The organism is Sediminibacillus albus (assembly GCF_900101125.1).
Lineage (GTDB): Bacteria > Bacillota > Bacilli > Bacillales > Amphibacillaceae > Sediminibacillus > Sediminibacillus albus.
This window is the reverse complement of the sequence record NZ_FNFL01000005.1, coordinates 1-222382: the sequence shown is the minus strand read 5'-3', so window position 1 is coordinate 222382 and position 222382 is coordinate 1. Positions and strand designations below refer to the sequence as shown.

General features: G+C 41.5%; 217 protein-coding genes, 3 tRNA genes, 3 rRNA genes, 3 pseudogenes and 3 riboswitches. Of the genes and pseudogenes, 161 read left to right on the top strand and 65 right to left on the bottom strand.

Annotated features, from left to right (window positions below; genetic code table 11):
* From BLR93_RS14085 to tsaD, 9 genes are all read left to right on the top strand, one after another.
* Window positions 1-356 (top strand): 23S ribosomal RNA (locus BLR93_RS14085); the annotation flags it as partial.
* Window positions 357-502: 146 nt separating this feature from the next.
* Window positions 503-618 (top strand): 5S ribosomal RNA (rrf, locus tag BLR93_RS14080).
* Window positions 619-691: 73 nt separating this feature from the next.
* A tRNA-Met gene (locus BLR93_RS14075) sits at window positions 692-768 on the top strand.
* A gap of 182 nt (window positions 769-950) precedes the next feature.
* A tRNA-Asp gene (locus BLR93_RS14070) sits at window positions 951-1027 on the top strand.
* Between the two features lie 209 nt (window positions 1028-1236).
* Window positions 1237-2214, top strand: coding sequence for a thiamine-phosphate kinase (gene thiL / locus BLR93_RS14065; protein WP_093215816.1), 978 nt, complete (start codon window positions 1237-1239; stop codon window positions 2212-2214).
* Window positions 2215-2222: 8 nt separating this feature from the next.
* Window positions 2223-2678, top strand: a complete 456-nt coding sequence (tsaE, locus tag BLR93_RS14060; RefSeq protein WP_093215814.1) for a tRNA (adenosine(37)-N6)-threonylcarbamoyltransferase complex ATPase subunit type 1 TsaE — start codon at window positions 2223-2225, stop codon at window positions 2676-2678.
* Window positions 2675-3373, top strand: a complete 699-nt coding sequence (gene tsaB / locus BLR93_RS14055; protein WP_093215811.1) for a tRNA (adenosine(37)-N6)-threonylcarbamoyltransferase complex dimerization subunit type 1 TsaB — start codon at window positions 2675-2677, stop codon at window positions 3371-3373. Before tsaE ends, tsaB begins: the two co-directional genes overlap by 4 nt.
* The gene (rimI, locus tag BLR93_RS14050; protein WP_093215809.1) at window positions 3374-3820 is read left to right on the top strand and encodes a ribosomal protein S18-alanine N-acetyltransferase; all 447 of its coding nucleotides are present in this window, start codon (window positions 3374-3376) and stop codon (window positions 3818-3820) included. It begins immediately after the preceding gene.
* Complete coding sequence (gene tsaD, locus BLR93_RS14045; RefSeq protein ID WP_093215806.1) at window positions 3817-4863, top strand: tRNA (adenosine(37)-N6)-threonylcarbamoyltransferase complex transferase subunit TsaD; 1047 nt, start codon at window positions 3817-3819, stop codon at window positions 4861-4863. Before rimI ends, tsaD begins: the two co-directional genes overlap by 4 nt.
* A gap of 854 nt (window positions 4864-5717) precedes the next feature.
* Here the strand turns inward: tsaD and BLR93_RS14040 are convergent.
* Complete coding sequence (locus BLR93_RS14040) at window positions 5718-7646, bottom strand: ABC-F family ATP-binding cassette domain-containing protein (RefSeq protein WP_093215804.1); 1929 nt, start codon at window positions 7644-7646, stop codon at window positions 5718-5720.
* A 296-nt stretch (window positions 7647-7942) separates the two neighbouring features.
* Between BLR93_RS14040 and BLR93_RS14035 the strand changes: the two genes are divergently transcribed.
* Both BLR93_RS14035 and BLR93_RS14030 read left to right on the top strand, forming a co-directional pair.
* Window positions 7943-8587: a redox-sensing transcriptional repressor Rex gene (locus tag BLR93_RS14035; protein WP_093215801.1), complete on the top strand. Its 645-nt coding sequence runs from the start codon at window positions 7943-7945 to the stop codon at window positions 8585-8587.
* Window positions 8588-8677: 90 nt separating this feature from the next.
* On the top strand, window positions 8678-10084 hold the full coding sequence (locus tag BLR93_RS14030; RefSeq protein ID WP_093215798.1) for an MDR family MFS transporter: 1407 nt from the start codon (window positions 8678-8680) through the stop codon (window positions 10082-10084).
* Window positions 10085-10740: 656 nt separating this feature from the next.
* Here the strand turns inward: BLR93_RS14030 and BLR93_RS14025 are convergent.
* Together BLR93_RS14025 and BLR93_RS14020 are read right to left on the bottom strand one after the other, a co-directional pair.
* The gene (locus tag BLR93_RS14025) at window positions 10741-10944 is read right to left on the bottom strand and encodes a YdiK family protein (protein ID WP_093215796.1); all 204 of its coding nucleotides are present in this window, start codon (window positions 10942-10944) and stop codon (window positions 10741-10743) included.
* Between the two features lie 7 nt (window positions 10945-10951).
* Entirely contained in the window at window positions 10952-11662 is a 711-nt protein-coding gene (locus BLR93_RS14020; RefSeq protein ID WP_093215793.1) for a CPBP family intramembrane glutamic endopeptidase, read from the bottom strand.
* A 304-nt stretch (window positions 11663-11966) separates the two neighbouring features.
* Here BLR93_RS14020 and groES point away from each other — a divergent pair, with 304 nt between their 5' ends.
* Both groES and groL read left to right on the top strand, forming a co-directional pair.
* Entirely contained in the window at window positions 11967-12251 is a 285-nt protein-coding gene (gene groES / locus BLR93_RS14015; RefSeq protein WP_093215792.1) for a co-chaperone GroES, read from the top strand.
* 59 nt (window positions 12252-12310) lie between these two features.
* Window positions 12311-13951 (top strand): chaperonin GroEL, encoded by a 1641-nt coding sequence (groL, locus tag BLR93_RS14010; protein ID WP_093215789.1) that lies wholly within the window; start codon window positions 12311-12313, stop codon window positions 13949-13951.
* 180 nt (window positions 13952-14131) lie between these two features.
* Here groL and BLR93_RS14005 read toward each other — a convergent pair whose 3' ends face one another.
* Window positions 14132-16225, bottom strand: coding sequence for a DUF262 and DUF1524 domain-containing protein (locus BLR93_RS14005; RefSeq protein ID WP_093215787.1), 2094 nt, complete (start codon window positions 16223-16225; stop codon window positions 14132-14134).
* A 127-nt stretch (window positions 16226-16352) separates the two neighbouring features.
* Here BLR93_RS14005 and BLR93_RS14000 point away from each other — a divergent pair, with 127 nt between their 5' ends.
* Complete coding sequence (locus BLR93_RS14000; RefSeq protein WP_245690163.1) at window positions 16353-16553, top strand: hypothetical protein; 201 nt, start codon at window positions 16353-16355, stop codon at window positions 16551-16553.
* Between the two features lie 336 nt (window positions 16554-16889).
* Window positions 16890-17114, top strand: coding sequence for a hypothetical protein (locus tag BLR93_RS13995; protein WP_093215785.1), 225 nt, complete (start codon window positions 16890-16892; stop codon window positions 17112-17114).
* 166 nt (window positions 17115-17280) lie between these two features.
* On the opposite strand, the gene BLR93_RS13990 is transcribed toward BLR93_RS13995, so the two are convergent.
* Window positions 17281-18285, bottom strand: a complete 1005-nt coding sequence (locus tag BLR93_RS13990; RefSeq protein WP_093215783.1) for a LacI family DNA-binding transcriptional regulator — start codon at window positions 18283-18285, stop codon at window positions 17281-17283.
* Window positions 18286-19234: 949 nt separating this feature from the next.
* Here BLR93_RS13990 and BLR93_RS13985 point away from each other — a divergent pair.
* From BLR93_RS13985 to BLR93_RS13945, 10 genes and pseudogenes are all read left to right on the top strand, one after another.
* Window positions 19235-19555, top strand: coding sequence for a DUF2325 domain-containing protein (locus BLR93_RS13985; RefSeq protein ID WP_093215780.1), 321 nt, complete (start codon window positions 19235-19237; stop codon window positions 19553-19555).
* 46 nt (window positions 19556-19601) lie between these two features.
* Entirely contained in the window at window positions 19602-21506 is a 1905-nt protein-coding gene (locus BLR93_RS13980) for an N-6 DNA methylase (RefSeq protein ID WP_093215778.1), read from the top strand.
* A 26-nt stretch (window positions 21507-21532) separates the two neighbouring features.
* Window positions 21533-23848, top strand: coding sequence for a hypothetical protein (locus tag BLR93_RS13975; protein WP_093215775.1), 2316 nt, complete (start codon window positions 21533-21535; stop codon window positions 23846-23848).
* A 170-nt stretch (window positions 23849-24018) separates the two neighbouring features.
* Window positions 24019-24981 (top strand): annotated as a pseudogene (locus tag BLR93_RS18520) (DEAD/DEAH box helicase family protein); the annotation flags it as partial.
* A gap of 3 nt (window positions 24982-24984) precedes the next feature.
* Entirely contained in the window at window positions 24985-25530 is a 546-nt protein-coding gene (locus tag BLR93_RS18515; protein WP_175559379.1) for a GNAT family N-acetyltransferase, read from the top strand.
* Window positions 25531-26035: 505 nt separating this feature from the next.
* Window positions 26036-26950, top strand: a complete 915-nt coding sequence (locus BLR93_RS13965) for a DoxX-like family protein (protein ID WP_093215770.1) — start codon at window positions 26036-26038, stop codon at window positions 26948-26950.
* Window positions 26947-27558 (top strand): DUF4166 domain-containing protein, encoded by a 612-nt coding sequence (locus BLR93_RS13960; protein ID WP_093215768.1) that lies wholly within the window; start codon window positions 26947-26949, stop codon window positions 27556-27558. Before BLR93_RS13965 ends, BLR93_RS13960 begins: the two co-directional genes overlap by 4 nt.
* A gap of 43 nt (window positions 27559-27601) precedes the next feature.
* The gene (locus tag BLR93_RS13955; protein ID WP_093215864.1) at window positions 27602-29089 is read left to right on the top strand and encodes a YndJ family protein; all 1488 of its coding nucleotides are present in this window, start codon (window positions 27602-27604) and stop codon (window positions 29087-29089) included.
* Between the two features lie 1429 nt (window positions 29090-30518).
* Window positions 30519-30698, top strand: a complete 180-nt coding sequence (locus tag BLR93_RS13950) for a hypothetical protein (protein ID WP_093215764.1) — start codon at window positions 30519-30521, stop codon at window positions 30696-30698.
* Between the two features lie 177 nt (window positions 30699-30875).
* The gene (locus BLR93_RS13945; protein WP_139184430.1) at window positions 30876-31130 is read left to right on the top strand and encodes a hypothetical protein; all 255 of its coding nucleotides are present in this window, start codon (window positions 30876-30878) and stop codon (window positions 31128-31130) included.
* Between the two features lie 273 nt (window positions 31131-31403).
* On the opposite strand, the gene BLR93_RS13940 is transcribed toward BLR93_RS13945, so the two are convergent.
* Together BLR93_RS13940 and BLR93_RS13930 are read right to left on the bottom strand one after the other, a co-directional pair.
* Window positions 31404-31658, bottom strand: coding sequence for a SunI/YnzG family protein (locus tag BLR93_RS13940; RefSeq protein ID WP_093215760.1), 255 nt, complete (start codon window positions 31656-31658; stop codon window positions 31404-31406).
* Window positions 31659-32443: 785 nt separating this feature from the next.
* Window positions 32444-33136, bottom strand: a complete 693-nt coding sequence (locus BLR93_RS13930) for a hypothetical protein (RefSeq protein ID WP_217629287.1) — start codon at window positions 33134-33136, stop codon at window positions 32444-32446.
* 473 nt (window positions 33137-33609) lie between these two features.
* Between BLR93_RS13930 and BLR93_RS13925 the strand changes: the two genes are divergently transcribed.
* Window positions 33610-34449, top strand: a complete 840-nt coding sequence (locus tag BLR93_RS13925) for an alpha/beta fold hydrolase (RefSeq protein ID WP_093215759.1) — start codon at window positions 33610-33612, stop codon at window positions 34447-34449.
* A 208-nt stretch (window positions 34450-34657) separates the two neighbouring features.
* Here the strand turns inward: BLR93_RS13925 and BLR93_RS13920 are convergent, their stop codons facing one another.
* Both BLR93_RS13920 and cudC read right to left on the bottom strand, forming a co-directional pair.
* Window positions 34658-35557 carry a glycine betaine ABC transporter substrate-binding protein gene (locus BLR93_RS13920; RefSeq protein ID WP_093215758.1) on the bottom strand — a complete coding sequence of 300 codons (900 nt, stop codon included), beginning with the start codon at window positions 35555-35557 and terminating at the stop codon, window positions 34658-34660.
* Between the two features lie 187 nt (window positions 35558-35744).
* Entirely contained in the window at window positions 35745-36296 is a 552-nt protein-coding gene (gene cudC / locus BLR93_RS13915) for a choline uptake/conversion transcriptional regulator CudC (RefSeq protein WP_093215756.1), read from the bottom strand.
* Window positions 36297-36583: 287 nt separating this feature from the next.
* Between cudC and betB the strand changes: the two genes are divergently transcribed.
* Both betB and betA read left to right on the top strand, forming a co-directional pair.
* Entirely contained in the window at window positions 36584-38056 is a 1473-nt protein-coding gene (betB, locus tag BLR93_RS13910) for a betaine-aldehyde dehydrogenase (RefSeq protein WP_093215754.1), read from the top strand.
* Window positions 38057-38200: 144 nt separating this feature from the next.
* On the top strand, window positions 38201-39892 hold the full coding sequence (gene betA, locus BLR93_RS13905) for a choline dehydrogenase (RefSeq protein ID WP_093215752.1): 1692 nt from the start codon (window positions 38201-38203) through the stop codon (window positions 39890-39892).
* Window positions 39893-40100: 208 nt separating this feature from the next.
* On the opposite strand, the gene BLR93_RS13900 is transcribed toward betA, so the two are convergent.
* Both BLR93_RS13900 and BLR93_RS13895 read right to left on the bottom strand, forming a co-directional pair.
* Complete coding sequence (locus BLR93_RS13900) at window positions 40101-40961, bottom strand: methyl-accepting chemotaxis protein (protein WP_093215750.1); 861 nt, start codon at window positions 40959-40961, stop codon at window positions 40101-40103.
* A gap of 20 nt (window positions 40962-40981) precedes the next feature.
* Window positions 40982-42439, bottom strand: a complete 1458-nt coding sequence (locus tag BLR93_RS13895; RefSeq protein WP_093215747.1) for an aldehyde dehydrogenase family protein — start codon at window positions 42437-42439, stop codon at window positions 40982-40984.
* Window positions 42440-42764: 325 nt separating this feature from the next.
* Between BLR93_RS13895 and BLR93_RS13890 the strand changes: the two genes are divergently transcribed.
* A complete protein-coding gene (locus BLR93_RS13890) occupies window positions 42765-43106 on the top strand; it encodes a hypothetical protein (RefSeq protein ID WP_093215745.1) in 342 nt (113 codons plus the stop codon).
* Between the two features lie 99 nt (window positions 43107-43205).
* On the opposite strand, the gene BLR93_RS13885 is transcribed toward BLR93_RS13890, so the two are convergent.
* Together BLR93_RS13885 and BLR93_RS13880 are read right to left on the bottom strand one after the other, a co-directional pair.
* Complete coding sequence (locus BLR93_RS13885; RefSeq protein ID WP_093215742.1) at window positions 43206-43646, bottom strand: cell wall hydrolase; 441 nt, start codon at window positions 43644-43646, stop codon at window positions 43206-43208.
* 154 nt (window positions 43647-43800) lie between these two features.
* Window positions 43801-44688: an SDR family oxidoreductase gene (locus BLR93_RS13880; RefSeq protein ID WP_093215740.1), complete on the bottom strand. Its 888-nt coding sequence runs from the start codon at window positions 44686-44688 to the stop codon at window positions 43801-43803.
* Between the two features lie 158 nt (window positions 44689-44846).
* Between BLR93_RS13880 and BLR93_RS13875 the strand changes: the two genes are divergently transcribed.
* The 6 genes from BLR93_RS13875 to BLR93_RS13855 all read left to right on the top strand — a co-directional run bounded on the left by BLR93_RS13875 (window position 44847) and on the right by BLR93_RS13855 (window position 49123).
* Entirely contained in the window at window positions 44847-45446 is a 600-nt protein-coding gene (locus BLR93_RS13875) for a short chain dehydrogenase (RefSeq protein ID WP_093215738.1), read from the top strand.
* A 122-nt stretch (window positions 45447-45568) separates the two neighbouring features.
* Window positions 45569-45919, top strand: coding sequence for a PadR family transcriptional regulator (locus BLR93_RS13870; protein ID WP_093215735.1), 351 nt, complete (start codon window positions 45569-45571; stop codon window positions 45917-45919).
* A 94-nt stretch (window positions 45920-46013) separates the two neighbouring features.
* Complete coding sequence (locus BLR93_RS13865; protein ID WP_139184429.1) at window positions 46014-46661, top strand: hypothetical protein; 648 nt, start codon at window positions 46014-46016, stop codon at window positions 46659-46661.
* 14 nt (window positions 46662-46675) lie between these two features.
* The gene (locus BLR93_RS18125) at window positions 46676-46837 is read left to right on the top strand and encodes a hypothetical protein (RefSeq protein WP_175559375.1); all 162 of its coding nucleotides are present in this window, start codon (window positions 46676-46678) and stop codon (window positions 46835-46837) included.
* 320 nt (window positions 46838-47157) lie between these two features.
* Complete coding sequence (locus BLR93_RS13860) at window positions 47158-48789, top strand: peptide ABC transporter substrate-binding protein (protein WP_425440951.1); 1632 nt, start codon at window positions 47158-47160, stop codon at window positions 48787-48789.
* Window positions 48790-48937: 148 nt separating this feature from the next.
* The gene (locus tag BLR93_RS13855; RefSeq protein ID WP_093215727.1) at window positions 48938-49123 is read left to right on the top strand and encodes a hypothetical protein; all 186 of its coding nucleotides are present in this window, start codon (window positions 48938-48940) and stop codon (window positions 49121-49123) included.
* 155 nt (window positions 49124-49278) lie between these two features.
* On the opposite strand, the gene BLR93_RS13850 is transcribed toward BLR93_RS13855, so the two are convergent.
* Complete coding sequence (locus BLR93_RS13850; protein ID WP_093215725.1) at window positions 49279-50373, bottom strand: DUF2920 family protein; 1095 nt, start codon at window positions 50371-50373, stop codon at window positions 49279-49281.
* A 259-nt stretch (window positions 50374-50632) separates the two neighbouring features.
* Window positions 50633-50956, bottom strand: coding sequence for a hypothetical protein (locus BLR93_RS13845; RefSeq protein WP_175559374.1), 324 nt, complete (start codon window positions 50954-50956; stop codon window positions 50633-50635).
* Between the two features lie 321 nt (window positions 50957-51277).
* Between BLR93_RS13845 and BLR93_RS13840 the strand changes: the two genes are divergently transcribed.
* The 5 genes from BLR93_RS13840 (at window position 51278) to BLR93_RS13820 (ending at window position 59295) form a co-directional block, all read left to right on the top strand.
* Entirely contained in the window at window positions 51278-52240 is a 963-nt protein-coding gene (locus BLR93_RS13840) for an AAA family ATPase (RefSeq protein ID WP_093215722.1), read from the top strand.
* Complete coding sequence (locus tag BLR93_RS13835) at window positions 52240-53505, top strand: DUF58 domain-containing protein (protein ID WP_093215720.1); 1266 nt, start codon at window positions 52240-52242, stop codon at window positions 53503-53505. The genes BLR93_RS13840 and BLR93_RS13835 overlap by 1 nt, the downstream gene beginning before the upstream one ends.
* Entirely contained in the window at window positions 53505-55712 is a 2208-nt protein-coding gene (locus BLR93_RS13830) for a DUF4129 domain-containing transglutaminase family protein (protein ID WP_093215717.1), read from the top strand. The genes BLR93_RS13835 and BLR93_RS13830 overlap by 1 nt, the downstream gene beginning before the upstream one ends.
* A gap of 63 nt (window positions 55713-55775) precedes the next feature.
* A riboswitch (purine riboswitch) is annotated at window positions 55776-55877 on the top strand.
* A gap of 189 nt (window positions 55878-56066) precedes the next feature.
* Entirely contained in the window at window positions 56067-57602 is a 1536-nt protein-coding gene (gene guaA, locus BLR93_RS13825; protein WP_093215715.1) for a glutamine-hydrolyzing GMP synthase, read from the top strand.
* A 106-nt stretch (window positions 57603-57708) separates the two neighbouring features.
* A riboswitch (purine riboswitch) is annotated at window positions 57709-57810 on the top strand.
* Between the two features lie 150 nt (window positions 57811-57960).
* On the top strand, window positions 57961-59295 hold the full coding sequence (locus BLR93_RS13820) for an NCS2 family permease (protein ID WP_093215712.1): 1335 nt from the start codon (window positions 57961-57963) through the stop codon (window positions 59293-59295).
* 413 nt (window positions 59296-59708) lie between these two features.
* On the opposite strand, the gene BLR93_RS13815 is transcribed toward BLR93_RS13820, so the two are convergent.
* Window positions 59709-60140 carry an Hsp20/alpha crystallin family protein gene (locus BLR93_RS13815; protein ID WP_093215710.1) on the bottom strand — a complete coding sequence of 144 codons (432 nt, stop codon included), beginning with the start codon at window positions 60138-60140 and terminating at the stop codon, window positions 59709-59711.
* A gap of 129 nt (window positions 60141-60269) precedes the next feature.
* Here BLR93_RS13815 and BLR93_RS13810 point away from each other — a divergent pair, with 129 nt between their 5' ends.
* The 37 genes from BLR93_RS13810 (at window position 60270) to BLR93_RS13630 (ending at window position 102145) form a co-directional block, all read left to right on the top strand.
* Complete coding sequence (locus tag BLR93_RS13810) at window positions 60270-60863, top strand: DUF2179 domain-containing protein (RefSeq protein WP_093215707.1); 594 nt, start codon at window positions 60270-60272, stop codon at window positions 60861-60863.
* A complete protein-coding gene (locus BLR93_RS13805) occupies window positions 60808-61056 on the top strand; it encodes an NETI motif-containing protein (protein WP_093215705.1) in 249 nt (82 codons plus the stop codon). The genes BLR93_RS13810 and BLR93_RS13805 overlap by 56 nt, the downstream gene beginning before the upstream one ends.
* A gap of 112 nt (window positions 61057-61168) precedes the next feature.
* Window positions 61169-61268, top strand: a riboswitch (purine riboswitch).
* Window positions 61269-61443: 175 nt separating this feature from the next.
* On the top strand, window positions 61444-61935 hold the full coding sequence (purE, locus tag BLR93_RS13800; protein ID WP_093215702.1) for a 5-(carboxyamino)imidazole ribonucleotide mutase: 492 nt from the start codon (window positions 61444-61446) through the stop codon (window positions 61933-61935).
* Window positions 61922-63079 (top strand): 5-(carboxyamino)imidazole ribonucleotide synthase, encoded by a 1158-nt coding sequence (purK, locus tag BLR93_RS13795; RefSeq protein WP_093215700.1) that lies wholly within the window; start codon window positions 61922-61924, stop codon window positions 63077-63079. The genes purE and purK overlap by 14 nt, the downstream gene beginning before the upstream one ends.
* 30 nt (window positions 63080-63109) lie before the next feature.
* Window positions 63110-64402, top strand: a complete 1293-nt coding sequence (gene purB, locus BLR93_RS13790; RefSeq protein WP_093215697.1) for an adenylosuccinate lyase — start codon at window positions 63110-63112, stop codon at window positions 64400-64402.
* A 47-nt stretch (window positions 64403-64449) separates the two neighbouring features.
* A complete protein-coding gene (gene purC, locus BLR93_RS13785; protein ID WP_093215695.1) occupies window positions 64450-65163 on the top strand; it encodes a phosphoribosylaminoimidazolesuccinocarboxamide synthase in 714 nt (237 codons plus the stop codon).
* Entirely contained in the window at window positions 65160-65411 is a 252-nt protein-coding gene (gene purS / locus BLR93_RS13780; RefSeq protein ID WP_093215692.1) for a phosphoribosylformylglycinamidine synthase subunit PurS, read from the top strand. The genes purC and purS overlap by 4 nt, the downstream gene beginning before the upstream one ends.
* A complete protein-coding gene (gene purQ, locus BLR93_RS13775; protein WP_093215690.1) occupies window positions 65408-66091 on the top strand; it encodes a phosphoribosylformylglycinamidine synthase subunit PurQ in 684 nt (227 codons plus the stop codon). The genes purS and purQ overlap by 4 nt, the downstream gene beginning before the upstream one ends.
* Window positions 66075-68303, top strand: a complete 2229-nt coding sequence (gene purL / locus BLR93_RS13770) for a phosphoribosylformylglycinamidine synthase subunit PurL (RefSeq protein ID WP_093215687.1) — start codon at window positions 66075-66077, stop codon at window positions 68301-68303. The genes purQ and purL overlap by 17 nt, the downstream gene beginning before the upstream one ends.
* Window positions 68279-69691 carry an amidophosphoribosyltransferase gene (gene purF, locus BLR93_RS13765; protein ID WP_093215685.1) on the top strand — a complete coding sequence of 471 codons (1413 nt, stop codon included), beginning with the start codon at window positions 68279-68281 and terminating at the stop codon, window positions 69689-69691. Before purL ends, purF begins: the two co-directional genes overlap by 25 nt.
* 37 nt (window positions 69692-69728) lie before the next feature.
* Window positions 69729-70757: a phosphoribosylformylglycinamidine cyclo-ligase gene (gene purM / locus BLR93_RS13760; protein WP_093215683.1), complete on the top strand. Its 1029-nt coding sequence runs from the start codon at window positions 69729-69731 to the stop codon at window positions 70755-70757.
* Window positions 70750-71346 (top strand): phosphoribosylglycinamide formyltransferase, encoded by a 597-nt coding sequence (gene purN, locus BLR93_RS13755; protein WP_093215681.1) that lies wholly within the window; start codon window positions 70750-70752, stop codon window positions 71344-71346. Before purM ends, purN begins: the two co-directional genes overlap by 8 nt.
* On the top strand, window positions 71343-72875 hold the full coding sequence (gene purH, locus BLR93_RS13750) for a bifunctional phosphoribosylaminoimidazolecarboxamide formyltransferase/IMP cyclohydrolase (protein ID WP_093215679.1): 1533 nt from the start codon (window positions 71343-71345) through the stop codon (window positions 72873-72875). The genes purN and purH overlap by 4 nt, the downstream gene beginning before the upstream one ends.
* Before the next feature lie 72 nt (window positions 72876-72947).
* On the top strand, window positions 72948-74207 hold the full coding sequence (purD, locus tag BLR93_RS13745) for a phosphoribosylamine--glycine ligase (protein ID WP_093215676.1): 1260 nt from the start codon (window positions 72948-72950) through the stop codon (window positions 74205-74207).
* Between the two features lie 259 nt (window positions 74208-74466).
* A complete protein-coding gene (locus tag BLR93_RS13740) occupies window positions 74467-76209 on the top strand; it encodes an adenine deaminase C-terminal domain-containing protein (RefSeq protein ID WP_093215674.1) in 1743 nt (580 codons plus the stop codon).
* Window positions 76210-76262: 53 nt separating this feature from the next.
* Entirely contained in the window at window positions 76263-77321 is a 1059-nt protein-coding gene (locus BLR93_RS13735) for a DUF3048 domain-containing protein (RefSeq protein ID WP_093215671.1), read from the top strand.
* A gap of 48 nt (window positions 77322-77369) precedes the next feature.
* Window positions 77370-77678 carry a YerC/YecD family TrpR-related protein gene (locus BLR93_RS13730; protein WP_093215669.1) on the top strand — a complete coding sequence of 103 codons (309 nt, stop codon included), beginning with the start codon at window positions 77370-77372 and terminating at the stop codon, window positions 77676-77678.
* A gap of 101 nt (window positions 77679-77779) precedes the next feature.
* Complete coding sequence (locus BLR93_RS13725) at window positions 77780-78766, top strand: Gfo/Idh/MocA family protein (RefSeq protein WP_093215666.1); 987 nt, start codon at window positions 77780-77782, stop codon at window positions 78764-78766.
* Between the two features lie 378 nt (window positions 78767-79144).
* On the top strand, window positions 79145-79549 hold the full coding sequence (locus BLR93_RS13720) for a VOC family protein (protein ID WP_093215662.1): 405 nt from the start codon (window positions 79145-79147) through the stop codon (window positions 79547-79549).
* Window positions 79550-79985: 436 nt separating this feature from the next.
* Window positions 79986-80579 (top strand): hypothetical protein, encoded by a 594-nt coding sequence (locus BLR93_RS13715; protein WP_093215660.1) that lies wholly within the window; start codon window positions 79986-79988, stop codon window positions 80577-80579.
* A gap of 239 nt (window positions 80580-80818) precedes the next feature.
* Complete coding sequence (locus BLR93_RS13710) at window positions 80819-81262, top strand: Rrf2 family transcriptional regulator (RefSeq protein ID WP_093215657.1); 444 nt, start codon at window positions 80819-80821, stop codon at window positions 81260-81262.
* Between the two features lie 64 nt (window positions 81263-81326).
* Window positions 81327-82226, top strand: coding sequence for an NAD(P)/FAD-dependent oxidoreductase (locus BLR93_RS13705; RefSeq protein ID WP_093215654.1), 900 nt, complete (start codon window positions 81327-81329; stop codon window positions 82224-82226).
* 41 nt (window positions 82227-82267) lie between these two features.
* Window positions 82268-82855: a class I SAM-dependent methyltransferase gene (locus tag BLR93_RS13700; RefSeq protein ID WP_245690162.1), complete on the top strand. Its 588-nt coding sequence runs from the start codon at window positions 82268-82270 to the stop codon at window positions 82853-82855.
* 246 nt (window positions 82856-83101) lie between these two features.
* Entirely contained in the window at window positions 83102-83791 is a 690-nt protein-coding gene (gene pcrB, locus BLR93_RS13695; protein ID WP_093215652.1) for a heptaprenylglyceryl phosphate synthase, read from the top strand.
* 26 nt (window positions 83792-83817) lie between these two features.
* Window positions 83818-86031 (top strand): DNA helicase PcrA, encoded by a 2214-nt coding sequence (gene pcrA / locus BLR93_RS13690; RefSeq protein ID WP_425440950.1) that lies wholly within the window; start codon window positions 83818-83820, stop codon window positions 86029-86031.
* Between the two features lie 14 nt (window positions 86032-86045).
* Window positions 86046-88055 carry an NAD-dependent DNA ligase LigA gene (gene ligA / locus BLR93_RS13685; RefSeq protein WP_093215646.1) on the top strand — a complete coding sequence of 670 codons (2010 nt, stop codon included), beginning with the start codon at window positions 86046-86048 and terminating at the stop codon, window positions 88053-88055.
* A gap of 5 nt (window positions 88056-88060) precedes the next feature.
* Window positions 88061-89239: a CamS family sex pheromone protein gene (locus tag BLR93_RS13680; protein ID WP_093215854.1), complete on the top strand. Its 1179-nt coding sequence runs from the start codon at window positions 88061-88063 to the stop codon at window positions 89237-89239.
* Window positions 89240-89362: 123 nt separating this feature from the next.
* Window positions 89363-90910 (top strand): L-glutamate gamma-semialdehyde dehydrogenase, encoded by a 1548-nt coding sequence (pruA, locus tag BLR93_RS13675; RefSeq protein WP_093215644.1) that lies wholly within the window; start codon window positions 89363-89365, stop codon window positions 90908-90910.
* 259 nt (window positions 90911-91169) lie between these two features.
* On the top strand, window positions 91170-92435 hold the full coding sequence (locus BLR93_RS13670) for a helix-turn-helix domain-containing protein (RefSeq protein WP_093215641.1): 1266 nt from the start codon (window positions 91170-91172) through the stop codon (window positions 92433-92435).
* 12 nt (window positions 92436-92447) lie between these two features.
* On the top strand, window positions 92448-92657 hold the full coding sequence (locus BLR93_RS13665) for a hypothetical protein (protein ID WP_093215639.1): 210 nt from the start codon (window positions 92448-92450) through the stop codon (window positions 92655-92657).
* A gap of 554 nt (window positions 92658-93211) precedes the next feature.
* The gene (gene putP, locus BLR93_RS13660; protein ID WP_093215637.1) at window positions 93212-94726 is read left to right on the top strand and encodes a sodium/proline symporter PutP; all 1515 of its coding nucleotides are present in this window, start codon (window positions 93212-93214) and stop codon (window positions 94724-94726) included.
* Window positions 94727-94985: 259 nt separating this feature from the next.
* A complete protein-coding gene (gatC, locus tag BLR93_RS13655) occupies window positions 94986-95276 on the top strand; it encodes an Asp-tRNA(Asn)/Glu-tRNA(Gln) amidotransferase subunit GatC (protein WP_093215635.1) in 291 nt (96 codons plus the stop codon).
* Window positions 95277-95289: 13 nt separating this feature from the next.
* Window positions 95290-96762: an Asp-tRNA(Asn)/Glu-tRNA(Gln) amidotransferase subunit GatA gene (gatA, locus tag BLR93_RS13650; protein ID WP_093215633.1), complete on the top strand. Its 1473-nt coding sequence runs from the start codon at window positions 95290-95292 to the stop codon at window positions 96760-96762.
* Window positions 96759-98189: an Asp-tRNA(Asn)/Glu-tRNA(Gln) amidotransferase subunit GatB gene (gatB, locus tag BLR93_RS13645; RefSeq protein ID WP_093215631.1), complete on the top strand. Its 1431-nt coding sequence runs from the start codon at window positions 96759-96761 to the stop codon at window positions 98187-98189. Before gatA ends, gatB begins: the two co-directional genes overlap by 4 nt.
* A 223-nt stretch (window positions 98190-98412) precedes the next feature.
* A complete protein-coding gene (locus BLR93_RS13640; protein ID WP_093215628.1) occupies window positions 98413-99348 on the top strand; it encodes a diacylglycerol kinase in 936 nt (311 codons plus the stop codon).
* A 252-nt stretch (window positions 99349-99600) separates the two neighbouring features.
* Window positions 99601-100980 (top strand): 23S rRNA (uracil(1939)-C(5))-methyltransferase RlmD, encoded by a 1380-nt coding sequence (gene rlmD, locus BLR93_RS13635; RefSeq protein WP_093215626.1) that lies wholly within the window; start codon window positions 99601-99603, stop codon window positions 100978-100980.
* Between the two features lie 187 nt (window positions 100981-101167).
* Entirely contained in the window at window positions 101168-102145 is a 978-nt protein-coding gene (locus tag BLR93_RS13630; RefSeq protein WP_093215852.1) for a tRNA dihydrouridine synthase, read from the top strand.
* 284 nt (window positions 102146-102429) lie between these two features.
* Here the strand turns inward: BLR93_RS13630 and BLR93_RS13625 are convergent, their stop codons facing one another.
* Window positions 102430-102900, bottom strand: coding sequence for a DinB family protein (locus BLR93_RS13625; protein ID WP_093215623.1), 471 nt, complete (start codon window positions 102898-102900; stop codon window positions 102430-102432).
* A gap of 48 nt (window positions 102901-102948) precedes the next feature.
* Complete coding sequence (locus BLR93_RS13620) at window positions 102949-104181, bottom strand: MFS transporter (RefSeq protein WP_093215621.1); 1233 nt, start codon at window positions 104179-104181, stop codon at window positions 102949-102951.
* A 121-nt stretch (window positions 104182-104302) separates the two neighbouring features.
* On the opposite strand from BLR93_RS13620, the gene BLR93_RS13615 reads away from it, so the two are divergent.
* The 3 genes from BLR93_RS13615 to BLR93_RS13605 all read left to right on the top strand — a co-directional run bounded on the left by BLR93_RS13615 (window position 104303) and on the right by BLR93_RS13605 (window position 106444).
* The gene (locus BLR93_RS13615) at window positions 104303-104887 is read left to right on the top strand and encodes a CGNR zinc finger domain-containing protein (protein WP_093215618.1); all 585 of its coding nucleotides are present in this window, start codon (window positions 104303-104305) and stop codon (window positions 104885-104887) included.
* Window positions 104888-104972: 85 nt separating this feature from the next.
* Window positions 104973-105458: a GNAT family N-acetyltransferase gene (locus tag BLR93_RS13610; RefSeq protein ID WP_093215615.1), complete on the top strand. Its 486-nt coding sequence runs from the start codon at window positions 104973-104975 to the stop codon at window positions 105456-105458.
* A gap of 146 nt (window positions 105459-105604) precedes the next feature.
* The gene (locus BLR93_RS13605) at window positions 105605-106444 is read left to right on the top strand and encodes a DUF4037 domain-containing protein (RefSeq protein ID WP_093215613.1); all 840 of its coding nucleotides are present in this window, start codon (window positions 105605-105607) and stop codon (window positions 106442-106444) included.
* 275 nt (window positions 106445-106719) lie between these two features.
* On the opposite strand, the gene BLR93_RS13600 is transcribed toward BLR93_RS13605, so the two are convergent.
* Window positions 106720-107601 carry a DMT family transporter gene (locus tag BLR93_RS13600; protein ID WP_093215610.1) on the bottom strand — a complete coding sequence of 294 codons (882 nt, stop codon included), beginning with the start codon at window positions 107599-107601 and terminating at the stop codon, window positions 106720-106722.
* Between the two features lie 120 nt (window positions 107602-107721).
* Between BLR93_RS13600 and BLR93_RS13595 the strand changes: the two genes are divergently transcribed.
* From BLR93_RS13595 to BLR93_RS13585, 3 genes are all read left to right on the top strand, one after another.
* Entirely contained in the window at window positions 107722-108567 is an 846-nt protein-coding gene (locus BLR93_RS13595) for a LysR family transcriptional regulator (protein WP_093215608.1), read from the top strand.
* A gap of 219 nt (window positions 108568-108786) precedes the next feature.
* The gene (locus BLR93_RS13590; RefSeq protein WP_175559373.1) at window positions 108787-109260 is read left to right on the top strand and encodes an 8-oxo-dGTP diphosphatase; all 474 of its coding nucleotides are present in this window, start codon (window positions 108787-108789) and stop codon (window positions 109258-109260) included.
* Between the two features lie 180 nt (window positions 109261-109440).
* Window positions 109441-110049 (top strand): dihydrofolate reductase family protein, encoded by a 609-nt coding sequence (locus BLR93_RS13585; RefSeq protein ID WP_093215605.1) that lies wholly within the window; start codon window positions 109441-109443, stop codon window positions 110047-110049.
* 171 nt (window positions 110050-110220) lie between these two features.
* On the opposite strand, the gene BLR93_RS13580 is transcribed toward BLR93_RS13585, so the two are convergent.
* Together BLR93_RS13580 and BLR93_RS13575 are read right to left on the bottom strand one after the other, a co-directional pair.
* Window positions 110221-110562, bottom strand: coding sequence for a hypothetical protein (locus BLR93_RS13580; protein WP_093215602.1), 342 nt, complete (start codon window positions 110560-110562; stop codon window positions 110221-110223).
* 14 nt (window positions 110563-110576) lie between these two features.
* A complete protein-coding gene (locus BLR93_RS13575) occupies window positions 110577-111038 on the bottom strand; it encodes a DUF4879 domain-containing protein (protein ID WP_093215600.1) in 462 nt (153 codons plus the stop codon).
* Between the two features lie 616 nt (window positions 111039-111654).
* Here BLR93_RS13575 and BLR93_RS18120 point away from each other — a divergent pair.
* The 7 genes from BLR93_RS18120 to BLR93_RS13535 all read left to right on the top strand — a co-directional run bounded on the left by BLR93_RS18120 (window position 111655) and on the right by BLR93_RS13535 (window position 118397).
* Window positions 111655-111951 (top strand): hypothetical protein, encoded by a 297-nt coding sequence (locus tag BLR93_RS18120; RefSeq protein ID WP_175559372.1) that lies wholly within the window; start codon window positions 111655-111657, stop codon window positions 111949-111951.
* A 421-nt stretch (window positions 111952-112372) separates the two neighbouring features.
* The gene (locus BLR93_RS13565) at window positions 112373-112924 is read left to right on the top strand and encodes an alpha/beta fold hydrolase (protein WP_093215597.1); all 552 of its coding nucleotides are present in this window, start codon (window positions 112373-112375) and stop codon (window positions 112922-112924) included.
* Window positions 112925-113036: 112 nt separating this feature from the next.
* The gene (locus BLR93_RS13560; protein WP_093215595.1) at window positions 113037-113600 is read left to right on the top strand and encodes a cysteine hydrolase family protein; all 564 of its coding nucleotides are present in this window, start codon (window positions 113037-113039) and stop codon (window positions 113598-113600) included.
* 150 nt (window positions 113601-113750) lie between these two features.
* Window positions 113751-114206, top strand: coding sequence for a GNAT family N-acetyltransferase (locus tag BLR93_RS13555; RefSeq protein ID WP_093215592.1), 456 nt, complete (start codon window positions 113751-113753; stop codon window positions 114204-114206).
* Window positions 114207-115689: 1483 nt separating this feature from the next.
* Entirely contained in the window at window positions 115690-116658 is a 969-nt protein-coding gene (locus BLR93_RS13545) for a BclA C-terminal domain-containing protein (RefSeq protein WP_245690161.1), read from the top strand.
* A 309-nt stretch (window positions 116659-116967) separates the two neighbouring features.
* A complete protein-coding gene (locus BLR93_RS13540) occupies window positions 116968-117720 on the top strand; it encodes a GNAT family protein (RefSeq protein ID WP_139184428.1) in 753 nt (250 codons plus the stop codon).
* Between the two features lie 164 nt (window positions 117721-117884).
* On the top strand, window positions 117885-118397 hold the full coding sequence (locus BLR93_RS13535; protein WP_093215587.1) for a hypothetical protein: 513 nt from the start codon (window positions 117885-117887) through the stop codon (window positions 118395-118397).
* A 61-nt stretch (window positions 118398-118458) separates the two neighbouring features.
* Here the strand turns inward: BLR93_RS13535 and panF are convergent, their stop codons facing one another.
* On the bottom strand, window positions 118459-119892 hold the full coding sequence (gene panF / locus BLR93_RS13530) for a sodium/pantothenate symporter (RefSeq protein WP_093215584.1): 1434 nt from the start codon (window positions 119890-119892) through the stop codon (window positions 118459-118461).
* Window positions 119889-120176 (bottom strand): YhdT family protein, encoded by a 288-nt coding sequence (locus BLR93_RS13525; protein ID WP_245690160.1) that lies wholly within the window; start codon window positions 120174-120176, stop codon window positions 119889-119891. The genes panF and BLR93_RS13525 overlap by 4 nt, the downstream gene beginning before the upstream one ends.
* Before the next feature lie 229 nt (window positions 120177-120405).
* Between BLR93_RS13525 and BLR93_RS13520 the strand changes: the two genes are divergently transcribed.
* Window positions 120406-120813, top strand: a complete 408-nt coding sequence (locus BLR93_RS13520; protein ID WP_093215579.1) for a hypothetical protein — start codon at window positions 120406-120408, stop codon at window positions 120811-120813.
* 3 nt (window positions 120814-120816) lie between these two features.
* On the opposite strand, the gene BLR93_RS13515 is transcribed toward BLR93_RS13520, so the two are convergent.
* On the bottom strand, window positions 120817-121080 hold the full coding sequence (locus BLR93_RS13515; protein WP_093215576.1) for a TetR-like C-terminal domain-containing protein: 264 nt from the start codon (window positions 121078-121080) through the stop codon (window positions 120817-120819).
* Here BLR93_RS13515 and BLR93_RS13510 point away from each other — a divergent pair.
* The 4 genes and pseudogenes from BLR93_RS13510 to BLR93_RS18460 form a co-directional block, all read left to right on the top strand.
* Window positions 121067-121267, top strand: a pseudogene (locus tag BLR93_RS13510) (SDR family oxidoreductase); the annotation flags it as partial. The gene BLR93_RS13515 and the pseudogene BLR93_RS13510 sit on opposite strands and share 14 nt — an antisense overlap.
* 183 nt (window positions 121268-121450) lie before the next feature.
* Complete coding sequence (locus BLR93_RS13505) at window positions 121451-121759, top strand: hypothetical protein (protein WP_093215574.1); 309 nt, start codon at window positions 121451-121453, stop codon at window positions 121757-121759.
* 449 nt (window positions 121760-122208) lie between these two features.
* Window positions 122209-122520 (top strand): hypothetical protein, encoded by a 312-nt coding sequence (locus BLR93_RS13500; protein WP_093215571.1) that lies wholly within the window; start codon window positions 122209-122211, stop codon window positions 122518-122520.
* A pseudogene (locus tag BLR93_RS18460) lies at window positions 122514-123025 on the top strand (methyl-accepting chemotaxis protein); the annotation flags it as partial. The gene BLR93_RS13500 and the pseudogene BLR93_RS18460, both read left to right, overlap by 7 nt.
* A 172-nt stretch (window positions 123026-123197) precedes the next feature.
* On the opposite strand, the gene BLR93_RS13490 reads toward BLR93_RS18460, so the two are convergent.
* The gene (locus BLR93_RS13490; RefSeq protein ID WP_093215569.1) at window positions 123198-123695 is read right to left on the bottom strand and encodes a hypothetical protein; all 498 of its coding nucleotides are present in this window, start codon (window positions 123693-123695) and stop codon (window positions 123198-123200) included.
* Between the two features lie 131 nt (window positions 123696-123826).
* Window positions 123827-123982: a hypothetical protein gene (locus tag BLR93_RS18115; protein ID WP_175559371.1), complete on the bottom strand. Its 156-nt coding sequence runs from the start codon at window positions 123980-123982 to the stop codon at window positions 123827-123829.
* A 335-nt stretch (window positions 123983-124317) separates the two neighbouring features.
* Between BLR93_RS18115 and BLR93_RS13485 the strand changes: the two genes are divergently transcribed.
* On the top strand, window positions 124318-124548 hold the full coding sequence (locus BLR93_RS13485) for an excisionase family DNA-binding protein (RefSeq protein ID WP_093215566.1): 231 nt from the start codon (window positions 124318-124320) through the stop codon (window positions 124546-124548).
* 467 nt (window positions 124549-125015) lie between these two features.
* On the opposite strand, the gene BLR93_RS13480 is transcribed toward BLR93_RS13485, so the two are convergent.
* Window positions 125016-125951 carry an LCP family protein gene (locus BLR93_RS13480; RefSeq protein ID WP_093215564.1) on the bottom strand — a complete coding sequence of 312 codons (936 nt, stop codon included), beginning with the start codon at window positions 125949-125951 and terminating at the stop codon, window positions 125016-125018.
* 494 nt (window positions 125952-126445) lie between these two features.
* Here BLR93_RS13480 and BLR93_RS13475 point away from each other — a divergent pair, with 494 nt between their 5' ends.
* On the top strand, window positions 126446-128008 hold the full coding sequence (locus tag BLR93_RS13475; RefSeq protein ID WP_093215561.1) for an alpha,alpha-trehalose-phosphate synthase (UDP-forming): 1563 nt from the start codon (window positions 126446-126448) through the stop codon (window positions 128006-128008).
* Between the two features lie 103 nt (window positions 128009-128111).
* A complete protein-coding gene (gene galU, locus BLR93_RS13470; protein WP_093215559.1) occupies window positions 128112-129002 on the top strand; it encodes a UTP--glucose-1-phosphate uridylyltransferase GalU in 891 nt (296 codons plus the stop codon).
* A gap of 64 nt (window positions 129003-129066) precedes the next feature.
* Here galU and BLR93_RS13465 read toward each other — a convergent pair whose 3' ends face one another.
* Window positions 129067-129744: a serine/threonine protein kinase gene (locus tag BLR93_RS13465; protein ID WP_093215556.1), complete on the bottom strand. Its 678-nt coding sequence runs from the start codon at window positions 129742-129744 to the stop codon at window positions 129067-129069.
* Window positions 129745-130071: 327 nt separating this feature from the next.
* Here BLR93_RS13465 and BLR93_RS13460 point away from each other — a divergent pair, with 327 nt between their 5' ends.
* The 3 genes from BLR93_RS13460 to BLR93_RS13450 all read left to right on the top strand — a co-directional run bounded on the left by BLR93_RS13460 (window position 130072) and on the right by BLR93_RS13450 (window position 135489).
* Window positions 130072-131475 carry a DUF4179 domain-containing protein gene (locus BLR93_RS13460; RefSeq protein ID WP_245690159.1) on the top strand — a complete coding sequence of 468 codons (1404 nt, stop codon included), beginning with the start codon at window positions 130072-130074 and terminating at the stop codon, window positions 131473-131475.
* A gap of 280 nt (window positions 131476-131755) precedes the next feature.
* Window positions 131756-134488 (top strand): phosphoenolpyruvate carboxylase, encoded by a 2733-nt coding sequence (gene ppc / locus BLR93_RS13455; protein ID WP_245690158.1) that lies wholly within the window; start codon window positions 131756-131758, stop codon window positions 134486-134488.
* A 116-nt stretch (window positions 134489-134604) separates the two neighbouring features.
* Window positions 134605-135489 carry an SMP-30/gluconolactonase/LRE family protein gene (locus BLR93_RS13450; RefSeq protein ID WP_175559369.1) on the top strand — a complete coding sequence of 295 codons (885 nt, stop codon included), beginning with the start codon at window positions 134605-134607 and terminating at the stop codon, window positions 135487-135489.
* A gap of 68 nt (window positions 135490-135557) precedes the next feature.
* Here the strand turns inward: BLR93_RS13450 and thpD are convergent, their stop codons facing one another.
* Window positions 135558-136448 carry an ectoine hydroxylase gene (gene thpD, locus BLR93_RS13445; RefSeq protein ID WP_093215545.1) on the bottom strand — a complete coding sequence of 297 codons (891 nt, stop codon included), beginning with the start codon at window positions 136446-136448 and terminating at the stop codon, window positions 135558-135560.
* 311 nt (window positions 136449-136759) lie between these two features.
* Between thpD and BLR93_RS13440 the strand changes: the two genes are divergently transcribed.
* Window positions 136760-136954 carry a spore coat protein gene (locus BLR93_RS13440; RefSeq protein WP_093215542.1) on the top strand — a complete coding sequence of 65 codons (195 nt, stop codon included), beginning with the start codon at window positions 136760-136762 and terminating at the stop codon, window positions 136952-136954.
* A 20-nt stretch (window positions 136955-136974) separates the two neighbouring features.
* Complete coding sequence (locus BLR93_RS13435) at window positions 136975-137271, top strand: spore coat protein (RefSeq protein ID WP_093215540.1); 297 nt, start codon at window positions 136975-136977, stop codon at window positions 137269-137271.
* Window positions 137272-137313: 42 nt separating this feature from the next.
* Here BLR93_RS13435 and BLR93_RS13430 read toward each other — a convergent pair whose 3' ends face one another.
* Window positions 137314-137685 (bottom strand): helix-turn-helix domain-containing protein, encoded by a 372-nt coding sequence (locus BLR93_RS13430; RefSeq protein ID WP_093215537.1) that lies wholly within the window; start codon window positions 137683-137685, stop codon window positions 137314-137316.
* A gap of 278 nt (window positions 137686-137963) precedes the next feature.
* On the opposite strand from BLR93_RS13430, the gene sda reads away from it, so the two are divergent.
* On the top strand, window positions 137964-138095 hold the full coding sequence (gene sda / locus BLR93_RS13425) for a sporulation histidine kinase inhibitor Sda (RefSeq protein ID WP_093215536.1): 132 nt from the start codon (window positions 137964-137966) through the stop codon (window positions 138093-138095).
* Window positions 138096-138803: 708 nt separating this feature from the next.
* Complete coding sequence (locus BLR93_RS13420) at window positions 138804-139547, top strand: Cof-type HAD-IIB family hydrolase (protein ID WP_093215533.1); 744 nt, start codon at window positions 138804-138806, stop codon at window positions 139545-139547.
* A 724-nt stretch (window positions 139548-140271) separates the two neighbouring features.
* On the opposite strand, the gene BLR93_RS13415 is transcribed toward BLR93_RS13420, so the two are convergent.
* Together BLR93_RS13415 and BLR93_RS13410 are read right to left on the bottom strand one after the other, a co-directional pair.
* Window positions 140272-140418, bottom strand: a complete 147-nt coding sequence (locus tag BLR93_RS13415; RefSeq protein ID WP_093215531.1) for an anti-repressor SinI family protein — start codon at window positions 140416-140418, stop codon at window positions 140272-140274.
* Window positions 140415-140786, bottom strand: a complete 372-nt coding sequence (locus tag BLR93_RS13410) for a helix-turn-helix domain-containing protein (RefSeq protein ID WP_093215529.1) — start codon at window positions 140784-140786, stop codon at window positions 140415-140417. Before BLR93_RS13410 ends, BLR93_RS13415 begins: the two co-directional genes overlap by 4 nt.
* 329 nt (window positions 140787-141115) lie before the next feature.
* Here BLR93_RS13410 and BLR93_RS13405 point away from each other — a divergent pair, with 329 nt between their 5' ends.
* From BLR93_RS13405 to BLR93_RS13375, 7 genes are all read left to right on the top strand, one after another.
* Window positions 141116-141733, top strand: coding sequence for a CalY family protein (locus BLR93_RS13405; RefSeq protein ID WP_093215527.1), 618 nt, complete (start codon window positions 141116-141118; stop codon window positions 141731-141733).
* Window positions 141734-141850: 117 nt separating this feature from the next.
* Window positions 141851-142723: an amyloid fiber anchoring/assembly protein TapA gene (gene tapA, locus BLR93_RS13400; protein WP_093215525.1), complete on the top strand. Its 873-nt coding sequence runs from the start codon at window positions 141851-141853 to the stop codon at window positions 142721-142723.
* Entirely contained in the window at window positions 142723-143304 is a 582-nt protein-coding gene (gene sipW, locus BLR93_RS13395; RefSeq protein ID WP_093215523.1) for a signal peptidase I SipW, read from the top strand. Before tapA ends, sipW begins: the two co-directional genes overlap by 1 nt.
* Before the next feature lie 38 nt (window positions 143305-143342).
* Window positions 143343-143969 carry a TasA family protein gene (locus BLR93_RS13390; protein WP_175559368.1) on the top strand — a complete coding sequence of 209 codons (627 nt, stop codon included), beginning with the start codon at window positions 143343-143345 and terminating at the stop codon, window positions 143967-143969.
* Window positions 143970-144065: 96 nt separating this feature from the next.
* A complete protein-coding gene (locus BLR93_RS13385) occupies window positions 144066-144362 on the top strand; it encodes a DUF5658 family protein (protein ID WP_093215518.1) in 297 nt (98 codons plus the stop codon).
* Between the two features lie 372 nt (window positions 144363-144734).
* A complete protein-coding gene (locus tag BLR93_RS13380; protein ID WP_093215516.1) occupies window positions 144735-145262 on the top strand; it encodes a hypothetical protein in 528 nt (175 codons plus the stop codon).
* A gap of 118 nt (window positions 145263-145380) precedes the next feature.
* Window positions 145381-145890 carry a GNAT family N-acetyltransferase gene (locus tag BLR93_RS13375; protein WP_093215513.1) on the top strand — a complete coding sequence of 170 codons (510 nt, stop codon included), beginning with the start codon at window positions 145381-145383 and terminating at the stop codon, window positions 145888-145890.
* Window positions 145891-145909: 19 nt separating this feature from the next.
* On the opposite strand, the gene BLR93_RS13370 is transcribed toward BLR93_RS13375, so the two are convergent.
* On the bottom strand, window positions 145910-146137 hold the full coding sequence (locus tag BLR93_RS13370) for a DUF2164 domain-containing protein (RefSeq protein ID WP_093215512.1): 228 nt from the start codon (window positions 146135-146137) through the stop codon (window positions 145910-145912).
* Window positions 146138-146228: 91 nt separating this feature from the next.
* Here BLR93_RS13370 and BLR93_RS13365 point away from each other — a divergent pair, with 91 nt between their 5' ends.
* On the top strand, window positions 146229-146447 hold the full coding sequence (locus BLR93_RS13365) for a YdbC family protein (protein ID WP_093215509.1): 219 nt from the start codon (window positions 146229-146231) through the stop codon (window positions 146445-146447).
* 217 nt (window positions 146448-146664) lie between these two features.
* Here BLR93_RS13365 and BLR93_RS13360 read toward each other — a convergent pair whose 3' ends face one another.
* From BLR93_RS13360 to BLR93_RS13345, 4 genes are all read right to left on the bottom strand, one after another.
* Window positions 146665-148134, bottom strand: a complete 1470-nt coding sequence (locus BLR93_RS13360; protein ID WP_093215507.1) for a UDP-N-acetylmuramoyl-L-alanyl-D-glutamate--2,6-diaminopimelate ligase — start codon at window positions 148132-148134, stop codon at window positions 146665-146667.
* Between the two features lie 152 nt (window positions 148135-148286).
* Entirely contained in the window at window positions 148287-148631 is a 345-nt protein-coding gene (locus BLR93_RS13355; protein WP_175559367.1) for a DUF1428 family protein, read from the bottom strand.
* Window positions 148632-148818: 187 nt separating this feature from the next.
* Entirely contained in the window at window positions 148819-149826 is a 1008-nt protein-coding gene (gene mreBH / locus BLR93_RS13350) for a rod-share determining protein MreBH (RefSeq protein WP_093215502.1), read from the bottom strand.
* Window positions 149827-150069: 243 nt separating this feature from the next.
* Window positions 150070-150201, bottom strand: coding sequence for a DUF2639 domain-containing protein (locus tag BLR93_RS13345; protein ID WP_093215499.1), 132 nt, complete (start codon window positions 150199-150201; stop codon window positions 150070-150072).
* A 466-nt stretch (window positions 150202-150667) separates the two neighbouring features.
* Between BLR93_RS13345 and BLR93_RS13340 the strand changes: the two genes are divergently transcribed.
* The 3 genes from BLR93_RS13340 to BLR93_RS13325 all read left to right on the top strand — a co-directional run bounded on the left by BLR93_RS13340 (window position 150668) and on the right by BLR93_RS13325 (window position 154231).
* Window positions 150668-151048, top strand: a complete 381-nt coding sequence (locus BLR93_RS13340) for a DnaJ family domain-containing protein (protein ID WP_093215497.1) — start codon at window positions 150668-150670, stop codon at window positions 151046-151048.
* A 116-nt stretch (window positions 151049-151164) separates the two neighbouring features.
* Entirely contained in the window at window positions 151165-151830 is a 666-nt protein-coding gene (locus BLR93_RS13335; RefSeq protein WP_093215494.1) for an SOS response-associated peptidase, read from the top strand.
* Between the two features lie 226 nt (window positions 151831-152056).
* Window positions 152057-154231 (top strand): sensor domain-containing protein, encoded by a 2175-nt coding sequence (locus BLR93_RS13325; RefSeq protein WP_093215489.1) that lies wholly within the window; start codon window positions 152057-152059, stop codon window positions 154229-154231.
* 639 nt (window positions 154232-154870) lie between these two features.
* Here BLR93_RS13325 and BLR93_RS13320 read toward each other — a convergent pair.
* Window positions 154871-156250, bottom strand: a complete 1380-nt coding sequence (locus BLR93_RS13320; protein WP_093215487.1) for an alanine/glycine:cation symporter family protein — start codon at window positions 156248-156250, stop codon at window positions 154871-154873.
* Window positions 156251-156569: 319 nt separating this feature from the next.
* Here BLR93_RS13320 and BLR93_RS13315 point away from each other — a divergent pair, with 319 nt between their 5' ends.
* The 6 genes from BLR93_RS13315 (at window position 156570) to rbsK (ending at window position 161473) form a co-directional block, all read left to right on the top strand.
* Entirely contained in the window at window positions 156570-157064 is a 495-nt protein-coding gene (locus BLR93_RS13315; RefSeq protein ID WP_093215484.1) for a low molecular weight protein-tyrosine-phosphatase, read from the top strand.
* A complete protein-coding gene (locus BLR93_RS13310) occupies window positions 157057-157350 on the top strand; it encodes a hypothetical protein (RefSeq protein ID WP_093215481.1) in 294 nt (97 codons plus the stop codon). Before BLR93_RS13315 ends, BLR93_RS13310 begins: the two co-directional genes overlap by 8 nt.
* Window positions 157351-157384: 34 nt before the next feature.
* The gene (locus BLR93_RS13305; protein WP_093215844.1) at window positions 157385-158221 is read left to right on the top strand and encodes a YihY/virulence factor BrkB family protein; all 837 of its coding nucleotides are present in this window, start codon (window positions 157385-157387) and stop codon (window positions 158219-158221) included.
* Between the two features lie 729 nt (window positions 158222-158950).
* Window positions 158951-159838, top strand: coding sequence for a transporter substrate-binding domain-containing protein (locus tag BLR93_RS13300; RefSeq protein WP_093215842.1), 888 nt, complete (start codon window positions 158951-158953; stop codon window positions 159836-159838).
* Between the two features lie 15 nt (window positions 159839-159853).
* Window positions 159854-160543: an amino acid ABC transporter permease gene (locus BLR93_RS13295; protein ID WP_093215478.1), complete on the top strand. Its 690-nt coding sequence runs from the start codon at window positions 159854-159856 to the stop codon at window positions 160541-160543.
* Window positions 160544-160564: 21 nt separating this feature from the next.
* Window positions 160565-161473 (top strand): ribokinase, encoded by a 909-nt coding sequence (gene rbsK, locus BLR93_RS13290; RefSeq protein ID WP_093215476.1) that lies wholly within the window; start codon window positions 160565-160567, stop codon window positions 161471-161473.
* Between the two features lie 31 nt (window positions 161474-161504).
* Here the strand turns inward: rbsK and BLR93_RS13285 are convergent, their stop codons facing one another.
* Entirely contained in the window at window positions 161505-162680 is a 1176-nt protein-coding gene (locus tag BLR93_RS13285) for an MFS transporter (protein ID WP_093215473.1), read from the bottom strand.
* A 153-nt stretch (window positions 162681-162833) separates the two neighbouring features.
* On the opposite strand from BLR93_RS13285, the gene BLR93_RS13280 reads away from it, so the two are divergent.
* The 3 genes from BLR93_RS13280 to BLR93_RS13270 all read left to right on the top strand — a co-directional run bounded on the left by BLR93_RS13280 (window position 162834) and on the right by BLR93_RS13270 (window position 164930).
* A complete protein-coding gene (locus BLR93_RS13280; RefSeq protein ID WP_093215471.1) occupies window positions 162834-163226 on the top strand; it encodes an OsmC family protein in 393 nt (130 codons plus the stop codon).
* 90 nt (window positions 163227-163316) lie between these two features.
* On the top strand, window positions 163317-163937 hold the full coding sequence (locus BLR93_RS13275; protein ID WP_245690157.1) for a YczE/YyaS/YitT family protein: 621 nt from the start codon (window positions 163317-163319) through the stop codon (window positions 163935-163937).
* A gap of 192 nt (window positions 163938-164129) precedes the next feature.
* Window positions 164130-164930 (top strand): YfkD famly protein, encoded by an 801-nt coding sequence (locus BLR93_RS13270; RefSeq protein WP_425440949.1) that lies wholly within the window; start codon window positions 164130-164132, stop codon window positions 164928-164930.
* Window positions 164931-165065: 135 nt separating this feature from the next.
* Here the strand turns inward: BLR93_RS13270 and BLR93_RS13265 are convergent, their stop codons facing one another.
* The gene (locus tag BLR93_RS13265; protein WP_093215469.1) at window positions 165066-165950 is read right to left on the bottom strand and encodes a mechanosensitive ion channel family protein; all 885 of its coding nucleotides are present in this window, start codon (window positions 165948-165950) and stop codon (window positions 165066-165068) included.
* 182 nt (window positions 165951-166132) lie between these two features.
* Here BLR93_RS13265 and BLR93_RS18110 point away from each other — a divergent pair, with 182 nt between their 5' ends.
* The 5 genes from BLR93_RS18110 (at window position 166133) to BLR93_RS13245 (ending at window position 170506) form a co-directional block, all read left to right on the top strand.
* Window positions 166133-166282, top strand: a complete 150-nt coding sequence (locus BLR93_RS18110) for an SE1561 family protein (protein WP_175559366.1) — start codon at window positions 166133-166135, stop codon at window positions 166280-166282.
* A gap of 118 nt (window positions 166283-166400) precedes the next feature.
* Window positions 166401-167705 (top strand): Na+/H+ antiporter family protein, encoded by a 1305-nt coding sequence (locus BLR93_RS13260; RefSeq protein WP_093215834.1) that lies wholly within the window; start codon window positions 166401-166403, stop codon window positions 167703-167705.
* 165 nt (window positions 167706-167870) lie between these two features.
* Window positions 167871-168659 (top strand): delta-lactam-biosynthetic de-N-acetylase, encoded by a 789-nt coding sequence (gene pdaA, locus BLR93_RS13255; RefSeq protein WP_093215466.1) that lies wholly within the window; start codon window positions 167871-167873, stop codon window positions 168657-168659.
* 566 nt (window positions 168660-169225) lie between these two features.
* On the top strand, window positions 169226-169621 hold the full coding sequence (locus tag BLR93_RS13250; protein ID WP_093215464.1) for a VOC family protein: 396 nt from the start codon (window positions 169226-169228) through the stop codon (window positions 169619-169621).
* A gap of 12 nt (window positions 169622-169633) precedes the next feature.
* Window positions 169634-170506, top strand: a complete 873-nt coding sequence (locus BLR93_RS13245) for a DNA-3-methyladenine glycosylase family protein (protein WP_093215461.1) — start codon at window positions 169634-169636, stop codon at window positions 170504-170506.
* Between the two features lie 16 nt (window positions 170507-170522).
* Here BLR93_RS13245 and BLR93_RS13240 read toward each other — a convergent pair whose 3' ends face one another.
* The 3 genes from BLR93_RS13240 to BLR93_RS13225 form a co-directional block, all read right to left on the bottom strand.
* Window positions 170523-171908: a C2 domain-containing protein gene (locus BLR93_RS13240; protein WP_093215458.1), complete on the bottom strand. Its 1386-nt coding sequence runs from the start codon at window positions 171906-171908 to the stop codon at window positions 170523-170525.
* Between the two features lie 628 nt (window positions 171909-172536).
* Window positions 172537-174633: a putative bifunctional diguanylate cyclase/phosphodiesterase gene (locus BLR93_RS13230; protein WP_175559365.1), complete on the bottom strand. Its 2097-nt coding sequence runs from the start codon at window positions 174631-174633 to the stop codon at window positions 172537-172539.
* Window positions 174634-174883: 250 nt separating this feature from the next.
* Window positions 174884-175282 (bottom strand): hypothetical protein, encoded by a 399-nt coding sequence (locus BLR93_RS13225; protein ID WP_093215449.1) that lies wholly within the window; start codon window positions 175280-175282, stop codon window positions 174884-174886.
* A 349-nt stretch (window positions 175283-175631) separates the two neighbouring features.
* Here BLR93_RS13225 and mbcS point away from each other — a divergent pair, with 349 nt between their 5' ends.
* From mbcS to BLR93_RS13210, 4 genes are all read left to right on the top strand, one after another.
* Window positions 175632-177209 carry an acyl-CoA synthetase MbcS gene (gene mbcS / locus BLR93_RS13220; protein WP_093215446.1) on the top strand — a complete coding sequence of 526 codons (1578 nt, stop codon included), beginning with the start codon at window positions 175632-175634 and terminating at the stop codon, window positions 177207-177209.
* Between the two features lie 160 nt (window positions 177210-177369).
* Complete coding sequence (locus tag BLR93_RS18105) at window positions 177370-177525, top strand: hypothetical protein (RefSeq protein ID WP_175559364.1); 156 nt, start codon at window positions 177370-177372, stop codon at window positions 177523-177525.
* A gap of 385 nt (window positions 177526-177910) precedes the next feature.
* Window positions 177911-180049, top strand: coding sequence for an ATP-dependent Clp protease ATP-binding subunit (locus BLR93_RS13215; protein WP_093215444.1), 2139 nt, complete (start codon window positions 177911-177913; stop codon window positions 180047-180049).
* A gap of 160 nt (window positions 180050-180209) precedes the next feature.
* Window positions 180210-181070: a ComEC/Rec2 family competence protein gene (locus BLR93_RS13210; RefSeq protein ID WP_175559363.1), complete on the top strand. Its 861-nt coding sequence runs from the start codon at window positions 180210-180212 to the stop codon at window positions 181068-181070.
* 79 nt (window positions 181071-181149) lie between these two features.
* On the opposite strand, the gene BLR93_RS13205 is transcribed toward BLR93_RS13210, so the two are convergent.
* Window positions 181150-181674 carry a con-10 family general stress protein gene (locus BLR93_RS13205; RefSeq protein WP_093215438.1) on the bottom strand — a complete coding sequence of 175 codons (525 nt, stop codon included), beginning with the start codon at window positions 181672-181674 and terminating at the stop codon, window positions 181150-181152.
* 321 nt (window positions 181675-181995) lie between these two features.
* On the opposite strand from BLR93_RS13205, the gene BLR93_RS13200 reads away from it, so the two are divergent.
* From BLR93_RS13200 to BLR93_RS13175, 6 genes are all read left to right on the top strand, one after another.
* On the top strand, window positions 181996-182859 hold the full coding sequence (locus tag BLR93_RS13200) for a dimethylarginine dimethylaminohydrolase family protein (protein WP_342720576.1): 864 nt from the start codon (window positions 181996-181998) through the stop codon (window positions 182857-182859).
* A gap of 159 nt (window positions 182860-183018) precedes the next feature.
* Window positions 183019-183091 (top strand) — tRNA-Ala (locus BLR93_RS13195).
* Window positions 183092-183874: 783 nt separating this feature from the next.
* Window positions 183875-185236, top strand: a complete 1362-nt coding sequence (locus tag BLR93_RS13190; protein WP_093215435.1) for a hypothetical protein — start codon at window positions 183875-183877, stop codon at window positions 185234-185236.
* Window positions 185237-185250: 14 nt separating this feature from the next.
* Window positions 185251-186141, top strand: a complete 891-nt coding sequence (locus BLR93_RS13185) for a hypothetical protein (protein WP_093215432.1) — start codon at window positions 185251-185253, stop codon at window positions 186139-186141.
* Between the two features lie 280 nt (window positions 186142-186421).
* A complete protein-coding gene (locus BLR93_RS13180; protein WP_093215429.1) occupies window positions 186422-187255 on the top strand; it encodes an alpha/beta fold hydrolase in 834 nt (277 codons plus the stop codon).
* Window positions 187255-188424, top strand: coding sequence for a PP2C family protein-serine/threonine phosphatase (locus tag BLR93_RS13175; protein ID WP_093215427.1), 1170 nt, complete (start codon window positions 187255-187257; stop codon window positions 188422-188424). Before BLR93_RS13180 ends, BLR93_RS13175 begins: the two co-directional genes overlap by 1 nt.
* A 699-nt stretch (window positions 188425-189123) precedes the next feature.
* On the opposite strand, the gene BLR93_RS13165 is transcribed toward BLR93_RS13175, so the two are convergent.
* The 5 genes from BLR93_RS13165 to BLR93_RS13145 form a co-directional block, all read right to left on the bottom strand.
* Window positions 189124-189615 carry a hypothetical protein gene (locus BLR93_RS13165; protein ID WP_093215421.1) on the bottom strand — a complete coding sequence of 164 codons (492 nt, stop codon included), beginning with the start codon at window positions 189613-189615 and terminating at the stop codon, window positions 189124-189126.
* Window positions 189616-189715: 100 nt separating this feature from the next.
* The gene (locus BLR93_RS13160) at window positions 189716-190438 is read right to left on the bottom strand and encodes a hypothetical protein (RefSeq protein WP_093215419.1); all 723 of its coding nucleotides are present in this window, start codon (window positions 190436-190438) and stop codon (window positions 189716-189718) included.
* A gap of 419 nt (window positions 190439-190857) precedes the next feature.
* Window positions 190858-191820, bottom strand: coding sequence for a D-2-hydroxyacid dehydrogenase (locus tag BLR93_RS13155; protein ID WP_093215416.1), 963 nt, complete (start codon window positions 191818-191820; stop codon window positions 190858-190860).
* Window positions 191821-191974: 154 nt separating this feature from the next.
* Window positions 191975-192202: a twin-arginine translocase TatA/TatE family subunit gene (locus BLR93_RS13150; RefSeq protein WP_093215413.1), complete on the bottom strand. Its 228-nt coding sequence runs from the start codon at window positions 192200-192202 to the stop codon at window positions 191975-191977.
* Between the two features lie 24 nt (window positions 192203-192226).
* Window positions 192227-193678 carry an alkaline phosphatase PhoX gene (locus BLR93_RS13145; protein WP_093215829.1) on the bottom strand — a complete coding sequence of 484 codons (1452 nt, stop codon included), beginning with the start codon at window positions 193676-193678 and terminating at the stop codon, window positions 192227-192229.
* Window positions 193679-193959: 281 nt separating this feature from the next.
* On the opposite strand from BLR93_RS13145, the gene BLR93_RS13140 reads away from it, so the two are divergent.
* Entirely contained in the window at window positions 193960-194184 is a 225-nt protein-coding gene (locus tag BLR93_RS13140; protein WP_093215410.1) for a hypothetical protein, read from the top strand.
* 76 nt (window positions 194185-194260) lie between these two features.
* On the opposite strand, the gene BLR93_RS13135 is transcribed toward BLR93_RS13140, so the two are convergent.
* The 3 genes from BLR93_RS13135 to BLR93_RS13130 all read right to left on the bottom strand — a co-directional run bounded on the left by BLR93_RS13135 (window position 194261) and on the right by BLR93_RS13130 (window position 196424).
* Window positions 194261-195247: a DUF4003 family protein gene (locus BLR93_RS13135; protein WP_093215408.1), complete on the bottom strand. Its 987-nt coding sequence runs from the start codon at window positions 195245-195247 to the stop codon at window positions 194261-194263.
* 113 nt (window positions 195248-195360) lie between these two features.
* A complete protein-coding gene (locus BLR93_RS18100; RefSeq protein ID WP_175559360.1) occupies window positions 195361-195534 on the bottom strand; it encodes a hypothetical protein in 174 nt (57 codons plus the stop codon).
* A 197-nt stretch (window positions 195535-195731) separates the two neighbouring features.
* The gene (locus BLR93_RS13130) at window positions 195732-196424 is read right to left on the bottom strand and encodes a Na-translocating system protein MpsC family protein (protein WP_093215827.1); all 693 of its coding nucleotides are present in this window, start codon (window positions 196422-196424) and stop codon (window positions 195732-195734) included.
* Between the two features lie 331 nt (window positions 196425-196755).
* Here BLR93_RS13130 and BLR93_RS13125 point away from each other — a divergent pair, with 331 nt between their 5' ends.
* Both BLR93_RS13125 and BLR93_RS18095 read left to right on the top strand, forming a co-directional pair.
* Window positions 196756-198018 carry a hypothetical protein gene (locus BLR93_RS13125; RefSeq protein WP_093215405.1) on the top strand — a complete coding sequence of 421 codons (1263 nt, stop codon included), beginning with the start codon at window positions 196756-196758 and terminating at the stop codon, window positions 198016-198018.
* 49 nt (window positions 198019-198067) lie between these two features.
* Window positions 198068-198229, top strand: a complete 162-nt coding sequence (locus tag BLR93_RS18095) for a hypothetical protein (RefSeq protein WP_175559359.1) — start codon at window positions 198068-198070, stop codon at window positions 198227-198229.
* A gap of 506 nt (window positions 198230-198735) precedes the next feature.
* Here the strand turns inward: BLR93_RS18095 and BLR93_RS13120 are convergent.
* Window positions 198736-199152 (bottom strand): helix-turn-helix domain-containing protein, encoded by a 417-nt coding sequence (locus BLR93_RS13120; protein ID WP_093215402.1) that lies wholly within the window; start codon window positions 199150-199152, stop codon window positions 198736-198738.
* Between the two features lie 139 nt (window positions 199153-199291).
* Here BLR93_RS13120 and BLR93_RS13115 point away from each other — a divergent pair, with 139 nt between their 5' ends.
* Window positions 199292-199573 (top strand): hypothetical protein, encoded by a 282-nt coding sequence (locus tag BLR93_RS13115; RefSeq protein ID WP_093215399.1) that lies wholly within the window; start codon window positions 199292-199294, stop codon window positions 199571-199573.
* Between the two features lie 351 nt (window positions 199574-199924).
* On the opposite strand, the gene BLR93_RS13110 is transcribed toward BLR93_RS13115, so the two are convergent.
* The 3 genes from BLR93_RS13110 to BLR93_RS13100 form a co-directional block, all read right to left on the bottom strand.
* Complete coding sequence (locus tag BLR93_RS13110) at window positions 199925-200050, bottom strand: YfhE family protein (protein ID WP_139184424.1); 126 nt, start codon at window positions 200048-200050, stop codon at window positions 199925-199927.
* Window positions 200051-200098: 48 nt separating this feature from the next.
* Window positions 200099-200650 (bottom strand): GNAT family N-acetyltransferase, encoded by a 552-nt coding sequence (locus BLR93_RS13105; RefSeq protein ID WP_093215393.1) that lies wholly within the window; start codon window positions 200648-200650, stop codon window positions 200099-200101.
* Window positions 200651-201047: 397 nt separating this feature from the next.
* Window positions 201048-201950, bottom strand: a complete 903-nt coding sequence (locus tag BLR93_RS13100; RefSeq protein WP_093215391.1) for a TIGR01777 family oxidoreductase — start codon at window positions 201948-201950, stop codon at window positions 201048-201050.
* A gap of 134 nt (window positions 201951-202084) precedes the next feature.
* On the opposite strand from BLR93_RS13100, the gene recX reads away from it, so the two are divergent.
* Window positions 202085-202900 carry a recombination regulator RecX gene (gene recX, locus BLR93_RS13095; protein WP_342720571.1) on the top strand — a complete coding sequence of 272 codons (816 nt, stop codon included), beginning with the start codon at window positions 202085-202087 and terminating at the stop codon, window positions 202898-202900.
* Between the two features lie 69 nt (window positions 202901-202969).
* Here recX and BLR93_RS13090 read toward each other — a convergent pair whose 3' ends face one another.
* Together BLR93_RS13090 and BLR93_RS13085 are read right to left on the bottom strand one after the other, a co-directional pair.
* The gene (locus tag BLR93_RS13090; RefSeq protein ID WP_093215385.1) at window positions 202970-203761 is read right to left on the bottom strand and encodes an HAD family hydrolase; all 792 of its coding nucleotides are present in this window, start codon (window positions 203759-203761) and stop codon (window positions 202970-202972) included.
* Between the two features lie 137 nt (window positions 203762-203898).
* Window positions 203899-204558: an SDR family NAD(P)-dependent oxidoreductase gene (locus BLR93_RS13085; RefSeq protein ID WP_093215382.1), complete on the bottom strand. Its 660-nt coding sequence runs from the start codon at window positions 204556-204558 to the stop codon at window positions 203899-203901.
* 135 nt (window positions 204559-204693) lie between these two features.
* Between BLR93_RS13085 and BLR93_RS13080 the strand changes: the two genes are divergently transcribed.
* Window positions 204694-205023 (top strand): YfhH family protein, encoded by a 330-nt coding sequence (locus BLR93_RS13080; protein ID WP_093215379.1) that lies wholly within the window; start codon window positions 204694-204696, stop codon window positions 205021-205023.
* Window positions 205024-205070: 47 nt separating this feature from the next.
* Here BLR93_RS13080 and BLR93_RS13075 read toward each other — a convergent pair whose 3' ends face one another.
* Both BLR93_RS13075 and sspK read right to left on the bottom strand, forming a co-directional pair.
* Window positions 205071-205223, bottom strand: coding sequence for a YpzG family protein (locus BLR93_RS13075; protein ID WP_093215376.1), 153 nt, complete (start codon window positions 205221-205223; stop codon window positions 205071-205073).
* A gap of 18 nt (window positions 205224-205241) precedes the next feature.
* Window positions 205242-205382 carry a small acid-soluble spore protein K gene (gene sspK / locus BLR93_RS13070; protein ID WP_093215374.1) on the bottom strand — a complete coding sequence of 47 codons (141 nt, stop codon included), beginning with the start codon at window positions 205380-205382 and terminating at the stop codon, window positions 205242-205244.
* A 235-nt stretch (window positions 205383-205617) separates the two neighbouring features.
* Here sspK and BLR93_RS13065 point away from each other — a divergent pair, with 235 nt between their 5' ends.
* Window positions 205618-205884: a YfhJ family protein gene (locus tag BLR93_RS13065; RefSeq protein ID WP_093215371.1), complete on the top strand. Its 267-nt coding sequence runs from the start codon at window positions 205618-205620 to the stop codon at window positions 205882-205884.
* Window positions 205885-205945: 61 nt separating this feature from the next.
* On the opposite strand, the gene BLR93_RS13060 is transcribed toward BLR93_RS13065, so the two are convergent.
* Window positions 205946-206941 carry a metal-dependent hydrolase gene (locus tag BLR93_RS13060; protein WP_093215368.1) on the bottom strand — a complete coding sequence of 332 codons (996 nt, stop codon included), beginning with the start codon at window positions 206939-206941 and terminating at the stop codon, window positions 205946-205948.
* 189 nt (window positions 206942-207130) lie between these two features.
* Between BLR93_RS13060 and mutY the strand changes: the two genes are divergently transcribed.
* From mutY to BLR93_RS13040, 4 genes are all read left to right on the top strand, one after another.
* On the top strand, window positions 207131-208213 hold the full coding sequence (gene mutY, locus BLR93_RS13055) for an A/G-specific adenine glycosylase (protein ID WP_093215365.1): 1083 nt from the start codon (window positions 207131-207133) through the stop codon (window positions 208211-208213).
* A 153-nt stretch (window positions 208214-208366) separates the two neighbouring features.
* The gene (locus BLR93_RS13050) at window positions 208367-208633 is read left to right on the top strand and encodes a gamma-type small acid-soluble spore protein (protein WP_093215362.1); all 267 of its coding nucleotides are present in this window, start codon (window positions 208367-208369) and stop codon (window positions 208631-208633) included.
* A 182-nt stretch (window positions 208634-208815) separates the two neighbouring features.
* Window positions 208816-209343 (top strand): nucleoside tri-diphosphate phosphatase, encoded by a 528-nt coding sequence (ntdP, locus tag BLR93_RS13045; protein WP_093215824.1) that lies wholly within the window; start codon window positions 208816-208818, stop codon window positions 209341-209343.
* Window positions 209344-209524: 181 nt separating this feature from the next.
* Complete coding sequence (locus tag BLR93_RS13040; RefSeq protein ID WP_093215822.1) at window positions 209525-211297, top strand: ABC transporter ATP-binding protein; 1773 nt, start codon at window positions 209525-209527, stop codon at window positions 211295-211297.
* Between the two features lie 380 nt (window positions 211298-211677).
* On the opposite strand, the gene BLR93_RS13035 is transcribed toward BLR93_RS13040, so the two are convergent.
* The 3 genes from BLR93_RS13035 to BLR93_RS13025 form a co-directional block, all read right to left on the bottom strand.
* Window positions 211678-212739, bottom strand: coding sequence for an FUSC family protein (locus BLR93_RS13035; RefSeq protein WP_093215359.1), 1062 nt, complete (start codon window positions 212737-212739; stop codon window positions 211678-211680).
* Between the two features lie 383 nt (window positions 212740-213122).
* A complete protein-coding gene (locus BLR93_RS13030) occupies window positions 213123-213368 on the bottom strand; it encodes a hypothetical protein (RefSeq protein ID WP_245690156.1) in 246 nt (81 codons plus the stop codon).
* Window positions 213369-213544: 176 nt separating this feature from the next.
* Entirely contained in the window at window positions 213545-214840 is a 1296-nt protein-coding gene (locus BLR93_RS13025) for a glutamate-1-semialdehyde 2,1-aminomutase (protein WP_093215353.1), read from the bottom strand.
* Between the two features lie 251 nt (window positions 214841-215091).
* Between BLR93_RS13025 and BLR93_RS13020 the strand changes: the two genes are divergently transcribed.
* The 8 genes from BLR93_RS13020 (at window position 215092) to perR (ending at window position 220291) form a co-directional block, all read left to right on the top strand.
* Entirely contained in the window at window positions 215092-215535 is a 444-nt protein-coding gene (locus BLR93_RS13020) for a potassium channel family protein (protein WP_093215819.1), read from the top strand.
* 80 nt (window positions 215536-215615) lie between these two features.
* Complete coding sequence (locus BLR93_RS13015) at window positions 215616-216032, top strand: potassium channel family protein (RefSeq protein WP_093215350.1); 417 nt, start codon at window positions 215616-215618, stop codon at window positions 216030-216032.
* 111 nt (window positions 216033-216143) lie between these two features.
* Entirely contained in the window at window positions 216144-216611 is a 468-nt protein-coding gene (bcp, locus tag BLR93_RS13010) for a thioredoxin-dependent thiol peroxidase (RefSeq protein WP_093215347.1), read from the top strand.
* Window positions 216612-216772: 161 nt separating this feature from the next.
* Window positions 216773-217882, top strand: coding sequence for an aminopeptidase (locus BLR93_RS13005; RefSeq protein WP_093215344.1), 1110 nt, complete (start codon window positions 216773-216775; stop codon window positions 217880-217882).
* Window positions 217883-218136: 254 nt separating this feature from the next.
* Window positions 218137-219093 carry a D-2-hydroxyacid dehydrogenase gene (locus BLR93_RS13000; protein WP_093215341.1) on the top strand — a complete coding sequence of 319 codons (957 nt, stop codon included), beginning with the start codon at window positions 218137-218139 and terminating at the stop codon, window positions 219091-219093.
* Window position 219094: 1 nt separating this feature from the next.
* Window positions 219095-219652: a cob(I)yrinic acid a,c-diamide adenosyltransferase gene (locus tag BLR93_RS12995; protein WP_093215338.1), complete on the top strand. Its 558-nt coding sequence runs from the start codon at window positions 219095-219097 to the stop codon at window positions 219650-219652.
* Between the two features lie 47 nt (window positions 219653-219699).
* The gene (locus BLR93_RS18090; RefSeq protein WP_175559357.1) at window positions 219700-219861 is read left to right on the top strand and encodes a hypothetical protein; all 162 of its coding nucleotides are present in this window, start codon (window positions 219700-219702) and stop codon (window positions 219859-219861) included.
* Window positions 219848-220291 (top strand): peroxide-responsive transcriptional repressor PerR, encoded by a 444-nt coding sequence (gene perR / locus BLR93_RS12990; RefSeq protein ID WP_093215335.1) that lies wholly within the window; start codon window positions 219848-219850, stop codon window positions 220289-220291. Before BLR93_RS18090 ends, perR begins: the two co-directional genes overlap by 14 nt.
* A 108-nt stretch (window positions 220292-220399) precedes the next feature.
* Here the strand turns inward: perR and BLR93_RS12985 are convergent, their stop codons facing one another.
* Window positions 220400-220786, bottom strand: coding sequence for a YgzB family protein (locus BLR93_RS12985; RefSeq protein WP_093215332.1), 387 nt, complete (start codon window positions 220784-220786; stop codon window positions 220400-220402).
* 125 nt (window positions 220787-220911) lie between these two features.
* Here BLR93_RS12985 and BLR93_RS12980 point away from each other — a divergent pair, with 125 nt between their 5' ends.
* Both BLR93_RS12980 and BLR93_RS12975 read left to right on the top strand, forming a co-directional pair.
* Window positions 220912-221784, top strand: coding sequence for a nucleotidyltransferase-like protein (locus BLR93_RS12980; RefSeq protein ID WP_093215330.1), 873 nt, complete (start codon window positions 220912-220914; stop codon window positions 221782-221784).
* Between the two features lie 338 nt (window positions 221785-222122).
* A 16S ribosomal RNA gene (locus BLR93_RS12975) occupies window positions 222123-222382 on the top strand; the annotation flags it as partial.

The following is a 222382-nucleotide window of genomic DNA, read 5'->3' as shown; positions in this document are numbered from 1 at the left end:
GTTGGGCTGTTCGCCCATTAAAGCGGTACGCGAGCTGGGTTCAGAACGTCGTGAGACAGTTCGGTCCCTATCCGTCGTGGGCGTTGGAAGTTTGAGAGGAGCTGTCCTTAGTACGAGAGGACCGGGATGGACACACCGCTGGTGTACCAGTTGTTCCGCCAGGAGCATGGCTGGGTAGCTACGTGTGGAAGGGATAAGTGCTGAAAGCATCTAAGCATGAAGCCCCCCTCTAGATGAGACTTCCCATCATTTTAAATGAGTAAGATCCCTCAGAGACGATGAGGTTGATAGGTCCGAGGTGGAAGCGTGGTGACACGTGCAGCTGACGGATACTAATCGATCGAGGACTTAACTTAAAACAAAGCAATAACTCGTGTTCGTTGATGTCTTTCCTTCTTATCTAGTTTTGAAGGTGCAAGTAAAATAAGTTCATTTTTAAAAAAGCTTGCTTTTTTAATGAAATGTAACTATAATATACTTTGTCCTTAAAAAATAAACATTGTCTGGTGGCAATAGCGAAGAGGTCACACCTGTTCCCATGCCGAACACAGCAGTTAAGCTCTTCAGCGCCCATGGTAGTTGGGGCTTTGCCCCTGCGAGAGTAGGACGCCGCCAGGCTTTAACAAATTATTTTGTTTAGAACAATACAGTCTTATTTCGTGAATAGCAGTTTATACGTTATTTACATTATCGCGGGGTGGAGCAGTCTGGTAGCTCGTCGGGCTCATAACCCGAAGGTCGCAGGTTCAAATCCTGCCCCCGCAACCAAAATATTTCACTCACTTCTTCGAAATACATCTTAGCTAGTGAAAAGTAGTAGTACTTTAGTGCAACCAATTAATTTTCTAACTACGTTGGTTTTAACTTCTATGCTAGAAAATGATCGTAGTGCTCGAAGAGTGCAACCAAAATATTTCACTTACTTTGTTAATAAGATACATATTTGTTTTGGTCCGGTAGTTCAGTTGGTTAGAATGCCTGCCTGTCACGCAGGAGGTCGCGGGTTCGAGTCCCGTCCGGACCGCCACTTACATATATAAATAGTAAATAATATGCCCTTAGGAGAAATCCTAAGGCTTTCTTTATGTTATTAATATTAAAAATAAGGCTGCCTTAGGAAGTTGGGCACTATAGGAAATGTTAGACTTCCCTGTAGATGTAGACCGTTGCTTTTTCTTTTTAAACTGTAGTTTGCTATGATGGAATTAACATTTATAATTTAGTGAGGAAAATAATATGGATGAATTCGCTTTTATTCGCTCGATTGCACCTAAACATCATCAACAATCCAGCTTGATAAAAGGAATTGGAGATGACGCAGCTATATTTAGACAGCCATATCAGGATATTGTAACGGCAGTAGATACTTTTGTGGAAGGTATTCATTTTAGTAAACAGACAATGGAACCACACCACGTGGGCTACAGAGTATTAGCTGCTAATATAAGTGATATTGCTGCCATGGGAGCAGTCCCGGCGTTTTATTTAATTTCTATTGTGATACCTGACAGTTGGACAAAGGCAGAGCTATCAGAGATATACAAAGGAATGCAAATGCTTGCCTCTCAGTATCAAATGGATTTAATTGGCGGAGATACGGTGTCTGGGAAAGAATTAACTATCTCTGTAACAATAATAGGCTATGTAGAACATAATAAAGTACGTTACAGAAACAATGCCAGGGAAAACGACCTCGTGTTTGTCACAGGCACATTAGGGGATTCCTCGGCAGGTTTATATTTGCTCACAAGTCAGGGGCATTCTTTAAGTGACTGTACTAGGGATTACTTTATCGAAAGACATCGCCTGCCATCGCCAAGGGTGGATTTTTCGAGAGAGATGCTGCCACTTAGCCGTGTTGCCTTAAATGATATCAGCGACGGGATAGCGAATGAAGCAGCTGAAATTGCTGAAGCATCTCGTGTAACCATCCATTTGGATTATAATTCCCTTCCTGTTCATCCACAATTAAAACAGTTTACGGCTGAACAGCAAAGAAAGTGGAAGCTCTTTGGCGGGGAGGACTTTGAAATTCTCGGCACTGCAGCAGAAAGTGATTGGCCAGCTATACGAGCGGCCGCAGAAAAAGCACAAATAAAAGTGACCCGCATCGGATATGTGACTCATCAACCGCACAATACTGGCAAGGTAATCTTGCAGGAGGGAAATGAGCAATCGATTCTAGATAAATCAGGGTATACCCATTTGAAATAGGTGAGAAAATGGAAGAAATGACGATGATAACTCAGACAGAAACAGAGACAAAAAAACTAGCAGAAAAACTTGCTTTATTACTTAAACCTAACGATGTCGTGACATTAGAGGGAGATCTTGGGGCAGGAAAAACCACTTTCACTAAGGGACTTGGAGCTGGCTTGGGAGTTAGAAGGACGATCAATAGCCCGACATTTACCATCGTAAAAGAATACTCGGGAGAAATCCCGCTTTACCATATGGATGTTTACCGGTTGGAAGATAGTGACGAAGATATCGGATTTAACGAATATTTTAATGCAGGCGGTATCACTGTCATTGAATGGGCTCATTTTATTGCTGATTTCCTCCCTGAACAAAGGCTTGATATCGAAATCTGCTTAAATGAGCAACAGGAACGCGAGGTTACTTTTTATCCAAGAGGTAACCACTTTGAATTAATCTGTAAGGAGTTAGCCCGATGAATATACTTGCCATTGATACATCTAACCAGGTAATGGGAATAGCTATTTTAAAAGATGGCAACTTAGCTGGTGAATACACCACCAATGCCAAACGGAATCATTCTGTCCGGTTAATGCCAGCCATTAACCAGTTAATGAAGGAAACAGAGACAGAGCCAGAGGAATTAAATAGGATTGTAGTAGCCAAAGGTCCAGGCTCCTATACAGGGGTCAGGATTGGATTAACGACCGCGAAAACGATGGGATGGGCATTAAATATTCCAGTAGTCGGCATATCCAGCTTAGCAGCGTTAGCACTGCAAGCAAAGTTTGCTTCAGCGGTTATATGCCCATTTTTTGATGCACGCCGGGGGCTTGTCTATACCGGATTATATGAACAGCATGTCAGCGGCGGACTGCAATTACTGGAAAATGAAGTGAACATCAAGTTTACTGATTGGCTGGATACATTAGCAAGCAAACAACAACAGGTTGTTTTTTTGAGCCCTGATATCGAACAACATTATCAAGTTATCGTGGAGCATATGAAGGATTTAGCAATCATTCCGGAAATGGCTTACCATTACCCACGGCCGTCATTGTTGGCGCTGGCAGGTGCAGAGCAGCAAAATGAGCCCATCCACGCTTTAACGCCTGAATACTTACGGCTGGTAGAAGCTGAAGCAAAATGGCTGGAACAGCAGGGGAATAATTAAATGTCTGATACAATAATAAGGCAAATGAGGGTAGAGGATATCGACCAGGTGATGCAAGTGGAAGCAGTAAGTTTTGGCACACCTTGGACGAGAGATATTTTTTTAAATGAACTGAATGAGAATCCATATGCCATTTATTTTGTAATGGAAAAAGCAGGGGTGGTTATCGGATACTGTGGTCTTTGGGTAATCATTGATGAAGCACAGATAACCAATATCGCCATTCTTCCGGAATATCGAGGCAGAAAGTTCGGCAAAGCGTTGTTCCACTTTGTCATGAACCAGGCGATAGCCCTTGGGGCCGGGCAGCTTTCCTTGGAAGTCAGGGTGTCCAACATACCTGCTCAAAATATGTACAAAAAATTCGGGCTGGTTCCAGGCGGTATTAGGAAAAATTATTACACGGATAATTATGAAGATGCTTTAGTAATGTGGGTGAAATTATGATAAACAATGAGGAATATATATTAGGCATAGAAACGAGCTGTGACGAAACCGCAGCTTCGATAGTGAAAAACGGAACAGAAATCGTTTCAAACGTCGTTGCTTCCCAAATTGAAAGCCATAAAAGGTTTGGCGGAGTCGTTCCGGAAGTTGCTTCAAGGCACCATGTTGAGCAGATCACTATGGTACTAGAAGAGACATTCGAGAAGGCTGGGATGACGGTAGAAGACATGGACGCAATTGCTGTAACGGAAGGCCCTGGATTGGTGGGAGCCCTTTTGGTAGGAGTAAATACAGCAAAAGCGCTTGCCTTTGCCAAAAGGAAGCCTTTAATCGGTGTTCATCATATAGCAGGGCATATATACGCTAATCGCTTAATTCAGGAATTCCAATTTCCGTTGCTCGCTTTAGTGGTTTCGGGCGGCCATACGGAATTAATTTTGATGCGCGAGCATGGATCGTTTGAAGTAATCGGCGAAACCCGAGACGATGCTGCGGGAGAAGCTTATGACAAGGTAGCGAGAACGTTAAAATTACCATATCCCGGGGGTCCGCAAATGGACCAGTTAGCAGCAGAAGGTGCTGCCAACATCAACTTTCCGCGGGCATGGCTGGAAGCGGGCTCTTACGATTTCAGCTTCAGCGGCTTGAAATCTTCCGTGCTAAACACGTTACACAATGCGGCCCAAAGAAATGAACAGCTAAAAAAAGAAGATATTGCTGCCAGCTTTCAAGCCAGTGTAGTCGAAGTATTGGCAGATAAAACGTACCGGGCTGCAAACGAGTTCGGTGTAAAACAAGTAATCGTTGCCGGCGGTGTGGCTGCCAATAAAGGGCTGCGGGCCGAATTGAACAGAAGATTTTCAAACGGTTCCCAAGACTTGCTGATTCCTCCGTTGGCGCTCTGCACCGATAATGCAGCGATGATTGCTGTAGCAGGAAGTATTGCCTTCCAACAAGGACATCGTGCTGGATGGGATCTAAACGCCAATCCGTCTTTGGATTTAGAATTGTATGGCAAAAGAGGGCAGATAAAACAGAAATGATAACGGAAAGGCAGATTGAACAAACGTTTGTTTAATCTGCCTTTTTAAATGGTCCAGAAGTTTAAAGTTATCAACAGCTTGATTCGTTTATTGTGGAAATAATACAATGGTTCCTTCTATAGCAAGCGTGGATATGTGAGTAACTGTTGTGGATAAGTCCGGTCACTTCTGTGGATAATGGGGATAATATAGTGGAAAACCGATAACAGCAATGTTAATTTGTGCATAAACCTGTGTATAAATGGCTGGGTAACAGTAGGTGGTTTCTTAATAGTATTGGATAAACAGCAGTACTGCGCTACGGAAATACACTACGCTTTCCGCGGGCGGCTGGTGAGCCTCCTCGAGCTTGCGCTCTGCGGGGTCTCACCGAGGCCTTTCCTCCCGCAGGAGTCTCCGTGGATTTCCTCCGCTGAAAGTCAGCGTACTATTTTTAGCGGTACTCAAATGCTTCTGGTTTACTTGAGCTCGGCGTCGTTACGCAAGGTAGTAAGAAGCCCTATCAGCTCAGGCAGAATACGTAGACATCAGTGGGAACAGCACGAGTCTGAAGACCTCGGAAGAAGCCGCTGTTGCTTCTGGGGAAGGAACGTTTGGCAGCGACTCCTCGCACGCAAAAATGGCTCCTTCAAGGAGGTTAAAACCGTGCCCACGGTGAGCGGAGTATTCTGTCGGCGTAAGTTTAAGCACCCAACCTTGTTAGAAGGAAGAAATAGAGTTGTCACTGGGTCCGCAGGTTATTTTAAACATTTGAAAAGAAAAAACGAACGAGTTCGAATCCTAAGGGTTTCGAATCATCGTTCGTTTTGTTGCTTTGGCCACTATCCTCTTGGTCTAACCTCTTCCGCTTCTAATTAATCATTATGAAGCTGTTCCCATTCTTCCATCAATTTTTCCAAGTGGTCATTATTTTTCTCATTTTCTTCGGTAAGTTCCAGGGACTTTTCGTGATCCTGGTAAATGTCCGGCTCACAAAGCAGATCTTCTATTTCCTCTATCCGGTTTTCCACCTTTTCTATTTCTTTCTCGATTTCACTAATCCTTCGTTCAATTTTGCGTTTTTCTTTTTTTAATTCCTTTTCCTGTTCAAAGCTGTTTTTAGTGTCGGCTGTTTGCTTTGCTTCCGTGCTTTCCTGCTCGTTTAATAACTGAAGCTCGTATTCTTCCTGTTTTTTGTCCAAGTAATAATCATAGTCGCCTAAATAAATCCTGCTTTCCTGGGGCTGCATCTCGACGATTTGGGTAGCCAGTTTATTGATAAAATAACGATCATGTGAGACGAACAGGATCGTTCCGGGAAAATCTATCAAGGCGGATTCTAATACCTCTTTGCTGTCCAAATCAAGATGGTTGGTTGGCTCATCAAGAATCAGCAGGTTAGCCTTTTCCATCATCAGCTTCGCTAGGGACAGCCTTGCCTTTTCGCCGCCGCTTAACGTTGATACTGTCTTTAGAACGTCATCCCCGGAAAATAAAAAGTTTCCAAGTATTGTTCTAATATCCTTTTCATTCGTCATCGGATACTCATCCCACAGCTCATTTAGCACTGTTTTATTCGAGTTCAGCCGGTTCTGTTCCTGGTCATAATAGCCAATTTGCACATTGGCCCCTAACTTAATCGTCCCCTTGCTTGACTTTAAGTCTCCGACGATTGTTTTCAGCAGGGTTGTCTTGCCGACTCCATTGGGGCCGACAAGGGCAATGCTTTCTCCTCGTGAAAGGTCGAAGGATAGATTGGAAAAGATATAATCCTCACTGTCCTCATACGTAAATGCCAGGTCATTGATTTTCAACACATCATTGCCGCTGCGGCGGTTTACTTCAAAAGAGAATTTTGCTGATGACTCATCCCCCTGTGGTTTATCGAGTTTGTCCATCTTCTCTAATTGCTTCCGGCGGCTTTGGGCTCGTTTCGTGGTAGAAGCGCGCACGATATTTTTTTGGACAAATTCTTCCATCTTCTTGATTTCGGTCTGTTGCTTCTCGAATTGCTTTAAATCCTGCTCGTAATTCTCGGCTTTTCTTTGCAAGTATTTGCTGTAATTGCCGTGGAATTTGGTAGAATGATTACGGGAAATTTCATAGACAGTTTGGACAGTTTTATCTAAGAAATAGCGATCATGGGAAACGATCACTACGGCTCCGCTGTAATTATTTAAGTAATTCTCCAGCCATGAGAGTGTTTCGATATCCAAGTGGTTGGTAGGTTCATCAAGGATCAGGATGTCTGGCTTGGAAAGCAGCAGTCTGCCTAAAGCGAGGCGTGTTTTTTGCCCGCCGCTTAACTCTGCGATCGATGTATCCCAATCAAAATTGCCGAAGTGGAGACCGTTTAACACGGCTTTAATGTCCGCCTCGTATTGATAGCCGCCTTCCATTTTAAAAGCTTGCTGCTTGGTATCGTAATCAGCTAACAATTTTTGGTAGGCCTCCGGCTGTTCAATTATTTCGGGGTCACCCATTTGCTGCTCCATTTGTCTAAGTTCTTTTTCTGTATCGACAAAATGCTGAAAGACGGAAAGCATTTCTTTCCAGATCGACTGTTCTGATTCCAACCCGGTATTTTGAGCTAAATAACCTAAAGTAGCCTCTTTAGGCTTATGGATTTCTCCTTCGTCATAAGGAAGAAGGCCTGCCATGATTTTCAGTAAGGTAGACTTACCGGCACCATTGCGGCCAACTACGGCAATTCTGTCATTGGTTTGTACTTCTAATTTTATATTAGATAAAATAAGCTCAGCGCCATATCTTTTTATAATATTGTTCACTTGGATCAAAATCATTATGTTCACCTCAATAGGTTAAGTGTATCTCAATCCTCTTTCGGGTGGCAAGCATGATAGCAGCTGTACAGGGATAAGCCGGCGCAATCTTAAAGAATGTGAATAAAATCACGACTTCTAAGCAAATGTTTGGTAAACTGAAGTAGTTAATAATTGCTAATGAAAATTCCAGTTCAGTTTTCCTGAAAACAGGTCTACTCATGCCGTGCAAGGCGGTAGATACCGGGTATTTGTAAAAATCCGGCGGAAAAAATGGGAACGATAACAGAGAAGGTTAACCGTAAGGAGGAATTGTTTTGAGTACTGACCAGCATAAAATACCACAAGCGACGGCTAAACGCTTGCCATTATACTATCGTTTTATCAATAATTTACATCACCAGGGGAAGCTCCGTGTTTCTTCTAAAGAGTTGAGTGAAGCAGTCAAAGTGGACTCTGCCACGATTCGGAGAGATTTTTCTTACTTTGGCGCTCTCGGGAAGAAAGGCTATGGATACAATGTCGAATACCTGCTAAGCTTCTTCCGAAAAACACTGGACCAGGACGAATTGACGAAAGTAGCGCTGATTGGCGTAGGAAACTTAGGAACGGCTTTTTTACATTATAATTTTATGAAAAACAACAATACAAAAATTGAAATGGCTTTCGATGCAGATAAAGGAAAAGTCGGTGAAGAAGTCGGCGGTGTATCTGTGTACCATATCGATCAATTAGAAGATATGCTGAAGAATACAGATGTTGCCATATTGACCGTTCCTTCTTCAGAAGCCCAAAACATTACCGAACGGCTTGTCGAAGCTGGCGTATCAGGAATTCTCAACTTTACTCCGGCAAGAATTACGGTTCCTGATCATGTCCGTGTCCACCATATTGATTTATCCGTAGAATTACAGTCTTTAGTGTATTTCCTCAAGCACTATCCATTGGATGAAGAAGAGTAAAATAAGCCGAATAATTAACGAGGCACAAGGGTATCGTATAAAGTCTTTTGCTTTTATCGATGAAGGCTTGCAAAGTTTGGAGGAGGTATGATGAAAAAAATAGACTCCAAATGGTTAGTGGTTGTCTCTGTCTTGTTCGGAACGTTCACTGTTATTTTAAACAATAGCATGCTGAATCCGACGCTGCCCCATTTTATTGAATTTTTTGATGCCAATGCGGTATCAGTCGGCTGGATACTGACGATTTTCATGGTTTCCATGGGGATGACCATGCCGTTGACCGGCTATTTAGGCGATCGATTCGGCAAGAAAAAAATATACTTAGTTGGTTTGGCGGTCTTTTTAATTGGATCGCTGGCAGGAGCTCTTTCACAGACACTCGGTATGATCATTATCTCACGGGCGGTGCAAGGAATGGCCGGCGGGCTGATGATGCCAATAGCGATGGCGTTAATTTTTCAAGCGTTTCCAAAAGAGGAACGCGGCTTGGCAGTCGGAGTTTACGGGGTTGCAGCAATGGTCGCTCCGGCCATCGGCCCGACTATTGGTGGAGTGATTATTGAATTTTTGCCCTGGAACTTTCTGTTCCTATTTAATATTCCGTTTGGTTTAACAGGGCTGATTATTTCAGGTAAGTATCTGCTTTCGACAGAGCCAAACCGTGAACGAAAGTTCGACCTTACTGGTTTTATCCTGGTCACTTTTGGAGTTGGGGCTATATTATTTGCCTTAGGCAGAGGTTCGACATGGGAGCTGTTGACGGAGCCATTGAGCGTCATGTTGATGGCAGGCGGGTTACTGACTGTAGCAGCATTCGTCTTTTATGAACAACGGCAAACCCAGCCGCTGCTTGATCTAAGCGTTTTTAAGGTGCCGACATATTCTGTATCTATCGTAGTAACGGCCGCCGCATCAATCGGCCTGTTTTCGGGAATATTTTTATTGCCGCTGCTTATCCAAAATGTTTACGGACTTAGTGAAATTCAGACAGGATTGTTATTTTTGCCGGCTGCCCTGTGCAGTGGGTTGTTTATGACATTAGGCGGAAAGCTGCTCGATAAAAAAGGCCCGCGTTATGTCGTGCCGCCCGGATTGCTGTTATTAGCTGTATCGACTTTTGCATTAGGAAACCTGAAGCTATCTACGCCGTTTTGGTTGATCTTGCTGCTTAATACGGTGCGGGGTGCAGGGCTGGGTATGTCGAATATGCCGGCAACGACGGCAGGGATGAACGCTATTCCGGAAAAATTAGTTGCCCAGGGCTCGGCAATGAATAATGTGCTCCGCCAGATTTTTTCCGCCTTTGGTATTGTGTTTTTTTCGATTTATTATGAAGTGAGGCGCGCCCAGTTAAGCACAACTGCCAACTTAGCTGCCAACGAAGCAGCCTTGCAAACAATAAATGAAGCATTTATCATCTCTTCCATCGTCATGGTAATCGTAGTCCCGGCTGCTTTTGTATTAAAAGGACAGCACAAAAAAACAGCTGACAATTAGGGAGGCCACTGAAAAAGTCTTTTTTAATCTAAAGGGGCTGTCAACGTTTGTTGTTGATTCCGCGAATCGCTTGTCGGTGGATGCTTGCCGCGGGCGCGGCCTCAGCTAACTTAGTCAAGAAGGTCACTTGACCAAGTGGATCTTCGGCTCGCGCTGTTTCCGCAGGCGTCACCACCGATTGCTCCTCATGGAATCAACAGAGGTCCAAAGGAGTGATTTTCATTGATTTATAAAAGAAAATCACTCTTTTTTTTGTACCATGAAAGGAATAAATAAAAGTGAGGGATTTGATGCTAGAATCGCTTGTCGGTGGATGCTTGCCGCGGGCACGGCCTCAGCTAACTTGGTCAAGAAGGTCACTTGACCAAGTGGATCCTCGGCTCGCGCTGTTTCTGCAGGCGTCACCACCGATTGCTCAGCGCGGAATCAATAGAGGCCAATTTAAAAAGAGTAATTTTCACGGCAAACGTGAAACGAATGGTTAAACTTCCGGAGAAATAGAAGGCATAAACCTCGTGAAAATTAGACGAAAAGCGGTCTGTATGGAAATCAAATTCCACACAGACCGCTTTTCTTAAATTCTACCTATCCTATATACTTCCGTTTTTCAGTGGCCACACAATTGGGTCCGCTGTTTTTTTTGTGGAGTTGCCATCCTATTTGGTTTTCTTTGATTTTTTAATTTTCACGTATAAGCTTACTAATCGGAAAGAAACGACAAAGTCCAGCGTGGCAAAAATAGCCAGCAGGATAGTGATGAAATTCCAAATGGTATCTTCTGCTGATTGTGCTGCTATATAAGTGAATACGACTCCCATCCCAAAATACAAGGAAGCCATAAACAACGGGGATGTTCTCATAGATTAATTAGCCTCCAATAAAAATCATTTGAATACTTTCCCATTGTTTTAACATTCTCTCAAGCTCTTCGGGATCAATACTAAACTGGGCAATGACCGTAATTGTATTCATCGCCATATGGGCGACAATCGGAACAATGATCCGGTTGGTGTGGACATAAAGAAAGGCAAACACCAGTCCCATAGCAGTATAAGTAATTATATGGGTGACATCCATATGGACAAGCCCAAAAATAATTGAGGAAGCTAACGCAGCAATGAAAAAGTTTGTTCGTTTGTAAAAACTGCCGAAAATAATTTTCCGGAAGATGATTTCTTCTAAAATCGGTGCAATGATCGCCGGAATGATAATGAAAATCGGTGCAGCCCTGGCAATCTCCATGATTTGCATGGTATTTTCCGAACCAGGCTTAATTCCAAGCACGAATGTTTCAATAATCACAGCGGCATACTGAGCCATGTAAGCCATGAATACACCGATAAAGCACCACAGCACCACACTCCCTGCCCCAGCGGCATTTCGTTCGCTGCCCTGCTTCATATCCGGCTTCAATAAAAACAGAATAATGATTAAAGCAGCTGCAAAACTGAAAATGCTCCAGCTGACGCTGAATGTGAACCTATCTATATTTAGCATGTCGATCAACGGGACTAATAAAGCTCCGGAAATTTGCATGATCAGATAAGTCATGATGATATACCAATATCTTTTTGGCAACTGCAACTACTCCTTCAAAACAGATTTACTTTACTATCTCATTGTACGTATTTTAACATAAAAATAGAATAGTTATGTAATAGGAAGGGTTGAGCAAGCCAATCCACGGCCAGATTTCCGTTCGGCTGCCGTAAAAAACACTGCCCTTGCTTCAGCTCGAAGGAATAAAAATTTGTCGAAAGAATTATAATTACTTTACTTGCAAATTTAATATGAATTGATTATTATAATAATTGCGTTAGCACTCATTGTTACCGAGTGCTAATAATAAACCAATCAATAACGGTTAAGGAGGGTTTCACACATGTTAAAGCCACTAGGTGATCGTGTCATTATTGAACTTGTAGAGCAAGAAGAAAAAACAGCAAGCGGTATTGTGCTTCCTGATTCTGCAAAGGAAAAACCGCAGGAAGGGAAAATTGTTGCAGTAGGTTCAGGCCGTGTCACAGACAATGGAGAAAAAGTTGCCCCAGAGGTAGCTGAAGGAAACCTGATCATTTTCTCAAAATTTGCAGGAACAGAAGTCAAATACGAAGGCAAAGAATACTTAATTCTTCGTGAAAGCGACATTTTAGCTGTCATCGGCTAACAAGCGAAGAAAAAACCATAAATAACATAATTTTTTAAAGTTCAAGGAGGGCAATATAAATGGCTAAAGAAATTAAATTTAGTGAAGAAGCTCGCCGTGCAATGCTGCGTGGAGTGGATACGTTGGCAGATGCGGTAAAAGTAACTTTAGGGCCTAAAGGCCGTAACGTCGTATTGGATAAGAAATTCGGTTCTCCATTGATTACAAATGATGGTGTAACGATTGCGAAAGAAATCGAATTAGAAGACCATTTCGAAAACATGGGTGCACAGCTAGTATCAGAAGTTGCATCAAAAACAAACGACGTTGCTGGTGATGGTACAACAACAGCAACTGTATTAGCTCAAGCAATGATCCGTGAAGGCTTGAAAAACGTTGCATCCGGCGCTAATCCTGTCGGCGTTCGCCGTGGTATCGAAAAAGCGGTAGAAGTAGCCACAGAAGAGCTTAGAAAGATTTCTAAGCCAATCGAAGGCAAAGACTCGATTTCACAGGTAGCAGCTATCTCTTCCGGCGATGACGAAGTAGGTAAACTAATCGCTGAAGCGATGGAACGCGTTGGTAACGATGGTGTTATCACTATTGAAGAATCCAAAGGCTTCAACACAGAGCTTGAAGTAGTAGAAGGTATGCAATTCGACCGTGGATATGCATCTCCTTATATGGTAACAGACCAGGACAAAATGGAAGCTGTACTTGAAGATCCATACATCCTAATCACTGACAAAAAAATCGCCAACATCCAGGAAGTATTGCCAGTACTTGAGCAAGTAGTACAACAAGGCAAGCCGCTTCTTATGATTGCTGAAGATGTAGAAGGCGAAGCGCTAGCAACATTGGTTGTAAACAAACTTCGCGGCACATTCAACGCTGTAGCTGTTAAAGCCCCAGGATTCGGTGACCGCCGTAAAGCAATGCTTGAAGATATTGCAACCCTTACTGGTGCAGAAGTTGTAACAGAAGATCTTGGACTGGATCTGAAAAACACTAGCATCGAACAGCTGGGCCGCGCTTCCAAAGTTGTTGTAACCAAAGACAACACAACTATCGTTGAAGGAAGCGGAGATCCAGAAAGAATTTCTGCCCGCGTTGCTCAAATCCGGGCCCAGGTAGAAGAGTCTACTTCTGAATTCGATACAGAAAAACTACAAGAGCGTCTTGCTAAGCTTTCCGGCGGCGTAGCTGTCATCAAAGTAGGAGCCGCTACCGAAACTGAATTGAAAGAACGTAAGCTTCGTATCGAGGATGCCCTTAACTCTACTCGCGCTGCGGTAGAAGAAGGAATCGTATCCGGCGGTGGTACTGCGTTAGTCAATATCTTTAACTCAGTAAAAGGCTTATCGCTTGAAGGCGACGAAGAAACAGGTTCTAACATTGTACTTCGTGCACTGGAAGAGCCAGTTCGCCAAATCGCCCACAATGCCGGCCTTGAAGGCTCTATCATTGTAGAACGCCTAAAAGGCGAAAAAATCGGCGTAGGCTTCAACGCAGCATCCGGCGAGTGGGTCAACATGGTTGAATCCGGTATCGTCGACCCAACAAAAGTAACACGCTCCGCACTACAAAACGCAGCATCTGTTGCAGCAATGTTCCTAACAACAGAAGCTGTCGTAGCCGACAAGCCTGAAGAAAACGAAGGCGGCGCAGGCGGCGGCATGCCAGACATGGGTGGCATGGGCGGAATGGGCGGCATGATGTAATAAGCAACTTTCACTCTTTTGTTAGAGTGGAATAAGCTTATTCACCATTTATCCTTTCGCTAGCAAAATTCATTATAATAGAAAGAGAAAAGGTGCTTGCCAATTAATTGGTAAGCACCTTTTTATTGCATTACACTCCACGCATCGTTCCAATAATTTTTAACTGATATATATTAAACATTAAGCATACTCAAGGTTTTGTTCATACGATTGTTTTATAAGGTCCATGACTTGTTCTAAGTTAACTTCAGGAGTAATTTTTATCTCCAAGTCTCCATTTCCTCGATGACCTACGTTAGATACATCCTTAGTAAGGTGGTTAGGATCAGGTAAGGTATTTGCCTTCACATTCAACCACAGTTTTAAATGGATCTTCTTTGGTTCAATATCCACAAAGTTACGTCCTTCTGTTTTATAGGCAATGTAGTATTTCTTATATTCTTCAGTGATGGAACTATCTAGGTTGAGAATTCTTAACTTTAATTCTTCGTAAATCTCAAAAGTTTCTTGGCTGAAATTATCCTTATGATGGTGTAAGGTATAACCTTTTTCTAAACCACTTTCTTCTTTTGATTGATAATGTGTTAGTTCTTCTTCACTCAAGTGAGGGAATGGCCAAATTTCCACGGCTCTTTCTGCAAGAATCCTTGCTCTTTCATTTATAGCAGCTTCGTCCCACTTTACAAAGGCTGCTACACTTCGGTTTAACCACAAAGGACTTTCTCTAAATCCGCCCTGAAGATAAGATTTTTCTGTAAATGAGCGGTCGCTTAGCTCTGAATTATACCCGGTCAAAGTTAAATTTCCGAGCGTATGAAGATAAACTTCATGGATTTTCTTCCAATCATCCCCTAATTCAGTTTTCCAAGCTTCAGGAACATTCTTATTTTGAGGCATGATATGTTCAATTGTATAATTTTCTACATTAATCGGTTCTTTTCTATCTAAGTTTTCTAACTTTCTGAGTAGAGTATTACGGTTTCTAAAGTTATAAACATCTTTTACCATTAGTTCACGTTTGAATTCTTCATTAGAAGGAAACCTTCTATATCCTGTCTTTAAGATTAATGCCGCTTTGAGGCTATTAACATAATCATCAGAATCAACTTCTTTAATTAATGAGGCGAAGGTATTGTTAAGAGAATTAGTAGGTATAGCACAAATTGCTCTCCTAAATACATAGCTACTGATAAACTTAAGTATCTCTAAAAATTCATTTCTTGTAATAAGATTATTGGTGAAATCCTCGTAGACCTTCAGAAGAAAAGGATATGATACATCAACTTTAAGAGAACGAATATCTTTAAACCCTTCTTCCAGCAAAGCATCGTCTATATTTAAAGTTAGGTTGATATAATAATTCCCATACTTATAGACGTCTTGTATAATTGCTGCTATTGTTCCGTCTGTGTTATGTTGGACATAATTTTTGAATGCTTCATAAACAGCCCCTATTTTTGGGATATTACCGGTTTTAAGAGTTAGATAGTCACGAATAAAGCGGTCAAAGTAGCGAGTGTCTTCTAAGTGACCGAATCTTCTTTCAAGTTTATACCAGTAGTTTTTGTACAGCTTTCTCTGGTCCTCTTCTTCTAACCCCATTAGAAAGTAATTCCTTATTAAATCTGCTTGTGATAAATCAAGACCTGTGGAGTTTAAACTTTCAAATATGAGTTGGGGATTATCCTTCTCCCTATCTAGAGAAATATCTACCATTATCAATCTACTAATTCCCTGATAAATTTGATCAAGTGATAGCCGACTTTTCCTCATCATTTCTTTAAAGTAATAATGATTTTCTACAATTCTATTTGAATATCCATTATCTAACTCTCTATTTTCCAATAAGTCTATATAGGTAGATCGGTCTTTTTGGGTTAGTAGAAGCTTGTAGTGTTCTTCGTCTTCTTCATCCTGATTTAATAAAAAATAATTCCTGGCTTTCTTTGCAGTAATTAAAGTAGCTTCTTTTTCTCCCTCTGTTATTAACTCAGAGAACGCTGAGAGTATTAAACTGAGAGTGGTTAAACGTTGTTGCCCATCGATAACTAATAGCTTTGGAACAGAAGTAACATGGTATAATCCTTTTTCTACGTAAACGACAGATCCCATAAAATGGCCGGATAAACCTTCATCCTCAGCAGCTCTTTCAATATCCTCCCAGAGCTGTGCGCACTGTTTCTTTGTCCAACTATATGTACGTTGATAAATTGGGATTACAAACTGCTTCGGTCCCTTAAGAAACTGCAAAAGATTCGTCTCTGTTGCCTTCATTTGTACTACCTCCAACTATTTATTTATTCAATTATACCAAAATAACTAATCACTATAGTAATTCTTATTTTATATGAATTATGAGTAAGCTGTGTATAAGTGCTTAAGTGAAAGTAATGAGCTCGTGATGGCCGTGGGACAGTTAACGTTAAGTGAGGAGGAAATGGATGATCTTGAGCAGCATTTAGTGAATCAAGAGAACCTACTCATTCCATTTAACAAGAAAACAAAGGAACTTATACTAAATAATGAACCTAATTACGATGAGGAAGAAATGGAAGAACTCATGAACATCAGTGAGGGAGTTGGGGATCATGGCGAAGACTAAGCGATCCTATAAACAGAAATCACCGGAAAAGGTCAAAGAGGAGATCCATCGACTGACAGAGGGGGTGGAAGAAAGTATTACTAATCGTTGTTTTAGTTAGTGGAGCGATCGTCCTGGTTGGAGCCATCGTTATGAATCCTCAAAATGTACTCATCGAGTCCCCTAGGCAAATGGCAGATATGCTCGTACCTTTTATGGGAAGGCCACAGGAGTTGTCATGGGCATAGCTCTATTAGCTGCAGCTTTTTCATCTCTGTTAGGCAACACTCATCGTTCGGTGGTTCTGCTAAATGCTGGGTTCAATAAACCAACCGGGTTGGAAGATAAAAGCATCAAATGGGGGTCCTTAGCCCCGTATTGGAGATATCGGCAGCTGTAAGTTTTAGCTATGGGGGGGCGCCGGTTCAACTAATTTACTTAGCGAATATTGCCACTGCTGTTGCAGCACCGGCAGCCGGTTTCTTTATCTGCTTGATGTTATTTCGAAAGGATGTGAACCAAGGGATGAAGCAGCCAAGAATACTACAGGCATGTATGATTATTAGTTACTTGTTTGTTTAGCATTAATCGGACTAGTCATTATAGATCTTGTACGTATGTTGAGTTGAAAAATAATCTATGCCCTAAAGCTTATTGTATCCAAATGAAGTTTCGTGATTTTGTAAGCGCTAACAATCAAGGAGAGCCACGACCTCAGGGTGATAAAACCCAGGACGTGGCTTTATTTTTAATGTTCTGTGTTTCGTGTTGTTTCGCGGTCGATATAAGTCATAGGGAATACAAGGTTTTTAGAGTCTACGTGCTTTCCTGTGAGTAAGTCAATGAGCATCCGAGTGGCTTCTTGACCGATGCCAGGAAGGTCTACTTGAACAGACGATAACGCAGGTGTTAAGAGAGAAGCAATAGGAACATCATCAGCACCTATTACCGATAAGTCTTCTGGAATCGAAAGCCCCATGGTAGCTGCTATGCGCATGATACCTATGGCCAGGTAGTCGGAAGCACAAACGATGCCGGTCATAGTGGGACGGGAACGAAAAAATGCTGCGACACTTCTGTCAGAGGCGTTAACATCAAACTCATTTAGCTCCAACATATCATTGCTTCCGGGACCTAAATGGAGTCGCTGTAAAGCTTGATGATAACCTTCCCAGCATTTCACGCTATGCATAGAACTCATGGGCTCGTTGACCAAGCCAATATGTCGATGACCACGTTCGTACAGTGCATGGACTGCTTGATCTATTCCATCAGTGTCACTTGGTCGGACGCAGGGAAAAGGAGAGTCATCAATATAGCTACCAATCACGACCGTTGGCAAGCCGAGGTTTTCCAACCATTCTAAGCGAAATTCTTCACTGCGGGGCGAAAACAAGATGATTCCGTCCACCGATTTATTTTCCAACAATTTCTTTTGTTGAGCCGAGGAAAAGGACATAACAATATTGTAATCTGATTGGTCAATACCTTTAGCAATTCCATCTATTACCGTCGAAAAAAAAGGGTTATTTAAGGTGAAAGATCCTCGTGGAACGATAATAGCAATATTACCAGTTTGTTGCTTCACTAGTCCTCGTGCGCCTAAATTTGGACGGTAATTCAAGTCTTCCATGATTTTGCGGATACGAGCTTCGGTGGCTGACCCTACACCTGGCTTTCCGCTAATCACTCTTGATACTGACGCTATTGATACTCCTGCTTGGCGTGCCACATCTTTAATACTGACAGTCACAATGTCAACCTTATAAGAATCTTTGAGGTGTTTTCCATCAGGCAGTGAACTGGGTTTTATCCAATTTCAACCTGTCATGAATATGGACTTGAAGAAGACATTGTGCAGCCATTGAATTAATTACTGTAAAAGAGTTGAATCCTGAAGAGGTGAGATTCGCGTATTATAAGTCAGACGAGAAAAGAAATTTACGTATAATTCCTAGACCTTTTGATGTAACTTATTCGAAAGTAAATAAGCTTGTTGCAGAAGAAAAAGATAATACATTAGTCGTTCGATCATCCTATGGGTAATGCTTGTTTTTATATTTAATTCGATTGTTGTAAATGGTTGATATTCTGTCCAGTATATATAATGAATCTATAAAACGATGAAATTTTAGAGTTACCTTAAATGAGGTGATTTTATGATTTTATAATAAATTTGCGGTCTGGGTGGGTGAAGATACCCTTAGAAATCACACCTACAACAATAACTAATCAATGTTCGGAACTATACATATGAAGGATGTTTAAAAGCTTTGATACTTATATGAATATCTTTATAAAAACGTATCTTGTTCATTCAAAGTATACCCTGGGCGTACAAGCTAAAATGTTATAAAATCAATCCATAAAATGTTCAATCAGGGTTGTTCAACAAGATAGAAGAAGAATAAGTGATATTTGCGTATGCCACAAGGTAAGATCAAGTGAACCAAAATTTAGAGCGTCAAATAAATGAATTAGAAGTTAATGGATGACAGTCTAAACAAAAGTAAGTAAAATCCCGATTGAATAAAGTAATCAAATTACTTTAAAAAGTATTTGACTTTATGTGAGGTATTGCTTATACTAAAAGTAACCAAAAAAGCCAGAGTAATTTCAGATGATATTTTTTCAGCAATAATCTAAAGTAATCAAATTACTTTTTAAAATATTCCTTGTAAAAACGGAAGGGAGAGGTTATAATGAAGAAGGTATTATTAGTGGGGGGTAAAAATAACAAGTCGCTTAGTAAAAAAGGAAAGCAAATGAACATCGAAGTGATTTACCAGGTAGAGAATAAGAAAGAAAAACGTATGCTTTCTTTCTTTGAGAAACATGTAAATGAAGTGGACTGCATTATATTATACGTCGGTGCTTGCTCCCATAAAAATATGTGGGAAGTCAGAAAACTAGCTAAAGAGCATCGAACTCCTATCGTATATTCCAGTGGCCAAGGAGCTACAGGCGCCTTTCAACAGGCATTGCGACAGATGAAAGGGAATAAAAAAATTTTTTTACCCTAAAATAACAAGTAATCAAATTACTTTAGAAAATATTGGAGGAAAAACCATGAAAGAAATGAATTTTCAAAAGGCTGTATGGCAAGGGATGGATATTCTCCAAAATGAAGAGTTGACGTTGGAAGAAAGTGTTCATATGACAATGGGATCTTTGACACTCATTGTGATTGAAAAGCTTCACCGGGAGGAGGTCAGTGAGCATGAATCCTGGTCGCAAGTTACTCGAAGTGGTTACAACATAAAGCCCCGTTTCATCAAAGCTATGGAAATTGCCCAGCACACTTTTCATCCTGTTCTTCAAGGGACCTTCAACATGGAAATTATTGAGAAATTAGATGAAGGGGTGTTGTTTCAGTTTGTAAGTGTCCTGAATAAATACCAACACCCTGAAGCAGAAGGTATTGCACGAATTACTGAAAACTTCTTGTATCATTTTCTGGAAGAACAGCGCTCTAAAGCGGAGCAATTGATTGCTCCACGGTCCATCAATGAACTACTTTCAAAGTTGTTAGGTGTACAAAAAGGGAGTGTGTATGACGGTACAGCTGGAACGGGGTTGTTACTGTTGGAGGCTTATAAACAGGCAAAACAAGCTGGAGAAAATGTAACCGTGTATGCCCAAGATGTTAATGAAGATATGGCAGCCATTGGTAAAATTAATTTGTTTATCCATAAGGTTCAGAGTTTTGAGTACGAGGCAGGAGACACATTAATAGAACCAAAATTCACAGATGAGTACGGTTTGAAGACATTTGATTATGTAACCATGAATTTTCCATTCGGTTTGACTTGGAAGCCCGAGTTAGTAAAAAACGAACTTTATGGTCGTTTCGTGTATGGGCTTCCTCCTAAAAAAAGTGGAGATATGGCGTTCATCTTACATGCTATTGCGTCTTTGAAAGAACAAGGTAAAGCAGCGTTCATTGTTCCTCATGGAGTCTTATTCCGCGGTGGAGCAGAAGGAAAAATTCGAGAAGAATTAATTCGGAACGATTTGATTGAAGGGGTTATCAGTTTACCTTCCAATTTATTTTCCTTTACGGCCATTCCTCTGGCATTATTGATTGTAAATAAAGCAAAAACAGAAGAGAGGAAGGAGAACATTTTCTTCATCGATGCTTCCGCAGAATTCCAGAAAGAGCGAGGCCGCAATTATTTACGGGATCAAGATACAAAAAAAATTATAGAAACTTTTATTAGTGGGAAGGAAACCCCGGGATATAGTAAGTTTGTTAGTAATTCCGATATTCAGGAAGGCTCTTTGAATATTCATAGATACTTCGATGTAGATGATGTAGATTCTCCGATCGGAAAAGTCACGGTGAATAGGAAAAGTTTTCTGAACTCTGAGTTGCCAAAGAAAGCATTACAAGATGTAGCTGAGATTTATCGAGGGATGAATATGCCATCTAAGGCAAAACAAGAGGAAGAAGGCACAAAATATAAAGTGATACAACTTACAGACGTTCAAGATGGAGATATATTGTGGGATCAGTTACAAAACGTACCTTTAAATGATAGAAGAAAAGCGGAACAATACTTTGTCCAGAAGGGGGATATTCTCGTTTCAGCACGAGGTACGGCGATTAAGATTGCAGTAGTCTCCGAAGTGAAAGAGGATGCTATTCTGTCTCATAACTTCATTGGCCTACGGCCGATGGGCAATACGCATCCTCAGTTTTTGAAGGCTTACCTGGAGAGCCCGGTCGGTCAATACTACTTGAATTCTTCACAAAAGGGAACTGCTGTAAAAGTGATCAGTATAAAAGAAATCGCAGATGTACTGGTTCCAGCGCTACCTTATGAAAAGCAAAAGCAAATTGGGGAATCATTTGAACACACGGATAAGGCCTATAAGCTAGCATTACAGGAAGCTGAGGAAAAAAGGGTGCAGGATTATCATCAATTGTATCGGGACATGGAAATTTCTGTAGCATTCGAACAAGAAAAGTAATCTGCAATTTAGGGGGAGGAATTAATATGATTACAACGACGGGTACTGACATTAAGAATATGGCGATTCATTTAGCGACATGCGAGTCTGAAAAAGAAGTAATTGATTTTTTGAAGGAAAAGGATTTATGGGGTAGCAAACACTGGAGGAGTTATGGCGATAATGAAAACAACTTTTCCGTCATAGGAAACCAACAGAGCTCTCCGGATGCCGCTTTGGTGGAAAAGTTGATCAACTCCGTAGATGCTGTATTAATGAAAGAATGTTTTATCAATGGAGTAGACCCTACATCGGACTTTGCTCCCAAAGATGTGGACGCAGCTCTATCGACTTTCTTTCAAATCCCGGAAGGAAAACTCTCTAACCTGGATAGTAGAGAAAGAACCAAGCTAGCGGAAAATATCAATTTTGTGGCTACGGGTAAGAAATCCAAACCGAATTACACGATTATTGACAAAGGCGAGGGGCAATCTCCAAAAGGCCTTCCTGATACTATTCTTTCTCTAAATAAATCTAATAAATTGAGGATCCCATTTGTGCAAGGAAAGTTCAATATGGGTGGTTCAGGTGTATTGCAGTTTTGCGGGGACAATAACCTGCAATTGGTCATTTCAAAGAGACACCCACAACTAAGTAAAGATGATTCTTCTCAAGAGTGGGGAGTAACCGTTGTTAGAAGGGAACCTCCTACTAAGGGGAAAAGGAGCTCTGTCTACACGTACCTTGCTCCAGGAGGTAATATTTTAGGCTTTAAAGCAGACGAATTAGAGCTGCTTCCCTCTAAAGATAGCGCATTTGGAGAAGCATTGGAATATGGAACCTTTATTAAGCTGTTTGAATATAAGGTTCCCGGCCTTACTACGAATATTCTCTTTGACCTTTACAACAGGTTATCGATGCTAATGCCAACACTAGCTATGCCCATTCGTTTTTATGAAAGAAGAGATTATAAAGGGCATACATTGGAAACCACTTTATCCGGTTTGAATGTCCGGTTAACAGAGGATAAGAGAAGCAACATTGAAGAAGGGTTTCCGCTCTCATCTAGAATAACTATTAAAGGGCAAGAAATGAAACTTTCAATTATTGCCTTCAAAGAAGGTAAGGAAGAGAAGTATAAAAAAGGCGAAGGCATTATATTTACAGTCAATGGTCAAACGCATGGGGATATTCCAAAAGCGTTTTTTACTAGGAAATCCGTCGGAATGGGGGCACTCGCCAATTCTTTATTGACCATCGTGGATTGTACACAATTGGATGGTCGTTCCAGAGAAGACCTGTTTATGAATAGTCGTGATAGATTAAGAGAAGGCGAGCTTCGCAAGTTGATTGAAGATGAGTTGAGCCATTTAGTGAAAAATCATGCGATGTTGAAATCACTTCGTGAAAAGAGAAGGAAAGAAGCTTTGGCAAACAAACTGAGTGATGACAAACCATTAACTAATCTTCTTGATGATATTATGAAAAAATCTCCGACCTTATCCAAGCTCTTCATTTCGGGTCAAAGACTATCAAACCCTTTCAACTTAGAGAAAACTGGTGAAACGGAAGACTACCAGGGAAAAGAATTTCCAACCTTTTTTAAGCTGAGACAAAAAGGAAATAAATTTTATACCAGAACAGTACCGAAGAATGTTAGAGCAAGAATACCATTTGAAACCGATGCAACTAATGATTATTTTGATCGTAGCAGACAACCAGGAGAAGCCACTTTGCTACTGAATGGCGAGAGAGTAGGCACGTATAATATTAATTTGCACAATGGAGTTGCTACGTTGAATGTGAGGCTTCCAGACGGTGCAAAGGTGAATGAAGAATACACATACACCCTGGTAGTTACGGATGAAAGTAGATACGAACCTTTCCAAGAAATATTCAAACTAGTCGCTGAAGAAGATAAGAAAAACACAAGTAATGACGGGAAAGGTAAACGAAAGAAGGGGTCAGGTTCTAATGACAAAAAGACTAGGGAGGAGCAATCGAAGCTTGCTTTACCTAATATCTTCGAAATCACTCGTGAAGATTGGGAGAAGAAAAATTTTAATAACGAATCTGCCCTGAAAGTCGAAAACAATGGAGAAAGTGGCTATGACTTCCACATCAACATGGATAATATCCATCTCACAACGGAACTAAAATCTAGGTCTCAAGATGTTGAATTAATCAAGAACAAATACAAATATGGGATGGTCTTGATTGGTCTAGGAATTATCAATGGTACGGAAACGGAAGAGGATGATGAGGATCCAACTAATAAAGTGGAGGAAACCACCCGAATGATTTCTCCTATGCTCATCCCTATGATAGAGAACCTGGGCGGATTGCAGGAAGACGATATATAAGGGACAGAATGGGGAGGTAGGGGGTGTAACTACTAACCTTCTACTCTTCTAGTACTTTATTTCTTACTATTGTAAAATATCCCCTCTCCTATGTTTCTATGGACCTACTTGGTATAATGAAGTGAAGAAATTATATATGAAATAATACTCCGTCGAATGGAGGTCAATACATGGACAATAAATTAAGTGAACGCCATGTTTGCACCAAATATATAACTCCTGCACTAGAACATAGTGGATGGGATATCCATAAACAGATTCGCGAAGAAGTTTCTTTTACCGACGAGCGGATTGTCTATAAAAATAAAGGATTCACACGTAAGAAAGGAAACCGGGCAGATTATATCCTATATTATAAGCCGAACATCCCGTTGGCAATTATAGAAGCGAAGGATATTGAACATTCCATCGGTTCTGGGATGCAGCAAGCATTAGATTATGCGGAAATATTAGATATTCCTTTCGTTTTCAGCAGTAATGGAAAAGGCTTTCTATTTCATGACCGTACTGGTAATAATGAAAACCTAGAACAGGAACTCACGATGAATCAATTTCCATCACCGGAGGATCTTTGGCAGTTATATAAGATGGCGGAGCACATTGATAAGGAGAAAGAGAAAGTCATCACAGAGGATTACTATCAGGATGGCAGTGGAAAATCTCCGCGATATTACCAACGTGTTGCGATTAACCGAACGATTGAAGCAATTGCTAAAGGCCAGGATCGGATTCTTCTAGTCATGGCAACGGGAACAGGAAAAACCTACACCGCATTCCAAATCATCTGGCGATTATGGAAAGCCAGAAAGAAAAAACGCATCCTTTTCTTGGCGGATCGCAATATCCTTGTCGATCAGGCAAAAAGTATTGATTTTAAGCCTTTTCGTGATAAAGTAACCAAGCTGAAAAATCGAACCGTAGATAAATCCTATGAAATTTATATGGCGTTATATCAAGGGATTTCAGGGTCTGAGGAAGATAAAAATATCTATAAACAGTTCTCTCCGGACTTCTTTGACTTAGTGGTAGTTGATGAGTGTCATCGGGGGAGCGTAGCAGAAGATTCAGCCTGGAGAGAAATACTTCAGTACTTTTCGAATGCTACGCATATCGGAACAACGAGGGGGGAGAAAGGTTTGCTTACATACAAAATTGATGAAGAGGTTTCTTTAAGGTTATTTAATGAAGGGGATGCAGAAGAATTTTACAATTTAACAATTGGTTCAAAACCATATTTAAAACAGTGGCTTGGTTGGCTTGATTATATAGAGAGTGTTGAAGACTCTGCCAATAACATAAAGGCAAGACTGAAGGGATTTGTAGAAAATGGTGGTTATCCAAAGTCATTTGCTATCATTTATAGAGGCGAAATCGCTGGTACAATTGGATTTAATAACTTAAATAATGCTAACAGAATTGGTGTTATTGGTTATTGGTTGGGTGAAAGATTTCAAGGAAAAGGTATAATGTCAAAGGCATTTAAAGCAGTAATAGATTATGGTTTTAAAGAACTTGAGTTAAACCGAATTGAAGTTAGTGTCGCAGTTGAAAACAAAAGAAGCAGGGCCTTACCTGAACGGTTTGGATTCACAAGAGAAGGTGAAATTAGACAAGCAGAATGGCTTTATGACCATTATGTTGACCATATTATTTACGGGCTTTTATCTGAAGAGTGGAAATAAAGATTCCAGTTTGAAGTTAAAGTAACAGATGCTTTAATTAACTGATAATACTAGAGAGAAGGGAACTTATTGGAAATACTGGTTTTGGTACTACTATTTGCTGGTTTGTTTGCAATATATGACGCAATAAGGAAAGTCAACAATAATATCCTTGAGCAGACCGAAGAATTAAAAAAGATACGTGAAGGGTTAAAGGAACACAGTAAAAAATAGGTTTTTACTAATGGAAGTAACGGGTGCTAAAGTAAAAGACTCCCCAAGACATATCTCGAACTCGAGTCTTAAGGAAACGGGGGCAATTCTTAAACAAAGGAATTGCCCTCTTCTTAATTTTTTGGATGCAATTATTCAATAAAAGCTACTGCCAATTCTCTATAATGAAATTAATATATTTCAGTGCGTTTGTTCAGTATTTATGACAGAATAATACATAAAGACCTACTGTAATTTGAAATACACAGGAAATAAAATTGAGAAATTACTTAATGATAGAGGGGGCATTCGTTTGAAATCTAAACCAATTTACGTTGAAATACCCATCCAGGCCCCTGTAGAAAAAGTGTGGGAAATGTCACAGGATCCTCAACTACATGAGCAATGGGATTTGCGATTCTCATCTATAACTTATCTACCTAGAGAGTCAGAAGATGACCCACAATCGTTTTTATATGAAAATAAGTTTGGAATTGTCAGCGTTGCAGGCTGGGGTAAAAGTATCGGTACACATAATAAAAAAGATGGCTCAAAGACATCTTCCCTTCATTTTGGTACAGCTCAAAAGATCTCGCCTATCCGTGAAGGTAGAGGGTATTGGAAATACATACCTACAAATGACGGAACGACTTTTCTGACTCAATATGATTATGGTGTTCGCTTTGGGTTATTTGGAAAGCTTTTCGATTTATTGTTTCGTCCGATAATGGGGTGGGCGACTGCTCTTAGCTTTGACGTGCTGAAACAATGGATAGAAACGGGAGAATCAGCGAAAAGCCAGTATCTACGTTTTTTTAATAGTACGCTAATTACAATTCTCTTTTTCTTCGTCTGGCTTTATCAGGGATTAGTACCAAAGATTATTGCCAAACATCCTGAGGAAGTATCCATGCTTTCAAAATTATCATTCATGGACGGTGAGTCTGCTGTAACCGGTGCGGGAGTAATAGGTGTGTTGGAGGTTTTCTTTGGGTTGTTGTGGCTCTTATATCGTGAGAAAAGACATTTACACGCGTTACAAATCGTTGTGTTTCCGGTATTAACAATCAGTTCCTTAATTGCTATGCCTTCAATATCCTTTCATCCAATTAATCTTATTACTTTTAACGCTAGTCTATGGGTGCTTACTATAATTGGATTCACCATTACGAAAGATTTGCCCAAGGCAGCTAGGTGCAAGCGTACTATAAAGGTTGATTCTAAGTGACCATTTACCAAAACATTTTACAAGAGGATTTTCAAAAACTTCATCCGAAGCTTCAAGAGCGTTATGCGTTGCAAATAGGGAAACCTTTTCATGGAAAGGGGACGATGTCGAAAATAGAAAGAGGGCCTTCCTGGTTAACCCCCTTTTTAAAATTAGCCGTACGATGGAAGTTACTCTTTCCTGAAAGTGGGCAAGATGTACCTTTCACAATAAAGAATACAAGCAGGACACTTTCAGGAGGAGATGTAGAGATCTATTGGGAGCGATCCTTTTATTTTGACAAGGTTACCCGGTATTTCAATGCCTTCATGACCATTGATGCAAAACGAGAGTTCGTTAAGGACTACCTTGGTGAGCCCAACTTATTTTATTCCGATTTAAAATTTAGAGTATCACCTGAAGGGCGTATGTGTATCCGTTCAGGTTGTCAACGAATCATTTTAGGAAAGAGGGAAATCCCTATTCCTTCTTTTTTACAAGCAGATGTAACAGTAGAAGAAGGTTATGATGATGCCAAAAATACATTTACAATAAAAGTTGATATACAAAATAAAATAGTGGGAAGGGTGATGACTTACGAAGGCGAATTTGAAAAGCATCCTATTTAATCCCATCAACCTAGCGGGACTATTCTTATTCATCGGTAGTTTCATGGTGACAGATGAACCTTATTTATTATTACTGACAGCTGCACAAATCATCTTAGTTCCCTTAATGCTTCAGCAAATTATTCAAATAAATAAAACCCTTGTTCTTTTTACTTGGGTAACTATGTTCTCTGTCTTTTTTCTACAGCTGGCCTCATCCAGTGTAGGGCAGACGGTCCTTGCTTTTATTTATTTGGTCTTCACATTTCTTGTGGCACTTTATGGTCTGAAACGATTTTTGTATCGAGGATTCACTAATTGGGCTGAAATTTCGATAGACTTCGGAATGTTATATCTATTTGTAGGAGGGCTGTGGTTCTTTGCATATATAACAGGTATAAATACAGGTTTTAGTCCTCTGATCACATGGCTGACAGCCATTCATTTTCATTACTCTGCCTTCTTGTTGCCGATATCCCTCGGGTTTTTAGGACGGGTACATGAGTGGTCTTGGTTTAGGTGGATTGTACCGATTATATTAGGTGCTCCCATGCTTGTTGCTATTGGAATGACCTTTTGGCCAATTCTAGAAGTTATCTCTGTCTTATTGTACATCCTTGCGATTTACAGCCTCATTATATTGGTATTTCGGACACGTTTTCCTTCTCGTTTGCAAGCGTTTATGATTCGTGTTTCATACTGCTCCCTTGGGGTAACCATTTTGTTTTCACTACTTTATGCACTAAATAGATCATTTGGATACTGGTATATTAGCATTGATTTTATGTTAAAGTTCCATGGTTTTATTAACTGCTTCTTTTTTGGGGTGTTCGGAGTAGTTGGCTGGGCAGTATCTCCACCGGTATCAAAACATGATGGATGGAAGTTTCCCGTTAGTCGTATTCGAGGTAATCTGAATGAGACGGGGCACAAGCATCCTGGTTTGGTTGATGATCTTAATGACTTCGTTAATGTGGAATATTTACCTGATACAATCGTCCATTTTTATGAACATACAGAGGAGTACAAATTATTTGCTTCTGTTAAATGGGCAACTTGGTTTAAGCCATTAGCAGTAGTGTACAAGTTGATAAGTAACAAGGTGCAGCAATTGAACCTACCACTCTCAAGCAAAAACACAGAAATGACAGGCGAAATACTAACTGTTGACCCCATCATTGATGGTAGGCAAAATCCAAGGGCATGGATTCGTAAAGTGAAAGGCTCCATCGTATTTGTAGCCATTTATTCCCAACATAAATCCAAGGGAAAGACCTATATGAATATCTCACTACCTCTTCCGTATTCGTCCATGGTTGGAGTACTCCAGTTAGACGCACAAAATGATTCTCTTATCCTAAAAAGCGAAGGAGAGGAAGAAGGAGACGCTGGAATTTATCTAACTGTGGGTAAAGCCATTTTCAAGCTTCCTTTATCTGAGCACTTCTTGATACAAGAGACAGAAGCAGGTTCTCTCACAGCCCAACACAAGATGAGGATTTTAGGTGTACCTTTTTTACATATTCATTATTTAATCCAACATAGAGTGTAAACAGTTTACATTTTTATGTTAGTGGGTTTTTTCTTTAGAGTATTTTATTTGTAATGGCGGGGTTACGATATGCAAAATTTTATTGTTCTAAAAACATAGCACCTATGGGGCTTATCTGATTTTAGAATATTAGATCCAGATGGGTATTATCTACGTATAACTTCGAAGTGATATATTAGGGGTAATGACAGCGGGTACTGATACTGGCTTACTAAAGTCCTTATTGAGTGAGAATCTAATATTGACTCTAGTGCTTTTACAGAGAAAGAGCGCAAACAACTTTATCAATTAACCCCTATAAGAAATAAAACTTGCCATATGAAAAAAACTAGATATGAAAGAATACTGAATACAATATTTTAAAAGGATGTGACATTTTAGTGGAGAGTATTCTTGTAGACAGTTTAAAGTAGGGTATCCCTTTTACTACATAGAGAATAGGTAGTAAAAGCAATTAAAAAAGGCTAACCATTGTTAACCTTTAAGACGTGCTATATCAGTTATTAGGAGATCTAAATTTCTTATTAATTAAACCATTTTAATAAAAATTAAATGTAGTACTATTAATTCAAGACTAACTAAAAAGGGCAAAAAATATTTTCCCAAAATAATAACCTAAAAAGAGAACCAATGTAGATAAAATTATTATGGATGAATAATAGAGAAAAGGATACTTAGTTGCTGATTTATAGAGTTTTAGTAGACGTTCATTCATAGTATAACTCTCCTGATTTTTTTCTAAACAAATAAAAAAACCTAATTTTTTGGATGGTCTATAACTAAACTTTTACTTGGAAAAAGGATGGACATACAAAGTATTATAACATCTCCTATAGCCCCAATTATCATTATAGTACCTAGGGTGGTACCAAGTAAACTTTTATTAATAAAGATGAAGATAAAGGTAGGATTAATTCTTCGTATAATCAAGGGAAGTACTAAAGCTAAACGATAACTCGATATACTAATAGGTACCTAACAATGTGTATACGGAGAGGAGCTTTCTTTTAGCGCGCCTATTTTCACTTCATTTAGTTGTACTCTTCCAAATAACCAGAACCCTAAAGGAGCTGCAATAACTAGTGCAGGTTTAGGTTATTTATTACTGTTTAATAACCTGATCATTATTATAATAAGTCTTATATTTTCAATAAAAAAGGCTACACCGTTCTCCTCATAATGGTTCTATGTTGGGATTTTTCATTAGCTGCTTTTACCTCCTTAATATTAAAAGCAAGCAAAATAACAGAAAATTGTAGATAAATCCTTTTTTCTCGCAAAATATGGTAGACATAGCATGCCATAGCGTCAAATATTGTAGTATTATTCTTGTGAATTTTTAATAAAACTTCAAAGGAGGGTCTTGAATGTGTGAAAACAAGAAGGCAGATGAGGAAGCTGTAAATATGTATGACGATGTACTTAATAGGTGAATGATATTGAAGCAGAAGAAGCTAGAGCTTTTTTAAAACAGATTTATGCAAGACTTGATATTACTTTAAATGGAAATGGACAGTATGACAAAGATAATTTTTTGGAAGACCTAGAAAACCAGTTTAAGAAACTTGTTGAAATTACAAAAAAAGAAAAAAGAGTGGGAATGAAATAAAATGATGTACAAATTTATTATTTTCGTCTTAGGATTTATTCTAATGTTCCTTACTTTTAATAATCCTCTCAGCGCTATGTGTTCGGATAGTGGGGTATTTGAGGTTTATACCTTTTGGATAGTAGTTTTATATATTATTTAATTAATCTATTGCCTTTTAATTTTGAGAAATTAATAGTGATCGAAACTGACCCAGATCCATATCAAGCATATGGTCATGGAGTTAAAAAAGAAGTTGAATGCAGAGACTTCTATTATTGTAAATTAGATTACATCGGGCAGCATGAAAATATTATTACTAAATACCATCACACATATGCAACTCTTAAAACTATTGCAATTAATATAGGGCCAGCCTCAATTAATATTAATCTTTCTTGGGGAGATAACACTATTGTAGAATATGGCTTTCTTACGGTGATAAAAGGATAACCTTAAGGCTATCCTTTAATTTTACACAAACAGACTTGCAAAAAAAGATAATCACACCTACACATAAAATAATGAACTATGTATTACTTTCATTACCATTAACAAAACCAATAATAGTCCAAACCAGAAGTGAAATAGTATAAAAAACCATTGCTAACCTCGAAGCTAAATTCACATAATTTCTTTTCATCTCGTCTGACTTAGACACTTATATCCTCCCTTTATATTGCGATAAATAAAGAGTCAATTGTAAACCAGGATTAGTTGTCATTTTCAATTGCTCTTTCTTAATATTTCTAGAATTCGAGCACCATTATTGGTGTTGATAAGATATTTATCCTCATTTGTTTCAATAATCACTCTATCTGCTCTGGCATATGGTTGGCCTATACGATGTGTAACTGAAGAGTCGCCACCGTATTCACTAGCTTCATATACATTAACAATATCTTTTTTGGGGATTTCAATTTTTGATAGTAACCATTTTATTGTAATCGTATCTCCATTCTCTTTCACTTTGACATCCACAAATAAACCCACCTTTGTAAAAAAATAGTTTGCTGTAACCTATGATAACATATTTATCTAAGTACGAAACATCGTAAGTAAACACAAAAGACGGAGTTGCATAGTAGCTATAAACCCGCAGAAGTAATGGTTGAAGTTCATAAAAAGTAGGCCTCATTTGTTGACGTCCTGCATGACGATAAACATTAGTTCTTGTTCAACTAACGGTGTAGGATTGTTTAACAAGAAATTGAAAGGGAATTATTTTTTTTATCGAAGTGTATTTCTAACAGTCCCTATCTGAAGGTTTAAATCCTTTTCAGAGAATATGTAAAAAATAAGTGGGGATTTATAATGGATAATATAGAAAAAATATTAAATGACTACCTCGGAGCTCGGAATAAGATGGGTATTAGACAGAATGGTTGAGGAATTAGAAATTTTATGTCGAAGAGTTTTGTAGGTTATTGGGCAAACTCAAATATAGAAAAATGGGGACCCTATGAATATGACTATAATCTTGATAGTGTTTTAAAGCCAATGGATAATGCTAAAAAAGTTCAAAGATGTTTCAATCATTGAAGGTAAAATGGAGATAAGTTCTTAATTTCAAGAAGAGAAACAAACTTAATCAATGGTGAACCTTATATTGCTCAATGTATGTTCGTATGGAGAAAAGAAGATAATGAGTGAAAATTATTGGAGAATACATAGAGTTTTGAAAGGTAGGTTCTACTAAATTTACCATAGAAGAGAGTGAATAAAAAAGCTGTCCGAAAGACAGCTTTTAAGAGGTTTCTATATCTTTAATGAAGTCTACCATTATCCGTATTATTATCTCCTATTTCATTAATTTTTTTCTTGGCTTGCTCCGCCATTTCGTCAGCGATCATTACAACATCTGTATCATATTGTTCTTTTCTTGATACATCAAATTGAAGTTTCTCTGCATAGGGTGCAGGTCTATTCATCATGAATGCAGAGGTCACTTCACAATATTTATCGCGTGCTTCTTCAACGCTTAATTTGTCTGTGACAATATCGTTCATTAAATTCAGTGCAAGGATATTAGCAGCTTCCATATCACAACGAGAAGAAACTTCACCTCTTGTTCTTTCAACAATGACACTGCCGTCAAATTTAGCGAGTTCACTAAATTTTTCTGTTGGCACGCTATAGTTTATATAGTTCTCTATAACATCTGTGTGCGGTTGTGGGAAGTCATGAGGGATTTCGTCACGATAGACAATGGTTCTTTTCCAAGGTCCATTGTTATACCATATTAATCTGCTCTCAGTAGCTTCGTTTGGAGGACCGTATTGATCTATTGTAAGTTTAGCAGCTTTTTTAGACATTGCATTCCAATCCTTAACAATAGATTTGACTGTATCCATATGTGCAAAAGTTTTAGTGGTTTTTTCAGCGCCACCTACTGTCTGCACTTTAAAGTCACTTCCCATAGCAACTCCGGCAGTTTTCAACTTTTCCTCTTGTTCCATAAATTGCCTCCTTAGATTTCAGTTATATCCTTAAAATGTCCTAAACCATGATTAATATAAGTAACTGAGGACTTAAGAGGAATATTTTTGATTTATAAATCTGTTTCACGATATAGTTACAGGAAAACGTACTGGGGAAGAAGCTAAATTTTTTGCAACACAAACAGAAGCAGACGATATATAAAAAACATATCTCCCCCTCATATAGAAAGATTTTATTTCCAAACGCTATGCAATTGATGCTGATATCCAATACTTTGATAAAATTATGCAACTAAAAAAATCTGAAGTGATAATCAAATTTCTAGTAAATTCAATGAATTTGTGATCGATTTCACTTATGAATGGATATCATATATGGGATGAAATATTGAAATGTGTGTTAAATTTTAAGAAGTATAAACCTTGAATAAAGCTATTAACACCTTGTAAATAATTTGGGGAAATATTAATTCATCTTAGGAGGTAACAATGTGAAAAAGTGGGAACTAACAAAACAGTTTGATTCCTCTTATGGTACTGTTCGTTTTAAAGTGGTTGGCCAAGGTCCACCATTAGTATTAGTTCATGGAACACCATGGTCATCATTCAACTGGAGACATATTGTTCCTGCATTGAGGGAGTGGTATACGGTTTATTATTATGATCTTTTAGGATATGGTCAATCCGAAAAAAAAGAGAATCAGAATGTTTCGTTAGGTATTCAAAATGAAATTCTAACGGAACTACTTCAATATTGGGAGTTAGACTCACCAATTATTATAGGACATGACTTTGGTGGGACAACCGCTTTGAGAGCACATTTATTAAATAAAGTTCATTTCAACAGAATGATATTGATGGATCCAGTCGCTGTTGGACCATGGGGTTCCTCCTTCTTTTCCCATGTCTATAAACACGAGGAGGCATTTAAAGGGGTTCCTTCTTTTATACATAAGTCCATCATATCAGCTTATATTGAAGGAGCACAATACAGTAAAATGAGTGAGAAGACAAAAGAGGGGATCATACAATACTGGTTAGGTGACCGTGGTCAACATGCATTTTATAGACAGATTGCCCAAGCAGATCAAACCTACACAGATGAAGTTGAGCATCTGTATAGTAAAATTGATATCCCAACTTTGATTTTATGGGGAGAAGATGATGAATGGGTACCAATTGAAAAGGGATATGCCTTGCACGAAAAAATAATTGGATCCCAATTTAGATCTATTCCATATGCAGGTCATTTGATACAGGAGGAGGCTCCCGCTGTCGTATTAGGGCATATCATTAAATTTTTAAATGATAGTTCGGGTGATTATGCGTGATAATGTTAATGATGCTTCCTACACACCGAATGTAAAAATACGAACAACTTGTATTTATAGGCGGTTGTTCAGTGGATCTGTCTGGACCTAAATATAAAATCGGAAGTACTTTTTCTGCATCATATCAACCTTAAACTTTAACAGAGCCTTAAAAAAGCCAGCCTTTCCAAAAAGGAGAGACTGGCTTCTTTTTTTCATTCCATTATTTTTATTTTACCCATTCACCAATCAATTCCTGATTCTCTTCAACCCATTTCTCAGCTCCATCAAGCGGCTCTTCGGCACTTTCTACATAGTCGATAAGCTCGCCGATTTGTTGATCATTCATCTTCCAATTTTTAAACCACTCGCTTACTTCTGGATAGTCATCTGCAAATCCTTGTCTTGTAGCATGATGAATCTTTTCTACACCGCCGAATGTTTCCTGCGGATCCTCCAGGAATTTTAAATCATATTTGGAAAATATCCAGTGCGGGCTCCAAAGCGGTGCCACGATTGGCTCTTCATCTTTTACTGCTTCTCCGATTTCGCTTAACATAGCAGGTTCAGAGCTTGGCAACAGCTCATATTCGAGATCATAATCCTTGATTAATTGTTCGGTAACTTCCATTGTACCAGCGCCCGGATCAAAACCAACAATTTCACCATCGAACAGTTCTTTATGTTCGTTTAAGTCTTCGACACTGTTGATTTCTTCTAAATAGGTTGGAACAACAAGTCCTACTTTTGCGTTATCAAACCAAGTTGCGTCGGAGAAATTGACCGTATCTTGATATTTCTCCAAATAATTAGCATCCTGGACGGGCAGCCATATTTCCAGACTGGCATCCAGTTCGCCATCCTCTAAGGCCTTCATTGTTGTACCCATGTCCAATACACTTAACTTCACGTTATAGCCTTTTTCTTCTAAAATGGCTTTCCACATATTTGTGACAGCTATATTTTCAGCCCAATTGATTTGGCCAATCGTTAGTGCTTCTTCACTTTTTTCTGTTTCTGTACCTGCTTGTTCACTGTCAGATTCTCCACTCGTGTTTCCGCATGCTGCTAGTACAGTGATCAATAGGATTGCTAAAATAAAACTAAGTTGCTTTTTCCAATTGTTCATGTTGAAAAACTCCCCTTTGTTATATTGTATATTAATTTAAATACATTTTTAATATTAAATGTATTAAGAAATAATTTAACATTAACACCAAAACAAATCCAACTCTTTTTTACAAGAGATTAGTGAAACGTTCCTATTCAGGGTAGTCTATAGCATCTTTGTATAGACTACCTGATAAGTTTTCTAATTAAGCTTGCGGATCTTTCGGTAAGAACTCAAATATCTTCCCACTTCTTATGCTTGCAACTAAGTCATCCAACCAGCGATAGTATGTTTTAGATCCTTCTAATTGATCATAGTACTTTTTTGCATCTGCAACGATTTCTGGTGTGCTAGTGGAATCTTTTATGACATCTATTAAATCTTTTTGTGCTTCCTCAATTGCTTCCATATTCATTTTCACTTCTCGTTCCCACATTTGACAGTAAAACACCATAAAGGACCGGAAGAAATTTTTTTCAGCTACATAGGTATGCTTCCTGGAACCGCGGGTAAACGTTTTTTTCACCATTTCTATTTCCTGGAGCTTACGGACACTAGTACTCATACTCGGTTTACTCATTTCGAGCTCCGTACGCATTTCATCGAGCGTCATCTGATCTTTAAAGTACATGGTTGCATATAAATTTGCAGCAGATGGTGTTACACCATATAAATCCATTGTTTCTGCAATAGCGCCAATGACTTTATCTTTGGCTTCTTCTATTTTGATTCTGGATTTTTCCGTAGATTCACTCATAAAGTCGCTCCTTCAATATAAAGTAAAGCGTGTTAAATATTATCTAAATCTTCTTCACAAACTTTATATTACCGTGTTGAGATGAAATGTCAAATGGTTACACGTAATTTTAACCAAGTGTAAGGCCTGCAACCTCCTTAATCATAACTATTCTAGCGAATATTGACTCCTTCTAAACTTTTATATGTATTATAACTTTGACAGCCTTATAAATACATGTTACATTTTTAAACGTTAAATATATTTTTAATAAACTTAATTTAATTTAAAAATTGGAGTTGATAGATTTGAATCTAAAACAACAACAATACATTAATGGCAAATGGGTGGACGCGAACCTGGGAAATACCCGTGATATCATTAATCCATTTAACCAGGAAGTTATTGCTACTGTTCCTGAAGGTGATGAATCAGATGCAAAAGCAGCAATCGCTGCGGCAAGAGAGGCATTTGATAACGGAGAATGGTCTACGACCCCAGCAACGGAGCGGGGCGCTATCGTGAGAAAAATTGCTGAATTAATTGAAAGAGATAAAGAAGAACTTGCTAATTTGGAATCATTGGATACAGGTAAAACAGTAGAAGAAAGCCGTGGAGACATGGATGATATCGCTGGAGTGTTTCGTTATTATGCAGAGCTTGCCGATAAAGATGGCGGGGAACTGATTGATCCTCCAGTGCCAAACGCTATTAGTAAAGTGGTTCACGTACCAGTTGGGGTTTGTGGTCAAATTACACCGTGGAATTATCCATTGCTTCAAGCGTCTTGGAAACTGGCTCCAGCGCTTGCCACCGGAAATACGTTGATTATGAAGCCAAGTGAAATTACGCCACTTACTACTATTAAAGTGTTCGAATTAATGGAAGAGGCGGGAGTGCCTGGTGGTGTTGCTAACCTGGTACTAGGTTCTGGCAGTACAGTTGGTGCAGAGTTGTCTGGTAACACGGATGTAGACCTTATTTCCTTTACAGGCGGCATTGTTACCGGGAAGAAAATTATGCAAGCGGCCAGTGTGAATGTGAAGAAGCTTGCCCTTGAACTTGGCGGGAAAAATCCGAGCATCGTCTTTGCTGACGCAGATTTTGACATAGCTGTGGACCAGGCATTAAACGGGGTCTTCTTCCATGCAGGACAAATCTGTTCCGCTGGCACAAGGCTGATTGTAGAAGAAGATATTCACGATGAGTTCGTAAACGCGCTTGTTGAGCGAGTAAAGAAATTCAAGCTTGGCAGCGGATTTGACGAAGACACGCAAATGGGTCCGCTCATTTCAGCTGAGCATCTTGCGAAAGTAGAAAAGTATGTAGAAACAGGTATTAAAGAAGGCGCTACATTAGCAGTCGGCGGCAGTCGTCCAGAAGATCCAGAACTGCAAAGGGGATTTTTCTACCTGCCTACGATTTTCACAGACTGCACAACAGATATGAGCATTGTTCAAGATGAAGCTTTTGGTCCGGTTATCACGGTTGAGAAATTCCGTACGGAAGAGGAAGCAGTAAAGATTGCTAATGACTCTATCTACGGACTTGCTGGTGGCGTATGGACAAACGATATTGCAAAAGCTGAACGTTGTGTAGCAAAGATGCGCATGGGTACTGTTTGGATTAATGAATTCAATCTTTACTTCCCACATGCACCATGGGGTGGATTTAAGCAGTCCGGTATCGGCCGTGAACTAGGAAGGCTAGGTATGGAAGAGTACACAGAAACAAAGCATATCTTCCAAAACCTTAAACCTGAATCGATTAACTGGTTCTAAGCTATCAATCTAATATTCAATTTCTATAGATAAAATTACAAAAAATCAGCTAGATTCAATAAATGATGAAGGGATTTTGATGAATGCTTTGGCTATCGTTTTAATTCCTTCATTCAATTTTTGACATCCAAGGAGGAGCAGAAGATGAATGAAACATATGATATTGTTATCGTTGGGGGCGGTAGCGCGGGGTCTATTCTCGGCAACCGTCTAAGTGAAGATGGGAAAAAAAGTGTCCTTGTTCTAGAGGCAGGACGCAGTGATTATCCATGGGACCTATTGATCCAAATGCCGGCAGCTTTGCCGTTCCCCTCAGGGAAACGGCTTTACGACTGGAGATACGAATCCGATCCTGAACCTTATATGAATGGCCGACGTATCCCCCATGCACGGGGAAAGGTGCTCGGAGGTTCGAGTTCCATCAACGGTATGATTTACCAACGAGGAAATCCGATGGACTATGAACGCTGGGGGGCCGACCAAGGAATGGAAACGTGGGACTTTGCGCATTGTCTTCCATATTTCAAACGTATGGAGAATGCCTTGGGATCTCCAGAGGATGATCTTCGTGGGCACACCGGACCTCTAAAATTAGAACGCGGGCCAGCTACGAATCCTTTATTCCAAGCCTTCTTTGAATCAGCTGTTGAGGCTGGATACACACGAACTCCTGATGTGAACGGTTTTCGCCAGGAGGGATTCGGACCGTTTGATAAGCATGTGTACAAAGGCAGGCGGTTGTCAGCTTCTCGTGCATATTTGCGTCCGGCTATGAATCGTCCGAATCTTACTGTGAAAACGCGTGCTTTCGTAACGAATATCGACTTCGATGGTACCCGCGCCAGCGGTGTAACATATCGGCGAAACGGCAAGACGCAACAAGTCAAAGCAGGTGAAGTTATTCTCTCCGGCGGTGCAATCAACACGCCGCAGCTACTTCAACTGTCAGGGGTGGGCGATGCCAAACACCTGCGCTCACTTGGCATTGAACCGGTAGTTGACCTGCCAGGGGTAGGAGAAAACCTTCAGGATCATCTCGAAGTTTACATCCAACACGCTTGTCCGCTGCCGGTTTCAGAACAGCCGAATTTAAATAAAGCGCGGATGCCTTGGATTGGTTTGCAGTGGCTGCTGGGACGCTCCGGTCCGGCAGCAACCAACCATTTCGAAGGTGGAGGTTTCGTCCGTTCGAACGATGAAGTAGATTATCCTAATTTGATGTTCCACTTCCTTCCGGTAGCGGTGCGGTACGATGGCCAAAAAGCGGAAACAGATCACGGGTTCCAGGTACACGTCGGACCAATGTACTCCGATGCCCGCGGGTCATTAAAAATTCGTTCGAAAGATCCTAAAGAGCACCCGAGCATGGTCTACAACTATCTTTCTACCGAACAGGACCGGCGTGAGTGGATTGAAGCGGTACGTGTTTCTCGGGAAATCTTATCTCAGCCAGCTATGTCACCTTACAATTCAGGGGAAATCTCGCCTGGCCCTTCTGTTCGTACAGACGAGGAGATTTTGGAATGGGTGAGGAACGATGCTGAAACAGCGCTTCACCCGTCTTGTACGGCAAAAATGGGGCCCGCTTCAGATCCTATGTCTGTCGTAGATCCGCAAACCATGAAGGTTCATGGGCTCGACAATGTGCGAGTGGTTGATGCTTCTGCCATGCCGTACGTCACCAATGGTAATATCCATGCGCCGGTGTTGATGTTGGCGGAAAAAGCAGCGGACATCATCCTTGGACGAAAACCACTGGAGCCTATTCATGCCGACTATTATCGTCATGGAGTACATCCGGCCGATGCAGGCACAGTAACAGTTCAAACCAAATAATGCTTTTATGAGAAGGCCTCTTTCAACATGTATTTGCCCGTTAAGGCATATATTTAATGATAGAGTGCCTTCTCTTTTCTGTATAAAAATAGTCATAGCTATTCCCCGAGATATATTTTGCACTTATATTAAATTATCAAAAGCCCACAAAACAACCTGGAAAACAATTCGAATGCTTTCCAGGTTGTTTTCTTGCATATAGATTTGTTTATTTCGTGTCCAGCTGGTTTTCAGCTAATTTGGCTAAGTCCTGAGCGCTTGTACTGATTTCTTGCACTGTGGAAGAGATATCCGTGATTGCAGTTGCCTGTGTGTCGGTCATTTTATTGATACCAGAAAATGCATCATCCAGTTTGGCAATCAGGTTTTGAATATTTTTGGTAGCATCGTTGATTTTTTTGACATTATCTTTTGAGTTATTGGCAAGTTTTCGAATTTCTTCAGCAACGACACCGAATCCTTTGCCGGCTTCACCCGCACGTGCGGCTTCAATCGATGCATTCAGACCGAGCAGGTTGCTTTGCTCAGAAATGCCTTTGACCACTGTGGAGATTTCACCGATTTCATCTGTACTTTCACTAACCTTTTTCACTTGTGACGAAACATCTGTTACGTGGTGGGCCAAGTCGTTTATGGAGCCTGTGATTTCTTGGACAGAAGCAGCAGACTGTTCTACTATTGCTAAAAGACTTTCGGCCACTTCGTGAAGTTTATTGGCTTTTTCCAGACTGGTACCGATGCCTACGCCGCCAATAACTGTGCCATTCTCATCACGTAGTGGGATGGCGCGGGCGATAAGCGGAAAGCCGAATAATTCTTTCGGTACCATTTCTGATTTCGCCCGGTTTTCTTTAATGGCATTCGTGATAATGTCACCCTCTGCAAGCGGATCACCGGGACTGACATTAAGCGAGAATGTTTCCCCGGGAATGTTGATGATTAGTTTTTCTGTATCATAGATACCGACCGTGATATCATCATTTATCAGTTGATTTAAGACGGGAGCCACTTTGACAAAGGCATCTAAAAGTTCTGATTCGGTCGCTGTTTCTGTTTTAACTTCGGTCATTTTATCTCCTCCTTTTTGGTCTAGTAGGGAAATTGTCGCTGGCCATAGTTGATCGAGATCCATTTTAAAGTCGTAAATTCCTCAAGACTCCATTCCCCGTTCAGCCGGCCTAGACCTGATTGTTTTTCGCCGCCGAACGCGACAATTGGTTCATCATTGATCGTGATGTCGTTTACGTGAATCATGCCAGTATGTACCTGTTTGGCTAACTGGACACCGCGCTCTCCATCACTTGTGTGCACCGCACCACTTAGGCCGAAGTTAGCGTCATTAGCAATTCGGATTGCCTCTTCGTCTGTTTCAAATGTAATGACACTGACAACGGGACCAAACATTTCCTCTTGGGCAACGGCCATATCCGAAGTGACATCAGTCAGGATCGTTGGTTCTACCATATTTCCTGAAATATCACCTTTTAGCAGTGGTGTAGCACCCTGTTCAATGCCTTTTTCAATCAGTGCTTTGAGGGTCTGGGCTGCTCTTTCGTTTACGACCGGTCCAATAACGGTGTTAGGGTCTCGTGGATCGCCGGTTTTAAGTGAAGCAATTTTATCTCTGTATTTGCTAATAAACTCGTCATAAACCGATTGATGGACAATGATACGGTTAGCGGACATGCAAATCTGTCCCTGGTGGGTAAATCGGCTGAATGTTGCTGCGTTAACCGCATAGTCGATATCAGCATCGTCCAAAATGATAAATGCGCTGTTTCCTCCTAATTCCAGCAGAGGTTTTTTAAAATGCTTTGCGGCTAGCTGGGCGATATGTCTACCTACACCGGTGGACCCGGTAAATGAGATGATCCTTGGAATAGGGTGCTCCACAAATGAATCACCAATTTCACTAATGTCAGTGACCACTACATTGAACAAACCTTTGGGAAGGCCAGCTTCTTCAAATATCTTTGCAATCAATGTACCACCGACTATAGGTGTTTCTTCATGCGCTTTTAGAACAACCCCATTACCCGCGCCTATTGCAGGGGCAATCGATTTAACGGACAAGAAAAATGGGAAGTTGAAAGGGCTGATAACTCCAACGACACCAGCGGCCATACGATATAGGCGGTTCTCCTTTCCATTTTCAACGGATGGCAGGATTTTGCCTTCCTTCTTAAGCGGAAAAGTTGCTGCTTCCTTAATCATATTTTTGACAAGGCCGATTTCAAATGCAGCTTTTAATCTTGTACCGCCAAGTTCATCGATAATGAGGTTCGTGATCTCCTCTTCGTGAGCATCAATATACGTCACAGCATTCTCGAGAATGTCTCGTTGTTGATAAGGGTTAATTTGATTCCATTCACCCATAGCTGCTTGTGCTGCTGAATAAGCAGCATCCACATCTTCTGTTGTAGCCATCTTGAATTCCGTTATTACTTCACCATTGTATGGGTTTTTATCGCTCAATGTACGGGTGCTTTTTCCATCAACCCATGAGCCGGCAATGTATTGTTTGTTGAGCGAATGGATGTCTAACATAATATTCCTCCTATATATGTAAAATGTAATACCTTCCTAATATCGGCAGAAATAGTGCCTAAGTTAAGGTTTCTTTTGATATACAGTTCCTATTTTTTTACTGCTAATAATATTGAATAGGGAGAAATCATCGAAAGGAGCGGACTAAGCTGCAGGCTTGAGGGAGAAGCGGTGATGACAGCTGAATTGCTTGTATTTCTTTATCCGATAAGTGTTAATATACCGCGATCTAGAGGAAATCATAAGCATTTGTGTACTGCTGAAAACAGCAGGCAGACTATCAGTGGAGGAAATCCACGGAGACGCCTGCGGGAGTAAGGCCTCGGTGAGACCCCGCAGAGCGCTAGCTCGAGGAGGCTTACCAGCCGCCCGCGGAAAGCGTAGTGTATTTCCGGAGCGTTGGTTATGCAAGGAAGTAAGAACAGGCGTATCAGCGCAGGCAGAATACGCAGACTTCAGTGAGATCAGCACGAGCTTGAAGACTTCGGAAGAAGCCGTTTTTGCATCTGAGGACAAGGAACCCGACTCATCGCTTGAAGAAAATGACTCCTTTATTTTCAAGGAGACTGAAGCTACATCCATGGAAAGCGAAGTATGCTGCCGACGCAAATTTAAGCACCCAACCTTGTTAAAAAGGAAAAAAGTTGTCACTGTTTCCGCGGTTTAAATTAAGCATTAGAAAAAATCGAACGAGTTCGAATCCTAAGGATTTCGAATCATCGTTCGATGGGTTTTGGCCGCTATCCTTTTGTCCCAACCTCATTCTTTACCATCCATATACACTTTCGCATGTATTAGCCAGGGGTTCATAATAGCAGTGCTGTTTATATTGCCCTGTGAACGGCTGGCCGTACCAGCTAGGCGGACATTCACCATAAGGGTTGAAATACCAAAGGGCAAACTTGGAAGGATGTTCTCTCCAATAGTTTAAGGTTTGTCTGGCTAACCTTTTTTCGGCACTTCTTGCTCTGTTATAAAAAACATTGCCTTTTTGTACTGCTTCAAAAGAATAGTTTCCTCCTTGTACTTGAAAAATAACATCCCGTATCGATCTCAAATCTTCAAAATCTAAACAATCGGCTTTTAGTCGATTTACAACAACATTACCGACCATAAGCATCCCTTGCTTTCCTTCACCTTCGGCTTCTGCCCGCATCATCCTTGCCACTAAATCAACGTCTTTGTCTGTAAATTTTACTCTAGCCACTTTGCATCACCTCTAAAAGAATTCTATGTAAAAAGCCTGCAAAAATGCTTTTTTAAGTAAACAATATATCGGAATTTCCATGAATGTCATACTAAATACAAAAAAACGTGCCCTCAACAGGGAGCACGTTTTTTTGACAAGTTTAAGTTAAGAGTTAATTTGCATTTAATCCTCCGGTTGCACTGTAGACATGACCTGTTACATAGCTGGCTTGTTCAGATGCCAGGAAAACGTAAATTCCGCTCAGCTCAACAGGCTGGCCTGCGCGCTGCATCGGTGTTTCTGGTGTTTCCTTTCCGAACTTCGGAATGTTTTCCTGCGGCTGGCCGCCGGAAATTTGCAGGGCAGACCAAAATGGTCCAGGCGCCACGGAATTCACCCGTATCCCTTTTGAGGACAACTGCTTGGACAGTGATTTTGTAAAACCGATAATCGCACTTTTCGTCGCTGCATAATCCAATAACAGCGGTGAAGGATTATAGCCCTCTACGGAAGAGGTGGTGATAATGGAACTTCCTTCAGGCATATGAGGAAGCGCTTCTTGAACCATCCAGTACATGGAAAATACATTTGTCTGGAAAGTAGATACGATTTGTTCTGTTGTAAGGTCTGCGATATCTTCTACTGCCTGTTGTTCACCGGCAACAAGTACTAATGTATCGAGCCCGTCCAGCTTCTTAACCGCATCTTGTACCAATGATCGGCAAAATTCTTCTTCGCGTAAATCTCCAGGCAGCAGGACTGCCTTTTGCCCTTCTTGTTCGATTAACTCTTTCACTTCCAGGGCATCTGGTTCTTCGACGGGAAGATAGTTAATGGCAACGTCGGCTCCCTCCCGTGCATACGCAATCGCGGCAGCGCGGCCGATACCTGAATCGCCCCCGGTAATCAGGGCTTTTCTACCTTTCAGTTGGCCGGAACCTTCATAGCTTTTTTCTCCACAATCCGGAACAGGATCCATTTCTTTTTGGATTCCTGGCGGGTTTTGATATTGTTTGGGAAAATCTTTGTTGTAATATTTTTCTAATGGATTTTTTGGCATGATGACACATCCTTTCCTGTAATCTTGTAAGGACATGTATTTGTCTACCTCGTTATTTGCAAGACTAAACATCTAAGAATTTCTCTGTATTTCCTCGAAATAGATTAACAAATAAAGTAACATAGGCCATATTATGATTTTATAATAGGAGTGATAGTATGAAGGTTTTGTTAATAGGCGGTACTGGAACTATAGGAAAATCGGTGGCTGATAAGTTAAAAACGAATCATGAAGTTATAATCGCTAGTAAATCAACGGGAGATTATAAAGTAGACATTACATCATCTGATAGTATAGAGCAAATGTATAAAGATCTATCTAATATGGATGCTGTGATAAGCACAACAGGAGCATCCCACTTTGGGCATTTAAGTGAACTTACGCCGGAACTAAATGAAATAGCGATTGATAGTAAGCTGAAGGGTCAAGTGAATCTAGTATTGATTGGACAAAAATATATTAATGAGGGTGGAAGCTTCACACTAACGACTGGAATCATGATGGATGATCCTATTTTAAGAGGAAGTTCAGCAGCTATGGCAAATGGTGCGGTTGCCAGTTTTGTCAAATCCGCAGCGATTGAACTGAAACGCAATATACGGATTAATACTGTAAGTCCCACCGTCCTGGAAGAATCTTTAGGCAAATATGGAGAGTTTTTTAAAGGCTTTAATCCAGTACCAGCTGCCAAAGTTGCGAACGCATATGTTAAAAGTGTTGAAGGCGCCCAGACAGGTCAAGTTTATCAGGTTTATTAACATTCATTCACTTAGGTATTAGGGAAAAGAAAAACGTTGATGTTTTAAATCAATCGTGTTATTATCAATCCACTAGCTTACATAACAAGTTAGTGGATTTTTAATCGTTTGGAGATGGAGAATTGATTGAGAAAACCCAATTACTTAAAGGCGTGTTAGAGGGAGCTATTTTAGGGATAATATCAGAAAAAGAAACATATGGTTATAAATTGCTTGATAAATTAAAACAAAACGGTTTTTTAATTGGCGACGGGAGTATCTATCCCTTGCTGCTAAGAATGGAAAAAAAAGAATTAATAAAGGGAGAAATGAGGCCTTCTTCAGATGGTCCAAATAGAAAGTACTATTCTTTAACAGAAAAGGGCGAGCAATCTTTATTAGAATTTAAGCACTTTTGGGATTCTGTTAATAAGGCTGTTAAAAAAAGTATTTATACAAAAGATGATGATTACAAAAATGAAACCATTTCTTAATGATTGTTCTAACTTATGAAGGCGCATCCAACTATATAAAGGATTATGGTCTAATCAGTGCATATTCATAAGTTAAATTATAGAAGGTGAAAATTTGAGTGTGTATTATCTTAAAAACAGATATAAAAACGAATTAAATGAAGCAAATCAAAAAACCTATGATCAATTAGATATGTACATACGAAATAGCAGGGTTGATTCAAATAGAGCAGATGAACTGTTACAGGAGATTTACCTTCATGCTTTAGAGGCGCAGAAAAAGGACCGACTATTAATCGATGTGATAGGAAGAAATCCAAAAGAATATTGCGATGAGCTTGTAAGGGAATTGCCTAATAATTCGTTCAAACAAACAATGAAACTATTTGTGTATATCTTTATTGTTTCCATTTGTATTCTTTTTATGAATAAAACAATGACGGGCAGCTTTTCCATATCTTTGCTTGACTTCATTCTTTTTCCTGTCCTTTGCTTCGGGTTAGTTTTATTTTCCAGATGGTTAATAAAAAAGAGAGTATATAAAAATAAGCGTTTATTCTTTCTCCCGGTATTCTGTTTAATCGTTTTAAGTTCATTAATAACAATTTCTATTGAGAAGTTAATCGATTTGGAGAAATTCGTCTATCAAGTGCCGCCGATATTGTCACTCGTTTTCACCTTTATTATAAGTTTCATCACGTGGAATATTCTGATTAAAGGTAATGGTTTTTTAAATAAAGTTTTCTCTTACAAAAAAGTTTAAAGGAGAGTGGAAAAATGAACTTATTGAATACATTCGCTGAAGCAATACAATTAGAATTATTTGACGATGTACAAGAGGCTAATAAATGGCTAAAATCAAATGCTGGAACGGAAGTTATCGACATTAAAATAAGTTCTTCTTCAAATAAAATTTTAATTATCTGGAAGGACCTTTGAGGAAGTATGAACTTTTTATCTGAGAAACAGCTTAACACAGGCTTGATACCGATATAATAAGGATGACCCCAAGATGCTTATAGAATGATATTTCTATGAGTATCTTGGTTTTTGTAAATTTGGGAGAAGAATTTACGGTGTGAAGGATAGCCAGAACCTCAGATTAATCATTTGTGATTAGCTACAAGCAAGAAATTTTTTATATTACCTTTCAACCCGCCAAAGTTGAATTTTTCTGTCTTCTCTCTTTATAATGGAAAACATTGCTGCAACAAGAATAGGGGGAGAAATAATTGGGAGAGAAAAGAGTATTTTTGCCGATGATCTTGCTGGCATTATTGCTGGCTGCCTGCAGTAACAGCGAAAACAGCGGATCAACAGAAAATGGAAATTCAGAAAATAAGGAAAAAGTAATACAGCTGAGTGCTCCCGGAGAGATACCGGGCCTGAATCCGACGATGGCAGATAATGATTTTAGCTTTGATATGATCAACCAGGTGTTTGAAGGGTTATACCGATTGGATAAAGAGGGAAAACCACAGCTTGCCCTTGCTGCCGAAGAGCCTGAGGTAAGTGAAGATAACAAAGTCTATACATTCACCATTCGTGACGATGCTAAATGGTCAGACGGCTCACCGGTTACTGCCGGAGATTTTGAGTATGCATGGAAAAAGGCTGTCAACCCGGATACAGCAGCTGCCTATGGACCGCAGTTTGAGGAAATTGTTGCGAATGCATCCGAAATTCTGGTAGGTGACAAGCCAGTCGATGAGCTCGGTGTGGAAGCATTGGATGAACGTACGCTGAAAGTAACACTGGAAAATCCGGTGCCCTTTTTCAAAGAATTGCTGACAACAGCGATTTTCTTTCCGCAGCCAGAAGAGTTTGTCGAGGAACAAGGCGACGAATATGCCAGAGACAGCGAGCATATCCTATTTAATGGTCCTTTTGTGTTAGAGGATTGGAGCGGGACAGATTCCTCCTGGACATTTGAAAAGAATCAGCAATATTGGGATAAACAAGCAGTTAACATGGATAAGATAGAGATGAATGTCGTCAAGGATACGTCCACCGCTGTCAATCTTTATAAAAAAGACGAATTGGACCGTATTGAATTGACGGGCGATTATGTCAATGAATATAAAGAAAGTGATAACTATCATACATTTCTGACTGGTGCGACGTCTTACTTGAAAATGAACCAGGGCAAGGATGGAGAAACAACTGATTTAGCCAATTTGAACATCCGCAAAGCGATGAATATGGCAATCGATAAACAGGAGATGGTCGATACCATTCTTAATAACGGTTCGATTGTAGCGAACGGGAACGTGCCAAAGGACTTGGCTGAAAATCCGGAAACAGGAGAAGACTTCCGTGCTGAAAATGGCGATCTTGTCCACTATGACGTAGAGGAAGCCAAGCAGTATTGGGAACAAGGGCTGGAGGAACTTGGCAAGGAGGAGCTGGAATTCACCCTAACTACTTCGGATTCGAGTACTTCCAAACAATTTGCCGAAAACCTTAAATATCAGCTCGAATCAAATCTTTCCGGCCTGACGATCAATGTAAACAGTGTGCCGCCAAAGGCCAGTATTTCTGCCAACGTCAATCAGGAATATGAAATGATTTTGACGGGCTGGAATGGAGATTATCAGGATCCGCTGACTTACTTAAATTTGTTCATCACAGACAGCCCGGGAAATCATACCGGTTATTCGGATGAACAGTATGATAAGCTGGTGCTTGGTGCGAAGTCGAATTTGGCAGATAAGCCGCAGGAGCGCTGGGATGCTTTGTTAAAAGCTGAACGAATGCTGATTAAAGACAGCGCTGTGCTCGTGCCGTTATATCAAAGCGGCAGTGCCTATTTACAAAAAGATTACGTCAAAGACTTAATAAAGTACCAGGTAAGCGCAGATAACTATAAGTGGGCAGACGTGGTACAGTAAAAGTCGTTCATAGCTTATCCCATACGGTGTATTGTATCGGAAAAAGCCTCTCCAATAAATGGCTGTTTTGCCCTGTTAATTCCTTGTATCTATTTCGCTTCAATGAGGAAAAGTAACAAGGAACGACCATCTAGGGGGTGAACAGTTCATGGACAAGCAGAGAGGTATGTGGATCCCGATCATCGCATCAGTGGGTATCGGTGCCGCGGCTTATTACAGCATGACAAAAGGTAATGGGCTGGGTAAAACCATTCAGTCATCCATGCCCATGATGGCAGGCATGACAGGACAAGGTAAAGGTAAAACTTCGCCAGAAGCTCAGAACCTTTTTTAGTAAACCCTTTAGATAAACAGCACCCTTCATGGGTGTTGCGGCTGCCGGGAAAGTCTCGGCAGCCTTATTTTTGGCCGTTTTCGAACTTTCAAACCGTGTGCGGACAATCAAAAAGAGGATAGTTCTCTTAAAATGAGAACTGTCCTCTTTTTTTGCTATGATCTAAATATCACATCAAACTTCGGTAAACCAGTTGTAAAATCTGCATGGACAGATAAATTTGCTAATGATAGTTTATGCTTTTCTAATACTCCTTTTTTCTCCTGTTTTGGCTGCTCGAAACATAAAGCAAAAGAAAACAATTCCAAAAAATCAGCATTTAAGCCATGATTATTTGACCTGTACTTTTTGTTATCGACATCTTTTTCTGTAACAAGAATAAATTCAGAACCATTTAGTGTCTCTACGAAAGCCTCCTTCTCCATATGATTTATTAAATTATCGTCATTTCCCTGAAAGGATAAAACTTTAGCACCACCAGCACAAGTGGTGTACAATTCTTTCAAATTGATTATATGTTTTTTTTGGACCAATTTTTTAGCTAAATAATCAAATTCAATCGAAAGGGTCGCTTGTCCCACCTTTTGATAAAGGTATCTATTTTTGGACAAATATACAGGTTCCATCCATGCGGAGTTATCTATAAGGAACGAAAACAAATGAGGAGCTAATACGTTACTTAAGTGAAGCAAATATGCCCCATGTGAATGGCCATAACCTATAAGCCTGCTATTGTCATAACGCATGCCGTTTTCCTCAAGTACTATTTTCACTGCCTCTAGGGCAGTAATTATATCTATCGATTGCATTAGGCTCATATCGTTAAAGTCTTTTATGTTTTCTTGCAAATCCGCCTGGACGGAAAATACTTTTCTTTTATCTTTCAGTAAAACCAATAACTTGGAAGGGTCTTGATTTATATTTTTTATTTCCTCTGGAGAAAAGACATTTCTCAGGGCTTGTCTGTCTGGAGCTTTTATTCTTTCTACTCCCTGCATGAATTTACTTCCAAAATAATCACATTGAATCGTTACTAGATTATATTCATCAGCGAACTGTTCTCTCATTTTTGTGTAAACCTTTGAGTTAATATTTGCACCAAAACCAGGAACAAATATTAACAGCCCAGTATCAGCGGTTACTCCATTTTGAGGGGTTGAAAATTCAATTTGTAATTCTCTTTCAGAATCATTTTCCTTTAAATAAATGTTAGGGTGGGCCGGTATGTTAATTGTATGTTGATCTGCCATTATAGTCCTCCAATATGTTTACTTCTAAGCTCTGATTTACCTATATTAAAATAGTATGAAAGCCAACGATATATGGAAAAAGATTTATTTATAGCTTAAAACTGCTTAAGTACAGCAGTCCTTATAATAGCATAAATTTTTAAAAAAGCACCCTCATGGGGGCGCTTTTTTATCTATCCGTAAGTACCCATTTCCTCTGCCAAACACTGCTTGGATTCAGGGTGTTACACAAAGGGATCTGGTACTTAGTTTCTGGTTATCAATCGTAGTCGTAGTCATCAAATCCGCCGCCAAATTGCTGCCCGCCATACGGGCCGTAGTGTCCATGTCCAGGGAAACCGCCGCCATGTCCAGGATAGCCTGGATAGCCGTGTCCGTGATGATGTCCATGGTGATGCCCGTGATGATGTCCGTGGTGGTGTCCATGATGGTGCGGCCATGGATGGTAGCCATAGTTTGGCTGGTATCCTCCCGGGCCACCGCCCCAACCCGGAAAAAACGGCTGGTTGTATCCAAATGGAAAACTGGAACCGCCTGGATAATTGTACGGCGGAAATTGTCTCATTTCTTCTTCATTAAACAAAATAAATCACCTTCTTTTCTGGGGTTAAAATATCCTATTGTGTAAACACCCAAAATGAGCTTATCCGAATGACAAATAGGCTGTTATCACGCAGTTGCTGAGGTAACTGATAAAGGTTCGTTCGCCCAAAAAGAAAGAAAAACCGCTTGAAAAACATTTCCTACTGGCTTACTATTCTGAAAGATTCTCCTATTTCCTCTACTTGCTGCTTTTACAGCTTGGACGGCTCTTACCCAGATGTAGTATAGTTATAGTAGGCAATTATGTGCAGAAGCTATCAAAATATATGCACATAAAAAAAAGGAAGGAGTATGTATCACTATGACCCAGCAAGCTTTTTTGTACAACTCCAAGATTAGTAAAGTCTTAAACAATATTCGCAAGGTAATCGTAGGAAAGGACGAACCAGCCACATTGAGCCTTGTAGCCTTATTGGCAGAGGGGCATGTCCTCCTGGAAGATGTACCAGGAGTAGGGAAGACAATGTTAGTCCGTACTTTAGCAAAGTCACTAGATTGCGATTTTAAAAGAATTCAGTTTACTCCGGATTTATTGCCATCTGATGTAACCGGGGTTTCTATATATAATCCAAAGGAATTGGAGTTTGAATTTAGAGGTGGACCAATTCTCGGAAATATCGTTCTCGCCGATGAAATTAACCGGACATCTCCGAAAACTCAGTCCGCTTTACTGGAAGGCATGGAAGAAAACAGTGTAACCGTTGATGGAAATACCATAGAACTTAAGCAGCCTTTTTTTGTCATGGCTACCCAGAACCCTATCGAGTATGAAGGTACTTATCCTTTACCGGAAGCCCAGCTTGACCGTTTTCTATTAAAACTTAAAATGGGTTACCCTACTGCTCAGGAAGAAATGCAAATGCTGCAAAAAACTTCTAAGGGCCATCCAATTCATGATGTCGAAGCGGTCATCAACAAGCAGGAATTGATTGCTATCCAAAGAGAGGTCAAAGAGGTTTACATGGACCAAAATGTGCAGCGGTATATTATCGACATCGTCACGGGAACAAGGGCACATCATGCAGCCTACCTAGGGGTCAGCCCCCGCGGTTCGATTGCTTTGATGAAAGCAGCCAAGGCATTTGCATACATTCATGACCGTGATTATGTCCTGCCCGATGACGTCAAATATTTAGCGCCTTTTGTACTGGCCCATCGGATCATCTTGACGTCGGAAGCTAAATTCGAAGGAATGACTGCCGAAGGAATGGTGGAGGAATTGTTGGAAAAGGCCTCCATCCCTGTTCGAAAGGAATATAGTTAATGAAAGGATCTCTTTCCTTAAGTGTCAAATTTTTCTTTGTCGTACTTTTATTTGCTGTGTTTTTTTCCTACGCTATGTTTCAAGGCGGGTTTGTCAGTTGGTTTTTGTTTTATAGCTTTCTTCCGATTATTGTTTATATGTTTTTATTGCTTGTTTATCCCATTTCAAACTGGGCTGTCACTCGCAGGATTTCAAAGCATATTGTCCAGGCATCGGACAATGTCACTGTTGAAATTGAGATAAACAGGCGGTTCGCTTTCCCGCTTTATTATTGTATAGTCGAAGAATATTTTCCGGCAACCCTGCAAAAAAAAGATACAAATCGGCTGAAGTTCCAGAACATGGATCAGCCAGACATATTACAGGAAAAGCGGGTAGTGAAGCGCGTGTCCTTTCCCTGGTTTAAGCGGAAATGGAAATATGAGTACACCCTGGAGAATGTACCGCGCGGCGAACATATGCTAGGTGCATTCCGCATCCGGACTGGCGACTTTTTTGGTTTTATAAAAAAGGAGCACATTTATTCTACTTCAAGCCGTCTGCTGGTTTTCCCATATGCACGGGAAATTTCCTTTAGGGAAAAAGTCAATAGCTTTGAAGAGGGGTCGGCGGCATCCTATAACATAAACGCCAAACATACCAACATCGTTACCGGAGTCCGGGAGTATATGCCGGGGGACCGTTTTTCCTGGATTGATTGGAAGACGACTGCTAAGAAAAATACCGTCATGACGAAAGAATTTGAACAAGAGAAGAGTTCGAATATTGTTTTGATTTTGGATGCTGTCCGTTTTCAAGGCCAAAGCCAGATTGCCTTTGAGGGAAGCATTGAGGTGGCTGGCTCCTTAATTGAGTTTCTGAAAAACAAGTCCTCCCAGCTGACATTTATCGGACTCGGGGAAGAGCGGGTGTTTTTTCCTTCCCAGGAGGATCCGGGCAAGAATGCGTTAAAACAGAACTATTTGGCCAAAGTACAGCCTGGTGGCAGCCGTCCTTTTTCCAAACAGTTGGAACAGGAAATCAGGAACATTCCACAAGGCCTAGTGGCCATGCTCGTTGTGAACAATTTCAGCAAGGAAACAATCAAACCTTTGGAGCGCTTGAAACGAAAAAGTAAGAAAGTCATGGTGTTTGTTATTAAATCATCTGCAAAACTAACGGAGGAAGATAAACGAATGATTCACCAATTATCAGCTGGCGGCGTCTCCGTGAATGTAATAACAGAGGACAAGTTACTACAGCAAAAATTAGAGGTGAGCAGCTAATGCGACTTACTCAAGGTGGTAATCGTCAGTTGTTGTTAAGAACCGTCATTTACCTGTGCGGATTTTTATTATTTTGGGAATGGCTGCGTCCGCTGGGTACGTTGACTGACACAGGAAGCCTTACCGTTTTTATTATTTACGCAGGTTTTTGCTTTTTTATTTCACTGCTGAATCTTAGATGGTGGCTGTCGATGCTGTTAAAACTGGCCGGACTGCTGTTTATTTTGGACGGCCTGTTTATAACAGAAACATTCTTCAGTAAAGGCTGGTTTCATCTTGTTTATTTGCATATCCAGTTTAATGCAGACATGATTTCTACTCAATACTGGACGCAAATCACGCCTTTATTCCGCAGCTTTTTATTTTTAATTTTATTATGGTTGATGAGCTATTTAATGTATTACTGGTTTGTCATATCTAAGCGTATTTTCCTATTTGTGCTGCTGACTTTCTCTTATCTGACGGTTTTGGACACTTTTACGACGTATGAAGCGGACGTTGCAATCGTACGCGCCTTTGCCGTTTCATTGATCGCCCTCGGTATCTCCAATTTTTATAAGGAGCTGGGAAATGAATCGGTAACCTTCTCCGGCTTGAAAAGAGTTTCGGCCTGGGTTCTTCCGCTTATTGGAGTTATTTTGTTTTCCAGCATTGTCGGATTTGCAGCCCCGAAGCTTGATCCGCAATGGCCGGATCCTGTTCCTTATCTGACTAGTACCTCGAAGAATGCAGGTTTTGGAGGCGAGGGTGGATCTGGCGTTCAAAAAGTTGGTTATGGCGAAGATGATTCCCAGCTGGGAGGTTCATTTGTCCAGGATAATTCGCTTGTCTTTCAAGCCTCTGTAGAAGAAAAGCATTACTGGAGAATTGAAACAAAAGATCTTTATACAGGCAAAGGCTGGGAAAAATCGGCCGAACCTGATTATAGCTTGACTAGTAACGGCGGCATATCAATAACTACATTTGAAAATACGGTAGAAACCGAAAAGAGAAAAGGGTTGGTTACCTTCGAATCGGATGCTTTTTTCTCTAAACTTGTGTACCCATATGGCATCAGCCAAGTAGATGGCGAGGAAGATGTCAACTATTTGGTTGATAATACCTTCGGTTCCATTGCTGTCGAGGCACCGGAAAAGCAGGGGATTGTAGACGAATACCAGGTCACTTATGACAGCCCGTCGTTTTCTATTGATCAGCTGGAGGCTGCTGGCGAAGAAGATCCTGCTGATATTGCTGACAGGTACTTGCAGCTGCCGGACAGCCTGCCGTCAAGGGTAGGCAACCTCGCCAGCCAAGTAGTCGATGATGAGGAAACCAGATATGATAAAGTAAAAGCGGTGGAGCAATATTTTAATCGAAACGGCTTCGTCTACCAAACAAAAGATGTAGCGGTTCCTGATCGAAACCAGGACTATGTGGACCAGTTCCTGTTCGAGTCAAAAGCCGGGTATTGTGATAATTATTCGACTTCAATGGTGGTCATGCTGCGGACGCTCGATATACCCGCCCGTTGGGTAAAAGGCTTTACCGGTGGGGAGCTGTCACCACAGACAGAGGGCGGCTCCGAGGGCATGAATGTATATAAGGTTACCAACTCTAACGCCCATTCATGGGTGGAAGTTTACTTTCCAGATGTGGGCTGGGTACCATTTGAGCCGACTCAGGGCTTTAGCAATCCTATCGATTTTTATCAGGAGGCAGACACAACAGAAGGCAGTACAGAAACGGATACTGACGCTGACACGGAAGAAGAGGAACGCCCAGGGAACCAACAGGAAGTCGGTGAAGAAGAGGATGAAGCGGCCAGTGCTTCTGGTGGCAGTGCCAATGCTTCCGGCGGATGGAGCTGGATGGCAGCGGCTGTCGCAGCTACAATTGCCGGAGCAGCAGGGCTGTTGTTTATTACCCGTTATCGTTGGCTGTCCGTGATTATGAAGAAAAAATTCCATAAAAACAAAAGCGCTAAAACGTATCAGGATGCCTATCTCTATCTATTGAAGGTGTTAAGCCATAAAGGGATTAAACGGAAAGAAGGCCAGACGCTGAGAGAATATGCTCAAGTTGTGGACCAACGATTTGAATCCCAGGATATGATCAGGCTGACCCATCAGTATGAGCGGATGTTATATAGAAATGATATTGATTCCACGCAATGGGGAAAGGTTACTGAATTGTGGGAAAACTTAATTAAACGCGCATTGTCTTGACCTACTATTTTTACGCTGATAGAATAGTAACAATTCAGCCAGAGCCCTTATGTCACAGGGCTGGAAAAGTTAGTAAATAATCTTCATATATCCTCGATAATAAGGTTCGAGAGTCTCTACCGGAGCGCCGTAAAAGCTCTGACTATGAAGGTGGGAATCAAACAGAAAGCACGTGTATTTTCTGGATTTCTGCCTTCCTTCGTTGGGAGGGCAGAAATCTTTTTTTATATATTGTTTTACTAGTAAATAGCTTCAGCCATACTGGTACGGAGCAATTTTTCAGTTTTTTCCATACAAAAAAGATGCCAGGTGCAAAGCAGTCCAGCATCGCACAAAGTGAAGGAGATGGATGGGATGGAAAGTAATGAAATGATTTTAGTTTTGGATTTTGGCAGTCAATATAATCAGCTAATCACAAGAAGGATAAGAGAGTTCGGGGTTTACAGTGAATTACACTCCCATCGTTTAACCGCTGAAACAATTAAAATGATGAACCCGAAGGGCATTATTCTATCAGGAGGTCCACACAGTGTCTATGACGAAAACAGCTTTCGCTGTGATAAAGAAATTTTTGATTTAGGCATTCCTGTTTTAGGAATTTGTTATGGTATGCAGCTGATGACACAGCACTTTGGCGGCAATGTGCGAAGGGCACAGGACCGGGAATATGGAAAAGCAGACATCCAGCTCGCCACTTCTTCTGTATTATTCAAAGAAACGCCAAATACACAGACTGTCTGGATGAGCCATGGCGATAAAGTGATCGAGCCGCCGGCAGGGTTTGCGATTGATGCAACCAGCACATCTACCCCTGTGGCAGCTTTTAGTAACCCGGAGAAGGACTTATACGGTGTTCAATTCCATCCGGAAGTGAGAAACACAGAATACGGCAATCACTTGCTAAAGCAATTTGTTTTTGATGTTTGCGGTGCAAGCGGAGATTGGACAATGGAAAACTTTGTGGATCAGGAAGTTGAAAAAATCCAGGCCAAAGTCGGCGATAAAAAAGTATTATGTGCGTTAAGCGGAGGAGTCGATTCTTCTGTTGTCGCAGCATTGATCCATAAAGCCATTGGCGATCAGCTGACATGTATTTTTGTCGACCATGGATTGCTCCGTAAAAATGAAGGAGACATGGTGATGGAGACATTTCGTGACGGCTTCCAGATGAATATTATTCGCGTTGATGCGGAAGAACGGTTTTTAAGCAAGCTGCGTGGGGTTTCCGACCCAGAGCAAAAACGGAAAATCATTGGTAACGAATTCATTTATGTATTTGATGACGAAGCAGAAAAACTGAAGGACATTGATTTTCTCGCCCAAGGTACGCTCTACACGGATATTGTAGAAAGCGGAACCGAGACAGCGCAAACCATTAAGTCGCACCACAATGTCGGCGGGCTGCCGGAGAACATGCAGTTTGAATTGCTTGAGCCTTTGAACACCTTGTTTAAGGATGAAGTACGTGCTTTAGGGATTGAATTAGGGGTGCCGGAGGAAGTTGTCTGGAGACAGCCATTCCCTGGTCCTGGTTTAGGTATTCGTGTCTTAGGTGAAGTAACCGAGGAAAAAATCGAAATTGTCAGGGAGTCTGATGCCATTTTACGGGAAGAAGTGAAGCATGCTGGGTTGGAAAGAGATATTTGGCAATACTTTACGGTGCTTCCAGATATCCGTAGTGTCGGTGTGATGGGAGATACCCGGACCTATGATTATACAATCGGCATCCGTGCAGTCACATCCATCGACGGCATGACATCTGACTGGGCCCGGATTCCCTGGGAGGTGCTCGAGAAAATCTCGACCCGAATAGTTAACGAAGTCGACCATATCAACCGAGTCGTTTATGATATTACGAGCAAGCCGCCAGCTACGATTGAGTGGGAGTAGGCTGAAACACGAACGATAAATATTTTTTTATAAAAAATATTCGTTTTTGTTATTGACGAATCGTCGAGTCATTAGTATGATAATGAATGTACTTTTTATAAAAATCATATAGGAATAGAAATACCGTCGTATAATTTTGGGGATAAGGCCCATGAGTTTCTACCGGACTACCGTAAATGGTCTGACTACGCTGGTGAATTGCAAATGTTATTTGTGTTTGTAATTTCCTGTGAAGTTAATCGGTAGCGCTCTTGGTATAAACCAGGAGCGCTTTTTTAGTAGATGTTATTCCGGTTCCGTTGGAGACGGAAGTGGAGGGGAATACGTTTAGCGACGGAAAATAGGGGAGGAAATAACCGTGAAAAAGTTTTTTCGCTTTGAAGAGCTTGGCACCAATTATCGCACCGAGTTTATTGCTGGATTAACTACGTTTTTATCGATGGCTTATATTTTATTTGTCAATCCGGCTACACTGGCTTTAGTAGGAATTGAAGAACTGCCTCCAGGTGTCACGAGGATTGACCAGGGTGCGGTGTTCACAGCAACAGCGCTGGCGGCCGCAGTCGGTACATTGATTATGGGCCTGCTTGCTAAGTATCCAATCGCATTGGCGCCAGGCATGGGATTGAATGCCTTTTTTGCCTATACGGTGGTACTTGGATATGGAATCCCATGGGAAACCGCTTTGGCGGGTGTACTAGCTTCAGGACTTATTTTCATCGTTTTAACTCTAACAGGACTGAGAGAAAAAATTATCAATGCGATTCCTGCCAATTTAAAGATGGCAGTTGGCGCAGGGATTGGGCTGTTTATCGCTTTTATCGGTTTCCAAAATTCAGGCATTGTAGTGGGAAACCCGGATACAATGGTAGCGTTGGGAGATCTGACCAATCCGAACACACTGCTCGCCGTCTTCGGGATAGTCGCTACTGTCATTCTGCTTGCTTCTAATATTAAGGGCGGCGTCTTTTACGGAATGATTCTAACTGCGATCGCTGGTATGATTGTTGGCTTAATCGCACCGCCGACAAGCATGGGCGATGTTGTCGGGCCAGTACCAAGCCTGGCTCCTACTTTCGGACAAGCGTTTAGCCATTTCGGTGACATTTTCACGATCCAAATGCTTGTCGTTATTTTAACGTTTTTATTCGTGGATTTCTTCGATACCGCTGGAACGTTAGTAGCGGTTGCGACGAAAGCAGGATTGATGAAAGAAAATAAATTGCCTCGTGCAGGAAAAGCACTGTTCTCTGACTCCGCTGCAACTGTTGTAGGTGCGACATTGGGAACATCGACTACCACATCGTATGTAGAATCTACGACCGGCGTAAGTGCAGGTGGAAGAACCGGGTTTACGGCTGTCGTTACAGCAGCATTCTTTTTATTAGCACTATTGTTTTCGCCGCTGTTAAGTATTGTAACGTCAGCAGTTACCGCGCCGGCCTTGATTATTGTCGGAGTATTGATGTGTACAACCTTAAGGCAAATTGAATGGGACAGATTCGAAATTGCTGTGCCAGCCTTTTTGACCATCGTAACCATGCCATTAACTTACAGCATTGCCACAGGGATTGCCATCGGCTTTGTCTTCTATCCGATAACGATGCTCGTAAAAGGAAAAGGCAAAGAAATCAACCCAATTATGTATCTATTATTTGTTATCTTTATCTTGTACTTTATCTTCTTAAGTTAAATAAAAAAAGAGCATTGCCCACGGGCAATGCTCTTTTTTAAAGTAGAATATTTAGCTTTGTGTGGAAGTCGCTCCACTTTGTTCGGGAGATGATCCGCTTCGTCTGAAAATCGCTCTACTTTACCGAAGATGATCCACTTTAGGCGGAAATCGCTCAACTTTACCCGGAAGGTGATCTACTTCGTCTGAAAATCGCTCTATTTATTCCGGGAGATGATCTACTTCGTCTGAAAATCGCTCAACTTTACCGAAGATGATCCACTTCATCCGAAAATCGCTCAACTTTACCCGTAGATGATCCACTTCATCCGAAAATCGCTCAACTTTACTGTAGATGATCTACTTCATCCGAAAGACGCTCCACTTTGCCGGTAAAATGATCCACTTCGTGCGGAAGTCGCTCCACTTATTGTTCAGTCCTCCAGGTCAACAATCTCCAGGCGGGATTTTTGATTATCATCTTTGAACAAACGGTGGAGGCGGAGCACTAACAGGCCGCGCTGATAGGAGGCTTCGACTTTCTCTCTCCGGACTGGGTATGGCAGGTCAATCTTCCGTTCAAAATTGCCGTGAAGGATTTCCTCGCGAATGACTTGGCCTTCCGCTTCTTTCATGTCAATACTTCCCTTAATTTCCAGAGTTGCATGGTTCACAAACACATCGATATTTTTTAAATTATCTACTCCTGGTATGCTGGCAATGCATACAATTTCTTTTTCTTTCTGGTATAGGTTGATTTGCGGGAGGGAGGGCTTCAGTACCCCTTCAAATTCATTCCAAAAATTATCGCCGAAAAAATGATCCATGTTCCGTTTCCAGTCGCTCATATTTTTAAACGGATCCATAAAGCGATTTCCCCCTTTTATAGTTGTTTTAGCTAATTGAAATGCGATATATTGTATGCATGAATGAAAAATGGGTGAATGTCCCGTCGAGGATGCTCCTGTTTTGAAGCTATCTCTAGGAGGATGTTAATGCTGGATAATGCTTTGATCATGGTATCGATCATTTTGATTATCAATATTGTCTATGTTTCGTTTTCGACTATCCGGATGATTCTTACGTTAAAAGGCAGGAGGTATATAGCCGCTGTCGTCAGCATGTTTGAAATTACTATCTATGTACTTGGGCTCGGGCTTGTGCTGGATAACCTCGATCAAATTGAAAATATTATTGCTTACGCTCTTGGTTTCGGAATTGGTGTCGTTGTCGGTTCTATGATAGAAGAAAAACTTGCGCTTGGTTATATTACGGTAAATGTCATTTCTTCAGATCCTAACATTTCATTCACCAAGCAGTTGCGTGATAAAGGGTATGGAGTAACCAGCTGGTATGCTTATGGAATGGATGGCGATCGATTGTCCATGCAAATACTGACACCGCGAAAATATGAGCTCCAGCTTTATGAGACCATTCGTTTTATTGACCCGAAAGCATTTATCGTTGCTTATGAGCCTAAACAGATTCATGGCGGTTTCTGGGTGAAACAAGTAAGGAGAGGACGGATCAAAAGTGGCAAAAAAGAAGAGCAGCAAGAGAAAGAAGCAATCCAATCCGAGCAGGAGTAAAAAACAGTTTGTATTGCAGGATGGCGAGACCATTGATCAATGCCTGGAGCGGATAGCGGCAGAGGGATTTACCCCGATTCGCCGGATAGAAAAACCGATTTTTGCCGAGCAGTCAGAAGATGGAGAAACCAAGTATCAGCCAGTAAGCAGAAAAGTCATCTTTGACGCCGTACCAGTAAAAGACGAACATTAAAAATAAATTTGCAATTATCGTTCGATATTCATTGACCGTTTAAATAAAGCTTGTTATCATAGATATGCATTCGGAAATAAGAGCTGTCTTTTTCTATCAGCTCATTGATAATTAGATAAACTTTAATACGCCTCATATAATTTTGGGAATATGGCCCGATAGTCTCTACCCGTCACCGTAAATGACGGACTATGAGGGAGGATGCAATTGCTGCTGCCTGCAAAACGCGGTAGTTTTTATGGATGCATATAAAATGGTAGACGTATGCCCATTCATCTTCTCTCATGATAATGAGGAGATGAATGGGTATTTTATATGGTTAAATGCATGGCCATCAACACAGCGGGACGCTGGAAAATACATAATTGAAGAAATGAGGAATCAACTATGGCGAGTGTAGGAGTTATCATGGGAAGTATTTCTGACTGGGAAACGATGGAGCATACATGCAGTATGCTTGAACAGTTAGGCATTGATTATGAAAAAAACATCATCTCTGCTCACCGTACACCAGACGACCTGTTTGCCTATGCTGCTTCTGCCCGGGAAAAAGGGTTGAAAGTCATCATTGCGGGAGCTGGCGGTGCAGCTCACCTTCCTGGAATGGCAGCAGCTAAAACAACGCTTCCGGTGATTGGAGTCCCTGTCCAAACCAATGCATTGGATGGAATGGACTCGTTACTATCAATCGTCCAAATGCCTGGCGGAGTCCCGGTAGCTACTGTGGCGATCGGAACAGCTGGCGCTAAAAATGCAGCTATCCTGGCTGCTCAAATCCTCGGTTCTTCTGATGGAAGTGTGGCGGAAAGATTGGAATCCTTCCAAATGGGGCAGCAGCAAAAAGTAGATGAAATGAGGGATCAACTTGCGGCCAAATAGAATTTTACCAGGTAAAATGATTGGGATCTTAGGCGGAGGACAGCTGGGAAGAATGATGGCGACGGCTGCCAGGCATATGGGTTATCGGATTGCCGTTTTGGATCCGACTCCAGATTGCCCGGCAGCACAAGTCAGTGATCATCACATAGTGGCAGCCTACGATGATTTGCAAGCTATAAAACAATTAGCGGAAATCAGTGATGTCGTAACCTACGAATTTGAAAACGTCGATTTGGCTGCCGCAAGGTATCTTGAAGCGGAAGGGGTATTGCCCCAAGGGTCAGAACTATTGAAGATTACCCAGGACAGGGAAGTAGAGAAAAGCAGGCTAGTAGATAGCAGCTTGCCTGTACCCGCTTTTGCTATTATCTATCATCATTCCGAGCTAGCTGAGAAAGCGGCCGAAGTCGGCTTGCCATTTGTGTTGAAGACATGCCGTGGCGGTTATGATGGCAAAGGCCAAATGATTGCCAAAACAGAGAACGATCTTGCCGCAGCTGAACAGTTTGTTGCCAGCAACAGCCGGTGCATCATCGAACGCTTCATTCCATTTGAGAAAGAAATTTCTGTCGTATTCACTCGCTCGGCTGCTGGGGAAATCACTTATTTCCCTGTTGCAGAAAACCAACATAAAAACCATATACTTCACCAAACCACTGTACCTGCAGACATTTCAGCTAATTTGGAGAATAATGCGCAGGCTGCAGCAAAAACTGTAGCAGAGAGTCTTTCAGTGGTCGGTACGTTTGCCATTGAAATGTTTGTTGTTGGTGAAGAAATCCTTATCAATGAAATGGCGCCGCGTCCCCACAATTCAGGACATTTCACCATTGAAGCATGCAATGTTTCCCAATTTGAACAGCATATACGTGCGGTGTGCGGCTTGCCCTTGGTACCAGTACTGTTCCATGGTGGAGCTATCATGCTGAATCTGCTTGGTGCGGAGATGGAAGAATACGTGCAAGCCGAAAACGAATTTACCAATGGACATCTCCATATCTATGGCAAGCAGGGGATAAAACCAAACAGAAAAATGGGCCACGTCACTTACGTAGGCAGCAATATCGAGGAAACAAGGAAACAATTTGAAAAAACTCATGCATCGGACAGTAGTTTTTCCGGTGCCAGCCAGCCGGTGTGGTAGCACCGGCAGGAAAATCAGGAGGGCTTACTTATGATTGATCGTTATACAAGAGAAGAAATGGGATCTATCTGGACAGACGAAAATAAATACAAGGCTTGGCTGGAAGTGGAAATTCTCGCCTGTGAAGCATGGAGCGAACTTGGTGTTATTCCAAAACAGGACGTGGAAAAGCTCAGGGTCAACGCTTCTTTTGATGTCAGCCGGATTCTGGAAATCGAACAGGAAACACGGCATGATGTGGTCGCCTTTACACGAGCCGTCTCTGAAACACTCGGAGAAGAACGTAAATGGGTCCATTACGGGCTAACTTCCACAGATGTAGTCGATACGGCGCTCTCTTATTTACTAAAGCAGGCAAATGATATCTTACGCAAAGACATCAAGCAATTCATTGACATCCTGGCAAATAAGGCCAAGGAGCACCAGCATACGGTCATGATGGGGCGGACACATGGCGTCCACGCAGAACCGACAACCTTTGGATTGAAAATGGCACTTTGGTATGAAGAAATGAAACGGAACCTGGAACGGTTCGATGCGGCAGCTAAAACGATTGAAACGGGCAAGTTATCAGGCGCTGTTGGAACCTATGCCAATATCGATCCGTTTGTTGAAAAATATGTATGTGAAAAGCTGGGTTTAGCTGCCGCCCCTGTATCTACCCAGACATTACAGCGTGACCGCCACGCCCATTATGTATCGACGCTTTCCTTGATTGCTACATCGATCGAGAAATTCGCCGTCGAAATTCGCAACCTGCAAAAGACAGAAACAAGAGAAGTCGAGGAGTTTTTTGCGAAAGGACAGAAAGGTTCCTCGGCAATGCCTCATAAACGGAACCCAATCGGTTCGGAAAATATGACGGGTATGGCAAGAGTGCTGCGCGGCCATATGGTAACGGCCTATGAAAATGTGGCATTGTGGCACGAACGCGATATTTCCCATTCTTCCGCAGAGCGAATTATTTTACCTGATGCAACGATAGCATTGAATTATATGCTTCACCGCTTCTCGACAATCGTGAAAAACCTAACCGTTTTTCCGGAAAACATGAAAGCAAACATTGATAAAACTTACGGCGTTATTTTTTCCCAGCGCGTGCTGCTTACTTTGATTGACGCGGGCATGAGCAGAGAAGAAGCCTACGATTTAGTGCAGCCAAATGCCATGAAGGCTTGGGAGGAAGGAATCCCGTTCCGTGAGTTAGTGGAATCAGAGCAAAAGATAACTGCATTGTTGAGCAAGGAGCAAATTGCTGATTGTTTCGACTATACCTATCATTTGAAGAATGTTGATGGGGTCTTTGAACGAATTGGTTTATAGGAAAATTTCCGGGATATTTCCACATACTAAATCGATGGGGTGACGTAATGAAGGGCAACCTTTTATATGAAGGAAAAGCAAAACAAGTTTTTCGGGTGGAAGGCAATGATACGCATTTAATATTGTCTTACAAAAACGACGCAACTGCTTTTAACGGCAAGAAAAAAGCAAGCTTCATTGGGAAAGGGAAATATAACAACCAAATCTCAGCAAAAGTATTCGAGTTTCTTCAGGAAAAAGGGATTGCCAGCCACTTCGTCCGCAGCCTTAATGAGACGGAGCAGCTAGTGGAAAAAACAACAATCATTCCGGTGGAAGTAGTCGTTAGGAACACGGCAGCAGGCAGCATCACCCGCCGCTTGGGAATCCAGGAAAAATCGGAATTCTCGCCGCCGCTCGTAGAGCTTTTCTACAAAAACGATGTGCTGGGCGATCCGCTGATTAATGATGAACACGCTTTGCTTCTATCTGATGTAACCCCAGCAGAACTGCTGGATATAAAAGAGATGGCTCTCAACGTTAACGATCACCTAAAGCAATTCTTTGAAAATATCGATTTAACATTGGCAGACTTCAAGTTGGAGTTTGGCAGAAACATAGAAGGCAGGATTATTTTGTCGGATGAGGTTTCCCCTGACACTTGCCGGCTTTGGGACAAAGAAACTGGCGAAAAAATGGATAAGGATGTATTCCGCGAGGATTTAGGCGACCTTTTGTACGTGTACGACAATATTCTTCAACGACTGGAGGCTACAGTATGAAAACAGTAAAAGTATATATAACTTTAAAGCAAGGTGTATTGGACCCGCAGGGGAAAGCAGTTCAGGAATCGCTGAACAAGCTGGGGTTTCCCGAAGTACATGGAGCGCGGGTCGGCAGGTTTTTGGAGCTTCAAGTAGATGAACATGCAGATATCGACCGGCAAATAAAAGAAATGTGTGCAAAACTATTAGCCAATCCAGTCATTGAAGATTATCAGTACACCATTGAGGAGGGTGTCGCCCAGTGAAATTCGCTGTCATCGTTTTTCCCGGTTCCAATTGCGACAGAGACATGTATCATGCGGTAACAAGTTCCCTTGGAGAAGAAGCTGACCTTGTCTGGTATGAAGAAGCAAATTTATCAGGGTATGACGCCATATTGCTTCCTGGCGGATTTTCGTATGGCGATTATTTACGCTCTGGCGCGATTGCTTCCACTTCACACGTTGTTACGGAAATTAAACAAAAGGCGGACATGGGCATTCCTGTTTTAGGGGTATGCAATGGGTTCCAAATATTGTTGGAAGCAGGACTGCTTCCCGGTGCCATGCTTAGAAATAAACAATTGAAGTTTATGTGCCATCAGGAAAAACTGGTAGTCGAAAATAACCAAACGAGATTTTCCTCTGCTTACACGACAAAGGAAGCGATCAGCCTGCCTATTGCTCATGGGGAAGGAAACTACTATTGCGATGAAGGTGAATTGGCCGAGCTGGAAGCCAACAATCAAATCGTATTCCGGTATGCCAACAATCCTAACGGTTCTGTTGCAGATATCGCAGGAATTATCAATCAACAAGGCAATGTGCTTGGCATGATGCCTCATCCTGAACGGGCAACCGAGGCAGTATTAGGGAGCAGCGATGGCTTGAAGCTATTTAAATCGGTTGTTAATCATTGGAGGGAAGCGTATGTTGCAGGCGTCTGAGATAAATCCGGAAGTAATCGAAAAGGAATACATTTATAAAGAAATGGGCCTTACCGACGCAGAATACAAGCATATTAAGAACGTACTGGGCAGGCGTCCGAATTTTACAGAGACGGGAATATTTTCCGTTATGTGGTCTGAGCATTGCAGCTATAAAACATCCAAGCCTTTACTAAAGAAGTTTCCAACCAAAGCCCCCCATGTGTTGCAGGGGCCGGGAGAAGGAGCAGGAATCATCGACATCGGCGGAGGGCAGGCAGCGGTATTTAAAATTGAAAGCCACAACCATCCGTCCGCAGTAGAGCCTTATCAAGGGGCAGCGACTGGAGTCGGAGGAATTATCCGTGATGTATTCTCCATGGGCGCCCGTCCAGTTGCATTGTTAAACTCGCTCAGGTTTGGCAATCTTGATTCCGGACGAGTTAAATACTTGTTTGAAGAAGTGGTTAACGGCATTGCCGGCTATGGCAACTGTGTCGGAGTACCGACGGTCGGCGGCGAGGTTCAGTTTGACAACTGCTATGAAGGCAACCCATTAGTCAATGCGATGTGTGTCGGTCTGATTGATCAAAAGGATATTCAGAAAGGGATCGCCGCTGGAATCGGCAATACGGTATTGTATGCCGGTGCACCGACTGGCAGGGATGGTATTCATGGGGCGACATTCGCTTCAGAAGATTTATCTGAAGAATCGGAAAGCAAGCGCCCGTCCGTTCAGGTTGGAGATCCGTTCATGGAAAAACTGCTCATCGAAGCTTGCCTTGAGGCGATTCATTGTGACGCCTTAGTAGGTATGCAGGACATGGGAGCAGCTGGTCTTACTTCTTCAGCCAGTGAAATGGCCAGTAAAGCAGGAACAGGAATGGAAATGGATCTTGATTTAGTACCCCAGCGTGAAAGGAATATGACACCATATGAATTAATGCTGTCCGAGTCACAGGAACGGATGCTGATGGTAGTCAAAGCAGGAGAAGAACAGGAGATTGTCGACATTTTTAAAAAGTATGGGCTGGAGGCGGTAGCCGTCGGCCGTGTAACCGAAGACCATCAATTCCGCTTGCTGCATAAAGGAGAGGTAGTTGCCGACATTCCGGTTGATTCGCTGGCTGAGGATGCTCCTGTCTACCACAAGCCTTCTAAGGTACCTGCATACTACGAGGAATATCAGCAAATGACTGATTACTACCCGGAAGATGTAAAAAATTATACAGAGACTTTAAAGGCATTGTTACAACAGCCGACGATAGCTAGTAAAGAGTGGGTGTATGACCAATATGATTCCATGGTGCAGACGAACACAGTCGTTACTCCCGGTTCGGATGCTGCAGTAATTCGAGTGCGCGGCACAGACAAGGCATTGGCTGTCACTACCGATTGCAACTCCAGGTATATTTATCTGGATCCGGAGACAGGCGGACAGATTGCCGTCGCGGAGGCGGCCCGCAATATTGTCTGTTCCGGCGGTAAGCCATTGGCATTGACAGACGGCCTTAATTTCGGAAATCCCGATAAACCGGAAAACTTCTGGCAAATGGAAAAGAGCGTAGACGGTATGAGTGCTGCCAGTCTTGCATTAAATACACCGGTTATAAGTGGAAACGTCTCCTTATATAATGAATCTAACAATCAAGCAATCTTTCCAACGCCTGTCGTGGGGATGGTAGGGTTGCTGGAGTCGCTTGATCATGTCACCCCTTCTTTTTTCCAGCATGCCGGCGATGCCATCTATGTGATTGGCAAAGCGGAGGCGGAATTTGGCGGGAGCGAACTGCAAAACGTTCTGGAAAACAAGTATTTCGGAAAAGCTCCAGCGCTTGATTTGACGACAGAAGCGAAGCGTCAACAGCAGTTATTGGCAGCAATTCAAGCTGGAATCATCGCTTCTGCCCATGATGTAGCAGAAGGCGGCTTGGCAGTTGCGCTAGCGGAAAGCTCGTTTGGCAAGCAGACTGGTATAGACGTTGCACTTGAAGGGGACGCAGTAACTGAGTTTTTCAGTGAAACACAATCCCGTTTCTTAGTATCGGTACGTCCAGAAAATAAAACAGCTTTTGAAGAGATGGTCGAGGATGCATTAGCCATCGGCACTGTTACAGATGACGGTGATTATCAAATCAGCATCAATAGCGAGCGGACGATCGAACAGCCAATGGAAAGCTTGAAAGCTTTATGGAAAGGGGCTATACCATGCTTGCTGAAATCAAAGGATTAAATGAAGAGTGCGGCGTATTCGGCATTTGGGGACATGAGAAAGCGGCAGAGGTTGCCTATTATGGATTACACGCTTTGCAGCATCGCGGCCAGGAAGGTGCTGGTATCGTTACAAGCGATGGAGAGTCTTTAAATCTGCACAAGGGCAGTGGGTTAATAAATGAAGTGTTTGAACAAGATGAGTTCGCCAGACTAAAAGGAAGCGCAGCACTTGGCCATGTACGTTATGCCACACAAGGCGGAGGCGGATATGAAAATGTGCAGCCGCTCGTCTTCCGTTCCCAAAAGGAAAGTATGGCTCTGGCCCATAACGGCAATCTAGTCAATGCCTATGCTTTAAAGCACCAATTGGAGGCACAGGGAAGTATTTTACAGACGACTTCTGATACGGAAGTGCTTGCCCATTTGATTAAGCGCAGCGGTCATCTGCAAATGGATGAAGCCATTATTCAAGCGCTAAGCATGATTAAAGGAGCTTATGCATTTGCCCTGTTGACGGAAAAGCAAATGTACGTTGCTTTAGATCCGCGCGGCCTTCGGCCATTGTCGCTGGGCATGCTTGGCGGAGCGTACGTCGTGTCTTCCGAAACGTGTGCCTTTGACGTGATCGGCGCTTCCTACCTTCGCGAGGTAAAGCCAGGGGAACTATTGATCATCGATGACAATGGCGTCACTTCCAAAACGTTCGCTTCACCGATGGCACGGACGTTATGCTCAATGGAATATGTCTACTTCTCTCGCCCGGACAGTGATCTAAATGGCAGCAATGTCCATGCTTCCCGCAAAAAGATGGGCAAGGAGCTGGCAAAGGAAGCACCAATCGAAGCGGATGTAGTGACAGGCGTGCCTGATTCAAGTATTTCCGCAGCTATCGGTTTTTCTGAAGCATCAGGGATTCCCTATGAACTTGGCTTGATAAAAAACCGGTATGTCGGCCGGACGTTTATCCAGCCTTCGCAAGAATTGCGGGAGCAAGGGGTTAAAATGAAGCTTTCTGCCGTGCGCGGGATTGTCGAAGGCAAACGGGTGGTAATGGTCGATGACTCCATCGTCCGTGGAACGACAAGCAAGCGGATTGTCCGGCTATTGAAAGAAGCGGGCGCGTCAGAGGTTCATGTAAGGATTGCCTCACCGCCGATTGAAAATCCATGCTATTACGGAATCGACACCTCGACAAAAGGGGAGTTGATTGCCTCCAATCATAAGGTGGAAGAAATCCGTGAACTAATTGGCGCTGACAGCTTATCCTATTTGACCACCGATGGGCTCGAGAATTCGATTGTTACGGAAAAGGAATCTTTAGAGCATGGCATTTGCAATGCTTGTTTCACTGGAAACTATCCGACGGAAATTTACCCAGAAACAGTTCTGCCAGTTACGAAGGCGTAGTTGCTTTTCATTTTACAGCGGAAAAAGGAGCGGTACCATGAGTGATATATATAAACAAGCAGGCGTGGATGTCGAGGCTGGCTACCGTGCAGTGGACTTAATGAAAAAACATATAGCTAAAACGGACAGGAAAGAAGTAATCGGAGGGGTCGGGGCATTTGCCGGTTTGTTTGAGATTGGCTCCTTTGCTTATAAGGAACCCGTGCTTGTTTCTGGAACAGACGGTGTTGGGACCAAGCTGAAGCTTGCCTTTGAAATCGACAAGCATGATACAGTCGGCATCGATCTCGTTGCTATGTGTGTCAATGACATTGTCGCCCAAGGTGCCGATCCCTTGTTTTTCCTTGATTATATTGCCTGTGGGAAAAATGATCCGCAAAAGATCGAGCAAATTGTCAAAGGTATTTCCGATGGCTGTGTGGAAAGCGGCGCTGCCTTGATCGGCGGGGAAACAGCAGAAATGCCGGGGATGTATCAGGACGGAGAATATGACTTGGCTGGCTTTGTTGTCGGGATTGCCGATAAACAGGAAATTATCTCTGGCAATGATGCTCGTGCGGGTGATGCCATTATCGGCATCAGTTCAAGCGGGGTCCATTCTAATGGCTTTTCATTAGTCAGAAAAATAATTAAAGAAAAAGGATTGGAATTATCCAGTGTCTATCAGCCGCTGCACCAGCCGCTGGGGGAGGCGTTGCTGCCCCCTACTAGAATTTACGCCGCTGCCATCAAGACATTGAGAAGCAAAGTTTCAATCAAAGGCATTTCCCATATAACAGGCGGTGGTTTTTACGAAAACCTCCCCCGCGCTCTGCCAGATCACTTAGGCGTGCGTATAAACTTAGGCTCCTGGGAAATCCCGCCCATTTATGAAGTGTTACAGCGCTACGGCAGCCTTGGACTGGAAGAAATGCTGGGAGTGTTCAATATGGGCATTGGCATGGCCGTCATCATTCCTGGACAGCAGGCAGAAGAAGCGGTCTCTGTATTGGCGGAACTCGGGGAGAAAGCCTCTATTATTGGAGAGGTAACGTCCGGCCAAGGAGTGGAGCTGACCAATGGGTAAACATAAGCTGGCTGTATTCGCTTCTGGCACAGGAAGCAATTTCGATGCGATTGCTGAGCAAATCGAGGCTGGCCGGCTCGACGGAAAGATTGGCTTGTTAGTCTGTGACCAACCAGGGGCAAAGGTGATCGATAAGGCAACGGTTCGCAATATTCCCGTGTTTGCTTTTCAGCCTAAGGAATTTCCGGCAAAAGCAGCGTTCGAACAAGCGATTTTAAAAGAACTGCAGGAAAAGCATATTGACTGGATTATTCTGGCGGGATATATGCGCCTGGTCGGCCCCACCTTGTTAGCCCCCTTTGAAGGAAGGATCATCAATATCCATCCATCGCTTTTGCCGGCCTTTCCAGGCAAGGATGCGATTGGCCAGGCCATAGAGGCGGGTGTAAAAGTAACCGGGGTGACCATTCATTTTGTTGATGAAGGAATGGATACCGGAGCAATTATAGAGCAGGAAGCCATACGTGTGAAAGAGGAAGAAGATAGAGCCTCCTTACAAAAGCGGGTACAAGCAATTGAACATAACCTTTTTCCCAAAACCATTCAACGATTGTTGATGGCTGTGAATAGAGAGGAGATCAAATCATGAGAAAACGCGCCCTTATTAGCGTTTCAGACAAGAGCAATATCGTAGAGTTTGCCCAAGGTTTAGACAAGCTTGGCTATGAGTTAATTTCTACTGGAGGAACATTGAAAAAATTACAGGCAGCAGAGCTGCCGGCAATCCCTGTTTCGGATATTACACAGTTTGAAGAAATTTTGGACGGGCGGGTTAAAACACTTCATCCCAATATTCATAGCGGCTTGTTAGCAAGGCGTGATGATCCCGGCCATCAGCAGCAATTAGCGGAAAGGGATATCCATCCGATCGACGTTGTCGTTGTTAACTTATATCCATTTAAACAAACGCTTGAACAAGAGAGTGTTACGCAAGCAGATGCGATAGAAAACATCGACATTGGCGGTCCGACGATGCTGCGGGCGGCGGCTAAGAATTTCCGGGATGTCCTGGTGATTGTTGATCCAGACGATTACCAGCCGGTTTTAGAACAGCTTGCCCAGGACAAATTCGATGAGAAAGACCGCAAACGGCTGGCCGCAAAGGTATTCCGGCATACGGCAAATTACGATGCGATGATTGCCGGTTATTTTTCTGAGATTACCGGAGAGAAAAACCCGGAAACGTACACGATTACATACGAAAAAGTACAAACATTACGATATGGCGAAAACCCTCACCAGAGTGCAGCCTTTTATAAAGAGCCCCTGGCAAAGGGAGCATCGATAGCCAATGCGAAGCAGCTCCATGGCAAGGAGTTGTCTTACAATAATATTCAGGATGCCAATGCTGCGCTAGAAATGGCGCTTGAATATCAAGGGCCGGCAGCCGTAGCTGTCAAGCACATGAATCCATGCGGAATCGGAATTGGCGACACTATTTCACAGGCATTCCAGAAGGCCTATCAGGCTGATCCTGTCTCCATATTTGGCGGAATTATCGCGCTAAACCGCCAAGTCGATAAGGATACAGCCAACCAGTTGAAAGAGATTTTCCTGGAAATTGTGATTGCGCCATCCTTTACGGAAGAAGCTTTGGAGATCCTGACAGTAAAGAAAAATATCCGTTTGCTGGAAATACCGATTGAATCAACCAGAGGCCAAAGGCAAAAACTGGTCAGCGTTGCCGGCGGCTTGCTAGTACAAGACGTTGACAATGGCAAGGTTAATGAGCAGGAGCTAACGATAGCAACGAATCGCAAGCCGGATGAACAGGAAATGAAAGACCTGCTGTTTTCCTGGAAAGTAGTAAAGCATGTCAAATCGAATGCGATTGTTATTGCTAAACAGGACCAGACTTTAGGTATTGGCGCGGGCCAAATGAACCGCGTCGGTGCTGCTAAGATTGCACTAGAGCAAGCTGGGGACTCAGCAAAAGGAGCTGTGATGGCTTCTGATGCCTTTTTTCCAATGCCTGACACGGTGGAGGAAGCTGCACAAGCCGGCATAACTGCCATCATTCAGCCGGGCGGGTCTAAGCGGGATGAAGATTCCATCAAAGCGTGCAACGAGCATGGCATCGCCATGGTGTTTACAGGCATGAGGCATTTCAAGCATTAATAATACTTCAGAGGGGTGCGGGAATCATCTCTTCATCTTACAAATAACGAAGTCCGATAAGGGAGGGATTCGATGAACGTGTTAGTGGTCGGGAGCGGCGGCAGAGAACATAGCATTGTGAAAAAATTGGCCGAAAGCAGGCTTGCCGGGAATATTTATGCTGCTCCGGGAAACGGTGGTATCAGTAAAGAAGCAGAGTGTGTAAATATAAAGGATAACCAAATCGATGAACTTATTGCCTTTGCCAAGGAAGCACAGATTGACTGGACGATCGTTGGTCCGGAAACCCCATTAACTGCGGGCATTGTGGATGCTTTTGAGCAAGAAGGCTTGCAAATATTCGGTCCCTCGAAAGATGCTGCATTAATAGAAGGCAGCAAGGACTTTGCCAAAAATCTGATGAATAAGTATAAGATACCGACAGCTGCATACCAAACCTTTACGGATGCAGAGGAGGCGAAAGCCTATGTCCGGCAGCAAGGGGCGCCGATCGTAATCAAGGCCGATGGACTGGCGGCCGGAAAGGGCGTTGTCGTCGCAATGGAGCTGGAGGAAGCTTTAGCAGCTATTGATCATATGCTTGTAGAAAACCAGTTTGGAAATGCAGGAAGCAGAATTGTCATTGAAGAATTTTTGCAAGGCAAAGAGTTTTCATTGATGGCCTTTGTGCAGGGAAACAAGGTGTATCCGATGGTTCCTGCCAGGGACCATAAGCGTGCATATGATGAAGATAAAGGGCCGAACACAGGCGGAATGGGTGCCTATGCCCCGATACCTGATTTAGCAGCGGATGTTATCGAGGCAGCAATTTCCACTATTCTGGAACCGACTGCAGCAGCGATGGTCGAGGAAGGCCGTTCTTTCTCGGGTGTCCTTTATGCCGGATTGATTGAAACGGAACAGGGGCCAAAAGTAATCGAGTTCAATGCACGGCTGGGTGACCCGGAAACACAGGTTGTCCTGCCGCTGTTGGAAAATGATTTCCTTCAAGTCATTGGCGATGTCAAAGCAGATAAGGACCCGGCGCTTACATGGAAGCCTGCTGCTTGTATTGGAACGGTAGTAGCCTCCAAGGGATACCCTGGCGCTTATCAAAAAGGGAAAGAGCTTCCAGATCTCGGCGATGTGCAAGCGGACAGTTGTTTTATTATTCATGCAGGAACAGAGGCTGCTGGTGATACATACATTTCAACAGGCGGGAGGGTGTTGTTGGTCGGATCTGTGCAAACCGATCAGCAATCCGCACAGCAGGCTGTTTACCGCTGTTTAAATAGGTTTGCTGATAGTCCTGATTTTTTTTATCGTCGTGATATTGGTTTTAGGGAAGGATAGGCAAAGAGGTAAAGCTATCAAGAAGCATCTACTCTTTTTAAAAATGGACAGCCTGTTGATTGCAGGCTGTCCATTCATTTTGTTTAGTAATAAATAGAGATTTTATCGAATAATAATAGTTGAAGTGCTGCTGTATAAAATGTTATATCATAAGTATTAAGAATGTGTATATTTTGTTATATTTTCTTACAAATGCTTATCTTTGATTTCCACCATGTGTTACGATAGAAAAAACAATCAGAGAATAGGAGAATTACCAATGAACGAGCACCATTATCGCTGGAGAAACAAAGAATTAAGAGAACATGTTTCAGTAATAGATGGTTTGCTTGCGCCAACCTTATTGCTTACAAATGCTGTTTACTTAAATGTATTTTTGAAAAAGTGGATGAAAGCGAATATTTGGATATACAAAGATAGGATTGTTTATGTCGGTGAACGTATGCCGGGTAATACTTCCGGAATGGAAACAGTCGATTGCCAAGGGAAATTCGTGGTACCCGGTTACATAGAGCCGCATGCCCATCCTTTTCAGTTATATAACCCTCATCAGTTGAGCGAATATGTATCCCAAACAGGGACGACTACATTGATGAATGACAATTTAATCTGGCTATATTTGCTTGAAAGAAAGAAAGCGTTTACATTGCTGGACAAATTTATGGATTTGCCGGTATCGATGTACTGGTGGGCCAGATTTGATTCGCAGTCTTCCTTGCAGGATGAGCTGGAAATATTTAATAATGCCCAAGTACTGGCATGGCTGGAGCATGAAGCGGTTGTACAAGGAGGAGAGCTTACCTCCTGGCCGCAAGTATTAGAGGATGATGATCGGATTCTTTACTGGATGCAGGAATCAAAGCGGCTTGGTAAACCGATTGAAGGCCATTTTCCTGGTGCTTCTGAGCATACCCTGGCAAAAATGAAGCTGCTGGGAGCAAGTGCCGACCATGAATCAATTACCGGAAAAGAAGTGTACGATCGGCTGCAAATGGGTTACCAAGTCGGCTTGCGCTATTCCTCCATAAGGCCGGATCTGCCTAAGCTGTTCGCGGAAATCAAGGAGCTGGGGATAGATAACTTTGATCAGCTTACCATGACGACGGATGGGTCCACACCTTCTTTTTATGAACACGGCATGATGAATCAATGTATTAAAATAGCCCTTGAACAGGGGGTCCCTGCCGAAGATGCTTATATGATGGCAAGCTATAATGCAGCCAAGCACTTTAATATGCGTGACCGACTTGGCAGTATAGCTCCCGGGCAGGTGGCACACCTAAATATATTGGAAGCAAAAGATAACCCTGATCCAGTTTCCGTTATTGCCAAGGGACAATGGATTAAAAAGGAAGGGCAGCTAGTCGATCAGGAACATGCCATTGATTGGAGTAATTACGGAATCGGAAAATTAGCGCTGGATTGGGACTTGCATGAAGGTGACTTACAGTTTTCTTTGCCAATCGGACTGGAAATGGTCAACGATGTTATCATAAAACCGATTGCTCTAACCATCGATGTGACAGTGGAGGAAATCGAAAACAATTATGAAGAAGCGTTCCTGATGCTTGTCAACAGGGAGGGGAAATGGCGGGTAAACACTGTGATTAAAGGGTTTACCAATAGGCTTGGCGGGCTTGTCAGCTCCTATTCCAATACAGGAGATATTGTAGTGATTGGGAAGCATAAGCATGATTTGCTGCTGGCATTTCAAAGGATGAAAGAAATTGGCGGTGGAATTGTTCTAGCCCATAAAGGGAAAATTATCTTTGAATTGCCATTGGCCTTAGCAGGAATGATGTTCGAAGGTAAAATGGAAGATTTGATGGAAAAAGAAAAAACGTTGAAAAAAATATTGAAAGAATATGGATACCAGTTTGACGATCCTGTGTACAATTTGTTGTTTTTATCATCGATCCATCTCCCTTTTATACGGATTACGCCGAATGGTATTATGGACGTTAAGAAGAAAGAGGTTCTCTTTCCTGCTATCATGAGGTAAAATTAATAGCATATTATATAGAGAAAACTCCTAGTAAAAAGGTGTGTGGGAACATGAGGAAACAATGGCTGAGCATTGCTGCAGGGTTGCTGCTGGTGATGTTGATGATGGCAGCTTGTTCAAAAGATGAGAAGAGCCAGACGGAAGAAACTGAAGAGAATGACGAGCAGGTGACAGAACCAGAGGAAAAGGAAGAACCGGCGGAGCCTGCTTACGAAAATGTATATCCATTGACGGGCATTGGAACGGATGAGCCTGTCGACAACCGGATCGTTGCAGTAATGGTCAATAATCACCCAAAAGCAAGGCCCCAGTCAGGATTAACAAAGGCGGATATTGTCTTCGAAATCCTGGCAGAAGGCAACATTACTAGATTTATGGCCTTGTTCCATAGTGAGAAACCGGAAGTAGTCGGCCCTGTAAGAAGTGCGCGGGAGTATTATTTTAATTTGGCGTCCGGGTATGGTGCTTTATATGTATACCATGGTGCGGCCAATTTTATTGAAGATATGCTTAAAAATGGTGCAGTAGACCATTTGAATGGTGCCTATTATGATAATGACGGGCACTTATTCGAACGCTCTCAATCTCGGGTGGCGCCGCATAATTCCTATTTGCAGTTTGATGCTGTCAAAGAGGTTGCAGAAGGCCAAGGGTATGAAATGGAAGCCGATTATGAGCCGCTGCCGTTTTTATCAGAAGAGGAAACGGCTGACATAGACGGCGAGTCTGCAACCGAAGTGTCCTTTTCTTATACGAATGAACCAGTCCGGTATGTATATGATGAGGAATTGGACAAGTATTTACGTTATAATGGAAGCAGCCAGACAGTGGAGCTGGATTCGGATCAAGCTGTACAGTTAGATAACGTATTTTTGATCGAAACACACCATGAAGTAATTGATGATGCAGGACGGCGTGAAGTAGATCTCCAATCTGGCGGGGATGCTTACTTACTGCAAAAAGGCAAGGTCCAACAAGTGCAGTGGAAAAACATCGATGGAAAAGTTCTCCCTGTAAAGGATGGAGAACCGGTTGGTTTTGTTCCAGGCAAAACGTGGGTGAATGTCCTCCCAGACAGAACAGGGCTTGATATGGTCACCATTCAGTAACGAAGCCAACAGCTGTTTGGACAACCCCTAACAAGGAGTGTATGCAATATGCAAATAGATAAATTACGGGGAGAGCAATTGGATCGTCTGTTCGAGGCTATTCTGTCCTTAAAGGATAAGGAAGAATGCTATCGGTTTTTCGATGATATAGCAACGATCAGTGAAATCCAGGCGCTTGCACAAAGGCTGTTAGTAGCCCAAATGCTGCGTGAAGGCTATACCTACGGAGTGATAGTGGAAGAATCGAACGCTTCGACAACGACAATTTCACGAGTCAAGCGCTGCCTTAACTATGGCAATGATGCATATTCCATGGTATTGGACAGGCTGGAAGGCAGCGATTCGGAAGATAATTAGAAATACCCAGCGCCGGATTCCCATCTTATGAGGGGTAGCCGGCGCTTATTTAAGCTTTTGTACCATCGTTCATATCAATAATTGTACAGGAAGGGGTCATCATGGTGAGATTCGGAATTATCGGTACTAATTGGATCACAGAAAACTTTCTCGATGCTGCTTATCAAGTCGAGGAATTTACGTTGACATCTGTTTATTCACGCTCAAAAGAAAAAGCTGAGAAATTTGCAGGAAAATTCAAGGCAGACCATACATATACGGATATAGAAGCTTTTGCAAAAAGTCCGGAGTTTGAGGCCGTGTATATTGCCAGCCCAAATTCGTTCCATGCAGAGCAGGCAATCCTTCTTATGGAAAACGGCAAGCATGTTCTTGTGGAAAAATCCATAGCCTCCAATAGTGCAGAAGTAAAGCAGATGATTGATACGGCTGAAAAAAACAATGTATTGCTGATGGAGGCATTAAAAACAGTCCATCTGCCTAACTTCAAAGCAATCCAGGATAATATCGGAAAGATTGGCGAAGTCCGCCGTTATTTTGCCAGCTATTGTCAATACTCTTCCCGCTATGACGCTTATAAAGAAGGGAAAGTTTTGAATGCATTCAATCCGCAATTTTCCAATGGCTCTTTAATGGATATCGGCATTTATTGTATTTATCCGATGGTTACCTTATTCGGACGTCCAGAGCGCTTAACCGCCAGCAGTCTGATGCTTGACTCTGGTGTAGATGGCCAAGGCAGCGTATTGTTCGACTACGGCAGTCTCAATGGCGCTGTAATGTATTCTAAAATAGCCAACTCCTACCTCCCGTCGGAAATCCAAGGGGAGAACGGAAGCATAATCATCGACAATATCAACACGCCTACCCATGTGGAGATCAGGTATAAAGATGGTTCAACCGAGGATATAACCCGTCCCCAGGTGGAAAACGGCATGTTTTATGAAGCGGCTGCTTTTGTTGAGTTAGTGAAACAGGGGAAAACCGAGTCGGACGTATGCACGTTCGAGCGCTCGCTGGAAACAGCAAAGCTGCTGGAAGAAATCCGCAGGCAGACGGGGATTCATTTTCCGGCAGATGAGAACTAATATCGGAAAGAAAATGATGTCAAAACATATAAAGGAGCCTAAATCACATGGTGGTTTAGGCTTTTTTACACGGATGGATCCCTATTTAAATAATGGACAGGGATTTTCATTTCGGACAGTCGCTTTCCGCGGGAGTCGACTGTCCTCCAAGCCAATCTACAAAAACAGCAATCCTCCGTAGAGCATGAAAGTAACTTCTATCCTTTTATTTCAGTAACCCACTCGCCGATGGTAGATGGTAAGGTGGCAAGGTATTTTTAGATAATTCCTAAAAAGATTGGAAATGAATGTTAGAATAGAGGGGGAGATGGAAGAGGGAAGCCCTATAATACAACAAAATCATTAAATAGTTAGAATCATTGGAAAGGGGGAGTTACTATGAAATTTGCAGACTTTTCAGCAGCTCAAATTAGAGTCGCGAGGCCCACAGATAAATTTGATGAGGTGATTACCTTTTATGAAAAAGGACTCGGGCTCGAGATACTCACCACATTCTCCGGTCACCGGGGGTACGAAGGTGTTGTTTTTGGACTGCCTGATGCTCCTTACCATTTAGAATTTACCCGTCATGTAGACGGAAGCCCATGCCCTGCTCCTACAAAAGATAACCTGTTGGTTTTTTACATTCCGAATCCGGATGAACTGGAGAAGGTAGCTGGGAGACTCCATCATATGGGATATGGAGTAGTTGAACCGGAAAATCAATATTGGAAAGAAAAAGGAAAAACAATCGAGGATCCTGATGGCTGGAGAATCGTATTGGTGAATACGGACGGTATTTAAATCTCAATAAGTAGAAAGGGGATGCGATGCAAATACCACAAGTGAAATCAGTCTGACAATAGATGACTGTAACCCATCGCTACGGAAAAGTACTACGCTTTCCTGGGGCGGCTGGTGAGCCTCCCGCAGGAGTCTACGTGTTTTCCTCCGCTTTTAACCTGTCTCCATTTCTTAACGAGGATTTCATCTGGACTTTCTCTTGTTTTTCTTTTTGACGAAGTATGCTGACGAAGCGGTTAGCTAGTATTCAATCTAAACAGAAAAAAAACAAACAATCCCTGCTTAAGTTTACTTCGCAGTTTTCTATCAAATGTGCAAATGAACAAGTAACAGAGTATTTGAAAAGAGTGATCGGCTTTGCTTGTTTAAAAAGGCTAATATGAAAAAATAGTGATTTCTGCAAAGTTGGTACTTTTTTTCAGATGGAGGAACTTATATGACAACAATCACAAAAAGAATCATTGTTGGTGCGGTGAGTTTCATCGTGATTTTTATACTGGCAATGACTTGGTTTTATCCTTATTCGATTTTCAGCCTACATAAAACGTACAATTATCAACCTGACCCAGTTATGGTTGATGGATATCTCAAAGACGTAAAGGAGTTCAAAGAAACCTTTGCAAAGGATTTGGAAGAAATGGAGTCAGAAAGGCCGGTTGACTTGACCGTGGAGAGAACACAGTATGTACTTCCATTGTTTGAACAGGATTGGCTAATAAGCAAGGACAAGCTAAAAATGGGCAAAGAAGATCTGGATTATATGTTATCAGAAGTGAAAAGTATAAGAGACACTTTGTTAAGCATGGTTGAGCAAGGCGATTATTCAAAAGAACAAAGGGGATATTTAGTTCTCAGCATAGAAAGCTTGCTTTCATTAGAGGAATCCATTGTAGATTTCCAAAGTAGTAGTTTCGGCTCAAGAAAAACATTAAGAATTCAATTCCATAACCTCCATGTGGCTTTCATGAACAATTTTATGATGTTTACCACCTTTTATGAAGTTTCCCAAAATGAGGAACGTGCGTCTTAAAAAGAACAGTTATAAGAGTAAAGGAGATTTGGTTTTCCATTTGATTAACTAGTAGGTCGAGTAAGGAAAAACATCGATGAGTTACAGGGGTTAGAACGATGTTTTCCAGATGCGTGGAAGCAAACCTTTTGACCTTAACATGAAAATCCAAAGGCAAGTATCTTGATATTTTATTTTGTTTCGTTTAAACTAAATTAAAGACATTAAGGGTCTATAATATACTTGGAAGGAGAGCGTATGTGAAATATTCAAGAGCTACTAATTATGCACTGCACACAATGGTACATTTAATGATAGTGCCGAGGGGGAAATCGGTTGGCGTAGACCAATTGGCGAAGGCACAAGATCTGTCCCCGACATACTTGTCCAAAATTTTAACCAAGCTGGTAAAGGCGGGATTAATTGAGTCGACTCCTGGCGTCAAAGGCGGGTACAGTATCGTAAGGCGTTCCCGTGAAATCTCTTTTTTAGATGTGATTCAGGCAATCGAGGGGAAGACAACGCTGTTCAGCTGCTCCATGGAACACGAAGAATCCCATAATGGAAAATGTTTGATTGAAAACGTAATGATCGATGCAGAAGAAAAACTGAGGGATGAATTAGATCAAAAGTATATAAGTGATATTGCAAGACAAATGGAAGCCGCAAGGGACGAGAAAAATACAGCGAACCATACCCATTAATTTTTTTATACAAATTGTAGATATTAAGAGTCTTTAATATACCTAATTAAAGGAGGAACATGCTATGTTGTTGGATTGTGTAATTGTTGGAGGGGGACCCGCCGGGCTAAATGCATCGCTTGTCCTTGCCAGGGCAAACAAGAAGATCGTGCTGTTCGATGAAGATAAACCAAGAAACGCTGTCACGTATGAATCTCACGGTTTTATTACAAGAGACCGGATTAAACCATCAGAATTCAAACGGCTTGCCAAGGAAGAGTTGAAGGAATACCCGAGTCTTGAAATCCGCCATCAACGTGTTACAGCCATTCAAAAACAAGACGGATTCTTTTTGGTTCAAGCAGATGATGGTATTAGTTATCGTACGAGAAAGGTTATTTTAGCTACAGGCCTTAAAGACATATTGCCTGATATCGAAGGAATATATGATATGTATGGCACGAGTTTGTTTAGTTGTCCATTTTGTGACGGCTGGGAATTAAGAGACCGTCCGCTAGTCGTCATTGCAGAAGATGAGCGTGCAATGCACTTGGCTAAAATGATTTTTAATTGGAGTAAAGACCTTGTTGTTTGTACGAATGGAAAGACTCTTTTCTCAAAAGAGCAGAATGAATTACTGACAAAGAAAAACATCATAGTCGTGGAAGATGAAATAGAAAGTTTACAAGGTGACAAAGGCCAGTTGAAAAAAATCCGATTTAAGAATGGGAAAGAAATCGAAAGGGAAGGTGGCTTTGTCGCGAGTAAGCTCAAGCAGGCATCTGCACTAGCTGAAAGCTTAGGATGCGCTATGAGTGAGATGGGGGGCATCGAAACAGATGACTTTGGGCGTACGGAGGTTGAAGGACTCTTTGCGAGTGGAGATAATTCCATCGTCGCCCCTGCCCAATTAATCATCGCAGCAAGCGAGGGGAGTAAAGCTGCGATTGCTGTAGTAGCTGAATTAGTGAACGAAGATTTCTAAAAATGATGACCAGTAGTTACGAAAGAGGAGGAATAAAATACATGGAAAGACGAAAGCATGACGCTGAATTGATGAAAAAGGAACGGTTAGCGAGAAAAATGGAATTTCTTGATAATCCAGACAAAAGAGACGATATACCGCCAGGTCAGCTATTGAATATGATTCCGGTTAAGCAGGGGGATGCTATTTTGGATGTAGGTGCCGGTACCGGTTATATGACGATTCCTGCTGCTAAAATCGTGGGTGGACCGGTTTATGCATTGGACTTAGACCCTGATATGCTGCAGATTATTCAATCCAAAGCAAGAAAGGACAATGTAACCAATGTCAAAACGCTGAAAGGGAGCATGGAGGATATCCCCCTATCTGAGGAATCCATAGACATTGCATTGGCATCGCTGGTGCTTCATGAGATCCATCCACTGTCTCATTCCCTGCAGCAAATCAAGCAAGTGCTGAAGCCTGAAGGATATTTTGTTTGTGTTGAATTGGAGAAGTACGAGGATAACGGAAGCCACCCGCGGATTGCCTCTTCGGTGATGGAACAGGAATTGGAAGATGCAGGATTTCATGTGATACAGAGGAGAAGACCGACTGATGCGGTGTACATCATCATTGCTCAGAAATAAATGCTTGTTCATAAAAAATTGCCAAACTGCTTGGAAAACAAACCAAGCGGTTTTTTCTAACCTTCACGGGACAGGCCCCAAACTTCCTGCCTGAAAATCCCTCTAAAACTTCACTCTTTTTTCACTCTATTCATTGATTGTTTTTTGGTATAATGATTAGATGGATATATATTAGAACCTCTGTGCAATCAGGGGGTCACTTTAGCAGCCGGGCCGTGGCCGGCTCCGGATGGAGGTAGTTGTTGAATGTATGATATGAAGCAGTGGGAGCATGTTTTCAAGTTGGATCCGGATAAGGAGATTTCTGATGAAGCATTGGAACAGGTTTGTGAATCAGGAACAGACGCAGTTATTGTAGGAGGAACAGACAATGTGACTTTGGATGGTGTCCTTCATTTATTATCTAGGATTCGCCGTCATACGGTTCCATGCGTTTTAGAGGTTTCTAACCTGGAAGCTATTACTCCGGGATTTGACTTTTACTATATTCCGATGGTATTAAACAGCAGGGAAAAGAAGTGGATGCTGGACATCCAACACAAGGCGGTTAAAGAATTCGGAGAGGTGATCGACTGGAACGAATTGTTTGTCGAAGGTTACTGTATTTTAAACGAAGACGCCAAGGCGTTTCAGGTCACGGATTGTTACATGCCATCAGAGGAAGATATAGTGGCTTTCGCGCAAATGGCTGAGCATATGTTCCATCTGCCCATCTTTTATTTAGAATATAGTGGTACATACGGGGATCCCGTACTGGTGGAAAAGGTGCAGCAGCAGCTGGAGCAAACGATCTTGTTCTATGGCGGCGGAATTTCCACGCCGGAACAAGCAAAAGAAATGAAACAACATGCCGACGTGGTTGTCGTTGGCAACAGTATATACGATAATTTCAAAACCGCAATCAAAACTGTCAAGGCAGTCAAGGGAAATAAATAAAGGTGGTGTCTAATGTGAGTCAAACTATGGATGACTTGCTAAAAGGATTAAATAAAGAACAACGGAGAGCTGTTACACATACGGAAGGCCCGCTGTTGATTATGGCGGGTGCTGGAAGTGGAAAGACACGTGCGCTCACCCATCGTATCGCGTATTTGCTCGGTGAAAAAGAAGTGTCGCCAAGAAGCGTCCTGGCCATTACTTTCACCAACAAAGCAGCACGGGAAATGAAAGATAGAGTATATCAACTAGTCGGGCCTGATGCCTCTAGTATCTGGGTATCCACCTTTCACTCCATGTGTGTACGGATATTAAGAAGAGATATCGACCGTATAGGTTACAATAGTAATTTTTCGATTTTGGACAGCGGCGACCAGTTGTCTGTCATTAAGCAAATTCTGAAAGATCTTAATGTAGATCCTAAAAAGTTTGAACCTAGAGCAATGCTGGGAGCAATCAGTTCGGCTAAAAACGAATTGGTCACTCCGGAAGAATACAGTAAACAAGTCGGCAACTTTTACGATAAACAGGTTTCTGATGTATACGAACGCTACCAAAAAACATTGCGGAAAAACCAATCATTGGATTTTGACGATTTGATTATGCAAACAATCCATCTATTCGACCGGGTACCCGAAGTATTGGAATACTATCAGCGCCGCTTCCAATACATCCATGTCGATGAGTACCAGGATACCAACCATGCACAGTACTATCTGGTGAAACAGCTGGCTAAACGCTACCAGAACCTTTGCGTCGTCGGGGATTCAGACCAGTCGATTTACCGGTGGCGGGGAGCGGATATTCAAAATATCCTTTCTTTTGAAAAAGATTATCCGAATGCCTCCACTGTGATGCTTGAACAAAATTACCGTTCGACTAAGTCGATTCTGGATGCTGCTAATACGGTTATAAAGAACAACAGCGGCAGAAAGCCGAAAAATCTCTGGACAGACAATAGCGAAGGATCAAAAATCCGTTATTACCAGGCGGCTACGGAGCAGGATGAAGGATTGTTTGTTGCCGATAAAGTTGAACAATTTGTTGCTTCAGGAGATTTCACCTATAAGGACATCGCCATCTTATACAGAACCAATGCACAGTCACGTTCCATTGAGGAAACGTTTGTGAAGGCTAATATTCCTTACCAAATCATCGGCGGAACAAAGTTCTACGACCGTAAAGAGATTAAGGATATGCTCGCTTACCTCCGGCTGATTGCCAATCCGGATGATGACTTGAGCTTTGCCAGGGTAGTAAATGAGCCCAAACGCGGAGTAGGAAAGACATCGCTGGAAAAGCTGCAGGCATATGCTGCAGACCATGACATTTCCTTGTACACCGCTGTTCAGGAAGTTGATTTTGCTGGTGTCAGCGGCAAGGCGGCCAAGTCCCTGGCAGAGTTTGGCGCATTGATCCGTAATTGGACGAAGCAGCAGGAATTTTTAACGGCTACTGATATGGTTGAACAAGTTTTAAAAGGGACAGGCTATGAGGAAATGCTCATGAACGAGCGCAGTATCGAAGCGCAAAGCCGCCTGGAAAACCTGGAAGAGTTTAAAACAGTAACGAAGCATTTTGAGGAGAATAGCGAAGATAAGACGTTAATTGCATTTTTGACCGATTTGGCTTTGATTGCTGATATCGACCGGGCCGACGAAGATCCGATGGGAGATAACAAAATTGTCCTGATGACACTGCATGCTGCCAAGGGTCTGGAATTCCCGGTCGTATTTTTAATTGGCATGGAGGAGAATGTCTTCCCGCACAGCCGTTCGATTATGGATGAAGAAGAGATGGAAGAGGAACGCCGCCTCGCTTACGTAGGAATTACCAGAGCGGAAAAGCAATTGTATATTACCCATGCAAAAATGCGGACCCTATACGGAAGAACGAATATGAATCCTGTCAGCCGATTTATCAATGAAATTCCCCAGGAGCTCATCGAAGGGCTTGAAGAAGCGAAACAAGCACCGCTCGGCTTTGGCCCAACCCAGTCAAAGCCAGATCCTCTTGCTGCACCGAAACGTTCAGCAAAGAAAATGAAACGGTCGACTACTACTGGAGGAGAAACAATTGGCTGGCAGGCTGGTGATAAAGCCAACCATAAAAAATGGGGCCAAGGAACCGTTGTCAAGGTTCATGGGGAGGGCGAGTCGATGGAATTGGATATTGCCTTTCCGGCTCCAACCGGGATTAAGCGGCTCCTGGCAAAGTTCGCCCCAATAACTAAAGAATAATTGAGGTGTTTGTCATGAATGAACAACAAGCAAAGGCAGCAATAGACCAACTAAAAGACAAAATAAACCAATACAATCATGAATACCATGTGCTGGACAAACCAAGTGTTCCAGACGCAGAGTATGATAAACGAATGCAGGAGCTGCTGGATTTAGAAGCGGCGTATCCGCAATTAATCACGGACGATTCCCCTTCCCAGCGTGTCGGGGGAGAACCGATTGATGCCTTTAAAAAAGTAGAGCATACCATTCCAATGTTAAGCCTGGCAAACGCTTTTGGCGAAGAAGACCTGCGTGCCTTTGACCGCCGGGTACGCGAAGGAGCAGGTGGAGATGTAACCTACGTTTGTGAATTGAAAATTGATGGTCTTGCCGTATCTCTGAAATATGAAGACGGCCAATTAGTACAAGGCGCAACCCGCGGTAATGGAACCGTTGGCGAAGATATTACCACCAATCTTCGCACGATCCGCAGCATTCCTTTAAAAATCGGCCAAAAAGAAGCCATAGAAGTCCGCGGGGAAGCTTACATGCCGCAAAAGTCCTTTTTAGCATTGAATGCTGCCAAAGAAGAAAATGGGGAAGAACCGTTTGCTAATCCAAGAAATGCAGCAGCAGGTTCGCTGCGCCAGCTTGATCCCCGCATAGCAGCGAAGCGGAACTTAGATATCTTCTTGTACGGTGTTGGCCAGTGGGAAGCAGGTACACTTTCCTCACATAGTGAACGGCTTGATTATATGCAAAAGCTGGGCCTGAAAACCAATCCGGAATGGCGAAAGTGTGCAGATATCGACGAGGTAATCGAATATGTGAATGAATGGGTAGAGAAACGAGCAGAGCTAAGCTACGAAATTGACGGCATCGTAATTAAAGTAGACCGGTTGGATCAGCAGGAGACATTGGGATTCACGGCAAGAAGCCCGCGCTGGGCGATTGCTTATAAATTTCCTGCGGAAGAGGCCATTACCAAATTGTATGATATTGAATTGAGTGTCGGAAGAACAGGAGTTGTAACGCCAACAGCTTTGCTGGATCCTGTCAAAGTTGCTGGAACAACTGTACAGAGAGCTTCCCTTCATAATGAAGACTTAATTCGCGACAAGGATATACGCGTTGGCGATACGGTTGTTATTAAAAAAGCGGGCGATATCATTCCGGAAGTAGTTCGAGTAGTCACCGACCAGCGGACTGGAGAAGAAAAGGAATTCCATATGCCGACGGAATGTCCAGCATGCGGGAGTGAACTGGTTCGTTTAGAAGAAGAAGTTGCCTTGCGATGCATCAATCCCAATTGCCCGGCCCAGTTAAAGGAAGGCTTGATCCATTTCGTTTCCAGAAATGCGATGAACATTGATGGACTCGGAGAGAAAGTCATTGAACAATTGTTTGACGAAAATCTCGTCCACCAAATATCCGATATTTATAAACTTGAACGGGAAGAACTGCTTAAATTGGAACGGATGGGAGATAAGTCCGTCGACAATTTACTGAAAGCGATCGAGGTTTCGAAGCAAAACTCCCTGGAGCACTTATTATTCGGATTAGGAATCCGCTTCGTTGGAGCAAAGGCAGCTAGAATATTGGCGGAAGAATTTGAAGATATCGACCAGCTTCAGCAGGCAGATTACCATGATTTAACCGCTGTCCATGAAATTGGCGACAAAATGGCCGATTCTGTCGTACGTTATTTCAGTAAAGAACAAGTGAAGCAATTGATCGGCGAGCTGAAAGAGCTAGGGCTGAACATGGACTACAAAGGGATTAAAAAATCAGAGAAAAACGAAGACTCCCTGTTTGCCGGTAAAACCATTGTTTTAACAGGGAAAATGGAAATACTCACTCGCCAAGAGGCAAAAGACAAAGTGGAAGCACTAGGCGGCAAAGTAACGGGAAGTGTCAGCGCCAAAACCGATTTGTTAATTGCCGGAGCAGATGCTGGTTCAAAATATGACAAAGCAAAGCAATTAAACGTACAGATTTGGGATGAAGAGCAACTGAAGAAAGCCTTGGAGGATGAGGAGTGAAAAGCGTGAAAAGAAAATTGGCTCTATGGATGTGTGTGCTTCTGGCGCTTGCCGGTTGTGCACCGTCCTTTGATAATGAAGAGGAAGTTATCGAGGAAAACCAGGATGATACCACCCAGCAGGAAACGGCCATAATCCCCAGCTACAATGTCAGCGAAGAAGAGTACAAGGTAATTCTTCCTTATAAATTAAGCAAGGCACGGGGCGTGATTGTCAACCAGGTTGCCAACCGCCTGGATATTAGCGAATTTGAGGAAGGGCTGCGCCGACATTCAAAACAGTCGTTTGACCCAGATAAGTTCTACTTTCAAGAGGGACAGAAGTTAGACGAGGATACGATTTATGATTGGCTGGGCAGGGAAGAAACCCCTGATGATAAAGAGGAAGAAAGTGAAGAAGGGAAGGAAGAAGATCCAGGCTTAAACCCGATTATTAAAGATGATTCCGACAAGGAGGCTCACAGAGAAAGCCCCAAGTATTTATCGCATATTTTAGAACAGGACTATCTGCAGAAAAAAGGCGAAAATACCGTAGAGCTTGGCGGGATTTCCATCGGCCTTGCCTTAAAATCCAATTACCGCTTTCAAACAGAAATAGGCGGCCCCTATTATTATAAAGATATTAGCATGAAGGAAATGTTGTCAGAAGGAAAAAAGATAGCCGAGGAAGTACTTAAAAGAATGCGGAAGATGGAGGATGTACCAGATGTACCAATTATGATTGCCTTATACCGTGAGGAAGACCGCGGTTCCCTGGTTCCGGGAAGCTTCGTAGCGAAGACTAATGTGGCAGCCAATTCATCTTCGATCGGCGAATGGGAAACTATCGATGAAGAAAACATCCTCTTCCCTTCAGACGAGGCAGAAGAGAAGTACACCGAGGAAAGTGACCGTTTGAAGACATTCGAGCAGGATGTTGCTGAGTATTTTCCGAATTACACAGGCGTAATTGGAAAAGGTTTTTATATTAATGAGGAATTACAAAAACTGCGCGTGGAAATTCCAATTGAATTCAATGGGAAGGCTGAGGTAGTTGGATTCACTCAATACGTCTATGGTTTGGCAATGGAAACATTTGAAAACTATTATGAGCTTGAAATTAATATCACATCTGGAAACAATCAGGAGAGTCTGATAACAAGGGATGCAGGGCAGGATGAACCTGAAGTTCATATCTATCAGTAAATCTCTTTCTGAATAATTTGAAGTGTTTAAAAATATCGGGTAAAATGGGATATGGTTGCGCCTGACAATCTATTAAGCAAGTGTTCAGGTAGAATGTTTCGAAAGAATAAGGAGGTCATGTTGATGGTAACACCTTACAAGCACGAACCTTTTACAGATTTTACGATTGAAGAGAATCGCAAAGCTTTGGAAGCGGAACTAAAGAAGGCTGAGGCTGACTTTGGCAAAGAGTATCCGCTGATTATTGGTGGAGAGCGTATTACTACAGAAGAAAAAATTGTTTCTTACAATCCTGCTAATAAATCAGAAGTGATTGGTTATGTTTCGAAAGCAAACCAGGAGCTTGCTGAGAAAGCTATGAAGATAGCAGATGAAACTTTCGAATGGTGGCGCAAGACCAATCCGGAAATGCGCGCTGATATTCTATTCCGTGCAGCGGCTATCGTTCGCAGACGAAAGCATGAGTTCACTGCTCACTTAGTAAAAGAAGGCGGCAAGCCATGGAAGGAAGCTGATGCTGATACAGCAGAAGCGATCGACTTCATGGAATACTATGGCCGTCAAATGCTTGATTTGAAAAATGGCGAGGAAATTAACAGCCGTGAGATTGAAAACAACCGGCTTCATTACATCCCGTTGGGTGTAGGTATCGTCATTTCTCCATGGAACTTCTTATTCGCCATTATGGCTGGAACAACGGTAGCGCCAATGGTAACCGGCAACACAGTGTTGTTAAAGCCTGCCAGTACAACACCAATCATTGCGTACAAGCTGATGGAAGTGTTAGAGGAGGCGGGTATGCCAGCAGGTGTTGTTAACTATGTACCTGGAAGCGGTTCCGAAGTAGGCGACTATTTGGTTGACCATCCGCGTACAAGGTTCATCAACTTTACTGGATCGAGAGAAGTAGGTACGCGTATCTTTGAACGTGCCGCCGTTGTACAGCTCGGGCAAAAATGGTTGAAGCGTACCATCATTGAAATGGGCGGAAAAGATACCATTGTGGTCGACGACAATTCTGACTTGGAGCTTGCAGCAGATGCGATTACTTATTCTGCTTTTGGATTTTCAGGACAAAAATGTTCTGCTTGCTCCCGCGTAGTAGCTCACGAAGACATTTATGATGACTTGTTGGCTCGTGTAGTGGAAAAAACCAAAGAAGTTAATGTACAAGATCCGACTCGCCATGATACGTACATGGGACCTGTCATTGATGAAGCTGCCTACAATAAGATTCTTGACTATGTTGAAATTGGCAAGCAAGAAGGAAGATTGATGGCGGGCGGTACAGGAGATAACTCTACAGGATGGTTTGTTCATCCGACCGTTTTTGCTGATCTTGCCCCAGATTCCCGTATCATGCAGGAAGAAATCTTCGGACCGGTTGTTGGCTTCACCAAAGCGAAGAACTTCGATGAAGCTATCGAGATTGCCAACAATACGGAATATGGCTTGACAGGTGCGGTCATTACCAACAATAGAGAGCATATTGAGCAGGCTCGCCAGGATTTCCATGTTGGTAACCTATACTTCAACCGCGGCTGTACAGCAGCCATCGTTGGGTACCATCCGTTTGGCGGCTTTAATATGTCAGGAACAGACTCTAAAGCTGGCGGTCCTGATTACTTGTCACACCTTATGCAGCCGAAAACAACGTCTGAAATGCTATAAAAATAGATTGTTTTTCTTTTTCCAACCCGGCCATTATCTAATCGATAATGCCGGGTTTCTTTATTTAGGAAAGTAGGAAAGTTTTTATATGGTTAATCAACGAAAAAGCGCTATAACTTTCCCAATATGAATTTTTAGGAAATGTGTTATTATAAAGCTATAGGAAAAAACCATATTTATAGATTAGTCCAATTGGTCTAAGATGATCTATAAAAAAGTAGGTTATTTACCCTAAATGTATGTATGAGGTGGACAATCTATGGAAATTGGCCCTTTTATTAAACTGCATAGAGTCAAACAAAACATGACACAAGAAGAGCTGGCAGAAGGGATTGTATCCGAGTCCTACTTATCCAAGATTGAAAATCGGCGGACAGAACCAAGTACAGATGTGATCAACATGCTGTGCACGAAGCTTGGCGTTGAAGTGAAAAGCGAAGACGATTCTTTGCTGAAGGAAAAATGCCAGGAATGGTTTGACATGTTATTTGAGGTAAATAGTAAAACAGAAATCACTAATAAATACGAAGAATTACAGGAAATTATTGAAAATAATTATTCACATACCCAAGTATTATTTGAGATTCATAAGATTCGTTATTACTTAATTATTGATGAAGTGAACTTAGCTTTAAAACAAATCAACAACCTGAAAGAAGTTTCTAACACATTCGATAACTATCAGCTTTACTTTTGGCTGAAATTTAAAGGCAACTATAATTCTGTTATCGAAGAATTCAACCAAGCATTCAGGTTTTATAAGCTTGCCGAAGAAAAGACTAACCAGATTGAATTATCAGAAGCTGAGGTTGCCGATTTGAAGTATACCTTGGCTGTTACATACAGTAAGCTGCGCAACACTTTAGAGGTTATCGATTATGCAAACCAGGCATTAGAGGCCTACAGTAAAAATTATAACTTTATTCGCTGTGCACAATGCCACATTTTGTTAGGGATCTCTTACCGCAGGATTAGGATTTACGATAAAGCAATAAAAAATTATAATCTTGCTCAGCACTTAGCAAAACTTAATAAAAAAGATGATCTAATTCAGTTAACGAATATTAACTTGGGGCACCTTTATGCTTCTAAAGGAGATACCAAACAATCAATAATATGTTTCAATGAGGTTTTAGAAGAAAAAAACGCTTTGGCTTTAAAAGATAGACTTTTAGCTGTAACTTCTCTAGTGAAAGAGTATTACAGAAGTCGTAATCATATAGAGGCTAGGGCAATGGTTAACGAAGGTAATAGAATACTAAATGAAATAGACAAAGAACGCCATAAATTTTTTGATTATGAGTTAAGAACATATAAATATGCATTAGATGAAGAACATGAGGCATTTGAAAGCTTTGTTATAGGAGAATTCATTCCCTTTTTAAAAAAACAGAAAAATTATGCCAATTTAGTTATCTATGCGAATATGGTTGGTAAGCATTTTGAAGATAAAAATAAGTATAAAAGTGCAACTGAATACTATAAGCTTGCCAATTATTCATATGAACAATTAATAAGAATATAAGGAGGATGGAATATGAAAAAATTAATCGTATATTTGGTAATATCATTAGCTGTTTTAGGTGCGAGTAGCCAGTTACAAGGATATCTAACTGAAACAGCTCATGAAGCAGAACCAAGCATCTTCTCTTTTGACCTATCTCATGAGGCAGAACCGAGTATTTTTTCTTTTGACTTATCTCATGAAGCAGAACCAAGCATCTTCTCGCAAAACTTATTTTATTAATGAAGCAATATTAATTTATTGCTTTAATTATACTACTACCTACTAAACCTTACTTGCTCGAAATGGTGTTCAATGGACACTGTTTCGGGTCTTTTTTTGTTTTTATATTTGCTGTTTATATAATAAGTAACCTGATGGAACTTTATTTGTGGATCTATTTTTCGAATATTTGTTCAATATAAAGCGCTTACAGGTAAAAATACTCATTTAATTTTATTAATTTTATTGAATAGATATTATCTTAATCGCTAAATATATACAAAAAGCGACAAAAAATTGAATAAATATAAATCAGCAGCGATTTTAAATAACTTTTGTAATGTTCTGAAAACCAAGGTATGATATAGTGGATATGTTGTGTCTGTATTTTCGTTTTTAACTTTTTATACATGATGAAAGCGAAAATGCATACATAATGTATAAAAAGGAGGGGAGAAAAGATGGAAGAATTCGGACTGACTGGTGCCACCTGGTTTTGGTTATTTGTACCTATGCCAATTTTAATTATTTTAGCGATAACTACTTTATTTATTGAGAGGAGAGAATAAACAAACATGGGAACAGCTACGTTAATAACTTTTATAGTTTACTTAATAGGTATGCTCCTGATCGGGGTCATATCGTATCGATTAACAAATGATTTATCAGATTATGTACTTGGAGGCAGAAGGCTGGGGCCTGGAGTTGCCGCATTAAGTGCTGGAGCTTCGGATATGAGTAGTTGGCTACTGCTAGGTTTGCCGGGGGCTGTATATGCAGCAGGAATGGCAGAAGCATGGATGGCTGTCGGGCTTTCTATTGGTGCTTACTTAAACTGGCAGTTTGTAGCAAAACGCCTGAGGGTTTATACGGAAGTCTCTAACAATTCCATCACGATTCCTGACTTCTTAGAAAATCGTTTCCGCGATTCATCCCACATATTACGTGTAATATCAGCAATTGTAATATTAATTTTCTTCACTTTTTACACTTCATCAGGTATGGTAGGGGGCGCAAAGCTATTTGAAGCTTCATTCGGCCTATCCTACAATCAGGCACTATGGATTGGTGCTATTGTCATTGTCTCTTATACATTCCTCGGTGGATTCCTGGCAGTAAGCTGGACAGACTTCATCCAGGGTATCCTAATGTTTATTGCGTTGATTGTTGTACCGATTCGGGCTATCTTCGTAATTGGCGGTTGGGATGCTACCGTTGATGCTGTAGGACAAATTGATCCAGGTCATTTAAATATGGTGGCAGGAGTAGGGACAATCGCCATCTTGTCATCTTTTGCATGGGGGCTTGGCTATTTCGGGCAGCCTCACATCATTACCAGGTTTATGGCTCTTCGTTCGCCGAAGGATGTACCAATGGCCAAGCTTATTGGTACTACATGGATGATTCTTGGTTTATATGGCGCTGTATTTACCGGCTTTGCCGGACTTGCGTTCATCAATACCCAGGATGTAGGGGTATTGTCCCAATTCGGCATTGAAGTAACTAGCGAAAATGGAGTGCAAATGCTGGCAGACTCGGAAAAAATCTTTATTGCTTTTTCGCAGATTTTATTTGATCCAATCATCGCCGGTATTTTGCTGGCTGCAATTCTGTCAGCAATTATGAGTACTATTGACTCCCAGCTGCTTGTATCATCTTCAGCTGTTGCGGAAGACTTTTACAAAGCGATTCTGCGCAAGAATGCCAGTGAACGCGAACTAGTATGGGTTGGCCGTGGGGCAGTTATTGTTATTGCCTTGATTGCGACGTTTGTTGCTTCGAACCCGGAAAGCTCTGTATTAGAACTGGTTAGTTATGCATGGGCAGGCTTCGGAGCTGCCTTCGGACCAATCATCATCCTGTCGTTATTCTGGAAAGGTATAACAAGGAATGGTGCGCTCGCCGGTATCATTGTTGGTGCGTTAACGGTTGTTATCTGGGGAGATTTCCTCTCCGGGGGCATCTTCGAATTGTATGAGATTGTGCCAGGATTCTTGCTTAACCTTATTGTAACTGTGTTGGTTAGTATGGCAGGCACGCCTCATCCCGAAATTGAAGCTGAATTTAATGAAGCGAAATCAAGATATTAATAAATGTTCAAAGAGCCCTTCCTTTGGGAGGGCTCTTTTTTCTATACTTAAAAGGCCTGTGCAGGCGAATCTATTTCAGCAGCGCCAGGAAACATGGTAGAATAAACAGGAATGGCATTAGTACAAGTTGCCAATGGTCCAGTATTTTTGCTATTATCATAAATATTGCTGTTATTCGGATCAGGAGGATTTCTCTAGTGTAGAAATCAAGCGCGATCCTGTTTTTCATAAACGAATAATCTAAACGGAGGTGACTGAGATGTCTAATATCTCAAAGGAACAAGTAAGGCATGTAGCCCATCTTGCCAGGTTGGCTATAAGTGACGAAGAAGTCGAAAAAATGACGAAACAGCTGGATGATATCATTCATTATGCAGAAAGCTTGAATGAACTAAATACAGATGATGTGGAGCCTACAACGCATGTTTTAGATTTGAAAAATGTGATGCGCAAGGATCAACCTAGAAAGTGGATCGATAAAGAAGACGCACTTAAAAATGCACCGGATAAGCAGGATGGCCAGTTCCGTGTGCCATCAATACTTGAATAAGGAGGCCTGAACAATGTCGCTTTTTGATTATACGTTAAAAGAGTTACAAGATAAGCTACATAACAAGGAAATCACTGTCAGCGATTTGGTTGCTGAGTCTTACAGCCGCATCAACGCTGTCGACGATCAAGTCAAAGCATTTTTGACGCTTGATGAAGAAAAAGCAAAAGCACAAGCAAAACAGCTGGATCAACAATCCAGGGAACATACATCTTTATTATACGGCCTGCCAATCGGGATCAAGGATAACATTGTTACTAAAGGCTTACGCACAACCTGTGCCAGCCAGTTTTTAGATAACTTAACGGATCCACTGTACGATGCTACTGTGATGGAAAAGCTGCAGAAAGAAAATACCGTTACCATCGGTAAATTAAATATGGATGAATTCGCTATGGGATCATCCAATGAAAACTCAAGCTATTTTGCCACACGTAATCCTTGGAACACCGATTATGTTCCAGGCGGATCGAGCGGCGGCTCTGCAGCTGCTGTAGCGGCCAAAGAGGTCTTCTTCTCGCTGGGATCTGATACAGGCGGATCGATTCGCCAGCCGGCAGCTTTTTGCGGTGTGGTTGGTTCCAAGCCTACATACGGACTCGTGTCCAGATTTGGTTTAGTCGCTTTTGCTTCTTCCTTGGATCAAATCGGGCCGATTACTCGAACCGTTGAAGATAATGCCCATCTCTTACAAGCCATTGTTGGCCATGATCCGATGGATGCTACTTCTGTAGACATTGATATTCCTAATTATAGTGAAACGCTTGACCAGGGAGTAAAAGGGCTCAAAATAGCTGTTCCTTCTGAATACTTGGCAGAGGGCGTCTCTCCGGAAGTAAAAGAAGCCGTTTTGAATGGATTAAAGGTATATGAGGACTTAGGCGCAACATGGGAAGAGGTTTCTCTTCCTCATTCCCGTTATGCGGTAGCAGCGTATTATTTGCTTTCCTCATCGGAAGCTTCTGCCAACCTGGCCCGTTTTGACGGAGTCCGTTATGGTGTCCGTTCCGCACAGGCAGGAAGCATGCTTGACATGTTCAAGCGTTCTAGGAGCGAAGGCTTCGGAGATGAAGTAAAACGCCGGATAATGCTTGGTACCTTCGCACTAAGCTCTGGCTACTATGATGCTTACTATAAAAAAGCCCAAAAGGTACGGACATTGATAAAAAATGATTTTGAAAAGGTATTTGAGGATTATGATGTTATTATTGGACCTACTACCCCGACTCCTGCTTTTAAAGTCGGCGAAATCATCGATGATCCACTCACAATGTATGCTAACGATATTTTGACTATCCCTGTCAACCTTGCCGGCGTTCCGGGCATGTCGCTTCCTTGCGGCTTTTCCAGCGATGGATTGCCGATTGGTTTGCAAATAATCAGCAAACACTTTGATGAAAGCACCATGCTGCGGACAGCGTATGCGTTTGAACAGGCAACCGACCATCATAAAAAACAGCCTGAACTGGGAGGTGCCAACAAATGAATTTTGAAACAATCATCGGTCTTGAAGTCCACGTAGAGCTAAAAACGGATTCGAAGATTTTCAGTCCAAGCTACAACCACTTTGGTGCCGAGCCAAATGCCAATGTCAATCCGATTGATCTAGGTTATCCTGGTGTTTTGCCAGTGCTAAACGAGGAAGCAGTCAACTTTGCGATGAAGGCAGCAATGGCTTTGAATTGTGAAATCGCTACAGATACCAAGTTCGACCGTAAGAACTATTTCTATCCGGATAACCCGAAGGCATACCAAATCTCTCAATTTGATCAGCCAATTGGAGAACATGGCTGGATTGAAATTGAAGTAGACGGTAAGAAAAAGAGAATCGGGATTACCCGCCTACATTTAGAAGAAGACGCTGGTAAGCTGACTCATAATGATGATGGTTATTCGTTGGTCGATTACAACCGCCAGGGGACACCGTTAATCGAGATTGTTTCGGAACCTGATTTGCGTTCTCCTCAAGAAGCTTATGCTTACTTAGAGAAACTAAAAAACATTATCCAATATACAGGGGTTTCCGACTGTAAGATGGAAGAAGGGTCCCTGCGCTGTGATGCCAACCTGTCAATCCGCCCGATTGGCCAGGATGAGTTTGGTGTGAAGACCGAGCTAAAAAACCTGAATTCCTTCTCGTTTGTTCAAAAAGGACTTGAATTTGAAGAAAAGCGTCAGCAGAAAGTATTGCTCTCCGGCGGGGAAATTCTTCAAGAAACTAGGCGCTATGATGAGCAAACAAAAGAAACGATTTTAATGAGGGTGAAGGAAGGTTCAGATGATTACCGTTATTTTCCTGAGCCTGATTTAGTTCCTTTGTATATCGATGAAGCTTGGAAAGACAGAATCCGTTCGCAAATTCCGGAGCTGCCGGATGCCCGAAAGCTTCGTTATGTCAACGAGTTGGAGCTGCCAGCTTATGATGCCATGGTATTGACGAGTACGAAAGAAATGTCGGACTTCTTCGAAGAAACAATCAACAAGGGAGCAGATATTAAACAAGCTTCCAACTGGCTGATGGGAGAAGTATCCGCCTATATGAATAAGCAGCAAAAGGACCTGCACGACTTGGCATTGACACCGGAATCGCTGGCCAAAATGATTCAATTAATTGAAGATGGTACGATTTCCTCCAAGATTGCCAAGAAGGTCTTCTCTGAGCTTGTTGAGAAGGGCGGAGATCCAGAGCAAATCGTCAAAGACAAAGGATTAGTGCAAATTTCTGATGAAGGCCAGCTGAAGGAAATTGTTACCGGAATCCTTGATGAGAATGAACAATCGATCATTGATTATAAAAACGGAAAAGACCGGGCTTTAGGCTTCCTTGTCGGCCAGGTGATGAAGGCTACCAAAGGCCAGGCGAACCCGCCAATGGTCAATAAGATTCTGAAGGAAGAAATGGACAAACGTTAACAGAGATAAAAAGGGGGATGGCTTCCGTATGCGGGGCGGTCCTCTTTTTTCGGTAACCGTTCAAAAAAACTTTTCAAACGTATCGAAAAAGGCTATGATGGAAGTTGGATTAGAAAATCCAGCATGTCCTTGGCCTGTTTGATTGTGCCGGGACACTACTATAACCTAGATATCATAATAGTGAATATACATGCTTTATGAAAGACGGAACAGGGGGAGACCTATGAAAAGGGCCCGTATTATTTATAATCCAACATCAGGCCGTGAAGCCTTTAAAAAAGAACTTCCTAGTGTGCTTAAATCCTTTGAACAGGCAGGCTATGAGACCTCTGCCCATGCGACAACCTGCGCAGGAGATGCCACGAAAGCAGCCCAAACTGCTGTCGACAGAAGATTCGATATCGTGGTAGCTGCCGGTGGAGACGGAACAATCAACGAGGTCATCAATGGCATTGCCGGCAATCAGTATCGCCCTAAGCTGGGGATTATACCAGTAGGGACGACAAATGATCTAGCACGGGCGTTGAACATTCCACGCAACATTCAAAAAGCCGTGGAAGTAATCCTTGAGGACAAGGTGCAGGCGCTTGATATCGGCAGGGTCAATGATCAATATTTTATGAATATTGCTGGCGGGGGAAAATTGACCGAGCTTTCCTACGAAGTGCCAAGTAAGCTGAAAACCATGCTTGGGCAATTGGCGTATTACTTAAAGGGGATTGAGATGCTTCCTTCGTTAAGGCCAACGACTGTAACGATTGAATATGATGGAAAAGTATTTGAAGGGGAGATTATGCTATTTTTAGTGTCCAACACTAACTCTGTCGGTGGGTTTGAAAAGCTTGCCCCCGGAGCAGCGATGGACGATGGCTTGTTTGATTTATTGATTTTGAAGAAAGCCAATATTGCCGAATTTATCCGGGTTGCATCGCTTGCTCTCCGTGGCGCTCACATAGAGGATGACTTAATTTTTCATGCCCGCGCCAACCGGATTAAAGTGCACACCGAAGAAAAAATGCAGCTCAATATAGACGGAGAATACGGCGGACTGCTTCCAGGGGAATTCGTCAATCTTTATCAGCATATTGAATATTTTGTACCTGATAGCTTTATTGACAAAGAAGAAGCGAAAAAGATACAGGAAACACAAAACCCTTAATAGAAATAGACGCGTCTGGCCAATGACCGTGCGCGTCTATTTTTTACATCATCACAGTTACAAATTACTCCATGGCAGGCCATTTCTTATCGCCAGAGATTAGGAATTAGCTGTGCGGGAATGGAAAATGTCGAAACCCCCAATATTTCCCGGGAAATTATTTAAATTGTCAGTTCATGAAGAGATATTTCCTTTCCACCTTTATATATGGTAAACTTTTGTCAGCAATTGACAAGAAGGACGATGATATTTATGGCAAAACAAAAGCCCCCTGTAAAAAAGAATCAAACTATCGAACTTTCTTTTCAGGATTTGACCCATGAAGGGGCAGGTGTTGGAAAGGTGGATGGATATCCGCTGTTTGTTCCTTATGCGCTTCCAGGCGAGACAGCTAAAGTAAAGGTAGTTAAGGTAAATAAAAACTTCGGGTTCGGAAAGTTATTAGATATAAAAGATGTTAGCCCTGAGCGGGTAGAGCCGCCCTGTGACGTTTATATCCAATGCGGCGGCTGCCAGCTGCAGCATATGAGCTATTCGTTGCAGCTGGAAATGAAGCAAAACCAAGTGAAAAATGCACTTAGGAAAATTGCCCATCTGGAGGATGTGCCTGTTCATCCAGTGATCGGTATGGAAGATCCATGGCGTTACCGGAATAAAGTGCAAATCCCGGTTGGTGAACGTGATGGTGAATTGATTACCGGCTTTTATCAAAAGCGGAGCCATAAAATTATTGAAGGTATGGACCGATGCGTTATCCAGGATGAGGTCAATGACCGGATGGTGGAGGTTGTCCGCCGCATGGCCGATCGACTTGGCATTTCTGCCTATGATGAGGAAAGCGATAAGGGCGTGCTGCGCCATATCATGGTTCGTACCGGACAGCAAACCGGCGAAACGATGATTGTGTTGATTACGAGGACAGACGAATTACCAAAGCAAGAGGAAATTGTCAAAGAGATCCACGAAACGTATCCGCACGTCAAGTCGATTGTCCATAATGTTAATAAAAAGAAGACAAACGTCATTTTCGGTAAGGATACTAACGTTATTTGGGGAAATGAGTATATCTATGACAACATTGGTGACATTAAATTCGCCATTTCAGCTAAGTCATTTTACCAGGTAAATCCACCCCAGACGAAGCGATTGTATGATACGGCATTGGAATATGCGGCACTGACCGGTGGTGAAACTGTCGTTGACGCTTACTGTGGTATCGGCACGATTTCCCTGTTTCTTGCCCAGCAGGCCAAAAAAGTCTATGGCGTGGAAATCGTACAGGAAGCAATTGCTGATGCAAAGAAAAACGCAAAGCTCAACCATATCGAGAATGCAGAATTCTACGTTGGAGAAGCAGAAAAAGTGATGCCATGGTGGACAGCGCAAGGACTACGTCCGGATGTCATCGTCGTCGATCCGCCACGAAAAGGCTGCGACGAGGCTTTGCTCGAAGCAATGATCACGATGAAGCCGGAGCGCATCGTTTATGTCTCCTGCAACCCGTCCACACTGGCTAGAGACCTGCGTATTCTGGAAGACGGCGGTTACGAAACAAAACAAGTTCAACCGGTCGACATGTTCCCGCAAACAGGGCATATTGAGGCTGTGGCGGAGATTCGGTTGAAAAAATAATTCTGTTTGATAAAATAAACATTTGTTAGTCCGGTCCTGAATTCGTTAAAAAGCACTTTTGCGAATTCGGGGTCTTTACATGCCAAATCCCTTGTCATTGACTTTTCTCTTATCCCGAATTTCTTTTTTAATTTTTTGGATAAGGATTTGGCCTTGTAACCCATAATGAGAGGAATTGAATTTGAAAATGATAGATAATTTTTGGTCTGATTTACCGCGACCTTTTTTTGTACTGGCACCAATGGAAGATGTGACGGATGTTGTTTTTCGTCATGTAGTGAGTGAAGCAGCCAGACCTGATGTGTTTTTTACAGAATTTACAAACACGGAGAGTTATTGTCATCCACAGGGGCACCAGAGTGTGCGTGGGCGTTTGACTTTTACAGAGGATGAACAACCGATGGTGGCCCATATATGGGGAGATAAACCCGAATATTTCCGGCAAATGAGTATTGGGATGGCGAAAGAAGGCTTTCGGGGTGTGGATATCAATATGGGGTGTCCTGTCCAGAATGTAGCAGCAAATGGGAAGGGATGCGGTCTTATCCGTCGTCCGGAAGTTGCAGCAGAGCTGATACAAGCTGCAAAAGCAGGAGGCTTGCCTGTTAGTGTGAAAACAAGGCTTGGTTACACATATGTAGAGGAATGGCGCGACTGGCTTACGCACTTATTGGAACAAGACATTGTTAACCTTTCTATTCATCTGCGTACCAAAAAAGAAATGAGTAAGGTGGATGCGCATTGGGAACTAATCCCGGAGATTAAGAAACTTCGTGACCAGGTAGCACCAGATACACTTTTGACGATCAATGGGGATATCCCTGACCGTCAAACGGGCTTGAAGCTCGCTGAACAATACGGTGTGGATGGGGTTATGATTGGACGAGGTATTTTTAAAAATCCATTTGCCTTTGAGAAGCAGCCGAAAGATCATAGTAGCAAGGAATTGCTTGATCTTTTAAGGTTGCATCTGGATCTCTTTGATAAATATTCAAAATTAGAACCACGTCCGTTCAAGCCGCTTCGTCGCTTTTTTAAGATATATATCCGTGAGTTTCGAGGGGCAAATGAATTAAGAAATCAATTGATGAGTACAGAGTCAACAGATGAAGTGCGGACATTGCTTGATAACTTTGAGTTAAAGAATCTTGATGGGGAACAGTAGAAGTGTCCCAATTCAAGGTTAAAGCTAAGGGGAAGATAAATGGGGAGCCCCTCAAAAAGGCAGAGTTTATACTAAGTTGTTAATTGGCTGGTATGAGTGCGGTGTTAAACCGGACTTATACCAGCCAATTTTTGCTTTATGTTTGTTATTTTAGTAATCTATAATAGGTTATGAATACTCAAATTAAAAGTATGCTTGTGGTGGATTAAAACCACAGTTATTCAAAAAATAGAGCATGCAATGAATTTCTTTCATAACATGCCCTGATGCAACAATTGTCTATCCTATTTTTGAAGTATTTGATTGATATTTTTAATAGTACTGAAATGCATTCCCTCATGGTACAAACAAAAACTTATGCAGTCTCCAATCGTAACTAATTCTAATCCTGTAGATGTAGTATATGGTTTTTCTAATTTATCTTCTGTTCGATCAATTAATAGAGACTCCACTCTAACTAATTGTTCACGCAGTAACTGAAGTACTTCTTGCTTTTTTGGTATCTCTTTTTTCCATTCCTTTGGGGATGTGCCTGAATTGAAAAGTTCCTGTAATTCTTTAGGCGAATTTCCTACCTCACCAGTTAATTGAAATGCTAACTTCTCCGAAATAAGGTATATATGCCCTAAATTCCATTTAATATTGTTATTCAACCCGCGAGGTACAACTTCCATCCAATGATCATCTATCTCCCTCACATAATTTAGCGTGTTCTCACGTACAAAATTAAATTGATACAATAGAGAATTCCTCATTTCGCAACTCATCCTTTCTTCATTAATTTATGGAAATAGTCAGAAAGATTAACGGGCTAACACCGTTTTATCATTTGGAATAGTGGTTTGTTCTTTAAGAAATATAGTTATGACAGTACCAAGTAGCAATAAGATAGCTCCTACCCAAAATGAAAATGTGTAATCTCCAGTAAGTGAACGAATATAACCACCTAAAAACACTCCTAATGCAGCAAATATCTGATGAATAAACCAACTGAATCCTAGTATGCTACCCATTGCATTTTTTCCGAATTTATCACCAATGATACCAGTGACTAAAGGAATAATAGGCATCGAAGAAATACCATATACTACAGCGAATACATATAATTGCCAAATACTCGGAGACACTGCAAGCCAGATAAAGGCAAGAAATCGTACCAAATAAAGAACTACTAATAAACTTTTCTTTCCAAACATTCGAGTTAATTGGCCTGTCATCCACATCGAAACAGCACTCGTGAATGCAGCCATTCCAAGAAGCTGTCCGCCAAGTGCTTTTCCTCCCCCTAGATCAACTGCAAAATTTGGTAGATGCATAGTCACTAAATATAACGTAAATCCACATGTCGCAAAACCAAGTGTCGCAATCCAAAATTCCCGACTATGTAGTGCTTCTGACAATGAAGCACTTTCTACTGCTTTAAATACCGATGTAGAGGCTCCATCCGGTTTTTGATCAACATCATGAGGGTTATTTTTAACTAGGATTAATACTGCCGGAACAATTACAATCAGCATGATAAAGCCAAGAACAACAAAAGCTGACCGAAATCCTGTATTGGCAATTAGAAATCCTGTTAATGGTAAAAAGATTAGCTGACCAATATTCATACCCATAGAGCTTCTGGAAAGCATCTTAGCTCTTTTTTTTACATACCAACGGGAAACCAATACGGAATTTGCCATCGAACCACATCCTGCAAAACCGATAGCAGTTAATACACCATAATAAGTAAAGAATTGCCATACTTCTGTAGTAGTTGCTGAAAGTATAAAAGCAATTCCCATTAAAGCTGCACTACTAGCGATAACTGATTTGGGGCCAAAACGATCAATTAACCTACCCATAATTGGCTGAAAAATTCCCCATGTAATCATATTTAGAGACACTGCTAGGCTAAGAATCGTTAAATCCCATCCATATGCATCATTTAGTGGAGCAAAAAATTGTCCTGCAGTTAGATTTAATCCAAATGCTCCCATCAAAGTAACAAAACTAACAATAACAACTTTTGAACCTAAAAAAGACTGCTGCATAAAATCCCCCCTAAATTATTAACCACTATTAATGGCGTTTGATGGTTAATAATATATAGTGTTATAATTAACCTGTCAAGTATGTTATTATAGGTTAAATATTAAAAAGGGAGTGATTTTATTGACTGCTGAAACAAAATTCCCACTTATTTCTGGTGATATATCTTTAGATTTAGTAAATACCGAGTTAGTTCGACACGGAAAACGACAAGATTTATTGACAGAGCCAAAACATGTTGTAGAATGGTTCAATATTTTAAGAAAAAATGATGTACTATTTGATGAGCAAATTAGTACACATGTAGAACAATGGGCAAATGATGCATTACCATATTTACGTAATTTACGGGCCTTTCTACGTGAGGGGTATGAACAGGTAGCAGATGGAAGAGAATTTTCTGGTGATTGGTTAACATACTTGCAATCTTTAATAAAAGAGGCCCCTTTTTCTTATGGATTAAAAGATGATAATCTCATTCCCGTACCAATTAGTAATTCTACGAATGCTTTGACAGCATTAATAGCATACGATGCATTAAGCCTTTATGTGTCTAATAAATTGCAAAGCATACATCGGTGTGCGAATCCAGAATGTGTATTACTGTTTATTGATACTAGAGGAAGACGGAAATGGTGCTCCATGAAGATTTGTGGCAATAGAAAAAAGGTAACTCGTCATCAGCAAAAGAATAATAAAGAGAAATAAGCCTATAGGACAGGCTTATAAAGAGCAGAATAGTGTTAGGTGGTATAAGATTACACAGGTAGTTAAGTGGCTCAGGGGGATAACAATGGATCGCATTATTTTAGAAAAGTTTGAATACAATGATTTTCCTTTTTATTTTAATCTCGTATCTAATGAATCAGTAATGGCGATGATTACTGAACGGTCAATACCATTTAATGAAGCACAAGGAAATTTTCAAAAATTATTAGATAGGAATAAAAAGTTTGTAGAATTCGGGACATATAAAGTATATGACAACCAAACCAATAAATTTATAGGACTTGGGAAGTTGATTTTAAACGAAGAGAAACAGAATGAAGCAGAACTAGGTTACATGCTATTACCTGAGTATTGGGGACAAGGATATGGTAGTGAGATTGCTGGAATTTTAGTACAGAGAGCTAAAAAAACAAAGTTAAATCGTTTAACTGCTGTTATTGATCCCGAAAATATTTCTTCAAGAAGAATATTAGTGAAAAAAGGATTTATATCAGAAAAGATGTGTGAAATCGGAGGCTTACCTGGAGAAACTTTAAGTAAAGTTTTATAATTTGTCACCAGCGAGAGGCCCTTTTTTAATATAAAGTAGTAAGTTCTAAAACAGACTTTAACCCCAACTGATATAGTTGATGGAAAATTCAGGGGAGATGGTGTTGGGTTTATTTAGGAGAAGTAGAATAGAAAAGGAGAGGTTATGTGGATTTAAAAATATTAGCATCAGAAATCGCAAATATCTATGAACAAAATCCGAAAGTTGAAGCCGTTTTATTAGGAGGTTCCGTTTCACGAAATTGGCATGATGAACATTCGGATATTGAACTATTTGTCTTTTGGAAAGGAGATCCTACTGACGAAGAAAGGAAGGATCCAATCGTAAAATTAAATGGTAAGATTATTGATTTTCATCCCTATGAGGAGGAGGGATGGTCAGAAGCTTACATAACTCAAGGTGTAAAATTAGAAATAAGCAATTTTCTAACTGATATAATCAACAAATATATAAATGATGTGACTATATCTTTTGATACAGATTTAGATAAGCAATGTATTGTAGCTACGGTTTATAATGGAGCTGCTCTCAACGGTGATTTAGTTATTAATGCAATGAAAGAGAAAGTAAGTAAATATCCTTATGAATTAAGTGTGGCTATGGTAATGGAGAATATTTGTTTAGGAAACAGATGGACTAATCGCCAGGCGTTACTAGAGCGTCAAGATTGGTTAATGCTTTATAAAGTAATGGTAGCTGTCCAAACCAATTTAATGGGAATGTTATTCGGGTTAAACCGTCAATTCGTACACCACCCAGCCTTTAAGTGGCAAAAGCATACACTTCGTTCAATGGAAATCACTCCTAAAAATATATCCAATCGCTTAGAGTCTATTTTTCTTGATGATCCAAAGGTTTCTATAAGAGAATTAGAAATAATAATTGAGGAAATGTATGAACTAATACAACGTGAGCTTCCACAAATAGATTTATCTTCCGTTCTTGGAAAATCGCTATTTTTGAGACCGAAAAATGAAATAAAATAAAACTTCGTTAAGCTAACGGTGCTGATTATGAAAGAGAGCCCAAGACATTTATTGTTATTCTCTTTCTCATATATTAATAGTATTTGTTATAAGATTCTTGTCTGATCCTTTAACTTAGTAAGCTCTGAATTACATCGATTGAGGCAGTGTTTTTACGAAAATTAAGTGTAGCAGCATAGTGTTTCCGATTTTTCAGGCACTGTTTTTTATGCACTTGTTTATTTTAATTATGTAGCTAATTAGGAGTTTCCTTTTCCAGCTTGGTTAAAAGAAGTTTAAGTTTTTGTTTTACGACTTATTATAATGGAGAAAATGATGATAAACAGACCAATTAACATAAGAATAGATACACTTTCATTTAGAAACAAAGAGCCAAGAAGCACACCAATTACCGGGATAAAATAGTTTGAAAAAGAAGCAAATACTGCCCCTTCCATATGAATTAAGAGATTATATAACCAATAAACAAATCCCGTTTGAAATATCCCTAAAATAAGTAGATTGATAATATCAGCTATATTGAGTGTAGTAAGTGTCGGATTTTCAATGATAAAAGTGACTGGTATTAAAATAACAGAGGCTATACACAATATATTTCTCATGGACACAACTGTTGTTTCAGACGGCAAGTATTGCATGAAAACCAAAGCACTTGCATAACTGATTGAAGCGATTAAGAGAGCTATGGAACCTGCTATTCCATTAGAGAATAAATTAGCACCGATGGATGGCAAAAAAATGAAAACAATCCCAATAAACCCTGATATTACACCTGTCGTTTGATAGAGGTTTAGTTTCTTCCGAAATACTACTCTCACCATAAGCAGTGTCCATATGGGGGTAGTACCGATCAAAATTGAAGCAATACTACTATTTACTCTTTGTTGCCCCCATGCGACTAAGAAAAATGGAATGACCGCTTCCAATAAGGCAATTGAGACATATAGGACATAAGTAAGGTGACTTCTCTGTTCTTCACTTTTATGAGTTGGATTCTTGTTGAGAATAGCGACAACAGTTAAAGTAATGGCTCCTAAGGTTGATCGAATCGCCGCCAATGCGACAGGGTCCACCTTGTCTAATACTTTTTCAGCAAAGTAAAACTGTGAACCCCAAATAACACTTATAAGTATTAAAAATATATATTTTTTTCTCATAATCTATTCTCTTCCTTTATTCATTATTTCAACAGTTTCATTATAATAAGAAAGTGTCATCATTAATAACGTCTATAGTTGATATCATTATCACTTTTTTTAATAAAGGGGTTTTACAAAATGGATATAGAAAATATGAAGGCTTTCGTAACAGTTGCTGAATTAGGAAGCATATCGGCTTCTGCAATGAAACTAAATCATCTCCAATCCAACATGACGGCTAAAATAAAAAAGATTGAAACATATTATAGCCAAGAGCTTTTCCATAGATCATCAAAAGGAGTAACTTTAACTGAACCTGGTAAAAAACTATACCACCAATTCAAACAGATGCTGTTACTTTGGGAAGAAACAGAAATGAAAATGGGGAAAAGCAAGGAAAAACTACGGGTTGGTACGATGATATCAATTGGAGGAGCAATGTTCTCAGAGGCCTTGCAAAAACTCTATGAATCTTATCCAGATCTTTCTGTGACGTTTAAAACGGGCTCAACTAAGTATTTAGAGGAACAAGTCATTCTTGGTCACCTCGATATTGCCTATACAATAGGAACATTACATAATAAAAAAGTTCATTATCAAAAAGCTGGTTTAGAAGAAATGGTTATTATCGGGAAAGGGATCAACTCAAATGTGGACTTTTATGATTATTTATTTGGAAAGGACGTAATTACATTATCTAAAGAGTGTTTGTATTTTACTAAATTAGATCAAATATACACCGACCATAATATTGAACAAGGGGAAATCATAGAGGTTAGCGACTTCGAAACATTAGTTAAATTTTCAAGCATTGGCATGGGAATAGCTATTGTTTCCAGGCACGTAGCCAATCGTTTTAATGTGAAAGATTTCTTAGAGATTCCCTCTCCATATAAACACATTGACTTATATTTAATCAGAAGGCTTAATCATGAATTTTCATATATAGAAATGCAACTTATGGAGCTAAGTAAATTAGCCTGATAAGATAAACAAAATGCTGAAAAGTTATTTGTACATGAATAAATTCTAATTCAATAAACGGTTGCTTTTCTGGGTTAAATAGTCGCGTTTTTTTGCTAACGAGGTAGGTTTGAGCAATAAAAGCTAATTATAAAAGAGACTTGAAAGGGGGGCGTTGTTTTATAAAAATGGCAGATAACTACAAGCGGGCCGTGGTTTTTGAATGAGGAGGAGATATTTATGGGGGAAAACATTAATTATAAATTCTGGACGATTTGTATGATAAGAGATCAAAGCAAAGTTCTACTGCTTAATAGACAGCATGATGAGTTAAAGGGATATATTCCTCCTGGTGGAAAAGTGGAGTTTCCTGAAAGTTTTGTGGACGGTGCCATGCGAGAGGTAAAAGAGGAGACTGGGCTAGAGGTGAGAAACCTTGTTTACAAAGGTCTGTATGAGTTTGTGAATCCGGAAAAAAGCGACCGCTATATGATTTTTAATTACATAACGGATGACTTCAGCGGTAAGTTGCTGAAAAATCCACCAGAGGGAGAGCCGATGTGGGTGAATATTGACGAAGCCGTACATCTCCCCATGCAGATTGCAACGAAAATAAGCTTCCCTTACTTTTTTAAGGAAGGTACATTTGAAATTCAAATCTATTGGGATAATGAAAAAGATCAAGAAGGAGAAGTAATTGTTAAAAGGACGTAATTCCATATCATCGCTTATTCATCTTTTAAATAAAGCCTATAACCAATTTAGCTAAAAACCTAAAAGTTATCTAAATTTTTTCTCTTTTTAATCACCTAAAAACAGGATATTAATAGAGCAATCGAGAAAATATAATGTGCTAGATAATCGTCTAAAATGTCCGGAAAGGGAGGAATGGTTATGGGCCAGGTAGTTTTAAGTATCTCTATGTCACTTGATGGATTTGTAGCAGGAAGTAATGATTGTCAACAAAAACCTTTAGGAGACGACGGAGATACATTGCATGCTTGGATGTTTTCTGGAGATAGAACAAGTGAGGTAAATACGTTTTTTAAACTTTCACAGATTGACCGAAAAGTTTTCGATTCAGCAGCTGAAAAAACAGGCGCTATGATTGTTGGCAGACGTACTTACGACATCGTTAAAGGATGGGGTGAAAGTCACCCTTTAAAAAATGTTCCTGTATTTGTCCTTACTCATAGTCTCCCTGACGAGCACCCGGAGGGTAGTACGCCATTTACTTTTATAACGGACGGGATTGAACAAGCGGTAAAACAAGCAAAGCGAGCAGCTGGTACGAAGGATGTAAGCGTCGGCACCGCAAGTGTCGCACAACAATGCATACAAGCTGGTTTGCTAGAGGCATTGGATTTACATATCGCTCCTGTCCTGCTTGGTAAGGGTGTGCGTTTATTTGACCATATTGGACAAGACACGGTCAGATTGAAATCAACTGAAGTGCTTGAAGGTAAAGGCGTTGTGCATGTTAAATATGACATTGTGAAATAGAGACCAAACGGGAAAGTGTATATACGAAAGAATTGGTGCAGCCGTTCTTCGTCACGATTATGAGTTTCTATGTTGATTCGGGATTACTGACATACAGTAAATCAATTCTTGCAAATTTTAAATAAAAACAGCCTTCTCTTTAAAAGGAAAAGGCTGATTTTTTCTCTTGTATTAGGTTTTCTGATTAAACTTATTGATTAGGGTATTGTCCTTATCCACCAATCCTAACGCGAACGCTTTTTCCATGATACCCATTACTTCCTGGGTGCGTTTGGGATTATCTGTGTAATTCATCTGCGTTTCTAAAGCACTCCGATGAAAGTCAGACATTTTTCTGGAATTTTTTTCATTAACAACTTGTTCTTCGTCCAGAAGCTCCTGAAACTTAGAAAAAGAAATATCTTCCTGTTGTTCACGCAGACTTGTACCATCCCTTAATTGGTTCCGTAAATGAGCAGAAACCGTTAGGCGACTGTATGCTGCAAACTGTGTATTATCTGGTGTGATTCTCATATCTTAAAAAACTCCTATTCTACTTCAATGTATAAATTTTCATATAACGTGTTATTTGGTGGATAGTAGTTGTTTGCAGAAATGGTGAATCTTCCACTGGAAACAGCAGATAACGGAAAGCCAATATACTTAATTGTACCTATCACATTATTACCGCTGTCGGTTACGTCTTCATCATCTAAAGCTTTAAAGGTTTGGGAGGTGATATTATTTCCATTATTGAACACTCGGAATGTTCCTTGTTGCATCGTACCTTCTACATAGACGGCTAAGTATCCTGTTTCTCCACCCATTGGATTTACAGCACTTTGCTGGTTAAAGTTAATATCTTCCCATACATAACCGGCTGCATCCGAAGTAACACCAAATATTTGGACATCTGTTAGTTCCGGAGCAGGTGCTGCCGATGCTTGATCAGCCGGTAATAAAGGAATGGCCAGAAAAGCAATAAAAAGTAACCCTAAAAATTTTTTCATCAATCGTCCTCCTCTTTAATGGTAATAAATTCCTTTAAATCCATCATAACCCAAGTTTATACAAAAAACAACAATTTCCAGAAAAAACTTGATATGTTGATTTAGGTAGTCTAATGAATCGTGATTTTATAAACGAACTGGTAGTTTGGTTGAAAAATAAGACTGTTACTATTTGAATCTTTTTACTATCATTAATCGTAAGGATATGACACAAGCGCAGATGTCAGTTATAACAAGGGGATTAGAAGTGATTGGTTGGCTTAATGTTGGGGGTCTCTTACTAGGATTACTTGCTTTGATACTTGCTATTGTGAATGTCATGCGTGTAAAGAATGATGCTCATAATGGTACGATCATTCTTTCGATTATGAGCTTGAGTGCTTGTGTTATTTCGCTGTTTTTCCAGCTTTTTAATACCTATCTATGAGTAAGAATTGAGGATTGGTCTGCTCTTATGGACACAATGGGGGCTAAGGTTTCCGTTGCTGCTGTTCTTCTCATCGTGGTTATTTTTCTAAATGTAATTACATGGATTGTATATCGTAACAAACGACAAGGAAGATTCGAGATAAAAAATCAGGTTTCATATAGGCGGTTTATATGGAGGAGGGTTAAGGTGGACATTTTATTTGTACTCTTTCTCTTTGTTCTAATCATTTATTTAAATATCGGGTTATATTTACCATTTCAAAAGGTAGATGAAAAAGATATTGAGAGAAATTTAAGGAATTTAAAAAAGCATCAATGGTTTCAAAACTATCTTGAAGATAAAAAGCTTAGAGAACTGATCATACATGATAAAGATGTGCGCAAATCTATTGGGAAACTCAACAGTAAAAAAATAGAGAGAAATTCGTATCAAAAAAGGTGTCAAAAGAAACTACAGAGAGTATTAATACAAAGGAAGAAGTGAATTTTTTCACCAACACTATTAACAACAAAGTTATTCGGATCGATACTAACCGAGAAACCAGCTTCTCCATTGACAATACCGCGGATCATTAAGCCTCCCATCGGGTTACTATGGTCATCACTAAATTCTATTTTTTCAATGTTTTTATAATTGTTTTTTAGCTAGCTTTCAACTGCTTTCTTTGCTTTGTGGGTTGTGTCATCGTCGTAGGTTTCTGTATTTAAGTTCACATTGCACCTGAAGACGCAGGAGTTCCCTTGTTTGATACGACAGTAATTCATGCAAGAGAAGCAGTAAATAAGGCGTTAGACCATATTAGGCAAGTGGACTAGTATTCATTATAACGGTGCAGGATTAATACTATATTTGTTGAAGTACTAATGAAACAGGCGTGTTTATTCCCATAGGGAGGGATATCTTTATGAAAAAAACAGTTTTGTTTATTCATAGTGCTGGTCCCCAAGGTCAGGGTCAGGGAAGCAGTAATTTGTCTTCCTATTTAAGTAAGCAACTTGGAGATAACTATCAATTTGTTTCTCCTGAAATGCCTGAACCAGAAAATCCAGCATATGTATCTTGGAAGAAGCAGCTTGAAAAAGAACTCAATAAACTTACCGGAGAAATAATTTTAGTTGGTCATTCATTGGGTGGTTCTGTCTTACTGAAGTACCTAACAGAGCAATCATCAAACCTGGTTTTTTCCGGTTTGTTTATTATTGCCTCACCATTTTGGGGATTGGATGAAAAGTGGCAGTCAAAAGAATTCACACTCCAGCCTAATTTCGAACATAAGCTCCCTGGTATACCGAGTTTGTTCCTTTATCATAGTGCGGATGAAGATATCGTCCCTTTTACACACCATAAAGCCTATGCGGAAAAGCTTCCGCAAGCAACCGCACGGGAACTGGAAGGAAAACAACATTTATTTGATCAAGGATTACCTATACTGGTTCAAGATATAAAAGGCTTGTAAAGTACTCTGTTAAACATTTGTTCTGGGAAAGATGGGGTATCTTGCGTATGTTTGTTGTTTATCGGCATAGTGAAAGTTTACCTCGGCAAAAAGAGAATGAAGGAGAAAAACCATGAATAAAAATACTGCATTGATTATCATCGATGTACAAGAAGCCTTTGAAGATGAGAAATGGGGAGAGAGAAACAACCTTCATGCAGAAGTGAACATTAGCAGACTTCTGACTCTATGGAGAGAAAAAGGGTGGAAGGTCATCCATGTTCAGCATACGTCAGACAATCCTGACTCGCTATTTTTCCCAAACAATAGCGGGTTTGCCATTAAACAGTCGGTGCAGCCGGAGGATGGAGAAGATGTTATTACCAAGAAAGTAAACAGCAGCTTTATTGGTACGAATATGGAAAAACCACTCATACAACAAGACATATCAACTGTGGTCATAACAGGGCTGACTACCCCTCATTGTGTAGCCACTACCACACGAATGAGCGGCAATTTAGGCTTCCTTACATACCTTGTTTCAGACGCAACGGCAGCCTTTGGATTAACTGATCAAAGGGACATCTATTATGATGCCGAGACTATCCATAATGTCTCACTGGCCACCTTGCATGATGAATTTGCAACAGTCCTTTCTACAGAACAGCTCCTGGATAAAACCCGGGAGGAAAGCTAAGTCAATCGGCACCATGTTATTAAGAGACATAGTATCGTTAATTTTTGATGCGCTTACACTAGGAATCGGGTTTATGCAGGATAGGTCAATAGGAGGGAGCAAAAAGTAATTATTGTTTAATATTACAATTTAATTCAAGGAGAGTGTTATATGGAAATACACGAAGACAATGTAACCGGGGGTGAGATAACAGCATTAATATTGGACCACCTTCAAAGCATGGCTATTCATTCCCCTCCTGAAAGCAGGCATGCGCTTAATCTCGAAGGTTTAAGAGAGTCCGATATTACGTGTTGGAGCGCATGGGAAGGTAATGAATTACTTGGCTGTGGAGCGCTAAAAGAACTTGGTGATACTCATGGAGAGATAAAATCAATGAAAACGGCCTCCAATCATCTAAGGAAGGGCGTTTCGAAGAAAATCCTTCAACACATCATAGAAGAAGCCCGAACCCGCGGCTATAAAAGGTTGAGCTTGGAAACTGGCTCGATGGAAGCTTTTGTCCCTGCACGGAAATTATATGAAAGCTTTGGATTTCACTATTGCCCACCATTTGCTTCCTACAAGGAAGATGAAAATAGCATGTTTATGATGAAAGAGATTTAGGATTCTTATACAACTGATGGACGTTTCTCTTCTCCTACGCGTGATAATACGATTGGACAGTAAACGAAAGGGCTCGAGCTTTGAGACATTACAAGACATTTTATCATTTCCTCTAAGTATAGAAATGCTTTGAAATTGGAAAAGGAAGCTGTAACGTGTTAGACCATTAGTAAATGTAATAACAGATTCCCTAGAAAAGACAGAAAACAACAATGAAGAACTTATTTTTTTTGCCTTTTTCGGCTGACGGATGGAGCGGAAGGATTAAGCCATATGTTGGTTAGTCTTGGGGTTGGCGGTATTATTAATGTCTGTCTTAGATACCGATGGTCATTATGGTCTTTGCTTTAGGGTTTTTATGGGGTTAAAATGTATTTTTACTGACGATAATTTATGCTAACATAGGTTCTAACTTTAACTGGATGGTGAGCCTCATGTTTAAGTCAAATGTTGCAAATTATACATTGAAGTTTATTTGGTTGTGGGTTATCTACACAATAGTTGTTTCTAGCCAGGAGGGTATCAGGAGTAATAACGTGTTGTTGCCCATTGTAACAAGTGGATATCTATTCTTTTCTTTTATTTATCTGAGAAAGGCGTTAAAAGCGAAAAGACAAGAGAGCCAATCAAATACATAATAAGACTCGAATTCCTGCTGTAAATTTCCGGGTCTGTTTGAGATGTGGAAAGATGTTTTTACTTCTATTGAACGAAATCATCCTCATTTAAACCGCTAATTTCAAATACTTCATTCTTATTGTAATATCTTGCCAAAAACACGACTTGGCTATTGACACCTTTTAGGGCTGTAAAGACGGTTGCTTGTCCTTTTATCGTTCCATCTTCATTTAACCAAGTAGCTTGTTGTTCCAGTACAATAAAATAATCCTTTGAAAAACGATGAATGGTGGCGAGTTTTAAATTAGCTCTTGAAATCCAAGCTTCTAACTCTTGATGATTTATTTTCCTTTTCCCTTTGGGCCTATTATTTCCAATTCATCAGAAATTACTTTTGATAATCCTCCATATCCTCTTGATTTGAATAATCAATCCATTTTTAGCTTCTATGTTCTGAATTGTTTGTTGATTCCCTTCCGGCCACGATACCTCTTAAATAATATTCAATCGTATAATGCGCGAAGTCGTCATGATTCATTAAACCTTTTATTTACAAGCACGCTGTATAAAAAAGGATCCAGAAATAGCATTAGCTGAATCGTGAAAAGTTGAAGGGGATGTATTCCTATGATGCTCTTTAATTATTTTTAAGATAGTCTATAATGACACTTTCACCAATCAGCAGAAGATAGGTAATATATAGAACAGTCGACCAGCCAATAAAACAGGCTAAGAATATAATGTATTAAGACTGGTGACTAAAGGTTTATTACAGTTCGATTAACTGCGGGGCACATCCCCGGTAAGAATTTTTCTAGAATAGTTTTAACCTTATTCAAAAAATTAATAGAAGGAGGTAAAATGGATGAAAAAGCCAAATTCGAATAAGAATGAATGCTTTCCAGAGGTAATTTGCTGCCCAACCGGAAGTTCCTTATGCCGAATGAAGAGTCCTAGAAGGCCGGCCTTTACCAGAGTGATTGAACCGGGACCTACTGGACCAACTGGGCCTCCTGGACCAACAGGGCCAACCGGACCGACAGGAGCAACTGGGGCAACGGGACCTGCAGGGCCAACCGGAGCAACCGGGCCAGCCGGAGCAACTGGAGCGACCGGAGCAACCGGGCCAGCTGGAGCAACCGGAGCAACCGGGCCAGCTGGAGCAACCGGGCCAACCGGGCCAACCGGACCGACAGGAGCAACTGGGGCAACGGGACCTGCAGGGCCAACCGGAGCGACCGGAGCAACCGGGCCAGCTGGAGCAACTGGGCCAGCCGGACCAACCGGAGCAACCGGGCCGACTGGAGCGACCGGAGCAACCGGTGCAACTGGAGCGACCGGACCAGCTGGGCCAACCGGAGCAACTGGAGCAACCGGGCTAGCCGGAGCAACCGGTGCAACGGGACCAACTGGACCAGCAGGTGGTTTATCAGAATTCGGGTATATTTATAATTTCGGTGCTCAAGTTGTACCTTTAGAAGCTCCTATTCTTTTTGATTCAAATGGAATATTAACGCCTGGAATTACGCATGCCCCCGGAACCTCTCAAATTATAGTTACCAATCCGGGAGACTATGAGGTGACTTTTTCAGTGTCGGGTGTAGAACCCAACCAATTTACACTGTTTTTAAATGGTACGCCGGTTACGAACACAGTCTACGGTTCAGGTGCCGGAACTCAGCAAAATAACGGTCAGGCTATAATTGCCATAGCAGCTGGCGATACTCTTACCCTTCATAATCATACTTCTGCTGCTGCCGTTACCCTGCAAACTTTGGCAGGAGGCACACAAACAAACGTAAACGCATCTATCATTATTAAAAAATTAGATTAATAATAACCAAACGGTCCAGTAGAAAACATTTCTTAAGTTCTAACTCGGAACTCAATAATCTTCTAATTCGTACAACTTAGAATATGATTAAGAAACTTTTTAAATCGACACCGTTTTTATTATAAAACCTCCTGGATAGGGAGGTTTTATAATTTAGGATAAGATAAAATTAAAAAAAGGTTTACTAGTATAATTAAATAGGAGAGAACTTAAAGTGAGAAATTTGGAGATGAGAAGGCCTTCCTCATATGATATAGAGAATCAAAGGGAATGGTTTGTTGCCAAAGAGCTGTAAGGGGGATGAAGTTGTTGGAATTAGAAGAATCACAAAATAAACCTGACCTATACAAGAAAATAAAAATTGTAAAAGGAGAGGGCTTTATAACAATTGAAGATACGAAAAAGCTGACCAATCAAGAATTGATGGAACTTATAGAGGACTTGAGGGATAAATCATTTATCAAAGCTGCTAAAAACGTAAATATCGTTTTTAATAATCAGATTAACAAAGAAGTAGACTTTCTTTTAAGAAATAATGATTTTAAGCTGCACGGAGAAACCGTTACCGTTTACAAGCTGCTTGCTGAACTATCCGAAGGTAAACCAGGTTTTTCCTTAAGGAACTTAAATGATATATCTATTACTAGTTTCAAAGATATTTGGAGAGCGTCTATGGAAGGATCATTAAATGAGCCACCCTCCTTAAGTATCGATGAACAAATGCGTAGTGTAGAAGTGGAATTAGGTCCAAGCTATAAGAAGTCATGTATGGCTGCTTATGAAAATGTTCGTCCAATTGGTGTCATTATCCCTCATATAGAGCCTGGTACGCTAGATGAGGGGAGGATGTTTTATTTTGGCTTAGTTCCGAGAGAAAGAGGAAAGGGTAAGAGTAAAATACTTCATCAACAGGCGTTAAATATATTAAAAAGCGAACTTAAGGCTAGTTATTATATTGGTTGTACAGGAGTTAGTAATTTACCAATGCTTAAAACGTTTGAGAACAATGGATGTACAGTTTTGGAAGTGAATAAGGTGTACAAAAGGAAAGCTAAAATGTGATTGTCTTTTCTATTCAATGGTATGCCTGTGTCTTTTTCCGGCTTAGACTTACAGGATATGTAGATACAGGTGATTTCCGAATATTTCATGAAACAGACTTTTAGCAGGTAATAATCTTTATTGAAAAGACAGATGTCTTTCTTTGAAAATGAGAGGTCAGTTATATGCCAAACCAAAAGCGAAACATAATCATACTAATTTTTTTCATATGTGCGTTCCTGCTTAGCGGATGTGATTCAAAAAATAAAATGGATTATTACGATGACACGAAAAGTACAGATTTATCCCAAGCCAGGATTCATACAATAACAATTAATGCAACAGAGCAGCAGGTAAGGAAGGAATTCGGTGAACCAGATTTCATTGAGGAAGTAGAAAATCCTGAAGCAACCTATTACATATACGGTAATGATAAGGAAGATTATAGTCTGGATGTTATGTTGACTGATGGCAAAGTAAAACGATTTTTTATTGGAAAAGATGTTTTTAACTCGGAAATAGCAACCTTAATTGGGAAGTCTAAAGAAGAAATTGTTAAATTATTGGGCAATGATTATTATGAGCGTAATGATACTGGATCAGTGGTGATTGGATATTTTGATAAATCGCATCAAAAAAATATCGAATTGATCATGGATGAAACTGTCACAGGCATCATCGTATCAGAAATACCATGAGGGAAGCTCCGGGAAAGCATTGCGTATTCCCGGAGCTGGATTTTGAGGTAATAAGTACTCCTTAGTGTTCCACAACTTTCAGTCCCATACCCCAGCTGAAGCTGACATAGGCTGCGAAAGCCAGTAAAATGGATGTGACTACAGCGTGCATCCCCAATGGCTCAGGATAGAAGGACTGGAATAATATATAAGATATGATACCGACGATCATCGATGCAGTTGCTCCGTATTTATTGCCTTTTTCCCAATAAAGTCCCATCACAATTGGCCAAATGAACACTGCTTCCAAACCGCCAATCGCAAACAGGTTGAGCCAAATAATTAAGTCAGGCGGGTTAACCGCCATCAGGAAAACAAAGATACCCAGTAGAGCTGTGATTCCCATACTGATCCGTTGAACGCGTTGTCGGGAAGCATCGGGTTTGATGTAATTCATATAGACATCCTTCACAATTGTGGAGCTGACAATCAACAACAGCGAGTCTACCGTCGACATAATCGCAGCAAGTGGTGCCGCCAGTACAATACCTGCAAGCCACGGGGGCAAAACTTCCAGGGCAATCAGCGGCATCACTCTGTCGCCCACTTCAATTCCCGGCAAAATAGGCCTGGCGAATACTCCGATTAAATGCATGTTCAGCATAATTACACCGACCACGATGGTGCCGATCATCAGTGCCAGATGGAAGGACCTTGTGTTTTTGTATGACATGGCCCGCACTGCGATTTGCGGCAAGGCAACCACCCCGACCCCAACCAGTACCCAGTAAGACGAAACATAAGGAGCTGTTAATGATCCGTCTGATCCAAACGGCGTAATCAGATTAGGATTCTCGGCCTGAAGGTCTGCCATGATTTCTGAAATACCGCCGCCCGCAATGATAACGGCTATTAACAGCACCAGTGTTCCGATAAACATGATGCTTCCCTGTATTGCATCGGTCAAGGTGACGGCACGGAAACCGCCGAATGTTACATAAATTAAAACCGTCACAACAAAAATGAATAAAGCCGATGTATAAGACAACCCGGTCAGCGATTCAATTAGACGGCCGCCGCCAATCCATTGTGCCGCCATTGCCGAAAAAAGAAACACGACGATACTGATAGCGGACAGGAGTACGACAAGCTTAGATTGATAGCGTTCCTTTAAAAAATCAATCAAAGTAGTTGCTTTATATTGTCTGGTGACAATCGCGAACTTTTTCCCGAGAATCATCAACGTAAAATATCCGGTTGCCACCTGTGTAACGGACAACAACACCCAGCCTAATCCTTCATTGTAGGCCACGCCAGGGCCGCCGATGAAGCTGCTTGCACTGCCGTAGGTAGCCGTCATGGTCATGGCAAGGACAAAACCACCCAAACTCCGGCTGCCTAAATAGTAATCCTGCATAAATGATTTTCCGACTGTTTCTTTCCGACTCGCCGTTAATCCAATAAAGAATATCAGGGCAACGGAACCAAACAATGTAATCGCTGCTTCCCAATTCATTGGTCCTCATATTCCTCTTCATCAAAGGATACGTCTGTGAAAAATCGTTTTACTACAAAAAATACTAGCACAGACATTACGATGACACCTAATAAACAGCTGTAAAAAAACCATGCTGGCAAGCCAAAAACATATGTATATTCTGAAGGATCTTTTCCGCCCAGCCCATAGGCGAAGGCAAACCACCAAATAAAATTGAACAATACTAAACCAATACCTAAAAGTGCTTCTCTGTTTGCTATTTTAAAACGAAAGTCTTTTTCTGATGCTTGATGGTTGTTCAAGGTATAGCCCCCTCTTTCATGGATTGTTATCATGCGATAACAATTTTTCTCTTTTTTCTTTATTTTAAAGGTTTTTCCTACTGAAACGCCAGCATCTTGTTGTCAGCTTTCTTGCTATCATCAATTTAGCGCGAATTTCTTTGTTGTTCAATTGATTAATCTGTCCATAAAAAGGATTCAAGCGTTAGTTATTGAATAAGTTTCATAGTGCTGGGAAGGGGAGGATTGAATGGGAAAGTGGATGATGAGAAAAGTCATGGCTTTGGTGACAATGAACGGAGTGGTCCTTCTTTTGTTAGCTATTTATGTTTTATTAGAGGGCGAGACCATAACATTTGCAGCATTAATTTGGGTAGTAATACTGCCGATATTCTTCATTATTGGAATCCTGATTTCCATATTAGCAGATTTACTCACCTGGCCTTTTGTCTATTTATCCTGCAATGTTGTTCGACCAGTTATGTCCTTATTAATTCACTTGCTATTTTCATTTGGTGCATTAGTTGTTTATGAAGCGGCTGCTGAGCGGCTATGGGACATACCCTTCATCGAATGGATCGTTGTTTTGGTCGCTGCTTTTTCTTTATGGTTCGGGGATGAGCAGACGCGCAGGTTTCAACAAAAGAAATCCACATAGCAGCTAACCATTCCGATCATTTTTAACGATAAATCTACTGTTAACTGGACTAAACTTCAATATTTCTAATAACTGATCGGCCAAATAGACAGGAGACAACTTAAAATCACCTTCTACCCATTCCATGATCATCCCAAAAATGGCGTAGGCTTGATAGTTGGCGTGTAATTCTGAGTTAATTTCGGGGCTTGGTTCTACGTCAGCCAGATCATGAAACGAAAGTTTTTTCAATTCGCTGGTTATTTTTTTATGAGTAGAAACGAACATCGGTGCTTCCATCAAAAACTTGAATCAGTTTGGTGCCAGCTGGACAAAGGCAGTTCAGGATGTGATGCCGCGCATAGGGAAGCCCGAGGAGATTGCCAGAGTGGCGTTATTTTTAGCATCAGATGATTCCAGTTTTGTTAATGGTACAGTGGTCACCGCAGATGGTGGATGGACCGCTGCCTTTTAATAGTCTTCTAAAGAGGGAAAATGGACGACCCGGTTTTCGCGAGCAGGTTGCGATTTCCGGGTTTTTGATGTTGAGTGGGAATGAGTAACTAAAACTTTCGGCTGCTGTTCTTTCTTTTTTGTCCTATTTGGTGTTATAATCCTCTAGGTAATTTTATTCATAAAATCAAAGGGGAGAACATAATTGAAAAAAATTATACTAGGTATGATGATACTTACCTTGGCTATTTTGTTCGCGGCATGTTCTAATGAAGATGCTGAAACATCAAACAAGGACGAAGCTAATGCAGAAACAACCGACCAGGACAAAGATGAGGCAAAAGAGCCTGAAGAACAAGCAGAAGATACTGTCAAAGCGGAGGACATTGAAATATCTGATGAGATAAAAGATATGACCTATTCTACCATTGAAGGATACGAAGGCGTAAAGGATGCTTATATTGAAGTCAATGAAAATGAGATTACCATGACGATACAAGTAGCAGCGAGCTGAATGATGAAAAACGAAAAGAGCTTGGGGATAATTTTGTCAGAAACCTCTCTTCCAATGCTTCTTTCTACTATGATGAACTGGAAGGCCCAAGCAAAGATTCCTATGGGACGTTGTTTGAAGTGTTCGACTTACAAATAGGTGTGGGTACAGGGTCGGATGATATTCTTCAAGGGGCGAAAGTGAGCACAGGAAAAAGCATTATGTGGTAAAACTTTTTGTCTATTACAAGGCGTTTTAATACAAATAAACAGGGAAGACCCGGGTTTAAATTCCGGGGTCTTTTTTGTGTAAGTCAATTTAACTAGTAGACAAGATGCTTTAGGCTTTTTTAGCGATAAAATAAACTAAAAATAGAATACTAAAAATTTGGCGGTTTTTGTCGAAAAATCGTGACATTCTGAATGTAGGACTACATAAAACATCTTGAGATGTCACCAAGGAGAAATTTAATGTTTAACAAATCAGTAAAAGCCAAATTGTTTACGTCATTATTACTGGTATCTATTATTCCACTAATATTGATTAGTTCCCTCCTTTATTTCAGCACCAATCAAGGACTCGAAAATATTGTGCAGAAGAACCTGCTTTCCTCAAAGGAAACCATCTCCACTCAACTTAATAATACTTCTGAAGAACTGCTGGAACTCACACAATCTTATGCAAAAAATCCCGATGTAATAGAAGCTTTTCGGAACGGTGACCGTCAAGCTTTGACTAGCGTAGTACAGCCAATTTTTGAAAGACTGCAGACGGTTTACTAGCTTTAAATGCTGCAATTGAAGCGGCAAGGGCTGGTGAACATGGAAAAGGTTTTGCTGTAGTTGCCGATGAAGTACGCAAGTTGGCAGAGCAAGTGTCAGCATCAGTTTCTGAAATCACAGGCATTGTTGGAAAAGTCCAATCAGAGTCCAATGGTGTAGCGGAATCCTTAACGAAAGGCTACAACCAGGTTGAGGAGGAACAGAACAAATAAAAGTGACAGGGGCAGAGTTTAAAAATATTGATCAGGCTGTCGTGCAAATGGTTAGTAAGATTGCGAGTATAACCACTAACCTGACGGAGATTAGTAAAAATAGTACGGAAATAAATTCTTCTATTGAAAACATTGCTTCTGTTTCTGAAGAATCTGCAGCAGGAATCGAGGAAACAACAGCATCTGTTGTTCAGATTAGCAACTTAATCCAGGATATTTCTAGCAACGCTAATTCGTTAGAAGGACTTTCTGAAGAGCTGGAAGATATGGTTAAACAATTTAAACTCGATTGAAGTTAAAAACTTAGTGATAAAAATTGATAACTGAAATGAAAATATTCCCCCTGAACAGGGAGTCTTCTTTCATGCAGCGATAGCTAAGAATGCCTTGTTAAGGGTAGGTAAAAGATTATTCCAATACAATAACGAATGGGCGCACGCTAAACTGCTTAGCGTGCGTTTTTATTTAATCATCTGTGGCATTCCGTGCTTCCCTGAACGCATCTTCTGTACCAATAAAGCCAATCATCGTGGAGTGCTCTGTTCCATCTTCTGCCTGGCACGAACTTAGATAAACGATGGGGCCCCGCTGGGATATGTAGGAGCAAGTAAAAGTACCAGCCGGCGACTGTTCGTATTGACCATAATTGTTCTCGAAAGTAATCATTTTGCCATCATAAGAAATTATATTCTTGGAATGGCTGCCATCCAGGTCAAAGATGGAAATATCCACTTTATCTTGATTGTTTTGTTCAACGTTATCTATCAGCTGAATTAGGTTTTCCAGATTATCAACTTCTACAGCCCCTTGGACAATTTCATCAAATGTAGTTACTTGGTGCTGGGCAATGACATCTCCGGCTGCTTTTGCATCGTCAATCGAATAGTTTTCTTTGGAATCGGCATCGGAACAAGCAGTCAAAGCTGTTACCGTTAAAATCAGACATAATAGTGTTTTTCTCATAATTCCTCCTTCGAACAGGCTCTGGATATTTCTATTTTATTCCAATAGTGCTTCCAGTTCAACGTAAAGTGGGAGAAATTTCAAAAAAATAAAAGAGGCAGTTAAATGCTTCCCCTCCTGCAAAAGTGAGCTTATGCCGCTTTATTTGCATCATCGCGGGGATCCGTTTTTTTATGGCGACCGTGCACGTCCCAGAAGTAGATGCGGGGAAGACCCCAATACAGCCAATAGTCATGGGCCAAGGAAGTGCCAACAAATAGAATCATGTGCCAGTCCAGATGTTTCACAAGCAACCCTCCCTTTGGGAGTCCCTGACAATGGGAGAATCAGGGACTGCCTATCTCCTTCTTTCTAGTATATTTAGATGCTGACTTGTCTAAGAACCTAAGTGTCGCTTCGAATCCAAACAAGCGATCCTGACATTTATACAGGAAAGCTGGCAGATAAACCGATGATGCTTTTATAATATAGACAAGACATGGCGATAAATAATCGTGCCCCTGCTGTTTACAAAGAAGGTTTAATGTATGATAAAGATAGTGGCTGTCTTACCTTTCTCACAGTGCAAGGGAAGCATGCCGCAGGGCTGAATAATAGGATTTTCTAAAGTAGGTGATAAGTGATGTATCTGACAATCAAAGAAACTGCTGAACATTTGTCGCTAAAGGAACAGCTGGTGGAAACATTGGTCTTGCAAAAGCGGATTCGAGCAATTCATGATGGGGAGCAGTACCTAATTAATAAAGAACAGTTTACTACCCATTTAGAGGAAGTGGAAACATACCGGGCCCAAATCCTGGAATATTTAAATGAACCTTTTCCGGAAGATTTAGATATAAAGGACGAGGATTGAATACAGAAAGAGATTGGGACAAAAGGATAGTGGCCAAAGTAAAAATCGAACGATGATTCGAAATCCTTCGGATTCGAACTCGTTCGATTTTTCTTTGCTAATGTTTAAGGTATGACAACTCTATTTCTTCCTTCTAACAAGGTTGAATGCTTACACTTGCGCAGGTAGCATACTTCGCTTTCCGTGGGTACGGCCTCAGACTCGTGGTGTTCCCACTGGAGTCGGCGTATTCAGCCCTATCCGTGCAGGCTGAATACGCCGACTTTTAGCGGAGGAAATCTACGGAGACTCCTGCGGGAGGGAAGGCCTCGGTGAGACCCCGCAGAGCGCAAGCTCGAGGAGGCTCACCAGCCGCCCGCGGAAAGCGTAGTGTATTTCCGCAGCGCAGTACTAGCGTTTTCCAATTAAAAATTATATGGTGTTATCGTTGTTTTCGCAAGTGGATGTATATTATGTCATAACCACGTCTATTCATCTTTTAAAAATTCTTGCATAAGGGCTGCATTGTGTTCCAAATCAATCGACAGGGCCAGTCCGGCGTCTGTCCGTACATCCTGGTAGGAACCATCCTCCGGAATACGGAGCGTCTCGATTGGTTTGGTATTTCCCAGCACGAAGTCTTTGCCAATGCTCGTCATTAAACCAGTCCTTACATTTGTATCAACATATCCTTGGGCATAGCCGATCAATTCAGGCAGTTTGGTTATTGTCGAGATGCTTTTTACTTTGTCAGTAATTTTTGTGATTACTTCCTGCTGACGCTCGACTCGGCCGAAGTCATTGTTGCCATCATGGCGAAAACGGCTGTAAGCAAGCAGTTCTTCACCATTTAACTTTTGTGTTCCTTCCTCGAGCTGGATGCCAAGTGCCTTCTTGTCTTGAACCATCGCTGGTGTGACAGTTGCCTCAATCCCGTTCGGTGCGATGGTATTGACAACGTCCACAAATCCTTCAAAGCCGATAATCGCATAATAGTTTAATTCTATGCCGAAATTTTGGCTGATTGTTTTCCTCAATAAGTCAGGGCCTCCGAGAAAGTAGGCAGCGTTTATTTTATTTGCTCCATGGCCTGGTATTTCCACATAGGTATCGCGCATGATCGATACTAGCTTCGGTTGTTTTGAACTGGAATCATAATGGGCAATCATGATCGTATCTGTCCGGGATTTCTCTTCCCCGCGTGCATCTATCCCAAGCATCAATACATTAAAATTATCAGCGGTTTCTTCATCGCCTTCAAACTTAAATTCCTGTTTCGGCTGGTTTTCCTCAGCGGTAGATTTTGCTTTATACCATTGGTAAAAAGTGTAGCCGCCAATTAAGACAAAGAAAACCAGCAGGAAAACAAGAAAACGTCTTCTTTTCTTTCGTTTGCGTAGCGTTCTTCTATTTAATTCACTCATAAAGTAACTCCTTTTTGGATTAATAGATTGAAATGTTTTTCATTTTAATGCCGCCGTTCTAAAGAAATGAGGCACCTATGGACGGTCTAATTAAAATGCCTGCTAAAATACAGGACATTTCTTTCATTCTATCATATATGCACTAATGGTTACTATGAGACTTAGAACAGCTTCATAACTTGAGAGAGAAAAAACGGGTGTTTGGTAAAGCAACGTTGCAAACTATTGTCAGGTTATCTTCCATAAATTTAAAACAATGAGTATTACTGGTTTATAATACTAATTATAACTGTTGGCCTCAAGTTCTTCTTTCTTCCTATAATACTTTCTCTTGACTACGTCCAGCCCCGTGCTCTCCGATTTTTCCAACATCTAATCCTCTAAGAAGTTCTTGCCAGTCCAGCCAAAATAAAACTGGTTTTATTATAAAAAAGAAAGGGTATCAATTGGTTACCAGTTATTTTTCTGCCAATAATATCAAGGAGGATGGGCATATGAAGCAAGTTAGAAATATAGAGAAAGACGGATCGTTAGAAGGTTCATCCGCGATTATCGATCAAGAAATCTATCCAAATAAAAAACAAACAAAGTTACAATCCAGCTTTAATCAGGAAAATAACCAGCAAACAAATAATAAAGCCTCCCGGAGTGAAGAAAGTAACATTCCGCAAGAAGGCTCAACGTTCATTGTGCTGGCAAACCGCCTGCCAGTAGACAGTTATACAGATACCGATGGTACAGTGAAATGGCGGCGGTCGCCGGGCGGACTTGTAACCGCGTTGGAGCCGATGCTGAAAAAAAGGGAAGGTGCCTGGATTGGCTGGGCAGGAGGCACGAAAAAGCCGCCAGAGCCATTTAAGCAGGAAGGCATGAAAATCGTCCCGATTGAACTGAACCAGAGTGATGTGGAAGAGTATTATGAAGGATTCTCCAATGCTACTCTTTGGCCGCTTTACCATGATGCCATGGTAACCCCGACTTTTGACCGGAGCTGGTGGAACAAATATGTGGAAGTAAATCAGCGGTTTGCCAATGCAGCAGCAGAGGAAGCGGCAGAAGGAAGTACCGTTTTTATACAGGACTACCAGCTGCAGCTGGTTCCCAAAATGCTTAGGGAATTAAGGCCGGATGTCCGAATTGGCTTTTTCCTTCACATTCCATTCCCGCCCAAAGAGTTGTTTTCCCAGCTGCCTTGGAGGAAAAGAATTGTCGAAGGACTGCTCGGGGCTGACCTGATCGGTTTTCAAGTAAAAGGAGCTGCCCGTAATTTTCTCGATTTAACCCGCGACTTTTTAGGCCTGTCGCCGACGGAAAAGTCAGTCGTTGCCGAAGATGGCCGGACTGTCCAGGTGGATGACTATCCAATTTCGATCAGCAGTAACACTTATGATGAGCTTGCCCGAAGTTCAGAGGTAGAAAAGCTGATTCATAAGTATCTAACCGATATCGGCGGCAACCGCAGAGTTATCCTTGGGGTCGATAGGCTTGATTACACAAAAGGAATTGACCGCCGCCTTAAGGCCTACCGAGAATTACTTGCCGATGGCGTACTGGACCCGGAAGAAGTGGTGCTAGTACAAGTGGCCCCTCCATCTAGAGAAAGGGTGGAGAGTTACGCAAAAATGCGTGAAAAGATAGAGCGGGAAGTAGGCGGCATCAATGGTGAGTTTGGACGGTTAGGGTATCCGGCAGTAGATTACATTCCGCGCTCCTTGAACCGTACAGAGCTGGCCGCACTATTCCGGATCGCCGATATCATGATGGTCACACCGATCCGCGACGGCATGAACCTTGTATGTAAGGAGTATGTTGCATCCCGGATTCACTGCGACGGAAATTTAATTTTAAGTGAGTTTGCAGGAGCAGCCCAAGAATTAAAAGACGCCTGGCTGTGCAATCCACATGATATTAACGGGATGAAGGAAGTTGTTAAAGCAGCATGGGATGCGCCGGAGGATGAACAGAAGCGGAGAATGAGCTCGATGCGCGACCATGTATTTGAATATGACATCGACCGCTGGGCAAATGACATCCTCGAAGCATTAGGAATTGATTAAAAAACAGTAAAGCTTATCGGCATTATATAGTAAGAAAAGGTTTTTTCCTTTATGATGGAATTACAATACAGTAAACAACAATACAAACTAAAGGGTGAGAAACATGAGTAAAATAAAAAAAGCAATTATTCCAGCCGCAGGTTTAGGAACAAGGTTTTTACCAGCAACAAAAGCTATGCCTAAGGAAATGCTTCCGATCGTTGATAAGCCTACGATTCAATATATTGTAGAAGAGGCAGTGGAAGCCGGCATCGAAGACATTATTATTGTTACTGGTAAAGGGAAGCGTGCAATTGAAGACCATTTTGATTATTCTTTTGAACTGGAAGAGAATTTAAGACGAAAAGAAAAGTATGAGTTGCTGGAGAAAATCAAGCAGCCAGCAGAAGTGGATATTCATTATATAAGACAAAAGGAACCACAAGGCTTAGGCCATGCCGTATGGAGCGCGCGGAAATTCATCGGCAATGAACCATTTGCTGTTTTGTTAGGCGATGACATTGTCCAGGCGGAGACCCCTTGCTTAAAACAATTAATGAATATTTATGATGAAACATTGTCTTCAGTAATTGGTGTACAGACAGTGCCGGAAGAAGAAACAAACCGTTACGGAATTATCGATCCTTCCAGCCAGGACGGCCGGCTATATGAAGTTTCTGACTTTGTAGAGAAGCCGCCGCAAGGCTCCGCGCCATCCAATCTGGCAATCATGGGTAGATACATTTTGACTCCGGAAATCTTCATGTACCTCGATAAGCAGGAAAAAGGGGCAGGAGGCGAAATCCAGTTAACGGACGCCATTCAGAAATTAAATACAATCCAGCGAGTATTTGCCTACAACTTTGAAGGTAAAAGATATGATGTTGGTGAAAAGTTTGGATTTATCAAGAGTACAATCGAAATGGCATTGCAAGATAAGGAAATGAGTGCCCAATTGACTGAATTTCTCCAACAGGCATTAAAAGAACAAAACACGGAAAACAGCATGAAATAATAAAAGAAACAGATGTCCGCTTAGTCACGCGGTTCCATCTGTTTCTTTTTTATACATAAATCTATTATCGCCAAAACATCGTAAGCCTGGTGACTTTTTTCATGAATTCCTCAAAGATAAAAGTCTGGCCATTCCATTGGTTATACCATTTTCTGATAGTATCGACCAGCCAAAAGGGAATCGGCTTCCCATCGATGAGATGATAATATTCATGGTAGCCTCTTTTTAGATGCTCCCACCGACAGTCATCGCCAGGATTTATATACTCAGAAACGTCGATTATTTTTGCCCTGCCATTTTGTAATAGGACATTTTTTAAATGAATATCCCTTGGATTCAATCCGATTGAACGTACATAGGCTCTTGCTTCATCAACATCCTTGATTACGCTTTCTGGAATATGGAGTCCTTGCAATAGACAATCATATAATGTGGTGCCTTGTTCATAGCTAAGGACGATGAATCTGTCTCCTGTACCATAGCAGGCTGGAAAAAAACGATTATTCCCTAGCATGCGATATACCAATCTTTCCTGATCTCTCTTAGAAACTTTTTCTCTGGCATAAAGCTTGAAAGCAACATCCGGTGTTTCAATATGGCGGAAAACAGCGGCATCGGTCCCAATGCCGATGCAAATTAATCCATCACTTTGTCCATTAATAAGGACAAGTTCGTTATCACCGTTTGCGACTACTTCAATTTCCGTTAATGACTTGATCGCAGGCTCCCATTTTTCCCTCATTCTTTTCGCCATCCTTAGCAAGACATGTTTGACTAAATGCGCAGCAGCTAGTAGTTAGATTATATCCTATAACTATGCAATATGCTGGTATTTATATGTTTGAGCCTCCACAGGCCCGCAATCTATAATCATCTTAAAGAAATGAAAACATTTGAGGGTAAGAAAGGAAAACAAAAGGATATTGTCGAAAAAGTATGAATAAGAGCTAGGGATTTTTATCTCCAAACAACTAAGAAAGAGTAGGTGAATGCCATCGATTGCCAACGTTGTATGACAAGGATGTACAAATATAAGAAAAATAAACTGACCGGCAAGAAGCGCGCAGAAATGGAGATGCATTTAAATGAATGCCGCGCTTGCCAACAAGTATATCAGCAAAACAAACCTTCTTTCCTATCGCACATACCGCCAAAGGCCTGGCCAATCATGCTAATTGCTGTTTTCCTTGTTTGCGGTTTTGTATATGCAACCGGAGGAGCGGCAAAGATGGCGAACTGGTGGAATGGAATGAGTATGGCTGATGATGAGAGCCTGGAGGAGATTAGGAAATACGGACTGGGTAACAGTTTGAATCTTAAACAGGAGGATAATGGTATTGAAGTTACCATTACCCACGTGATCGCTGATGATATTCAGACGTTGGTTTATTATGAAGTCGAAGATTTACAGCAGGACAGGTTGTTAAGGGTAGACCATGCGGTACCACCCAAAGTATCCAGTGAAAGAGGTGTGTTTGATACGAGTCAGGCTTCTGGGCAGTTGATCCACAGCTTTAAAGATCAAATGGATCAGCCGGAAGGTAAATACCGCGGGCGAATTGGACTTGCTCCGGTTAAAGAGTCGGAGGGCTCCTTTGAATTAAAAGTAGAAGGGCTGACAGAAGTAGTTAAAAATGATGAGATGGGGATGATGCAGCCGGAGGATTTTAAAAGGAGTATTCCTGTGGAAGGGGAGTGGAAATTTTCGATAACAGCGAAAAAAGAGGAAATCATCGAAAAGCCAGTCAACTTACAAACAAAGATAAATGGCAGCCAAGTCAAAATCGACACTGTCCGAGTTGCGCCGACCGCTACCCTGATTAATTTCCGATATAAGAAGAACAACCCTCAGGATGGGATGAAATACTTTCTTTTTGGTGAGCTGCAAGCGGAAAAGCGAAGTTATCAGCGACAAGAAGCGGGTTTGATTCCTGGTTATGCAAGCAAGGTTTCGGGGGAGTGGGTAGAAGAACAAGCCGCATTTGAGTCGATGTATTACGATCCGGCTGATTCCTTTCATTTAACCCTTGAACGCTTAGAAGAGCATATCGCTGTAAATCAGGCATTTCCGATAGATCCGGAGGAGGATTCGCCGCAGAAGTTCACCTTTAAAGGAATTGAATTATCGATAGAAGATATCGACATTGGCACAGAAACCACTTTTACCATTAAGGAAAAATGGAACAAGGATAGAAATTTCCAACGGCTGCAATATGAGTTTGCCAGCGAGCCCCAGAGCATGCAAGTCGGCCAGGAGAATAAGAGTGGTATTTATGCTGATCATAAGGGGAATGTGTACGAAGAAGACGATCTTGAAAGCATGGTTGCTGTAGAAGATATACGTTATTTTCCAACAGAAATGGTCTACCATTTACGAGCGGAAAATGGGGAGGAAGTTAGACCGACAAAACTGATAATCAGGCATTACCAGGTTACTACTTTTCCGGATGAAAAAGTACAAATCGGTTTATAAGGCCCTTCCAGATGAAAAAGCATTCATTCCGTTTGCGGTAGCAGCGATGCGATGGGGCTGTAGGCTTAAAGGGGTTATTTTTCGTAATTTTCGCTCACCTTCTATATCTGCTTATTCGAATGATTTTTGGAATATCAATATCGTTTTTAGATAGATGACCGCTTTTTCCATGATATTTTCCTTCATTCATTATAGAATAGTAGTAACAGACATTATCGAAATCAACAGTCATAGGGAAGGTGAGACTTTGCAGACACTAGAAAAGGAAAGGGATAGTAGCATGTCGTTAAGACGAGACGTAAAGTTTTTAGGGAACATACTAGGGGAAATTCTTTTGCACCATGGCGGACCTGAACTATTAGATACGGTGGAAAATATCCGGGTCACCACTAAAAAGCTGAGAAAAGAATATGATGTAGAAACATATAAAGAATTAAAGGAAACGATCAACAACCTTCATGAACCATTGCGCCAGCAGGTCATAAGAGCATTTTCGGTGTATTTTCACCTGATTAACGCAGCCGAGCAAAACCACCGTATTCGCAGGCGCCGGGAATACCAGCTGCAGGATGATAATATTGCCCAGCCGGGTTCTATTGAAAGCGCCATTATTTCTCTGAAAGATAAACAAGTGGACGAACAAACGATCCAGAAGGTCCTTGATGAACTATCGCTTGAGTTGATTATTACTGCACATCCGACAGAGGCTACCAAGCATTCAGTACTGGAAATTCAAAAACAGATTGCCAGCATTCTGCTTCAGCTCGAACAATCCAGATTGACGAAAAAAGAGAGAAAAGAACTGGAAGAAAATCTAATCAACGAAGTCACTATTTTATGGCAGACGGATGAGTTAAGGCACCGGAAGCCTACGGTAATGGACGAAGTGAGAAACGGTTTGTATTATTTCGACCAGACTTTCTTTGATGTTCTTCCAGAGGTGCATCAGGAATTAGAAGAACAATTGAAGGAGAATTTTTCCTGCAAAAACTGGAAGGTTCCTAATTTCCTTCATTTTGGTTCTTGGATTGGCGGGGACAGGGATGGCAATCCGAATGTCACTCCGGAAATTACTTGGAAAACGCTTCATAAACAGCGGGATCTTGCAATCAAGAAGTATAAAGAGATTATTGTACAGCTGATGAAGCGGTTCAGCCACTCGAGGAACCGGGTAGCCGTCAGTGAGGAATTGATCGAGTCTGTCACAGCGGAAGAGGAAAAATACTTGGATAAGGACAAGAGGTGGGCAATAGAAGCTGAGGTGTACCGCCGGAAGTTTGCGGTCATGTTAAATCGGCTTGATCATACGGGTGAATCAGAAATAGGGTACGCTACGGCTGAGGAACTTTTAGGAGATCTAAAATTAATTGAAGCAAGTGTCAATGCCCATCAGCCGATTGAGCGGGAATGGAAGGCTCTAAGTAAATTGATTAGGCAAGTTCAATTATTTGGTTTCCATCTTGCCTCATTGGACATTCGTAACCATAGCGGTGAACATGAGTCAGCAATCACAGAGATTTTAAAGAAGGTTCACATCACTGAAGATTATGCTTCATTGACAGAGGAAGAGAAGGTGAAGATTCTTGAAAGTGTTCTAAACGATCCTCGCCCGCTTTTATTGCTAAACGAAGACTATTCAAAAGAAACACAGGAAATGCTTAATGTATTTCAGATGATTAAGGATGCCCATGATGAGTTTGGCCGTAAATCAATTACTGTCTACTTAGTAAGTATGACGCAGTCAGCAAGTGATCTGCTGGAAGTGCTCGTTTTAGCCAAAGAGGCAGGTATTTACCGTCTGCATGCAGACGGAACAGTAGAGACTCATTTAAACGTTGCTCCATTGTTGGAAACAGTCGACGATTTAATTGCCGGGCCAAAGATTATGGAGACGCTTTTCCGTATGGACTGTTACCGGGATCATTTAAGCAAGCATGAAGATCGACAGGAAATCATGCTCGGTTATTCAGACGGCAGTAAGGATGGCGGAACACTTACCGCTAACTGGAGACTTTACCGGGCCCAGCAGGAAATTCATGATGTTGCCAAAAAATTCAATTTAGGCTTAAAATTCTTCCATGGCCGAGGTGGATCGCTTGGAAGAGGAGGCGGACCGCTCAACCGGAGTATCCTGTCCCAGCCGCCTGAAACGCTCGGAGATGGCGTTAAGATAACGGAACAGGGAGAAGTATTGTCTTCGCGTTATTTATTAGAGGATATTGCCTATCGGAGTCTGGAACAAGCGACATCTACTCTGTTTGAATCAACCATTGATAACACGAGAGGTGTTGGCGGCGGAAACAGCGTTGAGGAAGAGGATTGGAGAACTATCATGGAGGATATTTCTGCTGTTTCCTTGAAAAAATATCAATCGCTTGTATTTGGTGATAAAGACTTTTTGACATACTTTCAACAGGCTACTCCTCTTAACGAACTAGGGGCGCTTAACATTGGTTCCCGTCCGATGAGCCGGAAGAACCGCAACCGCTTTGAAGATTTGCGAGCCATTCCGTGGGTTTTCGCCTGGACGCAGAGCCGGCAATTACTCCCGGCCTGGTATGCGGCTGGAACCGGATTAAACAGCTTTGCATCGCAAAGCTCCGACAACTTACAGAAATTACAGGATATGTATCAAAAATGGCCATTCTTCCGGTCTACGATAGACAACTTGCAAATGGCTTTGATGAAAGCAGACATTACTACCGCCAAGGAGTATGCTGCCTTAGTAGAAGATGAGCAAATGGCTGACCGGATTTTTGGTAATATTGTAGAAGAATATGTAACAACGCGAGAAGTTCTGTTGAAAATCACAGGAAACAGTGAATTGCTTGATAACACGCCTAATTTGCAAGAGTCTGTCCATCGCCGTAATCCTTACGTAGATCCTTTGAATTTACTGCAAGTGAACCTTATTAAGGAATTAAGAGAGCAGGAAAATCCAGACGATGGCCTGTTAATCGAGGCATTGCTGACTATTAGCGGTATAGCTGCCGGGTTACGTAATACTGGTTGATTTTTCACGCAGCTTCTCACTTTCTGTAAAACAAAAATCGGGTAATGGGCGCAGGGTCCGTTGCCCGTTTTTTGATGATGTTGATAAAAGGAAATAGGTTAAAAGGAGGATACATGATGGAAAATCGATTGGAGTTAGTCCTTGATGCAAAAGCAGAATTGGGAGAAGGCCCTTTTTGGGATGCAGATACGCAACGGCTGTATTGGGTAGATATTAATAACAAGCAAATACATATCTTTGATCCTGCCGATAATACGGATAAGGTGATCGAGGTAGATCAATACATCGGTGCTGTTGTAATGCAGACTTCTGGCGATTTATTACTGGCAATGCAAAACGGCATTTACTCGATGGATAAAAATACAACCAAGCTAACTTTTATTGCAGATCCAGAAAAGGACAAACCAGACAGCCGTTTTAATGATGGAAAGTGCGATCCTGCCGGCAGGTTTTGGGCTGGGACGATGCCGTTGCAACTGGAACCTGGCGCAGCTTCCCTTTACCGGTTGGACGGGGACAATCATTTAAGGAGAATGGTACCGAATGTCACTGTTTCCAATGGCATGGCCTGGAGTAACGATAAGCAAACAATGTATTTTGCCGATACCCCAACACAAAAAATTGATGCTTTTGATTATGATCTGAAATCAGGAAATATATCCAACCGGCGAACCGTGATTAAAATTCCTGAGTCAGAAGGGATGCCAGATGGGATGACAATCGATACCGAGGGGATGTTATGGGTGGCGCAATGGGGTGGTGCCCGCGTTGGCAGATGGGATCCTGGAACGGGAGAGTGTCGGCAAGTAGTGGAGTTGCCTGCCAGTCATGTATCTTCCTGTGCATTTGGAGGTGCTGAGATGAATCAGCTGTATATTACTACAGCCCGCGAACACTTGACGAAGGGACAACTTGATGAGCAGCCATATGCCGGCGGTTTGTTCCGCTTCCACACAAATGTGAAAGGTGCTGCCAGTTATAAATTTTCTCCCCAGTCTTAATATTAAAAAACATCCCTTTGCGGACAGCTGTGAAATCGCTCCGCAAAGGGATGTTTTTTTATGGAGTACTAGCCTAATACAGGCAGCTTTTTTCGGGCAGCAATAAATTCAGGTCTTGGATCCGCACCGGAGAATGGTTCGACCAAGCGGTTTTTAACACTGTTGTACACCATAAATAAATTGTTCCGTCCAAACGGGGTGATGTTGCTATTACTGCCGTGCATAGTGTTACACTCAAATAAGAGAACACTCCCAGCAGGCCCGGTAGGTACAGAAATGCCATACTTATTGGCGAGCCACCTCATACTGTCATGGTCCGGAACGCCGAACTCCTGCATCTTCAAGGATTGTTTATAATGATTTTCCGGCGCTTCACCAACGCAGGAAATAAAGTGCTGGTGGGAGCCGGGAATCAACATCAATGGTCCGTTATATGTGTGATTGTCTGACAGTGCAATCGATACACTAACTGCCCGCATCCGCGGCATGCCATCTTCCACATGCCAGGTTTCAAAATCTGAGTGCCAGTAAAATTCTTTGCCGGTAAAGCCGGGCTTATAATTAATCCGTGACTGGTTGACATAGACTTCACTGCCAAGCAGGTGATTGACAATATCCAATATTCGTTTATCAGCGGCTACCTTGTCAAAATAGCTGCTGTTTTCGTGAACAGCAAAAATAGAACGAATCTCATCACTCGTCGGTTCTCTGACTACTTCAGGAGTTTCCGTATTTTTATAATCATCTGCCAAGCTGTAGATTTCATTGCTCATTTGTTTTACTTCTGCTTCAGAAAAGAAGTTTTCCAACATTAAAAAACCATTTTGCTGATAGGATTCCAATTGCTCCTTCGATAGCGATGAATGGTTTTCCTGACCTTTTTCCGCGTGGATGACTGGGTCCTTCCTTGGAATAATACTGACTTCCTGACTTTTCCTGGATGGATAAAGATCTTTCATACTTAGCCACTCCTTTATCGTTTCGTGAAATATTAATAACTTTCAGAAAACTCCTCACCTACTAGACTAATAGACAAGCCTTAAATTAGCAAAATTCCTGATAATGAATGTGCTCTTATTGAGCCGCTTGACAGGTTACTGAGATAAAATAGGTTTTTATATGTCTGTTTATCTGGATTTTGAAAAGGTAAGATGCGTTTTTCGCAGCAAGCTTTGCTATTAATGCGCTATAAGACGTTTTGGCTTTAAGATGTTCTGGGTATAGAAACTTGTGGATCAAATTAGTCTGTTGTTAAAGGAGGAGAAATTAAATGGCTTCAAGCAAACTTGCAATACATGAAACCTTAGAGGTACATGAGATAATTACCTTAAAGCAGTCTGCGATTTTAAAAGCGCATGCGATGAAATCATTAGCAGAAGACGACACTTTAAAACAGATGCTGGACAATGAAGTACAGCGTTCGGAAAAAGCAATAAAAGATTTACAAGAAGTATTAGCTAAATAAAACGGAAAGGGTGAATGCACATGGAACTATTAGAAAAATTAAAAACAGCTGGCAAAATGCGTGATGAAGTTATAGCTACGGATTTTCTTGTTACAGCTAAAGCGGCTGTGCGAACTTATGCTGTTGCGATAACAGAAACAGCTTCACCTGAAGTAAGGGAAGTATTGAAAAAGCAATTGGATGAAGCGATTGATACCCATGCGAAAATTGCTAACTATATGATAAAAAATGAAATGTATCATGCCTATGATCTCGATGAACAACTATCTCACGATAAGGAAAAAGTCCAAAAGGCTTTGGAAATGGTTAACGGATAATAAAACTGTTGTTCATAAAAACCAGACAAAAAAGCGCCCTGTTTAGGAACGCTCTTTTGCCTGGTTATTTGTCTTTTCCTTCCATTCCACCATAACGTCAATTATTTTTATTATCGTCTTACGATCTTCTTCGCTAAGTTGATTAATTTGACTTCTAAGTTGTAAAATCGTTTCTGACTGATCCTCTTTTAAATTTTCTGTGAGGCGGAAAAGCTCCGATAAAGATATTCCCAAGGAACTTGTTACTTTGTCAATGGTATCGATGGTGGGGTTCTTTTCTCCTCTTTCAAGCTGGCCGATATAGGTCGGATGTAATCCGGCAGCATGCGCTAGTTCTTCTTGACTGAGTACTTTCATTTTCCTGATTGTTCTAAGCCGTTCACCTACTGCTTTTGAGATCGGTTTTCGGAGCATTCTATCACCTCTATGAAAAATATACCTGTATTTGCTAAACATTCGAACATACTATAAATATCGTTTAATAATCATTGAAATACTAAAAGTATTTTAGTAAGATGACTATAGGCAATTGTCCCTATGAACCGACTTTGTACATAAAAATAAGTAAAAACGGGACGACGCCAGTGCATAATTTACCCAACATCCAGGTCATCGTAAATTTTCCTTTCACACTTAAGCTCGTTTGCTTAATAGGATGATAAGAAGAGAATACTATTTAAAAGGTGAGATATATGTTTGATAAATTACCGGATGAAAAATTGTTGGATGCTTATGTTAAAGCGGTGGAATTGCAACTAGAAAGGAATTTTATCCATTTATTAAGAGATGCGTTAGTCTTTCGTGGCATAAAAATCCCTGACTAATTATGGTTCCATTCGTTACTAAAAAACAATTGGTATATAGCGATTGCCTGGAGCAGAATCGTCTATACATACAAAGACGCTCCCAGAACCTGGGAGCGTCTTTCATTTTGAGAACACTATAAGCAACTTGTCTTTAACAAGTATATAAAACCATTTATTTTTTAAATAAAATTGCCGCGGTCCATTTTCCACCTGGTCATTTTTAAACCTTAGACGACGTAAGCCCTACCTCTCTTACATCCTTACGGCTCCGAAGCCGATCCAGTGTGAATAAGTGTTACTAAAAACTAAGCAGAATGCCAGTTTACTTGTCATTCTCATCATTTAAGTTGCTCCTTTGGCGAAGCTGATTACTAACTATAACATTCTGCGGGTGGATTGTCAAGCTTTAGTGTCGAGCTATTTTGTGCGCACATATTAACTATTCCCATCTGAGAAAGTTCTTAATCATCAAAACACTGACTCAATCAATGATGATTCTAAATGCCTATAAAATTTACCCGAGCTGCCAGCAGATTAGGGAAGTGGGAAAGGGGTGCAGTTTAATGGCTGCAATAGAATAGGTGTTGATAGCAACAATTATGGGAAATGAAAAACGAGACAGGTGATGAAGCAAAGTGTGTTCAACTAATAAAACAGGAAAACTGGCAGATTTGCCGTTTTGTATTATAATAGGAAAGGCTATGATTAATACTAAAAGGAGTTGTTTTGGTGGTAAGTAAACCTAACATAAAATTAATTGCATTAGATATGGATGGAACACTGTTAAATTCGGATGATGAAATCTCCCAAGCAAACAGTCAAGCAATAACCGAGGCGCGCAACAAAGGAGTCGAGGTCGTACTATCCACTGGCCGCCATCGCTCCTCCTGTGCTGCACATGCCGCCTCTTTAAACCTTTCATCTTACTTAATCACGGTCAATGGCAGTGAAATATGGTCTTCCGAAGGGGAACTGATCGAACGCCAGTCACTTGATATTGAAACGATTAAAGCACTAGTAGATTTAAATGAACGATACGGGACAAGTGCTTGGATGGCTTCCACGGAAAAAGTGTTCAGGGGCGAATTTCCTGCTGACCTTGAAGGGTATGAATGGCTAAAGGTAGGAATCGACATTGACAGTGAAGAAGTAAAAGAAAGAATTCTTGAGGAATTACAAGATAATGAGCTGCTGGAGTTAAGTAATTCCCATCCAATGAATGTCGAGATTAATGCAGTCGGCATCAACAAAGCTAGGGCTCTGGAAAAAATTTGCGGGTTGATGAATATTACGCTTGCGGAAGTGATGACTGTCGGCGATAGTCTCAACGACATCAAAATGATTCAAGAGGCCGGTCTTGGAATAGCAATGGGCAATGCTCAGGAGGAAGTCAAACAGGCTGCCGATTGGGTAACCGCTGAAAATAACCAGGACGGAGTAGCCAAAGCTATTAAGCACTGGGTATTATAAGGAAAATTTATTAAAAAGAGATTGGAATAAAAGGATAGTGGCCAAAGCAAAAATCGAACGATGATTCGAAATCCTTAGGATTCGAACTCGTTCGATTTTTCTTTTCTAATGCCTCATATAACCTGCTAACACATTGACAACTCAATTTTTCCTTCTAACAAGGTTAGGTGCCGGCAGCATACTTCGCTCCCCGTGGGCACGGCTTCAGCCTTCTTGAAAATAAAGGAGCCATTTTCTGCGTGCGATGAGTCGCTGCCGAAGCGTTTCTTGTCCTCAGAAGCAGAAACGGCTTCTCCCGGGGTCTTCAGACTCGTGCTGTTCCCACTGGGGTCTACGTATTCTGCCCGCTGTTAAGCTATTCTTACTATCTTGCATGACGACCGCTGCGGAAATAGACTACGCTTTCCGCGCGGCTGGTGAGCCTCCTCGAGCTTTCACTCTGCGGGGTCTCGCCGAGTCCTTATCTCCCGCGGGAGTCTCCGTGGATTTCCTCCTCTGAGAGTCTACGTACTGTTTTCCGCCGTCCACAAATGCTTACGATTTACTTGAAATAGCGCCGTACTAGCGCTTATCCCATTCTATCAAGAAATTACCTACTGTTAATCGCCATTTATATCCATTGCATCATCAATTCAATGCTTGAAGATGGCCTGTAAAAACTTCATATGCTGGTATCGTTCGGTTGTTGCAAATGGATGTAGGTTTTGTCCCAACCACTTTTTAGTTATGTTTGTTTTTCTCCACCTGGTTTACGATGAACGCTCAGAAAACTGCGGATTTCATCTTGGGTTATTCCGAGTCCTTTTGCATTCAGCATCAACTCTATCCACTCTTTATCAAGGTGTTCTCCACTCTCCCGTGATTTGCTCATTTTTCTCCTCCGCTACTGATATTCTCTTTTTCGTCTAACCAATTTTTAAACTTTACATATTCCAGGAGATCGCGAAAATCCTCTTTACTCATTCCTTCATTTACCGCTTTGCGAAACAGTCCCTCCCATTCTTTGTCTAATATGATTGCTGGTTCGGCCGGCTGTTCTTCGATGCGTTCTTCCAGTAGATAGTCAATACTCGTGTCGAGCGCAGCTGCTATTTTGGAAAGAATCTGCAGCGAAGGGTTTTGTTGTAAGTTCCTCTCTATGTAGCTCAGATAAGACTTGGAAACCCCCGCTTGTCTTGCAAGCTCTGTAATCGAGTACCCTTTTAATTTCCTTTCGTTTCTTACCCGGTTACCAATCATGGCTTTCTTCCTATCTTTGTTGTAATAAAGAACAGTTGAGTCGCATACATAGCTGTTTTGTTCATTATATAAAACAATACGTTCTTTAAAAAATACGTAAAAGTAAGTAAATAAAAGGTAATTCGTGTAAAAGAACGTAATATGTTCTTAATTAAGAAATTCGGATGTTTTTCAGGTTTTTCTATCTAGGAAATATGGATTATACTCCAATTATTGGTTCTTTAAAAAGAACGATATGAGGTTGATAACGAACGTCTGCACCTGTTTGCAACTCCTTTACATAGTAGGAGTTTCAAAATATAAAAAGGTTAGAAAGAGGAGGAAAAAGAATGAGCGTTAAAAAGAAGTTAGGTATGGGAGTTATGTCAGCAGCACTTGGTATATCTTTAATCGGGGGAGGTACATATGCGTATTTTAGTGATACAGCAGAAACAACAAGCACCTTTGCTGCAGGTACGCTGGATTTAAATGCGGAGCCAACAACAATTATAGATGTTGATAACTTAAAACCTGGTGATTGGATGACTAGGTCCTTTGAATTGCAAAACACAGGAACTTTGGATATTGCGGAAGTTTTGCTAAGCACTGACTATTCTGTAGGTGATGCGGAAGGCGATAACACAGAAGACTTCGGCGAGCATATAAGAGTCAACTTCCTGTGGAACGACGATAAGGCTACTATTCCGCCAAATGATTTGCTTTCCGATGATGTTATTTATGAAACTACGTTGAGCGAACTGAAATCCATGTCTCCAGACGCAGTTGAAAATCATATCTTCATTCCATGGCTAGAAGAAAATGATGGATTGGTAGCTGGCGACTCCGATACCCTTTACGTTCAATTTGAATTTGTAGATAACGGCGAAGATCAAAACGAATTCCAAGGTGACTCGCTAGAGCTTACATGGTCTTTCGAAGCCCACCAAGAAGCTGGCGAAAGTAGATAATCTGTTTTTCAGGAAAGGTGAGCAGCCCTCACCTTTCCATCCTTATTCTTTCTAGTTGGCAGGCAACAGTTTTGTCCGTTAACTAGAAAGAATAATTAAGCAGGGAGGATTACCCAAATGCGAAGCTCACGCTTGGTTAAATATAGAAAGAAATACAAGAAAGCAGGAATTGCTGTACAAATTTTGGCTATCTGGTATGTTGCCATTTGTTCAGCTGCGATGTTGACCTCCTCGACGGGAGCATATTTTAATGACTCGTCACAGGCGATTACTGCTGTTCGAGTTGGAACTTGGGAAACCGATCAATGGGATAAAAGCTCGCTGGTTTTTCCAAATGAAAACAAAGACAGGTCAGTTAACAGCTGTGAACCGGCACAAATCTCTGCCTCCCTTAAGAATGGCGGGGAGTCAATGGAAATCACTTCTACATATGAAGTTTATTATGCAGAGAAAGGGAATCCGAAACAGGGGGAGAAGCTGCCACTGGCTGCAGGCGAGGGTGTAATTGAAAAGCTGGAAAATGGTGCAGAAATAGTGCTTACATTCTTGGCAGGCGCACCTGGAAATTACAAATTTAAAGCTTATCAAGTTGATGGGCATCCTGGTAAAGGGGAGCTCTGGAGTGAAACGATCAAGGTAGAATGCAAAGAAGCGGAAGAATCAAAAGCATCTGAAGCAGATCAACAGGAGAACGAGACAAATACGGAATCCACGGAAGTGAAAGATGAAGACAATGTGAAGGACAATGAGGCAGAAAAAGGTCTGGAGCAAACAGAACAAAAATCTGACCAATCCAGCCAGGAACAACCAGAAGAAAAACAAGCGGAGAATAATGGGGAAACCAGCACGGAGGCACAGCAGGATGGCGAACGGAAGAATTCAGAAGAACAGCTGAAAGCCAAGGCAAAGTCCGATTCAGAATCAAACATCGAAGAAACGGAAAAAGAAACAGAAAAGCAGTCAAAAGAAACAGAAGAGGGCGGGGAATAATGAAGTATTCAATGGTGAAAAAATGGTTAAGCAGACTTGTCACATATACCTTGTTTGCAACCCTGTTATTCATGGTATTTGTAGTCATCTCGACGAAAGCTTCTGGCGGCGAACCACAAATTATGGGCTATCAATTAAAAACGGTTCTTTCTGGTTCTATGGAGCCAGACATCCAAACTGGTTCCATTATTGCCGTAGAACCTGGAGGAGACATGACAAAGTTTGAAAAGGGGGATGTAATTACCTTCCAGGAGGAGGGTAATATCCTTATTACCCACCGGATTGTTGATGTGATAACCAGCGGTGAAAATGTCATGTATGAAACAAAAGGCGATAACAATGACGGACCTGACAGGAATCCAGTTCTTGCTCAAAATGTAGTTGGAGAATATACCGGATTTACTATCCCATATATTGGATATTTCATTAGCTTTGCCCAATCGAAAGAAGGGAGTGCATTACTGTTAATCCTGCCAGGATTATTGTTGTTAGGTTATGCAGCAATTACGATTTGGCAGACAATTGCTAAGATAGATGATAAAAACGAAACCAAAAAAGCTGAGGGTTCTGTGGAATCCTAATAAAATAGATGGATTACCATCTAATAAGGGTGATGATGATGAGTAAAAAAGCCCGTTTGGCCTTTATGATAGCTGCCAGCTTAGTTGTCTTTGTATTGATATTTTCAAGCATTGGCTATCATCAATCTTTTGCCACCGCGAATGAAATAGATATTGAGACCTTGCCAAAAGATCTCCTGTTTGATGTTCACAATATGAAGCCGGGAGATTGGGCGAGCAGAAGTTATACAATCCAAAACAATGGATCACAGAACATGGATTACTACCTTTCCGCGGAATTCAAATCAGGGTCAGAAAAGCTGTATAAGGCACTGGTACTGCAAGTCAAAGAAGGGGATCAAGAATTGTACACCGGCAGTTTAGCAGCGTTTAATCAACTCGAACAGCGGCAGCTGAAAGCCAGGATGGAAGAGGAATTGACATTTACCGTTCAATTTCCGGAGGAATTAGGGAATGACTATCAAGGATTAATTAGTACATTCAATATAATCATCCATGCAAAGGGTGTACCAGTAACCGGTCCACAAACGAGTGATGGCAAAGGGCTGCCAAATACGGCTGCAGGCATGTTCAATATGCTGCTCATAGGCGCCGTTCTGCTCATCAGCGGGACAGCTGCTTATCTTTACGCAAGAAAAACCAGAAAAGATATCAAGTTAAGTTAGTTAGAAAGGGTCTTGCATTACCCCCAATAATCAAGACCCTTTTCTATAAAAAGAACGTTCTTTTAATAGAACGTTCTTTTTTCAAAGGATGGTTTAATGAAGAAATTATTTGTGTATTTAGCGATTCTGAATTTGTTGGATGGAGTAGTAACTTATATTGGTTTGGAACTGAGGGTGATTGCTGAAGCAAATCCGTTTATGGACAACCTTTACGGGACTAGCCCCTCCGTTTTTTTAGGGGTGAAACTTTTGCTGTCGGTAGCCTTGCTGTTATTTTGTATTACCAACAAGCTTCCTCGAAGCCACATGGTTAAAGCACTGGTAGTGACAGCTTCTGTTTTTTATTTGCTGATTTGCATGATGCACGGGTTCTGGTTATTTGAAATAAGTTGAATTCATATGCTTGTTAAAAAAGGAGGATTCCTATGTACCGCAAAACTTGTCATCGCTGTTTACAATTATCCTACAGCAGCAGTAAACTCGGGGAATGGCGCTGCCCGATTTGCAGCCATGACCTTAGCCTGCGAAAGGCACGAGATCCCAAAGACCCACGTGACAGACCATCACCTGATTGCCAAGCCAATAAATTAACTGTCCGCTATCATCAACTCCCAGATGTCCCTCCGACATTTTCAGCTCATATTTAGATGAAGAAAAACGACAGCTTGCCGACAAATGCTGACAAATATATTATACTAAACAAGGAAGCCTTCAGAAAAAACGCTGTTTGACTATCATCACAATGACTGAAAGGAGCGGTTGGCCGTGTCGTTGGATATTATCATCAAGGGGATTCCTTTACAAGCATATAAATGGAAGGAAGAGCAATTGGACCAATACACATTGACGATTAATACAAAGATCAACAAGGAAGACTACCTCAAGCTAACAGAGCTTAGACAGGATGCTGGGAATAAGGCGAATTATTTTGATGTAATGATTGCCGATTATGTTAAAATCATGCGATTTGGAAAAATCATTTACTCGGACCACGGAAAATTTGTTAAAATGAGGGCTGCCTTGGTTGAAAAGGATTACTCAAAAGAACTTGAGGATATTCACCACCCAGAAAAGGAAGACTTGTTAGAAACAGTGGCCCATTTAAAGCTGACTAACGATAAATTGATGAATCTTCTTCAATCCAAAGGACTACTTACTGAAGAAGAACTGAATGAAATTAAACTCTCTACGGTTGATGAGAAAAGTGAAGCATTCGAACTCTATCGGGTAGAAGATGTCGACTTCTATAAAGATGAAACTACCAGCAAACCATCCGTATTTAACTGGCATTAGATAATAAAGATCTGAAAGCACTTCTATTTAGAGCAGAAGTGCTTTTCCCTATTGCTGGAAACGTAAAGAAATGGCGGCACAGCAGTGAACAATAGCCATTCATCTTAGGGGGGATTTCATGGAAACTGTTATCAGTTCGGAAAGACTGAGAATGAGACGAATGAATCAAAAGGATAAGTCCAATTTGCTTAAAATTTTCTCTGATCCGGTGGCAATGGCTTATTACCCGAGCACAAAAAACGAAGAAGAAACCGAGCAATGGATCCAATGGACGCTTGATAACTACCGGAAATATAAAGTGGGTTTGTGGGTAGTCGAGGATAAATTGACAGGTGATTTCTTAGGTATGTGCGGGCTGGTGCCGCAAAAGATCGACGGAAAAGTGGAAATGGAGATCGGTTATTTATTTGAAAGAGCGAAGTGGGGGAAAGGCTATGCAACAGAGGCTGCACAGGCGTGCAAAGATTATGGCCTCGGCTATTTGAAGTGTCGTGAGCTGTTCTCCCTTATCGATCCTGGCAACTTGCCATCGATAAAGGTTGCCAGGAGAGTGGGGATGGATTATTTTAAAACGATTATAAAGTGGGACAAAGAGATTGCTATTTATAAAGTGAAAAACAAAGATTAACATGGAAAGCCTTGACCACTTATTTCTGGATTTCAAATATGTCCTCCAATTTTTCGCTCATATAGGTGTGGGCATCCTCAACGCCAAGATTATAAAATTTCGGAGCAAGCTCTTCCATGAAAAAATCGAGTATGAGAGCGGCGGCCAAGTCTCCTAAATCCTCGTTTCGCTCCTGCAAAAAGTATTGTTTGATCAGTCCGGTCATATCTTGTTTCAATTGGGCATTTAATTTAAAAGTTTGTTTCATATAGACCTCCTTAAGGGTGAAAATTTATAAGTCTTAAAACGAGTATAGCAAAGAGTTTATTTATGAGCATGTAAAAAAGGAGAGGGAACACGTGGCAGATTTAAAATACGAAATTATCGAAACACTGGGTGTCATCTCCGAATCAGCTAAAGGCTGGAAAAAGGAGCTGAATTTAGTGAGCTGGAACGGCAGAGAACCAAAGTATGACATAAGGGACTGGGCTCCCGATCATGAAAAAATGGGAAAAGGAGTCACCTTGTCAAAAGAAGAAGCGATCAATCTGAAAGGTGTCTTGTCAGCCAATTTATAGCGGAAATAGACATAGATGATAACTATCTCCATTCCATAAGGGAGGCGTTATCTATCCAATCTATCATTTGGCGGCGGTTTAGCATCATCAGCCCTTGCAGGAAAAGCGTATCAGGATGTTGGCCGATAAAAATGTATGAAGGACAGCTGATGGTTCCCGGTGATAGGGGAATTCAACAGCTGTCCTTGTTCGCTTAAAAATATATAATTCCGTAATCTCACCTACTATATCTTAGTAAGCACTGTTCTTCAACAATCTTACGGTCGCTGTGCGGGTATTTGGTATCCTCGATAATTTGGTAGTCTTCCTGGCCTTTGCCGGCAAATATTAAAATATCGTCAGGTTCACTAACTTGCAAAGCGTGACTGATCGCTTCTTTTCGATCGGCGACTAATGCGTAGTTGTCATGCTTCATGCCCTTTTCCATATCCCGCAAAATATCCTCCGATTTTTCAAAGCGCGGGTCGTTGATGGTGAGGATGACGTAATCGGCGCGCGATGCTTTCTCAGCCATAGCCGGACGTTTGTATTCGTCTCTGTCGCCGCCAGTACCTACCATAAAGATAAGCCGGTTTTTTTTGAATGGCAAAACAGAATCAATCGACTTTTCGATGGCATCTGGGGTGTGAGCATAATCAATATACATCGATACAGGGGCATCCATGTCGACTTTTTCCATTCGCCCATTTACCGGGGGCAGTTCTCCGATATATTTCACCAGACGTTCAGCAGGTATTCCATAAGCATATAAAGATGCGATGGCAGCGAGCGCATTATAAACATTGAATTCACCGAGCAGGTTCATGGTCACATCCAGACGCCCTTCCGGGCATAGTAAGGTAAAGGTAGTCTTATCAGGATGGTATTCAACGTTTTCTGCTTTAAAGTCTGAATCAGCATTCAAACTATAGGAAATTACTTCAGCGGCCGAAACGGATTTATAGGTGTCAAACCATGCATCATCATGATTAAGTACCGCATACTTGGTTTTACGTAAATCTTGTCCCAACTGGGCAAACAACAAGCCTTTAGCATATCCATACTGCTCCATGGTGTCGTGGTAATCAAGGTGGTCATGGGTCAAATTAGTAAAAGTAACAACATCAAAGTCAACACCCCATAGCCTTCCTTGCGCGAGTCCGTGTGAGGAAACTTCCATGGCCATATGATCGATATCCTGATCGAGCGCATTCTTCAGTATTTTTTGATTTGTCAAAGCATCGCAGGTGGTATTGGAGCTCGGCAGCTGTTTATTGTCAAGCTGTACACCAATTGTCCCGGATAAAGCGGAAGCTCGTCCACCCTTCTTCAGCATGGAATGAATTAAATTCGTTACCGTTGTTTTACCGTTTGTGCCAGTGACGCCAAATAGATTCAGCTTGGTAGAAGGATAGCCATAAAACCGATTAGCAAGGATTGCAGTTGCTTTGTACGTATCGTTTACAATCACTAATGCTGCCTTATCTAAATCAATATCCAGTTTTTTTTCGGCAATCACCAGGGAAGCCCCATTTTCAATCGCCTGTTGGTAAAAATCATGGCTGTCGACCGTAAATCCCCGGGTACAAATAAATATACTGTTATCTTCTGCTTCCCGGGAGTCATTATGGATAGTTGTAATTTCATTTGGCAATGTACCGAAGACTTGCTTTATTTTTAGGGATGATAATAATTCAGCTGTATTCATATCGCAACCTCTCAATCCGAAATATCTTTATCTGCTTGTCCGATATATGTAGTTTTGTATGAAAAAGTAGTATAAAAAAGTGATTCTTTCAATATTTCTCTTATACCCACGCGAGATTCCTTCTAATCTTCTTTTAGTAAGAAGCTAACTAACTACCGGTCAGAAATAAAAGAAGCTGAGAGGATATTGGAGGTATCAATTAATTCGGATACCTGTTTGGAAAGTAACTGAATTTGCTCGTCTTCGTTTAACTGGGCTGTTACTTCTTCATAGTGTGATTTGTTCCGAAAAACAATTTGGCCAAATAACAAGTCTTCATCTTTGCCGAGCTGAAGGGCCTCAGTCAGACCGTTAACTGCATCCCGGTTGAATAGAAGGTAAACATCGTGGTTGATAGCTCCATATGACATATTTATCTCGCCGGCCAGTTTATTTAAAGAGAGAAACTTGTCAGTATTTTGCTTCTTCACACGGTAAAAAGACAATACAGTGAACAAAGGGATCACTCCTTTTCAATCACTATATGCCGGCTTTCAACAAGTGTGAAAAGGAGCTGGAGCCTTTTTTAATTCCTGTTTAGCAACCATAAGGCTAATTTCAGGGCGCGTTAGACAGGAGTCTCTGACTGCACGCAGCAATTTATCAGACAGCTGTGCAAAGGTTAGAGACAAGGTTTTTGGTGGATTATTTAGCTGCTTTTTGCAGTTTATTGATCATTTTTAGAGCTCTTCCAGTTCCAATTGCTACTGATTCCAGCGGGTTTGGAGCTAGGTGCACGGGTACAGATATTTCGTCTGCGAGCCATTTCTGCATCCCTTTCAGCAAAGCGCCACCGCCTGTTAAAGTAACCCCGTGGTCAACGATATCGCCGCTTAATTCCGGCGGGCAATTTTCCAGGGTAGTGCGGATTGTTTCAAGTATCGCTTCCAAGGATTCCTTGATGGCTTCCTGTACTTCTGTTGAAGTAATCGTAATCGTTCGAGGAAGCCCGGAAACCATATCTCTGCCGCGAATATCCATGCTTAATTCATCATGGTCGATTAAAGCAAATCCTATTTCCATTTTAACATTTTCGGCAGTACGCTCACCGATCAATATATTATAATTCTTGCGGATGTATTGAATGATTTCTTCATCCATTTTATCTCCACCGGTCCTTACAGAACGGCAGGATACAACTCCGCCGAAGGAAATAATGCCGACTTCGCTAGTTCCGCCGCCTATATCTACAATCACGTTGGCTACGGGCTCGTCTACAGGTAAATCCGACCCAATGGCAGCAGCCACAGGTTCTTCAATTAGATGGACTTCTTTAGCTCCGTAGCTTTTGACAGCATTATGGATAGCTCGTCTCTCCACTGAGGTGCTGCCTGATGGGGTACAAACCACGACAGTAGGCTTTCTCATCGACAACCCGGCAACTTTACTGACCTTTTTCAAGATTTCTTTCAACATTTGCGCTGTTACATCGTAATCGGCTATTACACCATCCTTCAAAGGACGGATCGGCACGATGTTTTGCGGAGTTTTTCCGACCATTTCTTTGGCTTCGCTACCTACCGCTACGACGTTTTTTGTTTCCATATCAATAGCAACCACGGATGGTTCGTTTAGTACGATTCCTTTAGATTTTGTATATACTAATATATTTGCAGTTCCTAAATCGATTCCAATTTCAGCATTAGAAAACATATGTTTTTTCCTCCATTGATGACAATTTTCTACTATAGCTTTTCTCTGCAGGCTTTTCTTTTCTGGGGGTGAACAGCCTGGATTTTATCAGTTTAGTTTCACGTCTGTTTACAATTTAGTCATTTTTAATTTCGGATAATAAACGATTTAGATAGGATTTAATGGATGCATGAAAAGCAATGCCTTGAATGATAAAAAAAGCAGGAAGCTGAGTTCCCGCTTTTTGGAGCATTAATAAAAAGCTTACTTTTGCTTTTCTTCTAATAGGTTTGCAAGTACCGGCTTTTTATATCGCTCAATTTTGCGTCCTTCCAAGCGGCGGACACCCAAGCTTTTCAATTCGTTTACATACCAACCTTTACTTCCTATGTGCATCCCTATCATCCTTTCCCGTTTTTCACATTGGCAAAACGCATTTTTCTTGCAGAAATCTACGCTTTTCTAGGGTTGAAAGACTATCAACCTATTTACCAAAAGACATTGTAACATCTATAAAAAACTCGAAAAAGTGAAAAGCTACAAGAATTTTCAACTTGATTTTTATTATATATAATAGAAGCATCCAATGTTACTTGTAATTTTTTCTAACGGTGATAACCAGATAAGATTGTGACATATGCAATGCTTTTATTGAATACGGGCGATGGGTAGGAATAGACGTAAGCTATCCTGTAGTTTAATCACATGGCCTGCCAAGAGCATTATAGCGGTCTGTCGATAAGATTAATTTCGAAGCGGCTTCACGAAAGGCTGAAGAACAGATTGGCAATAACTAACAGTGTTTCCAGCAACAACTGCAGGTGGTTATTTGCTCGTTAATGACGGGAGGTGGGGGAAGGATATGGATTTTGCCAGCAGAATGGCAGAAGAAAAAATACAAGAGGCTATAAGGAAAGGCGACCTTGATAACCTGCCCGGCAGAGGAAAACGACTGCACTTAGAAGATCTTTCCGCAATTCCGGAGGACATGAGGACCAGTTATTTGCTGATGAAAAATTCAGGCTATTTGCCGGAAGAGGTAAGGCTAAAGAAAGAATTGCTTTCTCTTCAGCAAATGATTGATTTATCTGAAGATCCGGACCAAAAAGCAGAGTATCAAAACAAGCTTTCGCAAAAGGAAATTCAATTAAAGCTAATGCTGGAAAAGCAAAACGTGCAGAAAACGAACAGTTTCCATAAATATTCAAGCAAAATATACAATCGCTTTGGAATAAGAAGATAGCAGGCTGTCCATTTGAGGGGACAGCCTTTATTTATAAGACGGTGGCAAATAACCCCGATTAGAGAGGGAGAAATGGACATATAATATAGAGATAATAATTCATGGAGGTGGAGGTTGTGTGCGGACGTTTTACACTGCAGGCCAGTGAGTTGGACATTATACAGGAATACAATTTAGCCGGGGGGGTTGAGGGGTATCGAACTCGGTATAATGTAGCGCCGGGGCAGCAAATTCTGGCTGTTATCCATAATGGTGAATCCCAAAAGGCCGGCTATTTGAAATGGGGATTAGTTCCTTCCTGGGCGAAGGACGCGAAAATTGGCTATAAAATGATCAATGCCAGAAGCGAGACTGTCCATGAGAAGCCAAGTTTTAAAAAACTGCTGGCCCGCCGGCGCTGCTTAGTTATAGCCGATAGCTTTTATGAGTGGAAACAAACCAATGAAATAAAGCAGCCAAAAAGGATATCGTCCAGGGACCGGCATTTGTTTGCTTTTGCGGGGTTATGGGATAAATGGGAAAAAGACGGACAGGAATTATTCACATGTACGATACTGACAAGACAAGCTGATGAGTTTATGAAGGATATTCACGATAGAATGCCAGTGATTCTGCCAAAACAAGCGGAAGAGCAATGGATTGCTCCAGTTAAACGTCCCGCCAATGAAGCTGCCCGTTTCATTCATGGACTGCCGACAGAGCCATTGCAAGCCTATGATGTAAGCCAAGTGGTCAATTCGCCAAAAAATGAAGGGGAAGCATGCATTCAGCCTTTGGCATAAACATCGACAAGGATAGGCAACTATTGTCATTAATCGATATTTCCTGTACTGTTAAGCCTTTTTCAGCGTCCGAAGCAGCATTGGACATTTTTGTACATCCTTTGAATGGTTCATCATATTTAGCGATGTATTGGTTATTTATTATGGCATATACATTTGTTTCCTTTTTAGATATACTTAAGTGGTAATTAATCTCACATTTTTCATTAAGTTAAAGGTGACTATTATGACTCTATTAAACTTAGATAATATCTTTGATCGACAAAAGTTGGAAGACCTGTTTAGTCAGCTGGAGGCTGTCGGTTTTCACGACGAATCATCACAGTTACTTAACCAACTAAGAGTATTTGTAATGGAAAACTTTCATGTGTTTAATGATTTAAAGAGTGCGATCGATCGTTCGGATACGACAATAACCATTACTAATAAACAAGGAATCATTACTTATGTTGATGATAATTTCTGTGGAATGACAGGATATACTGCAGAAGAATTGATTGGCAATACCCACCGAGTCATCAATTCCGGTCATCATTCGACGAATTTTTTCCGCGAGTTATGGAACACCATTAAAGCCGGGGACGTCTGGCGGGGAGAAATTAAAAATAAAAGTAAGCGTGGCAGCCATATGTGGCTGCAAACGACAATCATTCCTTTACTTGATGCAGAATCTCAACCTGGTTCATTTATTGCTTTCCGAACTGACATAACCAAGCAGAAGGAAATGGAGACCAAGTTAGTCAAGACAATGAAAAGTGATTTTAAGCGCACCTTCGAAGCACTGATAAATATGGTGTATAAGGTGGAGAAAACCGGCGAATCCGGACGGTATTTACATACTATGATCGAGGGAAGGCTTGCCAAAAAGGTTGGTCTTCCAACAGAGCTTGCCGGGGGTATCTTTCTTGAAGAAATCGTCGATTTAGATTCTGAGAGATTTTCTTTTTTCCAATCTAGATACGAAGAAGCATTTCAAGGAAATGAAGTTGATTTTAAATATACGTTCAGTGAATTGTGTTTGTATTTTACACTTTCGCCGATCATTGAAGCAGGCAATGTGGTCGAAGTGGTGGGGTCGGCGGTGGATATCACATCACTCGAGGAAGCAGAACATCAAGTCCGTCATTTAGCATATCATGACCAGTTGACAGACCTGCCGAACCGGAGCAAGCTTAGGAATGATTTGGATCAGTGGATAGCTGAAAACAAAGGGCGGTTCGCCCTCTTTTATTGTGATTTGGACCGTCTAAAATACATAAACGATGCCATGGGACAGTTCGCTGGTGATCAAGTCATCTCCTCGATTGCTGATCGAATCCAGCATGTCATTAAGGGAAAAGGAAGCCTTTACCGCTATGGCGGTGACGAATTTATTTTCGTTCTGACAGAACAATTTTGCCAGGAAGATTTAGAATTGCTTGGTGAACAAATATTAAAACAAATCAACAAACCGTTAACGGTAGCCGGAAAAGAATTTTTTATCACTTGTTCCATTGGCATTAGCCAATATGATAAAGATGGCAGTACTTCTGAGCAATTGATTAATTACGCAGGAATTGCGATGCATTATTGTAAGGTGAACGGACGAAACGGTAAATTATTTTACTCAAAAAAAATGAATCAAACGTATAATGATTTGATTTTGTTGGAAGGCGAGCTGCGGAGAGCGATAAGCAAAGAAGAATTGACCCTTTATTACCAGCCGAAAATAGATGTGGTGACAGGGGAGATTATCGGAATGGAGGCCTTGACGAGATGGTTTCATCCGGAACGTGGCGATATTCCTCCGCAAAAATTCATTGCGTTGGCCGAGGAAACGGGGCTGATTATCCAATTAGGCGAATGGGTGATCAAGGAAGCCTGTCGACAGCAAAAACAATGGAAAGAGGCTGGCTATAAGCAGCAGCGGGTAGCAATTAATGTGTCGGCTCTGGAAATTCAAAGAAACGATTTTACTGAAAAAGTCAGGCGTATCTTGCATGAAACAGATATGCCGCCGGAATGCCTTGATTTGGAAATAACCGAAAATAGTGTGATGCAGAACACCGAGGAATGCATCAAAACAATGAATGAGTTAAGAGCGATGGGGATTACATTGTCGATAGATGACTTCGGGACAGGTTATTCATCGTTTGGATATTTGCGGAAATTTCCAATTAACCATTTGAAAATTGATCAATCGTTTATCAGAGATGCCTATACAGAGCCTAGTAATGCAGAAATAGTCAAAGCAATGATTCAGCTTGCCCACACTTTCGGTGTAAAAGTAGTTGCCGAGGGAGTGGAAGAAAGAGAAGCATTGGAGTTTTTAAGAAACCAAAAATGCGACTATTACCAAGGATATTATTATAGCAGGCCAGTGCCTGCGATAGAATTCGAAGATATGCTGGTTAGGGGCTAAAGATACATAATATCGAGCTGAATCATAAAAATGTTCGCGTTGAATGAGGAGCCCACTGAAAAGTCCTTTTTACCTTAAGGTGCTGTCAAAGTTTGTTGATTTTGTCGGTGGATGCTTGCCGCGGGCACGGCCTCAGCTAACTTGGTCAAGAAGATCACTTGACCAAGTGGATCTTCGGCTCGTGCTGTTCCCGCAGGCGTCACCACCGATCGCCCATCGCGGAATCAACAGAGGCTAATTAAAAAGAGTGATTTTCTTTGATTTATAAAAGAAAATCACTCTTTTTTAATGAAAGGAATACGTAAAAGGGAAGGATTCTATGCTAGATCGCCAATTATCCATGAATGTAAATCAGTACGAAGGGCTCTACGAAATGGGGTCCCTAAGGATCATCTTCTTTGGAAAATCATCTTCGGGTCTCGAAGGCATGTGCATTCAAAGGTCGATGGCGATTTTTACGGCAAATGGAAACGAATTGTTAAACTAATGAGTAGAGGGCACAAATCTCTTGAAGTTAGACGAAAAGCAGTCTATATGGAAATTAAATCCCACATAGACCGCTTTTAAAAATTCTGCCTATTATAGAGCTTCCGTTTTTCAGTGCCCTCGATGAGAGCGGGAATTTTTTCGCATAGGCCATTAAGTGCCATAGTTTTTTTCTTCTTGTTGCTGTTGTTTCTCTTCTTTGGCAATCTTGAGGAACCTTTTCGTTTCAGCTGCAACGACCCCGGATAAGCCTAGAAGACCAATTAAGTTAGGGAAGGCCATCAGGCCATTCATGACATCTGCGACTCCCCATACTACATCCAAAGCGGCGACAGAGCCAACAAAAACGAAGAGAACAAAAACGAGGCGATAATAAGGAATTGCTTTTTCACTAAAGAGATAGCCAAAGCACTTTTCTCCATAATAAGACCAGCCCACAAGTGTGGAGAAGGCGAAAAAGATAATACCGATCGCCACAATGTAAGTCCCAGTATTACCAAGAAAGACACCGAACGACTCTGACGTTAAGTCAGCCCCATCCAATCCGCCGGAATATTGGCCGGCCATGACGATGGTCAGCCCGGTAATGGTACAAACTATAATCGTGTCGATAAACACCTGGGTCATAGATACCAATGCCTGGCGTCCCGGGTAATCTGTCCTGGCTGCTGCTGCGGCAATTGGCGCCGATCCTAGACCAGCTTCGTTGGAGAATACTCCTCTTGCCACACCATACCTGATTACAGATCCTAAAATACCGCCTCCGACAGCACTGCCGGTAAAGGCGTCAGAGAAAATGGTTCCAAAAGCAGCCGGCACTAGGTCGAAATTCATGATAATGATAATAAGACCGCCAAGAACATAAAAGGCTGCCATGATTGGAACGAAAAAAGAGGTTACTCTTCCAATGCTTTTAATCCCGCCAATAATAACTAAAAAGACCAATACCGTCAAAATTACTCCGGTAACCCAAGTAGGAATGCTAAACGATGTTTCAAGTACGTCTGAGACAGAGTTAGCCTGGACCATATTACCGATCCCAAAAGCTGCGATGGCGCCAAATATAGCGAAGAGAATTCCGAGCCACTTTGCCTTCAGGCCTTTTTCCAAATAATACATAGGACCGCCGGACATTTCACCTTTACTGTCCGTTACCCTGTATTTAACCGCCAGGATTGCTTCTGCGTACTTAGTAGCCATCCCGAATAAAGCGGTAATCCACATCCAGAAAACTGCGCCGGGACCGCCCAACACAACAGCAGTAGCTACACCGGCGATATTACCGGTACCGATGGTAGCAGCCATCGCCGTTGTCAATGCTTGGTAGTGACTGATATCACCCTGTGACTTTTTATCCTGCTTGCCTGGACTGAATGCCAGCTTTAACGCGTAAGGTAACGCCCGGATTTGCAAAAAACCAAGTCTCAGCGTTAAATATACACCTGTCCCCACCAGTAAAATAAGTAATGGCGGGCCCCAGACATAGCCGCTTATGCTATTGATGAGTTCTAAAAATCTACTGTCTTTCCCCATAGTTTTCCCCCTTTTAACAAAAGTAAGTACTAATTAAAATTTTCCGAAAATTCGCTTAAAAAGTCAAGCAAAAAATGGACAGAGCCGTTTTTTAAATAATAATACTCTGCCAGGAGAAGGATATAGACGGAATGGTTTTGTCCTGGGAGGAGAAAAGCAGGTTGGCAGCGAATTTTTAATATTGGGGCAGCAAAGGTTTTAACCTTTTTTGTGAAGAACAAAGCTGAATGAGTGTGTAACAAGTGAAAAAAGGGAAAAGAAACGTTACATTTATAAAGAGGAAAAATGAGAAGTGAATGAAAGCAGGTGAAGATGTAACGTGATTAAGGTTCTATTTGTATGCTTAGGCAATATTTGCCGATCACCAATGGCGGAAGGGGTCTTTCGGGATAAGGTAGTAAAGGAAGGGCTTCAGCATCAAATAACTGCCGATTCAGCCGGAATTGGAAACTGGCATAGTGGCAAACTACCTCACGAGGGGACCAGAGAGATATTGGACCAGATGGCCATTTCCTATGCCGATATTACGGCTAGGCAGGTAAGAGCACAGGATTGGGAAGATTTCACTTATATTATTGCCATGGATGAGAACAATTTAAGTGATCTTTCCCTGATAAGAGAAGCGCCAGAAGGAGTAACCATCGCAAGATTAATGGATTTTGTGATGGATCCTCGGGAAGCCAACATTCCAGATCCTTATTTCACTGGCAATTTTGACTATGTATATGAGCTGGTTGATTTAGGTTGTCAACAGTTATTGGATAAAATAAAATCAGACCATCACCTACCAACGAGGAGTGGATTAAATGAGTAGATCAAAGTTAGCAACTGGGATTATTGTCGGAGCAGCCGTAGGAGGGCTCATTTCTTTATGCGACCGCGATACAAGGAATCAATTTGTCGGCGGTATGAAAAAAGCAGGCAGCGGGACAAGCTATTATATGAAAAACCCTTCAGAAGCAGTGCATAACCTGCGGGATCGTTATGAAAATATAGCAGGAAACCTTTCACAGGGAGCAGAAAGCGCCTTGCAAATCATGAATCAAGTACAAGACACCTTGGAGAAAGTCAGCAGTCTGGATGACGATCAGCAGCAATAAGCTGCTTACTAATAAAGAAAAAGAAGGAGAAAAGATGAAATTTCTGAAAGTAGTCAGCTTTGGCAAGCAGCTATTCAAGCGGACGGTAAGTGATGATGTTCCTGGTATGGCAGCACAGCTTGCCTTTTTTTTCCTTTTATCCTTATTTCCGTTTTTACTGTTTTTTATTACATTAATAGGCTATTTGCCATTAACGCAAGCTGATATCATGAGGGTTATTTCTATTTACGCTCCCGAGGAAACATTTCAATTAATAAATAAAAATGTAAGTGAAATCGCCAACAAGAAAAATGGTGGTTTGCTATCAGTTACTATTCTGGCCACTTTATGGACTGCTTCGAATGGAATCAATGCTATTATCCGATCGTTAAACACTGCTTATAATGTGGAAGAGGATCGCTCTTTTCTGGTAGCCAGGCTGATCGCAGTCATATTGACCATCGCAATGGTGCTAGTAATAGCGGTTGCCTTCCTTTTGCCAATATTCGGAAAGGCAATTGGTATTTATTTATTCTCTTTTTGGGGATTATCAGCCGATTTTCTGCAATTGTGGAATGCTTTGCGATGGGTTATTTCCTTTGTTGTGTTCTTTGTCGTTTTGCTGGCGTTATATAAAATGGCACCAAATAAAAAAGTGTACTTTAAGGATGCAGCTGTAGGGGCTGCTTTTGCAACGATTGGCTGGCAGCTGGTTTCCCTGGCCTTCTCCTACTACGTAGACACGATGGGGAATTATTCTGCTGCATATGGCAGTCTTGGCGGCGTGATCGTCTTAATGATTTGGTTTTATATTTCCGGGATGATTATTATTGGCGGTGGAGAAATAAATGCGCTGTTTGAGAAATACCGGAACAATAATTATCATATTTAATGCATAACATATGGTTGGAACAATCCACTTGCAAAAACCGAACGATAACAGCATATGAAGCTTTAAAGGCCATCTTCATGTATTCGACTGATTACGTAATGGAAAAGATGCGCTGTAACAGTAGGTAGTTTTACCTGATAAGCGCTAGTACACCGCGATCTTTAGTAAATCAGAAGCATGTGTGTACTGCTAAAAAAAGTACCTAGACTTTCAGAGGAGGAAATCCACGGAGACTCCTGCGGGAGGCTCACCAGCCGCCCGCGGAAAGCGTCCTGTATTTCCGCATCGGTCGTCATACAAGGTAGTAAGAACAAGTCCTATCAGCGGTAGAAAGACTCCAGTTAGTCTGAAGATCCCGGAAGAAGCCGTGCCACAGAAAGCGAAGTATTCTGTCGGCGGATGTTTAAGCGCCTAACCTTGTTAGAAGGAAGAAATAGAGTTGGCACTGTGTCCACAGGGTATATTACATATTCGGAAAGAAAAGTCGAACGAGTTCGAATGCTAAGAAATTCGAATCATCGTTCGATTTTTGCTTTGGCCACTATACCCACTATGCTTTTGCCCCAATCTCTTTCATGAATGATTAAAAGCCAGACTATGGACTCCATTATATATAACAGCTAATTTTTCCAATTGAAACAGAGGGAGAATATGTTGAAATCAAAAGGTTATACTGTTATCTTTTTATATAGCGATATTTATATAACAAAAAGAAAAGGCGGGGATGAAATGAAGAAGGTTTATTTCATGTTGTTAGCAATTATTGGATTATTGGCTCTAAGCGCATGTGGAGGTGGAAATGAAAATTCGCAAAACTCGAAAAACCAGGAAAAGGAAACAGATGATGTTAATAAGTGGGAAGAAGTACAAGAAGCAGGAGAAATTGTAGCAGGAACGTCTGGAACACTAGTTGCAGCTTCCTACTATGAAGGAGAAGGAGAAAACAAGGATCAATTAACTGGGTACGATGTTGAGGTTATGAGGGAAATAGCCAGTCGTTTGGACCTGGAGGTTTCTTTCGAAATCATGGGTATAGATAGCATGCTTCCGGCAGTCAATAGCGGTCGAATTGATGTGGCAGTTAATGATATCGAGGCTACAGACAACCGCAAAGAAAAGTTTAACTTCAGTGAACCATATAAGTATTCGTATTCAACAATGGTAGTGCGGGAAGAAGATAACTCTGGCATAGAAAAACTGGAAGACCTGGAAGGGAAGAAAGCCGGAGGCGGTGCGACAACGATTTACAGCCAAATAGCCGAATATTATGGCGCTGAAGTAGTTACTTATGGAAACGCTCCTAATGAAGCCTATTTGCGGGACGTCCACAATGGAAGAACAGATGTGATTGTTAATGATTACTTTTTATCTAAGTTTGGTGTAGCTGCTTTCCCGGACTTTGATATTCATCTCCATCCGGATCTTAAATTCCATCCAACAAAACAAGCTGTGGTAATGCCCAAAGGAGCCGACGAGCTTACAGAAAAAATCAATGAAGTTTTAAACGAAATGCGCGAGGACGGCACATTGACAGAGCTTGCTGAGAAGTTCTATAAAGAAGATGCTTCCCAAAAACCTGAAGAAGAAATCCAGGAAATCGAAGGGATCGACTTGTAAAGGGTGAGTGAGTAGATGATCGATTTTAAAGGATTTTCTTTTGGTGGTTTGTTTGATATTGAGTTAGCTTTGGAGAATTTGCCGTTTGTTCTGGCTGGACTCCCGATGACGGTTGCGGTGTCGTTTGCTGCAATGGCGCTTGGACTCTTACTAGGTTTGTTTTTGGCATTAGCCAGATCTTCAGAGAAAAAATTGCTGCGTTGGCCCGCAAGAGTTTATATTTCTTTCATGAGAGGTACACCAATTTTAGTCTTTTTATTTATATTGTATTTTGGGCTTCCTGTGGCAGGAATTGAATTGTCGGCATATGTGGCTGCTGTGCTCGGTTTTGGCCTGAACAGCGCAGCTTATATAGCTGAAGTGAACCGCTCTGCCCTGAACAGTGTGCCGTACGGACAATGGGAATCAGCGCATGCCCTAGGGTTCAGTTATTGGCAGACGTTAAGGAGAATCATATTGCCGCAGACGTTTCGGATTGCGATCCCCCCTTTGACTAATATATTTCTCGATATTGTAAAAGCTACGTCCCTTGCTGCTGTAATTACCGTACCTGAGCTTTTTCAAAAAGCGCAAATAGCCGGTGGTAGAACATTTGATACAATGACGATGTATGTATTAGTCGCACTTATCTATTGGCCGCTCTGTTCCATCATATCCTATTTCCAGGAGAGATTGGAGAAGCGGTACAGCAGATTTGTCAAATAGGGAGATAGGAGTGGTCATGCGATGAACAAGATAGCGGTGATTGGCAGCTTGAATATGGATATCGTTGTTTCCGCCGAAAGAGCTCCTAAAACAGGCGAAACAATCCATGGTCAGAAGGTACAATATGTAACCGGAGGCAAAGGGGCAAATCAAGCTGTCGCTGTCAAAAAGCTTGGTGGAAATGTTCAGCTATACGGCATGGTCGGAAAGGATGTCTTTGGACAATCCATCCTCCATCAGTTGTCTGAATTTGGGATTTCGACCGAATCGATCGGTATCTCACAGACAGAAACGGGTGTGGCAAATATCGTCCACTTGCCTGACGATAACAGTATTATTGTTATCCCCGGAGCGAATGGCGAGTTAGACAGCGGCTGGTTGACTGCCTATGAAAGCGAAATTGCTGACGCTGATGTATTGCTAATGCAGTTGGAAATCCCAGTAAAAACCGTCGATTTTGCCATGAATCTAGCTGTTAGACACGGAGTGAAAACCATCTTGAATCCGGCTCCAGCCAGGCAGCTGCCAGAACATCTTTTGCGCTTGGCTGATTTCGTCACACCGAATCAAACCGAGCTGGAGACGTTGCTCGGAATCCAAATAACTGATAACCACTCGTTAGCGGAAGCGATGCAAATATGGGAAAAGCAGTACCGGAATCGGCTGATTGTCACACTTGGCGAGCAAGGAGCAGCCTGGTTAGAGCACGGTGAGCTAGTCATTGTTCCTGCTGCCAGAGTCCCCAATGTTCTTGATACGACTGGGGCGGGGGATTGCTTTAATGCAGGACTTGCCTATGGAATTAGTAAGGACTGGCATTTAGCGGAATTGATACAATTCGCAGTGACAGCCGCCTCCCTGTCGGTCACTAAATTTGGCGCTCAGGCGGGCATGCCATCCTGTGAAGAGGTTTTTGCACTATTGAAATAGAAAGACACCAGCCGCATAAGGCTGGTGTCTTTTAATTAGCAGGGCTCATCTGATGGTTTGGTTTCTTGGAAAGAATAGCTGCTAACACAATTACTAGCATGGCCACGATCACATAGAAAAAGGAGATACCAGGGAATACATCGATAAATACCCCGCCAAGATATGGTCCTGTAATACTTCCAAGGCTAAAAGCAATCCCGCACATAATGTTTCCTGCCGGTAGTAATGCTTTGGGCAAAATATCGGTCATGTAGGAAATCCCTAAAGAAAAAATCGACCCGGTAAACATGCCGGCAAGTGAAAAAGTGATAAACAGCCACGCCACAGAGCCTTCAAAGAATGCCGCCAGCAGGAAGGAAATGCTTCCCAACGCAATCACGATAATCAGCAGCTTTTGTCTGCCAATCTTATCACTAAATATCCCTAAGGGGATTTGCGTGATCAGGCTGCTTGCTGCAAAGCAGGGAATAATCAGAGACAGAATTTCTACGTCATGACCAATTCTTAATCCGTAGATAGGAAAAATCCCGTTCAATGTCGCTTCCAAAAAGCCGTAGCCGAACGGCGGCAGCAAAGCGACCCATGCGAGCTTGCCTGTTTTAATAAACCTTCCAACAGAGGTTCTTGGTGCAGAAGCTTGGATATGGTTATCCGCCTGCGGCCATTCGTTCCTGACAAAGAACATGGTCAGCCAGACAGCAAAACAAAGAATTGCAGAGATGATAAAAGGCAGGCTTTCATTGACGGAAAGCAGTCGCGTCATGGTTGGGCCTAAGGAAAAACCTAAACTGAAAAACAAGCCATAATAGGCTATATTTCTCCCTCTTCTTTCAGGAGCGGAAGTGGAGGTAATCCATGTCTGCGTACCAAAATGGAGCATATGATCACCAATACCTACAAGCACGCGCAGGATAAACCAAAACCAGAGTGCATGCCAAACAGGAAAGAAGGCAAGCGAGATAAAAACAAGTAATCCGCCGATTAAGATGATCGGTTTATAGCCGAGTTTCTGCATTGGCTTTTCCATAAAGGGGGAAGCTACAAGTACTCCGATATATAACCCGGTAGCGTGAAGCCCGTTTACCGAAGAAGGGACGCCATCCTGTTCCAGAATAAAAGCGAGCAGAGGAAGCAGCATTCCTTGTGAAAAGCCTGAAATGGTGACGAGGCCAATCAATAATTTAAACCGTGTTTGAACGGAAACCATCAAACGCACCTCCCGTTCCATTTATTGGTTACAATACTTATCAATTTAATATGTCCGGTGAAAAAGGTCAACCTATTAAGCCTGTGATTTTAACGTTAAAAATCCCTAAATACGGGAACATGAATAATAAATGTATCAATAAGGAGTGACGGCATGGATTTTTATTTGAAAGATCAGGGTGTACGTACATCGTTTGAGTATGGTCAGTTAAACATTTCAGGCAATGAAGACTATGGTTTCCGCCCCTATCAACTAATGGTTTCCTCGATTGCCGGCTGTAGTGCGTCGGTGTTCCGCAAGATTATGGAAAAACAGCGAATGGAAATGGAAGACTGGAAAATCACCGCTGATGTAGAACGCAACCCGGAGGAAGCAAACCGGATTGAAAAAATCCAGCTTCGTTATGTTGTGAAGGGAAAAGGACTGGACAAGGAAAAACTAGAAAAAAATTTGCAGACAGCAAGAAAAAATTGTTCCATGATCCGCTCAGTCGAAAACAGTATTGTGATTGAAGAAAGCCTTGAATACATTGAACTATCCGTATAAAATGAAAGGACCTTGTTGTTGCGATAACAAGGTCCTTATTGAATGAGAAGTAATTAGCCAGCAGGCTGTTCGCTGGAAGGAGCCCATTTTATGATGAAAAGGGAATACATAGTAAGATTGTTTTTTTACATTATTGGTTTGGTTGTATTATCTTTCGGGATAGGATTGACAATTAAGGCTGACTTAGGTGTAGGGGCCTGGGATGCCGTCAATGTCGGTTTATCTGCTATAACGGGATTGACTGTCGGTAATTGGGTGATCATCATTGGCATTGCTTTAATTGCTTTAAATGCTATTATTGCAAAAGAGAGACCGGATTATTTTGCTTTGTTAACGATTTTTATCGTTGGTATGATGATTGACTTTTGGCTGTTGTATGTAATGGTTGACTGGGGAAGGGACCATCTGTTTTATCAGGCTGCCATGCTCGTGATTGGTGTGCTGATATTGGGGTTTGGCGTTTCTATGTATTTGCAGCCCAAGCTGTCTTTAAATCCAATTGACGGTCTGATGGTGTCTTTGCAAAAGCGTTGGCGCTTTAGCCTGGTTACGGCTAAAACCATTTCAGAAGGCCTTGCCTTGGTGGCTGCTTTGATTCTCGGAGGGCCTGTAGGTATCGGAACAATTTTAATTCTGCTTTTCATTGGTCCTTCTATCCAATACTTTGAACCAAAAGCAAGAAAACTGATGAGGGTGTTCCTGCCAAGTTAACAAGCATAGTTTTGCAAGTGAGTGGCACTACACCCCGCGAGTGTAAAATAAAAAAGCTTGTAGCAAACCAGAGGGGTTTATCTGCAAGCTGGAAAACCTGGCGGTATGCCGGGTTTTTTCTTATGTCTTTCTACGGTGCATAACAACCAATTTCCGTGAAATACTAAGGAAAACTTGAAAGGATTGGGCGCATTGAACAAGCTGACAAGGGTAGTAGCAATTTTTTGCATCATGGTAGTTATGTTTCCTGTATTCGCTCAGGCTGAAGGAAAAAAACACGAAAAAGAGCAGAAAAAAAGTAATATTCCGAGCCATGTACTCAATGTATCGAAGGAAAATACGTATCCGAATTCTTCAAAAGATGAAGCCATTCTTGAGCCAAGTAAGCTGGCAAAGGAACTAATGGAAGCTTCAGAAGTGAAAATAGAAAACCCTGATTTAATCAAGCTGTTAAATGAAACAACATTAAAGCCGTCTCCGCTGGCAATTGGGTACCGCGGCATGGTTTATATGGGACATTGGCCGCTGAATTATAAGTCAGCGGAAACGACGCCGAATTGGGAATATCAAAAAATAAATACCAATCAATTAAATAATATCGGCGGCGACGCCCAAAAAACAATGAATTATAGCCAGGAAGAGGAAAAGCACATAAAAGGTGCATTGACAGCGAAAATTACGAACGCTGACCAAGTGAAAAGAATGATGCTGTACCACGCAAAAGAAAATACCGAGCTGCCGCTCTCCTTCCATACAGTGATCGGCAAAGGAACCAAGACAAGCAACTCATACGGAGTCGCCAGCGAAAAAATTGGGTTCCTGGATGCCTATGCTCCGGCAGTCAATGAGAAGGGGCAAGTCACATTCGGAGAAGTATATTTAGAATTAAAAGGCTCGAAAAAACGGATTGTCGTAAAAAATGTAACAAAGCAAGGAATCGGTGCATGGATTCCTGTCCAGGATCATGTATCGTTTTCCTTCCAGATGAAATAGGTAAATAAAATCAAGGCTGCCGAGGCTTTCTCGACAGCCTTGATTTTATTTAAAACGAAGCCTGGAGGGAGTTTTCTTCTAATGAAAAGAAAAAAACTTGCAGAAGGTGTTTTTTCCTACAAGTTTATTGGAGTATTATCCCTGATTTTTGTTTTGCGGCAGATTACGGTAGGTTACCTGCTGTTCAGCCATCAGGATATTATTGTTATACATCGCTTCCGCCAGAATTCGTCGTGTTTCTTTTGCAGCCGTGAAGTAGAGCAGGTCATTACACAGACCAGTGACCGTATATTGATAACCGCGATACTGATCATTTAACGAGGACATCCCGTAAAGCTGAAATGGTTCGACAGGGTTCCCTGCCAAATCCTTTTTAAGATAAGCTTCTAACTCGTTGTTTAAACGGTCAACTGTGTCTTCCAGGATAGCGAAAATCTTTTTCGGGTCTTCATAAAAACTGACACTCACGTTCTCGATAACCCGCATTTCCTCTATATTGTAATTTTCTATCGTATTGATTTGGCCGTTGCTGATGGTTGCCAGTTTACCTGACCACTGGCGTACCTTTAAAAACCGGAGGCCGACGTCTTCGACAATCCCTTCAAAGCTATTGTTAACTTTAATCCAGTCTCCTTTTCCAAGCTGCTTCTCATATAATAAAAAGACGCCTGCCAGCAGATCCTTTACAAGACTCTGGGCTCCAAAACCGACAATGATTCCGATCACACCAGCCCCTGCCAGAATACTTCCAACATTAATATCGAACAAGCCTAAGACGTACACTATAAAACCAAAGGTGGCAATGTATTTAATAATCGAATTAAGCATGGATTCAATCGTTCGTTCTTTCTTTTCCTCAATAAAATCGGTTCGTTTAAAGAAAGAGTGAATCATCTTTCTTAAAATAAATACTAGCAGCAGTGTTACAATAGCACCTATTATAATTTTGCTGAAACTGTTATCGATAATCGGGTTTTTTGAAAAACCGTCAATTACGTTCCAAATATCATTTATTGTCATATAAATACCTCCGACTTAATATTCCCTCGTATTATAGCATTTTTCCATCCATCGAGGCTAAATGAAGAAAGAATGGACAGCTAGGTCGTTTTCAGTTAGCATAGAAGATGCATTTTTTACAGAAGATAGAGGAAAAGCAAAACGGTCAGTTATGTTTTGCCCAATTAAAGGAGTATTAGCAAATGGCAGATCAAGAAAAGGTTGAACAACTGAAGATACATTTAGCTGGTTTTATGACCAGGCTTGAAAATATGAAGCCTGAGGAGACATCTGTAGAAGATATCGACCAATTATTGAGTATCCTGGACAAAATGGAAAATAACTTAAAGTAACTGTTACCAAAAACCGGTAATATAAAATACCGGTTGATTTTTTTGTAACAATCCTTTACTATGGTAAAATGGTAGAGTGATAAAGTCCGATTTAACAATCTTGGAAGGAGATATATTTATTATGTGGGTTGTAATTTTCTCGGTATTAGTCATGACCGTGCTTAGTTTATTGCGCGTGAATGTAATTATAGCCATCATTGCTGCAGCACTGACAGCCGGATTGTTAGCAGGTCTGTCGCCTGTAGAAGCAGTCGAAATGCTTGTCGCAGGCATGGGCGGACAGTCCAGTACAGCGCTGAGTTATGTATTGTTAGGTGCTTTTGCCGTGGCAATAAGCTACACAGGGATCACGAACTTATTAGTTAATTATCTTATTAAAATGTTGACAGGCAAAAAGACGATTATGCTGCTGGCGATTGCTGGTATTGCATCGTTATCGCAAAATGTCGTTCCAGTCCATATCGCATTTATTCCTATCTTGATCCCGCCTTTATTGAAGTTGTTTGACCAGATGAAAGTAGACCGCCGCGGGGTTGCGGCTGCCTTAACGTTCGGGCTGAAGGCTCCTTATATTATGATTCCCGCCGGTTATGGAATATTATTTCACCAGACAATTGTCAATGGGATGGTTAACAACGGGGCAGACCTGACAATGAACGAGGCTGCATTAGCGATGTTAATTCCCGGCTCCGGAATGATAATCGGTTTATTGGTTGCTGTTTTCATTACGTATCGAAAAGGCAAGGAACCAATTCCGGCGGGAGAGGAGTTTACTATTGCTTCACAGGAAAGCGGGAATATATCCTTTAACAAGCAGCACGCCCTTACACTGGCGGCAATTATTGCTGCATTAGTTGCGCAGATATATACAGATAATTTGATCATCGGTGCACTTACAGGCCTTGTTCTAATGTTTCTTTTCTTTGTTGTTCCGTTTAATAAAGGGGATAACGTTATTAGTGAAGGAGTCGCTATGATGGGAACCATCGCCTTTGTCATGCTCGTTGCTTCGGGCTTTGGCCACATTCTGCAGGAAACAGGATCTGTTACAGGTTTAGTGGAGGTCTCCTCTGCGCTGTTAGGCGATAATCAAGCTGTTGTAGCGTTTGTACTGCTTCTTGTTGGCCTGGTAGTGACCATGGGGATTGGATCATCCTTTGGAACAGTTCCTATCCTTGCAGCGTTGTATGTGCCAATTTGTGTTGCTGCCGGTTTTTCTCCGATGGCTACGGCCGCTTTGATCGGTACAGCGGGTGCCTTGGGTGACGCAGGTTCTCCTGCTTCTGATAGTACGCTTGGGCCTACGGCAGGCCTTAATGCAGATGGTAAACACAATCACATTTGGGATACTTGTGTTCCTACCTTTATCCATTACAATATACCTTTATTTATTTTCGGGTGGATTGCTGCAGTAATCTTATAAGAAACGTGCTAACAAAAGACGGCTGTCTTGGAGTGCCAAGAACAGCCGTCTTTTTTTTGTTATGTTTTCCTGGAAGAATGAAAGAAGGAAAATATTGAGGCACAACAGCCCGCATAAAATGAATTCCTGAAGAAAAAATAAAGCAAAAAGAATCTGGGTGATTAAATGAAAAAGTATTATTTAACAATGCTCGCTTTATTATGTTTTATGATGTTACACCCCAGTGAAAACCAGGCTGATGCCTATGGCTGGGGATATAAAAAGAATAATGATGGACAGCCGCCGGAAGTAGGGAAATACGGACAAATACTGGAGGAAAACGGCGGGTATTACCTCGACCAATCGGGGGACAAGGTTGTTTACTTAACGTTCGACAATGGTTATGAACAAGGCTACACAGGAAAAATATTGGATGTGCTTAAGAAAAGAGATGTACCGGCAGCGTTCTTTGTTACCGGCCATTATGTGGAAAGCAGTCCGGAACTAGTAAAACGAATGGCTGAGGAAGGGCATATTGTCGGCAATCATTCTTACTACCACCCTGATTTCACCACTTTATCTAAACAAAAATTAAAAAAGGAATTAGACAAACTGGAATCAGCAGTTGCTGAAATTACCGATCAAAAATCAATGCAGTATGTCAGGCCCCCGAAAGGAACTTTTAATGAACAGACAATACAGTGGGCAAATGAGTTAGGCTATTTCCATATGTTTTGGTCCTTGGCATTTGTTGATTGGCATACGAACAATCAAAAAGGATGGCAGTCAGCTTATCAGCAAGTAATTAATCAAATTCATCCTGGGGCCGTCATCTTATTGCATACCGTTTCAGAAGATAATGCCGAAGCTTTGGAATACTTAATAGACGATTTGCGAAAGCAAGGATACACGTTTAAAAGTCTGGATGATTTAGTGATGAAGGACATGCTTCCCGCCCCTTTATTAGGATTGTAAAAGCAAGGAGGTTGGGGCAAAAGGATAGCGGCCAAAGCAAAAATCGGACGATGATTCGAAATCCTTAACATTCGAACTCGTTCGATTTTTCTTTTGGACTGCTTCATATAACCTGCGGACATAGTGACAACTCTATTTTTCCTTCTAACAAGGTTGGGTCCCAGCAGAGTGCTTCGCTTTCTGTGGGCACGGCTTCTTCCGGGGATAAAGGTTAGTACGGCGCTACGGAAATACACTACGCTTTCCGCGGGCGGCTGGTGAGCCTCCTCGAGCTAGCGCTCTGCGGGGTCTCACCGAGGCCTTTCCTCCCGCAGGAGTCTCCGTGGATTTCCTCTGCTGAATGTTTGCTTACTGTTTTCAGCAGTACACAAATGCTTATGATTCAAATCGCGGTCGTCATGGCAGGTAGTAAGAACAGCCGTATCAGCGCAGGCAGAATACGTAGGAACCGCACGAGCCTGAAGAAAGCTTTATGATAAATGGGGAAATATTCCGTAAACCATTAACAGCAACACGTAATTTTCTTATATACTATAAGAAATACATAGTCAGGGCGGGTGAACGGAATGTTGCATCATGTGGAAGTATATGTCTCCAATCTAGAAGCAAGTCGCAAGTTCTGGGGGTGGTTTTTAGAGGAACTCGGTTATACCCCGTATCATGAGTGGGAAAACGGATCCAGCTGGAAATACGAAGCTGCCTATTTGGTGTTCGTCCAGGCAGAAGAACGTTTTATGGATGTTGCTTATCACCGCTGCCGAGTTGGATTAAATCATCTTGCTTTCCATGCCGAATCAAGGGAACAAGTTGATCAAATAACCAGGAAGCTGAAGGAAAGTAAAATTCCTGTTCTTTATGCGGATAAGCATCCTTTTGCCGGAGGAGAAGATCATTACGCGGTATATTTTGAAGATCCGGACCGGATAAAGGTCGAGCTGGTTGCGCCTGAAAGGACAACATAAAGGAGTGATACTATGTGGAAGGAAACAGTTAAATTAGATACTATTTATGATTTTGATTATTCGTTACGGCGGTTAAAGATGGATCCCTTAATCAATGTTGATTTAGAGCACCGGCAAGTTGCTGTTCCTGTCGAGTTTGAAGAGGAGGGCGAAAAGCATAAAGTGCTTGTCACGGCAAAAGGGAGTACTTCGCAGCCTGTTTTTGAGATAGCAGGAGACAGCATAGAAAAGAAGGATGTATTGATTAAACAGGTAATTGATTTATTTCAGTGGAATGTTGATTTTACAGCAATTAATCAGCATTTTATCGGGACTAATTTAGAGCAGCTTTTTTATGCGCATCCTGGTACACCGGTTGTTAAAGACTTTGGGTTGTATTTCTCACTAATGAAGGGCATCATCCACCAGCAGCTAAACATGAAATTCGCTTATACGTTGACCTCACGGTTTGTGCAGGCTTACGGTACATACGAAAATGGTGTCTGGTATTATCCGTATCCCGCGACGGTTGCCGGTCTGTCCTACCAAGATTTGCGGGAACTGCAATTCAGCCAGCGCAAAGCGGAGTATGTGATAGACACCTCTGCAATGATTGCCAGCGGGCAATTGAACTTAGCAGAACTAGCTGAGCAAACAGACAAACAAATCATAGATACTTTAGTGAAGATCAGGGGTATTGGCCCTTGGACAGCAGAGAACTGGCTGTTATTCGGATTAGGAAGAAGGGACCTGTTGCCCAAGGCTGATATTGGAATCCAAAATGCCTTGAAGTTTTATTTTAACATGGACCGAAAGCCGACGATTCCGGAAATCACTAATATGAGCGAAGGCTGGCAGCCTTATCAAAGTTATGCTTCATTGACATTATGGCGTAGCATTGAATGATAACTGACGAACCATGCTATCGCTGCATTTGCAGATAAAGCTGCTGATAAGCTTCTGCTTCATCTTTATTTCCAATGCTTAAATATACTTTTGATAATAATTGGACTGGCTTAGGGTCTTCCGGCTTTAACTCCATCTCCCATTTAAAGCAATCAATCGATTTCTCGGGCTGATGAAAATAAAGGTATAATTCACCCAGTGCACCCTGCTGCTCAGGGTCTTCTTGCAAAAGCTGCATTTTATTTAGTTTTTGCTCAATTGGAAGATGAATGCCATGCTGGTGGAATGGCTTCAGCCAATCCTTGATCTTTTCCAGTTCATAGTCTTGGAAAAATGCTGATATACAACGGATGACTATCCGTTCCAGTGTCTGGCTATCTGTGGGAAAAAGGGCGATCAAACGGTCATTTAAACGGTCAAAAAGGGAAGGGAATACTGGCAGATCAACTTTGCAAAAGCATTCAGCTATCCGCTGCTGCTGATGGGGGAGCGGTGTTAGATTCCGGGTGATTAGTAAATCGACAACGGCTTCATACTGGTCTTCTTCTAGAAGTCCGTCCATTAACTCTGTGCAAAAGGCGTCCGGCACTGCCGGATGATAGGCAAGCTGTTTATATAATTGCAACCTTTCCTCTTCGGTGAAATGTTTTTTCATCAGGCTTATCAATGCTGCCTGATGAGCTTCTGACGAAGAATCGCCAAGGATGGCCAATCTAACGGCAATTTCATCGAGCCAGCGATCTTGCTCCGCAAGATATTCGATAAGTAGGTTATGGCAGGAAGGCTCCTCAAGTTTGTCAAAACAGACTTGTTCCATATGGACAGGATCGAGGTGGACAAGTTTTTCTAGATTAGCATATTTCAACTGATAATTTTGGAAATCGAGCTGGCTCAGCATATCGTGGGCAAATGGATCATTGGGATCATAGTCGGCATAAATATTGAGGACTTTATAGGCCATTAGCATTTGTCCATTGCGCCGGTATTGATAATATGTTTTTTTAAGCAGGCTGCTCAGTTGTTTGGTGGAAATAAAGGCATCGAACAGGGTGAGAATTAATGCAGTTTCGAGTGGAGAATATTTCAACGAGAGTTTTTTGTAAAGTTGATTAAAGCTTATTGTGCGAAAAGAAGGATGCGTTGTTAATACATGGAGTGTCAGTGGATGGTCACCGGAGAAGCTAAGCCCTTTGGCTATCGCCTTATGAAGAAAAGAGGTTAATTTTACCTGGCGAGCCCGAACTCCGTTGAACGCCTTGTCTTTATAGACAAATAAGTAGTAATAATGCTGTTCGTCATCTACAGCTTCAATAATTTTGCATGAACGGTAAATATACATCTGTTTGGGTATCAAGTCGAGAGTTTTCTTATTCACCATCAAAGTAACAGTTTTGGTTTGCATGCCAGTCCCTCCTTATTTGCTTATAGCATAACATAAAACAGCTGTCTAATTCTGCCTGAAATGTTGTCAGGTGTATTATTCTTTACAAAAAATCAAAATAAGGATAATAAAAGAGGTTGGGACAAAAGTATAGGGGCTAAAGCAAAAATCAAACGATAATTCGAAATCCTTAGGATTCGTACCCCTTCGTTTTTTCTTTTTGAATGTTTCATATACCCTGCGGACACAGTGACAACTCTATTTCTTCCTTCTATGCCTGCACTGATGGACTGTTCATCCCTTGCATGACGATCGCTGCGGAAATACACTACGCTTTCCGCGGGCGGCTGGTGAGCCTCCTCGAGCTTGCGCTCTGCGGGGTCTCACCGAGGCCTTTCCCCCAGCAGGAGTCTCCGTGGATTTCCACCGCTGAAAAGTCAGCGTACTGTTTTCAGCAGTACAAAAATGCTTATCCGATACTATTAAAGAATCGCCTACCGTTACATCGCCATTTACAACCATTGCGTCATTGGATCGATTGCTTAAAGATAGCCTTTTAAAATTTATATGCTGTTATCGTTCAGTTTTGGCAAGTGGATGTATGTTATGTCCCAACCTCCTCTTGCTGATACATTTTTCCAAATAACGACTATTTTCCTGACTGCAGGCGCCCGTCACCTAGTACTTTTTCAAAACCAGCTGCGGGCAAAGGTTTGGAAAATAAGTATCCTTGGATTTCGTCACAAAAAAACTCTGCTAACAATTCCAACTGTTCTTGTTCTTCGACCCCTTCAGCAACCACTGTCATTCCGAGAGCTTTGCCCATATGACAAATCGAAGAGACGATCGCATTATCTTTTTGCCGGTTATTTCCTAAATTCCGGATAAACGATTGATCGATTTTTAAGATATCTGCCTGAAACTCTTTTAAATAGGTTAACGAAGCATATCCAGTTCCAAAATCATCAATGGCAATCTTGATGCCCAACTTTCCTAGCTTTTCTAACGTTTTGATGACTACCTTTTCATTTTTTAGCAAAGTGCTTTCAGTAATCTCCAAAACAATCAATTCAGCTGGAATTTGAAACGTATCAAGATTTTTCTCGATTAATTCAACTAATCCTTTTTTCATAAATCGCATGGGGGAAATATTAATGGAAATTGGATAGAGAGCAAACCCTTTATCCCGCCATTCCCCCAGCTGCCGGCAAACTGTTTGGATTACCCAGTCCCCAATTTCATTGATTAAATGATTCTCCTCTGCAAACGGAATAAACTCACCAGGGGAAACCCGGCCGAACTTTGGGTGGTTCCACCGTATCAGTGCTTCGCCTCCGAGCAACTTACCAGTGGTGCCGACCTTTGGCTGGTAATGTAATTCGAATTCTTCCCTTGCGATTGCTGCCCGCATTTCTTCTTCAAGAAAATGAGAAGTAAAGGAAGAAAAGCCGTTGGAAGAGGAATAACTATGATAGCTGTAGTCGTTTGACTTCTTGACGTGAAATAAAGCCCGATGTGCGTTATGGAGCAGTTGTTCTTTATCTGAACCATTATCAGGGTAAAAGCTGATGCCGATGCTCGCTTTAATATGCAGCTCATAGCCTTCAATGTCCATTGTAGACTCGATTAATTGGATGATATGCTCGGCAAAACGGAAAACATCTTTCTTACTGGTATACTTATCCAGAAGCAGAACAAACTCATTGCCTTCCATACAAACGGCTAATCCGTTATCGGGCGCTGCAGTCTGCAATTTCCCGGCGACTACCTGCAATACTTTATCACCGAACTTGTGCCCGAGAGAGTCGTTGATTACTTTGAACTTATCCAGGTCCAAATAAAGCAAAGCAAACGGATCGTTGTCTTCTTTTATTAATTTGTTCAAACGTTTGTCCAATACGTTCCGGTTTGGCAAGTTTGTCAGAGGGTGATGGTTTACCATGTAGGATAACCTTTCCTCCATCGCTTTCTCCTCGCTTATATCTGTCACCATACCGAAGAGATAGCTGATTGTTCCGTCAGCATTTTTATTAGGAATCGTTTGGTCATGCACCCATTTGATTTGCCCATCACTGGTTATAATCCGATATTGATGGGAGAGAGGCTGCCCTTCTGAGAGGAGCTTTTGTTTTGCAGCTACCACTTGTTTATCCTCTGGATGGACGCTCTTTTCCCACAAGGAATAATTCTCCAAAAATTGATCCCTTTGGTAACCAAACAATTTGTTACAGCCTTTTGAGATATAATTAATCTTTCTATCCTGTAGAGATTTCATCCAAATTACTGAGTTGAGTTGGTCGAATATGTACTTAGACTGTTGTTGCTCTTCTTTCAGCTGCTGTTTGACCGATAACAGATTACTGACATCCTGGACAACACCGATCATTCTTACCGATCGTTGTTTGTTTATAATGGTTTCCCCAACGACACGCAAATAGATAACCTGGCTTTGGACAACCAAACGGAAATCTGCTCGAAATACCGCTTTTTCTTTAAGGGCTGCTAAGAAAGTGCGGATGACATGGCGACGGTCTTCCCGATGAATAAGTGTGGTTACCGCTGCTGCCGGTAACGTTTTTCCAACTTGGTTTGTTTTAAGGAGCTTGTGGAAAGCGTCTGAAAGGATTATTTCCTGACTGTTTTGTTTGTATTCCCATCCTTCTATGTGGTCCAGCAACTCTACCAGCATCGAACCGCTTGGCTTGTCATCGTTTGTTCCTAGTGCGGTCAGTGTATCCGTTTTCATTACCATAGAGACACCTTTAATATACTATTTCTGTTCAAGGGAGCGCTGCTGTTCATTTTCAAGTCAATTGCCATTCCATCACCCCTATTTTTAATTGGAAAAATTCAAGTTAGGTAAATTTCTACTATTATAATATAGAAAATGAAATTTAGAAATGGAATTTGTAGAAAAATGTCATATTTTCGTTGTTTCGCCCAATAAAAAAAGAACAGTCCCCTTGGTCGAATTAGGAGCTGTTCTTCTATATATTTTAATCCTCAATCATTGCCAAATATCGTTTGGTTTCTCCGTCATATTCTGCGATCAAGATTCCGGTTTGGTCAGTAGCATATATTTTGGTTCCTTCCGGCAGTTTGGTTGCCATTCTATCAGCAAAATCCACGCCTTCTTGATAGACCGATTCAATCGTTCCTAACAATTCCTGTTTGGATAACTCGCTATTTTCAATAGAATCAACGTTTGTTTGATAAATCCGTTTATTCCATTGAAAAATATCGACGTTTTCATTCTTGCTCAAAATTTGTTCTACATTTGGATAAGCCTGATTATGGAGGCCATCGCTATTCGGCGGGTCTTCTTCAGACTTGGTCGTAGCACAGGCAGTCAAAACGAAAGACAATAGCAAAAGGGAAAGAAGTCGGATTTTCAATAGTATCACTCACCATTCATCTCATTTTAAATCAAGTTTTGGGGCAAGTGCTTAGCAGGGGGGGAGGCAGCTCTTTACCTGGTTATCACTTGATTTTCTAATTTAATTCACGGATTTTCCTATTCGCAAACGTGAATTTTTCAAAAAATATTTTTTTGTGTGTATTGTCCCAGGTCTGCATCCTTCACTATCTGCCAAATAGCCCTTCAGCAGATTAGTAGAGCGATCTGATTGCCCTTGTATCGTTCTTTATAGATGTCATAAGTTTTCTTGCTTTTCATATAGATTAGTAATTGGTATAATGACTAGAAATTAGCACCAGATACTAAAAAAGATAAGGGATGATAGCATGGATAAAAAAGAATTAATCGCTCCTGAACGTTACAACATTGCGATGGAAATCGAAAAGTTTGCCAATGGCCCTGAAAGGAACGCACTGATTTGGGAAAACAGTGAAGGAAGCCAGAAGAAAACGACTTATCAGGAATTGCTATCAAACGTCAATAAAATTGGAAATGTCCTTTTGGAAAACGGTTTGAAAAAGGGTGATAAAGTATTAGTGATGATGCCTCGCCTTATCGAATCCTATCAGATATACATAGCAGCTTTGAAAACCGGCATCATTATTATTCCGAGTTCAGAAATGCTGCGGACGAAGGACTTGCAATACCGGGTAACACATGGCGAGGTCTCCGGCATTATCAGCTACTACCCGTACGTTGATCAATTTAAAGAGATTAACGAGTTTGATGAACTAGTTAAATTCTCTGTCGGCGGCGAGGTGGACGGCTGGAGAAGTATGGATCTTCTTAAAAGCGAAGCCAGCGATCAATTGGAAATGACACCTACTACAAGAGATGACGTTGCGTTTCTTCCTTATACATCGGGAACTACCGGCAATCCCAAAGGTGTCGTCCACACGCATGGGTGGGGCTATGCTCATTTAAAGACTGCTTCAGAAAACTGGTTGGCGATTAAAGATGGCGATGTTGTCTGGGCAACAGCAGCCCCAGGCTGGCAAAAGTGGGTATGGAGTCCGTTATTGTCAGTATTAGGTTCCGGTGCAACCGGACTTGTTTACGACGGAAAGTTCGAAGCAAAAACCTACTTATCTTTACTGGAAAAGCATCAAGTAAATGTGCTTTGCTGTACTCCGACAGAATATCGCTTGATGGCTAAATTGGATAACCTTGACAGATATTCGCTAAGCAATCTCCATAGTGCCGTATCAGCAGGAGAGCCGCTCAACCGTGAAGTGATTGATACGTTCGAAAAATACTTTGATATCACTGTCAGAGATGGTTATGGCCAAACCGAAAACACCTTGCTGCTTGGATTCCTGAAAGGAATGGAAGTCAAAGCTGGTTCGATGGGAAAACCTACACCAGGGAATGATGTACAATTAATCGATGAGGATTGCCAGCCTGTTGCCGTTGGAAAAGTAGGAGATATTGCTATCCCGTTAGATACGCCGGCATTGTTTAAAGAGTATTATAAAGATCCGGAAAGAACAAAGAAATCACTGCGTGGAAATTTCTATGTAACTGGGGACCAGGCTTCTATCGATGAAGACGGTTATTTCTGGTTTGAAGGAAGAAGCGATGATATCATTGTCAGCTCTGGTTATACTATAGGGCCGTTCGAAGTAGAAGATGCACTGATTAAGCATAAAGCAGTAAAAGAGTGTGCTGTGGTAGCGAGCCCGGACCCAGTCAGGGGCAATGTCGTAAAGGCATTTGTCGTTCTCCAGCCTCAATATGATAAATCCGATGATAGCTTAGTTAAACAATTACAGGATCATACCAAAAAATGGACAGCACCGTACAAATATCCTAGAAAAATAGAATTCATAGAAGAACTGCCGAAAACTTCTTCAGGCAAAATCCGCAGAATTGAATTAAGGCAAAAAGAAAAAAACAATCAATAATTGTTAGGAAGGACAATTCTGCTGGGCAAAGATTGTTCTTCCTTGTTTTACAAGGCCGAGGATTCTAACCAGCTATCATTCTCTCGTTTATTGAAAAGTTTTCTATTGATAGAGTATGTGATATGCTATAGAAAAGTAGAAAGCTAATAGGAGGAGAATAGTGAAATTTTTAAAAGAGCTAGGTTGGATCCTTTTAGTAACTTCTATATTAATATTAATCCCATTAAAAGTTTTTGGGCCGCTTCAGATAGATGAAGAAAATCCTGCTACTGAAGCAGATAAAAATGGATGGGCAGATTCTTCTAGTAATAATTAATTTTTGCATCCGAAAGCATTCATATATAATCAGCGGACAGCTGTTAAAACCATTCCCGGCGGAATGGTTTTTTTATCGTGAAAATCCAATCAACCCCCGTTCGTAATATATGTAAACTCGTTAAATGGCTGCTCCTAATTGAGAAAAAACCATTTCTTTGACTAATTTTGATTAAAGCAATAAAGTAATGGGTATAAGTTTGATGACTAGAGTTTTAATTCCTAATTAGGACATGTTTTTAAAATAAAAAGTGAAATTTATTTATAAAAATTCTAATTTGGGGGTTGAAAGTCAAAGATAGTCAAACTATAATATGATTAAGGTCAAAGATAGTCAAAGTCAAAGACCGAACTATTCACCTTATTTTTGAAGGAGGAAAGCGAATATGCAATGTCAAAATTGTGGAGTTCGTGAAGCAAAAATCAACGTAAACCTTCGATTTAATAATCAAACACAACAAATGAATTTATGTGAAACTTGTTTTCAGGATATAAAGAATAGTGCTAAAAACCCGTCTGGCTTCTTTAATCAGGGCGGTATGGATTTCAATAATTTCTTTGGCGGGGAATCCCCATTTGAATCAGGGTTCCAGCAAGCTGGAGGTCAAGCGCAGCAGCAAACCACAGGCGGAAAAGGCGGTGGACTGCTGGACGAGCTTGGCAGCAATCTGACCAATGCCGCTAAGGCAGGCTTGATCGATCCCGTCATCGGCCGCCAAAACGAAGTGAAGCGTGTGATTGAGACATTAAACAGAAGGAATAAAAACAACCCGGTGCTTATCGGTGAGCCTGGTGTAGGTAAAACAGCTATTGCCGAAGGCCTGGCTTTAAAAATCGCAGAAGGAAATGTCCCTGCGAAATTGATGAATAAAGAAATTTATTTGCTTGATGTCGCTTCCCTTGTAGCAAACACAGGGATGAGAGGACAATTTGAAGAGCGAATGAAGCGTTTAGTTTCAGAATTGCAAAATAGAAAAAATGTAATTTTGTTTGTGGATGAAATTCATCAGCTAGTCGGGGCAGGAACAGCTGAAAGTTCGCAAATGGACGCGGGCAACATTCTTAAGCCTGCCCTTGCCAGAGGTGAGCTGCAGTTAGTCGGCGCCACTACGCTGAAGGAATACAGAAAAATTGAGAAAGATGCGGCCTTAGAACGCCGTTTGCAACCGATTATTGTGAAGGAACCGAGCACTGAGGAAGCAGTACAGATCTTGCAAGGCTTACAAGAACGGTATGAAAGTTACCATCAAGTCAGCTTTTCAGAAGAGGCTATTCGGGGTGCGGTAACCCTTTCCCAGCGCTACCTGCAGGACCGTTTCTTGCCGGACAAGGCAATTGATCTAATGGATGAAGCAGGCGCTCGTTTGAATCTTGCTCATTCAGCGTCCGATAAAGATACAATCCAGCAGCACTTAGATGAAATTCATAAAGAAAAGCTGGAAGCAGCTGAAAAAGAGGACTATGAACGTGCTGCGAACCTAAGGCATCAAGAAATAAAACTGGAAAAACAGCTGGATGAAGCGGTTGAAGAACCAACGGCCGAAGTAACGGTGGAAGACATTCAGTTGCTTGTCGAAGAAAAAACGGGCATCCCTGTCCGGAAAATTCAAGCCGACGAACAAGAGAAAATGAAGTACCTTGCCACACACTTGTCTGAAAAAGTGATCGGCCAAGAAACAGCGGTTGAAAAAGTAGCAAAAGCAGTTCGCCGCAGCAGAGCAGGGTTAAAATCCAAACACCGGCCGATTGGTTCATTCTTGTTCGTCGGACCAACCGGTGTAGGGAAAACAGAGCTTACCAAGGCACTCGCGGAAGAGCTTTTCGGTACGAAGGAATCCCTAATCCGTCTAGATATGAGTGAATACATGGAGAAGCACTCCGTCTCTAAAATTATCGGTTCACCTCCTGGCTATGTAGGCCATGAGGAAGCAGGACAACTGACCGAGCGAGTTCGCCGAAACCCCTACAGCTTGATTTTGCTCGATGAAATTGAAAAGGCCCATCCAGATGTACAAAACATGTTCCTGCAAATCATGGAGGATGGCCATTTGACAGACAGCCATGGACGAAGAGTAAGCTTTAAGGAAACAGTTATCATTATGACAAGCAATGCGGGAACTGGGGATAAACAAGTATCCGTCGGATTCACCAGCAATGCCAGTGATGCTGTTTCTACCTTGGAAAAACTCAGCGCCTACTTCAAACCAGAGTTTCTAAACAGATTCGATGCGATCATTCCATTCAATGAATTACACGAATCTGATCTTATCCAAATCGTCGACTTAATGATTGGCGAATTAACGGAAACGCTGCAAGAAGAGGGATTGTCTATTACTGTGTCCGAACAGGCGAAAAAATACTTGGCTGATCAAGGTTATGATCCACGCTTCGGAGCAAGGCCGCTGCGCCGGGTTATCCAGGAAAAAGTCGAAGATGGCATTACCGACCTGGTATTGGAAGAAGAAGCTATCGATACCATCAGAGTAGAATTAATCGATAATCAAATTCAGGTCACAAAAGCATAATAGAAATTGGCATCGGCCTCCTTATCGGAGGCCGATTTTTTTTGTTGATCACAGGAGCAGCCAACAGGATTTCATTCCTTCAAAACGAAAGCAGCGAGAATAAAAGCGGGGATTATTCCTAAATCTAATAAAGACTTGCCATAAAAAAGGAGGGATTTCATTGAGAAGGCTCCTGGCTGCCGTTATCATCGTTCTGCAAGTGACTGCTTTTCTATCCATCCAGCATAAAGCCGCCGGTCAGGAAGGGCGTCTGGAAGTCCATTTTATTGATGTTGGGCAAGGGGACAGCATTCTCATTATTACTCCAAATGGCAGAACGATGCTTGTAGATGGAGGGCCGCCTTCGGCTGCCAGCAAAGTAGCCTCTTACTTGCAGCAAAATGGGATAACCACCCTGGATTTAGTAGTAGCCACTCATCCAGATATCGATCATATCGGCGGCCTGGTAAAAGTTTTAAAGGAATTTAAAGTGAGCCGGTTAGTGGACAGCGGGAAATTATATACTACCTCTACTTATTTTGACTATTTAGAACAGATTGAGAGGCATAAAATCCCCGTGACGATTGCAAAAGGAGAAGAAGATATCAGGCTTGACCCTAACCTTTCTATCCATATTCTGAACACCCAAAACGCATTCAAAACGAATAATCAATCTTCTATTGCCTTGTCATTAAGCTACGGCCAAATAGATTTTTTGTTAATGGCAGATGTTGAAACAACCCAGGAAAAAAAATTACTGGAACAAAAAAAGCTGGATGCAGAAATATTAAAAGTGGCTCATCATGGGTCAGATACTAGTACATCCTTTGAGTTTTTACGGGAAGTTACTCCTGATACAGCAATTTTATCCTACAGCATTAATAATGATTTTGGCCATCCGGTTAATCGGGTCGTCGATAGCTTGCAGTTAGTAGGGGCCAATGTTTACTCGACTGCTAAAGCAGGTGATATTGTAATCGCTTCAGATGGAAAAAGCTATCGAGTCGATGTGGCAGGGGGAGAGCGGATTTTGACCAAATAAGCTTTTTATAAAATCAATTATCGTAATAAAAAAAGACCGGCCACCTAAATGGCCAGTCTTATCAAATTAGTTGATGAATTTATCTTTTGCTGTTATTATTGTTTCTAGATCTGCTATTACCGCCTTTTTGGCCGATCTCTTCATAGAATTCTTTATCATATTTGTTGCTTACGGTGTTACCGCCTTTTTGTCCGATTTCCTGGAAATGGTCTTTGTCGTATTTGTCACTTACGGTGTTACCGCCTTTTTGTCCGATTTCCTGGAAGTGTTCTTTGTCGTATTTGTCACTTACGGTGTTACCGCCTTTTTGTCCAATTTCCTGGAAATGTTCTTTGTCGTATTTGTCGCTTACAGTGTTACCGCCTTTTTGTCCGATTTCCTGGAAGTGTTCTTTGTCGTATTTGTCGCTTACGGTGTTACCGCCTTTTTGTCCGATTTCCTGGAAATGATCTTTGTCATATTTGTCACTTACAGTGTTGCCGCCTTTTTGTCCGATTTCCTGGAAATGGTCTTTGTCATACTTATTACTAACAGTATTACCGCCTTTTTGACCTGCTTCTTCTACAGACATCTTATTGTTTCTGCGTTTATTATTGTTTGCCATCTTTATCTTTCCTCCTTTAAATTGTTTTCACTACTACGAGTTCCACGTATGCATTTCTTTAAACTAATCCAGATGAGAAGGCTACTTTTTTCTTAACCAGCTAGAAATAAATGTAAATAACGCGGGTAATTTGGAAGGTTTTAGGATGTTCCGTATTGAGGGAAGGCAAAACTCCATTACAAATTAGCAATTTTTTTGCGATGAATTGTCGGAAGATTCAGTTAATAAAAAGGAATGGCCGGCAGTTTTTGCGCATAAGGAAAAGGGAATAGCTCCTTATAGATAAAAAAGATATTATTCGAATTAATGGAGGTAACCCAGTTGATTACAAAATCACAAGCAAACACAACTGAAATTGTTTGTAAGAATGAGTATAGTAAATTGGAAAAATTGTTTGTCTGTTCTCCGCAATTTATGGAGATTAGGGAAATCATTAATGAGACACAACGCCATTATATCGGGGAAAATATAAACGTCAACAAAGCGGTAGACCAGCATGAAGCTTTTATTAAGGTCTTAGAAGAGCAAGGCGCTGATGTCATTAAACTGCAGCCTCACAAAAAACTAAATGAACAAGTATTTACACGGGACATTGGTTTTTGTATCAATGATCAATTGTTTTTGTCGGAAATGAATAATCATATTCGTGGAGACGAGTTAACGGTGTTGAGGGAACAGCTTGCCAGCAGCGGAATCCCATATATTCAGCCATTTAAACACTCTATTGAAGGCGGAGATGTCCTCGTTGACCAAAACATAGTCTGGGTAGGTATCAGCAAAAGAACGTCACGAAAAGCTGCTAATGCGTTAAACAAACAGCTTCCTGATTATCAAGTTAAACCGCTTCCAATTCATAAGGATATTTTACATCTTGATTGTGCGCTTAATATTCTGAGCCCTAAATGGGCAATTGCTTATCCAGGTGCTTTTCAGGCAGAAGATTATCAACAATTGAAGAACCAGTATCACATCATTGAAGTTTCGCCGGAAGAACAATTCACCATGGGAACCAACGTACTTTCAATTGGAGGCGGGAAAGTGATCAGTCTCCCGCAAAATAGCGGTGTAAACGAAAAGATGCGCAAGGCAGGCTTCACAGTAATTGAAGTAGAGTTCTCCGAAATAATAAAATCTGGGGGTTCGTTCCGGTGCTGCAGCCTTCCCATTCTACGGACCAACAATTAATAGCAGAGAAGCCGCATAATCATATGACGGCTTCTTTTTTTGAATTGTGATAAAGCATTAGCTGGCAATATTTTTTTCAGTTCAGCCTATTGCAAAACCAATCGAGTATGTTATATAATATTTCTTGTCTGAGTAAACAAATTATTATTAAAAAAATACGGGGCATTAGCTCAGCTGGGAGAGCGCTACACTGGCAGTGTAGAGGTCAGCGGTTCGAGCCCGCTATGCTCCATCATTCAACCCCTTGGCTATCAAGGGGTTTTTATATGTGCAGACTTTTTGTTTTGATGATTTCTATCCTCTTGGGGGCGGTTTTTTTCTAAAGGTGCATATTTGTTAAATTGGTCTGCCATTCGTTTTTCTCTCTTTTTCGAGATGTGACCATAGACTTCATCAGTAATTTTTGTACTTGAATGTCTGGCTCGTTTTACAATGGCTGGGAGGTTACTTCATCTTCTTCCATCAACAGAGCGACCATTGTACGAAGAAGGTCATGTAATTAGTCTTTCCACTTTGTAGTAGGGGTGCGAAGTATGAGGGCTTCCCTGTACCTTTATGGAACAAATAATTATGGCCACCACCTTCCCAGAACTCGCCAGCTTTCACTTTTCAATCCCCATTCCTCACAAAGATCCATATACCATTCTGACATGACTACCGAATCCTTTGAAGATTTTGTTTTAAGACTTTCACTACAACTTGTCCATTTTCGGTTTGGACGATGTTATTCTCCACTTTAATTTCAATAGACTCATAAATCACATGTTTCCATTCCAGAGATGTGCCAGTTGGATACCCATTCCTCTAACGCAGCGGCCTTATATTGTGGAAAATTGTTCATATATTTCACCCTCCTTTGCTATTACACAAATCTAAGTTCGTAAAAAACAAATAGAATTATTGGGTTTATATATAATAGGTAAAATGGACTAATTGACAAAAAAAGGCTTTAAAAAAATCTCCTTAATACGATATAAATAATATGAATTTATTTCCAAAAAAGGGAGAGACCTAAATGAAAAAACTTATTTTTTTGTTACTCGTAGTTATTGCCATTCCATCGCTTCTCACTGTTAATACGGTTTTGGCTACAGAGAAGGCTGATTTAAGTGAAGTTGTTTTTGAAGATGATTTGGGAAAAAATGAAAATCCGTCATTTGTAAAACCAGAAGGGGAATTAGAAATATTAAATAATAAGTCTGGTTCCGTAATAAAAGAAGGTTTAAATCTGGAAAGTGATCATCAAAGGGTTACAGGTCAAGCTTCTATCCAAGCAAGTAACGATTCGCCAAACACCGCGGCTCTCATCGAAATTGGAAGTGTTTATTCAGATTACATAACAGAAGAGGGGCAACAAAAGTGGTATCGCTTTGAGAATACCGATGCAGGAAAACTCACAGTAATCCTCCAAACTGTACAATCTGCCAATGTAGACTATGATTTACATCTTTTTAAATTAAATGAAGAAACTATGACATTAGAGGAAGAAATAATCTCAAGTTACGGTTCTGCAAAAAATGAACAGTTGAGTAAACTAAGTGAAGGAGGAGTGTACTATATAGCTGTTAATTCAGCTGCAGGTTTTGACAGTGAATCTCCTTTCACATTTACCGTCCGCCATTCGCCATCCTTTGACCAATCTGAACCAGATGATAATATTTGGCAAGCACCAGCATATTTAAACAATGTATATGAGAGTCAAACCTTAGATAATAGTTTTGATATGGATTGGGTGTTGTTAGAACTTGATGAAGAGAAGACTCTTACAGTTAATTTAGATAACCCTGCAACTGGTAACTATCAACTCGATATTTTTGACCCTGCATTAAATTCTCTAGCTGGACTAGAGGATAATAAGAATTATTCAATAGTTTTCCCAAAAGGAGTATATCTTTTAAGGGTACAATCAACTAGCGGAGATTATGACGCAGAACAATCTTATACTTTAGATATAAGAGAACGTGCAGGAGAAGCTAAAGATGCAGTGATATCTAATATTGATACAGATGATAATGTAGAGGGGTATCTTAATTACGGGTATGGTAATAAATGGAGAATTGAGCATTTCATGAATGTTAGAGGTCAACTCTTTGATGAGAATGGTTTGTCAGTTCCTAACACAAATGTAGAAGTCCGAATTGCCACAGTACTAAACGATCGAGTATATATAGAATCGGGGACCACAGACCGTAATGGGAATTTTGAAATAGAATTTCCTAACATTCAAGAGGCAGTTGGAGAATACGGTTTTAACAATAATGTTAGTTATCACTATTTTGATATTATCCCTATAGTTGTGCTCTCTAATGGAAAGGTAGTAGATTCGAATGAAGATTCATTATATCACTTTGCTTATTCCGTTTATCAGCCACACTAAGGAGAGGATAAATAATGTCGAAATTAACCAATGTTTTTAACAGCCAACAGATTAATGTGAATCAAACGAATCGTAATATACCACGGCAACTATCGAATGGAGAAAGCGTCAATAATTCTTCAAACATAAAGTTAGATAAGTTACTTCTCTCTGATGTAGTTGGTGCAGAAATAAATCAGTCCTCAAAGCTAGAAGTGACCGAGATTAAAGATGAAAATTCAGTGAGGCTAGAATCTGATTATAATCAATATTATTCTTCTTTTGTTGAAGAGTTAGAAGGGGTTTCTGAAGAAGAAAAGAATCAGCTTTCGGAACTTATAAAGAAAGCAATAACCAGGAATGAAGACTTTTTCTCGAGTGGATGGACTAGTTCAAAAGAAAGCATGTACCATCTTCAAACGAAAGAAAAACTCAATTTAATAGCAGAAAGGGCATTACCGCCTTCTTTTTCAGAGGAGATGAAAAATGTATCTAATCAATTCATAGAAGATCGGTTGGAGCAGACAGTAGACAAGTCATTACAAACTTACGAAATAATTTATAATCGAGATAAGTCTAAAGCAGGTCCTTTAGGGGATATAGCAGACCGCTTAAAAACCTCCATTCATAATATTCGAGAAGGAAACCATATCGTGCAACTTGAGCAAAAACAGTACAGTGAGTTGTTCTCAGAATTAAAACTGTCTAATCAATTCCAACATCATTACGAAGAAGTGATGAATGGTTACAAGGAGATTCAAAAAGAACAAATGGGTGGCTCATGGGACAAAAGATCTGAAGCAAGCGTAGATGAAAGTATTCAGTTACTTAGGGAAGATTGGAATGGATTTATAAACCAGTTTGAACAATTTAATTCTTACAATGTGTCATCCATTCACAACTCGCGTGTAGATATCAAAATTTGACATTTAGTATGAGTTAAGAAATTCTAATAAAAGCAGGCATCCATTTCATCTTAGTGGATGCCTGCTTTTATTTTTAGTAATAATCCTTTTCTGTAAACACGAAAAGGACCAACATAGTATGTTAGACATTTTCTAGAAAGTCTTCGTACTTGTTGATTACCTTCTCCATGCACCCCCAGTATATGGTAGTGGAAATAACTATGCTTTAAACTAGAAATTACTTTATTATCTATGAGATAATTCATTAAATAAAACTTTCGTTTAAAAGGGGGGAGCCGCTATGGACCGTAATATCGTTGCCCGAAATAATGTCACGATTAAAGGGAAAGGGAGCCAGCCTATTCTATTTGCGCCTGGCTTTGGCTGTGATCAATCGGTATGGAGCATGGTTTCGAAATCATTTGAACAAGATTATCAAGTCATCCTATTCGATTATGTTGGTATGGGGAAATCTGATTTAGGAGCCTTTGACTACGATAAATACAGTACACTTGATGGTTATGTACAGGACGTACTTGATATTTGTTCTGCATTGGCCTTAAAGGATGTCATTTTAGTCGGGCATTCTGTGGGGAGTATGATCGGTATGTTGGCTTCCCTGCGCCAGCCTGATTATTTTTCTTCCCTTATCATGATAGGACCATCCCCTTGCTATCTCAATCATCCTCCAGATTATTTTGGTGGATTTGAAAAAGAAGAGTTATTCGGTTTAATTGACATGATGGACAAAAATTACATCGGGTGGGCAAACGCCTTTGCATCTACTATTACAAATGACGCGGAGCATCCGGAAGTTGCTGAAGCGCTGGAAGATCGCTTTTGTTCCACAGACCCTGTCATTGCGCGCAGATTTGCGGAAACCTGTTTCTTTGCAGATAACCGGAAGGAATTGCCGAAAGTTACCCTGTCAACCTTGATATTACAATGTGCTGAAGATGTAATTGCACCTACCGTAGTAGGTGATTATATGCACCAACAATTACCTGAAAGCACCATACGTTATATGAAAGCCAGAGGTCATTGTCCACATATGAGTCATCCTGACGAGACCGTCGAATTAATGCATAACTATCTAGAAGAGCGTAAATCAGAGAAAATAGGTGGTCTTACTTAATGGATGAACAGCTAAATCAGGCACCCTGCGGATTTCTCACCTTGTCGACTGAAGGTGCAATCGTCTCGATGAATGAGATGTTACTGCGACTCCTTGGGTATCGACGGGATGAGTTGGTCGGACAGCATATAAATGTTATCTTATCAAATTCAGCGCGGGTGTTTTTTCAATTATATTTTATCCCGATGGTGACACAAAAGGGATTTGTCGAAGAAATGTATCTTTCATTGGCGACCAATCACCAATCAGAAGAGATACCAATCCTCCTAAATGCTTCCATGAATGAGAGTAGCCGACATAAACTTATCGATTGTGCCTTCCTTCCAATGCAAAGAAGAAACGATTATGAAGATCAACTGCTACTTGCCAACAAAGTTGCCAAAGATGCTCTAAATAAAAAACAAATCGCATTGGAAGAACTGGAAGCGAAACAGGACCAATTAATAAAAATCAATAAGCAAAATCAAAATGAGTTACAGCTGGCTAAAAAAATCCAGGAAACGTCTTTGACAGACGCTTTTACCAATGACCGTATGCAGGTTGAGTCCTATTATAAGGCATCAAAGGAACTATCAGGAGATATCTATGGCTTCTATCAAATCAATAACCACCAATATGGCGTGATTCTACTGGATGTGATGGGGCATGGCATATCATCCGCCTTAGTAACAATGTCTTTACAATCCTTATACCAAAAGGTGATTCCCAAGGGAATGAAGCCAGCTTCAGTGATGAAAGAATTGGATAGTCATTTACATTACTTATTTCATAATGATGAGGAGGCTTGGCATTACTGTACTGCTATATATCTTTTTATTGATACGGAAAAGCATACGATTGAATATATCAACTCAGGTCATCCGCCAGCAATTTACCATGATAAAAATGGGCGGCAAGAAGAACTCTGTGCAACAAACCCTCCTCTAGGCACATTTGAGGGAATTAAGTACAATTCCAAAACCATCCGGTATGCTGAAGGATCTAGATTGTTGCTATATACGGATGGAGTATCGGAACTTATCGGGTACAACTATCTGCAGGATTTATTGATGAAATCTAGGAATGCTGTATCCCAAATGAAAGAAGAAATATTACTGGAACTTAATCAGAAAGAAAATAGTTACTACCAAAAAGATGATCAGTGCTTTATATTAATCGACTTAAAGTGAGGGCGATTATCTTTATCGCATGAACCAGAACCATTTCTCGTATATAGCTAAGAGAGGTGGTTCTTTCCGTTTGAATTTTATCCATCGGTGTATTTTTAGAAGAATCATCCTCCATTTGTCGAATTTCTAACAAGTAAGGAGGGGGCTTGATGAAAGTAATTCTAAAGTTTTCAGATGGGAGTGCCGTAGAAGTGCCAGATGCTTCTAAAACCAATGAATTCGTTAAGTTAATCAAAAAACGAGAAGAGCCAATAAAGTATTGAAGTTGGAAATCCTTCTAATGGTTTTCAGTTAAGACGAAATGCTGGAGAGGTTGTTTCAGTACAGGTGGTTTTTTAGATATGAAAAGAGGGACTTCCCACAGAAAAGTTCCTCTATAAACGCTTTTTATTCTTTCTTGAGTTGGTTCCGTCTTTTCTGAGCCCGCGAAGTCGTAATTATACTGGGAATGCCGGCAATCATACTCACCATCAAACTCAACATCACTTACCGCCGCTCTCCTGTGAATAGTATTGCATGATGAAAACAGGAGCTGTCCGACAAGCGTAAACCAGGAAGCAACCCAGGAAAATCGCAAGTTTTCCTTCATCCTCTGCAGGTTTTATTGGCAGTGATGCAACCCGCCTAGTGAAGGTGAGGACAGATTTCGGTGCCTTCGTGTTTGAATGGCAGGTTTTCTGACTGCACTTCGCGCCATAATTACCAGGAAATCGCTATAGGATCAAAGGAGATGATTTTCGGTTTTTTCTCACTTATTGTTGATTCGATGGTCAGTACATATTTCCTACCTTCATCCAGGTTGAAAGTTCGTTTCTCATGGAAAGTTTGACTAGGTTTTACTTTGCTTTTATAAGCAATATCCGGAAAAACCATTTCATCGACAGATTCATTTTTTTGCTGGTCCATCATCCCAAATCGCATCATTGCCATTCCATGGTGGATCGTGGCTGGCTTTTCCCCTGTATAGGTCAAACGGCCTTCTACGGTCAACGTATCAGAAGAGCGTGAATAGATTTTGGCGAGCAGATGGAAGCTACCTGATTCTTTTTCCACTGTCATTGGTTCCTGTCCGGTTGTAAAACTGTTTCGCTCCTCCTGTTTTTCAGCTGTTCCAGTTTCCGAATTTCCGCAGGCTGCCAATAAAACAGATGCCGCCAGGATAGCTGTAAATAACGTTGCTTTTTTTTTCATGGTTATCCTCTCCTGTTCTAACAGTCGTTCCTTGGGGGGAGGAGTTTCTTAAGAAAATGTAAAGAAACAGCAAAATCCTGACGGATCGGTCAGGATTTTTTTACCAATCAAACATATATTTGAGCGCCAGTGTTATCGCTGTGTGGCTTAAGGCTCCAATCAAAAAGGCTGGTAAGTGGGCGTTTTCTTCTGATGGAAGCTCTTTTTTAAGCACATTCAAAATCATCGCCCCGGAGATGAATGCAAAAATCAGGGCAAGGACGAATGAAGGAAATGGGATCAGGATACCAGCAACCCAGCCGATGAAGATCCCTAAGGCAAGAATGTATCTGCCGAACTTTTCATATCTGCGCGAATCCTCCCGCCATAAATCGTGTGATACCGCCATGTAATGGAAGCCGACGGCAACGCCATAAAAAGCAGCTTCAACTCCCTCGATATCTGATCCGAATACTATGAAGGCGATCAGCATATTGTATAAGCCGAAAAAGGAGATCTGAATCCAAAAGAAGCTGCCTTCTCCATTCGGGTGTTGTCTTTCAGCTTTATCGGCGGCCTTATGGATGGCATAAAAGACAATAACCCCAATCAAACCGATGAAATAGAGCTCAGTCTCCATGGTCAGTCCGCCAGCCTTATCACCATAATCCTCCTGTTGTTTATGGAGAGAAGGCAGGACATATACAAATACATAGGATACGGCAATTCCTCCTGAAAAAGATAGCCATCTGGCGGGGCCCATCCGGGAGGATGCAATGATTTTATTTGAAAATAATTGGACGATTAAATAGCAGATGCCAATGATGATGCTTCCAGCAGTCACTAGGTTTTCCTCCATCTCCAAGTCTGTTTTTAGGTCATTTTAAACGTTTCCCCAGGTTGCCTGACTGTAAACTTTCTGTAATGCTACATCGTCCGCTTGATTTGAACCACTGCTGCATGCCCATGTAAAATAGATAATGTAGCAACGATAGAGAGGATTGTTTTTATGTTGAATCTATTCAAAAAGAAAAAGTGTGCGATGTGCGGCCAAAAGGCAGCAAAGCCCACTGAATATATAAATGATCGTGAAGAGAAAGTGATTATCTGTTATAAATGTGTTCCTTATGCGGAAAGAAGAGCGTTTAGAAGGAGATAATCCGTTTAACAGGAAGAGCCCCCTGTGGTTTATTGCCGCAGGGGGCTCTTTGCAGTTTTGGCTGAAACTTTCATGGTTTATAACAAGCAATAAGTCAGTTTCCGTTAATACCCTTTGTCATAATCGACCAAATTGACGGAAGGTTTTCCACCTTTTATGTAAGCTGCCAGGTTTGGGATAAAGATGTCTTCAATCACCCGTTTATCATAATATTCGGTTGAGCCAGCAGTATGGGGAGTGATGATTACATTTTTGAGATTCCATAGCGGGCTGTTGTTTTCCAGAGGTTCCGATTCAAAGACGTCAAGGCCGGCACCGGCAATTTGTCCAGCCTGCAGGGCGTCAACAAGAGCGTGCTCATCTACTACCCCGCCACGGCCGATATTAATAAAAAAACTCGTCACCTTCATATCAGCGAACTGTTCTCGGCCGAATAAGTGTTGCGTTTCCCTTGTAAGCGGTACGGTGGCAACAACATAATCGCAATCCGGTAGGATGGTATTCAATTGCTCTGTTACTGCCATCTTGTCGACAAATGGCTCTGGCTTATGGGAATGCCTTACGCCAATCACCTTCATGCCAAATGCCTTGGCAATCTTCGCTGTTTCTTTACCGATTGCTCCCATTCCTATGATCCCGATCGTTTTTTCGTGAATTTCCAGCTTGAGGCCTTCATGTGACCATGTTTTTGTTTGCTGATTCCTGATATAGGAAGGTATCTTTCGGGTCAGGCTCAGCATCATTGCAAATATGGTTTCCGAAATCGGATAGGCATGGACACCGTTGGCGCTGGTTAATAAAATATCTAGCTCGGACAGCCTTTCAAGCAGATAGCTGTCAATGCCTGCACTCCAGCTTTGAATCCAGCGCAGTGGAGAATCCCCTTGTAGGCAAGGTTCTTCCATTTCCTGCTTCCAGCCAGCGATTATTTCCGCGTCATGCAGGTGATCCTGCCACGAGTCTTTATGTTTTCCGGCAATGATTTCCCAATCAGGTGCTGCCTGTCGTACTTGGTCATATAACTGCTGCTCGATATCCTGGGCAAGGATAATTTTTCGTTTACTCATCTTTACCACCCCATCATTCATAGATTTTTTTCCATTCAAGACGGCTAGTTTATTATTTGTATTCTAACATGATGACTGGAAAGACTGCTTGAAATTTGCTGTTACCAATATACATACTAAAAGGAAGCTGACAGAAAGCCAGCTTCCTTTTTTATCAACTATGGGTTTTTGTTGTAGTTGTATCCGCCGTTTGCAGCTTGTTATTGTCGGGAGGATGCTGCTTATCTTCCTGATCACTGACAAGCTCATTCGTTGCCTTTTTGAATTCTTTCAAAGTGCTGCCGAAGGCCCGACCGACTTCGGGAAGTTTGGATGGACCAAAAACAATCAAAGCAAGCACTACTAGTAAAATCAAGCCGGGGATACCAATGTTCTGGATCATAGCGTTCCTCCTTCGTCATAGTACTTACAATATAGGTACACCGTGGCGCTGCAAGGCAGCTGCCTCTAAATCAGACATTCCTTGGTGTTCAGCAAAAACAGCAAGCTGATCAGAAATGGCAGGACCAAAACCGGCTGGAGGAGCGGCATGTGCCATCTGGCGCTGGCGTCCAGCGTTTCTTCTGGCAAATGGTCCCCAAATGGCAAAGGTAATACCAGGGGTTTGAATATTTACAAAAAAGGTTTTTCCGTCTGTCGAGAAGGTGGGACCGGCTAGTTCTGAATCGTTCAAGCGGTTTTCGGCAAATTGATAAACTTGTCCTTCCGGAGTAATGCCCATCACCCGGTCGCTCCCAGGTCCATCTTCAACAAACCAGACATCGCCCCAAGGTGTTACACAGAGATTGTCGGGCATTTCCATTTGATTGGCACTTGCTGCTTCATAGAAGAGCTCTAGTTGGTTGGTAGAAGGGATGTAACGGTAAATGCGCCCTTGTTGTCCATCCGTGTAGCCTGCCGACGTATCACTGAACCAGAAAACCCCAGCAGAGAACTGGGAGCCTTCCAGCCGGCTGAACTGAATACAGTCTTTCGCTTCGGCATCGTCACTGGCTTTTTCCGGGTTGAGCGTTTTCCAGACAATCTTGTATTTCTTCTCTGGATATAAAGCTTCCGCAGACCTGCCTGGTGTTTCCTCGATTGCTGCTGCCTGCAGTGTGCCGCCCTTTTGCAAAGCACCTGGCCTCGGGCTGGAATCAACAGGTATATAACGATATAAAAAGCTTGGAGAAGAATCTTCCGTTAAATAAACGATTCCAGTAGATGGGTCTACGTCGCACGCTTCGTGGGAAAAGGCGCCCATTTCCCTGATTGGTGTTCGTGATAATTTGTTTTCCGGATCTTGGGGATCGACTTCAAACACATAGCCGTGCCCTCTTTCCATCGTCTCTTCACACGTCAGCCATGTCCCCCAAGGGGTAGCGCCTCCTGCACAATTACGGATCGTTCCTGAAGATGTGACATATTCATCCATTACTTTCCGATTAGGACCGACAACCAGAGCAGTAGTTCCGCCAGTGTTGTCTTTATCATATGGATTTTTACCGATGACTGGATAATCTGTATTCCCGGTTAATTCATGATTGCGGACAAGGATGGTAGAATTGTGCTTTCCAGGGAAAGCTGCCATTCCATCAAATGCAGAAGGAATAGGGCGTCCATCTGACAGCCTGCCGCCTTCTTCGGAAATAATCCGATATTGAAAACCCTTGGGAAGATCGAGGATACCGCCAGGATCTTTTTCTAACTGTCCATAGCCGCTAAAGGTCGAATTCGGCTTCTTTTTTTGGCCAGCTTGAACGGATGGGGCTGAAGCGAGAGAAAACAAACCGGTTGTAGTTAATGTCAAAGCTAATGTGCCCATACTTCCCGCTTTCAAAAAATTTCTCCGGTCCATGCTATGTTTTTGTTTATCCAAGTCAAACATGCCTCCTAGAGTAGTATGCTGAGATTCTAGTAAGTAGTTTCTATTATCAAGCTAGCATGGTTCTATTAAGCCCCTATTTAGTTATTGTTAAGCCTTTGTTAATCGGGATAAAAGGGTGCGAAAGTAATGGTGCGGGAGATACAGACGGCAGTATGGAAAGAGAGGAGTATGAGCAAATTTCCCTAGCAGGGAGAATCTGGAAGGGATTTCTGTAAGAGGATTCCCTTTTTCCCGGAAAGTATATTATAATGGCTGGAGAGGGGGAGAAATACGTGGAAAAGTCTACAGAATCAGAAACAAGATATATGATGGTAAAAATGAACAGCATGGAAACCGCCAGTATAGATAATGTCGATCCGACCTTTTATGTCTATGACAAACAAGGAGAGCAGACAATCACCTTCTCCGAATCAGAGATTGCCAGCTTAGAAGATCAGGAGTTGAAAACATACTTAAGGGAATACTTTCAGCAGTTAGCAGAAGAAGCCTCAAGATAAGGGGCTTCTTTGCATATAGGAACAAAAATTTTATTGATTGCGAAAAAAAACTGCCAGGCTGAATACCTGGCAGTCATTAATTGCTGCTGGAAGCGGCAGCTGCAGAAGCCCCGGTGACAGCTGCTATCATAGCCGCCTGTTGGGCTTGTATGATTGTTTCCATAGAAGTGGATAAGCTTGTATTCAATACGCTGGAGTCGGCTATTTTATCACTCATGTAGAAGTTAACAGCCATTATTACATTCATGTCTTTCTGCCATTTGAACAATTTTTGCTTGTTTAAGCGATCAATAACGGCGGCAATCGCCTGCAAATCTATGGACTGTTCGGGAAGTAGGGCAAGCATTCCCATCAAGGGATAGAATTTTGTTTTTCTTTTTATCCCTGCCTGGTCAAATTGCTGAGAAACGCTGGCAGTACGTTCAACTAAATGGGCAATTTCCTCTTCCTCGTCTAATGCAAGAATGTGGCTAAGAAACTGAAGGTCATTCCCTTTTCTGAAACCGTTTTTGTCAAGCAGGCTGTAACAAGCTTCGATTCGGCTGGTCAGCTCGCTAACTATGCCATTTCTCTGAGCAAGCAAAGCAGCTAGTGGATAGTCACTTGTCGAAGTCAGAAAGATATGCTCGTCTTTCATGCTTTGGTAGATGACATCGGCTTTATTGATGCGGGCAGTATAGTCAGATTCTTCATTGGTTAAAAGCACCAAAGCTGCTATGTATGTGAAAGCACCTCTGCGGAAACCGAATTCTACCATCTGCTTATATATGTCTATCATTTCCTGGAACTTATCCTCTGGATGGGAAAACTGCACATCGAGCATGGCAGCTGTAGTGAACCTTGAATGGGATTTAAGAGAGGAGAAAAGCCCAGACTCTTTTTTTATAAGATTAGCTAAACGGGAAAACCGCTTGAAACAAAAATTTTGATTGTTGACGATATAAAGGGAGGCAGCAATCATGAATATCCGCTGGTCAGAAACCTTCCACTTTAAGTTGGTTTTCAGCTGTTGATAAATATCTACGTATGCATCGGTTTTTTGTTGCAGCTCCTCCGTATACATTTAAGAACACTTCCTTTTTGGTGTTTATTAGGCTTTATAATGTATACGACGCTTTCAACCATAAAGTTTCATCCCTTACCGGATCACAAAAGAAAACAATATGTAAAATCGTTTTATGTTTTTATTTTTTCTATGACTAATTGGTAATTTTCTGGAAGCATCTTTTTCCTTTTCGTTTCTTCAATGAAATCAACTGCTTCTTCATATGTTGGAAAAACGAGTTCTTTATTTTGTTGAAAAAATTCAACTTCTATTCCGGCTTTTACGATTCCTACCACTTTATACACGATATCAACTCCTACTAAGGTTTAACGTGATTGGAGCGATTGCCTCTCGCTTGCGGATGTGCAGCCGCGAGTTCAGGTATAGCACTTCATATTATTCCGTTATTCCATAATTCACCTATGCATATAAAAAGCCGAAAAGGAGTCATTTCCTTTTCGGCTTATGTCTGGCTCTATTTGTCCAGTCCATTTCCACCTGATTATTTTTCTGGTTTTAATATTAAAGCGATATATCCTTTATCAAGGTCAAAGTCCCAATCTGCGAAGACATCTTCTATTTGGACACCTAACAAAGATTCCAGCAAATCGATATTAAGCAAGCTTTTTTCGAGTCGCCGCTTTGATAATTTAAGCTGCTCTTCAAATCCTGCTTTGATTAATTCCTTTTCAATCCGGACAAGGATTCCTTTGCGGACAATCATAAGTGTCCGCGGATTGAGCATTAGCGAGAAGAGACTGCTTGGAGCCTTCTGTGCCTTCTCACTAAAACGGACAATTTCTTCATGCACCTTATCCCTTGCCGGATAGCTGAGATAGTCTTCGGTAATATTCTGCTCTTCTTCAGACATCTCGGCGATAATGATGCCTGTTTTATTTGTTAAGGACCAGTCATAATAAATATTTTGAATATCGACTTGTGCTGTCGTCCTAATGGTTGCTTTTATATCGGGAAGCAACTCCTGCATGAGCAGGTCTCTCGTCTCCTGCACTTTAAGATCATTCTTTTGGTTGACCAGCACCCGTTCCATTGGTGCCAGGAAATCCCGTAAATGAATCGTTATAAACGGCTTTACTACAGACACAAAAAGGGATGATGGCCCTTTTCCGAAATTATCTCTGAATAGTTTGCCTGTGTAACTAGCAATCTCTGCTTCGATTGATTTGTTATCCATTGCTTTCATTCCTTTTGCATAAGGATAGAACATTATTTTTCTATCCCCGTAGTTAATTATAACATTTCCACACTTAAATGTAAGGCAAACTACTTTCCTACTATATATTTGGCACTTATGTCATATTTCTAAAATTACCATAGGCTTATGGATGCATTTTTAGGCAAATGAAGGTATAAATAAGTACGCTTCCATTTATATACTGAACCATCATTCGATGGGTTATGCAAAAAATGGATAGGTTAGCCTCAAGTAAAGGGCCTTCTGTTTTATCCTGGAGAAATTAGGTTATAAGAAATAACGATAGGAGAAATGGAAAGGCGGGTCGTAAATGACAGCAGAGGTAACGATAATGAATAAACTTGGTATGTCTTTAGCAGCCGATAGTGCCGTGACAAGCGGCAGAGAAGGAGTGCAAAAGGTATATAATTCGGCCAATAAACTATTTTCATTATCCAGAAACCATCCCGTAGGGTTCATGGTATATGGAGCAGCGTCTTTTATGGAAGTGCCTTGGGAAATTATCATTAAATCTTATCGTACCGAACTGAAGGATAAAAAGTTTGATGATTTGAATGACTACTTTACAGATTTTTTGTCATTCCTGAATAATGACGCCCATTTTAAAGCCGATGAAATAGAAGAAATCATTGTACATAGAACCTTCTCCGATATTTTAAAGCGGCTGGTGCTTAAGGTAGAGGAGGAAATCACCCGGAGAAAGCAAGCAGGCGAAGATATGACCGACAGTAAGGTAACCGAATTGTTGAAAGAGACAGTTGAGAAAGATATTTCCTCTTTTCAAGAGATGGAAAAAGATTTTCTTGATATAGATTATCAAAAGTTCAAGGATACTTTCAGCAGTGTAATTACGGAAATAAAGAACGAACTAATTGCCTACAACGTTCCTAAATCATTGCAGGAGAGATTAAATCGCTTAGCTTATGAAGCGATAAAGAAGGACTTTTTCAGTCTTGGAAGCTCTGGTCTAGTAATGGCTGGTTATGGAGAAAATGAGATCTTTCCTCACATGCTTGAGTATCGCCTGGAAGGGTTTATATTCGGCCAAATGAAGTATAAAAAGCTGAGAGAAAAGAAAATCAGCTATACGAACGATAAAGATGCCGGGACGGCATCGATTACTGCGTTCGCCCAGAGAGATATGGTTGATTCGTTTATGGGCGGTATTGAGCCGAATATGGAAGATGCTATTTTCGGCATCATAGACAAGGTACTACTTGGCTATCATGAACAGCTGCAAGAGCATTTAAATATTAAGTTTTCAGAAGAACAGGTTAGTAACATTCAAAAAATGGGTAAGGAGTTATATGAATCAATTCAAGATTCAGTAGAAGAATATCAAAATGACAACTATGTGAAGCCCTTATTAGGAATTGTCCGGTCACTCCCTAAAGAGGAGTTGGCTGAGATGGCTGAGGCTCTTGTCAACCTCACCTATTTCAAAAAAAGACTAACAAGGGCGACAGAATCAGTGGGGCCTCCTATAGATGTAGCGGTAATTACCAAAGGCGATGGTTTTGTCTGGGTGAAAAGAAAAAACTATTTCGACCCGGATATCAACCCGCAGATGTAGGGGGCAAGAAAAGTCTTTATAATAAATAACAGGAGAGGGGCAGGAAGTAATGGCGCTAAAGAATGAGGGCTCGAAGAAAGAGGAATATTTCAAACTGCCTGAAAAAGACCGATTGTATTTTGAACTAGAAGAAGCAGAAAAAAAAGAAAGAGATAATGTTGCTAATAAGGTATTTGAAAAATTTAACCAAAAGCATTCAAATAATAAATAGTCCGGTTTTACCGGGCTTTTTTTATTTCCATCTCTTTTAGCAAGCTTTATTTCCCGCCGTAACAGTAGAGATTGGAACAAAAGGATAGCGGTCAAAACAAAAATCGAACGATGATTCGAAATCCTTAGTATTCGAACTCGTTCGATTTTTGTTTTCTAATGTATCATATACCTTGCGGTCCCGGTGACAACTCTATTTCTTCCTTCGAACAAGGCTCAGTGCTTAACTTCCGCCGGCAGCATACTTCGCTTTCCGTGGTTACGGCTTCAGCCTCTTCGGAAGCAAAAACGGCTTCTTCCGGGGTCTTCAGACTCGTTCTGTTCTCCCTGGAGTCTACGGTATTCTGCCTGCGCTGATAGGCTGTTGGTTGAAAACGGTACGCAGATTTTCAGAGGAGGAAATTCACGAAGACTCCTGCGAGAGGCTCACCAGCCGCCTGCGGAAAGCGTCGTGTATTTCCGCAACGCAGTACTAATGCGTATCCGACTTTTCAGAAATACCTACTTTCACACGCGCGAAAATTCCTCGACCAGCGTTTCAATTAATGTATGTAATGCTTTTTGTCTTTTTAGGGGAAGTTCCTTCATCCGCCTAAGCTGTTCTTTTAACTGGGGATGCTTGAATAAGTAATCGATGATTTCCAATGTTTCCACGCTAATGCCTTCGCTAGCAGAATTATATATGCGATTAAATTCTTTTAGCAGGTCTTCTCGTGGTGTATCCATACCTATAATCAAGTCGACAGATATATTAAAAATCCTGCTTAATTTTATAATCGATTTTAAATCGGGTACGACTGTTCCATTTTCCCATTTGGTAACCACTGAACGAGACACATTCATCTTCTCGGAAAGCTGTTTCTGGGTCCAGCCCGATTGTTCTCTAAAGTATTTAAGGTTATATGCCAGTTGCTCATAATTCATCCGCAGATCACTCTCAGAACTCTTATTTGTTAATCGTTATCGTAACATTATTTATAAACAAAGGTGCGTTTATGTTTGTTCTTAAGGTGAACTTGTAGTAAAATGTTACCAAATAGAACAAATTAAGGGGGGTAATGGTTTGGTTGGATATTTGTCTATTTTTCATGGAGAAAAAACAACGGTGGCTGAACATTTAGCAAGCGTACCGGGTTTAGAAGAGACGCAAATGCTGATGGAACAGGAAGCAGGAGGGACGTTGGCTGTTTACGTTTACGATACGACTAAAACGGCAGTATGGCAAGCGGTGTTAGAATTGGAATGCTCAGGGTTGATTGCGGGCTATGGGTTTGGCGATACAAAAAGCGAAGCATGGGAAAATGGCCATGCCTATCTGACTAAGCGGATGAAAGCAGATGTATAAATGAAAAAATAAGGCTTCCGCCATTTCCATGATGGCGGAAGCCTTACTTAGATTGCCGAACTCTTACCGAAAAAGGGGAGGAATCGGAAAAACGTTAGGAGTAGGGCAACCTGTTATTAACAATCTTATCCACATAATAAAACGGTTATACACAATCTTTGTGGATATTTTCCACATTATCCACAGCCAATAGACAAAAAGTTAATAAGAAATTCATCAACAAATAAAAAGCTGGTAAATCAATAAATTAAGTGACTTATCAACACTGTGCACAACCTCGTGGATAAATGTTACCCACAAACGAATGCAGGCAACTTACTTTCATAGATAAAATACCCTGTTTGCTCTTTGTTAAACTCTTTTTTTCGTATCGAAATACATGCGATCGGCAGACTTAAATTCTTTTTGGTACAGGACTTCCTGTGTTTTGGAAAGGGTGCTTTTCTGAGGCTTGATTCCTTTTTCCTTATTCTTCATGCTATCCCTCATTTCTGCTTTTTACTATTATTGCCTTTCCAATCCTATTTATACTACGGCCTCTCCATCGCCGGTAGCTCCGGTAAGTTGTTTGTAGAGGAAGTATTGCTCCTTGCTAATCACAAATAATTCATAAACAGGCGATTCCTGGTTGACTGCATTGTATGTTTCCGGATATAAAGGTCGTGCAGCAATCATGTAAGGCAGCTTTAAGGCAGCTTTTAATGAGCGGAGGTTGTTATTCCTGATTTTGATAAAAACTGCTTCTATGCCACTTATTAAAAACAATTCTTCAAGGAATTGTTCTTTGGCATGCTTATTGTACCCTTTCCCAAAATAGGGCTGACCAATCCATGTAGCTAAAAACCCTTTGTTATCCTGGATGTCGAATAGATTAATCGTTCCGATTGGGTGCTGGTATTCATTCAAAATCGTCCGTGATATCAGCAGACCACGTTCTTCCTGTTCCATCATCTGTTTGGTTTGGAAGTAAAGTTCATCAGTTGAAAAGGCTTTATGGCGGATAAAAGGGAGGACCTCCGGATGCGCCATTAATTCATATAGTTGAGGTACTTCGTACAAATCACGTTTTTTCAACATAAAAAAATCCCTCCTGTTTTGGAGAGGATGAAATTCACACTAGGAATCCTAGTGACGGCCTCACCCTCGAATTTTTATCAACGACCAACAAAAATTCGGGGTGGGAATCGAACCCACTAGAACCAGATCAACTGGTGGCGCACCATTTGCCTTCCCATTTTCTTTTTTTGGAACTGTTTATGTTTTTTCCTTCATTGTATAGAAATTTCCTGCCACTTTGTCCAGCTGAAACCCCTTGGGGGAAACAGCGCTAACCCTTATAGCGGCAGGATTATTTACAAGAATATATTACACAAAAATGCTCGAAAAAGGAACAAAAGTTTTGACCGAAATTTCGACATGCCCCTCCTGAGAAAAAGCGGGTTAATCCAAATAAGATTAATCGAAAAACAATTCATCAATCGGGGTAAATTTCCCGCAATGCCTCTGCCAGATTAGGATAATGGAAATCATAGCCATAGGTTTGTGCGGTTGCAGGCAACACCGATTGCCCTTGCAGGATTAAGCTGCTCATATCGCCAAGCGCAGCCTTCATCGCGATTTCTGGTACGGGCAGCCAGCAGGGTCTGTGCAAAATGTTAGCCAATGTCTTGCTGAAATCCTTGTTCCTTTGGGGATGAGGGGCAGTAACATTCACCGGGCCGCTGATTTCTTCATTATCCATCGCGAATATAATCATTTCGGCTACATCTTTAATATGCACCCAGGATACCCATTGTTCCCCTGTGCCCACTTTTCCGCCGGCCATTAACTTGAATGGAAGGGCCATCAATGGCAAGGCGCCCTCTTTGCCGAGGATCAGCCCAAATCTGGCGAGAACAGTTCGTACACCGAGTTGTTCTGCTTCCCTGGCCTTGTTTTCCCAGTTGACAGCCACTTGTGCAAGAAAGTCACTGCCAGGTTGATCTGTTAATTCTGTAAACGATTGTGTGCAGGATGTGCCATAGTAGCCAATCGCTGATCCATTTATTAGTACGCGGGGTTTTTTGTCCATTTTTCTAATTAAGTCGATCAGCTGTTCCGTTGCATGCAGTCGGCTGTTCATGATTCGTTGTTTTTTTTCTTCCGTCCAATAGCCAAAAATCGAGTCGCCTGCAAGATTGACGACAGCGTCCAACGCGGGGAGTTCTTTTTCTGGAGCTGTACCTTCATGCAGCCAGCCGATATAGGTAACAAAATCGGTATTGGTGTGCTTTTCAGGACTTCTCGTCAAAATGTAGGTGTGATGGTTTCCGGCCGCAAGCCGTTCTGCTAAATAATTGCCGACAAAGCCAGTTCCGCCTGTAATAGCAATCTTCATTTTATGCCTCCTCATTTATCAATGGATGGTACCTATTATGGGTATTCCTGATAACTAGCTAAATACCTGTTTATTTGGCAGTGTTTTTTCTTTTCTTTGCTATAGAATATTCGTGCTACAATAAAGGGGGGTGAGTGATCTTGGCAAAAATAACACGAATAACCACACAAAAGAAAAGCAAGAGCCGCTACAATATCTTCCTGGACAGGAACAACAAAGAAACATATGGCTTTAGTGTGGATGAAGATATTCTCATCGAATTCCATCTGCGTAAAGGCCTTGATCTGGATGAGTCCACCATCGAAGCACTTATCCAGAAAGATAATATCCATAAGTCCTTTACCCTTGCATTGAACTACTTAAGCTATCGAATGAGATCCAAGAAGGAAATCCACGATTATTTAGTGAAAAAAGAAGTAGAGCCTGACCAAGTGCCTGTCGTTGTGGCACGATTGGAGAACGAAGGCTTTTTGAACGATAAGGAATTTGCTGCTTCATTAGTGAGGACGAGAAAAAACACAACAAGCAAAGGCCCGTTGTTAGTCAAAAAAGAATTGCTGGAAAAGGGTGTCCCCCTTATAACAGCAGAGGAGGCAGTTCAACTGTATTCATATGAGGATCAATATGATAAAGCAGCCAAATGGGTGGAAAAGAAATTAAAAAGCAACGGAACAAAATCTTTCAGGCAGCAGGTGCAAAGTCTTCAGCAAACCCTGATGCAAAAAGGTTTTACCAACGATGTGATTAAGGACGTCCTTTCAGAAATCAATGATGAAAAGGATGAAGACAACGAGTGGGAAGCTGTTGTTTATCAAGGTGAAAAGCTATTAAGGAAATTTTCCTTAAAAGAAAAGGGGCCAGCCCTCAAACATAAGATAAAAGCCGGATTATACAGAAAAGGGTTCAGCTTTGAACATATCGACCGGTTTATTGAGGAGTATGTCGAATAAAGAAAGAAGAAAGCCAGGCTGCCTATTCATGGGCCAGGCTTTCTTTTTTTACCTCACCAATTGAAAGGATCAGTAGATACCTCGCTGTTTTAAATCGGCAATTGCCAGATGGACATGGTCAACGACGTGAGATGCCGTTTTTTGTACATCTGGGTGTGCTGTTGACATCGCATAGCTGTGCGGAGTCATTTCAAGCATTGGGATGTCATTGAATGAATCCCCGATAACCGCGATTTCTTCCGCTGTGACATGAAGCTTTTCAATCAGATGCTGAAGACCCAATGCTTTGCTTATCCCTTTAGGGACAAAGTCGACACAATGGACATCCGATAAGTAGCTTTCCATTTGCGGTCCGAACTGTTCAGTTATTTCTTCTTTTATTTTTATTATTTGCTCTGTTTCTCCGTGGAGCGTGAATTTGGAAGGGAAAATCGTCTTTCCGTAATATTCGGTTAAATTGCTCTCCTCTTTGACAGGGAAATACAGCAGATGTTCAAAGGCCGCTATTTCATCTGTTTTCTCTGCTACATAGACTTCATCAGCTGTAGAAACAGAATAAACGGCAGATTGTTTTGCAATGGCCTTGTGAAGCTGAGTGCTTAAATCCTTGGCAAATGTTTGTGTATGAATGAGTCCTTCTTCGTTATGGTGGACAAAGCCGCCATTTTGGCTGACTCGATGTCCGGTTTGCCCTATTTGCTTTAATACTTCCAGAATATCTCGATCCATTCGGCCGGAGGCGACCGTGAAATCTACTCCTTGCTGGATTAAAGAGTCAATCGCATCGATATCCTCCTGCAGGATATGATTATTTTCTCCTAAAAGCGTTCCGTCTAAATCTGTGACAAATAATTTGAGCATACATAAGCCCCTTTTTTATGATGTGTTGTTTGGTCTATTTCAAATTTATTATCTCAATAAAATAGGCAGTAGATGGCTGGAATAATAACGGGCCTGTAACGGAAACTGCGGTTTGCAAGCTGCTGAACGATGGTTCGCTATTTTTCAATGTGGATCTCAGTGCGTCTGTCGTCCTGGTTGAATATTTGTTCGGCTGCCTGATCAGGTGAAGGGAAATTTTCCGGATTGCTTACATGTTCGCTGTTTTCCCAAAATGGCGTGTTCATTCCACCCATGTATGCCGCAGTAATGGAGACGGATTTACTTTCCCATTCCTTTTGCAGGCTTTCGGTAAAGCCTCTTACAGCAAACTTGCTGGCACAATAGACGGACTCATTGGTTTTGCCTCTAAGCCCTGCAGTAGAAATAATGTTAATGATTCGCCCATTGCTTTGTTCGAGCAATGGCAAGGCGTATTGAGTGACGTGAATCGTTCCTTTGATATTAGTATCGATCACTTGGTCAATTTCGTCAGGTGAGTAAGTAGATAAGGCACCGAAAATTCCCATCCCTGCATTGTTTATCAGCAGATCAAGCTGGTCAAATTGTTCAAAAGCAATCGAGACTGAAGCAGGCTCGGTAATATCGCAGGCGACTGTTTCTGCACTTCCGCCGCTGCTGCGGATTTCATTTTGGACGAGCAGCAGCTTTTGCTCATCCCTTCCTAATAAATAAATAGTATTTCCTGCTGCTCTATACTTATGTGCGAGCGCCCTTCCCAATCCGCTTCCAGCTCCTGTTATGGCAACTACTCCCATGGTTAGCCCCTCCTAGGTCACTATATTTCTATGGTTTGATATTTCTATTGTGGCTAATTGTTGGTAAAATGTAAAATAGGATTGTTACAAGGTTCGGCAGAATAACTGAAAAGGCACCCAGGGGGAGTTTTAATAATGGAAAAAAGATATAGCGAGTACACCGTTGAAGAATTGCGGCAGGAAGTAGCGGCATTGAAGGAAAAAGCCCAGAAAGCAGAGCAATTGGGCAATGTCAGTGAATATGCGATTTATGAGAGAAAAATTCAAATGGCCATTGCTTACACGTTAAACCCGGAGGATTTCCAAAAAGGGGAAACCTATGAATTAGCACAGGATCCGGGCCATACCTTTAAAATTAATTATATCAATGGGGTCTTTGCCTGGGGGAACCGAGTGAATTTGCTAGGACAGACACTGGAAAAACAGGAAGCCGTGCCAATTTCTATTTTGGGCAAAAAATTATAATAAAAACAGTCCCTGCTTTTGTTTACACGCAGGGACTGTTTCTATAATTATCCTTTTTTCTTTAGGACGTCCATGATAATATCCTTCTGGCTCTTTCTAGTTTCGCCATTCACTTGCTGGCTGGCGCGTTTGGGATTGGCGCGCGGGGATTGAAACGGATCTTGATAAAGATTATTGAAATACGGTTTATGTCTGGACACAACAACGCCTCCTCAAAGTTAACGGGATGAAGAATTTTTCATTCTGGCTTGAGGTCTAGTATTAATCGATCCATCTGCCCGTTTCGGGCTAAAGCGAGCTTTGGCACGAGGCTTGCCATCCATTCGTTTATCCGTAAAACCGATTTCTTTATTACGCATTCACATGACCTCCCATTCCACGATTGTTTGTACGTGACGCGTTTTTTAAACCGAAGCATGGAGTTCTGGACTACCCGCAATGTGCGGGCGCATCCGATACGCTGGACTGCAGAAGTAACAGCCACAGATCGTAGCGGATGTCTTCTTTAGTTTTTGCTTTTGTTTGCTGGTTATGTGGTACAATAATTACCGGAGCGGCATGAATGGCCGTGATTTTTCGGTAAAGGGTGACAGGATGCAGGATAGATTCGAACGTTTAGCAGAACGCTTATATGAAAAGAATGAGCAGTTATCGCTGGAGGAAGCGCGGACGTGGGTAGAGTTGTTGTGGGAGGATTTCGATGCAACACGGGCCAAAGCTGGCCAGCCCTATGAGGGAAAAGATGTAACAGAACAGGTGGTTATCCGCTGGATTGACCATTACGGTCCCGATCTCCATGACTTCATTGAAAATAACCCGAAATATAAACGTATGTTTGATAAAAAAAATAATCTTCAATAGAACATAAATAAAGGCTGGTGCTGTTAAAACACCAAGCCTTAAATTTTTTTCATGCTGTTGTTTAGGAAAATGGGGATGGTGAATCCTCAATCACAAGCTTGCGCTGCAGTTTTTTCTCGGAAAAAATCCAGCCTGTATAAGATGTCATGATCCGGTGATTGTCATCAATTTGGACAACCGCGACAAAAGGGTAATGCCCCTTGGACCTGTACCTTAAGTCAATGAACCGTACTTCGGTAAAGTCATCAAAGTAGTTGATTTCCCACCGGTAAACCGGTGAAAAGGAAAGAAATGCGGAAATGTTTTTATCCTGTAGAGCAATTTCCGTAATATTGTCCTCGGGCAGCGGCTGCTTTTCAAATTCGTCGACAATTTCGACATGGCCGTTTTCAACCCTGCCTACAAAGTAACGATTCTCTGTGGTGATGGCAATCCGCCATATGTTTTGCTTCAACGTTGGCGATGTTGCTATTTGTTCCACGTTCGAAATATGGTGTTTTACTTTTTTTACGATTTCCCTTTTATCGATATACCGTTTGATGTAATAAAGGAAAATCACAAAGTAAATCAGAAGCCAGGTGTACCCTGGTTCAGCCCCAAGCACCCAGGCAACAATGCCGATGATGTGCATGACAAAAATATAAGGGTCAAACGTATTGATAAACCCGTATGCAACCCACCTTTGAGTGAATGGCCGGTATGCCTGGGTGCCGTAAGCATTAAAGACATCAACTAATACGTGGATGATCACTGCCAAAAAAGTCCAAAGCCATAAATGAAGGAAATTGACTTCCGGGCTAAACGCGTAAATCAGGCTTGCGATAGCAATTCCCCAAAAGATAACGGCCGGAACAGAATGGGTGACTCCGCGGTGATGTCTTATATAAACAGCATTGTTTCGTAATTTTAAAACAGTGTCAGAATCTGGTGCTTGTGAACCTACAATTGTTCCGAGCATAACGGCGCTATATAAAGCAGGATCACTTTGCACAACGGGATCTAGAGTAGCTAGGCCACCTAGCGCAACCCCCATGACAATGTGGGTTCCAGTATCCATCTAAAATGGCCCTCCTTTTATTTACTGAAGTGCAGTACTTCTAGGTTGAGTTTAATTGATTTGGCCTGATTGGCCGGTAAACATGCAAATATATGAAACCAATGCTTCTTCCAGCTGCCAGCCGGGGAAGCAATAAGGATTATCGTTTTACGCACAGTATCATAATTGTACCACGAAGGATGATCGATTGTGAAAAATGAGCAAGTATCTAAATTAATATACAATTTTAATAAGGACAGCTTCCAGGCCGATTTAATTTCATGGTTTAACAAAGAACAACGCCAGCTTCCATGGCGGGAAGATAAAGACCCATACAAAATCTGGGTTTCCGAAATCATGCTGCAACAAACTAAAGTTGATACGGTTATTCCTTATTTCGCACGGTTTATTGAAAGATTCCCAACGCTGAATGACTTAGCTGCTGCCGAAGAACAGGATGTATTGAAAGCCTGGGAAGGTCTAGGTTACTATTCCCGTGCACGGAATTTACAAACTGCCGTTAAAGAAGTCGCTGCTTCCTATGACAGTAAAGTTCCGGAAGATCCCAAAGCACTGGGCTCTTTAAAAGGTGTCGGGCCTTATACAAAAGGGGCTATCCTCAGCATTGCTTACGACCAGCCCGAACCGGCAGTAGATGGAAATGTGATGCGTGTCTTGTCCCGGGTACTTATGATTGATGAAGACATTGCCAAGCAGAAAACGAGACGCATATTTGAAGAATGTGTCCAGGAGATTATCTCCCCAAACAATCCGTCGGCATTCAACCAGGGCTTAATGGAACTTGGCGCATTGATCTGTACGCCAAGCTCGCCCTCCTGTCTGCTTTGTCCGGTCCGGCAGCATTGCAAGGCATATGCGGAGGGAGTCCAGCAGGATTTGCCAATAAAGAGTAAGTCAAAAAAGCAGAAAAAGGTGGAATACTTTGCTTTTATAGTCAAAGATCAAACAGGCCGATACTTAATAGAGCAAAGGCCGGAAAAAGGGCTGCTGGCCAATCTATGGCAGTTTCCGATGGCACCGTTCGCTGAAACAGACGAGGAGCATGCTGCCGGCTGGTTTGAACAGGTATATGGCCTGAAAATTACTATTAACGGGAAAGTAGACGATATTAAACATGTGTTTTCCCACCTGATTTGGGATGTGACTGTCATGGAAGCAACCGTTGAAGAAGGCAGCTTACGCACATCGCAAAGCAAATTTGTCCCATCGCAGGAATTAAAAGATTATCCGTTTCCGGTGTCCCACCAGAAAATGCTTAAACATGCAAGATGACCAGGTGAAACTCTGCTTAGTTATTTTAAGATAAATTCGATGATTTTATTCCTCATTGGTAACATATGGTTGGCATGGATAATTTTCTTGTGCTGTTTTATTGGATAACTTCGCGCTGATTGGAGAAATTAATTGGTGCGGAGGTGATATGAGATGGCTAATAAAAACCAACCAAACCAAACTAACGCTCAAAAAGTTAGACAACAAAACCAACAGGCTGCACAAGGCCAACAGTTTGGTGCAGAATTTGCTTCTGAGACTGACGCCCAGCAAGTGAAAAAGCAAAACCAAAGAGCTGCACGCGGCGGACAGCAAGCAGGCCAAGCAGGCCAGCAGCAATTTGGCGCTGAATTCGCTTCTGAGACTGATGCTCAACAAGTAAGAAAACAAAACCAAAAGTCTCAAGCTAAAAAGAAATAACTTTCTACCCCCGAATTTTTCAGACAGAAGGAGCTCTCCTAATCCGTGGAGAGCTCCTTTTTCTATTGGTGTATTATTTTCTGGGGGAATCAGCTGCAGTCTATCATTTCCATTTAGATTTCATAATCGTTATAATTGATATAGTAAATAATAAAAACTTTAATCAAAGAAAGGAAGATAGGATGGCTGGCCCACAACCTGGCTCGAGAATGCAAATACAAAGCTATAAACACAATGGCCAGCTCCATCGCGTTTGGGAAAGCAGTACGGTTTTAAAGGGCACGCGAAACATAGTGATAGGAGCTAATGATAGAACCTTGGTCACAGAAAGCGATGGAAGAACGTGGATAACCAGAGAGCCTGCGATCTGCTACTTTCATTCAAAATATTGGTTCAATGTGATTGGCATGCTGCGGAATGACGGAATCTATTATTACTGCAATATTAGTTCGCCTTTTGTTTTTGACAACGAGGCACTGAAATATATTGATTATGATTTAGATATTAAAGTGTATCCGGACATGACTTTTACCTTATTGGATGAAGATGAATACGAGCAGCATAAACAGGCGATGAACTACCCGAAAGTGGTTGACCGGATTTTATGGAATCATGTCGAATATTTAATTCATTGGATCAGACAAAGGAAAGGTCCCTTTGCTCCAGAATTTGTAGATCAATGGTATGAAAGGTATTTAACATATCGATAAAGCTGTATCTGCAATCAACTTATCACGATAAAAGACCCTTGTCTCCGATCGGGCGGCAAGGTTTTTATTGTTCCTGCATAGCCTTTTTCGCCTGTGTAATTCGGACAGGAAGTTTTTTATGCCAAGATGGAGGCAACATAAAAAAATAAATGCAGCTAGATTAGAAAGAGAGGTGGACATCTTGGACAGCATTAAAAGGTATATGGATTTTGTTCGGCCATATAAATGGAAAATACTATGGACGGTTTTAATCGGAATCATTAAATTTGGAATACCATTATTAATGCCGTTAATTGTGAAATATGTGATCGATAATATTATTTCCGCCGATGGGATGACGAATGCGGAAAAGATTTCCGAGTTATTATGGCTGATGGGCGGAGCGTTTGTCATATTTCTTGTGGTTCGTCCGCCGGTGGAGTATTTCCGCCAGTATTTGGCGCAATGGACAGGAAATAATATCTTATACGATATAAGGGATAAATTATTTGACCACATTCAAAAGCTAAGCCTTCGATTTTATTCACAAACAAAAACAGGAGAAATTATATCACGGGTGATCCACGATGTGGAACAAACCAAGAACTTCGTGATGACCGGCTTGATGAATATTTGGCTGGATATGATTACGATTCTGATTGCAATAGCTATCATGCTTTCTATGAACGTTTGGTTAACACTGGTATCAATTGCACTCTTCCCTTTGTACGGGTTTGCGGTCAAGCTATTTTACGGACGGCTGCGCAGCCTGACGCGTGATCGCTCCCAGGCGCTTGCCCAAGTCCAGGGCCACCTGCATGAACGGGTGCAGGGAATGCCGGTAACAAGGAGCTTTGCTCTGGAGGATTATGAACAGGACCAATTTGATCAGCAAAATGCCAACTTCCTCGATAAAGCGATCCAGCATACGTCCTGGAACGCCAAAACGTTTGCTGTCACCAATACGATCACCGATTTGGCTCCATTGCTTGTTGTTGCTTTTGCCGGTTATTTTGCTATTACCGGAGGACTGACAATCGGAACAATGGCTGCCTTTGTCGGCTATATGGATAGAGTGTACAGTCCGCTAAGGCGTCTGATTAGCTCTTCAACTGTTTTAGTTCAGTCGATCGCTTCGATGGATCGTGTGTTTGAATTTTTGGATGAAGAATACGATATCGTTGATGATGAGAAAGCCAAAAACCTTCAGGAAGTCAAAGGGGACGTATCGATTGATAAAGTCAGCTTCAGGTATGACGATGATGATTCGATGGTGCTTAATAACGTGTCGTTAAACGTCAAACAAGGGGAGACGATCGCCTTTGTCGGAATGAGCGGCGGTGGCAAGTCGACATTAATAAGCTTAATCCCAAGATTTTATGATGTAACAGACGGAAGCATTAAAATCGATGGTACCGATATACGAGACGTCAAAGCCCGCTCATTGAGAGACAAAATCGGCATGGTTCTCCAGGATAATATTTTATTTAGTGAATCAATCGCGATGAATATCCGGATGGGCAACCCATATGCCAGCGATGAAGAAGTTATCGAAGCTGCTAAAGCGGCAAACGCCCATGGTTTCATTACGGGCCTTACACATGGATACGATACGATGGTCGGCGAGCGCGGTGTTAAATTATCCGGAGGGCAAAAACAGCGCATTGCCATTGCCAGAGTGTTTTTAAAAAATCCGCCATTGCTCATATTGGATGAAGCAACATCTGCCCTGGATTTGGAAAGTGAACACCTAATCCAGGAAGCGCTGGAAAAGCTGGCATCGAACCGGACTACGTTTATTGTTGCCCATCGACTGTCGACGATTACCCATGCAGACAGGATAGTATTAATAGAAAGCGGTGAGATTAAAGAAGAAGGTTCCCATCGTGAATTAATGAGCCTGAAAGGCAATTATTATAACCTCTACCAAGTCCAGCAGCTCGATGATTCAAAAACCGAATACCTTGGCACATGACGAGTTAATGCTTAAATAAAAACAGTCTGTGAATCAATTTCACAGCCTCTGCTTGTAGAGTAACTTTTAGTTTTTTTATTCTATCGTCGTGGGCGAGAATGCCGCTCGCTTTCCGCGGGACGAACGCCCGAGCCTCCTCGCGAAACCCACCCTGTGGGGTCTCGGGTCACCCGTTTTTCCGCAGGAGTCTCGCGGTACTCCTCCCATGGAGCAGCTCAAAATGGAGAAAGCCTTCATGCTCCGACAGGCAGCTGTCTCGATATAATGCCAATCCTAGACCGTTGGGCATATGTGAAAACTTCCACTACAAAGTAATCGACATTTAGAAAACAGACTAGAAAAAACAGGCTGCCGAGACTTTCTCGACAGCCTGTTTTGTTCTATCTGGTAATTTTAAACTGCTCGGACTGATGGTATTGCTGGTAGCTTTTTAATAATCTTAGCAGGTGTTTCAATTCCCGATGGTACTCCATCAGCTGGGAAGCAAGCGGAAGGAAGATCAATCGTTCCTCTTCTTCTTCCTGGTACACATGGATAAGCGTTTCGACGAGCTTGATAAAATCCGGTTCATAAATAAGCCGCAATGTTTCTTTATGCCCTTTGCGGATTCTCCCCATCGAACTTAAAATTAGTTTTTCATGGGAATGGATTACCTTGTCTAGTTCCTCGACTAATACGTCTTGAAAATTTTTAGGGATGCTTTCGATTTTTTCATCCAGCTGATAGAAGGCTTTCAAAACATCAAACGACTTTTTCGTAGTGGCTATGAGTTGGCGGAATACAATCAACTTTCTTGCTTTAGCGTATTTATTCTTCTTTAAGTATGTCCGTTCCTCGGAGTAGAGGAGGTACGTTTGGTCGATATACCTGATTTCATCCTGGATTCTGGCGATTTCTCCTTTTAATGCCGGCTCGTCTGATAAGTGCCTGGTAGTGACCCGCAGCCATTGCAATATATCAGAGGTAGTGCGGTCGATCCGCTGAAACAGCTTTGTTTCGTATTTTGGCGGAAGAAAAAACAGGTTGACGACAAAAGCAGCGAGAATACCTAATGATAGTGACGAAAAGCGCATAAAAGCAAAGGTGATAAACTCCATTTCAGTAGTTTCCATGATGGCGATAACGGCTACTGCGGCTAACAGCATGGTTGTTTCATTCATTTGCAGCTTCATGCAGATACCAATCACCAGGACGGTGGTAAAGCCGATGACAAAAGGGTCATTTCCCAAAGTGATAACAACAATGATTGCTGTAAGTGCACCGATGATGTTGGCTTGGATTTGCTCTAAAATAGATTGAAGGGAGCGGTAAATGGATGGCTGGATGGCAAATACTGCAGCAATTCCAGCAAAAATTGGTGAAGGAAGGCCGGCCATTGTCGCTATGTATAAAGATATGGCTACCGCCAAACCGGTTTTCAACATTCTTGCCCCAAGTTTCATAATTTTCCTCCTCTGCCTGCACCTTAACTAAGTATATCGCAGCAGGAAAATAGTTTGTAGGATATATAACTATTCTATTATCATCTTCGCAAATTATTAAACCTATTGCTGGGGAGAAAAAGTCCTTTACATAAAAAAAGGAGGCCAATGCTGGTTAGACATTGGCCCCAAATGTTTCATGCTTTGGAAGGGAAGTCAAACAAACTGACAAAAAGCACGAAAATTTAAAAAATTTTCATCTTCATTTTACCACATCCGTTGTGGTTATTCAATTAAATATTCACAATATTGCATAAAAATAAACAGGCGGTCAGCGGTCCGCAAGAGTGAAATGTCAACGCTCATTTTATCCCTAATCTTTCCAATAACAACTCCGGTCGTTACTAACGTTGTAATTCTTCCTTAGAAACAATCCGCCAATCGTGTGCTTTCAGATGTTGAATATACGTTTCAACGGAGATTTCCTCCAACTCTATTGCAAGTGGAGCCAAAGAAACCCAGATTGTATCTGAAGCATAACTAATGGTCACTTTTGCTACTTCGTATCCGTTGTGAAATTTTGAATGAAAGCCTGGATCATCCAATATATCTCCTTTCATAGGCCGAATAGCTGATTCCACTGTTTTCATCATAACCTCCTGGACATCTTTGGATTGTTTTACAGATGTTATAAAAAGCATTAAATGGATTTTCATTTACAGGCAACTTCCTTCCTCTTAAAGAAAACTGGTGACAGTGAAAGCTGGCGAAACGGATGCTACTTTTATAAAAGGGAGCCCAATGAAGAGGCTCCCGGTTCACAAATTTATTGCTGGCTCATAGCTGCAAAAGCTTTTTTGACAGCATCCAGTGTTTGATCGATATCTGCTTCGCTATGTTCTGTTGTCAGGAACCAGGCTTCATACTTTGATGGGGCTAAGTTGATTCCTTCCTGCAGTATCAGCTTGAAGAACTTGGCAAACATCTCTCCATCTGTGTTTTCGGCATCCTGATAGTTCTCGACTTCTCGCTCGCTGAAGTAGACTGTTAACGCTCCGATAAGCCGGTTGATCGTGACTGGCAGGCCATATTCACGTGCGTATGCAAGAATGCCTTGTTCCAGTTTTGCACCGAGTCTATCCATCCTTTGATAGACGCCCTCCTGGTTCAATACTTCCAAACAAGCAATGCCTGCTGACATCGAAGCTGGATTTCCTGCCATTGTACCGGCTTGATAGGCTGGCCCGAGCGGAGCGACTTGCTCCATAATATCTTTTCTGCCGCCATAGGCTCCAATCGGCAGTCCGCCGCCGATGATTTTGCCCATTGCCGTCATATCTGGTTCGATGTTCAATATTTGCTGGGCACTTCCATAAGTAAAACGGAAGGCAGTAATCACTTCATCATAAATGACAAGCGCACCTGCACCGTGGGTCAGTTCATTGACTTGTTCTAAAAACCCGGGCTTCGGTTCCACTATGCCGAAGTTGCCTACGATCGGTTCGACTAACACGGCGGCTACTTCGTCGCCCCACTGGCTGATCGCTTCTTTGTAAGCATCGATATCATTGAAAGGAACGGTGATTACATCCTGGGCGATTGCCTGGGGAACACCAGCGGAATCCGGTGTGCCGAGTGTTGCCGGTCCCGAACCTGCCTGAACGAGCACTGGATCAGAGTGTCCGTGGTAGCAGCCGGCAAATTTGATAATCTTGTTCCGTTTTGTATAAGCACGGGCTACTCGAATGGTCGTCATGACAGCCTCTGTGCCAGAATTAACAAAGCGCACTTTTTCCAAAGAAGGAATAGCATCCTTTAGCATCTTAGCAAACTTGTTTTCCAGAGCAGTAGGGGTGCCATATAAGACACCATTGTGAGCAGCTTTTGTAATTGCCTCTGTAATATGGGGATGGGCATGGCCGGTAATAATCGGCCCGTAGGCAGCGAGAAAATCAATATACTTGTTGCCGTCTACATCCCAAAAATATGCTCCTTGCCCGCGCTCCATATAAATCGGTGTTCCGCCGCCTACCCCTTTATAAGCGCGGGAAGGAGAGTTAACACCGCCAACAATATGCTGCTGGGCTTGTTTATGTAATTGTTCGGAATTCGATATATTCATTGAATAACCTCCATCATTATAATCAATCCCTATTATACCAACAAAGAAAAACAAGCAACAAATCAGAAGGAAGGAATTGTGACAAGTTTGCCTTTCGGCAGCTTGTGAAGCATAGGAAAGGACGGTTTAGTAATAATCGGCCGGGGACTTGAATAAAGAAATACAATAGCGGTTTGTCCAAAAAGGAAAACAAGAATAGAAATGAAGCAGTACAAGAGCTGAAGAATAAAGATAGGCGGGATATTTTGCTAATGACAATGATCATACTAGCGTTGATCACCTGGCTGATTGCCGGAAGTCTATATTCGTTTTTTCGTCATCAGTCGTATAAGCGAAGCCATTTTTCGGTTGAAGTATTTTATACGCTAATCGTTTTATATGTTGCAGTTACCATAGGCTTTGCCATGCTGTATTTTGTTTTATCCTTTAATGGTATCATTTTAATGGAAGGTGATTCGCTTTCCAATGTTGGTCCGCTGGAATCACTGGCACATGCGCTTTACTTCAGTGGTGTCACCTTGATGACTGTCGGCTATGGAGACATTGTTCCGATTGGTTTAGGAAGGGTGCTTGCATTGCTGGAGGCGCTGATCGGCTATATTCTTCCGGCAGCTTTTTTTCTGAAAGTATGGCAATCATCGATGGAGGATAAACAGCAGAAAAAGATAACCGATAAAATGAAAGGCATTCGTTAATTGCCGCTAATTAATAAAATCGATGCATAATTCTCCAAGGTACCGGGTATAGGAAACACTGGTATTGGAGGAATTAGGCAATGTTATCACAAGTGTTAATCGGAATAATCATACTGTTTTTGATAGCCAACCTTTATTATTTTTTCGCAAACAAATCATTTAAACAAAGCTACTTCAGCAGTGTCCTGTTTTATAAGCTGTTTTTCGTTCTGCTGATATTCACCGTTGGTTTTGCCTTCTTGTATTATCTACTTGCAGCAAACGGCCCGGTTCTCGCTGTCTCAGACCCCAATGGAAGCGAGCCGGTCAGGCATGATTTTTTAAACTATCTCTATTATAGCGGGGTGACCATTCTTTCTGTCGGTTACGGTGATATGGTGCCACTCGGCAATGCCCGCTTCTTTTCCCTGATTGAAGCTGCCATCGGCGTACTACTGCCCACCGCCTATTTCTTGAAGGCACTTAGTGGATCAAGTGATAACAAAGACGAATCGTGACAATCGTTTGTATCTTTCCGGTAAGTCGGCTATTCTTATAGGGACAGACAATATAGGAAAAATAACATTATCACAGGTGCTTTTTGCTGAGTATTTGAGGAGGTATAAAGGATGGTCGAAACAGGGAAACAAGCTCCAAATTTCAAATTGAAGGCGAATAACGGGGAAACGGTACAGCTTTCCGATTATAAGGGGAAAAATGTCGTGCTGTATTTTTATCCGAAGGACAATACACCAGGTTGTACCACGGAAGCATGTGATTTCCGCGACAGCCATGAAAGCTTTGCTGACGTCGATGCTGTCATCCTGGGAGTAAGTCCAGATTCAGAGGAAAGCCACAAGAAGTTCCAGGATAAATATGACCTGCCCTTCCTGCTGTTGGTCGATGAAGATCATCAAGTGGCAGAAGATTATGGCGTATGGAAGTTAAAAAAGAACTTTGGCAAGGAATACATGGGAATTGAACGATCGACGTTCATCATTGATAAACAGGGTGTTCTGCAAAAGGAATACCGTAAAGTGAAGGTCAATGGCCATGTCGAAGATGCGCTAAACTATATTAAAGAAAACCTAAGTTAAAAGGGCTTGTCTGACAGCCCTTTTTTTATATTGCCGATTTGGAGGGTATTCTCGTCCTTCAGTCTGGCAATCATCTCCGTCTGCAGTCTGTTTTCTCCTGTGGATGGAGGAAACGACGTCCTACATAGCGAAGAAGTATATAGACAATGAGGAGGGGAACGATGAGAGATCCAAGGCTTACCGAACTGGCAGATGTACTGCTTTCACATTCGTTAACAATCAAAGAAAAGGAAAAGGTGTTAATTACCGGAAACACCATTGCAAAGCCGTTAATCAAAGAATTGATTAAACAAGCTTATCAACTGGGAGCATTGCCATATGTGGAAATAGTTGATGATGAATTAAGAAGGTTACAAGTGAAGGAGATAACCGAGCAGCAATTAACGCTCCAGAATAAATGGGACTTGGAACGTTTCAAGGATCTTGATGCTTTTATCCAAATCGTTGGAGAAGAAAACGATGCAGAGTTTGGCGAAATTGCTGCGGAAAAATGGGAGCTGACAGGCCGCGTTACCAAACCTTCGATTGACTACTTGATTGATCATAAGAAATGGGTGCTGTTAAACTATCCGACAAAAGGCGCCGCCCAAAAAGCGGGCAAGAGCTATGACAGCTTTTATGATTATTTGATCGATGTATGTACGGTTGATTACAAGCACATGGAAAAAGCGCAGCAGCCGCTAAAAGAGTTAATGAATAAAACGGACAAGGTACGGATTACCGGAGAAGGAACTGATTTGTACTTTTCGATTAAAGATATCCCGGCGGTTATGTGTTTTGGAGAGCGAAACATTCCGGACGGGGAGGTTTACACAGCACCTGTTAAAGACAGCGTCAACGGGACCATTACCTATAATACCCCCTGCCCATACCGCGGGGTAACCTTCCACAATGTCTGCTTAACCTTTGAAAATGGAAAAATAGTCAAAGCGACAGCAGATAAAACAGAGGAATTGAATAAAATACTCGATACAGATGACGGGGCCAGATTTATCGGAGAATTTGCTTTAGGGCTGAATCCGAAAATTACCGAGCCAATGGGTGATATTCTGTTTGATGAAAAAATCGCCGGGAGCTTACATTTTACGCCTGGGGAAGCCTACGAGGAAGCGCCTAATGGCAATGAATCTTCTGTCCATTGGGATATGGTGCTGATCCAGCGGCCTGAATATGGCGGGGGAGAAATCTATTTCGATGACGTGTTGATTCGCAAGGACGGTGAGTTTGTCCTCGAGGAACTGAAAGGATTAAACCCTGAACAATTAAGGTAAGTGTTGCAGGCAGTTCAGTTTTTACACGTTATTTTTCAGAATGTAGGCAAACCCGCTATACAAGGAAATTGTGGAGGCATATATTGTACTATATTCTGAAACCTCCCCTATAATATATGAAATTGGAGCGCAGGGAACCGCCTTGCGCTCTTTTTTTGCCCTCAGAGATTGCTGGCCGCTGCTTTTTCCTTTCTTATAAAAAGGGTAAAGGTTTATCATATACTTATAATAACGCTGCTTAGGAGGAAAAGCTTATGATCATTTTATCATCCGCTCCGCTTCCGGAGGATATCCGTAAACATCTGCAAGCGAATTATCCAACCTACGATTTTCACTTTTGTAATGATATCGAGGAAGCGCGGCCGCTGCTCAGCAAGGCTGAAGTCTTATTAACGTATGGGGAGGATTTAACAGATACGCTGATTGACGAGGCCGAACAATTAAAATGGATCATGGTGTTATCGGCCGGGATGGATGAGATGCCATTTGAAGAAATTAAGCGGAAACGAATACTCGTCACTAATTCCCGCGGAATTCACAAAATACCGATGGCAGAATACGCCATCTCGATGATCCTGCAAGTCTCGCGAAATGCCGCCTTATTCCTCGACTGCCAGCGAAACCACCAGTGGGCGCGTGGTGAAAGGGCAGGTCTTCAGGAAATCACCAGTAAGACAATGGTAATTGTCGGAGCAGGAGCGATTGGCCAGGAAGTGGCAAGGCTTGCTAAAGCCTTTCGTATGAAAACAATGGGCATTTCAACGACCGGAACGGCCAAAGCCAACTTTGATGAAATGTACACACAAAAGGATTTTCCGTCTGTTCTGGCAAATGCTGACTTTGTTATCTCGGTATTGCCGAGCACAGAGGAGACAAAGGGTTTTTTCCGGTATGAACACTTTGAAAGAATGCCGGAGTCCGCCATTTTTCTCAACATGGGCAGAGGCGATGCGGTAGCAGGTGAGACAATTATTAAAGCGCTGGATGATCGGCAAATCTCCCATGCAGTCCTCGATGTTTTTGAGCAGGAGCCGCTCCCCGAGGACCATCCGCTTTGGGACCATGAAAAGGTAACTGTCACGCCGCATGTTTCTGGTGCATCACCGGAATATTTGCCAAGGGCAATGGATATATTTGAAGAAAACCTGGAAAAGTATTTAAGCGGCAGTAAGCAGCTAATCAACCATATTGATTTGGATAGGGGGTACTAAGGTGAGGATTTATACAAGATCGGGCGATAAAGGGAAGACATCTTTGATTTATGGGACAAGAGTAGCCAAAAACGATGTAAGGGTAGAAGCATATGGGACATGTGATGAGGCCAATTCGTTGATCGGACTGGCAGTGAGCCATTTATCCAAAAGTGACTGGCCGGAAAGCGACCGTTTCCTTGCGGGCATGCACCGTATCCAAACGATTCTGTTTCACGTCGGAGCAGAACTGGCAACACCAAAGGAAAAAGAGGTTACCTGGAAATTAACAGATGACCACATAAACGAATTAGAAACCCAGATTGATGAATGGGATGAACAGCTTCCCGCTTTGAAAAATTTCATCCTTCCGTCTGGCACTCCGGCAGCGGCAGGCCTGCATGCCGCCAGAACAGTTGTCAGAAGAGCAGAAAGGCTAGCTGTAGCGCTTCAGGACGAACTGCCAAACGAACGAGTTATTTCTTATTTAAACAGACTTTCCGATTTTTTATTTGTGGCAGCAAGGTATGCCAACCTCAAAACGGGGGGAGAAGAACTGCCGCTGAAAGCTGATGTATAGTCTAAGTTAGCTTGGTTGCTAATATACTTTTATTGACAGAGTGTTTGATGAGCGGTTACACTAATTATAAGAATTATAAACTAATAATGTTGATAGAGAAATTCCAATCCAGATATGCAGCAATGAATGAAGCTGGCGAACAAGCAAAACTACGGAATGATTTAGCAGCGAAATCAGTTAGTGAAAGCGAGGTGCATGACGGTGTCTGAAGTCCAACTTCAAGAAGCTGTCGGTAGGCTGAAAAACTCAGGCGTAAGAATAACACCACAGCGTCATGCGGTACTAGAGTATTTATTGAATGCAGAGATCCATCCCACCGCTGATGATATATACAAAGCGCTTGAAGGAAAATTCCCCAACATGAGTGTTGCTACCGTATATAATAACCTCCGGGTTTTCCGGGAAATTGGCTTAGTCAGGGAGTTAACATACGGCGATTCTTCCAGCCGGTTTGATTGCAATACGTCGGACCACTACCATATTATTTGCGACGCTTGCGGAAAAATTGTCGATTTCCACTACCCTAGCCTTGACGAGGTGGAATCACTGGCGGAGAAAGTTACAGGCTTTGACGTAAGCCATCATCGGATGGAGATTTACGGAGTCTGTGAAGATTGCAAGAAAACACCACAGCATTAATATATGCTAAAAACCCTTATCCTTCTTGCGGAAAGGGTTTTTTGTTTTTTTTAAAACAAAAAAAGAGGCTGTCCCATTCATGTATATCGGGACAAGCCTCTTTGTTGATTATTCCGGTTTTTGTGTTTCTTCCTTTAGAGCCTTACGATAATCCTTGGAATTATATCGCTCGTCAAATTCTTTACCTTCCAGATTTTTATCGACAGTCAATGGCTGTTTACAGTGCATGCAGGCATCGACCCGGCCAATTATCTTTGTTGGTTTATCACATGAAGGACAGATGATCTGCCGGGCTCTGGTGGATAACATCCCTATCCAGAAATAAACGACCGTGCTAAATATGATACATAATAAGCCTAGTATGAAAAAGACAGCCATCAGCCATTCGATTTTTTTAGTCAAGATACCTAAGTACATAACGCCAAAACCGATAAAGATTAAACTTAAGGCAAAGGTGCGGATTTTATTTATTTTACTCGTATAATTTAAAGCCAAAGCTTTCCCTCCTTAACTCTACACAGGGTAGTATAGCATAAATTCATCGGAAAACTTATCCCCTTAAAAAGGATTTTTCGAGAATTTATCGAATTAGTTTCTATTCTCATTTATGGAGGAATATCATGAAGGACTTATTACGACCGATTTACCAGGAAAGAGCAAGTCAATCAAATACATTAGGTATATTAATAATAGAAAAGAACAAGCCGGTCAGCCCGGTTACGGATAATTTTGATGTGATTCTTTTAGTCATTGGCCGCGATGTAGAGCAGGCCTGGTATGTAAAACATTATCAGTTTGATGGAAAAAAGGCAGCCATGCACATTGTCGATGAAGAGTTATTACATTACTGGATAGATACTAGCACCTACCGTCGGGCTGTAGAGTGGGTCATCAACGGGCGTATTGTATTTGACCGTAATGAATACATCGCCAACCTTAAAGAAGAGTTAAGCAGTTTCCCGCAGGAGAAGCGTGAATTTAAAATGGCACTCGAATTTGCCAAGCTGATAAGAAGCTATGGAGAAACGAAAGACTTATTTCAAACAGAACAGTATTTAGATGCATATAGTAGAATTGTCCGTTCCCTTCATTATTTAGCAAGGCTGGCTATTATCGAAAAAGGCTACCATCCGGAAGTGGTGGTATGGAACCATGTGAAACGGATCGATATCGAAGTTTATAAACTTTATGAGGAATTAATCAACAGTGTCGAACCAATTGATAAGCGTGTGGAGTTAATGCTGCTCGCTTTGGAATTTGCCATCAGCACACGGGCAAAGTCCTGTTCAGCACATCTATTAGAAATAATGAATAGGAAACAAGAGGCCTGGACCTTCGGTGAACTGAAGGTTCATCCGGAGATCGAGGCATATGCCTTCGATCTAGGTTCGATGGTCGAGTATTTAACAGAGAAGGGTATCATCGAAGCGGTTCAGGTGGAGACTAAAGGAAAGAACATTTATCATCGAAAATATAAAGCAATAACTTCTTAAATATGATAAGCTAATAACCGTGCTTGTATCCAGACGGGTACAGGAAGGCGAAAGAGCAGTGTTATACAGACTCTTTTCCGGGCTTGTAATTTTTTTACGAAATGTGTTGACTCTCTCTCGCCTGCATGGTATATTATTAGACGTCGCTTCGGCAGGACATCAAAAACAAAACATTTTGAGAGAAAAAAAGTCATTGACTTACTAATCTCATCATGTTATAGTAATTAAGTCGCCAAAAACGGCGGACGCAACAATTTGATCTTTGAAAACTGAACAAAACAACCAGTATGTCAAGTAAGAAACAAGCTAGTTTTTTGAACGAGCAAGCAAGCTCATATTTTATGGAGAGTTTGATCTTGGCTCAGGACGAACGCTGGCGGCGTGCCTAATACATGCAAGTCGAGCGCGTGAAGCAGCCGGATCCCTTCGGGGTGAAAGCTGTGGAACGAGCGGCGGACGGGTGAGTAACACGTGGGCAACCTGCCTGTAAGACTGGGATAACCCCGGGAAACCGGGGCTAATACCGGGTAATACTTTTCTTCGCATGAAGAGAAGTTGAAAGGCGGCTTTTCGGAGCTGTCACTTACAGATGGGCCCG

Excerpts from the sequence above, each read along its gene's own strand:
- thiL (WP_093215816.1), top strand. The coding sequence starts at position 1,237 with ATGGATGAATTCGCTTTTATTCGCTCGATTGCACCTAAACATCATCAA.
- tsaE (WP_093215814.1), top strand. The coding sequence starts at position 2,223 with ATGGAAGAAATGACGATGATAACTCAGACAGAAACAGAGACAAAAAAA.
- tsaB (WP_093215811.1), top strand. The coding sequence starts at position 2,675 with ATGAATATACTTGCCATTGATACATCTAACCAGGTAATGGGAATAGCT.
- rimI (WP_093215809.1), top strand. The coding sequence starts at position 3,374 with ATGTCTGATACAATAATAAGGCAAATGAGGGTAGAGGATATCGACCAG.
- tsaD (WP_093215806.1), top strand. The coding sequence starts at position 3,817 with ATGATAAACAATGAGGAATATATATTAGGCATAGAAACGAGCTGTGAC.
- BLR93_RS14040 (WP_093215804.1), bottom strand. The coding sequence starts at position 7,646 with ATGATTTTGATCCAAGTGAACAATATTATAAAAAGATATGGCGCTGAG.
- BLR93_RS14030 (WP_093215798.1), top strand. The coding sequence starts at position 8,678 with ATGAAAAAAATAGACTCCAAATGGTTAGTGGTTGTCTCTGTCTTGTTC.
- BLR93_RS14025 (WP_093215796.1), bottom strand. The coding sequence starts at position 10,944 with ATGAGAACATCCCCGTTGTTTATGGCTTCCTTGTATTTTGGGATGGGA.
- groES (WP_093215792.1), top strand. The coding sequence starts at position 11,967 with ATGTTAAAGCCACTAGGTGATCGTGTCATTATTGAACTTGTAGAGCAA.
- groL (WP_093215789.1), top strand. The coding sequence starts at position 12,311 with ATGGCTAAAGAAATTAAATTTAGTGAAGAAGCTCGCCGTGCAATGCTG.
- BLR93_RS14005 (WP_093215787.1), bottom strand. The coding sequence starts at position 16,225 with ATGAAGGCAACAGAGACGAATCTTTTGCAGTTTCTTAAGGGACCGAAG.
- BLR93_RS14000 (WP_245690163.1), top strand. The coding sequence starts at position 16,353 with ATGGCCGTGGGACAGTTAACGTTAAGTGAGGAGGAAATGGATGATCTT.
- BLR93_RS13995 (WP_093215785.1), top strand. The coding sequence starts at position 16,890 with ATGGGGGTCCTTAGCCCCGTATTGGAGATATCGGCAGCTGTAAGTTTT.
- BLR93_RS13985 (WP_093215780.1), top strand. The coding sequence starts at position 19,235 with ATGAAGAAGGTATTATTAGTGGGGGGTAAAAATAACAAGTCGCTTAGT.
- BLR93_RS13980 (WP_093215778.1), top strand. The coding sequence starts at position 19,602 with ATGAAAGAAATGAATTTTCAAAAGGCTGTATGGCAAGGGATGGATATT.
- BLR93_RS13975 (WP_093215775.1), top strand. The coding sequence starts at position 21,533 with ATGATTACAACGACGGGTACTGACATTAAGAATATGGCGATTCATTTA.
- BLR93_RS13955 (WP_093215864.1), top strand. The coding sequence starts at position 27,602 with ATGGTGACAGATGAACCTTATTTATTATTACTGACAGCTGCACAAATC.
- BLR93_RS13930 (WP_217629287.1), bottom strand. The coding sequence starts at position 33,136 with ATGGAACAAGAGGAAAAGTTGAAAACTGCCGGAGTTGCTATGGGAAGT.
- BLR93_RS13920 (WP_093215758.1), bottom strand. The coding sequence starts at position 35,557 with ATGAACAATTGGAAAAAGCAACTTAGTTTTATTTTAGCAATCCTATTG.
- cudC (WP_093215756.1), bottom strand. The coding sequence starts at position 36,296 with ATGAGTGAATCTACGGAAAAATCCAGAATCAAAATAGAAGAAGCCAAA.
- betA (WP_093215752.1), top strand. The coding sequence starts at position 38,201 with ATGAATGAAACATATGATATTGTTATCGTTGGGGGCGGTAGCGCGGGG.
- BLR93_RS13900 (WP_093215750.1), bottom strand. The coding sequence starts at position 40,961 with ATGACCGAAGTTAAAACAGAAACAGCGACCGAATCAGAACTTTTAGAT.
- BLR93_RS13895 (WP_093215747.1), bottom strand. The coding sequence starts at position 42,439 with ATGTTAGACATCCATTCGCTCAACAAACAATACATTGCCGGCTCATGG.
- BLR93_RS13880 (WP_093215740.1), bottom strand. The coding sequence starts at position 44,688 with ATGCCAAAAAATCCATTAGAAAAATATTACAACAAAGATTTTCCCAAA.
- BLR93_RS13875 (WP_093215738.1), top strand. The coding sequence starts at position 44,847 with ATGAAGGTTTTGTTAATAGGCGGTACTGGAACTATAGGAAAATCGGTG.
- BLR93_RS18125 (WP_175559375.1), top strand. The coding sequence starts at position 46,676 with ATGAACTTATTGAATACATTCGCTGAAGCAATACAATTAGAATTATTT.
- BLR93_RS13860 (WP_425440951.1), top strand. The coding sequence starts at position 47,158 with ATGATCTTGCTGGCATTATTGCTGGCTGCCTGCAGTAACAGCGAAAAC.
- BLR93_RS13855 (WP_093215727.1), top strand. The coding sequence starts at position 48,938 with ATGGACAAGCAGAGAGGTATGTGGATCCCGATCATCGCATCAGTGGGT.
- BLR93_RS13850 (WP_093215725.1), bottom strand. The coding sequence starts at position 50,373 with ATGGCAGATCAACATACAATTAACATACCGGCCCACCCTAACATTTAT.
- BLR93_RS13840 (WP_093215722.1), top strand. The coding sequence starts at position 51,278 with ATGACCCAGCAAGCTTTTTTGTACAACTCCAAGATTAGTAAAGTCTTA.
- BLR93_RS13835 (WP_093215720.1), top strand. The coding sequence starts at position 52,240 with ATGAAAGGATCTCTTTCCTTAAGTGTCAAATTTTTCTTTGTCGTACTT.
- BLR93_RS13830 (WP_093215717.1), top strand. The coding sequence starts at position 53,505 with ATGCGACTTACTCAAGGTGGTAATCGTCAGTTGTTGTTAAGAACCGTC.
- guaA (WP_093215715.1), top strand. The coding sequence starts at position 56,067 with ATGGAAAGTAATGAAATGATTTTAGTTTTGGATTTTGGCAGTCAATAT.
- BLR93_RS13815 (WP_093215710.1), bottom strand. The coding sequence starts at position 60,140 with ATGGATCCGTTTAAAAATATGAGCGACTGGAAACGGAACATGGATCAT.
- BLR93_RS13810 (WP_093215707.1), top strand. The coding sequence starts at position 60,270 with ATGCTGGATAATGCTTTGATCATGGTATCGATCATTTTGATTATCAAT.
- purE (WP_093215702.1), top strand. The coding sequence starts at position 61,444 with ATGGCGAGTGTAGGAGTTATCATGGGAAGTATTTCTGACTGGGAAACG.
- purB (WP_093215697.1), top strand. The coding sequence starts at position 63,110 with ATGATTGATCGTTATACAAGAGAAGAAATGGGATCTATCTGGACAGAC.
- purC (WP_093215695.1), top strand. The coding sequence starts at position 64,450 with ATGAAGGGCAACCTTTTATATGAAGGAAAAGCAAAACAAGTTTTTCGG.
- purS (WP_093215692.1), top strand. The coding sequence starts at position 65,160 with ATGAAAACAGTAAAAGTATATATAACTTTAAAGCAAGGTGTATTGGAC.
- purL (WP_093215687.1), top strand. The coding sequence starts at position 66,075 with ATGTTGCAGGCGTCTGAGATAAATCCGGAAGTAATCGAAAAGGAATAC.
- purF (WP_093215685.1), top strand. The coding sequence starts at position 68,279 with ATGCTTGCTGAAATCAAAGGATTAAATGAAGAGTGCGGCGTATTCGGC.
- purM (WP_093215683.1), top strand. The coding sequence starts at position 69,729 with ATGAGTGATATATATAAACAAGCAGGCGTGGATGTCGAGGCTGGCTAC.
- purN (WP_093215681.1), top strand. The coding sequence starts at position 70,750 with ATGGGTAAACATAAGCTGGCTGTATTCGCTTCTGGCACAGGAAGCAAT.
- purH (WP_093215679.1), top strand. The coding sequence starts at position 71,343 with ATGAGAAAACGCGCCCTTATTAGCGTTTCAGACAAGAGCAATATCGTA.
- purD (WP_093215676.1), top strand. The coding sequence starts at position 72,948 with ATGAACGTGTTAGTGGTCGGGAGCGGCGGCAGAGAACATAGCATTGTG.
- BLR93_RS13740 (WP_093215674.1), top strand. The coding sequence starts at position 74,467 with ATGAACGAGCACCATTATCGCTGGAGAAACAAAGAATTAAGAGAACAT.
- BLR93_RS13735 (WP_093215671.1), top strand. The coding sequence starts at position 76,263 with ATGAGGAAACAATGGCTGAGCATTGCTGCAGGGTTGCTGCTGGTGATG.
- BLR93_RS13730 (WP_093215669.1), top strand. The coding sequence starts at position 77,370 with ATGCAAATAGATAAATTACGGGGAGAGCAATTGGATCGTCTGTTCGAG.
- BLR93_RS13725 (WP_093215666.1), top strand. The coding sequence starts at position 77,780 with ATGGTGAGATTCGGAATTATCGGTACTAATTGGATCACAGAAAACTTT.
- BLR93_RS13720 (WP_093215662.1), top strand. The coding sequence starts at position 79,145 with ATGAAATTTGCAGACTTTTCAGCAGCTCAAATTAGAGTCGCGAGGCCC.
- BLR93_RS13715 (WP_093215660.1), top strand. The coding sequence starts at position 79,986 with ATGACAACAATCACAAAAAGAATCATTGTTGGTGCGGTGAGTTTCATC.
- BLR93_RS13705 (WP_093215654.1), top strand. The coding sequence starts at position 81,327 with ATGTTGTTGGATTGTGTAATTGTTGGAGGGGGACCCGCCGGGCTAAAT.
- BLR93_RS13700 (WP_245690162.1), top strand. The coding sequence starts at position 82,268 with ATGGAAAGACGAAAGCATGACGCTGAATTGATGAAAAAGGAACGGTTA.
- pcrB (WP_093215652.1), top strand. The coding sequence starts at position 83,102 with ATGTATGATATGAAGCAGTGGGAGCATGTTTTCAAGTTGGATCCGGAT.
- pcrA (WP_425440950.1), top strand. The coding sequence starts at position 83,818 with ATGGATGACTTGCTAAAAGGATTAAATAAAGAACAACGGAGAGCTGTT.
- ligA (WP_093215646.1), top strand. The coding sequence starts at position 86,046 with ATGAATGAACAACAAGCAAAGGCAGCAATAGACCAACTAAAAGACAAA.
- pruA (WP_093215644.1), top strand. The coding sequence starts at position 89,363 with ATGGTAACACCTTACAAGCACGAACCTTTTACAGATTTTACGATTGAA.
- BLR93_RS13670 (WP_093215641.1), top strand. The coding sequence starts at position 91,170 with ATGGAAATTGGCCCTTTTATTAAACTGCATAGAGTCAAACAAAACATG.
- BLR93_RS13665 (WP_093215639.1), top strand. The coding sequence starts at position 92,448 with ATGAAAAAATTAATCGTATATTTGGTAATATCATTAGCTGTTTTAGGT.
- putP (WP_093215637.1), top strand. The coding sequence starts at position 93,212 with ATGGGAACAGCTACGTTAATAACTTTTATAGTTTACTTAATAGGTATG.
- gatC (WP_093215635.1), top strand. The coding sequence starts at position 94,986 with ATGTCTAATATCTCAAAGGAACAAGTAAGGCATGTAGCCCATCTTGCC.
- gatA (WP_093215633.1), top strand. The coding sequence starts at position 95,290 with ATGTCGCTTTTTGATTATACGTTAAAAGAGTTACAAGATAAGCTACAT.
- gatB (WP_093215631.1), top strand. The coding sequence starts at position 96,759 with ATGAATTTTGAAACAATCATCGGTCTTGAAGTCCACGTAGAGCTAAAA.
- BLR93_RS13640 (WP_093215628.1), top strand. The coding sequence starts at position 98,413 with ATGAAAAGGGCCCGTATTATTTATAATCCAACATCAGGCCGTGAAGCC.
- rlmD (WP_093215626.1), top strand. The coding sequence starts at position 99,601 with ATGGCAAAACAAAAGCCCCCTGTAAAAAAGAATCAAACTATCGAACTT.
- BLR93_RS13630 (WP_093215852.1), top strand. The coding sequence starts at position 101,168 with ATGATAGATAATTTTTGGTCTGATTTACCGCGACCTTTTTTTGTACTG.
- BLR93_RS13625 (WP_093215623.1), bottom strand. The coding sequence starts at position 102,900 with ATGAGGAATTCTCTATTGTATCAATTTAATTTTGTACGTGAGAACACG.
- BLR93_RS13620 (WP_093215621.1), bottom strand. The coding sequence starts at position 104,181 with ATGCAGCAGTCTTTTTTAGGTTCAAAAGTTGTTATTGTTAGTTTTGTT.
- BLR93_RS13610 (WP_093215615.1), top strand. The coding sequence starts at position 104,973 with ATGGATCGCATTATTTTAGAAAAGTTTGAATACAATGATTTTCCTTTT.
- BLR93_RS13600 (WP_093215610.1), bottom strand. The coding sequence starts at position 107,601 with ATGAGAAAAAAATATATATTTTTAATACTTATAAGTGTTATTTGGGGT.
- BLR93_RS13595 (WP_093215608.1), top strand. The coding sequence starts at position 107,722 with ATGGATATAGAAAATATGAAGGCTTTCGTAACAGTTGCTGAATTAGGA.
- BLR93_RS13590 (WP_175559373.1), top strand. The coding sequence starts at position 108,787 with ATGGGGGAAAACATTAATTATAAATTCTGGACGATTTGTATGATAAGA.
- BLR93_RS13585 (WP_093215605.1), top strand. The coding sequence starts at position 109,441 with ATGGGCCAGGTAGTTTTAAGTATCTCTATGTCACTTGATGGATTTGTA.
- BLR93_RS13580 (WP_093215602.1), bottom strand. The coding sequence starts at position 110,562 with ATGAGAATCACACCAGATAATACACAGTTTGCAGCATACAGTCGCCTA.
- BLR93_RS13575 (WP_093215600.1), bottom strand. The coding sequence starts at position 111,038 with ATGAAAAAATTTTTAGGGTTACTTTTTATTGCTTTTCTGGCCATTCCT.
- BLR93_RS13565 (WP_093215597.1), top strand. The coding sequence starts at position 112,373 with ATGAAAAAAACAGTTTTGTTTATTCATAGTGCTGGTCCCCAAGGTCAG.
- BLR93_RS13560 (WP_093215595.1), top strand. The coding sequence starts at position 113,037 with ATGAATAAAAATACTGCATTGATTATCATCGATGTACAAGAAGCCTTT.
- BLR93_RS13555 (WP_093215592.1), top strand. The coding sequence starts at position 113,751 with ATGGAAATACACGAAGACAATGTAACCGGGGGTGAGATAACAGCATTA.
- BLR93_RS13545 (WP_245690161.1), top strand. The coding sequence starts at position 115,690 with ATGAAAAAGCCAAATTCGAATAAGAATGAATGCTTTCCAGAGGTAATT.
- BLR93_RS13535 (WP_093215587.1), top strand. The coding sequence starts at position 117,885 with ATGCCAAACCAAAAGCGAAACATAATCATACTAATTTTTTTCATATGT.
- panF (WP_093215584.1), bottom strand. The coding sequence starts at position 119,892 with ATGAATTGGGAAGCAGCGATTACATTGTTTGGTTCCGTTGCCCTGATA.
- BLR93_RS13520 (WP_093215579.1), top strand. The coding sequence starts at position 120,406 with ATGGGAAAGTGGATGATGAGAAAAGTCATGGCTTTGGTGACAATGAAC.
- BLR93_RS13515 (WP_093215576.1), bottom strand. The coding sequence starts at position 121,080 with ATGTTCGTTTCTACTCATAAAAAAATAACCAGCGAATTGAAAAAACTT.
- BLR93_RS13500 (WP_093215571.1), top strand. The coding sequence starts at position 122,209 with ATGTTTAACAAATCAGTAAAAGCCAAATTGTTTACGTCATTATTACTG.
- BLR93_RS13490 (WP_093215569.1), bottom strand. The coding sequence starts at position 123,695 with ATGAGAAAAACACTATTATGTCTGATTTTAACGGTAACAGCTTTGACT.
- BLR93_RS13485 (WP_093215566.1), top strand. The coding sequence starts at position 124,318 with ATGTATCTGACAATCAAAGAAACTGCTGAACATTTGTCGCTAAAGGAA.
- BLR93_RS13480 (WP_093215564.1), bottom strand. The coding sequence starts at position 125,951 with ATGAGTGAATTAAATAGAAGAACGCTACGCAAACGAAAGAAAAGAAGA.
- BLR93_RS13475 (WP_093215561.1), top strand. The coding sequence starts at position 126,446 with ATGAAGCAAGTTAGAAATATAGAGAAAGACGGATCGTTAGAAGGTTCA.
- galU (WP_093215559.1), top strand. The coding sequence starts at position 128,112 with ATGAGTAAAATAAAAAAAGCAATTATTCCAGCCGCAGGTTTAGGAACA.
- BLR93_RS13465 (WP_093215556.1), bottom strand. The coding sequence starts at position 129,744 with ATGAGGGAAAAATGGGAGCCTGCGATCAAGTCATTAACGGAAATTGAA.
- BLR93_RS13460 (WP_245690159.1), top strand. The coding sequence starts at position 130,072 with ATGGAGATGCATTTAAATGAATGCCGCGCTTGCCAACAAGTATATCAG.
- ppc (WP_245690158.1), top strand. The coding sequence starts at position 131,756 with ATGTCGTTAAGACGAGACGTAAAGTTTTTAGGGAACATACTAGGGGAA.
- BLR93_RS13450 (WP_175559369.1), top strand. The coding sequence starts at position 134,605 with ATGGAAAATCGATTGGAGTTAGTCCTTGATGCAAAAGCAGAATTGGGA.
- thpD (WP_093215545.1), bottom strand. The coding sequence starts at position 136,448 with ATGAAAGATCTTTATCCATCCAGGAAAAGTCAGGAAGTCAGTATTATT.
- BLR93_RS13440 (WP_093215542.1), top strand. The coding sequence starts at position 136,760 with ATGGCTTCAAGCAAACTTGCAATACATGAAACCTTAGAGGTACATGAG.
- BLR93_RS13435 (WP_093215540.1), top strand. The coding sequence starts at position 136,975 with ATGGAACTATTAGAAAAATTAAAAACAGCTGGCAAAATGCGTGATGAA.
- BLR93_RS13430 (WP_093215537.1), bottom strand. The coding sequence starts at position 137,685 with ATGCTCCGAAAACCGATCTCAAAAGCAGTAGGTGAACGGCTTAGAACA.
- sda (WP_093215536.1), top strand. The coding sequence starts at position 137,964 with ATGTTTGATAAATTACCGGATGAAAAATTGTTGGATGCTTATGTTAAA.
- BLR93_RS13415 (WP_093215531.1), bottom strand. The coding sequence starts at position 140,418 with ATGAGCAAATCACGGGAGAGTGGAGAACACCTTGATAAAGAGTGGATA.
- BLR93_RS13410 (WP_093215529.1), bottom strand. The coding sequence starts at position 140,786 with ATGATTGGTAACCGGGTAAGAAACGAAAGGAAATTAAAAGGGTACTCG.
- BLR93_RS13405 (WP_093215527.1), top strand. The coding sequence starts at position 141,116 with ATGAGCGTTAAAAAGAAGTTAGGTATGGGAGTTATGTCAGCAGCACTT.
- tapA (WP_093215525.1), top strand. The coding sequence starts at position 141,851 with ATGCGAAGCTCACGCTTGGTTAAATATAGAAAGAAATACAAGAAAGCA.
- sipW (WP_093215523.1), top strand. The coding sequence starts at position 142,723 with ATGAAGTATTCAATGGTGAAAAAATGGTTAAGCAGACTTGTCACATAT.
- BLR93_RS13390 (WP_175559368.1), top strand. The coding sequence starts at position 143,343 with ATGAGTAAAAAAGCCCGTTTGGCCTTTATGATAGCTGCCAGCTTAGTT.
- BLR93_RS13385 (WP_093215518.1), top strand. The coding sequence starts at position 144,066 with ATGAAGAAATTATTTGTGTATTTAGCGATTCTGAATTTGTTGGATGGA.
- BLR93_RS13375 (WP_093215513.1), top strand. The coding sequence starts at position 145,381 with ATGGAAACTGTTATCAGTTCGGAAAGACTGAGAATGAGACGAATGAAT.
- BLR93_RS13370 (WP_093215512.1), bottom strand. The coding sequence starts at position 146,137 with ATGAAACAAACTTTTAAATTAAATGCCCAATTGAAACAAGATATGACC.
- BLR93_RS13360 (WP_093215507.1), bottom strand. The coding sequence starts at position 148,134 with ATGAATACAGCTGAATTATTATCATCCCTAAAAATAAAGCAAGTCTTC.
- mreBH (WP_093215502.1), bottom strand. The coding sequence starts at position 149,826 with ATGTTTTCTAATGCTGAAATTGGAATCGATTTAGGAACTGCAAATATA.
- BLR93_RS13345 (WP_093215499.1), bottom strand. The coding sequence starts at position 150,201 with ATGCACATAGGAAGTAAAGGTTGGTATGTAAACGAATTGAAAAGCTTG.
- BLR93_RS13340 (WP_093215497.1), top strand. The coding sequence starts at position 150,668 with ATGGATTTTGCCAGCAGAATGGCAGAAGAAAAAATACAAGAGGCTATA.
- BLR93_RS13325 (WP_093215489.1), top strand. The coding sequence starts at position 152,057 with ATGACTCTATTAAACTTAGATAATATCTTTGATCGACAAAAGTTGGAA.
- BLR93_RS13320 (WP_093215487.1), bottom strand. The coding sequence starts at position 156,250 with ATGGGGAAAGACAGTAGATTTTTAGAACTCATCAATAGCATAAGCGGC.
- BLR93_RS13310 (WP_093215481.1), top strand. The coding sequence starts at position 157,057 with ATGAGTAGATCAAAGTTAGCAACTGGGATTATTGTCGGAGCAGCCGTA.
- BLR93_RS13305 (WP_093215844.1), top strand. The coding sequence starts at position 157,385 with ATGAAATTTCTGAAAGTAGTCAGCTTTGGCAAGCAGCTATTCAAGCGG.
- BLR93_RS13300 (WP_093215842.1), top strand. The coding sequence starts at position 158,951 with ATGAAGAAGGTTTATTTCATGTTGTTAGCAATTATTGGATTATTGGCT.
- BLR93_RS13295 (WP_093215478.1), top strand. The coding sequence starts at position 159,854 with ATGATCGATTTTAAAGGATTTTCTTTTGGTGGTTTGTTTGATATTGAG.
- rbsK (WP_093215476.1), top strand. The coding sequence starts at position 160,565 with ATGAACAAGATAGCGGTGATTGGCAGCTTGAATATGGATATCGTTGTT.
- BLR93_RS13285 (WP_093215473.1), bottom strand. The coding sequence starts at position 162,680 with ATGGTTTCCGTTCAAACACGGTTTAAATTATTGATTGGCCTCGTCACC.
- BLR93_RS13280 (WP_093215471.1), top strand. The coding sequence starts at position 162,834 with ATGGATTTTTATTTGAAAGATCAGGGTGTACGTACATCGTTTGAGTAT.
- BLR93_RS13275 (WP_245690157.1), top strand. The coding sequence starts at position 163,317 with ATGATGAAAAGGGAATACATAGTAAGATTGTTTTTTTACATTATTGGT.
- BLR93_RS13265 (WP_093215469.1), bottom strand. The coding sequence starts at position 165,950 with ATGACAATAAATGATATTTGGAACGTAATTGACGGTTTTTCAAAAAAC.
- BLR93_RS18110 (WP_175559366.1), top strand. The coding sequence starts at position 166,133 with ATGGCAGATCAAGAAAAGGTTGAACAACTGAAGATACATTTAGCTGGT.
- pdaA (WP_093215466.1), top strand. The coding sequence starts at position 167,871 with ATGAAAAAGTATTATTTAACAATGCTCGCTTTATTATGTTTTATGATG.
- BLR93_RS13250 (WP_093215464.1), top strand. The coding sequence starts at position 169,226 with ATGTTGCATCATGTGGAAGTATATGTCTCCAATCTAGAAGCAAGTCGC.
- BLR93_RS13245 (WP_093215461.1), top strand. The coding sequence starts at position 169,634 with ATGTGGAAGGAAACAGTTAAATTAGATACTATTTATGATTTTGATTAT.
- BLR93_RS13240 (WP_093215458.1), bottom strand. The coding sequence starts at position 171,908 with ATGCAAACCAAAACTGTTACTTTGATGGTGAATAAGAAAACTCTCGAC.
- BLR93_RS13230 (WP_175559365.1), bottom strand. The coding sequence starts at position 174,633 with ATGAAAACGGATACACTGACCGCACTAGGAACAAACGATGACAAGCCA.
- mbcS (WP_093215446.1), top strand. The coding sequence starts at position 175,632 with ATGGATAAAAAAGAATTAATCGCTCCTGAACGTTACAACATTGCGATG.
- BLR93_RS13215 (WP_093215444.1), top strand. The coding sequence starts at position 177,911 with ATGCAATGTCAAAATTGTGGAGTTCGTGAAGCAAAAATCAACGTAAAC.
- BLR93_RS13205 (WP_093215438.1), bottom strand. The coding sequence starts at position 181,674 with ATGGCAAACAATAATAAACGCAGAAACAATAAGATGTCTGTAGAAGAA.
- BLR93_RS13190 (WP_093215435.1), top strand. The coding sequence starts at position 183,875 with ATGAAAAAACTTATTTTTTTGTTACTCGTAGTTATTGCCATTCCATCG.
- BLR93_RS13185 (WP_093215432.1), top strand. The coding sequence starts at position 185,251 with ATGTCGAAATTAACCAATGTTTTTAACAGCCAACAGATTAATGTGAAT.
- BLR93_RS13180 (WP_093215429.1), top strand. The coding sequence starts at position 186,422 with ATGGACCGTAATATCGTTGCCCGAAATAATGTCACGATTAAAGGGAAA.
- BLR93_RS13175 (WP_093215427.1), top strand. The coding sequence starts at position 187,255 with ATGGATGAACAGCTAAATCAGGCACCCTGCGGATTTCTCACCTTGTCG.
- BLR93_RS13165 (WP_093215421.1), bottom strand. The coding sequence starts at position 189,615 with ATGAAAAAAAAAGCAACGTTATTTACAGCTATCCTGGCGGCATCTGTT.
- BLR93_RS13155 (WP_093215416.1), bottom strand. The coding sequence starts at position 191,820 with ATGAGTAAACGAAAAATTATCCTTGCCCAGGATATCGAGCAGCAGTTA.
- BLR93_RS13150 (WP_093215413.1), bottom strand. The coding sequence starts at position 192,202 with ATGATCCAGAACATTGGTATCCCCGGCTTGATTTTACTAGTAGTGCTT.
- BLR93_RS13135 (WP_093215408.1), bottom strand. The coding sequence starts at position 195,247 with ATGTATACGGAGGAGCTGCAACAAAAAACCGATGCATACGTAGATATT.
- BLR93_RS13130 (WP_093215827.1), bottom strand. The coding sequence starts at position 196,424 with ATGGATAACAAATCAATCGAAGCAGAGATTGCTAGTTACACAGGCAAA.
- BLR93_RS13125 (WP_093215405.1), top strand. The coding sequence starts at position 196,756 with ATGACAGCAGAGGTAACGATAATGAATAAACTTGGTATGTCTTTAGCA.
- BLR93_RS18095 (WP_175559359.1), top strand. The coding sequence starts at position 198,068 with ATGGCGCTAAAGAATGAGGGCTCGAAGAAAGAGGAATATTTCAAACTG.
- BLR93_RS13120 (WP_093215402.1), bottom strand. The coding sequence starts at position 199,152 with ATGAATTATGAGCAACTGGCATATAACCTTAAATACTTTAGAGAACAA.
- BLR93_RS13110 (WP_139184424.1), bottom strand. The coding sequence starts at position 200,050 with ATGAAGAATAAGGAAAAAGGAATCAAGCCTCAGAAAAGCACCCTTTCC.
- BLR93_RS13105 (WP_093215393.1), bottom strand. The coding sequence starts at position 200,650 with ATGTTGAAAAAACGTGATTTGTACGAAGTACCTCAACTATATGAATTA.
- BLR93_RS13100 (WP_093215391.1), bottom strand. The coding sequence starts at position 201,950 with ATGAAGATTGCTATTACAGGCGGAACTGGCTTTGTCGGCAATTATTTA.
- BLR93_RS13090 (WP_093215385.1), bottom strand. The coding sequence starts at position 203,761 with ATGCTCAAATTATTTGTCACAGATTTAGACGGAACGCTTTTAGGAGAA.
- BLR93_RS13085 (WP_093215382.1), bottom strand. The coding sequence starts at position 204,558 with ATGGGAGTAGTTGCCATAACAGGAGCTGGAAGCGGATTGGGAAGGGCG.
- BLR93_RS13080 (WP_093215379.1), top strand. The coding sequence starts at position 204,694 with ATGGAAAAAAGATATAGCGAGTACACCGTTGAAGAATTGCGGCAGGAA.
- sspK (WP_093215374.1), bottom strand. The coding sequence starts at position 205,382 with ATGCGTAATAAAGAAATCGGTTTTACGGATAAACGAATGGATGGCAAG.
- BLR93_RS13065 (WP_093215371.1), top strand. The coding sequence starts at position 205,618 with ATGCAGGATAGATTCGAACGTTTAGCAGAACGCTTATATGAAAAGAAT.
- BLR93_RS13060 (WP_093215368.1), bottom strand. The coding sequence starts at position 206,941 with ATGGATACTGGAACCCACATTGTCATGGGGGTTGCGCTAGGTGGCCTA.
- BLR93_RS13050 (WP_093215362.1), top strand. The coding sequence starts at position 208,367 with ATGGCTAATAAAAACCAACCAAACCAAACTAACGCTCAAAAAGTTAGA.
- ntdP (WP_093215824.1), top strand. The coding sequence starts at position 208,816 with ATGGCTGGCCCACAACCTGGCTCGAGAATGCAAATACAAAGCTATAAA.
- BLR93_RS13035 (WP_093215359.1), bottom strand. The coding sequence starts at position 212,739 with ATGAAACTTGGGGCAAGAATGTTGAAAACCGGTTTGGCGGTAGCCATA.
- BLR93_RS13030 (WP_245690156.1), bottom strand. The coding sequence starts at position 213,368 with ATGAAAACAGTGGAATCAGCTATTCGGCCTATGAAAGGAGATATATTG.
- BLR93_RS13025 (WP_093215353.1), bottom strand. The coding sequence starts at position 214,840 with ATGAATATATCGAATTCCGAACAATTACATAAACAAGCCCAGCAGCAT.
- BLR93_RS13020 (WP_093215819.1), top strand. The coding sequence starts at position 215,092 with ATGACAATGATCATACTAGCGTTGATCACCTGGCTGATTGCCGGAAGT.
- BLR93_RS13015 (WP_093215350.1), top strand. The coding sequence starts at position 215,616 with ATGTTATCACAAGTGTTAATCGGAATAATCATACTGTTTTTGATAGCC.
- bcp (WP_093215347.1), top strand. The coding sequence starts at position 216,144 with ATGGTCGAAACAGGGAAACAAGCTCCAAATTTCAAATTGAAGGCGAAT.
- BLR93_RS13005 (WP_093215344.1), top strand. The coding sequence starts at position 216,773 with ATGAGAGATCCAAGGCTTACCGAACTGGCAGATGTACTGCTTTCACAT.
- BLR93_RS13000 (WP_093215341.1), top strand. The coding sequence starts at position 218,137 with ATGATCATTTTATCATCCGCTCCGCTTCCGGAGGATATCCGTAAACAT.
- BLR93_RS18090 (WP_175559357.1), top strand. The coding sequence starts at position 219,700 with ATGAGCGGTTACACTAATTATAAGAATTATAAACTAATAATGTTGATA.
- perR (WP_093215335.1), top strand. The coding sequence starts at position 219,848 with ATGACGGTGTCTGAAGTCCAACTTCAAGAAGCTGTCGGTAGGCTGAAA.
- BLR93_RS12980 (WP_093215330.1), top strand. The coding sequence starts at position 220,912 with ATGAAGGACTTATTACGACCGATTTACCAGGAAAGAGCAAGTCAATCA.